Origin of the sequence: Microbulbifer sp. CNSA002, assembly GCF_047324085.1 — a bacterium.
Lineage (GTDB): Bacteria > Pseudomonadota > Gammaproteobacteria > Pseudomonadales > Cellvibrionaceae > Microbulbifer.
The window spans coordinates 2,015,938-2,246,623 of sequence record NZ_CP172449.1; the positions used below are offsets into that span (position 1 = coordinate 2,015,938).

Consider the following 230,686-nt stretch of genomic DNA (forward strand, 5'->3'; position numbering starts at 1 on the left):
ATAGCGTGGCCGCGCATCTGTCCGGCGAAAACCTGTCAGAGGCACAAGAGCTGCTCGAAATCCCCCTTCAAGTGCGTGGCTATGGCCATGTGCGCGAGGAAAAATTCGCGGCGGTCAGCGATCGTTGGGATGAGCTTTCTGCAGTATTTGTGGATGGGGAGCAAGAGCCGACTTCTCTGGCGGCGTCCTAGACGCCGCAGCTCTTTTAATCGGTGTCAGCCCGGACGAAACGGGATAAGGCGGTTTAGCAACCAGCCGCTGACACCGGTAATCGCCACCGGTGCCTGTACCGCAGAGAAGCACAGGCACTCTTGATCTTCTGTGACCGTCGGGCGGTGCACGTCGCCGGGTTCCCGCAACAGAAAGTCCCCAGGACTATAAACACCATCGCTATCAGAGAAACTGCCGTACAAAACCAGGGTGAGTTCGTAGCCCCGGTGATCGTGCTCTGCTACTTTGCCGCCACAACTCAGGCGATGAAAGCTCACTTCATATTGATCCTGCCCGGTTTTTAGTCGACACATTTTTAAGGCGGGCGCGATAGTTTTCCATTTGATCGGGGGATTTTTTTCCAGCAGCTTGTGCACGACTGGCGGCGCATCCGCCAGCATGGGCTCTGTGGATTTGGATCTCTCGGGAGCCACTTGTTGCGCCGGTTTAGCTGCCTGATCAATACGTCCCATCAGGCGTTGGAAAGCCTCATCGTTTACGGCCTGTGGTGCACAGGACTCCAGAATGGAGCCACCCAGGGTGTTCATGGTTTGATATTGAGCGCGACACTCGGCACACATTTGTATATGGGCGGAAACGACCAGGCTGGCGCCTTTGGGCAGGCTGCCGGAAGCGTATTCAAGGAGTAAATTTTTATCGGGGTGGTGGCGAATCATACTAAACCTACTTGGCCAACCTCGCTTGTAACTTCTTTAGGGCCAGTCGCACGCGGGACTTTACCGTGCCCAATGGTAATTCCAGCTCCTTGGATATCTCACTGTGGGATTTTCCCTCCATATACGCCTTTTCCAAGACGTGGCTCTGTTCTGCTGGCAGGCTGTGTAGGCCTTCCGCAACTTCCTTTTCGTTGCGTCTTCTCTGTAGAAATATCAACGGTTGGTGTTCGGGGGTTTCATCCCAAACATCCATGGCTTCAATAATCTCGGCGTTTTGATGACGCCCGTTGCGGCGCAACATGTCGATACGAGTGTTGCGCATAATGGTGAATATCCAGGTGCTGGCAGAAGCCTTACTGGCATCGAAGCTGGGGGCCTTGCGCCAGACTTTAAACAGGGTTTCCTGCACCAGCTCATCGGCGGCTTCAGCGCTAATTGCCTGGGTGGTGCGGCTGTGATGGAAACCCTTAATTAGTGGGGCAAAGTGGTGAAAGAGCTGCTCAAAGGACTGGCGATCACGCTCCGCACCGACTCGCGTCAGCAGGGCACTCCAGTCCTGGTCCTCTCTTTGTGGCAGTTTCACCGGGCGTATTTCACTTTTTGCTTGGGGGCTATGCGCCATGTTAACGGTCTTTCTGTCGTTGTCGATACTCACGCAATCAAGCATGTCTGGAAATTAGAGTTGGGAGCTGTTGTGGTACATCCGTGTACCACATTCTGCAACAGACTCTCAGGGGGAGACTTCCAAGTTGTCTGATAACTACTTACGCAGAGAGGGCATAACTGGATCACTCTGGCCTACCTTTTATTGAGCGGTGATCCACCCGATGGGGTGTGGCGTATTTATCTGCAGCTAGAACAGTAAGGAATCCGATGATGAGCGCGTTGATTGAGGAGCTAGAGGAGTACTACAAAGACTTCTTGATGCAGGAAACTGGCAGCCTTGGATCACTATATAGCGACGATGTCATTTTTTGTGACCCGTTGCATCGGATAGAGGGATTGCCTGCTCTAAAGAGTTACTTTGCGGGAATGAGTAGGGGGCTTACCCAGTGCCGCTTCCAATTTGATGATCTGCCGGTGGTGGGCGAGGGCAGCGCTTGCCTTTCGTGGACCATGCACTACCGACACCAATCACTCAAAGGTGGACGCCCATTACAACTTCGTGGCTGTAGCCTGTTGCGTTACACCGATAAGATTCACTACCACGAGGACTTTTACGATATGGGTGCCATGGTCTACGAGCAGGTGCCGGTATTGGGCTCCTGCATAGGTTTTATTAAGTCGCGAATGGAGCGCAACTAAGTGTCCCAGGGGATTCGCGATAAAACCATCTGGATCACAGGTGCTAGCTCGGGTATTGGGCGCGCGCTTACATTGCGCCTGGTGGAGCAGAATAATTTTGTGATTGCCAGCAGTCGCAGGCTCGATGCGCTGACGGAGTTACAGAACATAGCCCCCAGTCGCCTCAGGGTTTTGGATTGTGATCTTAGTGATGATGCGGTGATGCCGGGTGTTACTCGGCGATTAGCGGACTTCACAGATCACCTGGATATGGTGATTGCTTGCGCTGGTACCTGTGAATATGACGACGACCTTCAATTGGATGTCACCATGTACCGGCGGGTTTTTGATGGCAATTTCTTTGCCTTGGTGAATACCTTGAAGTGCGCGCAGCCACTGTTAGCCGCAAGCCGGTCTCCGGTATTTGCTGCGCTCGGCAGTCTCTCGTCAGTGGTACCTTTTCCCCGCGCCGAAGCCTATGGCAGTTCCAAAGCGGCGGTGGCTTATTTTCTGGAGTCGGTGCGCGCCGATACCAGCCTTACTCCACTTCGAGTGGTCCACATTCGCCCGGGGTTTGTCGACACCCGCCTTACCCAGCGCAATGACTTTGACATGCCTTTTTTAATGACTCCAGAGCAGGCTGCCGAGCGTATTGAACAGGGGCTCTGTGGCGTTGGGCACACAGTCGATTTTCCCAAGCGGCTCAGCTGGCCTCTGCGGTTTCTGGGTTTTTTCAGCTCAATCTGGTTCCGTTTTTGCGTACCCAAAATGACAAGAATCCGCACACTAAGGAAGAATTGATGCGAATTGCTATTGTTGGCAGCGGCATTGCCGGTCTTACTGCCGCTTATCTATTGAATCGAAAGTACGATGTCACCCTGTTTGAAGCACAGGCGCGCCTGGGAGGGCATACCGCTACGGTTGATATTGACGAGGGGGAACGCCGGTTAGCAGTGGATACTGGCTTTATTGTATACAACGACTGGACCTATCCGAATTTTATTCGCTTGCTTAAAGAGCTGGGAGTTCAATCCCAACCCACCTCCATGGGCTTTAGTGTGCGCTGCGATCAGGAGGGGTTTGAATATGCGGGTAACAATCTCAACAGCCTGTTTGCACAGCGCTCGAACATCGTCAGCGCCGGGCACTGGCGTATGCTCTGGGACATAGTGCGCTTTAACCGCAATGCCCTCCGCGACTGGCAGGAGGGGAGGCTGAGCGAGACATTGACTCTGGGTGAGTATCTACCTGCGAACGGTTACTCCGCAGAATTCGCCAATCGCTATTTGGTACCTATGGGCTCTGCTATCTGGTCTGCCAGTGTGGCGCAAATGCTGGAGTTTTCTGTCAGTTTCTTTGTCCGCTTCTTTGTCAATCACGGCTTGCTCAACCTGGTGCGCCGCCCACAGTGGCGAGTAATTAAGGGTGGGTCGCGTGAATATATTGATCCGTTAATACAATCTTTCGCAGATAAAATTCGCTTATCTACGCCCATTGAGGCCGTGCAACGCTGTCGAGAAGGTGTGAATGTTCGCACCGCTGCAGGGGAAAATCTGGAGTTTGATGCCGTTGTTTTCGCTTGCCATTCCGATCAGGCCCTTCAATGTTTGACCGACCCCAGCGGCAGTGAGCAAAAAATCCTGGGGGCTATACCCTATGCAAAAAATGCCGTGGTCCTGCATACAGACAGCACCTTGCTACCCCGTCACCGTCGCAGTTGGTCGAGTTGGAATTACCAATTGCGCAGTGAACAGGATGCACTGCCTGTTTTGACATACAACATGAATATACTTCAGGGCTTGAATACCGAGAAAACCTATTGTGTCACCCTGAATGCCGAAGAGCGTATCGATCCCAAGTCTGTGCTCGGTCGTTTTGAGTACGCCCATCCTCAGTTTTCTGTGGCCGGAACGCGAGCGCAACAGCAGTGGGATAGTATTAATGGTGTTAACCGCACCTGGTTCTGCGGCGCTTACTGGGCAAATGGATTTCATGAAGACGGTGTAACGAGTGCGTTGCGAGTGGCTCGGGGGTTGGGTGTTGACTGGTAAGGAGGCCGGTATCATGGAAAGTGCGATTTATACCGGGTGGTTGGAGCACCGGCGCTTTGCGCCCAGAGCTCATCAGTTTCGCTACCAGGTTTTTATGATGTACGTCGATCTGGCAGAGGTGGAAGCCATTTGCCAGCTTTCACCTCTTTGGTCCTCCCAGCGGCGGGCACCTGCGAGATTTTGTCGTAGTGATTTTTTTGGCGATGAATCCCTCAGTCTTGATGAGGCGGTTCGACAGCGGGTGGAGGAGGAAGTGGGAGAGCAGCCTTCCGGGCCTATTCGCTTGCTGGCCAATTGGCGCTACTTTGGCTACAACATGAATCCGCTCAGTGTTTACTATTGTTTCGATGCTGAGGGACAGAATGTGGATTGGCTGCTCCTGGATGTGCACAATACTCCCTGGAAAGAGCGTCACAGCTATGTTTTGGATTGCCGTAATAATACCAAGTTGCAAAAAGCGACCTTCGCAAAAACATTTCATGTCTCGCCTTTTATGCCCATGGCCCAAGGGTATCGATGGAGGGGGACAAAACCTGGAGAAAAGCTGACAGCCTACCTGCAAAATTTTGATGCGAGTGCCGATGATACAGAAGATGGCACTCGCCCAATGTTTGATGCAACCCTGAGTTTACAGCGCTGCGAAATTAGCGGCCGATCGCTTAATTCAATATTGATCCAGTACCCCTTGATGACCGTAAAAGTTATAGCCGCCATTTATTGGCAGGCACTGAAATTATGGGTCAAGCGTATCCCGGTATTTTCGCATCCTAGCGACGACGCCGAGGTTCAGGCAGGAGATAAACAACTATGAGAGCAGTTCAGGAAGTTGATCAGGCTTCGTCGTCAAAATCAGAAGTATCGGCACAGTCCTGGCTCGTTCGCCTGGCCCGCAAGCTGGTGTTGGAAAAACTCAAGGGTATTGATCGTGGCCACTTGCTAATTGAAGAGGGGGAGCAGTGTTACCACTTTGGCCAGAGGCCAGAAGAAGCAGAGATCTCGGCACATATTTGCGTACATGATCCATCCAGCTATATACAGGTGCTATTAAACGGAACCATTGGTTCTGGAGAAGCCTTTATGCAGGGCGCCTGGACCTCAACCAATACCGTGGACCTGATTCGCCTGATGGTGGACAACATGGAACTGGTGGAAGGTATCGATAGTCGTTGGAGCTATTTACCCCGATTAGGCCTGCGCTGGTTACATCAGTTGAATGCGAATAACCGCAATGGCTCACGCAAGAATATTTCTGCACACTATGACCTGGGCAATGAATTTTTTCGGTTGTTTTTGGACAGGACCATGCTGTATTCATCTGCGGTCTACCCGTCTGAAAATGCAACCCTGTTTGAAGCCTCTAATCACAAACTGGAACTGATCTGCCGAAAGCTAAAGTTAAAACCCTCCGATCACCTCCTTGAGATTGGTACTGGGTGGGGGGGGATGGCCATTCATGCTGCCAAGTACTATGGCTGTAAAGTAACAACTACTACAATTTCCCAAGAGCAATATGACTATGCCCGTCAATGGGTGAAGCATGAGGGGTTAGAGGATCAGATAACTCTTTTATTACAAGACTATCGGGACCTGCGAGGTAAGTACGATAAAATTGTATCGATTGAAATGGTGGAGGCAGTAGGGCACGAATTTCACAAGACCTTCTTCGCTGGTTGTAGCGAATTACTCAAAGAAGATGGCTTGATGGTGATGCAGGCAATCACCATTCGCGACCAGCGCTACCACGAGTATCGTAAAGAGGTCGACTTTATCCAGCGATATATCTTCCCTGGTGGCTGCCTGCCGTCTAATCAGGTTATTGCGAACCATATTAGCAACTCAACAGATATGCAGATTGTGGGACTAGAAGATATCACGGCCCATTACGCCCGCACTTTAAATGACTGGCGCAAAGCATTTTTTGAACGAATATCCAAAGTTCGTGAGTTGGGTTTTGATGAGCGCTTTATCCGTATGTGGGAATTCTACTTATGCTACTGCGAAGGAGGATTTCTGCAGCGAGTGATTGGTACTGCCCAGTTTGTGTTTGCCAAACCGCGATATCTGGGAAACTTCTAGAGTCTCTCCGGTTAATCTTGTGATGTGTTTGATTTTCAGAATGGCTCAGGATCAAGGCGTGATTTCAGGGAATTGTTTAAACCTTTTAAGAGTTTGCAATCCAAGGATATTACGGAATCAACCAGAGGCTCTCCTGCATGTGGCGTTTTGTCGCTAATGCCTTACTTTTCGATATCGCCTGGCCACTGTGCGTCATAGTGGCCAAGGTGTGGTTGGTGGTTCCCTTTACTCTGGTGAACCTCTTTGTACATTTACGCTATATCGCCAATTTGCCCAGGGAACCGCTTTGGTTGGCGGGGGTGTTTATCTTTGGAGTGTCTATAGACTCTATCTTGTTTCATTTGGGGGTGATGCGAAATGACAGCGGCTCCTCCTGGCCTCCCTTATGGCTGATCTGCCTGTGGTTGAACTTTGCCATGACCTTACGATACAGTTTGGTCTTCTTACAGAAAAATCTATGGCTGGCGGTAATCCTGGGTGGTTTTTTTGGACCGTTTAGTTACTTTACCGGTGCATTCCTAAATGGCACTGTGGAATTGCACAGGCCCTTGTGGCAATCCCTGGGAACACTAAGTGTAATTTGGGCCTGCATCCTGCCGTTGTTTGCCTATTTGGCAAGAAAGATTTGTCAAAAAGAGGTGAGCAATGCTTGAATTTATTGCGATGTCGGCTATTGCCGGAAATAACTGTCACTATGAAGGGCCTTTCCTGGTCAAAGGTTTGGCCTATGATCCGGATAATCAACAGTTGCAGTACTGCGAATATTATACTTCGCAAGATAATGGCAAAATAACTGTTTTCTACTATGCACCCCAGGGTGATTTGATAGCAGAGAAAACTCTTCGAGAGCGAAGTGGCCCCGCAGCTGGTCGCAGTGCCTTACCTAGCGTCACTCAAATAGATCGGAGGCACGGCGAAGTCCGTGAAGTCCTTTGGGATGACGGCCAGTGGATGATGCGCTATAGAGCCAACGAGGACGAAGCCTGGAAAGTAAGTTTGCGAGAGGCACGAAGTGTTGATGTAGTTGATGCAGGCTTTGATACTTATGTGCGTGACCACTGGGACTTATTGTCTTCAGGAAAAACTCTTAAATTCAATTTTGCTTCGCCACTGCATGGTCGATCGATAATGCTGCGCGCTAGGGCAGTATCCTGTAATCAAGCGGCAGGTGAAAATACTTGTATACGAGTAGATGTTTCCCAGCCTCTTATCCGCCTTTTCGTAGAGGACTTAAATCTCACTTACGATACAGAGAGTCGGCGATTAAAGAGTTTTAAGGGCATAGTAAATATCCTCGATCCACAAGCGAAATCTCAAGAATTAGAAGTGTTTTACCAATATTCAATTCTGCCTACAGGAACCCAACCTGCAGATCCATAGATAAAAGGCGCCCTCCACTAATAGCTACAACACTATTTACGCCTGTTGGATTTGTTGCCCAGCGGGTCATTCATTTTTAGGCGCCAGACTGGCGTCAAGTTCTACCAGCAGCTAAACCTAAAGAAGAAAAGCGTGACAAGCTCACTATCCTGTGGCGAAAGCGATATGGGGTGTTTGATGAAGACTGCTATTTCTGTAACTGCTGGAATTATGATGTCGCTGCTTTACGGTTGTGCGAATCAGCCAGAGCAGGTTCCCGGTGCCGGTGGAATCGTTATCGATACCTGGGGCGTTAACATGAATCAGTATCAAGCGGACCTTGCAGAGTGTAAGGGAATCGCTTACTCCACGTACAGTGACCAAGGGCGCAGAACAGCTGCCGGTGCTGCGGGTGGTGCTGTAGTAGGTGGTGCGCTCGGTGCAATAGTCGGTGACAGCGGGCGTGCTGCGGTAGCCGGAGCCGGTGCCGGCGCGCTTGTTGGGGGCTTGTCAGGGGCGGGTAGTGCGAGCTCTGAGGCAACCTACATCATCAAGAATTGCCTGGTTGGTCGCGGATATCGAGTGTTGAATTGATCTTCTGCGTAAAACTGCGGTCCAATTTCTCATCAGTCCTCTGCTATTCAGCAACCTCACAGGACTTGGCACTGGCCGGGGGAAGTACCCCCGGCCTTTTTTCTGTTTTACAGCTTTAATTTCAATCTTTTACTTTCTCCCGGTTAACACTTTTAATTTCTGTGCTAGGGAGCCTCTGAATAATTCCGTAATGCCTCTGCGGGTCTTGAAGGCTGCAGATGTTAGGCGCAGCTCGCCGCGAATGGCCGTAGCCCTTTGCAAGAGCTGCAACGCAACAGCTGCGGCCTTCAAGGCCCGCCCTTCGGGGCATGCAGAGCGATTCACACTCCGCGTTGCAACTTCTTGAAAGGTCTAGACATTCCTGCGAAGTCGCGCCTTGATTGTGAACCGCTCTGCATGCCAGAGGCATCACGGAATTATTCAGAGGCTCCCTGGATAGTAGGGCCACTAGTTTCTAGAAAATAAAATTGTAAGGGTGCAATAAAGTCTACAGCTGAATGGCGTCTAAACTTTTAAGGTCATTTGTGATTTCCTTTTCTTCAAGGAGCCCGCCATGTCTACTGCATCAACTATTAATGCCTATGCAGTCTTAGAGGCCGGCGGTCCATTTAAGACCTACCAAATTGCAGCAGGAGATTTGGGCGCAACAGAAGTTGAACTGGAAATCATGTACTGTGGCATCTGTCATAGTGACTTGAGCATGATTGAAAATGAATGGGGTATTGGACAGTACCCTATGGTTGCCGGTCACGAAGTCATCGGCCGTGTAACCGCGATGGGGGAGCAAGTAGCTCATCTTAAAAAGGGTACGGTGGTTGGATTGGGGTGGAATTCAGGCTACTGTGAGACATGCCATACTTGCCGAATTGGTGACCTCAACTTATGTAGAGAGGCAAAGTTCACCATACTCACCAATGGAGGCTTTGCCGATAAAACCAGGGCGGATATGAGTAGCCTGGTTGTTATCCCTGATGGTGTGGATTATGCATCGGCCGGCCCCATTTTATGTGCGGGTATTACCGTATTCAATCCATTGGTCCAATTTGGTATCAAACCCACTGACAAAGTGGCTGTGATTGGTATTGGTGGGTTGGGCCATCTTGCCTTGAAGTTTTTCCATGCCTGGGGATGTGAAGTTACCGCGTTTACTTCCAGCGAGGAAAAACGCAAAGAAGCCTTAGCTCTCGGTGCTCATAAAACACTGAACTCCCGCGACCCCGCAGAGATTCAAGCGGCGGCAATGAGCTTTGATTTTATTCTGTCGACTGTGAATGTCAGTCTTGATTGGGATTTGTATATCCAGGCTTTGAAACCAAAAGGGCGTTTACACTTTGTTGGAGCTGTAACTAACCCAATCCAATTTACTCTATTCCCCTTGTTATTTGGGCAGCGCTCAATTTCAGCATCTCCAGTCGGCAGCCCTGGTACCATCGAAACTATGCTTGAGTTTGTGGCGCATCATAAGATTAAACCTGAGATAGAGATTTTCCCAATGAGCCAGATAGAAGCGGCATTTGAGCATTTGAAATCTGGTAAGGCTAAGTATCGGATTGTTTTGTCGCAGGAAGGGTAGAAACAGAATTGACGTACTGTGGTGCTGTTAAGAGCGAAGTGTGTTTTTTTTATGTCTACAGCTTAAAAAATTGCATCAATTAGTATCTTAGGGTTGGCCACCCTGGGTGACTTAATGGTGTAAAATTTTCTATTTTGAACTCAATCATCTACTATTTCTTATCTTTAGTTGAGCTTTATGAAAATGTGCGTTGGGGCGTGCAAATACTCAGTGAGTGGATGTCGTTGATTATAAAAGGCTGGGTTAATTGTGTTTTTCTATATTTTTAAATTTATTAATTTTAGAGATTCTACGATTGGTGTGTGATTGTAGATAGTTATGGTTGATTTCTGTGTTTTGTTGAGCTGATTTGGTGTGTTAGGTTGATGTTGTTTTTTGTTATTATTGCTCTGTGCTTAGTGATAGCCCGGAGCGGGGTGCCAGGCTATCATTGCTAAGTTGGGCTGCTACTGTAAGGGCTCAAGCTGAAGTGATTCTCGAAAAAATGAATCTAATTTGGTGTAAAAAGAAGTTGTGCTTTTAAGGTAATGAAATCCATGACCTTCATCCTCTAGTAGCATGCTATCGTAATTTATATCGTGAGCATCAAGAATTTTTTTTATTCTGTTAAAGTGTTCCTGGTCAACAACTTTATCCTTTTTACCCTGTGCTATAAATATTGGTATTTTTACCCTGTGAGCTTGGTAAACAGGAGAGTACTCCATAAGTGTATCTATGTCGGTATCAGGGTCACCAATAATTTTTTCGATGAAGTTATTTCGTCTTTCGTCTCCAGTTAAATCGTTATTGCTAAAAAGCAATGGTAAGTCGGTAACTCCAGCGTAGGAAGCAGCGCACTTAAATAGGTCTGGACGATTAATAGCAGAAATTAGAGCTGAATAACCTCCATAGCTAATTCCATAAATACAAATTTTACTTGGTTCCACCAGCTTTTGGTTGATAACCTCTTCGACACTTGAATAAATGTCATTCTCGATTAGGCGTCCCCATTGACGCATCCCTTGATTTTCAAATTTCTTTCCGTATCCGGAAGAGCCTCGATAGTTAGGTTGTAGTACTGCGTAACCTAGTGTGGCCAGGTATTGAGTATGGGCATTAAAATGCCTGGTATCTCTTATTGAGATCGGTCCGCCATGCGGTAATACGATCAATGGTGGTCGAGTTGTGCCATCTGAGGTTGGTAATGTCAAGTATGATTCAATAATCTGCCCGTCAATTGATGTTGATTTTATTATTTGAGTTTCGGAGAGTTTAAATTCTTTGAGCCATGGAGCTATAGATGCAAACTTAATTAGCTCATTAGATTTTCTATTTAGCAGGTGATAAGAGCCTGGGTCGGTAGCACTAGAAGTTTGAACTACCGCGATAGTTTTATCTTGGTTAAAATCAACAATATAAGCTTTCGATTCTTCAACTGAAAGTTCTAGTTCCCCCTTAAGAACGGCTTCTACCTCCATCAAGTACTCATGTTTATGGAAACCACTCTCAATAAAGGAAACACCCAATATACCATCCTTGTTTGGGCTTATGATTGCAGAGTTAATATCTGTATTCGGGTGTCCATATATTTTATCAAGATACCTTTTCTCTGGGATGCTGTATCTATATAAACTAACGAAGTTATCTTTCTCGTTTGAAAGGACATGTAGTATTTTGCCATTCTCAGATATTAGTACGGGAGTGAATGTTATATCCTCCGGCCCTTCCCATATAATTTCCCACTTTCTTCCATTAGGGCGCCGGGCCCAAATTTCATTTTTTGAATCCGCTTTGTTGAGTGAATATCCAATAGATAACCGCCCTTTCGCATTAGTTAGCCAGTATGGTGTATCTGGCCCCCTCCTGTTTAATCTAAACTCTTTTCGTAATTGTCTATGAAAATTTTTTTCTGAGATATCAATTTTGTATATACCAGTTTTTTCGTTTCTCCATTTTGCGATTAGAAATTGATTTTCAGAGTCTGGGAGGGGATCTACCAAAAAGGCGTTTTCAAGGAATCGCTTGTTTTCAACGGATACTACTTGTGAACTTTTGAAGGTTAACTTACTTAAGAATAAATCCCAACCCTTTCCTTTTGTAAATGTGTCGCTAAGGATAGAGTTATCATCTATCCAATTAAAATCAATAACCTCCAGGGAGTCATTAGTAGCATACTGAAGGATTAGCTTTTCTTTGAAGGATTTTGTATTTAGGAGTGAGATTTGTATTGTCTCTCCGGAATTCCTCATGATTGCAACATTCTCTCCGTTGGGGGAGACTTTAATTTTTGTGACTTGGCTTGCCTTAAAGAATTTTTTTGCGATCTCAAGAGTTTTTTCAGGAGAGGCTTTGCTATCTTCTGGCAATCCTGCAAGTACGAGCGATGACATTAGAACGGAAAGTGTAAACAATAACTCTTTCATTTGGTTGAATCCATCTGAATGGTTTCCAGGTAGAACTTAATAAACGGATCTTTTGTGTTTCCTGTGAATGTGAGTGGGTGCTGCTCTAGGAGTTTTTGGCAGCAGTTCTCTAACTCTTCTATCGTTTCGGAGCTCCGGTTAAGGTAATCAAATGTAGCTGTTCCGAATGTCCAATTTATATCTATAGTAAGATGTCCTCCATAGTTAATAGCGCCTTCATGTATGATCAGGTCGAATTGTTTCTCTTTTAGGTTGAAGAGGTAGCTCCTGTTTGCAATAACTTTTGTCCACCTATAGTTTCCGGCGGGTAATTTTATAATCTTGAAGTTATTTCCTGTTGCGGGGCTTTTGAAGATATAGCTTTTCCCGAATGATTTTGGATCTTGTAGTTTTACCGATTTAGGTGGGGTTCCATGTATTGATAATGGTAAAATAGCATAACCCTCCCCAGGGGAGAGAGGGGGGATCATATCTTTGTCTTCTGCTAGACAGTTGTAGCTAATAAGGTGAAATAAAAAATAGCAAACTACTTTTTTCACTGCTGTATTAATCTCCGTTTCTTATGTGTTGATGATGTCCATTGATGGTATTTTCTCGTAAAATTTTCCTTTGAGCCACAGTGTTTTAATTATTTTGTTGCTGTTTGATTGGTCAAAGATGTGGGTAAGTACTGACCACCTATCGCCTAAGGTGCACGTACGTACCATTAAGGTGAAGGGTGTGGTAAATGGAGCTGCTGGTTCTAGTGATTGTCTAGTGCTGTTTTCTCTAATGCGTCTATCAAAAAATTGTACTTCTTAGTCTAAATGGTATTCATGGGGTCAGGTGTTGGGCGTTGGTTATATATATTCTTGTTTTTATTTCTGGCTATCCCTCTATAGGTATTATATTTAAAAAACTTTCGCAGAAGACAATATAAATAAAAGTTTGAGGGGGATATGCAAGGTAGTTTTATGCATTATTGGCCCTCAGCATCCCTTGCCGGAGGCTTGAATTTAATATATGTACATTTACTATCCAGTAGTTGTGGCTGGACTGCTTAATCATTGGCAAAAGATGACAAATGTCATATGGATTTGATGACAGAAATGACTTACCCAGATCTCACTATTGCGTGATATTACCTATAAGTATTATTTCTGCACCGATCTCACGGTGTTTATGGAGGCTTACATTGTTCAAGACAGTTTCTTTAATCGTTGGCGTGATAGTATTCCTTCTGGTGGTAGTCTGTACTATTTGGGTCCTTACAACACCTCCACTTCCCAAGGATATCCAGAAACGACTTAACCTGAGCCTTGAGAAACCACTACCTGAACTGATCTCCGGTCAGAACGGATATGTTCGCTCGGGGAGCCTTAAAATCTGGTATCAGCTTAAAAGCCCAGAGGGGATACCTGTTCGTGGCACAGTGTTACTGATAAACGGTATGGGCTCTTCTTCTTTGTATTGGCCATCTGAAGTCTATGAGCCACTCTTAGCTGCTGGCTATCAAGTACTACTCACCGATCATCGTGGCTGCGGTGCCTCGAGTTGGGTTACCAACTGGACTAAGGAGACTGCTTACGACCTTTCCGACATGATGCGCGATAACCTTGCGGTTATGGACTCCCTGGGGATTAAGCAAGTTCATATTATGGGCGCCTCAATGGGAGGGATGATTGCGCAAGAAATGGCCCTGCAATACCCCCATCGCTTGAAAAGCCTTACTTCAATTATGTCCTCAGGTTTTTTCGAAGACCCCGAGTTACCCCAGGGAAAAACCTTCAGATACAATATGCTTCGGCTATTTCTTCGCTATGGACTCAGTGGCTCCGATGAGGGTATGGCTAAGTTGATGGTAAGTACTTATCACAGTCTTCAGGGGCAGGGAGGCTTTGATGTTGAACATATTGCACACACCACTCTCTACGAACTACGTCATAGGCAAGGATTTGATCATAATCTGCCAGTTCAGCAATTTACAGCAATCTCTCTTTCTGGCTCGCGATTAGAGCGATTGGAGAGCTTAGAAGTCCCCACTATGGTTATTCATGGTGATAGAGATCCCCTGTTAAGTATTGCTCAAGCTAAAAAGTATGCAGCTCGCATTCCTGGTGCTAAAACGTTGTGGGTAGAAGGTATGGGCCATGCCATGGCACCTGTATATGTGAAAGAATGGATGGAGCATGAAGTACAATTTTTGGAAGCTAGTAACTAATGGCGGCATATCACTATTTGCAAAGGTTCTATACTTTCCCCAAGAATCTGAGAGGTGCTCTGAACTTAGTACCATATTTTCAGCTCCTTATATACTTGCCCTTTATTTTCCATACTTTTAGTGAAGTTGCTTTTGGGGTGGTAGTGATTTGCCACTTGTTTCTCTTCCCTTTGTTCTTCCTCGTATTTTGGTGCAAAGGAACCAAAGTTACTGGTATTGTCTTGGCTCTAAACCTTTTAGGTGTTATCACTTCTTTTTATTCACTTGCCGGTATCGGTTTCTTTGCCTTTGCGGCTGCAGCTTGCTCGGCGTACAGGCAACTCTATGCATCCATTATTTTGCTGTTTGTTGTTACTTTTTCTTATTTGAGTACTGCCTACTTAACTGGACAATCACTATATGCTGTTTTGACGGGACTATTTTTTACAGCTATCAACGGCCTGAACTTTCTATTTCAACTGAGAAAGTACTTATCTAATCTGGTTATTAAACAGAGCCAAAAGGAAACTTCCTCTATGGCAAAGACATCCGAGCGTGAACGTATTGCACAAGACTTGCACGATTCCCTCGGTCAGAGTCTCACGAGTATCACTTTAAAGGCAGAGCTTGCCGAACGGCTTCTCGAAGTTGATCCAGCAACGGCACTGCAGCATATTCTTGATATTAAAAAAATCTCTAGAATAGCGATTATCGAGGTTCGAGAAACGGTATCGAATTATAAAATCAGTACATTGGTCAATGAGCTGGCGAGTTCAAAATTTGCGCTGGAGTCAGCGAATATAACCTGTATACATCATATCGAGGCCACAGAAATACCCATTCAGGTTGACAATACGTTGGCAATGACTATTCGCGAAGCCACCACAAATATTCTACGTCACAGCCAAGCGAGCATGTGTAAAGTTTCGCTGTGGCTTGATAAGCAACTACTCTCTCTACATATTTGTGACAATGGAAAGGCTGTGGGAAAGGTATCTATGGGCCATGGCCTCAGTGGTATGAGCGATCGCTGGAACCAGCTTGGGGGCAGTTTGAAAATACAATTCCAAGGTGGTTGTCATATTTACGCCACAATTTCCCTTAAATAAGTAGTTGTATTAAATGATGATTAAAGTGCTTTTAGTTGAAGATCAAGCGATGGTGCGCGGTGCATTGAGAGCACTACTTGACTTGGAGAAAGATATTCGGGTCGTCGCAACTGCGTGTAATGGGCGAGAGGCCCTTGAGATTTGCGATAATTGCAGCCCGGATTTGGTAGTTAGTGATATAGAAATGCCTGGGATGACAGGTCTTGAACTCGCAGAGTAATTACAGCGCCTTATAAATCCTCCCAAGGTTGTGATGCTGACAACTTTCTCAAGGAGTGGCTATATTCGTCGCGCACTCAATGCAGGGGTTAACGGCTACCTTCTTAAAGATGCTCCGCCGAGCCAGCTCGCAAGCTGTATCCGTCAAGTTTCAGCAGGTAAAACCGTGGTAGCTCCTGAATTAATGCAGCAAGCATTCAAATGTGGGGACAATCCGCTCTCCACTAAAGAGCAGAAGATTCTTCAGCTCGCTTATGCCGGGAAAACCACTGAGGATATTGCACGAGAAGTTTCACTCTCCCCGGGTACCATTCGAAATTATATCCACAGTAGCTGCCAGAAATTGAATGCAAGTAATAGAGTTGAAGCGGCACGCCTGGCTCAAAAATATGGTTGGATAGAGCCTGCTGAATAAATAAAAATCGATTGTTTCGCTAGTATAAAATGGGGGTTGGTAAGGGTTTGGGTTGGTTTTTTGTGTTTTGTTTTTTTTCTAGATCGTATATATGTTTAAGATACTAATATAAGCAGAGTTAGCTTTTAAGCTATAAATTGATAAATGGCCGCACATATTCCCTGCGGGTTATACAGCCATTTGTCAAGCGATCTTTTTATCTAGATTTAAAAATCAGGATTCGATGATTCCCAGAATCAGTAACAAATAAGTGGTCTTTATATCCAAAAATTCCTGTTGGCTCCTTTAAAGTCGAAGCAGTAGGTGATTCAGGTTCATCAGGATAGCTAATACCGTTTTGGTTGGCATCATTTGGCTTGAAGCTTACAAAGTCAGCTTGTCCAAGCACTGTGTCTGCTGGGGCGAAATTGCTAGTTGGCCAATTATTCCAGACTAAAACTCTATTGTTCTTCGCGTCGGCAACAAAGAGTTGAATGCCATTTGACCAGATGCCAGTTTCTGGACGATTTAGGGTCTTACTATTTACAGGCCATTCAGTACCGTCCACATCGGTTAGTTCAATATTCCTTTCGCTGAATGAGGGTTGTCCGAGAACAACATCAGCAGGAGCAAAACTGTTGGTAGGAAAATTATTCCAAAGAAGAATTCGGTTATTTCCACTGTCAATAATGGCCAGCTTTTCTCCGTCACTCCAAACATCTGTTGGAGTGTATAGGGTGCTCGCTGATAGTTGATATGACATGCCACTTTGGTCTACATCGTTTGGATCACAGTTTTCTAACCCTGACTGACCAACAAGGAGATCCGGGGAGGCATAACTATTTTCAGGAATTTGGCTCCATATTAACACCCTGGAATTGGCTGCATCAGTAACCATTATTTTGCTATCAGCAACGGTGGCTCCCCAGTTTATCCAAAGTGCCAGGCTTTTACAGGGGGAGATGTCATAATCTCCAATATTTAAAGTCAGTGTAGGCGCTGCTCCTGCTCCGGATACCACACTATCGTAAATAGAAATATGCCTTTCCCGGTATTGAGAAACTAGCAGGTGCTCTCCATCAAAACTAATGTCTGAGGGGCCGAATAATTCCTGTTCCGGGTTTGATAAGGCCAGAGTGTCCAGTCCATCCTTGCCTATTACTGCATTTGCAGGTGAGCCATTTGTAATAGGAATTGAATTGAAAACTAAGACGCGATTGGACGAAGTATCTGATATAAATAGTTTCCCCTCATTATCGATACTGACATCACCGGATGGCTGAAAGGCAAAATTTTTAGCATTTATTCCCAAATCTGTGCTGGAGAAGCTATCTTGCCCTATAACGACCTGTGCGGGATCAAAATTCTGAAAGTAAAAGGGAACAGTAAAGCTATTTTCATAGGTGATCATTGGAATCCCTACAAGATCGTTAATATTAATCTGAATGCTACGATCTTGAGCTGATTTCCAGCCATCTACAGGACTAATCGTTAAGGTATCATTGGGTATATTTGTTTTTGACCAGTTGATTGTATAGCCATCTTCTACGAGAGTACCAGATAGGGCAAGGCTCTCGATATCCATGGTCTCAGAGAAGAGGACATTGATCGTGTCATCTTTCTCCAGGCGAGTGATATCTGGCTCGAAGTTAGTAATGGAAGGGGAGAGCGTATCAATATAGTAGGTGGCGGTTAGCGCTTCGATATCATAGCCGGAATCATCTCTGGCGTTGACTGTTAGGGAGTAGTTCGAAGAGTTGGTCCAGTCTCCCCTGGGATGCAATATAAGCGTATCTTCATCGAGTTGAGAAAGTTCACCGGCCTCTCCCATGCTCCCAGATATGACAATGTTGTCGATTAGAATAGCTTCGCTAAAATCTAAATAGATTTCCTTATCTTTGCCAATAGTACTGCCGCTTAAAGGTGTAAAGTTAACTGTGAAGCGCGAGCTGCCAGCATCGGGGTCGTCCGTTGGAGGTGTAGTGGTATCTCCATCTCCATCTCCATCTCCATCTCCAGATCCACTCCCGGAGCCATTTCCTGACCCATTTCCGGAGCCACTCCCACCTCCACTAACCGGTCCGCTTCCAGAATTACTGTTCGCTGACTTGTCACTTCCAGAACCACCTCCGCATCCAGAGAGGAGAGCGGTAACTGCAAGGCATATAATTAATTTTTGAGAATTCACTTTCATACATACTTCCCCATTAACAGCAAAGGCTAACCTTCTAGCATTTAAATTAATGTTTTCGCTAGAAAAGTGATTCTAAATTTTCTATGTGAATATTGCCTGAATAAGAAGATTTAGATTTTTCTAGAAAATAAACAGACATACTTAAAATATTCTACCGAGAGTTCTGATTTGTATGTAAGAAACAATAGGAATGGGTAGTCATTACCATTTTCCATCTTACCTAGAAATAAGTAGAATCGTGATTTGGCAGAAAGTAAGGTTTATTTGGCTCTAAAAGGGGTTGCTGTAAAATATACATGTAATTCTGTCTTCGATGAGGAGTGCTTTCGACCTTTATTTAGTTGAGCTGTAGAGGGTTTGATAGGCAGCTAGAAGTGCAAGAGATAGCAGGTATTACTATTTGAAAGTGGCAATTTTTGATCCTAGCCATCAACAGCGGATACCATGGATTAGCTCTGCTTTAAGTGAGTGGAAAAAGGTACCTACAAAGGCGTTATTGTAGTAATTACCCTTGGCGCTCATACTGTACCGCAGATCATACGCTGTAATTAAAGATTGATAATTCCTAGAGCAATACTGACTTCTCCTGTCAGTATGTAGGAGAACATTCGTAGGCTTCTTACATCTCCATATAGTCATTTGAAAAGCGTCATAAGTTAGCCACCCGTTTTCGACGTTACCCAATCAATAACTAGCCAACTATATAAGTCGATCACTACCGCTAGATATAACCAATCCTTTCCTGATTCGGTGCATCAGAAAACCAGCATGCCAACAGATTGAAGAGTGGTGCTAGAGGCGCTGGCGGTGAAGCAGGTGCTCTCCCAGTCTGTTAGTTTTCTAAGGTGTAATGAAAGTATCAAGAATTCAGATTTGGATTAGAAATTGTGGTTTTAGGTGAAAGCTGGAAGTAATGATGGTGGTGACGGAGTGGAGTTAGCAGGGCGCTGAAGAAAGGTTGTGCCGACAGTCCATATGCTGTGTACCCAGCGCTTATCGCGCTCGCTGCAAGCATGTCGTACAGCCTCTTCAATGCTCACATTATCTTTATAGTGGCTTTCAAAATTTCGATTGAGATTGATCAGTATTTTGATGGAATTTCCAGCGGCTGGAGAATAGGGGAGTATTCTCAGTAAAGGCGCCGCGCTTTCTGGGATCTAAATGTCGACTACTCCAGTCCACAATCTTCAAATATTGATCCAGTTGAAAGGTAACTCTTTTGGGGTGAGTTTTTATAATGAAAGGCCTCAGGATTATTGAGGCCTTTCAGATAAGCGCTAGCAGATAATTTTCTACTAGCTACTTGTTTTGGTTGGTGACCTTTAACTTAACGCCAAACACCCCATTGGCCGGTTGTACCCGGCTCCTCGCCCCTTGTCCACCATCCGGCAGTCCATGTTTCACCATTGTGGCTAACGATATCACCTGCGGTGTAGATTTCGTTGCTATCCCAAGCTTGAATACTGGGATCTGTGGGATCTGTGGGATCTGTGGGATCTGTGGGATCTGTGGGATCTGTGGGATCTGTGGGATCTGTGGGATCTGTGGGATCTGTGGGATCTGTGGGATCTGTGGGATCTGTGGTAGTTGATGGTTCAACAGTAAATGAGTAGATCTCGTCATCAACAGCAGAGTCACCGCTTACGGTTAACTTGAAACTTAATTCATGCTGTTCATTTGTTAAGCTTGACGTGTCGATAACCAGTGCACCACTGGGCCCGGTTGCGGTTTCAACAGGGCTTCCACTTACCTGTGACCATTCCGTATTATTGATATTTCCGGCGCTTTCTCCCGATGAAAGTACCACTAAATCCCCGTGTTCTACTCTAGCTATATCAAGCGGTTTTAAAACCTTGGGTGTGATAGCAGCTATTAATTCACTTCCATTGCTTGTAATAGTGAATTGACCGGAGGCTCGTGAGTCTTTGGAGTTGAAGTAGTTGCCATGTAAATCACCCTGGAAGTACATGTAGTGATTCATTTCTTCATGCCAGCGACCAATAAAAACATTTCCATTGTGGTTTGATTGGTACCAGCCAGTGACTTGAGAAGCTAAAAGCCTGTCCCAGTCATTATTATTATCTTCGGTAATTGCCAGCGAAAATGATGAGTGTTCCTCACCATTTTTATTGAATACCGTATAATTGACGGTGTCCCCCACATTAACCGAATCTATACTAATGTCTTCTGGAATAAAGGTGTTGCCTTGAATCAGGTGCGGCTGTGTGGTGCCGGGATCAGGTTCGCTAGGCGGTTCAACATCAGTATTTACAATAGTGATATCACTACAGTTGTAGAAGCCTTCACCAACTGGGTCTACTCGCTGCCAACGTACAAATAAAATTGCATTACCCACCCTGTCTTCTGGAATGGTGACATTCATGCGATATTGACCATTGACGACAGGTACGTCCCCTTCCTCCTGGATAAGCTCAAGGTCATCCCATGCCAGTGGTTGTGACAGGTCTGCATCCGCTTTCGTAAGGTAAAACTCCCAAAAAGATGGGTTGTGTGGCGCTGTTGCCTGAAATACGTATTCGAATGTCCCAGCATTAACTTCTACACGGGTCCAGGCATCAGTTGCTGCTCCCATCCCTTTTTTCTGCTGATCATTTGCATAGCAAAGAGTTCCATCGGGAATGGCACTTTTTACAGCGGCAGAATTATTATAGTCAGGGATGTTAATGGAGAATTCGTTGTGTTGTTGAAAAGGATAAGATCCGGAAATGGTTTTTGCCAGCGCGCAGCCTGGATTGGATGGTGTTCCAGACCAGATATTGCCTTGATCATAGCAAATTTTTTGCCTGGCTTTTGGAAATTCAGACCAGCCGTGAGCTTGTACTTGTAAGCTGAAAGGTATCAGCAACATTGTCGCAAGCGCGCTTTTTTTTCTTAAAAGCATAAGGTTACTCCTGGTTTACATTATTCTCGTCGATTTATTTAGAACGATTTAAATATTAAGTTTAATTTCCTGGTGAATACTGTGAAATAAGTTGGTGTTTGAGAATGTCGGCCATTCTTTCTGTGTCACCAAGATCAAAAAATGCAGTTAATAAATATTCACCCCTTAAAAAATTCTAATAAGACAGACCCTCCATGCGTACGGGGGTTCCATGCCAGGCATGAATTAACATGTTTTAATAAAATTTACGTTTCTATTGATCAACAATTGGCTGAGCCGTGGGCCAAAAAACGAGGTCATTTTTGATATTTTGTGACAATGTGATGATTGTCAAAGAAAGTAAAGTGTGAAGGGCGGTATAAAAGCTTGACATTTATTTGTCTGAATTCAGTGCTTCATGGGCTAAGTGAAACGTAAAATACATACCAGCCTCATTAGCTTGCCTAAATTGTATTGGAGCAGGAAGGTTTTCTGGGGGCTGAAAAATCGCATTGTTTGAGGAGGTTTGTCTCATAGCAGCATAGACTATTGCAAAGTAAATTTATTGCACTTTCGATGGTCTAGTCTCTATCTATTCTTTAAGTGAATGTTAATTTATTTGGGGGGAGCTGATAGGGGTTAGACGAGAATAGGGGGAGTGACAATGACAAACCAATAATTGAGAAGCTTCGGCCTTCAAATATAGCGGGCAAAAATTGAACTGTAATTATTTTTTCAATCTATTTGCTTGTTGTATCAGATAAATCGGTCAATAAGTTAATGCTGTAGGCATCAATAGATTCAGGCGCTGGAGCTGATTTATATATTCTTGTACTTATTTTTATAGATATTAGGTCTCAGGTGGAGCTTATCAGCTTTAAGCGATTATCAATTAGCTTGTATACCTTTAAGTTGTTATTGAATACCCCGAGAAACCATGAGCCACAGGCAATCCAATATTCAGCATTATGTTATTTTAGAATAAAAATGTCTTGGACATCCGATGTCTTCCAGAACAGTTTTCCTTTTAGGAGATAGTAGTTTTTGGGTTCTACAATTTCTATATTTTTGCTTCTTGCCCAAGATCTTATCTCTCTCCTAAAATATCTGGATTTTGGCGGAAGTACCACATACGGAAGTCCTCCAAGTATTAAGAATAAAAGTAAAGGTAGACTCCCTCCCAATTCAGGACTGAATGTATGGACTAGACTATCCAGGCCAACTGCTACTATTAGAATTAGAATCAATCTCATTTAACAATCCTAGCGGTTTCAAGCCCTATGGAGAGAGCGGCAGAAAGTGAAATATTCACTGTAGGCATATTTTTGTATCTTTCTTTAATTGCCAGATCTAAATAGCACCTAAATAAAAACTATTCATCTGCATCATCGAATAAATGCTCTCACCATTTTGGTTTGGTTGCTTCAGTCATTTTCTGACTGCCATTAACCTTTAAAGCCGTTTTGATAAAAGAGTTTTTCACTCTTTAAATCGCAGTCCATCGGCTAAAAGTGCAACCATACGTCCTACTTGCCCAGATGAGTCTTCAGATGAGGACATCCCCAATCTCGCAATTCCTCCAAGTAGTTCATCTGCAGTTATATCTGAACGAACATCTCCCGATTCTATTGCTGCACCTAATACCATAGCGAGGGCAGGCCTTAAGTGCTGGTCAAAATAGCTTGGAAGGGTTTCAAAGGCTGGATCGCCTGAGTGCAATACTTCGGATAGTCCTCGCTTAGTGGCAAAAAAGGTCGCAAATATTTGCATACAGCTGGCCAGGGCTTCAAAGGGGGGGAGGTGTTTAGCTTGTTCTATCACTTCCTCAGAGCAGCTATCGATCTCCCTGCGGAAAACTGCCGCGATCAGGTCTGCCCGCTTCGGGTAGTGCCGATAAAGAGTGCCTACACCGACACCGGCCTTACCTGCAATCTCCCGCACTGGGGCATCTACGCCGGAGGTGGCGAATACTTCCTTGGCTGCCTGGAGCAGGGCGCCATGGTTGCGCTTGCCGTCCGCTCGCTTACGTTGGCTCGAATTAGTGTCATCAGGTTTTGGCATATCTACCTCTTGCTAAACGGAACATTGTTCCGTATATTTAATCGGAACGTTGTTCCGATTTTGCCATAGCCATGTGCTGGAGCCAATGGCCCATGAGCCGTATCTATGTGGAGACTGACGATGCACGGTAGACCAATTGCATTGATAACTGGTGCTAATAGGGGAATAGGATTACAAGTTGCGAGGGACCTGAGTGCTAGAGGCGTTTCTGTCTTAGTTGGGGCTCGTGATTTGAAGCTGGGGCAAAAAGCCGCTGATTCCATAGGCGAAAGCGTTTGGCCTATTCAGCTAGATGTTACTGATGAGAGCAGTATCCGAGCTGCAGCCAACACTATTAGAAAAGACTTTGGCCGTCTCGATATATTGATTAATAACGCGGCGATTAGCCATGCAGGGGAGGCTGGAGTAACTCTGGCGGAAATCGGCAAAAAGACTCAGGTTAGCGCTGTAACTTTGGCTGAATTACGTGAGATATTTGAAACTAATGTTTTCGGGGTTGTAGCGGTTACACAGGCAATGCTACCTCTTCTAAAACTCTCTCCTTCTGCCAAAGTGGTTAATGTTTCTAGCGGTGCTGGCTCGTTGATGAGCCATTCAAATCCTAAGAATCCGGCACGAAAAATGTTTGGTGCCTACTCCATGTCAAAAACTGCACTAAATGCTGTGACTATGGCTTTCTCAATTGATCTTGAAAAATCAAACATAAAGGTAAATGCCGTATGCCCTGGGTTTACTTGCACTGGCTTAAATAATACGAGGGTGAGCAAACTGTAGCAGAGGGTGCGAGGGAAATTGTGCGTGTCGCACTTCTGGGTCGAGAAGGAGATTCTGGTACTTTTACTAGCTTCAATGGTTCTATGCCATGGTAATTCGGTACTGATTGCAAATACCAGTGGCCACTTTACTGAGTTCTATTAACCCCATCGATCAAGTGGAAAATTAAAGTTGAAGGAAAACCATTTATGACAATATCAGATCACACATCAGTAAAAAAGCAAGGCCCTTTTGTTATACATCATGCTGTATTACTGTCTGACTCGGTCAGGGGGCAAGAGCTAAAGGTTCGTGTAATCGCACCGGTGAATGGTGAAAACTTACCAATCGTTATCTTCGCCCATGGATACAAATCACCACCTTATGGATACGCTCCAATAACTGAATTTCTCGCCTCTTTGGGTTTTGTAGTTCTGCAACCAGTTTTCCTGGATTCTGAGGTGCCAGATGATGACCCTAGAGTGCCTGAAATCTGGCAGTATCGAGTATCTGACATGAAGAGAATTCTGGATGAGCTGGACAGTATCGAGAAAGCTGTTTCCATGTTGCGCGGCCGTCTAGATAAAGAAAAGGTAGTTGCTATTGGGCATTCCTATGGAGCACAAACTGTAGGTATGTTACTAGGGGCTCGGGTATTAAATGAAGACAATATCCCTGGCCCCGATTTATCAGATAAGCGGGTGAGAGCGGGTGTTTTACTTTGTGCAACTGGAACGGGTGGAGAGAACCTATCCCCTTTTGCGGCCAAGTTCTTCCCATTTATGAATCCAAGTTTTACGGAAATGATTGCTCCATGCTTAGTTGTTGCAGCGGATCAGGATAATTCCCCACTGAGTACCCGTGGGCCAGACTGGTTTACTGATGCTTTTACTTTGGGAACTGGTGCAGAGTACTTGCTGACCCTTGTGGGGGCAAAGCATTTACTGGGTGGAATTAATGGGTATGGCGTTATAAGTGAAGAAGAAAACAACCCTGCCCATGTATCAGTTGTGCAGGCCGTAATTTCTGCGTACTTAAGTAAGCAGTTCTATGAGAAAAACTCCGATTGGGACGTGTTACTAAGCACGCTAAAAAACCAAGATCCATCTATTGGTTTTGTTGAAGAAAAGTCAGCCAACACTTTTATGGCTTGATAGTCTGGAAACCTGTTAATTCTTTTCATTCAATTAATCAGTTTTTCTGGGCAGAAAGCGAAGTCCCCACTTTGCCTTTAATCACTTCTACTTTTAGTGAATGATCTGCTAGTGTGATGAGTATACTTATCCAGACTTTAATTGCATTGTAGTGAATACTATATCGAGTCTCTATATCGATAGAATATCTGATTCACACCCAGGAAAAGATATAACGATTGTAAGGCGTATTATTTAGAAAGCCAGGACTATAAATGGCAGGAATATTGGCTGTGTGTAATTTATACAATTTCATGGAGTTTGATTCCTTATTCTATTCTGTGTCAATATTTCTGATATTTATCGTTGTGGCTTTGTTGGGTGCCCTACATTGCTAATACAGTTTGGAATTTTAAGAAAAGGGTTGTGTTGTGAACAATGCTATTTATTGTAGCTCTATATTACCCAGGATTTAATCCATGAGAGTTGCGATACTGGTTGTGTTATTGCTAGTTAGTGTTGTTTATCTAAGCAGGCCGGAGAAAGCGAGCGAGTTACTTGCTGAGTACTGTGAAGATTCTCATCCAGATAAATCATTAGCCTATTGCAGACAGCAAATAACAACGCCTCAAATTAGATGTGATGTACTGAAGGGCACTTTGGAAAAAGATGGCGCCTGTGTTAGGTGGGGACCGCCAAAAGGGAGTAGGCGCGGGCTTGATAATGATATCAACTTGTAAACTTTCGCTGACTTAGTGAGCCTAAAATTATCCTTAGATCTTCTTGCCACAGTTCTAAATTAGGGGGAATAGCTAAGTGAGCTGATATCCACAGCATCACTGCCTATATCTTCAATCTATAAGTACCTAAGGTCTAGCAGGATTCCTATTTCAACAAAAATCGTAGTATTCAATTCTCTAATTTATGAGACTGTCCCGAGAGTACTTTCACATTTGAAGTCAAAGCTCCTCTCCAAAATCGGTTGTAGTTTCTTATCCGGAATATAACCCCTTAGCCAGCTGAGCGGCTCTCCGCTGGAGGCTATCAGGAAGCTAAATGGAGTGCCGGGAGTTTCGCCCAGTACTTGTTGAAGCTGTGTGCTTGCCTGAAGCATGGGGAATTCCGGGCGTAGCTTTCGATATTCAGCCAGTAGGGCTTTTCGGGAGCCATTGATACCCAGAGCGATGGGCTGAAACTGTTGGGAGCACTCGCTCGTAAGCCGGTTGAGTGCTCGAACCTGGCGAAAGCACCAGGGGCAATCAGGTTCAACCAGTACTATCAAGCTGGGTTTCCCTTTGAATTGCTGCAAGTTGATACGCTCGGGTCCGGCGAGGCTGCGCAGTTCAAAATCGTAAAGGGAAATGGCAGCTTCTGTCGCGCCAGCAGGCGCGAACAGAAGTGTGATTAGTGCGAGCCAGGTTCGCATTACAGGTTCCAGTCGAAGCCCAGGTAATATTCTCGTCCACGCAGGGGGCCGTAGATATAGGCTACGTCGTAGGCACCACTGGCATCCCAGAATAGAGGGCTCTCACCTTCCTCGACTTGGGTGTAATCTGTCAGGTTGTTTCCGCCCAAATACAGGCTCAGGTTTTCAGTGACGTCAAAGGTTAATTTAAGATCTACTGTCCAATAGGCGTCTGCGCTTGTGCTTTTTAACGTGGAGTCGCCCAACTGGTTGAAACCTTCGTAACCAAATTCATCCAAGTCCCGGGAGCCCACCCAGGTAGCGCTGGCGTATAGCATCCAGTAATCCGCTTTGTAATCCAGATTGAATAGTGCACGCTGCTCTACTGGAGCAATGGCAAAAGATTCCCGGAAAACATCGTCGTAATCATAGGTCTCCAGTGTGCCACCGATAGTCAAATTTTCAGTGAGCGCGTAGCCGAGAGTGATATCGGCAGCACCTACGGAGGCGCTTTCCTGCATCTGGGTAAGCAGTGGTACTCCATCCTCGGTTTCGCTTAGTGCTGCGAGGTTATCTACCTCGGTAAATGCCAGTGACAGGGTGCTGTTGAGGCGTTCTCCCTCGAAGCTCAATGCATAAGTTGCGGATAGAGATTTTTCAAGGTTTTCGATCTCGATGGCAAAGCCATCACCGGCATCAAGAATGCCGTGATCTGTTTCGAAAAAGGATAGGGGGGCTCGGTATCCTCGTCCCAGCGCTACCCGGGAGGTCCACTGGTCGTCGTGCAGATAGCGGAGGTCTATCCGAGGGGCGACCACCGTTTCATCGATCTCTGTACCGGGTTTTTGCTCGGCGACAAAGTCGGCTTTGGCATTGTCTACGCGTATGGCCAGTGCCACTTCGAGGTCCGGTGAAACGGTCCAGGTGTCCTGTATGTAGAGGCCGGTAGTTTGGTAGTCGAAACTATCTTCGATGTAATTATCGCTTTCCTCTCCTGCGACAGAGTCGGAGCGCATGGATTCATCGCGAAGATCGACACCAAATGTGAGCATGTGCTGATCGTTAAGGATCAAATTGTTGCGCAGGTCGAAGTAGTTGAGTGTGTCTGTAGCGGTGTAATCGAAGCCTTCGTAGAAGGAGTCCTGCTTGTGCTCAGACCAGGCGACAGTAAACAGCGTGTTATAGGATTCGCTGAATTCGTGGAGCCAGCTTGAGGAAATTTCACTGCGAATAGTGGAGATCCATTCGGTGGTTTCCCAGGGTTTGCCAATGTATTGCTGCCGTACATCGTCGTCGACAAACAAGTGGTCAGATTCCACACCATCGTAGCCTTGCAGGACGGAACCAATGCTGAATCCCTGGGGGCCGCCAAAAATACTGGAGTCGGTATAGGCTGTGCGCAGTACCACGTTGTCCCGCTCACCCAGGTCATGGGAGAGGCGAACTACATAACTGGTGTTCTCTTGCAGCGGAGCTTCGCTAACACCGTTGTCATCATTGTCCATCTGGTGGTGTTTATCGTCCTGAATGACCAGTGATGTGCGGGTGCGTTCATCATCGCTTACATAGCCGCCCATCATGCCTAGAAAATAGCTGTCGTTGTCCTCCATAGAGGCATTGATGTTGAGGCCGGTTTCCTCGACTTCCTTGGAGATGACATTGATGGTTCCTCCGATCGCTTCGGGTGCGAGCAGCGATGCTCCCGCACCTCGGGCCACTTCGATACGAGAGACACCTGTTGTGGCCAATGCATCCACTGCGTAATAGCCAGCCATCATGGTGTGAAGAGGAACGCCGTCGGTGAGGATGGTAGAGTGCTCACCGCGCATACCGTTCAGCATTATTCGTTTCACCCCGCACATGGAGCACTCATTGGAAACCCGAACACCGGGGGACTTTTCAATGGCGTCAGTGAGGTTAACCGCCTGCAGGGATTTGATCAGACTTTCATCAACAACCTCAGTTTTCTGGATTGCATCCAGCAAGGCTCCGCGCTCATAGAGGCGCTGGCGCACACCGACTACTACGGTTTCCTCCATTACCGTGGGCTGATCTGAAGGAGTTTCATTGGCGAGGGAGGCGGGTACTGCGGCTGCGAGTGCGGTAGCTAGCAGGGTTTTGCGAAACATGAGAGGACTTCCAGCAAGTAAACTGCCGAACATGATAATGATTCGCATTTGCGTGGCAAGTGAGCAAAGGTGGTAGTTTTAGTGGCTTTGGATTTAGCGGGCGAGGATGTAAGGGCGCTAATTTAGCGGGGGACACTCAAGGAGCCTATGGATTTCTTTTGGGTTGGCTTAGTGAGTTGCTCTTTGTGAAAGAGTTGGAAAACCTTGGCCGATAGATTGAGGTTGAGGCCCATTGTGGGCCCTCATTTAAAGGGAAGTTGATTCTCAGCGTTTTCTGTTACTGAGTTTCTGCTCCCTTTGAATACGTCTATAAATTTCTTCGCGGTGAACTGCTAGGGATTTGGGGGCATGGATCCCGATCTTCACTTGGTTGCCCTTAACCTCCAGTACTTTGAGTGAGATGTCTGTTCCAATTCTTAGGTTTTCACCAGTCCGACGCTTCAAGATCAACATATTTTTTCCTACTGAATTTCAAGCTATTTTTTTGGCTCCGAAACCGGAAGGCTTAGAAAGTCGTGATTGCAGGAAAGGCAGGGGGGAGCGCGAGAACGGTAAGCATAAAAGAAGAAAAGGCGGGCACTACGCTCCCAGGGCTTGGGAAATCGCTCCAAACTACTGGATCTTCTCGACTTTATTGAAGACGAGCGGGTTTCTAGCGTACTATGCATACAGCCAGTGCGTCCTGAGTATTTTTTTTTATTTATTTTTTATAAATAAAAAAATACGTGCTATCCAGGAGATGGAGGTCGGCCCTCCGTTATCGCTTTGCAGGAAGTGGTAACAAACCGCCTCAAGGTGATCGGAGTAAAGAGCTTTGGTTAGAAGCGATTGAGGAAAAGGCGTACGAGATACGTCAGGTATGTTGTGTAGAGACGAATGCAAATGAACCACTGATGAGGTGTCGAAAGCGTATTACCAAGATGATGTCAAAACCCGTGCACTGGCTAAGTGCGGGGATAAGCTTGGAGGTTACCTGTTTACCGACCGAGTGGCATCCGGCATAGAGGTGGCGTGAACACACAGCAGGCTTTTGGGTGGAACAGGAGAACCTGTCGTCCAGGTGTTAAGGAAGAGCGTCAAGTAGAGGCCCTACAAGACGTTGAGTACCAAGACTGGTCACAGGGGCGGAACAACCCGTAGTAGTGGAGAAGCGGCTGTAATGGACGTGGAGCGAAGGGGTTGTCGTATTCGGCGACTAACCGTGTAATCAACCCAGATGGGGAGGAATTAACGATTAGCGCAAAGCCATTCAATATTCCCAAGCGAGCGGTTTGGGAAGCGTGGAAGCAGATCAAGGCTAATGGCGGCGGAGCGGGGATTGATGAGATAACGATAGAGCAATACGAATCGAGTCTCGTCAAAAACCTTTACAAGCTATGGAATCGGATGTCATCTGGCAGCTATTTTCCATCAGCCGTCAAACGAGTGGATATTCCGAAACTCGATGGCAGCCTGCGACCACTGGGTATCCCCACAATCGAAGATCGCATTGCACAAATGGTGGCTAAGCAACTGCTGGAGCCAGAATTGGAGAAGGTATTTCACCCTGACTCCTACGGCTATCGGCCAGGCAAATCTGCTATAGACGCAGTGCGTCGAGCTCGACAACGATGCTGGGATAGAATCTGGGTAGTTGATTTAGATATCAAAGGTTTCTTTGACAATATTAATCACGAACTTCTGCTGAGGGCATTAGATAAACATAATAATCATCGGTGGGTCAGACTCTATGTACAGCGCTGGTTAACGGCTCCAGTACAACATCGGGACGGACAGCTTGAAGAGCGAACACAAGGTACTCCACAAGGGGGTGTAATCAGCCCGCTACTGGCAAACTTGTTTTTGCACTACACGCTGGACGCCTGGATGGTGAGAACGCACAGAGATATTCCTTTTGAGCGTTACGCGGATGATGCTGTTTACCATTGTCGTAATCCTCGTGAGGCGGATCGCTTACTGGCGGCTCTAAAAGCACGCCTGGCTACCTGCGGGCTTGAGGCTCATCCAGAGAAAACGCGCAAGGTCTATTGCAAGAATAGTAATCGTAAAGACTCCCACCCAGTGATCCACTTTGACTTTCTGGGGTTTCGATTTGGTCCCAGAAAAGCAAGGAATCGCCAAGGACAGATCTTCACCGCATTTAGTCCTTCAATGAGCCCTAAAGCTTTCAAGAGGATCAAGGATAAGGTTAGGCAGTGGCGTGTGATTAACTGGGTGGATCGATCACTATCTGAAATGGCAAAGGTACTTAATCCCGCAATACAGGGTTGGCTGAACTATTATGGTCACTTTGGGCGGAGATATGGTGTTTATCGGTTACAGAAGTATCTTGATCAAACGCTGATGCGTTGGGCTAGGAAGAAGTTTAAGCATCTGAAGCGAAGCTGTTTCAAGAGTTGGGCCTTTATTGGAAAGGTTCGTCAACAAATGCGCGGCTTGTTTGCACACTGGAGAATGGGAAGATTGAAAATGTGCTGAATACGAAGAGCCGTATGAATTGAGAGGTTCACGTACGGTTCTGTGAGAGGTCGAAGGGGAAGTTCCTTTGGTCTACTCGACTCTTGATAGGTGATTTATCAATTTGGTTAGCTGGCCCCTGGTGTTGGCGCACCTTGGGTCAGCGCCTTTTACTTACTTTTACGTCACGCTACTGTTCTCCTCTAAGAAAGAGTCTTGGATTTGCTTGAATCAACAATCCTTAAAAACTGCTTAGTAAGACTCTAATTCCGATAAATATTCATCAATTTTACGCAGCTTTGACACTAAAAAAACTTAATAAAATCCAATAAGATCATTTTAGTGCCTATATTTTTTGTGTTTGTTTGAAAAGTCTACTGTGGGTTGTTGTATTTCTGGGGAGAAGGATAACGCTGCTTGTCATTCTCTATATTGGTTTTTAAAAGTAATACCATCAGTTCAATTGGGCCCCATTTGCTGACCAAAATTTTCATCGGACTTTGCGGTTTTTGGATGTGTCACAGGGGCTTAACGCTGGTATTGGCCGTGCAGATTTACATTTCCAATCTTTCTTTTAATGAAACACTTAAGGGGTACTTAACCTCTGAGGGAAGAAGATTCTCCGCTTGCTCAAATTCTCCCGCTTTGACTAGTTGGTGAAATCTGTGGGCGCTTTCAGTTACATCAGTAATTTTCTGAATCCATTCGTTAACGTAAAGCATTACAGCTTTATTCGACAGCCCAATCTGAATAGCTCTGTGAGGAAGGGGTTCCAGATCTAAATTCCGTTCAGGGTCCCATTGAATACGGACAGGTGTAGTTCTCTTAGCCTCCAACCATGCTTCTTTCGTAGGGTATTGATCGGTTTGGTGGCTAAGCAGGCTATTCTGTAAGGCCCATTCAAATCCTTCTCTAGTGATATCTATCGCCAGAATGCGGTTTTGTCCGCTGTCTTTTTCTCCCCAACCCGAACGGTACATCATCCATAGGAAAGAGGGTTTAATCCAAGTCATACGTTCCATTTTGAATGGTGGGGATACAAAGGTTCCGTTTTGTAGGGCGGAATCTGCAATGGCTGTGTTGTATGCTTGGTAGACGCGAATGGTGTGATTATTAAAGCTAGCGCGGATCTGGCGCGTTGGGATAGTCATTTCTTAACCTCTAAATACATACTGTAATGTTACAAGTGGTTAAGTTATTAGTAAAATTCTATGCAAATTTACCCCTCAAGAGGAGTAGTAGAGTCCGTTGATTTAACGAAGCTCTACTACCAAATTATTAGTTAATTATTCATGCTTCAATAATCAGCACTAATCCAAACATTTTCAAAATTGGTATAACCATAGATGGTAATATACCAAGTGCCCGATTGAGGAGTGTTCAAATCAATGGATTCATAGTTGCCCCAGTTTTCAGAAGCGTAGTCGGCATTTGACTCAGTGGCGGGTTCACCGTGCTTGATGTAGAGATCTGCATCACCAACGGAGTTGAATAGAGCAGCCCCCGTAGCTACAGAAAGCTGGGTCGCTCCTTCAGGAACTTCAATCTTAAACTCTAATTGATCTCCTGCATGGCCATTCAGGTCAGAGATAACCTCGCCAGGGATTAAAAATTCATCAGTAGATGATTCAGTAAAAGAGCCGACCAGGGATACTTGATCGAAGTCTGAGTAGCCGTGGAGCATGACATGCCAGATCCCGGGAGTTGGGTTTGCTATAGCAACGGACTCCTCATTGCCACCTAAATAGGGCCGATAATCATAGACTGATTCAGTAGGTCTGCTAGCAAAACGAATATAGAGATCCGCATCGCCACTACCACCGGATATCTCAAATGAAAGGTCGCTGGCATTTTCCGGTACTGTGATGGTGTAGAACAACGACTCTCCTGCACTGGCATTAAGACCGCTGACAGGTTTCTGATTAATCAGAATATTGTCGGACTGATCAGCCAGGGTTACCGTTGCCGTCAAATCTACCCCCTCGAAGGAGCGTTCGATAGGAGACAGTAATATGTACCAGCGGCCGGTTTCCGGCGAAGTGATCTCAATATCTTCAATATTACCGCTATTTTCAGAACTGAAGTCAAAATCGGCTGTGGTAGGCTGGCGATTATAGGCTACATACATATTCATTTCACCGCCCAGTTCACCGCCTGAATTGTCAGTAATAACTGTCAGGGTTTGAGCATTTTCGGGCACGTCAATATGGAATACTTTTTCGCCTTTACTACTTAAGTTCACTCGCGTTTTTGATGGGAGGAGAGTTAGCTCTGCCTCCTCATCACAAACTAATGAATTACCGCCTTTAGCGGGGCTGAAGCTAATGCTCCCTTCATTAAGATAAGAATCAATTAATTCAAGTGCCTCGCAGGAGTAGACATCGAGGAGGTTGTCCGTAACATCAATAGCGGTTAAGAAATGTCGGTCCATTACCCACTCGAATTGCGCAGTGTCCAAGTAGTTGCCGGCAATATTTAACGTTTCTAGACGTTTAGGTAATTCGGGTAACTCGGTGAGGTTTTCATTAACAGCGGTTAAGTGCTTTAAGTATCGGAATACGTGAATCCCTTGCAGTGACTGGATTTCCCCGTTGCCTGGAGTGCGAATTTCTTCAATGTTTGCTGCTTCCAGGCTGTCGATTTCACCATCATTGTTTGTGTCGAAATAGGAAGTCAAATATGACTTGAATGCAGGGTCAGGAATATTAATATTGACCACGCCATAGTGGGATGCTGCTGCAACCTGGTCACCGCCGCCCAAGTCGATACGCTGGGCCATTATACGGCTGAAGTGCTCATAACCCGATTTAGGGATAATTGTCTCTTGGCCATTAACCGAAAATGCACGTGATGGATAGTGCATTACAGACAGGAAGTCATAGTTACTGTAGTTGTGGGTTTGCCGTATATCAAAATTGTGGACATACTCGGGTTTAATATTATCCTCAATGATTTCGACATATTCATCACGATCAGATCGCTGATGTTCATGCCTCATACCAATAACATGGCCCAATTCATGGACAATAATGTACTTGGTATCCCAGTTGTTCATGCTGAAGAATTGCCCGCCGCCAGTTTTTCCAACCATGGAGCGGTTTTCAGTTCCGTTTCTTACGTGAACGTAGTCTGATTGATCGGTGCGCCTTAAAAATTGTAAGTCCGCAATTTCTTCCCAGACTTTGGTGGCGTCGATAAAACGCTGTTGATTTTCTTCAGTGACACTATCGTAAAAGTCGTAATATATGATTCCATCAGGCCACTTATTCGCTGATATTTCAACAGCGGACATAATGCTAACTTGACCGGAATCCTCTTGAACTGGCTCCAGCATATCTCCGGTCAGCTGGTATAGTTTGCCATCAATAATGACTTGCCTCGATTTGGGTTGCTCTTCCAATTGAGCAAACTCATTGCCGGTGTAACTTGGTATCGTTATATCTACAGCCTGGCTGTATGCCATTGCAGACTGAAAAGTTAAAGTTAAAGTTAAAGTTAAAGTTGCTGAAATTCCCAGTGCGGTACTGGTAAATAGTTTCATTTTCATGTTCCTGCTTTGAAAATGTTTTTAAAGTTTTGCCAAACTTTTATCCATAAATAGTCGAGTAGGAGGCGTGCCTGATTAACTCTGGCAACAAGTTAAATCAGGATGAATATGCCGCCGCGCGGGAGAATACCGATGTTTGGATTTGAGGTCGATAGGTGGTTTTAAGTTGATTCAGAATGCGAGATTTGATTCGTGGCATTTCTCGAAGGACGGGCTTACGAACGAGATAAAATGTAGAGGATGACTATCAATTTTCGAGTGTATATCTTGGTGTTATTAGCAATACTTGTATTCTGAATATTAGGGATAACCCAGGTGCTTTGTTAGCTGGGTAATTAGTGCCAGATTCAAATCCACTTGCTCTAAACTACGAATATCTTCGACACAATTTCATATGAATGAGTGGGGTCGTATCCAGTTTGGGGATATGGGGCCACGTCAACCAGTCGTACAAACCCCTCAAATTGAACAACAAATAGCCTGGAAGGCAGTAGAGTGCCCTGTTAGCCTCTCTTGCAAGCTAGATAGGAAGGAGCGGGCCTATGCAAGAGTCGGATGTTGCCAATCGGCTAATCGATGCGGCGCGAGAGTGCTTTTTGAACGATGAGTACCAACGGGTCACAACTCGCCAGATTGCTGCTAAGGCTGGAGTGGCGGTATCGATGATTCGATATTACTTCGGTAGCAAGGATGGCCTCTATGAAGATATGATCCGCCAAACCCTTCTGCCATTGATCGAGGCCGTAGAGCAACTCAGCCTTGATGGCGATTGGGATTTTGGAGATTTCTTTGCCCTTTACTACTCCACCATGCAAGAGAATCCCAAGTTTCCGGCTCTGATCCTGAAAGTCATGGCACTTAATCAAGGGCCGGGGAAAAATGTGATCCGTCAGCTCCTGGAGCGGGGGCGTCAAAGGGGGACTCGCCGGTTAGCAGAAATTAAAGGTGAAGAAACCGAATCTGAAGACCCCAAGTATGATTTGCTCAGGATTTCATTTGTCAGTTTGGCTATGTTGCCGATGTTGGCCAAACCTGTCTTGGAAGAGCAAATGGGGCACGTTATGGACCCCGATTTCTTAAAACAGCTAGCAGAGTTTAATGGCCGACTTCTGAAGTCAGGTTTGCAAAGCTTATAGCAACAAGGTCTCTGCGAGTTGAGGCCGGTCTCTTATATCTATTTTTAATCGGATGTTATTTCTGAGGAGTTCTTATGCCCCAGTCAATGCAAAGAAATAGGGCCGTAAATTGGGTCTTTCAACGCGCTTCTAATATGATTAATAGTATTTGTAATATTCCTAATGTTCTGATGCCTCCGCCATTTCGAGTAATGCAAATTGGATCGCTATTTTGGCAGTCTAGATGTCTGTATACGGCTGTCCGATTAAATATAGCTGATCATATTAACGGTGAAGTTGTTCCAGTAGAAAAGCTGGCAAATGATTGTAATGCAGATAAAGAGCATCTATATCGATTGATGAGGATGTTGTGTGCAATGGGGATTTTTAAGGAGGTAAAAGCAAGGCACTTTTCGCACAATCGAAACTCTGAAGTGTTGCGCAGTGATGCCAGTAACAGCGTAAGAAGCATGGTGCTCATGCATAACTCCCCAGAATTCAGCAAGCCATGGTTTAATGGGTTTGAAGATCATATTAAAGATGGGAGTGTGCCTTTTGAAGGTGTTTATGATCAGGAAATGTTTGATTATATGAATGATCATCAATCTGTCAGCACGCTGTTTTCGGACGCTATGGATACCGTTGATAATCTTACCGGGCTACAGTATTTACAAGATTTTGATTGGAGCAGGTTTGATAGGATTATTGACTTGGGTGGGGCAAAAGGCAGCAAAAGTGCGAGTGTCCTCTCTTCATATAAACACATGATGGCGATGGTGGTCGACAGGAATAATGTTGAGGGGACGGCAAGAGAGTACTGGAAAAACTCATTGAGTGATTCAGTTGAAGAGCGATTGGACTTCTTTCCAGCAGATATTATTAACGATAGGCTGCCGGTAGCTAATAGTGATAAGGATATCTACTTGTGTACGGCCGTTTTTCACTTGCTGAATGACAGTAAGGCAAAGCGACTCCTTAAGAATATTTACTCTGCCATGCAAGGGCAAAATGCTACGCTCGCCATTGTTGACGCAGTATTACCTGAGAAGGGCGCAGACCTTAATTTGGCTGCCATGGACATGCAGATGTTGATGGGAACTCGTGGGCGGGAGCGAACGTTGAGTGAATGGAACCAACTCTTTAGTGATAGTCCTTTCTACTTGGTGGAGACAGTCTCCGTGCGTACCTTTGCAAAACTGATGGTGTTGAAAAAGAGAAAGGGTTAGGTGCTAAGCAGTAAGTGGGTGTCAACAAGCGCAATGTTAGTAATTATGAAAATGAAAAAACATTGCGCTTATTGTATTGGTGGCACGAATAGTCCGCTTGTCAATTATAGATACGCCAGCAAGCCAATATCCGTAGTAGCTTAAAGTGCAGTATCACCTGTATTGGTTTTATATACGCCTATATTTACCTATAGCCTCTTTCTGCTAGTCGACTAAGGTTTCGGCCTTTGGTGTCTCAGTGGATATTACAGAATTACTTAGGGGGCTCTGAGCCAATATGTTTGAAATTACTGGATCTTAGCTATGTATCTAGTGTCCCGTCTAATAGGCAGCTTGCTAGTTTTATCGGTTATTTATGTGGGGTATGTTTGGGCTGATCTTGAGGATCGAGAGCTAGTTGCTGGGGTTACTTATGATATTCCAGGGCTGGCGTATAGAGAACCCTCTTCTGGCGCTATAGAAGGCTTTGAGCCTGACCTGGTCAGGGCAATTGGGGAGAAGTTATTTGGCGGCCCTGGCTATATAAGGCTAACCCGTGTGCTGGATGAGGATCGTATAAAGGCACTTGAAGACGGAAGAGTGGATATGGTGGTATCCCAGTTTACCATCACTCCAGAGCGCGAAGAAAAAGTGGACTTTTCGATTCCTTATTACGTCACTGGGGAGGGTTTACTGGTCCATAAAGATAGCGATATTGAGAGCTTTATTGATCTGGAAGGTAAGATAATTGCTGTTACTAAAGGCTCACTTTCCCTAAAAAGAATGCGTGCTGTCCTGCCGTCATTGGAGGGGGCAAGATTGGTTGTAGCGCCCACAAGCTCAGCGACCTTAGAGGCTGTTCAAAGCGGAAATGCTGATGCTGCCTCCAATGACATTATTAACCTAGTACTTTTGCGTAAGGCATCAGCCTATCCGACTTTATATCGTCTGGTGAATATTAGTGGAGACTTCCCGCCAAAGCCCTTTGGTATCGGTGTTAAGAAAGGGAATAAGGAACTGCTCGAACGACTAAATGCTGCTCTAGAAAGCCTAAAGGAGAGTGGGGAGATCAATAGAATGCTGGATAAGGCCGTTTCCAGTGTGGGTTCAGAGAATGACCCTGATGATACCTTCAGCGGCTCACAGTAGAATAGTCGCCGAAGTATCCGTACAGATAAAGTCTAATTAGGGGCGATATGACTACTAAATCCCCCAGTGTCTTCTTTTCTTTGCTTTTCAGCTCAGTCCTTTTCTTGGCTATTACTTACAGCAATTATCTACTGGGGAATTCCCCGATGCAGGCTACCCATTCGATCTTGGTGGAAACGGATGCACATGAGGGGCTTGTTTATGTACCCTCCCAGAAACGTCTCTACTTCACCAGTGTTCCAGATTTAGAGATTGAGAATCCACAAATATCGATCCGTTACTACGACTTTATTACTGGCGAAGTTGTAACCTGGAAGCACCGAAGCAATATGGCAAACAGCATGTGGCTTAGCAATGACGGTGAACATTTATTGGTTGCAGAGCAGGGGAAAGGAGCAATCCCGGGCGCTATCAGCCGCATAAGCCTTTCAGACGGTCAACGAGAAGTGCTTGTAGATGGCTATAAAGGCAAGCCATTTAATTCACCCAATAAAGTTGTACAGTCACCCTCTGGCTGGATCTACTTCACCGATCCAGATTATGGCTACAACCAAGGCTTCAAGCCTGAGCCAATGTTAACGCCAGCTGTCTACGCTTTTGATCCTTCAACAAAAAAGTTAATTCGCTTGTCAGCGGAGTACATGATGCCTCATGGGTTGGCAATCTCTCCAATAGGCAACCAAATTTATATTGGTGATACTGCAGCTATCGATGGAAAGAATCCTTACAACCCCAAAAAAACAAAAGACATTTATGTAAGCTCTTTGCTATCCCCGGAAAAATTGGAAGAGAAGCAATGGGTGTTGTCTGTACCAGTAGGGATTCCTGATGGTTTTATTGTTACTGGCCCCAAAAATGATCTGTGGGTGGCGGCAGGTGACGGACTGCGACACTATCGAGAGAACGGCTCCCTGGTTAATCTTTACCTTGTTCCCGGCGGCGTGTATAGCGTAGCAACTGACGGTAAAGCAATTTACTCATCAAGTAATACCGCTATATGGAAGACAATGCCTCGCGGGGAAGAGGGGGGATAGTTCCTCTTACTTTTGGAGTGCTATTACCTGTTCGATCTGTCTAGCTACGGCAAGTAGTGCCAAATCTGCTCCAGGTAACCCATCCATTTCCAAGCCCACCGGTAATCCATTGGTACCTGGCCCGATGGGGACACTGATGCTCGGGGCACCGGTAACTGGTGCGGAGACATTGTTGCATATCAGTGTGTCCAGGGTGGGGAGTGTCTGTCCATTTAGCTCCAGTTGGTATGAGGATGTGTCCAGGGGTTGCGCTTCGATTGGCGCAGTTGGAAATACGATCGCGTCCAGTTGATGCTGCTGGATGATCTTCGAATAGCTGTCGCGCACAGCAAGCAATTTCTTTAAGGCCGCTTGATAGGCTGAGTCTGGCGGTGACTTAGGGCCGAGCACTGATTCCTGATAGACCTCTTTCACATCCTCACTTTTGATCATTGCTACCAAACCCTCTAGTTGAGTTTGTGGTTGATAATTAGCCAGAAAATGCCCCATGGCTGTCCGCATCTGATGAAACCCGACGGGAAATCCAATTTCGAGAGCGGCGCTAACTATTGGCGAAAGGTCTACTTCTACCAGGTCTACTCCAGCATCAATAAGGGTACTGATTAGAGCCCTGAAAGACTGGTTTACTCCAGGTGAGAGGTTGTCAAATAGAGGGTGGGCTAGCCCCAAGCGCAACTGATTGATCGGCTTGCATTGGGGTACGGAGACCCCTGTCATCACTTCAAACAGATAGATGGTATCTTCGACACTAACAGCCATAGGGCCGATTGTGTCAAATGCTGGCACAGAGGGTACGACTCCTTGGCTGCTAAGGGTGCCAGTTGAAGGGCGAAAGCCAACAACACCAGTTAACGCCGCCGGTAATCTGACGGAGCCGGCGGTATCGCTGCCGAGGCCAGCGGGCACAATCCCTGCGGCTACGGCAACAGCGGTGCCCCCCGATGAACCGCCGGGGAAGCAAGCGATGTCCCACGGATTCCTTACGGCACCAAATGCAGCGTTATTGGAGGTTACGCCAAAGGCGAGCTCATGTAGATTGGTCTTCCCAACCACTATGGCCCCACATCCCTCTAGCCGCTCAACCACTGGGGCAGAGGACTTCGGCAGAAAGTTCATGCCAAGGGTCCCAGCAGTGGTATGCAAACCCTTTACATTGATGTTGTCTTTAACAACGATGGGGATACCGGCAAGAGGTCTACGGTGGCTACCGGAGGCCAATTCCCTGTCAATGCATTTGGCTTTTTGAAGGGCGCCATGCCGATCGAGGCAGATAAAAGCATTGAGTTCGGAATGAGCAACTGCATTGTCACAAGCTTCTTCAATCAGTGATACTGCGCTAATCTTTCTTGCGAGCACCATCTCCACAAGCTCATGAAGGGAAGTCGTCATAGTTTGCTTACTAGCTTCTGATTGTACTTGGGATCTTAGATCATAGAGAGGAAGAAAGTAGGACGATAAGAATGATATTGGCTAATTTGATAGCACTAGCCTTGGTCTCACCGAGGTGTATCTGATGGTGAAGAGTGAGCAGCGCGTTTCTGGCCGTTGAAAATATGAGGGTTATGGGTTTTGAAAATTGATGTATTACTGTTTGATCTCGGCGGCGTACTAATAGAGCTAAAAGGCCGTCCATTACCAACCGGTAAAGCGCCTGTGACAGATGTCATTATCTCCGGTCCGGTAAGGCAGTTTGAGAGAGGAGAAATCACCACTGAAGAGTTTGCAAACGCTTTAAAGTCTCAATTGGAAATAGAGGAATCGATAGAGGCTATTATCGATCATTTCACAAACTGGCCCGCAGGATTCTATCCAGGAGCAATTGAATTACTCAGTTCTCTAGAGAAAAACTACAAAGTGGCTGCATTGACAAATACCAATGAACTCCACTGGCCACGCATCACTCATGAATTTAACGCACATAACTATTTGGGCAGAATATTCGCTTCCCACCTAATAGGTATGGCAAAGCCCGATGAAGCATTTTTCAAGCACGCGCTTGAGCAACTGGAAGTTGAAGCCAGTAGTGTTGTCTACATGGATGATATCCCTAGAAACGTAGAGGTGGCGAATAAGGTGGGTATGAATGCGTTTCATACCAAGGGCTTTGATTCGGTGTTGGAAGTGATAGAGCGTATTAATATTCAAAAATAGGGTTTTGGCAGTAAGATTGGTTGGAGGTCTAGCAGACTACTGTGTAGAGGTAGTTTCTTAGCCTTTAAAAACTACTTAAGCCATCCAGATATGCCTGCCTTCAAGTTGCTCCCTCTTTCTAAATATTAATTTTTAGAAGCATGCTCAGAGTTCACGGCTAAGCTCATTCGAATGTTGGTTAGGCTATAATTTACGCCAGTTAGTAAGTGCCAGCTTAGTGAAATATGATCATGATGAGTGTTATTTCTGGGTTCGGCTGAAAGCTTGTGGAAAGCACTTAAAAATTATGGGGTTACGTGAGTAGGGTGAAGTTGAGATAGTAGTCATGGTGATCGTTTTTGTAGTTTGTTTAAACGTACCATTTTAGTGTAACTAGCTGATTTTCAATAGGAAACTGTGGTGATGGCGGCAGATTGATTATGAGATAGTAGTCAATATAATAGTGGTCAGAATGATTACTATATAAATGTTATGCCCTATAAATTATGAATCGAATATTTTACGTAGTACTTATATCAATCTTACTCTCAGGGTGTCCCGCAACCTTTAATAGCATCGTCAAAAACGAGTCTGCCCACGAAATTGTAGTCGTATCACCATTCGAAACGGAATTCAGATGGGTAATTGAGTCGGGCTCTGAAGATAAGGTAAATTGGTATCAAGAGTGCGTTACTATAAAAAGCCAGAGTGGCATTCAATATTTTTCAGGCTGGCCAATTCCTGAGAACGTTGTTAGTAACGATGTCTTTAGCTCTAGCCTTGTGGCTGTTTATAAAAGTAACAAGCTGTTTTTTCAAACCAATGAGGGCCAGCTCATTGAAATTAACCAGGTCGCTGTGTGTGCAAAGGCATAACAAGATGCGCAATGTTCGCCCCGGAAAAACAACCGGGGCTGGAAACCTTCCCCCATTGAGTAGACGCCTACCTTTTGAATAGGGTAGGAAAAAATGCCGAAAATACTGAGTGAAGAGCGAGTTGTTGAATATTCAACAGAATTCAAAGTTAGAGTGGTAGCTCTCACTAATCAACTGAAAGTAGATACGACTACTATCGCCAACATTATTGGTTTGCATCCAGTAATGGTGTATAGATGGCGACAGGAAAGTAGAGAAGGCAAGCTGGTCGAGAAGCCCAGTCGTAGAATAAGTATGACAAAAACAACGAAAAATCGGTCTCAAACCGATGATAAAGAGATAAGACGTCTAAAAAAGCAGGTCGAGAAATTGCAAAAGGAGAATGATTTCCTAAAAAAGTGGGAAATGTACCTGAAAGATCCAAAGCTGAAAGATTCTCGTTCATAGCTCTTAATCGATCAGACTTTGGTGTCAGGTACTTATGTAGATACTTGAATGTTTCACCCCAAGGGTTTTATAAGTGGCTCAATCGAGATGAGAGCACTCGTGACATAGAGAATAGGCGAATTCTAGGGTGTATCGAAGCTATCTATACACAGCATGATGGTAATTATGGAAGTCCAAGAATTAGCGCAGAGCTGAAAGCTAATGGTGAACGAATAAATCACAAACGCGTTGAACGCCTTATGAGAGAGGCTGGAATCGTGGGGAAAGCTGGAAGGATCTATCGTCGACGCCCTTTGCCTGGAAATCCTTATATTAAGGTTGAAAACCTACAAAGAGAGCATGGTATGCCGAGTAAACCAGACTCTCAATGGGCTGGTGATGTAACCTATCTGAAGATCAATGGACAATGGCAATATTTAGCTGTGATTATTGATCTTTACTCCCGGAAAGTGTTGGGTTGGGAGTTGTCGGATACTCGAACTGTTGAGCTAACACTGTCAGCGCTAAATAAAGCTGTTCGTCGCAGAAATATAGAATCAGATCTAATATTTCACAGTGACCGAGGTTCTGAGTACGGTGCTTATGCATACCAAAGTCGACTCAAAGAACTGGGTATTGAGCCGAGCATGAACCGTCCAGGATTTATGAATGATAATGTGTATGTAGAATCATTTTTTCAAACACTGAAAACTGAGAGTTTCAAAGGATTTAATTTTGAATCCGTTGAGGAACTAAGAGCTAACTTAGCTTGGTATCTTGATAGGTACTATAACTTTAAAAGAAGACATGGTTCACTTGGGTTCAAAAGCCCAGATGAATATGAAAGAATGGCCGCATAAGATGAATATAAGGTGGCGTCTACTTTAAGGGGGGAGGCTTCCTGGACTCGCTCTGCTACGCGCCGCTCGCCCATTCGCAAGGCGTTAAGTGAAAATACATCATGTCAGAATTTGAAAAGTGGTATACAGATGATGTCGATAGAGATGACGGGCTTTTTGGCCCAGGAATTTGTTCATGTGGAAATGAAGGATATCATCTTGAATGCCAAGAGAAGCAGAATGAATTCCGCAAGGAGCGAGAATTCATTGTGTCATTAGTCAGTGAATTGAATTATCAACCCGTTGATTATAGGAGTAACTCTTTGCTCGATGAGGCTGAAAAAGCAATTCTAGAAGATTTAGATTTTGATCCCACCGACAATGGGTATTCCAAACAAAACGTTTTGGAAAATGAAAATGCTTTCTATTTTCCAATTGGATGGATCGGCTGCTCGGGACATCTCGTTAAAAAAGATACTATGGAGATTATTAGTTTTGGATCTTACATAGGTCCAGAAGAACATATATGGGCCTACCACCAGGGAATAAGCCTTGCTAATCTTGGTAAAGATCGTAAAAATGATCTTATAATTACCGAAATATTCAATAAAGATGAAACTATCAAAGTTCTAAAAAAGTTCTTTGATAACCGATACTTAAATAAAGAAATTGTACCTAAACTAAGTAATTTACCAATAACTCTAACAGATTTGGACTTATATTTCGGTATACGAGATTTATTAAGTGCCAAATACAAAAATTGGTTTAGCTTTTATATAGAATGAAAAAATCACTTAACAAGTTTGTGAATGTCGCCTTCGGCTGGACCTCCGCAAGCTACGCTTGCTCCGGCCCATTACAAAGGCGTTATAGGGCTTAAAGGTGTCGAAGAACATTGTCATATTAGGCGCTGTTAGCCTGCTTGTGCCGCTTGTGTATCTAGTCTCGTCGTCTTCGCTACTGCAAGGTGAGATTAGTGTGGTCGAAGAATTTCCTGCGCACGAGCAGCAGTGTAATACGAAACACGATTGCAGGCTTGTGTATACGAGCTATGACCCGTATGAGTGTAACTATTCTATCTCAAAGAAAAATTATCCACGCTACCAAGAAATATGGCAGGGCAAGCACTTTTATCCGTGTGCATTAATTGGAAACTGCGGTGCGGAAAATGACGCTATGTTGCCTTTATGTAAGTCAGAAGCAAGTTGTATAAACAACCTGTGTAGCGTGATCCCTATAACAAGTAAAGGCACCGGACGCACAGACGTGCGCTCGGTGCATTAGGCGTTAGAACTACAACACATGGAAGATCCGATAAGATTCGATGTCTATGGGAAAATAGATGTATCCCACAAAAAAGACGCTGTTGCTTACCTTGATGAGTCAGAATTTTATGAAAAACCACTTGAGGTTAGGAAAGCGGTAAACGAAGCAGTTCGCGAGAGTAGCTTTACTATATTGGCGAAATCACTTGGGTACGGTGATGCCGTTTCTTTTATAGAGTCCTGTAAATGGGCTAAAGAACTCACTTTGGCCCAGGAGATGTACTATCTGGATGGTGAAGAGAGTTTTTGTAAACAGCACAATTTACATTTTGGCGGCATATTTGGTTGTCATGTTTGTAGTGGGTTTTATCAAAAATAGAGCAGGCTCTAACAAAGCCAAGCAGCATCGCGCACTCCGTGCGCTGGACAGTTTTTCCGCTGCTTCGCCGCTCCAAAACTGCCGCTGTTGGCGGCGTTAAGAGTCATAATCGAAAGATCGAGTTATGAGTGAGTTTATTAAAATAATGAATGTATTTCACGCTAAGAAATTTGCATGGCTTCCATTTACATTTCTCCGCCCAAGGCAAGGGAGTAGATTTGGTGTTGCGCGCTTTATTGGCACTGTCATTCTGAACACCTCGTTCTTTGCTTCACTTTTGGTATTTTTGTTGTATTCCAAATTTGGTAGTAGTGCTATAGATCACGTGGGGTTTACAATTATGTGGATATACGCTCTATTTGGTAGCTACTACTTATTTGTGTGCTTTTGTTAGAATCAGGAACATGATGCCAATAACTCTTAACAATCACAGGCACGCTGCTTTGGCCCTTCGGGCCTTCGCGGGACAGCCTACGCTGCGCTTCGGCCGCCCGTGCTGTGGGCGTTAAATACCATGAGAAATCCATATGTTAATCCAATACCTATGAATCCGATCACTCCAGAAGAGTGTAAGATTGTTGAGGTTATGCGAGAGCAAACTCTAGATACTGTTATGAGTATCTGGACTAAAGAGAGTTACCCGTTCGATGAAGAGGATGAAAAATTTGAGTGCACAGCAGACTTTGTGGTGCACACGAGTGAACTCATAAATGGCCTGTGCGTCGGTACAAAAATATACATTGTGTGGTATACCTCCAAAAAAGTTAAAATAGAGCTTTATGGCAGCAGCATTTAACCATTACAAGCAGGCTGCTACGGGCCTTTGGCCCTTCGCGGGACGGCCTACGCTATACTCCGGCCGCCCCTGTTGTAGTCGTTAAGCCTCTATGAATATTGAACACTATAAAGAGTTCAGAGAATTCGAAGAAAAGGGATTGAAGAAGCAAGCTTCAAAATCAGTTCGTGCTTTTATTTCTTCATTTCAAAGCAGCAAAGAGATTGAAGAGTGGGTGTGGGAGTATTTGCCAAAGTTAGAGACAAACAGGCACTCAAGAATACGGCACGAAATATTCCATGAGCTGGTGTTTCCAATCCTTAGTGACGGCTATGCAAAAGGAGATTTAGCGAGCACACTCTGGCTAGGTAAGCTCTCACAAAATATATATCAATCAAAAACTGCTCATGAGGCACTTGATTGGGTAACTGAATTAGACCTTTACAATAAGTGCCATGAAATTGACCCAGAAAATGATGAGGCTAGGTTATTGCTGCTTCAATCGATCGTGTCATGGCTTGAATATGCTGAGCACGAATGGCCAAGCGGCATACTTTATGGCAATGACGGTGCCACAATCGAACAGTGTGACGAAATCAGCTCAGAAGTTCAGAGGGTTCTTTCCCTTGATAAAGAGTTTAAATGTAGTGAGTTCCTCAAACAATTTAACAAGAAACTTAGCCAGTACCGGGCAAGGCTTAACAAGTAAAGGCACGGGACGCCAAAACCGCCGCTTCGCTATGGTTTTGCCGCCCGTGCTTTAGGCGTTATGTGACCACATGAATTACTACATACTTTCAAAAGATTTTTACATAGGTCAATCGAGGCTGGAGCATGCTGATTTAGGTGTGGGCATGGTTCATGGACGTTTTATACAAGGTCCTGGCTATCAAAAAGTAAAAAGTGTTTTTAAGTTATTCGCCAGCGAGCAATATGATGAGTATTATCAAAAGAGAGATGATCTGGAGTTGATGCTTCAAGATGAGTCAGGTAATAAAATTCCCACTGATTTTATTCATATTGAAGATTATTCTCCAGAATTTGAAGAGATTAGTGTAGAGGTCAAGTTAGTAAACAGCCAGTCCTGGGCAGATATTGAAAACACATAACTAGGTCCAGCCCAGCTGATAGCTGGGCTGGACGGCCTACGCGCTGCTTCGGCCGCCCCTATTGGCAACGTTAAGAATCATAATCGAAGGATCGATTTATGGGTGAGTTTGTTAAAATAATGAACGTATTTCATGCTCAGAAATTTGCGTGGCTCCCATTTACATTTCTTTGCCCGAGGCAGGGGAGCAGGTTTGGTGTTTCGCGCTTTATTAGCACGGTTATTCTAAATACTTCGTTCTTTGCTGCACTTCTAGTATTTTTGTTGTATTCCAGATATGGCGATAGTGCTATGGATCACATGGGGCCTACAATTATGTGGATATACGCCCTATTTGGTAGCTACTACTTATTTGTTTGCTTTTGTTGGGATAAGGAGCATGGAGCCAATAACTCTTAACAATCACAGACACACTGCTATGGCCCTTCGGGGCTCCGCGGGACAGCCTACGCTGCGCTTCGGCCGCGTGTGCTGTGGGCGTTAAATTTACTTAAGGAAGATCGTTAATGATTTATAGAATGATAATAGCAAGTGTCGCGCTTATGGCTCAGTTTAGCTTTGCCGACGTTAGTATGTGGGCACACAATAACTATGATTCTTATGAATATTCTGCTCTAGTGAAAAACATCGAGTTTGATGAATACGATAATGGTAGATTTCCAGAGGTAGGTTTAAAGCAATACCTCGTAAGAGCTAAAGTCATCGAATCATACAATGGTGAATTACCCAGTGAGATCCAATATGTTTACAATGGTATGCTTGGTAATAAGCCAAAACTAAATAAAAATCCTTTCATATTTTCGTTTTGTAAATCCGGAAATGGCATTTATTTCATGCCTCAGTTATATACCATGTTAGCTAACTCAGAAGAGAATATTGCTGCATTTCGTGGGTTTGAAGATACAGAAAGTAAAGCCCGTAAATGCGACATAAATAGCAGCTCATGGTTGCCTTAAATTTAAGTAGGCCATGCAGCCGACCTTCGGAACCTGTCACTTCTTGTTCAAAAAGTCGCACAAAAAGCGCCAGCTACCTCCGACGGGTGATGGCGGCGTTAAGCTCCATGAGGAATCATGCCTAGATCAATTTGGAAGTTACATTTAGATTCTTCGTCAGAAGATTCAGCTAGAAAAATAGTGAATCGATGTATAAAGGCATTCGGTCGTCCACCAGCTGAATCTACAATAAAAAAGCATTCTAAAGGTGGTTACATGGCTACCTTAGAATTGCTTCACAATGATAAATGTTCTTGGTCAGACGTTGTGGTTGAGGTTATCGAGTTTGGCCAAAGATTAGGTAGTGGTTGGAGCATACTAGGCAACATAAGTAGCGAGTCAAATGCTGTTCTTAGCAAAAGTGTGGGTAATCACATTGGTATTTCAGGATTACAGTGGGTAGAGTGGTTGGTTTTAAATGAGCATCAAGCTTAACAAGTTGCTTAAGTTCACTCCGGGCCTTCGGCCCTCCGCGGGGCAGCCTACACTGCGTTTCGTCTGCCCCTTAGCAAGGCGTTATACCTTATGAAAGATTTAGCTAAGCTAGAAAGCGAAGTACATAACGAAGAAACTTTCACTCTATTCTTGGAAGCCCTTGCTGCTGACAGACTAGCTGAGGAAGAACATGAGAAGGCCAGTCCAAGTAATCCATATGGCCGAGGTCATAATGGATGGGAGCATGAGACTATTGGGCAGTATCTCGATGCGTCCGCTGCATGGGCAAACTCATCAATTAATGGTTTACCACTCCTGCCTAAAGAGGTTAATCCTTGGAAACGTATGGCCCAAATATTACACGCTGGAAAAATATACGAATGAGGTATAACAAGGTGAAGAAATCGGACCTCCGGCCGTTGTGCACGGCGTTAAAGCAATAAATGGACACTGAAGAAGTTTCTTACTTGGTCATATATCTGGCAGTTCTAGCTGTGTATTTCTTTGTGTCTTTCATCACTATAAGGTGGGGTTGGAGAAAGTTAGAGTACTTCAAAAGCGCTGCCAAAACTCCACTAAGAACCTGCCTAATTACCTTTTTCTTTGCACCGACGGTATTTGCGTGTGGAGCGGCAGCTTTTGTACCTTTGCCGATATTTTGATAAGTGAATTCGTCAGCCAGCCTTCTGCATGCTCTAGCCAAGTTAGGTTTGCATTTCCTGTGCTAGCTATTTTTTGGGCGATATGTTTAGTTGTATACCATTCAAAGATAGCTATTTGTAGGCTTAGGTCGTGAGTGCAATAATCAGTCTAACAATTATAGGCAGTTTGAGCCGGCACCTTATGGGGCCTCTGCGGGATAGCCTACGCTCCGATCCGCTTTGGCTGTCCTTGCTGACAATGTTAACTGTTAAGGAGGGCTAATGGACTTCGGCAAGATCGTCAAAGATACTGAAAGAATCGATCTTGATCTGTGGATCGAAGATATTTCTAAACATAAGCTTCTTGAGCAAGCCCCGGATAGAAAAGGAGTCAATCCATTTACTCATGAAGAAGTAATATTTTCTGGTGTAGGAGTGGCATTCTACTGCGAGGGTGGTGAGAAAGTTGGCAATATCTGTTTCCAAGAAGGAGCATTGCTAACTACGGGAGTACCTATGTCCGTCTGTTCTGAGCTAGCCAAAATATTCAATGCGGTTGCATCTGAGGATGATCGCAGTTAACAAGCCGCAGCAATCGCTCCCGTTGGTCGCTGGGATAGACAAAACGCTGCGCTTATTTGTCTGCCCCTGAGAGGGGCGTTAGGCAGGAATTCGAATGATTTACAAGCTATCACCTATATCAAAAAATGATGGTGACTTTGCTGCATCTTGGTTTGATGATGAAGAATATTTATGGAGTGATAATCGTCTAGATATGTCTATGCCACTTCTTTCCAATTGGAAAGTGCCAAAGCTGCGTATTTATTCTAAATCTGGGCCAACAGATGTTTTGTTTAACCCCAATGCTTATGCTGTATCAGGGAGACTGAAAGAAAAACTTAGCAAGTTAGCTGGTATACCCATTGAAATTAGAGGAGAAGCGCCTTATTACTTGCTCCATGTAACCACATTCATTGAGTTTCCTGAAGGTGCAGAATACCGGTTAGCTGCAGGTCCATCAGGTAATGTGAGTGATATTCTTTCGTTTTCGAAATGTTTATCGGCTCCCAGCGGGCTGTTTCGAGTCCTTCACCCTTCTCAGTCCGCTGCAGGTAAAGTCGGGTTTTGCACAAGAAATATATACTTGTCAGACTGTGCAGGACAAGAAGTTGAAAAAGTCTGTAATGGGTATTTGAAATTAGTGGGGATGCAAAATGCCTAACAAAACGAAGTATCTGAAGGATTTTCCGTTGCTTGGCTTATGGGCTGGCCACTACGCTAGCGCAACACCAAACAACTACAAAGCCATAGCTGTTGGCGGAGTTAATTTAGAAATACGATGAAATACACATCCGGTGAATCAGTAGGGTTATACGATATTGTCGAAAACAATGAAGGTGGAACCTGGATTCAAGCTACAGTCGTTTATATTGCTGAAACAAATGAGGCAGCAAAAGAATGCCAATGGCTTCTAGACGAAAAACCTAAGTGGGCAGAAGGTTCAATTGCTATTTGTTGGAATTACCTTCAAGAGCCAGAAACTATCTGCGATAGACTTTTGTTCACTGATGCAGAAAATAACAATGAGCTTAGGTTTATCAGGAGGCAAAGTTAACAAGCACAGGCACATTTTCCCTACGGGCTGGACTCATTTCACTCGCCCGGGCTATGAACGTTATGAATACCAGGAGAGTTGAGTATTGAATCCCAATAGACCAACAATGATTGCTATAGACCATGATGACTATCATGCAGAGCACATAGGAAGAACCAAGGATAGGTTTCAGTTTTTTTTGACTACCCCATTTGAGCCCGCGCGTGGGGGGGCTGAAGGTTGTGAATATATTGCACTTTTTAAGTTTGATTTAGATGGAAATTTAGTAGACTACACTATTGATACTTTAGGGCCAAGAGGCTCGTACGATGTTGAGGATAAAAGATCGAAATACCTTTCTCGTTTAGAATCGTTAGGCGAGGTCGAGTTTCAGAGAATTGAGGTTAAGCCTTTTTCGGTAATCCACAATAGTGTAGATATTGGTCTAATTGTTCGAGAACCGGAAGACGAGGATGATATATGGGCTGTTGAGTTGATCCCCGGCAATTTTATGGCATTCTTTGAGCCTTGGGATAGTGGCGACTATGATACGTAGCGCATTTATAACAAAGGCAGTCAGCAACGTGCCTTCGGCACTCGACAGCTTTTCCGCTGTGCTCCAAAGCTGCGGCTGCTACCGGCGTTTTGAGCGATGAGTATGGATCCGTTAGAACAAGGGCTAAATCTAAAAGATGATATTAGCGAAGAAGATGGAAACATCCTTGCACTAGAGATTATTAGGTCTGAACATTCAAATCATAGTGGTTCGGTCTCGAATATAGTGTTTGCTCTATATAATATCGGACAGTACAGACTGACGGGCGCTGGGTACTCAGAGGAAGCTAGTGACGAAATTACTGATTGGATAGAAAAGCACTTTGATCGAAATGATGCATCTTCTGATAAATTGGCAGAGCTCCTATTTGAGTTGACATCTAAGAAGTCAGACGAATTAGTCTAAAAGCTTTTTTCAAAAATAAAAAGCGAGAACTTGCGGGCAACCTTACTTGAAGGTTTATCGTACAAAGGCTCATAGCAACGTGCTTTGGGGTAAACCTACGCCACGCTTCAGCTTGCCCCAAAGCACGGCGTTAAGTGCCAAAGAGAGCGATCGCCAAGATGACTATACCCAAAAGAGTGCTGATAGGAATGTTTCTGCTTTTGCCCTTCGTGCCGGCATTGGTAACATTGCCCATGCATTATATTTTCGGTGTAAAGTCAGGTGTTACTAGCCTTATAGTTTGTGTGCTGGGGGTTGTGTTAGGCTCCTATTGCTATCAGCTTTACCGTCGTAACTGGGAGTTTACAGTGGTCTATTTTTGCGTAGCAGGGTTTGTAGCCTGGTATTCAATTATTTGGGGGGCTTGCTATATCTTTGATGATTGTATTTAAGTTAACATTTAGCAAGTACAAGCAGGCTGCTACGTGCCTTTGGTCCTTCGCGGGACGGCCTACACTACGCTCCAGCCGCCTCTGTTGTAGCCGTTAGCCATACAAGGAAGCTATGAAATATTTTCACATATTAATTGGAATATTCGCGCTACTATCCCAAAGTGCTTTTGGCTGTTCGCCAATACAAAATCAGCTTTTCAAGCCGAATGAAGATGAGTATAAGTGGCATACCGACCAAGCTACTGGGTATGTAGTGAGGCCTCCAAAGCTTGAGGTTACAAGCATAAAAGTAGCCCGAGGCTTGGGAAGCGACGGTGTAAGCTGTATTGATGCCGGCTCGGTCACCATCACCGTAGTTATACCAGAGACATCACCTTTCAAATTTTCAGAGCTAGGCATTTACTTTAAAGTTGTGCAGGTAATCGATGGGGAAAATGTATTAATTGGTCATCAGTATCCTTTTAAGCCTCTGGAAGAGACTGGGAAGGAAGGCGTCTTTAAAATGTCATGGGTTGATGGCGCTCCTAAAAACCAGAAGATTATTAACATGCGAGTAGAGGTATTTTCCCTAACCCATCACTTAGAAATAGGTCCTTCTACTGAGTTTTTAATTGAGTCCAAACCAAATGGCTAACAAATCCAGCCGGAAGGACCAAAAAATCGCCGCTTCGCTTTGGTTTTTCGGCCTCTGCTGGCGGTGATAGATTCACTTGGAGAGATTATGCGCATAGTCATAGCAACAATATTCAGTCTCTTTTTTATTGCCAGCACGGCACGCGCTGACTCACTAAAGCGCGCAGACAAAGAAGACATTGAAATGCTACTGAGTGCAGCATCTGGTAATAATTCTGCCTATTGGGCTTCCTATATTGGCAACTCTAGAGGCCGTGTTTACATACAATATGAGTCAGCAGTTCATTCTAGTAGCTTATTTACCGATAAAATGAGTCATGTTATATATTGGATTCCCGAATCGGAGTTATCAGCAAAGGAGCTAGCTAAGTTTGTTGAATATAAAAATAGATATGAGCCAGCAAAGTAAATCTAACCTGCAGCAGCACGTTGAGCACAGCTTCGTTGTGCCAAACTGCTTCGCAATTTTTTAGCCCGTGTGCTGGGCGTTACATGCCATAAATTATGAGTGTCTATGAAGAAGAATTAGAAGGCAGAGAGTTCGACTGGTTCGCTATAGATAGTGAAGGATGTATCGGTTTATTCTCTACCGCTGGCGAAGGAACAATTCCAAGCCCAGTAATGAATGCTTACTCTGAGCATGATAATATTTCAGAACAGCTCGAATCGCCCAATTGGGGGAGCCCTGAAGTTTGGTCAGATTATGTTGCACTGGGGTTATATGTCTACGATTGGAGCATACCAGTTGGGCCGTATAAACAAGTACGTGTACCGTCTAAAGCCATGAACGACCAACTCAAAAAAAAGTTATTAAGCATGGGTAGTCTTTATACTTTTCCTATTAAGTTTTCTGAGCTAAAGGAGATATCCTGCGAGCTGCTCAGTATGTAACAACTGGGTGATGTTCGTTCCAGCGACTGCGTGGCTTCCTCTGGGCGGGTCACGCTACGCGCGGCCCGCCGCACACCAAGGACGTTATACGTGAGTAATACACAAACATATGAAAAATATAATTAATACAATTAATAATGCCTTTGACATTGAGTTACCATCTTTCTATACCGATGCTCTTATAAATTATCCATTTCTACCATCTGATGATCCGGATCGTATTGAGGGGCAGCTTGTAAAAGACCTAGACTGGCTTGTAAAAACTAATCGGAAGCTTCGTGAAGATGGTTTCTGTTATCAAGATTATTGGCCAAATTATTTTTTCGCAATAGGCTTCGACGGCTTCGGAAATTATTATTTTATCAATTTGCGTCAACAAGATACTTCTATATATATTGCAGACCATGAAGAAGATTTTAATCACAAAGAAATTTCAAATATGGAGCTAGCTTCAAACATTGAAGAATATATCAATGACTGTCTTGAAGAGTAGAAAATTTTGCCCGAAAGCATATAACAAAGCCATTAAATACGTTCCGGCCAAAAACGACCTCTACCGGAATGCCTGCACGTTGCTTCGGCATCCTTTTATGGTGGCATTATGCATCATTATGAACTACCGAAAACGTGAAATGGAAAAGCTGAATTTAAACACTCGATGGCTGGATTCTGAGCATTCGTAGAATACTTACGACTTTGCTACTAAATACAGCGCTACTGATTACTGTGGTCTAAATGGTGGGGCAGTGTCATCAATTTCTAGGCTTGAGATTGAAAGTGAGTCTGTTGCAAAAAACTGGTTAAAGGAAAAGTTGAGCGATGAAGGAGCTGTGCAAGTAGTATTTAGCGAGAGTGAAGACCTTGTTTTGTAAAGCCGGATCTTTTTAGAGTTGCGGCAGGATATATTTTTGCCTGCTAGAGATGACACTATGGTGTTACATAATAATTCAAATACGGTTGTGTTTTACTGCCACGAGAATGAGCTTGAAGTGGGGCAGAGAAAAGTATAACAATAAGGTCAACGTCGCCTACGGCGAAGCCTCCCAACTTAAGGTAGGGTCTACTTTAGGGGGGAGAAACCTTCCCCCATTGAGTAGACGCCTACCTTTTGAATAGGGTAGGAAAAAATGCCGAAAATACTGAGTGAAGAGCGAGTTGTTGAATATTCAACAGAATTCAAAGTTAGAGTGGTAGCTCTCACTAATCAACTGAAAGTAGATACGACTACTATCGCCAACATTATTGGTTTGCATCCAGTAATGGTGTATAGATGGCGACAGGAAAGTAGAGAAGGCAAGCTGGTCGAGAAGCCCAGTCGTAGAATAAGTATGACAAAAACAACGAAAAATCGGTCTCAAACCGATGATAAAGAGATAAGACGTCTAAAAAAGCAGGTCGAGAAATTGCAAAAGGAGAATGATTTCCTAAAAAAGTGGGAAATGTACCTGAAAGATCCAAAGCTGAAAGATTCTCGTTCATAGCTCTTAATCGATCAGACTTTGGTGTCAGGTACTTATGTAGATACTTGAATGTTTCACCCCAAGGGTTTTATAAGTGGCTCAATCGAGATGAGAGCACTCGTGACATAGAGAATAGGCGAATTCTAGGGTGTATCGAAGCTATCTATACACAGCATGATGGTAATTATGGAAGTCCAAGAATTAGCGCAGAGCTGAAAGCTAATGGTGAACGAATAAATCACAAACGCGTTGAACGCCTTATGAGAGAGGCTGGAATCGTGGGGAAAGCTGGAAGGATCTATCGTCGACGCCCTTTGCCTGGAAATCCTTATATTAAGGTTGAAAACCTACAAAGAGAGCATGGTATGCCGAGTAAACCAGACTCTCAATGGGCTGGTGATGTAACCTATCTGAAGATCAATGGACAATGGCAATATTTAGCTGTGATTATTGATCTTTACTCCCGGAAAGTGTTGGGTTGGGAGTTGTCGGATACTCGAACTGTTGAGCTAACACTGTCAGCGCTAAATAAAGCTGTTCGTCGCAGAAATATAGAATCAGATCTAATATTTCACAGTGACCGAGGTTCTGAGTACGGTGCTTATGCATACCAAAGTCGACTCAAAGAACTGGGTATTGAGCCGAGCATGAACCGTCCAGGATTTATGAATGATAATGTGTATGTAGAATCATTTTTTCAAACACTGAAAACTGAGAGTTTCAAAGGATTTAATTTTGAATCCGTTGAGGAACTAAGAGCTAACTTAGCTTGGTATCTTGATAGGTACTATAACTTTAAAAGAAGACATGGTTCACTTGGGTTCAAAAGCCCAGATGAATATGAAAGAATGGCCGCATAAGATGAATATAAGGTGGCGTCTACTTTAAGGGGGGAGGCTTCGGAGGCTTCCCGCGCTGCGTGCTTCAGCCTGTACTTGCAGCGTTAGGTTTCCATCTTTACGGAAAGCAAAAAATGAGCACGTTGAAAACTATCATCATAATATTTCTGTTTGTTTCTATCTAGAGATGTGTTTCAATTGAAGAAATTGATTTCAAAGAGAATAATTTAGTCAAGCCATATCGATGTTTAGCAACAAAAACTAGAACTATCATTTATAGAACATGGAATACATGTCCAATGCTATCCAAGCATCCTGTAGTGCTTTTGGGCTCAGGTAGCTGGAAAATCGTATCAAATCCACAAGCTTCATTTATTAAGTTTATGGACAGCAAAAGCAAATATTTGGATAAAAATAAGCGTAGGTGTGAGATTCCATCGGTCTCGGGGAGAGTCAAATCGCTGCTTTTTTTGTCTGACCTATGCGGGGGGTATGTGTAATTGATATGGAATTCGAAAATCTACCTTTACATGATGCTATTCTTGAAGAGATTGGTTATTCTTGGGGTCTAAAAAGAGCTGTACTTAGCGGAAAGCTAGTATCAAATGTCGGCTCAAAATTTCAGTTGGTATTTTCTAATGTCTTACAGATGCATGTCTCAAACGAAGAAAGCTGGGGGCCATCTAATTCCATTAGCGATCTCGACTCAGACGGAACTAGTTATGCCATTAATATGCAGTCTGGTGATCAGGTTACGTTACATGCCTCAGGTTTCACATATGCCGCGAGCACAACATAACAATCCCAAGCAGGGTGCTCCGGGTCTGCGGCCCTCCGCGGGATGACTTCCACTTCGCTTCAGTCGCCCCTGTTGACGCGTTATGTTTAGTTTTCAGAGTAAGCAAAGGATGAAAGAAAAAAAGCTTTACGAATTTGGCCCTAACTGGGAAGCTACACGCATTGCTATCGAGCGTAAAGGCCACGAAAGGATACTTTCGTTCTCAGTGGAATTCGAAAAAGAAGGTGAGGTTGTCGAGCTAGAGTTTTTGGGGCCAAAGGATATTGATAGCTTGCCAGAACTAATAGATGTTGAGCATGTTATTGTGTTGCAGGAAATTAATAGCCAAAGAGAGCTTGGTACTATTAAATTAGAGTTCCTAGGCGAGTGCTGGCAGGAGATTTGGTGTGATTCAGTTTCGAAAGTTGGCCAAACATAACAAAGCCAGGGACGGCCGCCAGCAAAGCTGGCTGGGCCTACAATCCGCTGCTTTGCAGCTCAATTTCGGCCTCTGTTGGCTGCGTTAACTGTCTTTATGAAATTAGATCGCACAAAAGAATTAATACACTGCTCAATCAATGAGGCAGAGCCTTATGAAGCTTTAGCTCATGTATTGGAATCTGCGATAGAACTGGTATTGATTCCAGATAATGACTTTTGTTGGTCTTCATGGGATGACTCTGAAGAAGCAACTAAAGAAATTCAGAAACTACTTAATATGGTAAAATTGTATGCTTTGCCAGAGAGAATTGAAATCGCTGTTCTCTTTGCAATAACTGGACCATTACAAGAAGTTAGCTTAAGTAGCGGCTGGGCCGAGCCATTTTTTAAAGTAGCTGAGAAATATGATCAAGTAGAGAAGTTATTATGGCCAAACAGTTAACAAGGGTAGGTAGCGTCGTCAGCGCAAAAAGCGAGTTGGCTGGACTAGCTACACTATGTTTAGCTCGCCGTTGCTACCGGTATTATGTTTACAAGAAGATATGCACATCGAACTCTTAAATGAATATGGAAATGAGCTTGCTAAGAGAATGGTAGGTGATGAAATCAAGGAGTACGACTTTAAAGGTATCCTAGATTATGTTTTGTATCAGCGGGATAATGCTAAGTCATACAAAAAAGGGTTCATCACCAGCGAAGAGTTAGCTACCTTAATTTTACAGCATCTATACACCGCACTAGCAATAATATACAAGCTAAGCCTTGAAGAGTTGGATGTGAAAACTGCTGATATTCATAAAAAAATTCATGAGTCTATTAAATAGAAATAGGAATAAACATAGCAAACTAATCATGAAGCTGCTTCGCAGCTGGGACCTCCATTCCAGCACTTCATTTTTATATTACGACCCTATATTTGGGTGTTAGAAGATTAAAGTAAATATGAAGGGAATTGTTAATATTTTCGTGTCGGCTGTTTTGGCTGGTTGTGTAAAAATTGGATACAATGAGCCCATAAGTGGGCCGTTAGCTCAAATTAACGTTTCAATAAATGAATCGGATTTTCAATATAGTCATAATGTTCCGGTATATAGACATACAGATAATTGTGATACACCTGTGAATAGCTTGATTGGCCTTATTAATTCAATGACTGTTGGTATACCCGAAGTCGACACCGTGTCATTTAATGTCCAAGCAAGTAAAAAATTTTCTTTTTCTGTACAAGGTCTTGTACGTCAAGCTCCTGGTTTTGGTCCGAATCCAATCAGTTACAAAACTTTATATTGTCGAAATATCATTGATATTGAGCCGCTGGAAGGGCGCACCTATTCCATAGAGTTATCCCATAAAGGTGGTAATTGTGATGTCCGGGTTATGAGAGACAGTTCTCCAGTCCCTTTATCGGGGAGTGAAGTCAGTATTCGACAAGGTTGTGAACTTCCATTTTTAACAATGGTTGTCCCCTAACAAATAAAGTTACAGGGCGCAACAAAGCTACGCCCATGCTTTAGGCAATATGTGAAAGGAAACATCGTGAACTTAAAAATAACCCGAGTTAATAGCTCATGGGTAGATCAAGCTAGATCTCATAGACTTTACATAAACTCTAAGAAAGTTGCTGATTTGAGAATCGGCGAGGAATATGAGTGTTCTTTACCAGTCGGAAGCCATACCATCCAAGCAAAATTGGATTGGTGTAGCTCCGGTAAACAGGAGTTTACAATTAAAAGCTCTGAACATGAGAAGCATATAATATTTGGTACAGTGCCATCTAATCCAATATCTATGCTTTACCATATGTTTGTTGGTATAAATAAATATATTGCTTTCAAACAGGTAAATAAAAATGAGATGGAACCACTCACATAACAAGCTGCGGTAAAATGAAGCCAAGAGTTCCGTTCAACCAAAAACCACTGTACCCTTGTCGCTTTTGCGTAGGACGTTCGGTGTCATATGAATCTCGTCCATCTTAAGATAATACTTTGTTTAATTCTATCTATGGCACTAGTAGGTTGTGTACCAACTCTGCAACTTCAGAATGAAGCTTCTGAGCGTTATTTTAAGTCGCTTGACTTCGAGGACCCTATGTTAGAAGCAAATATAGCAAGTGGCGTGCTAATTTTGGTACGAGCAGTCTATGTCCAAAGAGATAACCGAGAGCAGCTATCAATCTATCTAGGTTGCGATTTCTTAGAACCCCAACGAGCCAAGCTTGTAGCAGCAGAACTTGTGGACTCGAGCGGCATAAATCTGGAAGCTGGCGAAATAGATCTGGACTGTCCAGATTCAAAGTTAAAAGTAAACTCTCTAAAAGGGGGTGGTTATATTCATTTCTACGGAGAAACTATTCCTAAATTAACGCTTGATAAAAATCTTTTACTACTTGTATCAATCAAAGCTAAAGATACAATCTGTGAGCTTAATCTACCTTTAACAACCTCTAAGGTGTGGGTATGGCCAACTTAGGCAACTTCGTGGTAGGAGCACCTAAAAAGCACCTGCAAGCCGCCCATAAAAAGCATGGTTTGGACTCGCAACAAGTTGCTCGTCGTTGTGGTGAGCGTTAGTTTTCAGGGGGTATTGTGCGATTAGCAATCTTATTAATAAGCCTCATTATTTCTGGTTCTGCTTTATCAGATACGGAAGGCAGTAAGTATTTTGTCTTTATCGGGCAGAGGATAAGCCTTGAACCTGTGCCACCAAAGGAAGGCGAAGTACTATTCGATAGTCAGTTTCTCGCGACCTACAGAATAGTTGATCCATATCGGGGTGCATATCAGGGTAGTGAAATTGAATTTACGGTTTTCGATCATTACGGAAGGCCGCCTTTCTCTAACTATGAGCATGTTCTTCTGTATGTCGTGAAGCATGATGGTCGCTACTATCACTCCAAGTATCAATTCACCCCAGTTTACAAAACTAAATCTGGGAAATGGGCTGGCGCATATGCTGTTTATGACTATACCCACTCATATAATGAGAACACGAAGATAAAGCCAGTGAGGATCGAGTTCTCTGAACCGGTGGTAATTGATATAACGGGCTATGAGAAAGAAGATATCATCAAATGGTTCCCTGAGCCTTACTACAAAATAGAGGGAGGTTCCGCTGTAGCAGTTTACGGCAACTATATCGATGAACTATTTCTTTTAAAACAAAATGGTGTTTTAAAAGCTCGCGGGGACTTTCAGTGAAAAAGCTAAAAGGCAAAGGCAGTATTGCCCAGCGGGCTGGACGCGCTAACGCGCGCCGCTGCTTTGGGTGTTATACGGAAAATGGAAAATGAGCAATGAAACTTAGTTATGCATTTTTTTTACTCGTAGTTTGTGCAGCGGGATGTGTTTCTCAAAATAAAAATGGAGAGATAATTGGAAAATTGGATTTTGAAACGTCCACAGAAGTTAGCTCAAACCATATCGCAGTGCTATCTATTTTTAAGCGCAATCTGATAAAGTCTACATATGAGGAAGTTTCTGAGAAAAAATTAAATCCAGACGGCTCATTTCATTTTTCCGAGCTTGAAAGAGGTCTGTATTCAGTAGAAGTCAGGAAAAGTGGTGGTTTAGTACCTCTTGTGGGTAGAATTGTTGAAGTTGCGAATGAGCCTGTTGTTATACGGTTGCTAGTCCGAGCCTCTCTGCATGAGTAGTCGCATAACAAAGGCTGTATGCTACGGCCCTTTGAGCTTCCGTGGGACGTTTTACCGTGTGCACCTTTTGCGCGGGTCACTATGCTCCCATTTTCGCGCAAAACGTGCATAAGGTTAGCCGTGGCCGAGCGCGGTATAATGTGTCGGAGGTAGAATGACGAGAATCATTTTTAGCTTTGCTGAAGAGTTAAATCGACAGGGAAGCTTGCCGCCCAAAGCATTTCGAAGGGATGTACCGATATATGCGCTGGTTAGTACGATGAACAATATAGTTGGTTGCCATTTTTCTGGGAATGATGGGCCTGTACCAATTCTTAAAGAGCGAGCGCAACAGTTCATGGAAGAAAATCAAGTAACAGAGGAATCCGAAATCTATTACAAAATTGCGCAAAACCTAACTGTATAGTTGCATACATAACAAATTTAGGGCCCGACGTCTAAGGCGCAGAGACTAAAAGTGTTATGTTTCGCATCATGGTTGAAGAAAAATTAAAGATCGCATTGCTTGAAGCCCCTAGTTTTTTTCTGACTCGGGGCATCTTCGAATGGAAGCTTGAAATCCTAGGGCAGTAAATAAAATAGAGAGAAATGACTTTAGCTTTATAAAAGATCTGTAGATTAAATATGCACAAACTTGTAATATTAACGATTTGCTGGTTACAGAATATGTAGCTGAAGATAAAGTAAATAAGCTAAACACCCAGTTAGCAGAGGCTGCAAATAAAATGTTTGCTTTACTAGAAAGAGTAAAATGTGAAAAAACATAACAAGCAGCAGTATGGTTGACCGTAAACTACATAGGCTGAACGGCCTACGCTTCGCTTCGATCGCCCGTGTGCAGAGTATTAACCTCCTTCATAAATTATGAAACTTTATACGGTTATGATGGATTTTGAAGATCGCGCTAGGGTCATTGAGCACGTGGAGAGCTCGAATGAGATAGACGCGCTTCATAAAGTGTTATTCCAAGCTGAAGCATTAGAGCACCATGATAAGAAAGCGATAGAAGATACAATCAAGACATATCTGCGGGTTACCCATATAGCTATGGGTTACAAAGGAGTTTGGATCTGGCATCATTGTAATTTTGAAAACGAAAAAGTCTAAGATATATACGGTGGGTCTATCGTACAAACTGATAAATATTGGGCTGCCCGCGAGGGTAGCAGTTAACAGGCAAAGGAGCGGGTGCTTCGCACCGCTGCATTGGACGTTATGCGTCCAAAAATTCAGAGTGAAATGGAGTTTCAATGATGAAGTCTAAAAATGTTTCAATTCTAACAGCTTTGGCTTTCGCTACGATTGGTGTTGTGGCAGGTGTTCAAGCTTCACAAGATAGTTCTGATAATATTGCTGATCTTAAGGCGCAATTAAATAGTAATGAAAAACAAATTAGTGAGCTGAAAGAGAAAATTGAAAATCTCGAAGCTAGATTGGGCAATGTGGAAGTTGGTTTGGGTAAAACTCAATCAGAACTCGAGTGGAAAGTGCAGCCTTTGGCTTCAGCGATCCAATAGCCTACCGGGGCGCGTCATGGATATCCAGGCAATAAAGCCGGCGGTCAATTCTGCGTACCTTTTGCGAGGTCGCCACGCACCAAATATTGCACAAAAGGTGCGCAGAATTGGTCGCATCTGATTACAGCCTAATACAGCAAAAGGATTTGGAGATTGTATGTCTAAAAGAACCACAAACAATGTAGTGGCGAGCGTTTGGTTTGTTCTTGCGTTTATAGTCTTTATGTTTGTTCCATTTTCAATTTATCAAAAAGGAACCGTCCTAATTTCTCCAGCACTTATTGGGATAGGTGTATTACTGGTTTTCATGGGAAGGCAAAGAACACAAAAGTGGCAACTACAGGGCGAAAAGTTTAACACCATTATTAGGTATATAGGTTTTACTACGAGTTTCTTAGCTTGTTTAAGCATCATACTCGGAGGTATTCACTAGCTTGCCGTATGCTTAACACGTCTACCACTGCGTATCACACTGGCACAATAACGCAGCGGCGCTTCGCGATTGTGCCGCTACCTAACCGCCTGTTAGTTTAGCATTATTGTGGCGGCCAATTTTCAGGTGAGTAGTAGTTTTTACAAGCATCAATCTCTTCCAGAATGCACTTTTTCACAAGGTTCTCCTTTGAATTGGCACCCCAGTTTGGTACAAGCTCTTTTGTACTAAGTCAACAAGTTCTGCAAACTAACTGCCACACTGTGGAGCACCAATCGGAAAGTTAAGGAAACCTTCCCCCATTGGGTAGACGCCTACCTTTTGAATGGGGTAGGAAAAAATGCCGAAAATACTGAGTGAAGAGCGAGTTGTTGAATATTCAACAGAATTCAAAGTTAGAGTGGTAGCTCTCACTAATCAACTGAAGGTAGATACGACTACTATCGCCAACATTATTGGTTTGCATCCAGTAATGGTATATAGATGGCGACAGGAAAGTAGAGAAGGCAAGCTGGTCGAGAAGCCCAGTCGTAGAATAAGTATGACAAAAACAACGAAAAATCGGTCTCAAGCCGATGATAAAGAGATAAGACGTCTAAAAAAGCAGGTCGAGAAATTGCAAAAGGAGAATGATTTCCTAAAAAGTGGGAAATGTGCCTGAAAGATCCAAAGCCGAAAGATTCTCGTTCATAGCTCTTAATCGATCAGACTTTGGTGCCAGGTACTTATGCAGATACTTGAATGTTTCACCCCAAGGGTTTTATAAGTGGCTCAATCGCGATGAAAGCACTCGTGACATAGAGAATAGGCGAATTCTAGGGTGTATCGAAGCTACCTATACGCAGCATGATGGTAATTATGGAAGTCCAAGGATTAGCGTAGAGCTGAAAGCTAACGGTGAACGAATAAATCACAAACGCGTTGAACGCCTTATGAGAGAGGCTGGAATCGTGGGGAAAGCTGGAAGGATCTATCGTCGACGCCCTTTGCCTAGAAATCCTTGTATTAAGGTTGAAAACCTACAAAGAGAGCATGGTATGCCGAGTAAACCAGACTCTCAATGGGCTGGTGATATAACCTATCTGAAGATCAATGGACAATGGCAATATTTAGCTGTGATTATTGATCTTTACTCCCGGAAAGTGTTGGGTTGGGAGTTGTCGGATACTCGAACTGTTGAGCTGACACTGTCAGCGCTAAATAAAGCTGTTCGTCGCAGAAATATAGAATCAGATCTAATATTTCACAGTGACGGAGGTTCTGAGTACAGTGCTTATGCATACCAAAGTCGACTCAAAGAACTGGGTATGGAGCCGAGTATGAATCGTCCAGGGTTTATGAATGACAATGTGTATGTAGAATCATTTTTTCAAACACTAAAAACTGAGAGTTTTAAAGGATTTAATTTTGAGTCCGTTGAGGAGCTTAGAACCAACTTAGCTTGGTATCTTGATGGGTACTATAACTTTAAAAGAAGACATGGTTCACTTGGGTTCAAAAGCCCAGATGAATATGAAAGAATGGCCGCATAAGATGAATATAAGGTGGCGTCTACTTTAAGGGGGGAGGCTTCTATTGGTTTAGGAGCCTTGCTCACACTCGATCCATTAGAAAGTAAAGAGAATGTTATTGAGTCACTTTCAGTATTGAGAAGAGTTCATGGTGTTTCAAAGCATTATCTTCCCATTGTTGTGGGTGGGGGCGGTGACTATCTTTGCTTCGATTACTCAGAGAGTGAAAACAACCCAAAGGTTGTATTCTGGTTTCATGAGCTTGAAACTGATGCAGCAATATTCCCGGTGGCCAATTCGTTCACAGAGCTCCTATTTATGTTGAAACCACATGATGACTAAAGGCATAACAATGGAAGAAAAATCGCCCAGCGCACTGGACACACTAATGCGCGCCTTTGCTTGCGGTGTTAGTGTTTAATGGTCATGAAAAGAATAGTTGAGGAAAATACAGAAGACTTTCTTGATAGCATTTTCCGGTTAGAGGGGGGTAATGTTGAGAGGGTCGATATTCGTTTAGATGAAGACTACATCTTCATAGAAGCGTATCCTGAGGGAGTTTCCGTAAGATGTTCAATGAGGTTGGTTGGTGTTCAGGAGTATAGAATTATCAATCCTACTGGTATAGAGTTTCTTGGGATATCTGGTTATCCGAATAGTCTTGAAGTGGTCTGGCAAGACTCAAGTGTTTTGGTAGCTATTGGTGCAAATGAGTCTAGTCAAGATTTCGACTCCTTGAAAAATTGCAACTTTTACATCCATGCCAATGAGTTATATGCAGATGTTCAACCTCAACACTAGCAAACGCAAGCACGCGCCCCGTTTTCCGCTACGCTCCAAACTGCCTGGTGTTACGGGCGTTAGAGTTAATAATTGGGTGAGATAATGAGAGATCCTCAACGGATACATGAAGTATTAGAACTCTTAGATGAAATCTGGATGAGAGATCCAGATATGAGATTTAATCAATTAATTTATAATCTACAGCGAGACTTTTCCCGCATAAATGGTGGCGTTGGTGAAATAAGAGAGATAGAAAAAGATGGTTTCGCTAGGGTGGGCTTTGACCTATTCAATCTAGAAGACGATCAATTCATTAGCTATTTAAAGAATGTCGCAGTAGATGGTTTTTAAGGGATTCAAGCCTAACCAGTTCAGCTATGTACGCCGTGTGGACTGGACACGTCGCTTTGCTCCTCGCCCATACTGCAGACGTTGTAATTCTCAAATCTTATGAATGATCATCAAACATACGCATATTTTTATGCTAGAGATTTTAAGTGTTCTCTCGAGTCAATTTCCAAAATATTGGATATCGAACCAACGCATTTTTGGTGCGAGGGAGAGCTGTGGGGTCCAAATAATGTACGAAAACGCAAAGATAACTTTTGGTCCTATCGTACTTTAGAATCTTCCGATGATTACTATACAAATGTACATTTCAAAGAGTTGTTGGAGCTACTAGAGTCACGAAAAGAAAGGCTTATACAGTTGCCAGGTGAGGCTCGTATTGGTATCACATATGTGTCTACGTATTACTATCCAAACATGGCAGTGATACTTGAAAAAGAACTTTTGCAAAGAGTCGTTACTTTGGGTTTGGCATTGAATTTCGATATTTACTCTTTAGTCAGTTCCGATGAATAGAAGTTAAAACAAGTGACTATGGTTGCTCTTTGATCTTGCCCCGTTTTAACGGACACCAAAGTTAAACAGGCGAGGTGTCTTATGCCGAATAATAACAAACCTAGAAAGACTTGGCAGTATTCAAACGAAGTAAAAGTGAAAGCGGTAATGCTTAGTTTGATAGAGGGTATTCAAGTTAAGGAAGTGGCCAAAACTTCCAATATTCACCATTTCATATTGTCACGGTGGAGAAAAGAGTTTCAGGAGCGGAAGATTGTGGCGGATAAACGAAGAAAGCTTACTGATGTAGTCTCTAAAACAGAAAAGGAAATTTCTAGGGTAAAGAGTTTAGAGGCGGAAATTCGTAAATTAAAGCAGGAACTTGATTTGTAGAAAAAGTGGCAACGGTTTCTTTCGGTGGCACATCAGCAAGATATCGAATCATCCAAAGGTTCGGATCAGAACTAGGTATTGGACCGAGCATGAATCGACCAGGATTTATGAATAATAATGTGCATGTAGAATCATTTTTCCAGAAACTGAAAACTTAGAATATCAAAGGATTTTACTTTGAGTTGGTTAAGGAGCTTAGGGATAACTTATCTTAGTGCCTTGATAGGTACTATAACTTGAAGAGAAGGCGCAGTTAACTTGGATTCAGGAGTCCAGATAAATATATGAAAGAATGGCCGCATAAGGTGATTATAAGGTAACGTCAAACTTTATGAAGGACTTCTTATGGACTACATGCTTTTGTTGTTTCGCTGGAGGTTATTGAGCAACATATAGCCTCCTTATTTGTGCTCTGACAACTTAGCAACTTGTTTTCACTGATTTCACATTAATTTCACCTTTACTTCTTTAAAGTTCTGCTCAACCAGTTATTTCAGGAAGCTATCCATGTCGAGCAGCATTAACTTAAAGCAAATTGATCATCATTTTACCGTCGGGAAACAGCGGATTAGCCTGTTTAGGAATTTGAATGTTGAGCTGTTCAGCGGCCATTCTTACGCAGTTGTTGGACCCTCTGGAGTAGGTAAATCAAGTTTATTGCTGTTAATGGCAGGTCTTGAAAGTCCGGTTTCTGGCGAGGTGCAATTTCAGAATAATGGAGAGCAGAAACTATTAAAGAACCTGCGTCAAAGTTCAGGTTTTATTTTTCAGCAGTTTCACTTGTTGCCCGAACTTGATGCTTTAAACAACGTCGCCCTGCCTTTAAAACTAAAAGGTGACAAACATGCATTATCCACAGCTGAATTATGGCTCGACAAGGTGGGGTTATCTGATCGAATGTACCATAAACCACAGCAACTCAGTGGCGGTGAGCAACAACGGGTGGCCATTGCCCGTGCTTTTGTCATGAAGCCAGAATTTATTTTTGCCGATGAACCTACGGGCAACCTAGATGAGAAAACTGCGCAACATATCGCGCAATTGATGTTTGATTGTTGTTGGCAAAGCGGGGTGGGGCTGGTGCTGGTCACGCACTCGATGGAATTAGCAGAGCAGGCCGATACTTTACTACAATTGAGCCAAGGCAAATTAGCGGTCAAGCCGCGCAACAAAGCTGCGGCTATGGCGGGCCTATTATGTTAATTTTATTTGTGTGGCAATTGTTCCGCCAGCAATATCACCAAGCGGATGTACGCTTAATTCGCTGGATTCAAGCAACTTTGATGTTTTTCATTTTAACGCTCAGCTTAACCAGTAGTTCCATTCAAACTTATTTAGCCAATAATTTGCAGCAAATGCTCGGTAGCGATTTGGTGATTTCTCAGAATCAAGCGCTAACCGATGCACAACTAAGCAAGTTGCACCAGTATGCGCAGCAGTTGAGCGTTAGCCAGCTGGTGAATGTAACTTTGACTAATGATCACTATTGGCAAACGGTTCAATTAAAAGCAGTGGATGATCTTTATCCAGTACAAGGCACAGTGCAAGTGGCATTTGAGACGGATGGACAGGGGCAATCCCTTAGCCATGGGCCTAAATCTGGTGAAATCTGGGTCGATAGCCGATTGTTTTCTTCGCTACAGCTCACCCTTGGTCAATCCTTAGACATCGGACATGGACAATTGAAGCTCACAGGTTTGGTACGACATGAACCCGACCGCCTGCTCGAAGGCCATTCCGTAGCGATGCGTGCATTGGTGCACCTGGATGATCTTTCAATGATACAAGCTGACAATGCCCGCTTTCGCTATTTGCTTACGGGGGATGAAAGCGAGCTGAACACCCTCAAGCAGTGGGCCACTACTGAGCTAGTGACCGCACAGCTTTACGACAAACACAGTGGCCATCCGCTGTCTTTATTTTGGCAACGTGTTGAGAATTTTGTGGGTTTAGCATCGGTACTGTTGTTTTTGATGGCAGCCATTGCTATCGACCAAGCTGGTCGACGTCAGTTGATATCCCAACAGCGCTTTGCGGCGGTATGTCTGGCCATGGGAAGCAATAAACTCCAGGTGTTCGCTTTATCATTTGGTCAATGGCTACTAACAGTCATAGCAGGTCTACTTCCGGCAACCATCTTGGCATGGGGGGCGGGATACCTAATTTTGGAGCAAATGCAGATACAGTTTACGGACCTAACAGTCACCTGGATATGGGCGGATTTATTCAGCAGTTACGCGCTGTTGTTGGCTCTATTGGCGATTTTCCAAATCCCCAATTGGCTAGTGATGGTCAAAGTAACCCCGGCGCAATTGATTCGCCAAATGGCGAGTCTGAATCACTTATTGCCTCGTTATGGATTTGCGTTATTCGGTGTGGCGGTGGTGGTCTTTGTTTACTCCGACAACGGTCTGCTCACGGCCATGACTCTATCCGCTATGGCGGCCACCTTGATATTGATGATGGTATTGACTTGGTTGGTATTGAGGTTGGGCTATACCGTGACGAGCCGTGCAACGGGCATGATGGCTTTTGGTTTTTATATGGTGAAACAGCGCTTGCTCAGCAAATCCATTCAAATTCTGGGTGTTGGAATGTGTGCCACTTTGTTGCTATTCACCTTAAGTTTGATGAAAGACATTGGCCAAACCATGGAAAGCTATACCCGTGAGCACGATGGTAACCTGATGATCACCCAAGCCAATGAACAACAGGTGCAAGACATTCGCCAATGGAGTGCGCAAACTGGCAGTGACATTCGCCAATTAAAGCCATTTTGGTACGGGCAATTAAGCCATGTCAATGGCCAGACCTTGGTGGAATTCGCCACCGGCCCCAGCGAAAGTTTGGCTAGCTTACAAAAGCCTATACGCTTGCATTTCAGTATTAAGCAAGCAAACAACAACCAAACCGTGATTGGCCAACGCTGGAAAGAAGGGGACGCTGACTGGCAACAAGTATCGGTGGAGCAAGAAGTTATGACCGATATGGGGTTGAAGCTCGGCGACCAATTGCGGTTTGAAGTTGCGGGGCAATCTTTGAACTTTGAAATTAAAGCCAGTCATAAATATGTACCAGGCAAAGGTTCCATCACCTTTTGGTTTAATGTGCCACAAAGCACCATGAACAAGCTTCAAATGCCGCCTCTTTATATGGGGAGTCTAGAGCTTGCGGGCACTGCTTGGGGACAATTGGCAGAGCTTTGGCAGCGTCATCCATCATTGCGGTTAATCTCGGTGCGCGAATTGACGCAACGCTTTGATGATACTTTATCGATAGTCATTATGCTGGTATCTGGATTTAGTTTGATGATTATTTTGCTGGCAGTGCTGGTGATCAGTGCATCGGTCAAAGGCTATGAAGCTGATGAGCGTAAAAAGAACGCTTTACTGATCAGCTTTGGTCAATCACGCCTTACGTGCTGTAGGCTAAGCCTGTTTGAGTGGTTGTTGACTTCTTTAATTGCTAGCGTGGGGGCCATTTTAGGTACTTACCTTACGGCCCAGTTGATCTATCAGTCTCAATTTGGCATCAATTACAAGCCTGATTGGTTATGGATCATCGCTACTTTACTCGTCAGTGCATTGGTGGTGTGCAGCGCTGGTATGATAGCCAATCGCAGCAGTTTAAAGTTTTCCGTTGGGACCTTGTTAAGGAGTATAGGGTGAATAAAATTTTAATTTTGTTGTTGGAAGTTCCAAAGAATTAGGCCAATAACGTCATCGAATATTTTGAGCCCAAAGACCTGTTGGAAAATTACGCTAACCGTCTGAGAAGGAGACACGATCCTCAGTCATCCGGGTGGGCAGTTTGGTCTAATAAACAATAGTGGCGGAGATATAGAGTGGCTTATTATCCAGGCCAGTAGGAAGTAGCAATTCATAACAAGTGATTGCGATTGCTCATCAAACCTTTAAGCCATACCCTAATCCCAGCTGGTGTTATTTTTACCAAGGTATATAGGATTGTAGGCTGCTTTTGCATGCAAGTAATTTGGGCGATCTTTTTAGGCTTGTCAGCGTCGACTAGTCACTTATACATCGGCATAAAATTGAGATGAAATTGTAAGCAGACATAGTGGAAAGAAGTAGCAACGAGCGTACACGATGTCTTCCACTTCGAATTTATCGTTTGCGCTGGAAGCTGCCGCTATCACAGTTCATCAAGGCGATATCTACAAGTTCAGCAATTTCTTTCCGATTCAATTTTTCTGCCCCAGGAAGTTCACATATTAACGTATAAGTCAATGCAATTCCGGTTCCTTTGGTTCTCAACAATAGATCTTGTTTTTGCTGCCGATCAGGTACATTGTTAACCAGTTTATCCAGTTGCTTATCGATTCCTTGTAGCTCATTTTTGAATGGTACTTGGAATGGTCTGGATAGGTTTGTGCAGTGATTTCGGAATCCTCTGAAGCTGATTATTTTGCAGTGTACTCATTTCTAAACAATGACTTCTTACGGCCAGTAAGCTACAGGTCTCCCTAATTTTCCTGGCTTTATAACAGGTAATCTAGGCTTCATATTCTCATCAAAATGTGCGGTGTCAATAGCGTCTAGTTTGTTAGTCTTGGCGAGTCGTCCAACGAACTAGGTAAAGCTTCATATTTGCTAAGGGGTGCAAGCGACAACAGGCAACCCCGCAATGTCAGAGACACATATGAATTCTATTCCAAGTCTTCCAGTAGACTCTGTTAGTATTCTTCAAGCCTTAATAGGTTGTAGTTGCTTAATGCCACTTTTATCATTGATAGCACTAAAGTACTGGCCAGTAGGTCTCACATAAATATCGAGTTCTCTACCGCTTGTATTAATGTCGACATTGATCTCTTGAGGTTCTATAAGATAAGCTATCTCCGACTTGCTATTCGGGTTCGATGCTCACATGACTATTCGAGTTATGCTTAGTGGGTGCTTATCACATTCATACTTATTGTCGCTATTTTATGAACTGGCTAGGCAGCGAACTGTGATAAACAAGGCTTTCGGTGGTCGCTGAAGGTTTGACTCAATTTATCCGTCATTGAAAAGGACTTTCAACAGCATAATCAGGGAAGAACAACCATACAAGATAAATCTCATAGGGAAGTGTAAACCTGTCACTTTGCTTGCAAAAATACACGAGTAAACCGCTAGCTTAGCACTACTCGTATTTAGGGCATAAGCCTATTAACAGTCGTTTCGAAGTAAATGTTGGAATGAAGGATATGAAAAATATAAAGCCATACTTTTTCTCGCTCATACTTACTTCATCTTTTGCGGCCAATGCCATAGTCATTCGTCATGATATTGAAGATAATAAATATCAAATTCCAGTATCTACCTTTCCAGCGCTTGCTGACTTTCCAAGTGAAGGGCACGGTGTATTAATTTACCCTCAATGGGTTGTTACAGCTGCACATGTAGCATGTATGCAGCATTGTATTGAGGAGATAATGATTAACGGCCTATCACGTACGGTGGAGACAGTAATTATACATCCAGGATACAAGGAGCCACCTTCAACTCTTGTTGAAGGTGCATTAGCCTCGGGTGATGGATCAAATTTGAGGGAGTTTTTGGCATTGTCCGATGATATTGCGCTTATTAAGCTTAAAGAACCAATTGCCGATGTTGAACCTATCTCTCTTTTTCTTGGTAGTGATGAGAAAGGCAAGACTGTCCAAATAATCGGTAAAGGGGCGACGGGCAATGGCTATGATGGAGTGGAGCCTCAAACTCCCCATCGAACCACTTTGCGCCGAGCTTATAATGTCATTTCTAATGTAGATGCACGTTGGATTTCCTACAAATTCGATTCGCCAAAATCTGCTATTCCACTCGAGGGTGTGTCGGGTAGTGGCGATAGTGGAAGCCCCGTCCTCATTAAGGAAAATGAGAAATGGTATCTTGCTGGCCTTGCTTCGTGGATGTCTAGTGAAAAAGATCTTCGTACATATCATGGCCCATTTTATGGTGATCGTGGAAATAGCGTTCGGATTTCTCATTACATAGCATGGATCGAAAGCACTATATCTGCTGAGTAACAAAACAGAGTTCCGCGCTGACGAGAGGTTAGCGAAGCGTTGCTAGGCATGAGAAATAAGGTTTACCTACGTTTAGTAGGCACCCTGTATGGTTAAGATTAGGCCTAACAAGGGGCGTATCATGGGTAAGAAAGAACTCAGGCGTATACGAAGGGGGTTTGCAGAGAGGCAGTTTAGAGGGCGGCCAAGTCAGGGGCAATTATTGACCTGTAGCACGAAAGCTCTGTGTAAGTTAACAGCAGATTTGCGGATTTAAACTGTTGCCTGATAAGCAGTAAGAGTTAGGCGAGTCGTGCTCACGGATCTATGTCGCTAAGCTTATACAATAGGAGCATAGACTAATAGTTCACTCTGACAGGCTTGTGTAATATTGTTCGGATAAATACTAGGATCTTTTTTCTGAAAGCAAGTGTAAGCCGAGTATGAGATGCCAGGCTAAAAGTCGAGATGGTCTATGCCCGAGCATTCGAAAGCGAAGAGCAAATAAAATCTGCGGTGTTTGAGCACATTGAGCTTTTCTACGATAGGGTTCGTAGGCACTCTGCATTAGGACTATATGAGTTCAGTAGAGTATGGAGAAAATACGTATAATTAGAGCGTCTACTTTTTGTGGAAAAGACCAACGCCAATGGAAGGTATGTGTTAAATGAAAGAGCGAAGATATTCAGAATTAGACTGGTTAAGAGTTTTTCTAATCTTGGCCGTATTCTTACATCATGTGTTCATGCCGTTTAATGGGGATGGTTGGCATGTGATGAATGGAAAATCAAGTAAGTTACTTGACGATATCATGGTGTATTTTGAGCAGCTAAGATTGCATACTCTCTTTTTTATCGCTGGAGTAGGTAGCCTGCTTTTGCTAAAAAAGATTAATACGAGAACATTTATCGTCAACAAGTTCCATCGGCTTTTTGTCCCACTAATTATTGGTATGGTACTCATAGTGCCACCTCAAAATTACTTCGAAAACATAAATGACTACACAAGTATAATTGATGCGTATCAGCATTTATCTCTGACATTTGAATCTAATCATCTTTGGTTTATCGAGTTCCTTATTGTGTTTATGCTGCTTGCCTTGCCTTTTAAGTCAGGGCTCGACAGCCAAGTGGGTAAAGCCTTTATTATCAGACTTGAGCGGTTAGCGTTATTTAAGCATGGATTGTTTTCACTTGTCCTTGTAGTTCTATTGTTGAGGTGCGGCCTTAAACTTCTAATGCCTGCTCAAGATAACAGTATTGATAACTTATCTGTATCGTTGTTTTTCTTGCTGTTCTTCATGGCTGGTATGTGTCTCATGAGTAGTCCTAAAATATGGCAGTCTGTGGCTAATAACCGGTCAATCAATTTAAAATGGTTCATATTTAGTACTGTTCTATTTTATGGTTACTACTTCAAACCTGATATTAGCGAATATGTACCACTAGAGGTACGTTGGCAGCTTTGGTGGTTAGTTTGTACACTTGTTTCTTGGTCTGGGCTGTTGGTATTAGTAGGGTATGCAAGTGCGTTCTTCAAGCAAACACCAAAATGGCTACATACCGCAAATGAATTGATTTATCCATTCTATATATTACACCAAACAGTTATCGTTGCGCTTGCCTTTTATATAGTACAATGGGATGCAAGTATCGCGGTAAAGTCAATGAGTTTATTACTTGGTGCGTCCCTTGTATGTATTTTGCTATGTTATTTTGTCGTAAAGCCTATAGGTATTTTTCGTTATCTGTTTGGGTTAAAGTCAAAGCGTGTAGTTTATAAGAGTTCAAGTCAACAGGGCGCTGCAAGCGATGCCTCAGTTTGAGGCGGTCATTTTTTAGATGGTTTGTAGTTGCAAGCACCACTGAACACACATCTCAGCGAGTTTTTCTGGAAGCTAGCGCAGCAGTTTCGTTCAAGCGCCTGTAAATCTATCTGGCAGCGGTTAGCCAAAGGAGGTTGGCAGAGTATGTAGGTTGTTCAAAGGTCGTCAGCTGTAACTAGGTCAGGCAAGATCTCCCGGCCAGAAACTGGGTTGGACAGCCTACGCTCCGCTTCGGTTGCCCTTTATCGCAACATTATATGCATAGGTGGCAGAATTGAAAAAAGCGTTCTTAATCCCATTCATATTGAGAATTTCTTATTACATTTCCTGATGTATATTCAGAGCTGCTAATTTGCACTGGGATAATGGCTACAATATCCCTGGCTTTCTGATACTAATACTTTCATACCCTTGGACCTTATTTATCATTTATCAGTCACCAATATTATTTATGGATAATTTGGTTGACTTTTACTCAAGAGCATTAATTTTAGGTATCATTGCTAACTTAGGTTTTAGTTCAATTTTTTACCAGTAGTTTACCTAGGTAGATTATGTGTTCGTAAAGCATATAATATGCTGGCGCATTTGAAAGCGAAGAGTAAGTAAAACCTGAAGTGTTTGAATGTATTTAAATTTATACAATAAGATTGATGGGCAATTCTGCATTGGGCTATGTGAGTCCATCAGGGCATGAGCGTAAATATACATAGTTAGAATGTCTACTTTTTGTGGGTATGACTAATGTCTTTCTAGTTAGGAGTAGATTTTGGAAATTAGGAAGCTTAATACATTGCGGGGATTAGCAGCTCTAATTGTTTTTGTTACCCATTTTAGCGACATTACGAATTGGCTTGATGGCGTGTTGGGTGGCGGTTCTGGAGCATACGGTGTAATGCTGTTTTTCCTGCTCAGTGGCTTTTTGATGTCATATCTCTATTTGGAGAAAGACTTTACAAAAGTCAACGTCACATATTATTTTTTAGCGAGAACGGGAAGAGTTTTACCGTTATACTTGGTTGTGGTAGTTGGATCTTATTTGCTTTCAATTTCAGGCAACAATACTCTTTACAGTATACCTGATCTTAATGCGCTCTTAGGTCATTTGCTGTTCTTGTATGGAGAAAATATTCTATGGTCAATTCCACCAGAAATACAGTTTTATTTCATTTTTATAATTTTCTGGGCATGTGCTAAGAATCGATCTGGTTATATTTATCTATCTATTTTCACTTTAATGATTTCACTGTTTTTCTCCAATTTCCCGAGAGTATACGGTGAAATTTATGGTATTCCATACAACGAGTTTAATGTGCTTAGGAGTTTGCCGTTTTTATTTGTCGGTGTTATATTCGGGATGAACTATAAATCTCTCAAAGTTCCGCGGTATCTTAGAAAGCACTGGTTTATATTAGCGCTTTGTTTAATTCCTCTGATGTATCCTGATTTAACAATGATTACCTCTGATGCAAAACAGAAAATGTGGCTAAGTTACGAAGTGTTACTAGTAATGAGTTGTGTTTTCGTTTGTGTGGTGTTTTTGGTTCCGAATGATAATGTTCTATTAGCTAATAGTTTTGGCGATTTTATCGGGAAAATTTCATATTCTTTGTACTTGCTGCATATGCCAATTATTGTGCAGGTAAATAAATTAGATTTATCTGTTGAGTTAAAGTTGACACTGTCTTTCTCTTTAAGTGTACTGGCCGCATATATTTCTTTTCATTTTTTTGAGAAGCCTACTGCTAAGAAAATACGAAGCATGTCATTTAACAAGTCAAACCAAAGAGAGAAACAAGGCTGCGCCTCTGCTAAAGGAGTTTGAAGCCTCTCCTTATCGAGTAGATGCTTGCCTTTTGAATAGGGTAGAAGAGTGCGCCTAAAATAGTAAGTGAAAAACGTGTTATTGGATACACAGCAGAACTCAAAGTTGGAGTTGTAGCTCTAACAGAAGACCTTCAAGTCGATATGGTTACTATTGCCAAATTAATGAGAGCGTATCCTGTGGTGATATTTGCGAGGCGACAAATAACTTAAGTTATCGATACTGCCCAAATCCTAAGCATGGATAGGCAAATAAGGTTTGGCTATCAGTTGGTAAATATTTAATCAGATAACTTACTGAATGTTAGTTAACAGTTCTTGCAAAAGCTCTCAGTGCAGTTAGATGGATTTATTTATAGCTTGTCTTGAAAATATAATCATAGAAATATAGATGGAAACTGACAAGGGCGCTCAGTGCTTTATCTCTGCCGCCCTTGCCACTAGCGATAACTCATACAATTAAGTTGTACTCTAATTCTTAACTGCATACCACAATGAACTCGATGTATTATTGGAGTTGTTAATTATGTTAGTCCTCAGGGGGTGGCGGTGGTGGTGGAGGGGGCGGCGGTGGTTCGCTAGGGCTGTGCGGTGCGAGGGCAATTAGTAGAGTAACAACGCAGATTGCCTTCATTGTGAGGCCGCCAAGCAAACAAAAAATTAAGGCAAGAGAGTCGTCGTGAAGGTAGGTTAAGACGGGAAACAGCTGTGGTCTTTCCGGTGGTCGACCTTCCTGAATAGCCTCAACTAGGCGCTTTCCTTCTTCACTAATTTCTATTCTGCTTACAAGTGCTTGTCGAAGAGTTAAGAGCCATTTCTCCGTTGTGCCATACTTTTTCAATCCCTCTTTAAGAGCTGTCGCCAATGTTTCATCGACCTCTGTATTGGCGCGTATCTTTATTAAAAGAGAATCCGCATCAAGCCTTAGAATTTCTGAAAGACTCTCCTTGAGTTGATCAAGAGACTCAAGTGCAGTCTGAGACGCTTCAATCATGCACTCAAGTGATTGAAGCATATACAACGACCAGACGTCTAATGTCCCGGAGGAAGTTAGTAACTCATCGTAGTATTTTGAATCTACCGCGAGACTATCTTCAATCCGTGTTGCTGCAAGGATTTTAGCGCGAAATGATCGATAAGACTTAAAATCCCTGACTGTTGTATCTGTTTCAGCAATTGCTGTTGCTGCCGTAAGTTCCATTATATCTTCCATTGTCCATTTCCATTGTCCAATACGATTTAATAATGCGGTGGGGACAGTAATTATTTTATGTGGGCCAATCAAGCTGTTGTAAGGTTTTGTAATTTCCGTCATTGGCGGATAGAGTAACTATTATGTGTTTGTTATTTGGTCTTTTGTGACAATAAACAGTGAAGGGTTTAAATTATAAGTATTGTTTATTTCTGTTGTGAGTAAATTGAGAGCTCTTAAGTTGAATTTGATATATTGTTAGCTTAGGTAGTGATTCTGCAGTTGTAGATTTTGTTAATTGTTTAAGGTGGGTTTACCTTTGAGATCTGAGTAAGGTGCTTCAGAAGGTAACCTTATTGTCCCAAGCTTGCCTTAATCGCTTTAGAGGCTGTTTTTAAAAAAATTGTAAATTTATCCGCCTAAGATTTTCCCTGTAAACTTTTGGTGCTGTGTTTTAATTGTACTTTTGTAAGCCTTTATATCCAGCGTGTCATGATTTTTATGGAGTAGCTTGGTTGAGTAATTGTTGAAACCTGTTGGAACTTAGAAGTCGGCGAGTCTGTGGTTAGTTTGATGGGTAAGTTAACATGCTTTTTTGAGGGGGTGTATATTATCAATCGGTGGTAAGGCTTTCTGGGGTGGGAAGTATTCTGTTTTATAAAAATACAGAGCCCAAAAGGCCCTGTATTGTTTCGGCTAGTATGAGTCAGATTGCTTGAGTTCCCGGATTATTATTAATCCACCAAGAATTTTCCATGGATCGCTTGTATTTTTTTGAGTTTGGTCAAGCAAAACAGATGCCTGCGGTTAAGATGCATATTAATAGTTATCGTTAGTTAGAACTTTACGGGCTGATCGCTTCAATTTTTAAGGAGTTACAAGGCTAAAATTACGATCAAATTTATCAAATAACCGCCCAAATTTTATTAGGGCCAAAGGATTTCCGCTCACCTTGAGTCGGCCATCTTTGATTAGAGTAGGGGCGCCTACTAACCCGCTAAACATCATACGTAAGTCGGTACTGTTCAGAGAGAGGCTGGCAGAGGGCTCGCTACTGTGTCGGCCGGGGTAGCCGTGCAGTACCCCATTTTGTACTATGACTAAGTACTTTTCTCCAGTGTCAGTCATATCGATATTTAAGCGGATATCTGCATCTGCCGCTTTCTCACCGTTAAGGCGCACCGCCATCGCGTCGAAAAGTAGCTGGAGAGGGACTCGCGCTACTATTTCTTCATCGGGCAGTATTTCTTCACGGTATTCGATACCATGACGTAATTCCTTGGCTCCGGAGAGATAAAAATTACGCCAGATACCAGATTCTGCCTGGTAGCCGAGTTGTTCCAAGCTATCAGCCAATAGATAACGGGCTTGCTCGTTCTCAGGTTCAGCGAAAACCAAGTGCTTTAGCACCATGGCTACCCAGCGATAATTGCCCTGGGCAAAATCCTGTCGGGCTCGAGCCATAATGGCTTCTCCCCCCCCCATGTAGTCGATGTAGTGCTCTGCAGCTTCTTCCTGAGGAATAGGGTGGAGGTTTGCTGGGTTGCCATCGAAATAACCCAGATAGCGATTGTAAACTGCCTTGGCTCCAACATTGACAGTGCCGTAGTACCCTCGATTGGCCCAAGCCTGAGAGAGGTTCTCGGGCAGCTCAAGGCGCTCTGCGACTTCGACCATATCGTAACCGTGGTTAGCTAGGCGCAGAGTTTGGTCGTGGATATATTTATAAAGATCCCTCTGCTTAGCCAGGTAATCCATTGCTTCATCTTTGCCCCAGGTGGGCCAGTGGTGGCTGCTAAAAACCACCTCGGTCTCATCGCCAAATTTCTCCATGGCGTACTCAATATAGCGACTCCAGGCCTTGGCATCGCGGGTTTTCGCACCACGCAAAGTGTAAATATTATGCAGTGTATGGTTGGCGATCTCACTCATGCAGAGTGCGTTAAATTGAGGGAAGAAAAACACAATCTCTGCGGGTGCTTCGGCCCCGGGCGTGTTAATGAAGACGATGTCCACTCCATCAACTGTCATCTCTGCACCGGTTTCAGTAATCTCTATTGTTGGTGTAGCTATTCCGTGCTCACCATCTGATACCCGGTTGCCTAAGCCGGAAGAGACAAAACCCTCCGGGCTGGAGGGCAGCAAATTTCCAAATTGGTATAACGCACGACGTTGCATCACGTTTCCGGTGCGCACATTCTCGCTAATCGCCTCCTCAGCAAAACCCTCTGGAGCAATAATGTCGATAGAACCGCTCGCGAGCTGTTCTTTAGTCAGAACTCCAGTTATACCGGCGAAATGGTCTGCGTGGCTATGGGTAAAAATAACAGCACTTACCGGTTGCTCTACAAGTGCCTTGTTGGCCAGCGCAAGAGCTGCAGCTGCAGTCTCTGCGGAAGTGAGAGGGTCGATAACAATCCAGCCGCTTTCTCCTTGCACCAGAGTCATATTGGCCAGATCCAGCGAGCGCACCTGATAGATACCATCTACCACTTTGAACAGGCCGTTATTCAGGACGTTGAGCTGGGCCTGACGCCAAAGGCTGGGGTTGACGGTATCAGGAGGGGTACCTTGTAAAAATTGCATCTGGGATAGCCCATAGACTTCCCGACCTTCGGTATTTTTCACTTGGGCGCCGGGAATAGATTCAATAAAGCCTCGTTTAGCCAGTAAAAAATCAGTTTCATCACCGAAGGGGAGTTGTTTTGCCAGGGATCTATTGTGGGAAATAGTTGCCTTGGAGGCGGGTTTGATCTCGGTATTTAAATTTTCTGTGTGAGTTTTCGGTTCACTACCACAGGCAATCAAAAAGAAGGACAGCAACCACATCAGTATCAGCGAGCGCATTGAGACTCCCCAAAATCGGTGTACATGAAACTTCATTTTTATACTGGGACAGGGTTTTTATTGCCCAGAGTGGCCTTAGCTTCTCCCACCTGCGGTGGCGCGTCAAGACAAGAGCTATCCCTTTGGCGGCGTAAAAGTCTTTCTACGTGGGAAACAGTTTCATGTAATCTACGGGTTAACCAGTTTTGTCATTGGGCTTTGTATTTTCTACCAATACAGTCACGATTGCTGGCATTGTGTAATGTGTGAAGAGCTTGTGGTTCCTGAATCGAAGAGGCTGGATTGTTGCAGCTTATGGTTTAGTCTGATCTTTTTTATATGTTCTTAGGGACTTTGAATTTAACAGGTTAGAAAATTTTATATGGTGGTATATGGTCGTAAATTTAAATTTATTTTTAGATTTTATCTGTTTGCGCTAGTACCAGCGCGGCCATTTAGAGTAGGGTATCTTATTTATCAAATTTCATTTTAGAAATAAGATACCCTGTTGCTCGAGTTTGAACAGATTATGGATTAAGGGTTCTTTATCTTCTATTAATCTTAACTCGAGAGATAATTAAATGGCAGGTGATATATTTGTGCTCTTTCTGGAAAGCGTTGCGCTTAAGAATGCACAAAATGCCAGAGCTAGGATATGAGGTACGTAAAGTGTGTATTCGCTGGCGTGGAAAAAATACAGAGTGGCTTCGCAGGCGATAATGGCAATTGCTGCAGTTGCCCATGGATGCAGTTTTATCAGCCTAGATGCTAAGAAAATGAGTGTGAAAACAATTAGTCCATATCCTATTAAATGGACAACAAAAATTTCCCAAAGGACAGCTCCTCCATCTGAAAGGAGTGCTCTGAAAGCTTCGGGTATAGCGATGGCTGCAGAATATCCTGTAATTAATGGGCCTAAGTATCCGGCGACTAAGCCTATTGTTATTCCAGCTATTATGTTTTTCATTGAATCCATTCCATTTTTTAGGGTTGACCAACTATACCTTATGTGGAACTGTAAAAGAAAATACTTGGTTGTTGCCGCAAAAGACTGCGCTTGAAATTGAACTAATTGCCATGATTCATCCGATTAATTTACAGGGGCTGAAAAATTTACGGGAAAGGGAAGTTTGGAGTTGGTACTTTGTGGGTGGTTAGCGAAATGATTCTCCACAAAAAAGCGGGCTAAAAGCCCGCTCTCTCATTGTTTTATCGAAGCTTATTGCCCCAATGTAAACAGTGCAGTGTTACCGCCAGTGGCAACAGTGTTAATAGTTTTGGTTTTTTCGCTGGCGAAACGGAATAGGTAGTGCGGGCCACCGGCTTTGGGGCCGGTGCCGGATAGGCCGTGGCCGCCGAAGGGGTTAACTCCTACTACTGCACCAACCATATCGCGGTTTACATAGCAGTTGCCGACGTTGATACGCTTAAATACCGCGTGGGCACGGCCTTCGATGCGGGAGTGCAGTCCGAAGGTAAGGCCGTAGCCGGTGGCATTAATGCGGCGGATTACGTCTTCCAGCTCGTCTGCCTTGAAGCGAACTACATGTAGGAAAGGTCCGAAAGTCTCGCGCTTGAGCACGGAGAAATCTTCAATCTCTACTACCTGCGGGCCGAAGAAGGTGCCTTTGCTGGGCTTCTTCGCTTCCTCAAAGGCAAATAGCGGCTTGGCTTCTTTCGCCATGCGCTCGCGGTGGGATTCCAGCATGCCGAGGGCTTTTTCGTCGATAACCGGACCGATATCGGTATCCAGTTTACCGGGATCGCCGAGGGTCAGTTCTTCACATGCGCCTTTCAGCATATTCAGCAGGTTATCAGCGATGACATCCTGTACACATAGGATACGCAGAGCGGAACAGCGCTGACCGGCACTGAGGAAGGCAGATTGAATTACATCGTCTACTACTTGTTCGGGCAGGGCAGTGGAGTCTACGACCATAACATTCTGGCCGCCGGTTTCGGCGATCAGCGGTACAATCGGGCCTTCTTTCGCTGCCAGCTGCTGGTTGATCAGGCGTGCGGTTTCGGTGGAGCCGGTGAAGGCTACACCGCCCAGGCGGGGATCTTCGATCAGCAGTTTGCCCACTGCGGCACCGGTACCTGTGATCAAGTGCAGTACTTTTGGCGGCACGCCCGCATCGAGCATCAAGCGCACGGCGTGTGCAGCGATGATGGGGGTTTGCTCTGCGGGCTTGGCCAGTACGGCATTACCGGCGGCGAGTGCAGCAACTACCTGACCAGTAAAGATTGCCAGGGGGAAGTTCCAAGGGCTGATGCACACGAAGGTGCCACGGCCACTCAAATACAGCTGATTTTGTTCACCGGTAGGGCCTGGTAGTTCGGTGGGTTCACTGAAATGCTGGCGTGCGCCGTTGGCGTAGTAGCGGCAGAAGTCGATAGCTTCGCGCACTTCACTAATGCCATCATTTAGGGTGCGGCCCGCTTCAATGCAAATAATTGCAGCCAGTTCATTGGCTTTATCTTCGTAGATATCAGCAATTCTGTCGAGAATATCCGCGCGGTGTTTTCCGCCCTGGCGATCCCAGTCGATCTGCGCCTCAGTGGCGGAGGCATAGGCCTGCTCAATAAGGTGCTTATCAGTATTTGCGGTGTGTCCAATTTTTTCGCCGGTTGCCGGGTTGTAAACCGGTTCTTCCGCTTCGCCCATGGTGCCGTTGACGATAGGGCCACCGAGGAAGTGCTTTTCGCGTTGCTGTTCAAGCTCTTTCAGCAGGGGATCAACGGAGAGTGGATCAGTCAGTTCGATGCCGTGTGAGTTTTTCCGTGGCAGGGCTTCTGCGCCCATATAAATATTCTCCGGAACAGGAATTTGCGGGTGACGGTAGGGGTTGCAGGCTTCGCTTTGTTCCAGGGTATCCTGGACCAGGGCTTCAACCGGCGTTGCCTCGTCCATAAAGCGGTTAACAAAGGAGCTATTAGCTCCGTTTTCCAGCAGGCGACGAACCAGGTAGGGCAGTAAGTCACGATGTGCCCCCACGGGTGCGTAGACGCGCACGGGCACACGCTTGCCGTGTACCGCTTCAATTTGTGCGTACAGCAAGTGGCCCATGCCGTGCAGGCGCTGGAATTCAAAGTCGGTGCGGCCATTGGCTAACTCAAGAATCAGCCCGACGGTGTAGGCGTTATGGGTGGCAAATTGCGGATAGATTGCATCGCCAGCTTCCAACAGTTTTTTCGCACAGACCTGATATGACAGGTCGGTGTGGCATTTGCGCGTGTACACCGGGTAGTCCGGCAGGCCCATCTGCTGGGAGTGTTTGATTTCACTATCCCAGTAAGCGCCTTTAACCAGGCGCACCATCAGTTTGCGGCCGGTATCGCGGCCCAGGGCAATCAGCCAGTCGGCGACATGGGGGGCGCGCTTTTGGTAGGCCTGGAGTACAAAGCCCAATCCTTGCCAGTCTTTAATTTCGGGGTCGCGGGCGAGCGCCTCGAAGATATCCAGAGAGATATCCAGGCGGTCTGCCTCTTCTGCATCGATATTCAGGCCCATATCGTATTGGGCTGCGGCGACACAAAGACGCTTCACCTGGGGCAGCAATTCGTCCATTACGCGATCCCGCTGCAGCACACTGTAGCGGGGGTGCAGGGCGGAAAGCTTGATGGAAATACCGTTGGCCTCAACCACATCCCGCTGGGTGTTGTCTTTGCCGATCTCTTCGATAGCCATCATATAGGCATCGAAGTAGCGGTGGGCGTCGGCCATGGTGCGGGCGCCTTCGCCCAGCATGTCGAAGGAAAAGCGGGTGCCCGGGAGGTTTTCTTTGGGGCCGCGCTTCAAAGCTTCCTTGATGGTGCGGCCGAGCACGTACTGGCCACCCATAATTTTCATGGCCTGCATCATGGAGGTGCGCACCATGGGTTCGCCGATACGGCTCACCAGGCGTTTCATCCAGTGGGAGGGACGCTCGGTGATATCTGGGTCCAGCTCCACCACGCTACCGGTGAGCATCAGGCCCCAGGTTGAGGCGTTCACAAACAGGGAGTCGGACTGGCCACGATGGCTGGACCAGTTGCCGGAATGCACTTTCTCGGCGATTAGTTTGTCGGCAGTATCGGCGTCTGGTACCCGGAGCAGGGACTCTGCCAGACACATCAATGCAACCCCTTCCTTATTGGAAAGGCCGAATTGCTGAAGGAAAGCGTCCAGCGTTCCGCGCTTGCTGCGCTGCTGTCGCGAATGATGAACCAGTGCGCGCGAGGTGTTCAGAATTTTCTTGCGCATCTCGTCGCTGGGGCGTGGCGCAGCCAGCAGCTCGCTCACGCAGAGGTTTTCGTCGGCGTGCAAATACTCGCGTGCCCGGTCTCGGGCATTCTGGAGGTCTCCGGCGAAGTTTGTCGACATATCGTCTCCCAAGCTCTATATCTAGGGTCAGAATAAAAAACCGGATTATGTGCGAAAATCGTTAGAATTAATCGCCATAATGTTGCGAGTTGTGGTTAAATATCACGCCTAATTGCGTGATTACCAGTAGGGTATTTTGTAATGTCTCGACAGTTGGAAGATCTTGATCGTATTGATCGCCAAATACTGCGAATTCTGCAACGTCACGGCCGCTTGCCGAACGTGGAATTGGCGCGCCGGGTTAACCTTAGTCCCACCCCATGCCTGGAGCGAGTCAAGCGGCTCGAAAGGGAAGGATTTATTCGCGACTATGTAGCGCTACTCGACCCGCTCAAAGTTCATGCGGGCTTGGTGGTCTATATCCAGGTGACCCTGAACAATACAGCGACTGAGGCATTGGAAGCCTTTAATGAGCATGTGGCTGGACTGGAGGAGGTCCAGGAGTGCCATATGGTTGCCGGTGGTTTTGACTACCTGGTGAAAATTCGTATTAAGGATATGCTGGGTTATCGCCGCTTCCTCGGTGAAAAGCTGGCATCCGTACCGGGAGTACGGGAAACCCACACCTATGTGGTGATGGAGGAAGTGAAGACTGATACCGCTGTAGCGGTACCGGACCCAGAACCCAGTGTGAAAGGTTCGCGGCGCTAATTGAGCGCAGTCAAATATCCTGTGCGGAGTGAGAGAACTGTAGCGATTTTGCTGGTTGGCTTTTTTATGAACCTGGGTAGGAATCTGAATTCTCTCCTCAGGCCTCAATCATAGGGATTGATTGCTGATTTCATGGATGAACAGATGGAATTGGCAACCATTGTCGGCGCGGTTTTTATTATGCTCGGCATAGCGATGCGGTACCAAGGTGGGTGCCGTGTGATTTGTCCGTAATAACTATAAGTAGGTACTGTATGGATTTTTCACTGAGCGAAGAACAGCAGATGATTCAGGATGCGGCAAAGCAATTTGCTGACAGTGAACTGAAACCCATTGCTGCCGAACTCGACAAGACCGGTAATCGAGAGCTCTTGTTGGAAAAGCTCAAGCAATTGGCAGAGCTGGGCTTTATGGGAATCAATATTGATCCCAATTACGGCGGTACTGGTGCTGGTACTGTCGCATTCTCCCTGGCGATCGCCGAGCTGGCGCGGGGCTGTGCCTCTGTTGCAACGACCACCTCCGTAACCAACATGGTGGCAGAGGTTATTCAGGCGGTAGGTTCGGAAGAGCAGCGCCAAAAATACCTCCCCAAAATCTGTAGTGGAGAATACCCTGCGGGTTCTTTCTGTCTCACCGAGCCCGGTTCCGGTTCGGATGCGGCCTCTATGCGCACCCGCGCGGAAAAGCAGGGTGATGAATACGTTCTCAATGGCAGTAAGCTCTTTATTAGTAGCGCCGAATTTGCCGGTATTTTTGTTGTTTGGGCGGTGACAGATTCTTCCGCGCCTAAAGGCAAAGGTATTTCCTGCTTCCTGGTTGAAGCTGGCACACCTGGCCTGGTGATTGGCAAGGCCGAAGAAAAAATGGGACAGAAAGCCTCTGTTACCAATGAGGTTTCTTTCGACAATTGCCGTATTCCTGCCTCCCATCTTTTAGGTGAAGAAAATCGCGGCTTTCGCATTGCTGCAGGTGAGCTCGCTGGAGGCCGAATCGGTATTGGCTCCCTGGCGCTGGGTATCGGCTTTGAAGCTTTGGATTGTGCCCGGGCCTATCTGCATGAGCGGGAGCAGTTTGGTAAAAAACTGGCGGAGTTCCAGGGGCTGCAATGGCAGCTTGCCGATAAATATACTGAGATGGAAGGTGCGCGACTCCTATTGCTGCAAGCCGCTTGGCAGAAAGATGCCGGAATGCCGTTTGGCCCTGCCGCTTCAATGGGCAAACTGTTCGCTAGTGAGAAGGCTAACGAGGCATGTTATCTAGCTCTGCAAATGCACGGTGGTGTGGGCTATACCCGTGAATATCCACTCGAACGTATGAGTCGGGATGTGAGAATCACTACAATCTACGAAGGTACCAGTGAGATCCAGCGCCTGATTATTGCAAGGCATTTACTGGATGTCAGATAATATTTAATGACACATAAGCCGGCGCTCTTCGCCGGCTTTTTTGTTTCTTTCCCCCTAAATTTGTCAGTTATTCTCCTGATGCCGGCATAAATACCCGTCCGCTTAATAGTTTCCTACCTATCCTCTACAAGGGACTCTGCCGCATCACTTTGCGAATCATGGAAAGGAAACAACTGATGAACGTTAACAAGCTGCCGCTGTTTTCGCTATTTCTAGTATTCCTTGCCTGTTCGCTAACGACCGTAAGTGTCATGGCGCAAGAACCCAATCCCGCCAGTGTCGTCACAATGAAATCAAACCAGGCTGTACTGAAAGAGCTCCCCTTTGCAAATCGGAAGGACTTTGAGGACGTAAAGCGAGGGTTTATCGCTCCTCTACCAAATAATGGTGTTATTAAAAACAGCAAAGGCGATACGGTATGGAACTTGGAGCAATTTCAATTTGCTCGCGATAAAGAGGCTCCTGACAGTGCCAACCCCAGTCTGTGGCGGCAACTGCAATTAATTTCGGAGGGCGGTCTCTTTGAGGTGATACCGCGAATCTACCAGGTTCGCAGTGCGGACCTCTCGAATATAACTTTCATTGAGGGCGATACCGGGGTCATTGTTATGGACCCGCTGATTTCTGCCGAGACGGCTGAAGCAGCGTTAAACCTCTATCGGCAGCATCGCGGAAACAAGCCAGTCGTTGCTGTGATCTACACCCACAGTCACGTTGACCACTATGGGGGTGTTCGCGGTGTTATCGATGAAGAAGATGTAAAATCAGGCAAGGTTAAGGTAATAGCCCCGCAAGATTTCCTGATTGAAGCTGTTAGTGAAAATGTCTTTGCAGGAAATCATATGGCGCGTCGTGCCAGTTTTATGTACGGGAACCTGATCCCTAAAGATCCCAAAGGTACCTTAGGGGCTGGCCTCGGTCTTGAAACCTCCACTGGCACCATCACACTGATAGAACCGACAGACTCCATTGTTGAGACCGGGCAAACTTTGGAACTGGATGGACTTATCTTTGAATTTCTCTTGGCGCCGGGCTCTGAAGCGCCGGCAGAAATGCACTTCTATATTCCTCAACTCAAAGCCGTAACCGCTGCTGAGAATGCAACCCACACCTTACATAACCTTTACACCTTGCGGGGAGCAAAGGTCCGAAATGCTCGTGACTGGTCTCGCTACCTCAATGAAACCGTGCAGCGCTGGGGTGGAAAAGCCGAAGTTCTGTTTGCACCCCATCACTGGCCAACCTGGGGACCAGAGAATGTGGTGAATCATCTGAAAAAGCAGCGAGACCTATACAAGTACCTCAACGATCAAACCCTACGATTAGCCAATCACGGGTACAACATGGTTCAAACGGCTGAGCTGATGGAGTTGCCTCCAGAGCTCTCACAATATTGGGCCAATCGCGGCTATTACGGCAGTGTAAATCACGATACCCGTGCGGTATGGAATTATTATTTAGGGTTTTTTGATGGCAATCCCGCTCGCCTGTATCCAATGCCACCGACGGCCGCGGGAATAAAGTACGTCGAGTATATGGGCGGGGCCGCCAATATTATCAAGCAAGCAAAGAAAGACTATGAGGCTGGAGAGTACCGCTGGGTTGCGGAGGTGTTAGATAGATTGGTTTCCGCAGAGCCTAATAATCGTGCAGCAAGAGACCTATTGGCAGATGCATTAGAGCAATTGGGCTATCAGCAGGAAAATGGTACCTGGCGCAACTTTTTTTTAAGCGGTGCCAGGGAATTGCGGGATGGCATCCAGCGATACCCGGTTCCTCTGACTGCGAGCCCGGACACTATTCGCAGCATGCCGGCTGGTTTGATTTTTGATTACCTGGGAATTCGGCTCAACGGCCCCAAGGCAACTGGCAAGAATCTCTCCATCAATATCAGCATGCCGGACGTAAACGAAAGGTATGCGCTTGTGCTTGAGAATGCGGTACTGAACTACGGGCCTCCTGTTAAGAATCCCGGCAGTAGCGTGCAGATAAACCGCTCAGATCTCAATGACATCATCTTGGGGAGTGCATCTATCCAGGAGAAGATGGAGGATGGGAAAATCAAAATTGAGGGCGATGCGGGAGAGTTGAAGACATTACTTTCTTTAATGGACCGGTTTGATTTCTGGTGGAACCTGGTTACGCCTGAACCGATGGATAAGATGTCGACATCAGACTTCTAGAGTCAGGGCTATTTAGCTTAAATGCGAAGGTGAAGTGACTCCCAGTATTGGTGGTATATTTAACTGTATTTTTATGTCTGTTTAGTTGCTTCTAGTGCATATTTCAACTTCTTTGATTTATAGCTCTGCGAGTGAGTGCTCAACATCTGGTTTCTAATGAAACTTGATGTGTTTTTAGCTATTAACTCCTAAGTCCATATATATCTAATAGAAAAAATATACAGTGCTGTTTCTCTCATTTTTAAGCTTCCTCATTGTGTTCATATTTTTTTAAGTTACGCACAGAATTAAATTTCGTTTCCGCTAAAATTCCGCCCACTTTTGCATTTCATGACTGTCTGGAACTTATATTTTGGACAGTACCTAACACCAAAATAAAAAACACGGCACTTAAGGCGATTATGGAAAAGTTATTCGGGCAGAAATTATTGGTACTTGCACTAACTGCGGCACTTGCAGCTTGTGGTGGAGGGGGAGGTTCGTCAGATTCTGACACCGATACACCACCTGTGAGCGACGGTGGGGACGATAGTAGCGGGGGTAATCAAGGTGGAGGAAGTGGTTCAGGTGGAAGTGGGGATGACTCCTCATTGCCTGATAATGACCCATCGACTGTAACCGTTGGAGATGTGTCAACAGCTGAACTCGGGTTTGCAACAATTACCGCTACAGATATCACTTTGCCTAACGCAATGGTAAATGCTCAGGAAGTTTACCAGCTGGCCCACTATATTGGCCGTACGGACAGTGAGCAGGATGAGGAAAATATTGATATTCCTATCCGTAGCTATACGGCCTCCTGTGCTACGGATACTGACCAGCCAAAAATGTATGTATCCACAACTTTGTCAGAGGGGAATAGTGCCTCTGATACAACCTATGGGTCCGTTTACGAGCTTCAATATAACCCTGATAGCATGAGCTTCGAGCAGACGGGTAACGCCACCATTCTGAATCAATGCTATGAGTCACATGGTATTACGGCCAGTTCGGATTGCTCCAGGGTAGCTGTTTTATGCAATACCGAATATAAGGCCAGTGAGCGATATGATATCGAGAAAGATCTGGTAGAAGAGTACGGTACAACCTGGATGAAGATTGAAGATAATCTTGACAGTGTTGCAGGTACCGATAATGAGGAGAAGTATAATGACCAGATCTGGCTAATGGAGTGGGATAACAAGCCTATAACAGAAACTCCAGATGCCTATGTTGTCAATAAAATGCATGGTGGCACTCATTTGGGGGCTCAGGAGCTATTGTACGTAGAGGATGATAGCCAAGGGCGCACAAGTTATGCATTTTCCGTGACTGCTCGTGTTCTTGTTAGCGGTTCGCATTATTCGGCAGGGCTGACGGTAATCAATCGGGATGACTGGTCAATGTCCTTCTCTGGAGATGATCACCGGGGTTGGTACTGGGCGTGTGGCCATGGCCACGTTCTGAATATTCGAGCCTTTTATAATCCGGGGAATGAGATGTACGGTGCTCTGTGTACCAGTGATGGAAATAAATATTATCCGTCACCGGGCCTGAATGCGATCGCCATTAAAATGGAGGACAGTGGATCCTCTGTTTATGAAGGCACCTATAATCATTTAGTGCCCTCGACAAGTGCAATGATATCCAACGGTGGTGGCCATACGGTTGTCCCGGTTGATGCCGATACAAATCTCTCAGTTATTGTCTCTCCAAAGTACATTGAAGATTCGAACATGGATATGTTCTTACAGGATGAGCTGGGCATTGATACAAGTGGTGATGGCACCTTCGATGAGGAATGTGCTGATAACGGCATTCGCAATTGCTTCTTCTCATATATCGACAGTGGTGAATATCCCGTAATTTCCAGGCAGGGTCTCTATTCTGGAGATGCCTTGGATACTACTTCCCTGACACGTGTAGGTATTGCAAAAGTTGATGGGGAAGGCAGTATTGAAGGTAATGGCATTGAATGGCTGGCAACGGATTCCGATTGTCAAATTAGTGATCCCCAGTTGGTTGATCTGAAAAATGGCCGCTACTTATTTGGTTACGCACAGTTCCAGTGTATCTCCGATAACCTCCCGTACAATCGCAGTTACAATAAGAGTGGTGATGCCATGCGTATGCTGGTGCCAAAAGCCTACTATGTAATGGAGATTGATGCTGACTTAAATGTACTTGAGGGGCCGGTAAAGCTGACTGACTACGGTTGGGGTGGTTTGGATGAGCCTATGTACTTGGGTAATGGTAAAGTTGCCTGGAGCTATATTAAGAATCCTACCCTGGATAATTATATAGGCGGCCAACAAAATATTTGGCAGGCAATAGTTTATCATTCTGACAGCGTAAATTAATTGCGCTGATTTGGGGTAAGCTTAGGCTTGCCCCAAATTAAATTATATCTGTGCACCAGTATTAATTTACCCCCCCCCCCCCTCTCTTTAAGTTGTTTTTGTAACTCAGATATACGTGCCATTACATTAGGGTGCATCATTTTTTATTGTGCTCCTGTGTAATCCATTTCCTAATTTTCCCTCAGTATAATCGCGCGGCTTTCCCGTTCCGAAAATCACTTTTCGTTAACAGTGGTGACAGAAGTTCCGACTCCCTGAGTTGCGAAGACTGAAGTTGGAAAGGGCAGATTACTTTTAGTGGACTTTATTTTGCTTTGAGCTGGCAGCGAAGGAATGTTGCATGGCTGGTTCGTAATCAATAAAGAGTGAGCTATGCAGCTATTTGTTGAGAATACATATGGAATTGTTTACCTGGCTCGAAGAGGGATCGGTTTTAGCTCCGGATCTTCACTGCCAACTAGTGCTGAGCAAACCCTGGAAATGTTCAGTATTTCCGCTCTTCAAGAAATTTACGATTACTTCCTTGGTATGGGAGGGAGTTGTTCAGATCCTCTTCAACCAGGCAAGCAGCCTGATAGATGGGGTGATTTATCAGCCTCATTCCATTTAGATGCTCCTTCAAGCTACTCCTGGGTTGAGAGAGCTATTTATAAGGAGTTAGTTCAAAACCGCTTGGTAATCGAAGAGGCTCCATTTGCTGATGCGGTGCTAGCCGACAAGCAGTCCCAATTGATTCCTAAAATCGATACAGGCCTTCAGTATATTGTTGACCTAGGGCGAGTTAATTCAAGGTTATCGAACAATGAATCTACTGATCAGAGTGACTTTACCGGAGGGCTAGCAATATGGCGTAAAGATTTATCTGAAGTAGAGACTTTAGTGAGTTCTATTCGCCCTTTGATGGCGCAGGGGCGCACCGCTAAGAACTATCTGCTGTATGAAAAGAGCATTGAAAAGCAAGATGAAAAATCTATACCGACTTCTAGCAGATCCCTAGTAGATGCGCTTGGTTTCGATGCCAATAAAGTTACCCAGCAGCACTTAGAGTTAGCCTTTGAAGTAGCTGAAACTTTATACCAGGATACGAGAATACGTGAAACAAGTTTACGTTTCTTCCGCGATTACTTAAAAGCTCTATACCCATCGGAGGTTGCCCTACCAGAAAGTGGCCTTTTTGAGATTATCTTAACATTCGCCATGGTGGCATCCGTGAGCGATTCCAACGCTATCGAGATTTCCAAAGATAATGCGGGCTTACTGAGGTCTCTTCAGGGCGTTAGTAACCTAATGCTGGAATTTGCCAAAATTAAAAAGCGTCGCAATGTATTTTTTCATAAGCGCGCAGGAAATGCTGTGGGTAATAAGGCGAGCTTCTCTGATCTGAGTTCTTCTGAAGTTGTAGTACCACCTCCTTCCGGCGGGCAAACATCAAGTACAGGAGCGTCGCAAAGCGGTAAAGGAACCGCCAATGATAATTCTGAAGCGGGTTCTGAAAGCAGCCAGGGTTCGCAGAGCTCTCAGAATACAATCTCTGACCAGCCTGATAAAGCTGGGACCATAACCGGCACAACCCACACTGGGAAGAAAGTTCTTAATAATAGTTGTGCTATTGAAGGTGGTGATCCCATTAATTTAAAAACCGGGGAAGAGCGTTTGACCTTAGTCGATGCGCTATTAGACGGACCGCTCCCCCTTGTTTTTGAGCGTACTTATCGTAGTAGTAATCCCACAGATTTCGGTTTGGGTCATGGTTGGACTCACACCCTGGGAGAGAGGCTAATACCGGCACCTGATAAAAGTGTTCAGTTTATGGACGCAGAGGGTCGGGTAATTAATTTTCCCTTTCCGGGGGATAGCGATCGCAGCCACAATGTTGTTGAGCAGTTAACACTTACTCGTGTCGACGACGATCATTGGATTATTACCCCTTACGGGACCCCCAATGGGGTGCAAAAACACTTTAAGGCAACCGGTGTAACAGGAGGACTTAAGCTTGCAGAAATACGTGATGGCTATGGCAATTTCTACCTGTTTCACTATATCGATAAGCGTTTAATATGCATTGAGAGCAGCCTTGGTGAAGCCTTGCATATCAGCCCTCCGCAGGGGCAGCCGAACAGTCTGCGTATCGGTGAGGTTAAGAAGGAAACTCGCGATGGCCACATTAAAGTACTTGCAAGCTACGAGTACAGCGATGTTGGAGATTTGGTTAAAGCCACCGACGCCGATGGTTACAGTGAGCAGTACCAGTACCATCACCATGTAATTAAGCAACGTATCCTAAAAACTGGCTACCGTTTCCATTTTGAGTGGGATGTCGAAGGCCCTTCTGCCCGCTGTGTGAGACAGTGGGGTGACCCAATCGATGGTCAGGCGACTTACAATTACCAGTTTGACTGGGACGATGATGGTAAGGGCGTTACTGTTACTGATACCCGTGGTGGCAAAGAGCGCTACCGCTTTAACGACCGGGCCCTGCCGATCTATCATCGCGATCCCGAAGGTGCAGAGACTCTCTACAGCTACAACAACCTGGGGCAGGTTACTCGGGTACAACTGCCCAGCGACGATGGCAGCCTTCGCGAGGAAATTTACCAGTACGATGACCGGGGCCGCCTGATACAAAAGAGCGATGCCGCCGGCAATAACCATCGTATCGAATACAATGCTGAAGGCCTGCCCGCAAAAGTTACCGACCCCGCTGGTAATAACTGGCAAAGGGAGTACAACGAAAATGGCCAGATCGTGGCCAGTAAAGATCCCCTCGGTAACAAGACCCAATACGGCTATAACCCTGCTGGTTTGATCGGCAGTGTTACCGATCCTCTCGGCAATACCATGTGTTATCTGTGGAACCCCGAAGGCAAGCTCGCCGCAGTAAAAGACCCTATGGGCCGTGCCCAGCACTACCGGTACGACAGTGCTCGCCGACTGGAAGAAGTGCAACACGCCCCCGGCCAGCTGACCCGCTATGAATACGACGCTCAGGATCGTATCCATGCGGTGACCACTCCAGACGGTGCCCGCACACAGTACAGCTACACCCCCCATGGATTACTTACCGAAGTTACTGACTCTGAAGGCCGCAGCACTTGCTATGCCTACGATGGCCTCAGCCAGGTAAAGACCCGCACCAACCCGGATGGCAGCTGCCTGGAATATCACTATGACGGCGAGCGTAACCTAATCGGGCTCACCAATGAAAACGGCGAGCGCTACCAGCTAAAATACGATTTCAACGAACGCCTGATTGAAGAAGTAGGCTTCGACGGCCGCGTTACCCGCTATGCCTACAACCGTGCCGGCCACTTGGTAAGCTCCAGGGCCGTGACCGATACGGACAGCGGTAAAGGTATCGATACTATCTTCGAGCGCGATCCCTTTGGCCGCTTGTTGGAAGAGGTCACCCCGGACGGCAATACCAATTTCCGCTACAACCGCAGTGGGCAATTGATAGAGGCGGAAAATGCCCACCGCAAATTGCGTTGGGAATACGATGCCAATGGCCGAGTTACCGGCGACTGGCAGGGCAACGAAAAGCTTAGCCATCGATACGATGCAGCAGGTAATCGTATTGCCACGACCTTGCCCGATGGAGAAGTACTTAAGTTTACTTTTAACCCTGCCGGACAATTCCAAAGCCTGCACCGTCGCCCTTTAGGTAGTGATACTGATGAGTTAATCACCCGTGTCAGCCATGATGAACAGGGTAGGGAAAGCCTGCGTCAACACGGCAATGGGCTGGAAAGCCAGAGAGACTACGATCCCCAAGGCCGCCTGCAAAAACTCAGACTGGGCAAAACAAGTAATGTAAATCAGAAATCAGTATCCGATCCCACTTCAAGCACAAACCCAGTCCTTGAGCGTAGCTACCAGTACAACAAAGCCGGCCAGATAGCCAAAATTGAAGACAGCCTGCGCGGTAATCGTAGCTACCACTACGATGCCCTGGACCGCCTTACCCAGGTAGAGGGGCCCAACCCAGAATATTTTGTACACGACCCTGCGCACAATATCCTTGCCGCTGCCAACTCAAAAGACGAAGCCAAACAGCAAGCCAGCGCTACCCAGGTAAAAGGCAATCGTCTCGCTTTTCGCGGTGATACTCACTATCGCTATGATATTCATGGTAATCGGATTGCGGAGCTGCGTGGTAAAGGACAAAAACTGCAGACGCGCTATCACTACAACAATCGCCAGCAGCTGGTGCGTGTAGAGAAGCTAAAGGTGGAAGAGGGTGTAGAGCAACTTCAACAAGATATTCACTACCAGTACGACCCGCTGGGTCGCCGTATTAGTAAAGCTGCAAACAGCAAGCAAACTAATTTTCTATGGGATGGTGATGTTCTTCTGCGGGAAAATAGAGCTAACACCCAAATCAAGCAGGGTATATATACCCGCATCTACTACTTTGAACCGGACACTTTTACACCTGTAGCTATAAAAGAAAGTAGGCTAGAAAAGGAACAGATCTATCACTATCATCTGGATCATCTAGGCACCCCGGACACCCTCACTAACTTGGAAGGTGAAGTAGTATGGAGTGTCGCATACAAGAGCTATGGAAAAATTTCCTTAGGTTATGAGAATCAGGTAGAGCAACCTATTCGTTTTCAGGGGCAGTACTTCGATGAGGAGACTGGGCTACACTATAATCGATTTAGATATTACGACCCAGGTGTAGGGATATTTACTCAGCAGGACCCTATTGGATTGTTAGGGGGATCGAATAATTATCGATATGTTCCTAATCCGGTTGGCTGGATAGATCCGTTAGGGTTAGCTGCGAGCCCTGGAGATTGTCCAAAGAAGAAAATTGTTACTGTTTATCGGTCTCAACCTAAACATGAAAGTAACATTATAACTGGCGGTGCTTTTTCTCGACATAGGGCGAAAGGAGGCGCCCTATTGGATGCATATAATATACGTATAAAGCTTTTAGAGAAACTTAAGAGTCTAGAGGGTGAAAAGTTGATTAGAGCAATGCAGAATGCCCAAGCTAGTGGAGAGCGTAGCCCATTTATATCTACCTCAAGTGATAGAGAATTTGTAATTAATCGAGCCAAGGAAATGATAAAAAATCCGGCATTACCTAATGAGTATGAATTGATAATAATTGAGGGCCCTGAAGACGAATTGTTTGATTTTGAGAAAGAGTTTGAAAATTTAGGTGGGCGAATAAGTAAGTCACGTCAGGAAAAAGATCCACAACAAAAGGAAATGGGGATTAGCGACTTGTTTATCCCTAGGGGAAAGGGTAAGAAAAGCAAGTCGGGTTTTAGAGTTGTGAAAGTGGAGGATATAGATATATGAACAATTCAGAGAAAGTATTCCTGTTTTCTAGTGGTGGGGTGTGCTTGGGTGAGTTACGTCCTGAGTCGATGGATTTTCCTTGGGTTTATGGATTGTTCTTGCCGGCAAACAGTTTTCCTGAGTTTTCTAAACTTTTTGAAAGAGAGTGTCAATTGAGTGAAAGAATTTCTAACTTGGAGGAGGCACTAGAGATTTCTAGTAGTGTCGAGCAAATAGAGATCGAAATCGATATGTTGGAGAGGGAAAGGGATGAAGTTGAAGAAAAAATTGATCAGTTAAATTTATATATTGCAGATAAGCAAGGGAGAGAGAAGTCTAAAGTTACTACGTTGCATATTAATGGGGCAGCTTTTGAGTATAAGTAGGGGAGATTTAATATGTTACTTGAAATGGCGATTGGAGATGCGTATGGGGCAGGCTTTGAATATGTTTCAAGGGGTTTTGCATTAAGCAGAAATAATATTTCTGAATATACTCAGCATCCAAGGCATGTAGGGGTTAAGGCTGGATGTTATACAGATGATACACAGATGTCTATTTCTGTGGCTGAGTTGATGTTGTCCAGTTTGGGAGAGTGGAATGAATATTTAGTGGTTGAAAAATTTTTAGAAGCTTTCAAGAGAGATCCTAGAGAGGGATATGCAAAAGGTTTTTATAAGTTTTTGTCTATGGTGAATAGTGTTGATGGTTTTTTAAGTGGTATTAGGCCAAATAGTGAGAAAAGTGGGGCAGCAATGCGCGCTGGTGTAATTGGGTTGTATCCTAATGTTGATGAGGTGATAGAGAAAAGTAGGTTGCAGGCAAGGATTACGCACAATACAAAATTAGGGGTGCAGGCATCCGTGGTCTCTTCACTTATGGCGCACTTTTTTAAGTATAATTTGGGTAAGAAAAAATGCCTCCTAGAGTATATTGAAGATATATATTTTTGCGATTGGCTTAGGTCTGCAGGCAAGCGTGTTGGATCTCTAGGTATCGAATCTATTTCCGCTTCCATATTTGCATTAGAAAAGAATGACAGTTTGTCATCTTTATTACGGTTTTGTATTGATTTGGGTGGCGATACTGATACGGTGGCAGCTATTTCTATGGGGGCTGCTAGCCTTTGCCATGAAATGGATAAAGATATCCCTATTTGTCTCTATAAAAATTTAGAAAATAACGCATTTGGGAAGGATTACTTAATTGATCTAGATGAAAGATTAAATAAAAAATTCCCTAGTCAGTTTCGATGATTTTTAAAGTCAATTTGTTGGGGTGTGGCTATTTCTGTGGTTTGAGTTTGTTCAGGAGATTATATTTATTGGCTATTTGGGAGTGAGGATTTTAAAGAGCTATACTGCCTGACGGAGGAGGGTAAATATTTGTTATATATTAAATTTTTTTTGAATATGTTTTTTTTGATGTGTGATATTTTCTGAGGTCCTCTTTTAGGGCACCTATAGGTTGGGGAGATATCCTTGGGGTCAACCATGGTAGTTACCTCTCTTTGCTTGGAAGTTAAAAGAAAATTAAGTATAGATGATACTGTTGAGATGGAAATGACGTGCGAATATAGATGGTATTGGTGTTTGCGCGGCAGAAAAGTGTTGGATCAATAGAGAGTGCCAGAAAAATAGCGCCAGCCGCATACCCTATGTATCTGACGGTAACTTGGCGATGAGTAAGCTTGTTATATCGATTTTAAAGTCCTGATTAAGCTTTTATAGTTACGATAGATTTATTTCTTGGTTGGATCCTAAGCTGTTAAAAGGCGAGAGAAGTATTTTCAGAGATATACCTTATTTTTTGCGGCTTTGTGTCAGCCACTCTAGCTCACCAAGCTCAAATATTAGCCCAGATGAAAGGGCGGATTTTTCGGCTTGTTCTACGGTCCCACCTGTTAGTCGCAATTTCTTTGGGTTGATGGTTTTAGGTAGCTACGTGAAAACGTTGTTAGATCTAGGTGTGGCCTAGCTCTTCTTGTGATTTATTTAATGATGTCTGGATGGAGTTGGGGATGATATGTGCTGTACGAAAGGAGAGAATTTTTTATTTGGTTAATAAACTTGGGGCTTGATTTCACTTTTTCAGAATCGGTTAGCGCATGTATGCTTTCGTTGTTGACTCTCAGGAGTATAGATTTATTTATGGTTTCTTTGGTTCATCGTTGACTTTGGGTGTTGTAGCTTTGCTGAAAAAATATCTATTGCAATAGAAAGTATACAAAAATAGCTAATATCTAATTTGAATATCATCATTAACATAGTTTTGGTACATCTAGCCATCAACGTCTGAATTTGTCGACTTTATGTCATTTGTGACCTGATCAACTAATTTACACTTTTTGCTGTATCCCCTAGAAATACCTTATTTATATGTTTGAGCTTTGCGTGAGGTATCCGATAAGCGCTTAAGCATGTTTCTGTACTCACCAAAATAAAAAGGAAATAGCCATGCGTTCTTTAATCTGGGTTGGCCTATGTTCGCTACTGTTTAGCAATATGGTCTGGGCCCACTCTACTTCTAAAGATGCCTTCCATATAGGGATATTATTGTACGACGGTGCACAAACTATTGATTATGCCGGGCCCTATGAAGTTTTTGGGCAAGCCAATTATCGTTTGACAACGGTTTCGGAAGATGGTGGAACCATTACTTCAGCCATGGGCCTTAAAGTGGCTCCAGATACCAGCTTTGATCAGGATAATCAATTTGATGCAGTAATTATCCCGGGGGGCAGCATTAATGAAGCAATGGAGAGCCCGGAAGTATTACAGTGGATTAAAGAGCAGTCCAAACAGGCTCAGTATGTTCTATCGGTATGTAACGGTGCTTTTATTTTGGCGAGTACTGGACTCCTGGATGGTAAGAAAGCAACCACCATTCGCGGAGCATTTGATTCTTTCGAGAAGAACTTCTCAGATGTTGAATTGGTAAAGAATAAAAAGTTTGTTGATAACGGCAAGTTTATTACTACAGCTGGCCTTTCATCTGGTATAGACGGCGCTTTATATCTGGTAAGCAAGGTTGATACGATTGAAAAAGCCAAAAGTGTCGCAGCGAAGATTGAGTACCTGTGGGTGCCAGAGGGGGGCTATATCCGGGGGATGATGGCGGATAAAGTCATGCCAAATCTTGGTGACTTGCCTGAGTCAATTCAGTTTGTTTCTAAGGAGTATAGCTATGGTAGCCTGGAAGAATGGTACACCGCGTTTCAGATTTCTGGTGATGTGGAAGCTGTAAAAGCCTGGATAAGTGAGCAAATGAAAGAAAATCCCGAGTGGAGGAAGGGGCCGGGTAAGTCTATTGGCAATAAATGGGTGTATCAGTTTTCTGATGATCGTACTGTATTACAAGTTGACTTCGTTGCTCCCTCTGATATCAATCCTTGGGTGCTTAAGTTCAGCATAATAGATCAAGCATCATAATTTGGTAGTTTTCGTTAAAGGTGTGCGGTTTTTTTACCCAATTCCTGCTTTAAGGTTTGTTTTTTGCAGTTGTAGCGTAGGCTATATCTGGTTGTAGTGCGGCTAGGCGAAACTTTTAAAGGTGGAGACGATAAAACCTAGAATATAGGAAAAGTATTTGCTTTCTGGTCTTCAGATTGAACATACCGTTTGCACCGCCAGATTGTCATTTTTGAATTACATTGGGAAGGTTCTTCATTCCGGCGATAGCATATTTGATAGGGCTTGGAAATTGACCAGCCTCTTTTAATGTTATTAAAAATTTGGAAGTTTGTGAACGACGGGTTTTTTCCGCCGGTAACTTGAATTTGACAAATTCTGTCCCAGTTTTCTAGTTGTATACTTACAGAAGACGCCATTGAAGCTATTGATAGCGAGGACAAAATTAAAAAAATACTCACAGCTCTCACAATAAGCCATCCTGTCTGGTGACCTAATATTCGGATTTGCTACCCCATGATTATATGGTTACGTGAAGCCCGTAACGAATTCCGAGAAGGCATCGGTGGCGGATTAATTAGAAGTGTTTGTTGCTTTATTGTGAGGCGCGACTGTTAGGTCAAATAATGTTGATCGCGGTTGTTCACTTTGGGGTTTTAGTCTGAGCTTGGAGTTAGGGATTTTGTGCAGTATCTATATCCGTCTACCTGATGAAAGGTAAAATAGAAGCGAGCCGAGGCTCGCATTCTTAATGCTGCCTGAAATTTAAATACTGCTTACTTCGATAGAGGATGTGTTGTTTTTATCTTGTGCCTTTTGAGTTTTCTCGGTGTCAAATTGGTAGGGCAAAAAAGTTAAAAATTCATCCTCAATCGCTGAATCAAGGAGTATCTTACAGTCCTCCTCATAGTTATTTAACAGGCGCCATGGATAGCGCTTACCTTGTCTGGGAAGTTCTCCATTTGCCCGTTTTACATAGCCAGAGTCCAGGCTGCTCATCACCGAACCTTGCTCAGCACTGCCTTCGCTATCTATCGCTGTACACACCTGAAAGTTATGTGCGTCCATGTATTTTAATAGGCGGCAAATATAGCGAGCAGTAATGTCGGCTTTAAGAGTCCAGGGGGCGTTGGTATAGCCGAATACCCATGAGATGTTAGGAACCCCCTCCATTAGTACTGCTTTGTAAGTCAGCTTTTGATTGACTGCTACCGGTGCACCATCAATACAGAGCTTGATACCTCCTAGAACTTGTAACTTTAATCCGGTCGCACTGATAACAATGTCTGCGTCTAATTGTTGCCCTGACTTAAGCAGGATACCTTTATCTGAGAAGGTTTCTATTTCACCGGTGGCAACAGAAGCTTTTCCTGAGCAGATTGAGGAGAACAGATCTCCATCGGGTACAACGCAGAGACGTTGATCCCAGGGGTTGTAACTGGGATCGAAGTGACTGAGATCGTAATTAGCTGGAAGGCTTTTTCTTACATCTTTTAATAGTAACTTTCTAATAAAGTTAGGCCAGCGCTTAGCAGCTTTAAAAATCCAGCGCTGCAATTTGATATTGCGCCAGCGTCCTAGCCTATGGACCCAGGGTGCTGGCAGAAATTTTGATAGTACACGAGAGATTTTATCGATAGATGGAACTGAAATGATATAGCTTGGGGAGCGTTGCAACATGGTGACATGTTGGGCGGTGGTTGCGAGCGAGGGGACCAGGGTAACAGCGGTGGCGCCGCTGCCGATCACGATAATACGCTTGCTGCGGTAGTCCAGATTTTCTGGCCACTGTTGGGGATGAATAAGTTTTCCTTGATAGTTTTCTATACCTGGATATTGCGGCAAGTAGCCCTCTTTATGGTCGTAATACCCAGTACAGGCAATCAGAAAACTACAGGTATATCTCACTGGGCTGCCAGATTCGGTATTGTGACCTTCCAGAGTCCAAGCTCGGTCTGTACTGGACCAGTTTGCCGTAGTTAAATTTATTCCAAAGTGAATTCTCTTTTTAACGTCATATTGCTCTGCGGTGGTTTCAATATATTTTTGGATAGATGGGCCATCCGCGAGTATTTTCTCGCCGGACCAGGGTTGGAAGTCATAGCCGAAGCTGTACATATCGGAATCAGATCGAATGCCCGGGTATTTAAAGAGGTCCCAGGTACCGCCGACTTGTGCCCGCCGCTCGATAATGGCGAAGCTGCGCCTGGGACATTCGCGACTCAAATGACAAGCCATTCCTACGCCTGAGAGTCCCGCGCCGATAATTAATACATCGAAATGAGTCGATTTCACAATCCCTATCCCTGCAAATTTCTATGCCTTATAGACTGGGTAGATGTGCCCATGATTTATTGTTAGATTGCGACAAATAATTGTCTTTCCGCGCCACAAAGATGGGGAGCAAGTTATGGGTAGCCTTGTACGAGTCAGTATTCTTTCCGGTTTCAGTGAATTCGTGGAGCAGCTTGGGGGCAGGGGGGAAGCCTTCTTGGCCGAGTTCGGTATGCCTTGTGATATCAGCCCGGCGGATTCCCGCCTGGTATCATTTGTTGAGGTCGCGCGCCTGTTGGAAACTGCAGCACGCCGGTTAGATCGCCCCGATTTGGGGTTGTGCCTCGCATCGCGACAAGGGGTGGACCGCTTGGGTGGGATAGGTGTAGTTGCATGCAACGCGGCCACTCCCCGGCAAGCCTTGCTATCCGTTAGGCGCTTTCTTTCTCTTCATAGTTCATCCCTCAGTATGCAAATGGAGCCATTAAGTGAGGGAGATGTACTACGTATTGTTTTTGATTGGCAGGACCCAGCTCTCAGTAGCTATCGCCAGATCCGGGAGCAGGTGCTGGGAAATACGCTGACGATGATACGGATGTTGGTAGAGACTGAGTGTTGCCCGCAAAACGTACTGCTGCCTCATGGCCCTCAAATGGCAGAGGGTGACTACTGCAATTTCTTTGGGTGTGAGGTTCTGTTTAGCTCGGGCTATTGTGCGATGGACTTCCCAGCTGCATTTCTGGATACACCACTGAAGTCTGCCGATCCAGTGGTTGAGCGATTGGCCATTCACCATTTGGAGCAGCAGAGTGCGACGCTGCCCGTTCCTCTAACTGTAGAAATTCGACAGTTACTCAGTGAAATACTGCCCAGCGGCAGATCTCAGCTTGGTAATGTGGCAGGGGCGCTCAAGCTCCACCCCAGAACTTTACAGCGCCGCCTGGCTGCGGAAGGGCTTAGGTTCGAAGAGCTATTGGATAACGTGCGGCGGGATCTGGCGACTCGATACTTATCCGATCCGAATCTGGCCTTGGGGCAGATTACGGGTTTGTTGGGGTACTCCGAGCAGAGTACATTTCAGCGAGCTTGTCGACGTTGGTTTGCGGAGACTCCCCGGAATCACCGCTTACGCCTTGCTGGCAGCGCAATTGTGGGGCGGCCAGAATCTCCGTAAAAGCCTGTAGGGGGCGGTTCTTTCAATATTCAGTAGGCTCCACTTCCCCAGGGCGCCAGGTTTTCTCCAGCCATGGCCCCAAGGGCCCATACAGTCTCAAGATTACGAAGAAACCTTTGTTGGGTAGGGTCTCCAGCCAGTTTTTCTCAAACCCTTTTGGCGCCTTGGGTCCAAAATAAACGTCATAAGAACCATCGGAATTTTGTCTTATCCCTTTCGACTGGCTGCTTACTGCGGGAAAGGGCTGGCTGGTTTTTAACATCGAGCGCGTTTGGCTGTCGTAGATATTCACTGCCCAAAAGGCATTGACCGGTACATCGGGGGGCAAGTGCAATTTGTATTTTCTAGAGCCGTCAAAGGGTTCTTTATTTTCATCGACAAAGGCAATGGCGTAATCAGAACCTTTGCCAGGTTCAATTGCAGTCATTGCTGGGCTGACACCGGTATAGGGGTAGAAGTAGCTGACTCGAGCGTCACTATTAATGGTTTTGCCATCGGGGCCATTGAAGAAGATGTTCTTGCCGGGAAACGCCATTACCCAGGCGCTATCTGTGCCTGGGTAGATTTTGATATCGGAGAGGGATTTGTCTGTCCGTGGGTACCAAACAATTGAGCGGGCTATACCATTACCAATTGCAACTGCGTCCGTAAGAATTTTGGTCATTCTTTTATCTGGACTGAAGGCTTTTCCTTTTTCAATGCCTATTGAGGCAAAGAGGCCGCGAGTTTCTGGGTTAAGCATCCCAACCCACTCGTATTGAACGACTTCATTAAGGTGCTTATAGAATTGATAGTCATTGGGGTGGATGGTGTTGAAAGCCTTTCCAGACGCACTGATAAAGACCATCCTTGGCGGGTTACCTTTTTGAGCCAGGGGGTAGATTCTCAAGTTGTCTTTGATGTTTTGCACGGCCTCCGGCAAAGGCTGGTTACTTGGCGAGCGCATAAACACCCACAGTCGGAAGGAGCGAGGGTAGATGGGAATGTAGCCGAAGGGAATATTGCCTTTATAATCTGGTGGCAGTAACAGAAACTTTCCCCCGCGCCCCTTATCCGGGCCAGAGGAGCCGATATCTTCAACAAAGCGGAACCAGGCATCATTAAACGCGCCCATAACGTCGGGCGGCGAGTGAAACACAGTTGGTCCGTCTCGTTTTAGATCTAAAAAAGCCAGCGTATAGATAGTCGAAGTATTGCCTGTGAGAAAAAGAGACTCAGAGTTCATTAATCGATCGAAAATTAAGACTTCATTGGCAGACTTAGCGCCAAGCTCTTTTCCCCCTTTCATCAGAGCATGTACTGATGCTCCCTGAATTCCCTTGAGGAAACTATCCACAGCACGCATATGATCCAAATAGTCGTAGAGCTTTTCTGCGGTCTGGGGGTAGGGAGCGCCATCGCGGAATTCGAGAGTGCCAATACTACTGTCCACCTTATCTGGCGTACTGATTGATTTCAGAGTCTCTGGATGTAAATCGGCGCAAAGCGGCAGAGAGCTGGTTAACAGAAGAAAAATTCCGACAGACCCAAATGCGTACTGAAGTAATCGAATCAAAATAGCTACCTCTATATGCAAGGCGTGCGTGATACGTAAGTGTGTGGTATTGCTTCCTCTATTGGGGTTATTTCGTGCCAATTTTTTGTGTTAACTGCCGGATTATAAAGATGGCTATCTCCAGGCGTAACTTGGGTATCTTTAGCGATAAGTTTGGCTTAATTTTGATCTGGTGAGGCCGGTGATTTAAAAGGTCAATCTTATTGTAATTATTGGTCTGTCACATTTGGGCTGGCGCCCGTGTTTTGTCTGGCAGACCTGGATTTAAAGGTTTACTTGAAGTCAGTAATTTCACGCCGCTACTGATTTGGCCCCTGTAATCGAAATTATTGCATTAACTTGCATTCAAATATTTATCTGGCTTTCAGCGCCGGTAGCCGATCACTTGTAAAAGGAACCTCTCAAGGTTTCATGGTTCTCAAAAACCACCTTCAGAAAATAAGTTTGATTAATTTTTAATATTTGCCCGTCCTATTTTGTGACCATTCGGTTCAAATCTTTGGGGCTTTATAGGGTTTTACTACCAAAAAAATTATTTTCTTTTTTTTGGTAATTTAGTGGAATTAAATCCTGAATAAATTGGTTTTTCATTGCCTATTTTTTTACTTGGTAGTGGTGCGAGATCGGAAAAAGGGTTTATTAACTTCTTGATTTATTTGTCTTTTGGAATGTTTGTAATGTTTAGTCAGATCGAATAATTTCTAACAGGATGAAACTTTTCATGGATTGATAAAGAGGTTGTCATAAGCTTTACAGAAAATGCTTGTCATTATTGGGTCATCCGATTTATAAAATGATCGTCCCATGTAGCCGGTTTGAATAGTTTTTTTTAGGCTTATTCGGACTAGATCAAAAATCTTAGAATAATAAATGGACTAAAAATGTTTTCTCTTGCCAGCCTGTTCGAGAAAGTTGTGGGAAAATGTTGGCAAGGTCGTCTGGAAAATCTGGATGGCGAGGTTTTGACCGCGGCTCACTGTGAGGATGCGTGGCTCTCACTTACAAATCAAGAAGTTTGTTTCAGTGCTGGCGACCGCATTTTAGTGTGTACTCAGTCTGAAATAGAGGCGGTCGCCATTATGTTGGCGGCGTGGAAGATGGGGTTGGTGGTTGTACCTGCAAAGGGGGATCTGAGCCATTCTTCAATTAAAATGATCGCTTCAGACTGTAATGCCAAGGCGATATGGCGTGCTGGAAAAATTGAGGACTTGCCCGATTATCAGCAGGAATGCTCAGAGTTTGAAGTGTCTTCTATTCCAGTGGTCACAGGCGTAGATCTGGCTCTGGTGATCTATACCTCAGGAAGTACTGGTAAGCCAAAAGGCATTATGCTTACCCATCAAAATATTCTGACCTCCTTGGCCTCAATATCCCAATATTTGGGCCTGACAGCACAGGACAGAATTTTGTGCTTATCCCCTTTATCATTTGACTACGGTCTTTATCAGGTACTATTTGCGCTATATAGCAACTGTACAACTATCCTCTACGACAAACCATTTAACCCCATACAAGCCCTTAAAACGATTTCAGAGCGGGATATATCTGTTCTTCCGATAGTGCCAGCAATGGGGGCTGCCCTGGTCAAGCTGGTGGGTTTGGTTAAACCTGATCTCAGCAATCTGCGCAGTATCACCAATACTGGGGGCCATTTATCTGAGTACATGATTCGCGCCTGGAAAGAGTACTGCCCAAGTCTAAATGTTTTCTCTATGTATGGTTTGACTGAGTGCAAGCGAGCCTTGTACTTGGAGCCAGAGCTTTGGGAAGAAAAGATGGGTTCAGTTGGCAAGCCGATCCCTGGCCTGGATGCACGTATATTTATACCTCACTCAGAGGTCAGTAAATTTAGAGAAGCAAAAGCTGATGAGGTAGGTGAGCTTTATGTTCGTGGGACGGCAGTGATGCAAGGCTACTATAACCCGGCGGCTCAAGGTGGTGCAGAAATCTTTTCGGGCAGATATAGGGACGACAATTGGTTGGCGACGGGAGACCTTTTTACCCGTGATCAGGATGGCTTTTTCTATTTTAAAGGGCGTTCAAAAGACTTAATAAAACAAGGTGGATTTTGCCTGTTTCCAAAGGACTTGGAAAATCATATTGATATGTGCCCATTGGTGCACATCAATGCAGTCATTGGCACTAAAGATAAGCTCGAGAATGAAGTGGCTACTTGTATTGTGGAGCTTCATGAGAATACCGCTGACAATCAGAAGCAGTTTCGCACTTGGCTGAAAGCGAACATAGATACTGACTACATGCCTAGAGATATCAGGTTTGTTGATGGAATTCAATTAACCGCTAATAGCAAGGTCGATAGGAAGCGCTTAGAACAGGATTTACAAGTCCATGCCTAATGATCTGAGTATATTTAGGCGAGATCCCGCCTAAAACATAAAACGCTAACTTAATAAAAATATAAACGATACGTTTAACCCTTGGGGGAGTTATGGGTGCACTGTCAGATGCGCTGGTTCAACAGTTGGGCCAAAACAAGAAACAGCTATCTACACCTTGTTATATCTATTCCGTTAAAACTGCTCACGATAACTACAAGCAGCTGAAGGAAGCGCTGGGCACGGGATTGATATACTCTCTAAAAGCCAATAGTTGTCTTGATTTAATACTTCGTTGTGGGCACATCTTTGAAGACGGTATTGAGATTGCATCTATAGGCGAACTAAATCTACTTCCCAAAGGGAATAGTCCCCGATTTGTCAATAACCCATCGGCAGATAAGGCCTTTATACGCGCTGCCATTGCGAGTAAGTGCCATTTAATTATCGACAACCTGAATCAATTAGCTTTGGTTGAGGAGTTGAAGGCAAGGCGGCCAGTAAACCCTGTCGTTTTAAGGCTTAACCCCTCAATCTTGAGTCACTTTGATAGGAGTCAAAAGGGATTAAGAAAAGATCATTTTGGTTTCGACTGGAATGGCTGCCTTGAGGCTTTGGATTTTTGCAAGAAACATGAGATTCCAGTTTTAGGTTTTCATTTGTTCAGGGGCTCATACTCCTTTAATAAAGGTGCTTTCGATACTGCCAAAGTGGCTTTACAAGTTGTTTATAAGTTTGAGGAAATACTGGGATACCCTCTGTCATTAGCCAATCTAGGTGGTGGGTTTGACCCCAATTGGCGGGAGCAGGAGTTTGATTTTGAGCAATATAGAAATTTGATTGCTGAATTTCCTGATCATATCAAGGTGGTTCACGAGAGTGGTCGAGCAATTATGGGCTCAGCCGGTTATTTCGTCACAGAAGTTCGCTATAAAAAGTCCATTAACGGTGACAAGTACGCCGTATGTGATGGGGGAATGGCCCAAAATTTTCTGTTGGCGAAAACGGAAAGTACCTTTAAACGATTCCAGCAACCTCATGTTTTGCGTAATGGGACTCCTCTAAAAGGGAATGATGAGGGGCAGAAAGTCCTTTTAGTGGGCACATCTTGTAATAAGGAAGATGTGATTGGGGAAGTCAACAATATTGACCTTCGAGAAGGGGACTTAGTCATATTTGATGGATGTGGTGCCTATAACGCAAGTTATACCGTAGCACCTTTCCTCAAGTTGCCGGCTCCGAACTCTTATCTGGTGGAGTAGATCATGGAAATGCAATCGGTTGTAGGTGGTTTTGTTCTCAATCAATTATCCAGTATTTCACCAGTGCCCAGCACATTGAAATCGCTATTAGAAAATTCTTGTGCTCGGCTATTCGATGCATCAATGATTATCGAAGATCCTTTGACAGAGCTTGCACCACTTAGGGACGCTTCGGTTCAGCAGCCATTAGAGCAGTTTGAACAGACCTTTGTTATTGATCAAATTATTGACACTGTCCGGGATGAAGGACTGGATAATCACTTTCACAACATGATCGGGCTATTTGGCTCGATTATGTTGAGCCTGACTGCTACAGATGATCAGCTTGCCCAGGTCAATAATTGGGTGGAGCAGGGGATTTTCGGCCACTTCCTTATGACAGACCCCGGCGGCCCGAGTCTTATGGGGTGGAAGACAGAGCTGGTTGAAACTGATAGCGACATGCTACTGAATGTCGACAAGATCCACGGCATTGAAGCACATAAGCTTGGCTTTGCCATGGTAGTTACGAAGCAACCGGGAAGGCCTTTTCCCCTGACAGTGATGTTGCCGCCAGAACTCTGTAACCAACTACGGCAGAGTACTGTAGGAGAGCCGTTTTTAAATGGCACCTTACAGCTGGGAAACTGTAAGGGTAAAGTATCAATTACCAAAGACATGTTGTTGAGCAAAGGTGGGTTGGGTAGCGTCAATCGATTTTTAACACTGGTTCGCCCGCGCTTTGTTAAATCACTAATGCACTTTGTGCTTTGGCTACATGACTGTAAAGAAGCTCATTTAACCAGCGAAGATCAGGCTCATATAGAGTATCTAATTCATTTGTGTAATGAGCAGGTAGCCGCAACCACTTTCTCTATGCACAGTGTAAATCGTGTTCTGGCAACGAAATTTACCAGCAATGAGCTTTTGTTGAACCTGGTCTTGTCAGGAAAGATCAAATCTGTGAATCGACAGCGCGATCTGTTGGCTTTCACAAAAATGGAAGGCAGTTCATATCGGTGCTTCTTTGAGATATATAGCAAATTTAAGGGGCTGCGGGTATGAGCCTGTATTTACGATCTGCAGCTTTTATCCCTATAGAAGGTGTCACTGTCTCATCCAGTAGTGATGTGTCAACTGCCTTTGGTGATATTGCCAGGATTATCCGAAGACAGACAGATAGTGTATTAGATGCTGCTCCAGAGATAAAAGATTCGCAAATAGATCGCCATTTTTTATGCTCTACCATGATTGAACTTCCTTTGAGTTCATCGGCGATTAGTGAGCAGGGCTTCAATTACGGTGATAATGCAAGAGCGCCAGTTACCAGTTTTGTTAATACCTATGAATGTGCATCTTGGGGTTATAGCCTTCGGCATTACCTGACACAAAATCCGGAATCACGCTACTTACTGGTTAGTATTCTTGACGCCAATATTTTAGATCTAACGTTTTGGCGAGAAAATGAAAATTGGGGAGATAGTGGTTTTGGCCTCTGTACACTGTTGTTTGAAGTGCGGGATCTTGACAGTATAAACCTTAATGCATCCTGCACGATTACTTATAATACAACTCCAGAATTTGCCACTGTCATCCGAAAGATGGCTGTTGGACGAGATGACCTGACTTTATCTTTACCGTTCTTTCCAGAGAATATTCGCCAAATTTTCTCCAAATTGTTGTCGGCCAATCAAAAGTTACCAGACTTGCACGATCGATGGGGGCATTGTTTTGGTAGTGATCCCTGGCTGAATATTATTTGCCAAGGCGCTAAAAAGGGCTTCGACAAGCAAGAAAATTTTCTGGTCTGTTCGATTGCATTGAATGGCTATTATTGCACTGTAGAAGTTACCGTTGATGAACAAAGTCACTTCTATCTAATGGAGGCTGCGTGATGAAGACTGTTGAGCTATCAACGTGTCTCGAACGTAACCCCTATCCGGACACATTGAAATCCTGCTTAGCACAAATGCTGCCGTTGAGTACTGAGCAGGACTATCTTGCATTATCCAGCCTGCCAGTTAATTCCAGTCCGGTGCTGCTGAATCATTCAGAGCACTATCAATTACTGCTGGATATTCTGCGATACTTTGAAGATTCTGAACTGGATATAGACTTAATCTTGATAAAAATGCAGATGCCCGCTGGTGGGCGTATGCCAAGTGCTCTATTACAAGACACCGTTTTAATGCTTCATGACCTGGCTGGTGAAGAAGCGATATTGGTTAGAGAAGGAAAGCGATATATAGCTATTGAAGATAGCTTGGTTCGCCACCCATTTGAAGCGGGAACAAACCAGCTGAAAATCAGGTTGGCAATGGATGTTGATTGCCATGATCTCTTAATTGAGGGGCTTTCTAAATTACTTATCGAGTGCGGTTTCGGTGATATAACAATAAACACCATGGACGGGACAGCATAAAAATGTTTATTAAAAACCTATGGGTAGACAGTGGCGGGCAGGTTGATCGATTACTTGATGCCTTGAGAGGACACCTGGATCAATATGATTTGTTACCAGAACTTATCTATGTGGTTTCTGCGGGAGAAGCTAATGTTCTACAGGATAGTCGGATTGTAGAGTTTATAGCAGACCTTGAAGATGGTGGGCATAATATTCGATTTGTGGGTAGCGCCTGCACCAGCTTCCATGCTGCAGTATTGAGTTTTTCAAAGTGTAGTGAAGCCGAAGCTTTGATCTTAAATCTCGAACTGGGCAAAGAGCGGCAACAAGAGTGCCTGGATTCATTGGGAATTGGAGTTGGGCCTGATCAAGATGGCTTAGATGTTCTTGTAGGTGTGGCGGCTACCTGGATCTGTCGGGAGTATTGTGAAACACATCTCTGTCAAATATCCAGCTGCGATATTCTTTCACAAGCGCCATCTTTATCTGGCGCACCAGATTTAGTAAAGAGTATTAAGCAGGTAATCTCAACCAACTCTAGTGATGATACTCGAGTAGTTTCCTTTGATATCCGCTCGAAATGGGCCAAGGGGCTCCTGAAAGGATTTTCGCACAGCGATAAGGCCTCATGGTTACCCAGTATCGAAGAGAACGGCTGGCACTATTTGAGTATTAAACCTCTGTCTGAATTGATCAACTACTACATTGAGGAAACGGTGACTGATCTATGGCTGTTAACTCTAGGGGGTGGCGGCAGGGTAGGTTGCCTGAAAATAGACATTCCTTCGCCCAATTTTCAGGGCTTTCTTTCAAGATTGGTAAATGTTGAGAAATTGGTGTTGGAAGACGCCTATATAGATTTTAGTTCCGCCCAGCATCTGGCTGACACTCTAGGCCAGGATTACCTTTCGCATATTCGTGAGGCATTAAGGTATCCCAAGAGGATTTACCGTGGAAGACATAACCAGATATTTGACTGGGTATTAGGTGCAGGTAGTTGGCGTACGCTGTTGGAATATCAAGGAGCAAGACATGGATAATAATATTTATAAAACTGATATAAGAGAATTTAAATTCCTTATTGAAGAACAGTTCCATGAAGCTAAAACTCTGTTCAGTGACCAGATGTTTAAAGGGTGCTCACCAGAGATTCTCCATGAAATTTTAGTTCGGGCTAAAAAATTCTCTTATGAGGTTCTCGGGCCGGGATATCAGGATTCAGATCGAGAGGGATGCCAGTTAGAGAATGGGAGAGTGAAGCTCCCGAGCGCATTCCCTGAGATGTGGCAGAGGTTTAAGGAAGACTGGGGGAATATTTCCTCACTTGAGGGCGAACAAAATACAACTATTCCGCCCTTTGTAATGCAAATGCTCCTGGAAATGTTTATGGGGGCAAATCCAAGTTTTATGACTTATGGTGGTTTTTGCCTGCCGTCCTCCACCTTGGTGGAAAAATATGGAACCGATCTGCAAAAAGACCTGTTTAGGGACAAATTAGCCACCTCAGAGTGGACATCTTGTCTCTGCCTCACTGAACCCCAGGCGGGAAGTGATGTATCCCTTGTAGAGACTCGCGCTGCGAAACAGGAAGATGGCACTTATTTGTTAACGGGCGAAAAATATCTGATCAGTGCCGGTATGCACGACCTGACAGAAAACACCGTTTATTTCGTTATGGGGCGTGGCGAAAAAAGCGGCTCGGGCACCTACGGTTTGTCTTGCTTTATTGTGCCTAAGTACTGGGTTGAAGAGGATGGGAGTCTCGGCGAGTTTAATAATATAGAATGCATTTCTCTAGCTGAGAAAATGGGCTTTAAAGGGTGTGCAAACACTCACCTTCGGTTTGGTGACAATGGCCCCTGTAGAGCTTACCTACTGGGGAATCGTGAGAATGTAGGCTTGTTGCAGTTTCTTACCTTGATGAATCAGGCACGAATCAGCACAGGTGTTTACGCCTTGGGTATGGCTTCCTCAGCCTACTACAATGCACTTTCCTATTCGACAAAGCGCTTACAGGGCAAGAGATTTCACGAGAGCTTTAGCTCTACCGCAAGCCGGGTCAATATCGTTGAGCATACCGATGTCCAGCGTATGTTGTTGGAAATGAAATCCAAGGTAGAGGGCTGTAGAGCACTGATTGCTAAACTGACATTGTCAGAAAGCTTAGTCAAAATCTACCAGGGGCAGGAAGACAAAAAGGATCGCATTGCTCACTATCAGGGTTTAATGAACCTGCTAACTCCAGTTGTTAAAGCCTATATCAGTGACCAGGCTTGGCGTATCTGTGAATTGGCAATTCAAACCTGTGGTGGTCAGGGGTATCTCAAGGATCTGGGTATAGAGCAATATGCCCGGGATATTAAAGTGCTGGCAATCTGGGAGGGAACGAATTATATCCAGAGCCAGGACTTGATCCGGGATAAGTTAGGATTGGGTAATTCCAGTAAGCTATTCCAATTCTATCAGGCAGAAATTGATAATTTCCTCAATCGGGCCACGGACTACCCTCAGTTTAAGATTGAATTTGAGCGCTTAAAGACCTCGTTTGGACATTTCGAGGCAGCACTGAAAGCTGTGCAGGTATGGGTGAAGACAAAAGAAATGTTCAAAATCCCTGCCTATAGCACACGTATTCTACATATGCTTGGTGATATAACCTTGGCTTGGCTTTTATTGGAGGCTGCATGCGCGTCATCAGATAAGTTGAGTCAGGACCTGAACGACACTGACGAGGAGTTCTATCGCTCGAAAATTGTCAGTGCTAAATTCTTTATTCGCAATGAGTTACCCCGTACCAAGCTGGTGCTGGATATCCTTCAGGATCAGGACTCTTTTTGTGAAATGGACGCTTCCTCCTGGAATTCATTATTGTCAAATGTGGAGGCTGTCTCATGAACAAGCTTGATCAGCTGGAATCCAAATACGATGTAGTGATTATCGGTGGTGGATGGGCTGGCTTAACCCTGGCCCGTCAACTTAAGCTCAATGATGGTGCTTTAACCATATTGGTTGTTGAGGCAAATACTGAGTTTAAGGCCAAAGTTGGTGAAGCGACAGTGGAGATGACCGGCCACTACTTTATGAAGCAGTTGGGTTTGGTGAATTATCTCTATAGGAATCACTTGCCTAAAAATGGTTTGCGTTTTTTCTACGATAACCCTGAGCATACACTGTCATTAACAGAGATGAGTGAGCACGGAACCACCAGTATTCCGCCTCATCCAGCTTTTCAAATTGACCGGGCCAGATTGGAAACCGACCTTGTCGATATGAATAGGGCGAATGGCATAGAGGTTATTCAGGGCGTAAAAGCAAAAAATCTCAACATACAGCCAGGTGATGAACTCCATTCTATAGAGCTTATGGAAGATGGCGCTAGCGGAGTGGTTAACGCCCGCTGGTTAGTAGATTGCAGTGGTCGAACTCGGGTTGCTAAGAAGCATAAGAAGCTTACCCGTGTTGAGAATGTCCCTAAACACTTCTCTGCCTGGGGTCGGTTTAAGAACATACAGGATATCGACTCCATGGGAGATATGAATTGGAGAAAGAAGGCCTTTGGACGCTTTCTTTCAACGAATCATTTTTCTGGAGATGGTTACTGGGTTTGGTTTATACCCTTAAGTGGTGGCTATACCAGTGTAGGTATCGTTGGCGAGAATAGTAAATTCGACAAGCCGCCCACAAAGAAGCAAGATTTCCTAGATTTTCTGTTGGCTTATAGAGCTATTTCGGAGCTTCTGGAAGGTGCCGAGCTTATTGATTTCGAGGCCTGGGGACAGCTTGCCTATCGAGCGGATGAGTTTATCTTTGAGGACCGCTGGGCTACCTCCGGATTTTCCTCGATGTTCCTTGATCCTCTGTTTAGTGGTGGGGGCGATATGATAGCCCTGTTTAATGACCATATTTGTAAGTACATTGTTACCGATATCTCAGATAGTAATCGTGAAGAAGCTCAGCAGCGGCTTGCAAAAGAATTGCCGATCGCAAATCAAGTGGTCACAGAATTTTACCAGGGCCTCTATGCCCATGTAGCAAATGTATACCCGGTTATTGACTCTGCTGAACTGTGTTCTCCTCTGCTTGCCTACAATACCGCTGCTTATTTCCTGGAGAGTGCCTGGGATTATATGTCAGGTAATTATCTGGATCAGGAGTACTGGCTACGCAAAAGTTACCTGCGCCGTGGATACATGGCCCTTGAGTTAATCCTGCAACGCCTTTTAGTTGAAACGGCAAAAGAGCTTAAAGTTCAGAATCGATATTTTCGCAGAAATAGTGAAGGTTTCTTTGAGTCCGGCGCCGATCACTATAAGTACTTTGTATATTTAATGGGAACCCAGGGCCGGGACGGTTGGCGAATCGATCTGAGGGTCAAACTTTGGGTTGAAGTTTTCCTGAGTGTTGTCCAGGCGCGACTCGACCTCCCTAAACTGGCAAACCGGATGGTTGTTCAGCAGGCTATCACCCTGCCTGATCTTTTACAAAAGCCGAATATGAATGGGGCTGACCTCAACTGGCTGCTTGAGAAGTTATCTATCAAGCTTACAGATCTAGTCAATGAGGATATAGCAGATCCAGTGAGCGTTATTGTATCGGAAGAGTCCTTCCACACAGATACGATTGAAGTTATGGATCTTGCGGGTAGCTACTCCAATAAAGAACTTGCTGAGGTTAACAAGAAAGCAAAATCTATCTGGGTGCAGACTCAGGAGTATATTGCGATTCCCAGTATGGTTCCTGTATTTCTTGCTTTTGCACGCAGTCAGCCGGATAGCATAATGGATTCGGTTATTGACCAGCGTGAAGCTATGCGCACAGCTGAATTAGACTCTGCTCATGCGGATTCGGAGGTTGTGTGATTCAAGAGTTCTTTCAGGCGCGGGATGGAAAAAAACTCTCCTTTCGCTGGTTGCCGTGCGATGAATCTGACTTGGTGCTTGTCTGCATGCACGGGAGCACGTTCAGTAGCCAGTGGTATTTAATGTTTGGACGGATGGTACACCGAAACGGTATTAGTGTGTGTCTGCCAGACTGGCGAGGCCATGGTAAAAGTGAAGGTGTTCCGGGGGATCTCGATTATTCCGATCAACTGCAAGACGATCTTGCCGATCTATTAAAACACCTCAAAAAAAGAGGGGCTAAGGCCTTTGTTCTTGGAGGGCACAGCGCGGGATCATTGGTTGCACTTAAATATCTGCACCTATATGGCAGTAAAGATATTGCAGGTTTTTTTGCGATAGCACCGCCTCTGACTCAGTCAGAGGAAACAAGAAAATACGATATTCCAGCATCTGGCTTTGAGTATTACATTCGTTACGGAAGGAAGCGTCACTATACGCGGCCTAGGGCATCGGCTGGTGATCAGAATCTGCCAAAAATAAAAATGCTGAAATATTGGCTGGCACTTTTATTCCCCCCATTGAGGAAGTTATCAGTGCTGAGCTTTCCCCCGGTGGGATCAGCAGCGGGGAATCAGGGGCGAGTTCTGGACTGCACGTTTAACTTACTCAGTGCCTATAACGTAAAGAGATACGCGGATCTCTTTGCGAGTTTAAATGTACCCTGCCACTTTTTTGTCGGTGAGAAGGACGAAGTACTTGATACCCATGTGCTCCACACTGTATTGAGCTGGTATCTCTCTCCCAATATTAAGTCTGGACTCACCGAGTTGCCCAGAGCTACTCATATGTCAGCTATTTCTGCTTCGGCAAAACCTATTTCCAGCTGGTTGACAACTTTGATGCGGCAACCTGAGGGGGCTGTTGCATGAGACCTAGCAAAGGCAAAACTCCCCTGATGAGAGAAAAAATGTTGCCCGTCGGTGCAGAGGTTTCACTGAGTTCATTTTTAAGTGATGCCGATTGGGGAGCAGGGCATGGCGAAGATTGGACATCTTTAGGAACTATAAAGAGAAGTGATAAAAACACTTTTCACTTGCAAGTTGGCAAGACGTTTCGATTTCCCCTTTATTATTACCTGAAGGACGACCGCCTATTTGTTGGTCAGGATTTATCACTATTTCCTGCTGTTGGTGCCGATACGGTAGATTGCCACTACTTAATTGAAATTGAGTATTTTGGTTTCTCCATAGAAAGAAAGAGCCTTTTGCAGAATGTTAAAATGCTCTTTCCAGAAGATGATGTTGTTATATCAGCCAGAGAACTGATTTGGCTCTCAGCTGAACATCATCAATCTGGGTCATTTGATGCAGCCCTGGTGACTCCTGAAGAAGCTACCGATAAACTCTTCAACAGTTTACCTGAGGTAACCTCTAAGCTTTTCTCGCCTGTTGATACCACTTTTTATGCTCATATTGCCAATTGTTTGGCTGAGTCAAACGACTCCAAATTAAAAGTGGGGAGGCAAAGCCTGCCTTTAACGGTGGGCTATCAGGAAAAACGGGCAAAGATCTTTAATACGGCTCATAAAAATAGAGTCGTAGAAGGGATCGATCTACAAAGTTACACCGATATGGTACAGGAAGAGTTGGATCGAGCCTGGCAGGACTCAGAATCAAGTATCGATAGGGAACATTATATCTTCCAGACATTCTATCTGCCTTTTGCCCAGTTTTTACTCAATATACTGGCAATGAATACCAGCAAGATGGTGGAGATTGTTGGTGGTTCGGGAGATGAGGGTGTAATACCCCCGGCACTTTCAATAAGTGATAAACCTATCTGTAATGTTTACGAATCTTTTCAGCGGGTGTTTTTTTATGGACACCATTGGCTTGCAAAAGTCTGGTTCTATATACCGCCCATGATCAGTTCTGCTGCCATAAAACAGCAGCAAAAATACTCAGCACGAGAGCAGCATGTTTGTGTTTTTACTTTAACGTTGGACTACTTGCTGCGATTTAATAACTTAAAAATAGGAAATGTTACCGGAGAGTAAATATGTCTACAGCAGTTGTAGAAAGCAATGTACAAGAGCTATGTGAGCAAATAGCTCTTATGCTGAATGTTGATGCTGTCGATGCAGATACACCCATTGCAGAACTCGGGGTAGATTCCCTGAATATTGTCGAGGTGATTCTAATTTGCGAGCAGTTGTACCCGGGGGTGATGAGCCCTGAAAATCTTGTTTTCGACGAACATACCACCCTAAGGGAAATGGATGGTCAACTACTTGAAAACTCGGAAGAAGTCTAGCGTACTTCGGGAGCAGTCAATGTTTAAAAAAGTACTTACCATTCTTATCAGTAGTTTTTTTATTGGAAATGTTGTTGCCTGGTTTTCAGGTGCTGCTCCCATCGAGTTTGGCAAGATTGCCTATTCAGAAGGCGAGATGGAGCAGGTGGAGTTTCTCCAGCAGGAGATTGGTGAAAATAGTACAGACCCCGACTTGATGTTGGAGCTTGGGCAGTTATTTAGTCATCATAACGAGCTTGAAAAGGCTGCACACTTGCTGGAAGCCGCGTATCAACAGCGTCCAGACGACATGCTGATACGTGCAGCGTATTACTCCAATGAGGGCAAGCGCGCAGGTGCGATGTTTGACCCTGCGATGGGGCTTTACAAGCTCTACCGTCTGCGGCATGCGATGGACGAGGTGGATCAGGCAGGTCTCAGTGCCGATTCAGATTTTAATGTACGCCTGATACGGCTGATTACTTTTTCTTATGTAGGAGAAGTAAGCGGCCACTTTGAGCGGGTGTTCGAAGATGAAGCCTGGTTTAAGAATCTGATGGATTCAGATCCCGATCTATTGCCGACTGCTATGCAGCAGGTGGTGTATTTGTCTTTGGCTAATGCCTACTGGGTGAAAGCTGGAGAGGGCACTGAAGATTTGGCAGTGGCCATGGATTACTACCAAAAAGCAATAGCAATGGCTCCTTGTCCTGCAACGATGCAAACCTCTTGTGAGCAACTGGGGCAAATGGCAGTCACCCTGGGTAAAAGTTAATGTTGGTTGAGCTTAAGCGTGTTTCAAAGCGCTATCGATTGGGTGATCTCTGGGTCGATGCCTTGCGGGATATAGATCTTGCTATCGATCGGGGTGAGTTTCTGGCTGTGAAAGGGCCCAGCGGTAGTGGTAAGAGCACATTATTGAACCTTCTATCCGCATTGGATCAGTGTGATTCCGGATCAGTTCATATTGATGGCGTTAATCTTGGGAGTTTGGGAGAGCATCAGCGCTCCCTGTTTCGAGGTCGTCATATTGGGATTGTTTTCCAGTCTTTTAACCTGATTCCCGTGCTTACAGCACTTGAGAATGTGATGTACCCGCTGACACTGCGGGGGGCTAACAATGCCAGGCAACTAGCGTTAGACGCTCTGGAAGCAGTAGGGCTTGCCAAGTTGGTTAATCAGCGTCCTACCCAGCTTTCGGGGGGGCAGATGCAGCGAGTGGCGATTGCCAGGGCAATTGTCAGTAAGCCGGATCTGGTGCTTGCGGACGAACCTACAGCCAATCTGGATTCGCGCACGTCGGAGAGCATTATGAGCCTTGTGAAGCAGCTCAACCAGGAGCAGGGTGTCACTTTTATCGTAGCCACCCATGATGATTATGTAACCAGCTTGGCATCTCGTGTTATCACGGTACGAGATGGTCATTTGGTAGAGGATACAGCTTCGCCTCAAGGTATTGTTCAGGAGGCTTTTGCATGACAGCAATCATAAAAATGTTGCTGGCTAGGGACCCGCTAACTAGAGCGGCTTTGGCTATTTCAGTTGCATTCTTAATTTCTGCACCGGCTTTGGCTGAAGATTTCGTCTTTCCAACTCCGATTCCATTCACCAATAGTGAAAGGGGAGCGCTGTTTGCTGCTGTTAATGGCGAAACGACCAGTGAGCAGAGAAAGCAGGCCTACCTGGCTCAGCTTGCGCGCCTTACGTCGATGGAAGATGCAGAGTTGCAGGATGTTGAGGAGTTAGAGGCTTTGATGCAGTCACTGGTGGAGAGTCTCCCGGATGACCCCGAACTCAATGCTGCATTGGGATCGACAACTTCCTTTAAATCCAGCTTCTACCTTGATCGATTGGCAAAACTATCGCTGTTCTCCAGACGAGGCAATCGCATGATGGACCGGGCTGTTAAACAATCTCCATTCAATCTGGGCGCCCGCCTTCAGCGGGGAATCAGCTGTGCCAATATGCCGGCCTTTCTAAAAAGAGCGCGCTACGCTGTTGAAGACCTGGAGCTGGTTAGGGAACAGGTGGGCAATCGGTTCGGTAAAGAATTTCTCGGCTTTGTAGAGTTCTACCTTGCCCAGGCTTACGAGCGCAATAAACAGCCCGATGATGCCCGGGTTCTTTGGGGAAAGGTGGCCGAGTCGGATACCGACTGGTCCGCTAAAGCCAAGCTGGCGCTTCGGAGTATTTAGTCATGGGCTTGGGGTGGAAAGTTGCACTGCTGAATATTATGCGTAACGGGCGCCGCAGCCTGATTACCTTGGCTGCGATCGTTTTCGGTTGTACCAGCCTGATTATTTTTGGCGGTTTTGTACAGTCGATGTATGAGGGGATGCGGGAGAGTATGATCCGCTCGCAGCTTGGTCATATACAAATCTATGCCAAAGGTTACAACCAGTTTGGCAAAGCGGAACCGGAAAAATACCTGATTGCTGATGGGGATCTCAAAAAGATTTCCGAGCTGGTAGAAAACGAAACCGATACACTGGTGGTAGCACCACGCCTTAATTTCAATGGCCTGCTTAGTGATGGCAAGCAATCGATAGCCATCACTGGAATTGGTATTGATGCGGAGAAAGAAGTGATGCTTTCCTCTGCAATTCAGATTGTTCAAGGGGACGATCTATTTCCAGAGGATATTTCTGCTGCCCACCTTGGAGAAGGCTTGTTCAATGCTCTGGATGTTCAGATTGGGGACTACTTGACCCTGTTGGCAAGCACCCAGGATGGAGCAATCAATGCTGTCGATGTACAGGTGATGGGGGTAATCACAACCGGTGTTAAGGAACTGGATGATCGCTTGCTCAGGGTGAATTTGCCTCTGGCCCAGGAACTGCTCTATACGTCAGATATTACACGGCTAGTGGTTTTACTGGAGGAGACCGAACTTACATCTACCTCAATTGCGACTCTGGCCAGTGTCTTTGAGCAGAACAATTTGAACCTAGAAATAAAAAGCTGGGAAGAACTGGCGGGTTACTATCATCAGGTTGTTGGCCTGTTTAACGGAGTTTTTGGTTTTATTACCGTCATTGTGTTGGTAATCGTCGCGTTGAGTATTTCCAATACCATGTTGATGGCAGTAATGGAGCGTACCCGTGAGCTGGGTACTATCCGAGCCATGGGCGGCACTCCTCGCCAGGTTGTAAACCTGATTTTACTGGAGTCGGTATTTCTCGGTTTAATCGGAAGTTTGCTGGGGCTACTGATTGGTGCACTGGCAGCCAAGGGCATTACCTATGCAGAATGGATGATGCCTCGGCCACCGGGCAGTACCCAGGACTATCCTATCCGTGTGTTTGTCGTGCCGGATATCTTATTGAAAACATTCCTGTTGGGTTTTTGTATTTCACTTGTTTCCAGCCTTTATCCAGCGATAAAAGCATCCCGGCTGCCGGTAGTAAAAGCACTTAGGTTTACTTGATTTGGGTCTTCTATGTGTAAGTTGAATTTTTTTTATGGGTGGGTGTCGGCGATAGCCTGCATGCTGTTTAGCTACTCAAGTTATGCATCGGTTTCGGCTGAGTCACTGGTTAATAAGTTGGATGACTTTCGGGGATTCAGGGATCAGGGCTTTAGCTTTGATATCACCAATATCAGCTATAAAAAGGACAAGGAGCCCCGCACCAATAAGCTCAGTGTCAAAGTATTTAATGAGCAATCGCTGATCCAGTTTTTGGCACCCGCCCGGGAAAAGGGCAGGGCAATGCTAAAAGAGAGCGCCAATATGTGGCTCTATATTCCCGGCACGCGCAGGGTTATCCGGATTGCACCCTCACAGCGATTAATTGGTGAGACCAGTAACGGTGATGTAGTGGGGGCAAATTTCTCCCGGGATTACACCGCAGAGCTGCAAGGGCAGGAAACTGTTGATGGGGAAGATTACTGGGTGCTGTATTTATCGGCAAAATCCTCTGGTGTTGCCTATGATAAAGTAAAAATATGGATGGCACAGGCTGAGGGAAACCTGCCTTTAAAGGGGGAGTTTTATACCCGCTCCGGGCGCCTCCTTAAAACAGCGCACTATAAAGAGTTCAAGCAGTTTGAAGGCGAGCTGAAACTGCATAAATTACTGTTGGTGGATGCGCTCATTGACGAGAGTTATACCTGGATGAAGTTCGATGACTATCGTCTTGAGAGCCTGGACCCGGCAATTTTCCAAAAAGGCTCCCTTGGCAGGCTGAATTGAGGTGAGTCGGTAATGGTTATCAGAATCAGGAAAATTCTCCCATTTATACTCCTTCCTCTCGCTTTTGCTGAAAAAGTTGCCAGTGCCGAAGACTATCAAGATCCTTTCGAGACCAACTCGGAACTTTTCGATGAAGTGAGCACTGAGGGAGGGGTTTCTCGAGTTGTTTGGGATATTGATGCTTCGCTACTCGGGTATCACCAGCAGAATGAAGTTCGGGATGATCCCTATTTCGATCCGGGTCTGTTTGTCTTTGATGAACAAGAGTCTTTGCTTGCTCTGGATCTCAGTGGCCAGTTTTCCCTGGGAGCACACTTCTCAGTTTACTCGCGGTTTGCGGCGATAGAGCACTATCGGTCTAATGAGGCTGGAACATCTGAAAAAGAGACAGAATCCCATCTGCTAGAGGGGTATTTCTCTTCTTACACTGACAACCGAAGGTTTGGTATTAACGTCGGTCGGATAAAACCTCAGTGGAGCAACGGTTACAACTGGTCTCCGGCAAATCTTTTAAAAGCCACTTTTGATCGCCCCAATCTGGATGCCGATGAACTTACCCAGCAACTGGGCTGGGATATGGCCCATTTCGATTTCCGCTATGGTCGCTGGAACACTGGCATTTATATGGCTCAGGTTGAGGACGATCTGGATGGTCACTTTGGCACTAGCGTAAATGACCATGAGTTTCAGTACGCACTCGTGGTGAATCGTGAAGGTGACTTGGATACCCGCTTGGTATTGCATCAGATGGAGGGGGAGACAACCAATGTCGCTCTCGGGTTGAGTACTTTGGCTGGAGACAGTGCCACACTCAGGTTGGAGGGGGCTTGGGAACATCAGCGGGAGTTACCGCAGCCGGGCGAACTCTCCTATTTTCCAGCAGAGGACGATGGTTATTTGAAGCTGGTGCTTGGTACTCAGCTCAGCTTCAACCAGGGATGGGATGTTACTGCGGAGTATCTGTATAACCAGCATGGATTCGATGATGACGAGTGGGGTTTGGTTCAAACGCAGGTAGATAGTGCAAAGAACGGATTGAACAGCGCGCGGGTTTATGAGGCGATTTCATTTCTGTCCGAAAGTTTTAACCTTTTATCTAGCGGACAACTACGGCAAGAGTATTTGTTCTTGATGTGGGGTAACACCCGGCTGGATAAGAAGTTTCAATATCGTCAGAGTGTGCAATACAACCTGGATGACAAGAGCCAGTACCACAACCTGGAATTGATTCAGAACTGGACTGAGCATTTTAGTACTCGACTGCAAGCCCAGTTTTTCAGGGGCTGTGAGTCCTGTGAATTTGGTCTGCTGCCTACTGAAAGGCTTCTTAGGTTAAGTCTCTATTATGATTTTTAGCGTTTGCTGGCTAAAAGTGCTTCATATTTTTGTGCGATTTCCCGCTTGCCGGATTCCCTGCTAATAGAAATTAATGCCCGCAAAATATCCAGGTCCTGCGGAAACTGGTGATAGCCGTCTTCTAGAATATCCAGGGCGAGTTCGCTGTTGCCTTCCGAGTGAACGGCTATGGCATATACGTAGAGATAGCGACTCTGGGTTTGCTCATGCTCAGCCGCCGCCTTTAGAAAACCCATTGCCTCCTGGTGGCGGTTCTGACGAACCAGGGAAAGGCCTAAGGCATGTTGGATTACGGCGATATCCTCACTCTTCGATAGTGCTCCTCTGAGTAATAATTCCGCGTCGGTTTCACGTCCACTTGCCCGGTAAAGGTCGGCCAAGTTGATATAGGCGGGTGTGTAGTAGGAGGCCTTGGTTATTGCCCGGCGATAGAAGGCTTCCGCTTGTTGCGTGTTTCCTCTCCGGAAATGGAAGTTGCCCAGGTTTACCAGAGATTCCGGCCGGTCGCTGTTGAATAATTCTGAGGTGGTATAGGTTTTAAGGGCCTTTGAGTATTGCTGCTGTACTTGCGCGGGCATAGTCCCGATCTGAGCATCGGTCACGCCATTGGCAGCCAGCGACCTGGTCACGGCCATTTCACTGAAAAGCAGCGGTACACCGATCATCAGTCGCAATTGCTCCGGTAGTTCATCCAGAGACTGCGCAAGGGCCAGGTTTAATAAGGGTTCTTCGCTCTGGGCAATTTGTTGAAGTAACTGAGCGGAATTTATCGTCAGGTAGCGCGGTAACAAACGGATTGCGCTGGCCCGAACAATCTCCGGTTGACTGTCGTCCTGAATAAGGTTCATTAACATCTTATCGGCCTCGCTATCCCCGCGCATAGCTGCGTGCAATGTCTGCCCGTAGTGAGGGGGAGGTGAGCCGTATTTGTCTTCCAATATCTTCGCCGCCCACTGGCTCGATTTATCTTGATGGCAGCTGTTGCAAGTATTGGGGGTGCCCAGCGCCTCGGAAAGGTCAGGCCGGGGAATGCGGAAACTGTGATCCCGGCGTCCATCCACCTGCATAAAATTTTTCTTCGGCATATGGCAGTTTGTGCAGCGGGCACCGGGGCTTTGAGTTGGGTGCAGATGGTGATCAGTACGGGCAAATCGCTCCGGCATATGGCACTGGGCACAAACTGCATCACCAGCTGCTCTCAGTTGTAGGCTGTGGGGGTTATGACAGTGGCCACAGGTAACACCTGCTGCGTACATTTTGCTTTGCAGAAACGATCCGTACACAAATACCTCGCCACCGGCCTGGCCATCTGCGTGGTAGAGAGGCTCTTGCAGAAGTGTGAGGTTGAAATGATCCAGTAATTCGCTGTTAGCCTGCGCTCCCGGTAAATGGGTACTCCGCCGAGAATGGCACTGGGCGCAAGTTGTTATTTCACGCTGGATGGCTGCCGATGGCGCAAGCTTGGCAATCCCCGTTTGCAGATCCATTCCCCGGAGCTGTTGGGTTGGGTCAATAAGATGGGGATCAAGCCCTTTATTCTGCAATGTCTCATTCTGTGTTTTTGCCCACTGAAGGTGTCTCGATCCCGGGCCATGACAGGATTCGCAACCGACACTGATCTCTGACCAGGATGTCTGGTAGCTATCGGTTTGTAGGTTATAGGCCTTTTGCAGATTGGTGGAATGGCAGTCGGAACACATAAAGTTCCAATTCTGGTTTATGCCGGTCCAGTGCAGGGGATGTTGATGGTCTATCGCTTGATCGGGATAGAGATGAAACCAGCGCTGGCCACCTGCAGATTTGTCCTGGCTGTCCCAAGCAATACTCAGTGCCTGAAGACGTCCGCCTCCCAAATCAATCAAGTACTGCTGTAAAGGGTGGACACCAAATGTATAGGCAAGGGGATAGTCCTGGATGGCTCCACTGGGTCCATCTGTGCGTACGTAATAGCGCCCTTCCTTTTGATAGAAGTGAGATTTCTGCCCCAGATGCTCGAATGCCACCCCGGAGAAATCACCTAGAACGCTGTCACTATTGGCGACTTGCATTGCCAGCTGGTGGTGGGAATCTTGCCAGGCACTGGCCTCATCTTTGTGGCATACGGCGCATTGCGCGGAGCCCACGAAAGTGGCTTCTGAGCTGATTGCTTCGTCCTGGCGCTTGAGAGGTTGGGTATCAACCGGCTCTTCGTTACCACAGGCCACCAGTACGAGACAGATAAGGCTGATTTGGAGGAGGCTAGTGCCAGCTATATTTATCACGGTTTTTTTATTGTGATGAGTTCTTATCTTAGGGAGTTATTCAGAGGCTCCCTAGGCCAAAAGATTAGTTCATGTGCCGTAAATGTCATTTTGTGAGAGGGCCAGAATGCTGGATTGGATATTTAGGGTTGCCCTGAGCCGAGGGTGTCTGCTGCTGGTTTTGGCAATCAGCTTACCGGCACTCAGTTCTCCCTTGCCATCCTGGCAAGATGGCGTTAAAGCCCAAATTATGGCCTTTGTTGACAAGGTTACCCGTAAGGACAGCGCCGACTTTATAACTGTCGGTGAACGTATAGCGGTATTTGATAATGATGGCACCCTCTGGTCCGAGAAGCCCGTGTACTTCCAGCTTCTCTATGCCGCTGATGAGGTTAAAAGACTAGCGCCCCAACACCCAGAGTGGAAAACCCAAGAGCCCTTCGCTTCGATTCTAAAGGGCAATTTATCAAACCTGTTGGGGCAAGGCAGGGAAGGTTTGGAAGTAATGCTTACTGCGACTCATGCGGGATTGAGTACGGATGCCTTCCAGCGCTCTGTTGCCCAATGGCTCAAGAGTGCTAAGAACCCGGAAACTGGCAAACACTACAGTGCGATGGTGTTCCAGCCCATGCTGGAGTTGCTGGAATACTTAAGAGCAAATGGTTTTAAAACCTACATTGTTTCGGGGGGCGGCACTGATTTTATCCGAGTGTTTTCCCAGGAGTTATATGGAATCCCCCCAGAGCAGGTTATCGGCAGTCGCCTAAAGTCCCGCTATGAAAATGGGGGTGGGCATCCCTATATTGTGAAATTAGATAAATTGGCCTTCCTCACCGATAAACAGGGGAAGCCTATCGCAATCAATGACGTGATTGGCCGGAGGCCAGTTTTTGCCGCAGGCAATTCCGATGGTGATTTACAAATGCTGGAATGGACCACTGCCTCTAAGGGGCCGAGTTTTGCCATGCTGATTCATCATACCGATGCCAAAAGAGAATGGGCATACGATAAGAACTCCTCAGTGGGGCGCCTGGACAAAGCGCTACAAGCCGCTAAGGCAAATGGCTGGTTGGTGGTAGATATGGCGAAGGACTGGCGGACGGTGTTTCCGCCAGAAGCGCAGGATCAATCAAGCCAGGGGCCGGTGATTCCTCAAGTTCCCGCCTACCAGGACTAGTCTTAAAGCGGTGTATTGAGCCTGCCAATATTGAGGTGTGTAATGCTCCTGATCTCCCGATCCCGTCTCCGACAGTTCCTTTTGGTTGTACTGGCTGCTGTATCCCTTTCCCCTGGTAGCCTATTCGCGCAGACCAAACCCAATATTTTGGTGATCTGGGGAGATGATATTGGCATCTGGAATATCAGCTTCAACAGTCGCGGCATGATGGGCTATACCACGCCCAACATTGATCGGCTGGCGGTAGAAGGGCTCTCTTTTACCGATTACTACGGCCAGCAATCATGCACAGCAGGCCGCGCGGCTTTTTTAGCGGGTAATGTTCCAGTACGCACTGGCATGACTAAGGTGGGGCTTCCAGGTGCCAAAGAGGGGTGGCAGAAGAGTGATGCCACTATCGCCACGGTAATGAAAAGCCTGGGTTATGCCACCGGCCAGTTTGGTAAAAACCACCAAGGGGATAGGGACGAACACCTGCCCATCAACCATGGCTTTGATGAATTCTTTGGCAACCTCTATCACCTGAATGCGGAGGAAGAGCCGGAGAACAGGGACTATCCCAAAGACCCTGAATTCCGCAAGAAGTTTGGCCCCAGAGGAGTGATTAAAGCCAAGGCCGGCGGACCAATCGAAGATACCGGCCCCCTAACCAAGAAACGGATGGAAACGATCGATGATGAAACCCTAGCGGCAGCTATCGACTTTATCGAACGTGCACACGCGGCTAAGACCCCATTCTTTGTCTGGTGGAATGCCACCCGGATGCACTTTCGCACCCATGTGAGAGAGGAGCACACAAACCTTGCGGGCCCCAACAGCAATGAGTATATGGATGGCATGGTTGAGCATGACATCCTGGTAGGAAAGCTGCTAAGTGTGCTTGACCGCCTGGATATCACCGACAATACCATCGTGTTTTATTCCACAGACAACGGCCCCCACTTCAATACCTGGCCAGATGCTGCAACTACGCCATTTCGCAGTGAGAAAAATTCCAATTGGGAAGGAGCTTATAGGGTGCCAGCTTTCGTGCGCTGGCCGGGCAAATTTCCAGCGGGTACTACCTTGACAGGTATTGTCTCCCATGAAGACTGGCTGCCGACTCTCGCTGCGGCCGGGGGAAACCCGAATATTAAGGAACAGCTCAAGGAAGGGGTCGAGCTGAATGGGCGCGAGTACAGAAATTATGTTGATGGCTACAACATGATGGATTACTTCACCGGTAAAGCAAAACTATCTCCAAGAAAAGAATTTATCTACGTAAATGATGACGGCCAAATTGTAGCTATGCGCTACGAACCCTGGAAAGCTATTTTCCTGGAAAATCGCGGGCGGGGTTTTGAAGTCTGGCGAGAGCCCTTTACTGAATTACGAGTGCCACTATTGTTCAATTTGAGGCAAGATCCTTTTGAAAAAGCCCAACACAACTCGAATACCTATAACGACTGGTTTATAGACAGGGCTTTTGTCTTGGTTCCCATGCAGCAACTCGCATCAAAATTTTTGCAAACTATGAAAGAATATCCACCCAGCCAGGTACCCGGATCTTTTAATTTGGATAAGGTACAGGAGCAGCTGGAAGCTGGGGCGAGTGGTAGTAATTAATAATTCTCAAATTGGCTTCCTTTTAATATTCAAAATTAATCTAATTTATTTCGTTTGAAACGACTGGCATGGTTCGCAAAAAAATACGGCTCATCTAAGGTTGCTATGTGGGTTTATTTACAAGAAATTTGGCAACTTATTAGGGAAATAGTATGAAACTCAGCGTCAATATGGTTTTACCTGTATGCGCCGCAATTTTAGCCTCAAATGTTCTTGCAGTTGAATGTGGCGATACTATTGATACTGCCACTGTTCTTACAGAGGATCTTGTCTGTGTAATTGGAGAAGATGATGAATATGCTCTTAGAGTTGTTGGTCCAACCGGCGTATTAAACCTGGGTGGTTATAGTGTTACCTGTGTTATTGATGTGTTTGATGCGACTGGTATTGTAGTAGAGGGATTTTCAGCCCTTGTGAGTAACGGTACGATAAGTGGGTGTGACGACGGGATATTTTTAGGTGGAACAGGAATTCACAACATCACAGGGGTAGATATCGTAGATTTTGAAGGAGATGGAATTACTATAGAAAGCGATAACAACTCCATACTCGGTAATCAAATTGTAGGCCGCGGATTAAGTATTGGGGGGCAGGGAATTGATTTGGAGGGAAGTAATTGTATTGTATCCCAGAATAATATTGCTGATGTAGGTGATCGTGGAATCGAGAGCTTAGGTAATTTTAATACACTGAACAATAATACAATTGATAACACCGACAGAGATGCCATTTGGGTTCGAGGTGACAATAGTTATGTGTTCGGAAATGTATTAACCAATAGTCAAGAGAATGGTGTGGCTTTATCTGGTGATAGTAATCAAGTTATTAGCAATGTTATTAGTGGCAGCGAGGAAAGTGGAATTAATATAGACGGTGGATCTAATAATTTTGTGATAGGCAACTCAGCCCTGAATAACCTTGGAAATAGTGGGGATTTTCCAGGAGGTATAGTGATTTCATCTGAAGAAAGTGAAAATAACTCGATATTTTCAAATACAGCTATTGGTAATAATGAGTTTGACCTCCGAGATGTTTTTGATTCTGGGAATTGTGACTCGAGTAACTCCTGGTCAGGTAATATATTTGTAACCGCTGATCCAGCATGCTTGGATTAAGGTACAAGCAGTGTTTCTCTTAATGTCAGAACAATTTTTAGTTGGTGCTCGATTAACTGTTTATGTTATGTAGATTTTTTAGGGGGGATAATCTATGGATAAAATTCATATAGCACTGTCGACTAATCAGATAGAAGAGTCAGTTGCCGATTACAGTAAAAGGTTAAATACTGCTCCCTGCGTGCATGTGCCCAATGAATATGCTTTATGGCGAACTGCCACTGTTAACTTATCGATTCGCCATGATCCAAATTGCGAAAGCGGAACGCTTAGGCATCTAGGGTGGGAATCAGATGGTGCCGATACATTTACCGCAGAAACTGACATTAATGGCATTACCTGGGAACACTTTAATGCTGAGCTTCAGGCGGATGAAATCAACAAGGCTTGGCCCAAAGCCAGCTACCACCCAAAGACATAGCTGCCGGGGGACCGAAATCAGTCAAGAGGGCTGGTAACACCGCGCTCATGTACGCCTATAACATGGGTGTAAATCATGGTTGTACTGATATCGTTGTGGCCGAGTAGCTCCTGAATATTGCGTATATCAGTACCAGCCCGCAGAAGGTTGGTGGCAAACGAATGGCGAAATGTATGGCAGCTCCCTTCTTACGAATATCGAGGGCCGAAACGGCCTTGGCAACGGCCCGCCTAACTTGCTGCTCACCAATATGATGCCGTCGCATCATATCGCTGCGAGGGTCTTGCGATAGAAATCGAGCGGGGAATACATACTACCAAGCAGCACTCGTCGCTGCTTGTGGGTACTTTTTCGCCAGAGCGAAAGGCAAATAGACATACCCATAGCCTTCAGCCAAATCCTGCTCGTGTAGAGAAAGCGCATGTGCTATCTGCACCCTGAGGGGCTTAACCAGAGACCGAGGCAGTAGTGTTCTTCGCCACTTCTCACCCTTGGACTCCCGTACTATCAAGCATTGATCACTAAAATCAATGTCCTGTACCCTAAGCCGCACAGCTTCCATAACTCTAAGGCCCGAACCATACATTAAAGAAGCAGCAAGCTTATTTGGACCGCTAAGGTGCTCTAATATGGAGGTTGCTTCTTCATGGCTAAAAGTAACAGGCAATCGCTTAGGCCGATGGCTTTTTTCGAACTGTAGTTGCCCTAATTCAATATCCAGAAACTGCTTATAGAGAAAGATAATTGCATTCAAAGCGGTTTTTTGAGTGTTGGCTGACACATTGCGATTAGCCGCAAGGTGACTTAACCACTTATCTATGTCAGCTTTTCCGAGTTCCTGCGGATGTTTTATCCCATGAAATCGTATAAAGTCCTTCACCCAAAAGCAGTATGTCTTTTCTGTTTTGTATGCCAAATAGCGAGACCGTATAAAAGCCCTAAAACGGTCCATAAAGCGGGATGGTCGCTGGGGTAGCGGAATAGGGATGTCATCCATTTTTACAGTCCGAATACTGTATGGATTAACAGTTTAATGAACATTTGACTGGGAGTCATCAGGATTTTCGATCAGTTTGACCGTTATTTCTGGCTTAGGGCCAGAATGGTTGAAAATCTGTTGTATTTCAATGGATTAGGGAACTCGTATAAAATGGGTATAGTAGTCAAAGTGATCGTTTTTCCATTTGGCACAATGGTTCTGAAGGATGGGTAACATATTGATTTTGCTTGGATTTTGTGTGTTTTTTTCGTTAGATTGATTCCAGGATAGTAATCAGGATAATAGTGATCAGAATGATTACTATATAAATGTTAAGCATTACGAGGGATCGAGTGGGAATCCACGAAATAATTACAATGACTTTGCTTTCTACCTGGCCGTCTCTTCTGGTTGCGATAGTCGCCGGATACAGCATCTTAAAGCAAAGCTCGTCCTCCTCCGGGTTGTTTATCATTGGCCTCACCATAATGCTACTGCCTAGCATGTTAGCAATTCCTACAACGGAGTGGCTGTGGGCTACTTACCCTGATTTATTATCTAGCTCACCCACTTACACTGCTATTTCCGTAATGTCTTTTGATTTAGTATATTCCGTAGGGCTGGCTTTGTGTGCCTATGCATTTTATAAGAGAGGCCATCATGCTTAACAAAGCAAGGCAACACCGCCCACTACGTGGGCTGGACCTACATTCCGCGGCTTCGCCGCTACATTTCGGCCGTTGCTTGCGGCGTTAGGTTCCCAAAATGGACGATTTGGAAATAGACAAAGTTATTCTTTCTCAAGCCACCAAAAATTGGAGAAAGATGGCAATGATAATTGGTCTGACACAAAATAAGACAGGGTTAGATGACAACAATTGTGATGCAGAAAGGATCGCAAAAAGAATTTATTACCTTGTTCAGTCTGGTCAGCTTGAATCACAAGGCGAAATTACAAACTGGAGATTTAGCGAGGTTAAGCTTGCATCACCATAGTCACAGAAACCTAACAAGTTGCTCAAGTTCACTCCGACCGCAAAAGGCGCGGCCTCCGCAGGACAGCCTCCACTGCACTTCGGCTGCCCCTTAGCAAGGCGTTAACTGAATATGTGGAAAGAAAGTGTTCCTAAAAGCCTGTTTCAAGCGCTCAATGATCCAAAAATGGTTGGATATTACAAACTCTCACCACAAGAAGAGTGGTTTCAGCCATACGAGATTGAAGAAGTTGATACAGCTGAAGTCTTAGGTGCATTCGATGGGCGCTCTACTACAAGTGAAGGAATCTTGAGCGGCGCTATTCGCATCTGTAATACAGGCTGCGAGGGGTATCATATTTACGTATTTAGCGGACCTGAAGCTGGAAGTATATGGTCAGATCAGCGCTATCCATTTGGCCGTCTCTCAAAAATTTGCTCGTCCTTAGATGTTTACTTGGCCAATTTGAGCGAGTTTGGAGCAGGGCACATTGCGCAATACGAGGACCTCAGTTAACAAGGCCGGGCAATTTGCTCCGGGCCTTCGGCCCTCCGCGGGACAGCTTACCTTGCGCACCTTTTCCGCGGGTCGCTACGCTCCCATTTTCGCGCAAAACGCGCACAAGTTAAGCTGCCCCTGCCGGCGGCGTTAAATGGCAAAGAAGAAATGGCCGTGGATTCTCTCGAAAAGTATAAGAATGATATCGACCTTTTATATCAACAGTATCTGGACGGAAGGTACGATATAGTAACGATTGCATTTACATTAGTCTGTGGACTGGTTGAACATAAGGACCTTTCCTTGATTGATTCCTCTCCAGATGAGGTTGTAAATACAATGTATTCGCATGCAAGTGGCTTCAAGAAGGAAGGCAGCTATATAGTTGTCTCTAATGTAGGAGTTACTGACCATTCTGATTTATTTAATGAGTTGATAGTCTTTCTTGAACAGAATGATATTGCAATTTAACAAGGTGAGGTTGCATCGGTGTAGCAAGCTACACCTGGACCTCCGCTGCTTCGCAGCTCCGGCCGCAACTCACGGGCGTTAGTGTGCAGCACAGAATGTTAATTATGGTTTTAAAATGAATAGATTAATAATAGCTTTTTGTATAGTCATGTTTACGGGTTGTGAAATCCAAAAAGAAGCAAACCAAAAATTTGGAGATCAACACTTTAAAACAGCGATTTCTTTAATCGAGCTTCATAATATACGTACTGGTTCGTATCCAGAAACATTAAACGATATCCAGTTCATTGGAGACTGGGATCAAATTGCTTTGCAGTCGGTAAAGTATGGCAGAGTTAAAGGCGGTTATACTTTATCCGTTACTAATGGGTGGGTCGGAAAGCCTGAACTTCAGTACCCTCCAGAGTTTTGGGTGGGGCTTGGAATTAAGCACACTAACAAGTCAATTCAGCCGACCGCTAAAGCGTCGGCTGATTGAGGCGTTATGAGCTTTAAACTATGAAGTACATTCTTATAATTCTAGCTTTAATGTCATCCTTGGCTGCTGCAAGTGGAGGGCCTAAAGAGGTTTCTTTGACACCAGAGCTAGCCGCGAAACTAGGTTTTCATATAAGCGTGAAGCCAGAAGGCCCAGCAATAATATTTGAGCTTAAAGGCCAAAAAGAAAGTCCTTCTGGTTGTCCAGCATCTAGAAGTGGCACCTTTCTACTTGGTAAAAATAGTGAGGAGTTGCTGGTTCATATAACAGAGCTACCTACATCAAAATCAGAGCCAGAAGCAATTGGTTACTTTACAGATAGCAAGCACACAATGGGTGTTTTTATCGACTATCTCTGTAAAGGCGAAAAGGTTTTAAAGAGTGTGCGTTACACCGTGCAATCAACCAGCGACTGGCTCATAACAAGTAAAGGCACTGGACGCAGCAAAACTGCGCCCGTGCTTTAGGCGTTAGGTGTAAGAGCGAGTCACGATGATTCAAGTTAATGATTCATATGGAAAGTTGAGTCGGCCTGATATTAAGGCGCTAGAGAGTGACCTTTCTATAGACTTTCCTCTCGAATATGTTGAGTTTTTACAACAATACAATGGTGGGCGTCCAGTTCCAGATGGAGTCAAGGTCAACGGAGAGCACTTTGACTTTATAGGTCACCTTTACGCGATCCGAAAAGAACTCGTACATGATGACTTGGCAAGAAATATTGAAGAATATAAAGATATGATCCTTGGCCATTACTTACCTTTTGGGGAGAGTCCTGGCGGTGACGTATATTGCTTGTCACTTAAGCCAGAGGAATTTGGAGCTGTCTACCATTGGGACCATGAAGAGGCTAACTATGAGGGTGAGCCCTGGGAATATAATATGACTAGGTTGGCCAAATCTTTTAATCAATTTTTAGCGGAGCTATACGAGTGCTAAAAACACGTAACAAAGCCAAGCACGAATGCCAGCAAAGCTGGCTGGACCTACATTCCGCAGCTTCGCTGCTCCATTTTGGCCCGTGTTGGCGGCGTTATGGCCCTTAAAGGATTATCGTGGATCTATCAAAATCTCTCGAAGAACTACACAAAGAAAAATGGGGCAGGCCTGACTTTGGCTCAAGTCTAGCCGCTGAATGTCGCCGTTTATGGTCAGTTCCTTTAGCGGAACTTTCGGTCGAAAATCTACGCATACTAATTGGTCAAAAAATTGGTTTAAGGTTTCTGGTTCCCGTTGCTCTTGATATTCTTGCAGTAAACCCATTGGCCGAAGGTGACATGTACAAAGGAGATTTACTGGCAAATATTGCTGTTGTGCCTGATAACTTTTGGCAGCAGTATCCAGAGTTCAACAACCAACTCGTAGAAATCAAAAGCGAATTAGAAATAATAATGGGTACAATCACAGAAGAGCTTATTCCACCTTTGAGCTCTCGGGTTTACCAATAAATGAGCCATAACAAGGCGCGCAATGCTCGGCCAACAAGTTGGCCTGGACTGTCACTGCTACGCAGCGCGAGCCCATTCGCTTGGTGTTAAGGGAAGTAAACATGAACAAAGGCTTGTGCCATATATGTGGTCGTCGGATTCAGAACACTGGGTTTGATAAATGTATGTATTGTGGTGTTGAGCTTTTAGAGAATCAGAAATTTACTGAGTCGGAGAAATCTTTAATCGAAGATAAGCGAAAATCTGTAGAGAAAGAATTGCGCAAAAAGAAAGCGGCGCAAACAGGAGTACCATCGTCAACTGATGGTTTCGGTGGTGGCATAGATTTTGGTTTCGGTGACTCAGGCTGCGATTAGTGGAGGCCTTAACAAACACAGGCAGTTTGCTACGGCCCTTCGGGCCTCCGCGGGACGGCTTAATTTGTGCACCTTTTGCGCAGGTCGCTCCGCTCCCATTTTTGCGCAAAACGCGCACAAATTAAGCCGCCCCTGCTGTGGGCGTTAAGTGCATGAGAGAATGAAGACATCAGTAGCAATTGCTTTACTTACATTAATTTTGAATGGTTGCGCTACACCACAAACCTATACCGGAACGGTAACTGATTGCCAAGATAATCCGATTGCTAGAGCAGAAGCATGGGAAAACGAATGGGTTCCTTTTCACTTGCCTGGCAAACTTGGAGAAACCAAAACGGATGAAAATGGAACTTTCACATTAAACACAGAAAAAGGGGCGAGCTTCTTCGTTTATTCTGGTAGTAAACTAGTATTTACAAGCCACCCTGGGAAATCGGAGACCAAGTGTGCTAAAAGTAGCACTTAACAAATCGTGGCAGCAAGGGCGCTTCGCGCAGGGACGGCTTACACTTCGTTCCTGCCGCCCCTGCACTCTGCGTTAACTGTTGTAAGAGAAAAAAGTGATATCTGATAAATTCGATAGAAATGAAAATCCAGACTGGGAGCCTGATGCCCTTGTGCAGGTATGTTTTTCCGGTAAAGATATCATCGTAAAGAATGGATACAGACCTCATTACAAGGTTAAAACAGACTACCTCACGACTACAATTCATTGGTTTGTTGATGAAGGGATTGCGGAACCTAATAGGCGCACTCAAGCGTTTGTTAAATTCATCACGCCAGAGGCATACCCAAAATGCCTAGAGACTGGCGCCAATCTAGAGATTCGAGAAGGTTCAAGAGTAGTTGGCCATGCTGAAATACAGGAAATATATAATGAGCAATTACGCAAAGGCAGCTAACAATCACAGGCACGTTGCTACGGTCCTTCGGTCCTTCGGTCCTTCGCGAGACGGCCTACGCTACGCTCCGGCCGCCCGTGCTGTGGTCGTTAACTTTACGAGAAAGCTATGAGCTACGACTTAAATTTCTGGAGTGAATCAGCAGGCTTTAAAGCAGAGCCTCTGGAGGTTTATCGCAGTCTCTCAGATGGCGTACCTGTTAACGGCCTTAGTCAGATTGATATTGATAGCGTTTATAAAAGGATCATTCAAGAGTTTCCTGGTACTGAAGAAAGAAATGGATTTCTTGATTGGGAAGGTGAAAGCAACTCTTTTCAAGTATCTTCAAGTGCACAGCATGTAAGAATTGATTGTTATGGTGAGCCTGGAGAATGGATGAACGTATTCATAGATATTGGCAAAGAGTTTGGGTGCCCATTATATGATCCACAAACCAATGAGCGGTTTACGGGATAAAAAGTTAACAAGCGCGTCAATTAGGACGCTCGCAAGCTCGCGCCTATTACGCGGGCGTTATGGCCCTTAAAGGATTATCGTGGATCTATCAAAATCTCTCGAAGAGCTACACAAAGAAAAATGGGGCAGGCCTGACTTTGGCTCAAGTCTAGCCGCTGAATGTCACCGTTTATGGTCAGTTCCTTTAGCGGAACTTTCGGTCGAAAACCTACGCATACTAATTGGTCAAAAAATTGGTTTAAGGTTTCTGGTTCCCGTTGCTCTTGATATTCTTGCTGTAAACCCATTGGCCGAAGGTGACATGTACAAAGGAGATTTACTGGCAAATATTGCTGCAGTTCCTGATAACTTTTGGCAGCAGTATCCAGAGTTCAACAACCAACTCGTAGAAATCAAAAGCGAATTAGAAATAATAATGGGTACAATCACAGAAGAGCTTATTCCACCTTTGAACTCTCGGGTTTACCAATAAATGAGCCATAACAAGGCGCGCAATGCTCGGCCAACCAGTTGGCCTGAAACCTTCCCCCATTGAGTAGACGCCTACCTTTTGAATAGGGTAGGAAAAAATGCCGAAAATACTGAGTGAAGAGCGAGTTGTTGAATATTCAACAGAATTCAAAGTTAGAGTGGTAGCTCTCACTAATCAACTGAAAGTAGATACGACTACTATCGCCAACATTATTGGTTTGCATCCAGTAATGGTGTATAGATGGCGACAGGAAAGTAGAGAAGGCAAGCTGGTCGAGAAGCCCAGTCGTAGAATAAGTATGACAAAAACAACGAAAAATCGGTCTCAAACCGATGATAAAGAGATAAGACGTCTAAAAAAGCAGGTCGAGAAATTGCAAAAGGAGAATGATTTCCTAAAAAAGTGGGAAATGTACCTGAAAGATCCAAAGCTGAAAGATTCTCGTTCATAGCTCTTAATCGATCAGACTTTGGTGTCAGGTACTTATGTAGATACTTGAATGTTTCACCCCAAGGGTTTTATAAGTGGCTCAATCGAGATGAGAGCACTCGTGACATAGAGAATAGGCGAATTCTAGGGTGTATCGAAGCTATCTATACACAGCATGATGGTAATTATGGAAGTCCAAGAATTAGCGCAGAGCTGAAAGCTAATGGTGAACGAATAAATCACAAACGCGTTGAACGCCTTATGAGAGAGGCTGGAATCGTGGGGAAAGCTGGAAGGATCTATCGTCGACGCCCTTTGCCTGGAAATCCTTATATTAAGGTTGAAAACCTACAAAGAGAGCATGGTATGCCGAGTAAACCAGACTCTCAATGGGCTGGTGATGTAACCTATCTGAAGATCAATGGACAATGGCAATATTTAGCTGTGATTATTGATCTTTACTCCCGGAAAGTGTTGGGTTGGGAGTTGTCGGATACTCGAACTGTTGAGCTAACACTGTCAGCGCTAAATAAAGCTGTTCGTCGCAGAAATATAGAATCAGATCTAATATTTCACAGTGACCGAGGTTCTGAGTACGGTGCTTATGCATACCAAAGTCGACTCAAAGAACTGGGTATTGAGCCGAGCATGAACCGTCCAGGATTTATGAATGATAATGTGTATGTAGAATCATTTTTTCAAACACTGAAAACTGAGAGTTTCAAAGGATTTAATTTTGAATCCGTTGAGGAACTAAGAGCTAACTTAGCTTGGTATCTTGATAGGTACTATAACTTTAAAAGAAGACATGGTTCACTTGGGTTCAAAAGCCCAGATGAATATGAAAGAATGGCCGCATAAGATGAATATAAGGTGGCGTCTACTTTAAGGGGGGAGGCTTCCCTGGACTGTCACTGCTACGCAGCGCCAGCCCATTCGCTTGGCGTTATGTGCAAGGATAGTCATGAGCAATCCTCCTAAAGAAATTGATGGAGCAAGAGTGATTGAGTGGGCTTGGTCAGATTCTAAGCCATTTGGATTTGTGCTCTTTGAAAATGGAGAGGTTGCTGCGGAAATATTTGGTTTGGCAATTTGCAAATATTCCAATAGCGAAAAATTCTACCGGTTTAGCTGTGACTCTGATTGGGAAATTGAGCAAGATGCTGAATACTCATCTATTCAAGAGGCTAAAGCTAATTTACCCTCTCAATATCAAAATGTAGCCGCAATTTGGCAAAAATATGGCTAGGCACATAACAAGGCAATTAACTACGCTCCAGCCACTGCGTGGCTTCCGGCGGACCTCCGCTTCGCTCCGGCCGGTTATTGCGGGCGTTATGTGTAGATCGATATCATGAATATAAAAACACCTCATATACCTCTGAACATCGAGCTAGAAGAAGCATTGGGAATTCTTAGATCCACAGGCTTAGATGTTCTGGAAAAAAAAGAAGATGAAGACAACTTCTATAGGGTAAGCTCACCCTCCTATGAATGTGGATTCTACGAGAAAGAGAATCGTGTCATTGCCAGCTGGTATAATGACCCTTCGGGTAGAGAATCAGAAGACGGAATCACACAGAAGCTCAATGCTTATCTTCAAAGATATGGCGAGCTATCGAGTTGGGAATCAGGTATTAACAACGGTTGGATTCAATTTTTCCAGAATGAAGATAGCTCTACTTCATTAGCATACGGATTGCACAAAGATGTTCTCCGATTTAATTACATTAGAAACACATAACCAGCTAGGGCACTATGCCCGCTTCGCGGGCCAGACGCACTTCGTGCGCTGGTGCCTGAGGCGTTATGTGTCGGAGATAATATGACGAGCAGAATTATTAGTTTTGCTAAAGAGTTAAACCGGCAGGATAATTTGCCGCCGAAAGCACTTCGAAGAGATACACCAATATATTCACTAGTTAGTACGATGAACAATATAGTTGGTTGCCATTTTTCGGGGAATTATGGGCCTATACCTATACTTAAAGAGCGAGCGCTACAGTTCATGGAAGAAAATCAAGCAACAGCAGAATTCGAAATCTATTACAAAATTGCACAAGATCTACTATCGGAGATATACACATAACAAATTTAGGCACCAGACGCCTAAGGCGCAGGTGCTAAAAGCGTTAACTTTCACTATGAATAAAGTCACTGCCACAATTTTACTGATATTCCTGAGTTTTAGTTCTCATGCCGATAGCCCTTTGCCAGTTCCCAAAGCAAAGAGGGTATGTAACATCTTCGTTACTTATTGTGCTTATTTGGAGCCTGCGAAAGACACTGTGGTGTACAGCGTGGAGGGTAATTTCGAAACTAAGGAAATATACAAAATAAGTGGCTGGCACAGGTCCTTCCATATTTCTCCAAGTGGTGAGTACGTAGTGGTGGGTTACCCTGGGCTAAATCTTGTTCCAAAATCAGTAACACCTAACCAAGTAATGTTATCCATCTACTTAAATGGTAAGTTGCAACATGCCATTACTCTTAAGCAACTCTTCCACAATTTAGAATCGCTGGAGCCAACAGTTTCACATTATCAATGGGGTTCCATTACAAATGTTTCCAATTACGATGTGCGCCTCGAAACAGTTGAGGGGATTGTCTCGGTAGCTCTAGAGAGTGGAAAGGTCTATCGTGCACCAAAAAGTTAACAAGAGCAGGCACGATCACAAATGCAAGCATTTGCTGGACCTCCGCCGCGTTGCGGCTCCGGCCCGTGCTGCAGGAGTTACATGCCAAAGGAATGTCATATAGATGTTTAACAAAACCTTATATTATCCTTGGATAGATATTCATGACGATTCATGGGTTAAGACCGCTATTTTGTATTGGGACGAAATTAATACAATTGTTCCTTTCAGAATGCAGTCTCCATATCAAAACGAAGTGGCCACTCTTCTTGAGCAAGAGAGAATATTAAGGCCTTTTGAGGTCACTCCTTCTTCACGAGAGGTAATTGAAGCTTCAGATATAGCGATGCAATATTTATCTACACCAGAAGGCATGCGAGTTCTGACCTCCGGTGATGAGTATTCAAGAATCCATCCTAGTAAACTATCGCATCAACTTCAAAGAAGCTTAAGGTTAGGATATAGCCGGGTACACTCAAGTAAAATGAGCCATCTTTTGATGGATACCATTGGTTCTGCAAGAATTGATGATGATGGCTTTGTGAGCATGGATAGTAGATTTTCTGCATATTATATGTCTGCACTAGCAAATAGAATTGCGAAACGGAATAATCTTTCTACTGTTGCCGACTCCCAGATATATAATCAATTCAACACAAAACTATCTGTTGATGGTTATTCGCCGAATAGAAATAAGACATTTATTAAATGTCCAAAATGCAAAGAAGTCTTTGATAGATTCACTCAAGAATCTATCAAAAATACTGGCGAGTGCCCTGCATGTGGCGCAGACATATTCTATTTCTTGCCTGAAAGAGAAAGAGGATTTCAGCAGCCGTATAGAGCTGAGCCAAGGCATTTTGTTGATGGAATGCTGGCTGAGCTTGCAATAGAAAGTATATACATCCCTGGCTCGGTTCGTATTGACAAGCTTCTTAACTTTAGGGCAAATCATTCAGATGAGCTAGCTGCTTTCCGAGGGGCACTACAAGGCATAACCCAATCTGTTCTAGATTGCGATGATGTGGAAGATATTCAAGCACTTCGCCAACAAGTAAAAGTTGCTTATACCGATAAAGTAAAGCCACAGATTAAGGGCTTAAAATCACAACTAAAGGGAGCGAAAGTTAACTACGTTTTAAGTGATTTCACCATAAGCGGAATGGCATCGATTCTCGGAACTACGTTAGCTAGCGGTTTAAGCACTACCGCTATATTGGCAGGCACAGGCGTTTCAATTGGAATTCGAAGTCTAATGTATATGCAAGAAAGAAGAGATATTAGAACTAATCCATATTCTTATGTTCTGTCGATGGAGAACAAGCTTGGTTTATAAAGCATGTAACAAGTCAATTAACTTCACTCCTTTCAGTCGCCGGACGCAGCTAAGCTGCGCCGGTTATTGAGGCGTTATATTTCTTCGCCATGAACGACAAAGACCGAACTGAAATCATAAAGAAATTCGAAAAAGGAGTTCTCCTGAGAAACTTTTCTGGCGAACTGACATATGAAATTGAAGATCGCTGGTATGAGCAATACAATCCAGCTAAGAAACGGATCGCTAAAGAGTTCGGGTTAGTTCCTATTTCAGTAACTGTGTTTGGACCTGACGAATCATTTCAGACTTTCTATAAGCGAGGAATGAAACTTAGTATTGAGTGGGATACATGGTCTGGTTTAATATTCGTTGCGAAGAATTGCCGCGCTGAAAAATTGGTTCTTGAGATCGCCGGCTACTGTGAAGAGAACGAAATATAACAAGGCAATTAACTTCGCTCCAGCCACTTTGTGGCTTCCGCCGGACCTCCGCTTCGCTCCGGCCAGTTATTGTGAGCGTAATGCATCACACATGGAGAATTAAGTGAGAGATTTTAATTCTGGCGACATCAATGGTGATGTCGTTATTAACGATAACTCTAATGAGCACAAGCTGCTGATTCATTGCTCAAATGAGGAGTTAATCCACGAAGAACGCCATCGCCAAGAGGTTCTAGAAAAGGAGCGCTCTAGAAAAAATGGTGCATTCCTTAAATTTATTCTGTTTTCTGCCACCCTTTGTGTAGCGGCATACGTTTGGTATCAATTCAATGGCGGGCACAGTATTGCCTCAACTCTCCTAGGTGCGGTTGGTGCAATAACTGGATTTTCTACTTTTGCTCAATCTGACCAAACAACAGAGTTCGAGCAAAGGCAGTTAGCAGCACTTAAAGAAATTCACATGATTCTAAGAGAACGTGGAGTTCGGTAAATGCATAACAAACACATCAAAAAACGCTCCACCTCATTGCGCTGGATCTCCCTTTCGGTCGGCCTTTGATGTGGGCGTTAGCCATATATGAGAATTTTCTGTGATTTATAGTTCAGTAGAAGACCATTGGCTCAGGATCGAGCTAATGCTTGAGGTAGCCTCAAAATACAATGAGATTACCCAAGGTGATGATGTTCAGATTATCAAGAAGGATGGAAAGCTGAATATTGATATTTCGCTTATGGATGATGTCCAAAAGGAGTCAAGTCTAGTTGGTATGCTCATGGCGTGGTCGGTTGTTGCTCTTGAGTCACTTATAAATCACGCTATCGCTGAAAACCTCAATAATAAAATGGTAGCAATTCTAGCAATTGAGCACCCAGGCCAGATTACTGGAAAGATTAAAAAAGGAATCAGCGCCAAATCTGAATTAGCGAAAAAACTGGTTGTTCTTGATGATGACCGAACGGATATATCAGCGTTATTAAAAACCGCGGATAGCCTAGCTGACCTCCGGAATTATATAGTACATGACAAGCCATTTGATCTTGTCACAGATGACGAAGGTGAGGTTGATATTGAGCATTACAAAGTAAGAGGCATTGAAATGGAAAAGAGAATTAGATTTAAGAACCTAATGCCTTTCTTTAAAGACTGTGATCAGATCAAGGAGTTTGTTGAGAAAAACTCTAATCTTGATCACCTTAATACGAGTGAAAAAAGTTTTTGTGGCCTGGTAAATGGCTAATAAATCCAGCCAGAGGGACCAAAAAACCGCCGCTTCACTCTGGTTTTTCGTCCCCTGCTGGCGGCGTTATGCATCAAAGGAAGCATCATGGATAGATTGATAGTCCCTGTATATCTCAATCAAAAACTAGTTTTTGATTTGTTGGCAATGCTACAGGGAGGAATTAGTACGGTGACCACTGTTACTGAATCCTCGTCTAATAGGAATATTGACGGTGAAAAGGTATCTGCTGGTTTTGGTTTGAGTGAAGCGTTCTCCACACTTCTGAAAATAGATCTTTCTGGCTCAAAAGAAAAAACTATAGGTTCAGAAGGATCAAATACATCATCACAGGAGAGGGTTCACACTCCAGCATCTCTCTTTTTTCAATTAAGGAATCTTCTTTTAGAAAAGGGATATCTCAAAGAAACTGAGGAAGAACTTCCTAAAGCTGGTGAATTTGTGGAATTTGAAGGATTTCTCAAAAGAAATCCAATTGTAGAGACCATAGATAGCTTTGCTGAAATGATGGATATTGCGGAGGCGTTTGAGGATAAACCCCAACCAAAAAAAGGGAATCGTAACTCAAGTGAGCAATCAGAGTACAAGAAAATCAGGCAGCAAATGGTTCGCTTCTCTGGTGCCCTCAAGGCGGGAAGTACTATTGATCTTAGTTCAACAAGCTTGAAGGGTGCATACACCGCAGTAGTAACAGTAGAAACAGGATTCTTAAATGATCCGTTAATGTCAGACTTAGTAGATGGTCAGTTTAAAATAATTGGGAAGGTCGTAAAAAGCGTGGATGATTCATCTGACTCTATCAATCTGCTTAGAAAAACGGCACTAAGCAAGATGCCTTCTGAAGTAATGCTTCAAGCTATGACACACCTGAGTTCTCTGGGGAGTAAGCAAGGCTTTGACATCCCTGAATTAAAAATGGAGATTGATGGGCCTGCTATTCAGGTTCTACCAATTGCCATTTATGCATAAACAAGACTAGGACACCCACAGATTGAAAAATGACGCAGGAAATAGTACAAGCCTTCTACCTTGACGGCCATTTCTCCTAGCAAGGTGAAATACTGAAAAATTATGCTTTAGGTTTAAAAATTGCGTGATTTTGGCCAAGCCGGAAGGAATAGTATCGAAAGGCGGGGTGGGAATTAGGAAGGGCTTGCCGAAAGAAAACGTTGACAGTCGCCTATACCATGTACCCAGCGTTTATTGAGCTGAATACAGGCTTGCCGTACGGCCTCTGCTGATCCCACCAGGCCTTTAAAGCGGCTTTCAAAGTTCCGATTGAGATAGAGCCAGTGTTTTGCTGAATCGGGGCTAGCGGGTTGAGCCTAATTATGACTTAGCGGCCACGCAGACAGCAGTTAGCTAAACAGATCTCTCCAGATAAGAACGTGAACTTTCAATACACGACTAAACAACACTAGGACACCCACAGATTGAAATATGACATCGGAAATAGTATAGGCCTTCCACCTTGACAGCCATTTCTCCTGATCAGGTATAGGGCAAGGTGAAATACTGAAAAATTATGTTTTAGGTTTGAAAGTTGCGTGATTTTGGCCAAACCAGAAGGAATAGTATCGAAAGGTTGGGAGGGAATTAGTGGGGCATTGCAGATAGGAAACGCTGGCAGTCGCCTATGCCATGTACCCAGTGTTTATTGAGCCGAATACAGGCCTGCCGTACGGCCTCTGCTGATCCCACCAGGCCTTTAAAGCGGCTTTCAAAGTTCCGATTAAGATAGAGCCAGTGTTTTGCTGAGATTTCCAACCGCTCAAGGATAGGGGGAGCGTTTTGAGAAATGGCACCGCGCTTTTTGGGGTCTAAATGCCGGCCACTCCAGTCTACTAACGCCAAATAGTGATCCAATTGGAAGGGCAACCCTTTCGGCATATTAAGGCGCTTGCCGCCCACAAATGGTAGTAGCTCTTTGGGCTGCTCACCTGAGATCACAGCACGAACACGCTGCTGAATGGACGTGTGATCGGAGTCCTCCGGGGTTTTTGCAATATCGGCACGGATAGGATTGAGATCGACATAGGCCATGCAGGCAACCAAGGCTCTTTCATCCAATAGCGCCTAAGACTTGCAACGGCCCTCCCAGAAACGGCCAGTACAGCGGCCTTCTGCATTGGCTTGGCGAGCAATAGATTCGTTTAGGCAGCGCATAAACCAACTGATATCCATTAATCGCTCTCGCCACAGATCGATCAGCTCTTTAAGCTTGTTCTTTTCACTGCATTCCAGAGAGGCACCCTGAAGAAAGCGCTGAGCCAAATTAGAAGCTTTAAATAGCTCCTGCCAGCGGAAAATGACCTCAGTATCAGACCAAGTTCTGGCCGTTTTAGCATCAATATAGAGCACCACATGGTAGTGATTACTCATTACCGCGTAGGCAGCGATATCCAACGAAAAGATAGCAGCTAGCTTTTGCATCCCAGTCTCAATCCACTGGCGCCGGTGCTCATAATCCCTCCCCAATAGAGCATCTCTTCCACAAAGAAACGCCCTGCGTACACAGCGGGAGACGCAGTGATAGTACGGAGTCGCATCAAGTGAGATCTGTGAGCGGCGAGGCTGGGTCATCGGGTATGGATTTAACTGTTTTAATATCCAGTTTTTTTATTGTGATTTCCGTATTGTGTCAATAGCTGTGACGCCTTAAGCTCTACCTTTTATGGGTGTCCAGAAACGGCCGCTTTCACGCTTGTAAAGAGCTACATCCATTCGCAGCGAACTGCTCCTAACATCTTTAGCCTTCAAGATCCGCAGAGATATTACAGAGTGATTCAGAGTCACGCTGGCTACCTTAACCACTCCCCAACCAATACCAGCCTGTAAAAGTTGGCGAGTGATAGCTTAGGGATTTACGATCATATTGACCGTGATATTGGAGAACAAGAAGATAAACCCAAAAACAATAATGAAATAAAGGGGTTACGGACTAGCGTTAAAATTGAGATAGTAGTCAAAGTGATCGTTTTTCCAGTTTGTACGGACGTATCAGGATGCTTTAAGTCTATGGTTTTAAATAAAAATTTAGGCTTTGGCGTAGAAATTGATTCTGAGATAACAATCAGGATAGTAGTGGTCAGAATGATTACTATATAGCTGTTAGGCATTGGGGGGAAGTTTGGCGGAAATTCTCATAGTTTATTTAGTTGGCCTGCTTATATATCCTGTAGCTATTGGTGCGTACGCAATACAGTCTGGGTTGTATGTTTTGTACTGTATTTGGTTGATTTTAGGGTATGTATTTTGGTGGGAGTTAGGTAGACGAAACCATAACCGACTTCGAGTGTTTCTAGTTGCAGTTTGGTTTTTGCCGAGCACTTTAATTTGTGGTGCCGCTGCCGTTATTCCCTGGCCTATCGCAATGCTTTGGTATCTAGGTGGGGCGTCTGGTTGTATAACTGTCTCTAGTCTGGCAGTAACGCTCGCTTTAAACGTGATGTTTGCAGTGGGCGGATTAAAGTTATGGCAACTGTTTCGGATGAAGCGAGCGAATGCCTAACAAGCGCAAGCAGTTTGCTACGGCCCTTCGGGCCTCCGCGGGACGCCCAACGCCATGCACATTTTGTGCGGGTCGCTGCGCTTCCGGTTTCGCACAAAACGTGCATGGCGTTGGTCGCCCCTGTTGCGGGCGTTATACGTAAGAATGATTGAACGACTAGATAATCCTTCAACTTTCATTGGATGGGCTGCAATTCTCGTTGGCGGATTGTTTCTATCATTGAGTATTTTTTTACTAGCAGACTTTCCGCTATCTGAAGATATAGAATCAACTCATGGAATAGTTGAGAGCGCGCGTCTGAGGCCTGGAGGTAAGGGTAGCGATACTGTGTTGGTATCTATAGACGGTAAGCAGTTCCGCTATGCAGGGTTTTGGAGTGAAGATGTGTCTAAATCCATAGTTAAGGGTTCGGAGGTAGCAATTAGCTACTATCAAGCATTCGACAGTAGCAACCAATTGGTTTCCTTGAACATCGGTAACGTTAACGTATTGAGTAAGTTTCAATCTTTATCTGGTAGGGTTGTATTTCCAAGTGCAGTTGGTTTGCTTAGTCTATTTTTACTCTTTGTAGGCTTTCGTGATCTCTGCCGTCTTCGACACGCATAACAAGTTTGTCCATTTGACGTTTTGGTCTACGCTCCGCTTTGGCGTGGCTTCGCCACTGTACGCCAAAACTCCACTACAACCAAAACGCAAATGACAAAGGCGTTATGCGCTAGGGCATCGAGAATGATTGAGATCACTTTCCAAACCTTTCAAGATCCGACATGCAAGATGGTTCAAATCCCATTTGATAGGTTCTATGACGAGCTAGAGCATGGCGAGACTTACGAGAAAGATGGTGTTGAACGATATCTGGATCACAGGGAACATATCAATGTCGATAATGACAGCGTTTCCTATTTAAGTGTCAAAACTCCAAACTATTCAAACAAAATTGAGTACGGTAAAAGGGGCAGCATCACGCAGCATGCTATTTATCCTGATTCATCAGAGATGCTTGTTGTTCAGAGCCTTATAGAGCCGAATGTGATTCACTCTGTGAAGGTAACTAAGCGCAATGGTGAATGGTCTTCATCATGTATAGAGTTGATATATGACGATGAGCCTAAAATTGTTGACATTAAATAAAGCTCATAACCAGGCGCTGCACCCGACTCCGGCGCTGTCGCGTCTCCACGGGTGAGCTTGGCGTTAGAGCTAAGACTTACCCACGTTTAGTAGACACCCTGTATAGTCAGGTTTAAGCTTAACACGGAGGTGTATCATGGGTAAGAAAAGAACTCAGGTGTATACGGAGGAGTTCCGCAGAGAAGCAGTTAAGAGAGCGGAAAAGCCTGGAGCAACAACGGCTTCTGTGGCGCGAGAGCTAGGCGTCAGCGCACAGCAGATCTACAACTGGCGTCGTCAATTTAATCGACTGTCTGATAAGCAGTTCAATAGTTTAGACGGTGTTGACTATTCCAAACAAGAAAGCGCTGAAGTTCGCAAGCTCAAGAAGGAGCTGCATGAAGCTCGTCAGGAGGTTGAGTTTCTAAAAAAGGCAGCTGCGTACTTTGCGAACCACCAAGAGTAAAGTACGCACTGATACAAGAGCATGTAGGGTCATTCCCGGTTAGCTTGATGTGTCGGTGTTTAGAAGTCTCAAGATCGGGTTATTATCGATGGCGGGGGCGGTTGCCATCTGCTCGCACGATTAGAAAGATACGAACAATCGAGAAAATCCGAGAGACGTTTGTTGAATTTAAAGGTCGTTATGGCGCGCCTAGAATTGCTTGCGAGCTTCAAGAGTTAGGTGAGCCATGCTCGTGGAACTACGTCGCTAAGCTTATGCAACAGGAGCATATTAAAGCGAGAAACGGCAAAGGCTTTCGATATAGTCAGCCCGTAGAGGGGAGCATTAACGTTTCCGCCAACTTACTTAAACGTTGCTTTGATATGGATCGACCCAATTGCCGCTGGACTAGTGATATTACGTATATCTGGGTTCTGGAGAGGTGGCTATACCTCGCGGTAGTTATGGATCTGTACTCTCGACGTATTGTAGGTTGGGCATTTGACTCTCAGATGACCGATGAATTGACACGTTGAGCATTGAAAATGGCCCTAGAGCGACAACCAATAAAGCCTGGACCGCTAGTTCGCTCTGACAGGGGTGTGCAATATCGATCGCAGAAATACCAGGATCTCTTGTCCGAAAGCAAGTGCAAGCCGAGTATGAGTCGCCAGGCTAACTGTTGGGATAATGCGGCAATGGAATCATTCTTTAGCAGGCTAAAAGTCGAGCTGGTCTATGCCGTAACATTCGAAAGCGAAGAGCAAGCAAAATCTGAGGTGTTTGAATACATTGAGATTTTCTACAATAGGGTTCGTTGGCACTCTGCATTGGGCTATGTAAGTCCAGCAGAGTATGAACGAAAATACGCATAGTTAGAGTGTCTACTTTTTGTGGGCAAGACCAGTGTTTAAAGGAGGTGAATATGCAATCTGTAACTAGAGGAATATTTTTCATATTGGCATTCATTCTCTTCATCTCTGGAGTAATAGACGTTGCAGAACAATTCAAAACAGGAGAAGAAGTCAGGTGGCGAGTACCTATAATTTTCTTGGGGTTTGGTGTCGGTATACCACTCGTTCTATTATCGTTTCCTGAAATGTTTAGTACCAAAAGTGATGCTTATGCGGACAGAGAGCCCGGTGAGTATTCATCAGGCGATTGTGGCGGTGATGGAGGTAGTAACTAAACAATGTGCCAAATACTTAACAAGCGTAGGCACACCGACAAAGTTGGTACTGCGCTTCAATTTTGCTCGTGCTACGAGCGTTATTAATCTTGGAGAGTTTTGTGCTCGGAAAGCTGAATGCAATAGCCACATATATAGCTTGGTTGTTTCTTGGAGGTATGATTTTATCCTTTGTTCTTGGTTACTTCGACGTTACTTATGAGATGCCCATCTACTATTTGATCTTTGGCGGTTTTTTCTTGTTTGCAATTATTCATTTTGTATTGGCGCTTTGGGTGCGTTGCCCGAATTGCAACAAGTGTTTAACCATTCAGGGTACGCAAGGAGTTCATCCTGCCTCTATACACAAAAGCTGGTCGTCTGTTGTGTTCCACTGGTTTTCAGGTAGGGTAGGTTGCATACATTGTGGTGCTACAATTTCTATAAATGACTTATAACAAGTGACTATGGTTGTTCGTCAAGTTATTAAGCCATATTTTCATCCCAGTAGGTGTTATTTTTCACCATCGTATTCAGAATCGTAATCTGCTTTCTCATGCAGGCAATCAGAGCGACCTTTTTAGGTTTGCCAGCGTCGACTAATCGCTTATACATCGGCTTTAATTTGGGATGATGTTGTATGGCCGACATAATGGAAACAAACAGAACCGTACGTACACGATGCCTTCCACCCCGAACATATCTCTTTCCCTGGAAGCTGCCGCTATCACGGTTCATCGGGGCGATACCGACAAGTGCAGCGATTTCTTTACGGTTCAATTTTCCTAGCTCGGGAAGTTCACTCATCAACGTATAAGCCAATACATTTCCGACCCCTTTAGCACTCAACAATAGGTCGCGCCTTTGCCGCCACTCAGACACACTGTTAACCAGTTTATCCAGTTGCTTGTCGATACCTTGTAGCTCTTTTTTGATGGTGTTTAGAATGGTCTGTATAGGTTTGTGTACTGATTTCGGCATTCTCTGAAGCCGATTCTTTTGCATTGTGCTCATCTCTAAACACTGACTTCTTACCGCCAGTAAGTCACTGATCTCCCTAAGCTTTTCTGGCTTTAGTACCGACAGCCTTGGCTTCATGGCCTCACCAAAATGTGCAATATCCATTGCATCTAGCTTGTCGGTTTTGGCGAGGCGCCCTGCGGATTTAGCGAAGCTTCTTATCTGAGAAGGATTGCAAACAACAATAGGTAATCCTGCTTTGTCGGCGGCGCAAACAAACTCTAACTCGAGTCTTCCCGTAGACTCTATTAATACTCTTTGAGGTTTAAGGGGTTGAAGTTGTTTAATGGCATCCTTAATGCCACTTTTATCATTGGCAACACTAAAAAACTGGCCAGTAGGTCTCACATAAATATCGAGTTGTTTACTGCTGGTATCGATACCGACATTGATCTCTTGAGGTTCCATAAGATAAGCTATCTCCGCCTTGCTATTCGGGCTCGAGGCCCACATGACTATCCGAGTTATGCCTAGTGAGTGTCTGTCACGTTCCTACTTGTTAACGGTCTTTATAAACCGGCGCAGCAACGAACTGTGACAAACAAGGCCTTCGGTGGCCGCCGAAGGTGGGTCTCAATTTACCCGTTAGCGAAAAGGATTTTCAACATCAGAATCGATCAAGAACTACCATACAAGCCGCAGCAATCGCTTCCTTCGACCGCTGGGGCAGCCAAAACGTTACGCTTATTTGTCTGCCCCTGTGCGGGGCGTTAGGCTCTAAAACATGAGAGAGATGATGAAATATTTCGCAGCTCTTTTGATCTCTATTATCTCTTCCGTATCGCAAGCATCTCAAGATAGTGCTGAATCATTGGCTCTTCGCAAGTCATATCCAATTCAACTTTATATGGGTGCCTGTGTTGTTACTCATGCTCAGCCTGCCAAAGTAGAAAGCCAAGCCAAAGAAATGGGGTTCACCGAAGCTAAAAGGGGGCTCGCTAACCAATATCTACAAGGCCACAAAGGAAAAGCTTGGGTTTCTAAAAATGAGCATGGCAATTTCGCTATTGCTGCTCAAGATAGAGGGTTGTGTTCAGTCTTTATTCATCAAGGTAGCCCAGAGAAACTTATGGCCAGCCTGGAGGCATGGTTACCTCCTGAAGGGTCAGGCTTCAGCTATAAAAAAGAAATCGTTTCTAAATCTGGCCCACTGGAAACCACTTCATACAAGATATTTCGTGGAGCCAAATTAATAGAGCAATGGGTTATAACTCTTTCTACCCAACCCAACTCTAAACTTGTAGCAATAATGTCTTATGATAGATCGCAAGCCTAACAAGTTGGTCAATGAACGCCTACGGCTGGACCTCTGGAAACTTTCCCCCATTGAGTAGGCGCCTACCTTTTGAATAGGATAAGAAAAAATATCGAAAATATTGAGTGAAATATGTGTTGTTGAATACTCAACTGAAAGTAGATGCGACTACTTTCGCCAACATCATTGGCCTGCATCTATTAATAGTGTGTAGATGGCGACAGGAAAGCAGAGAAGGTAAGCTGGTTGAGAAACCCAGTCGTAGAATAAGTATGGCGAAGACAACGAGACCTCAGCATTAGGCTGATAATAAAGAAATAAAACGCCTAAGAAAGCTGGCTGAAAAATTAAAAAAGGAGAATAATTTTCAAAAAAACTCGGAAGCGTACCTGAAAGAGCAAAAATCTGGAATATTGGTTTGGAAACTACAGTATAAACGGTATAGCTATAATTTCTGGGATCATTTGATTTCTATAGTTTTATTTCCAGCAGGTGGGGGCCTATTTCCGCGCTTTTGCGCTATAGAGAATGTTAACCACAGGATACCATTTTTAGTGTTGCAAATTTTATGAAGAATTTTTCGTGAAAATTTATGAGCTCAGCATTATTCGATTGTGAGTGCAATAGCTATTTATAGTCGCAAATAGTTATGCCACTTGTCCAAGCCTTGGCAGATTATGGAAATCAACAGCTAATCAATATTTACTGTTGAGGCATAATGTAGACAAGCTCGGCCGCTACCTGAGTATTACTGGGATGAGATACCTTTATTCTCACGGATCTTTACAGCCGACATTTGATTTTTGTCTTCAGTTTTGAAAGTTATACGTGAACTAATACCAAGTTGATCCTGAAGTAAAAAGAAATTGCTTAAGGCTATCGGTAGGGGCGCCTTAAAGAAGGATAACAAGCTACATTTGATGCGAATAGATAGATGGTTGCATCAATTATAGGTAGTTGTAAACAGTAAACGCAATCATATTATAAGCCCACAAGAAAACTGCCGTAGAGCTCCTCACACTGACGCTGCGTATTTTTTGCTCAATCTGATCAATATAAGATCAAATTGAGAGTATATCCTTCTGCTAAAGCCCACTTATTATAGGGTGTTGATAGAAAGAGGGATAAGAGAACATTCTTGAATGTGGTACAATGCAGTAATCTAGTTACTACCATATTCAAAATAAGATATCGATAGTAGCTGCTATCTAACCGATCTAGAGCGGTTCACAGAATTGCTGTGCTGACAATAGTCGCAAAAGATAAATAAGGATACAGATGAGCTTCCAATCTAAACAAGATAAATGGCCAATACCGAAATTTGATGAGAATGACCAACCACATTTTCTGTTTATTATAACTCCACCTTATTCTGGTTCAACTGCACTAGCGAATTTAATAAATACAAGCCATAAAACAATGATCTTGCAACCCCGGGGGGAAGGGCAATGGCTGATCCCCGGTATGTGCGAGAAAGATAGGTGGAACGCAGATAAGGATATAAATTACTTATCTGTAAAGGCGACTTGGTTAAATAAGTATCAAGCTATTAAGAAGCTTACCCAAAATATTGAGGTGGTCATAGAAAAGTCTCCTCCAAATATGATGAGAATGAAACAAATAGCTTCTCAATTTAAGAGCTATTCGTTTATAGCGAATAACCGGGATCCTTATGCTAACTGTGCAAGTATTCTTTATCGTCATCATGATACGGACAATCTTGGTCAGGATGAGCGCAAAGTTATTCTAGATAAATTAACATCGGCATGGGTCATGAGAAGTGTAAAAATAAAAGAATTAATTTCATCTCTTAATGCTCCTCTTGTAACGTATGAAGAGTTTTGCCGAGAACCACTTTTAATCATTGATAAGCTAGCAGTACCTGATGGCGTAACAGATTCGATCGATCCCAATGCCAACTTAAAAGTTAAGGACTATAAGCCACAGCCAATATCAAACCAGAATGAACGGCAAATATCTTTATTAACGGGTAGCGAAATTGACTATATCAGTCAAAGGCTAAAGCCAGAGGGCGGGCTGTTAAATTATTTTGGTTATGAGTTGCGAAGCTAGAATAAGCTATTTTGGGTCAATATAACCCCATAGTATTCTGTGGGGTCATATTATTTATTTCTTTTCTTGTATCACAAACATCTAAAGTTAATTCTTTGCCAAATCATGGGGCGTAAAGGGCAAGACTTCCCCACGTTTAGTAGACACCCTGTATATTAGGTTTAGGCCTAACACGGAGGTGTATCATAGGTAAGAAAAGAGCTCAGGCGTATACGGAGGAGTTCCGCAGAGAAGCAGTTAAGAGAGCAAAAAGCCTGGAGCAACAACGGCTTTTGCGGCGCGAGAGCTAGGCGTCAGCGCACAGCAGATCTACAACTGGCGTCGCCAATTTAATCGACTATCTGATAAGCAGTTCAATAGTTTAGACGGTGTTGACTATTCCAAACAAGAAAGCGCTGAAGTTCCCAGGCTCAAGAAGGAGCTGCATGAAGCTCGTCAGGAGGTTGAGCTTCTAAAAAAGGCAGCTGCGTACTTTGCGAACCACCAAGAGTAAAGTACGCACTGATACAAGAGCATGTAGGGTCATTCCCGGTTAGCTTGATGTGTTGGTGTTTAGAAGTCTCAAGATCGGGTTATTATCGATGGCGGAGGCGGTTGCCGTCTGCTCGAACGATTAGAAAGATACGAACAATCAAGAAAATCAGAGAGACGTTTACTGAGCTTAAAGGCCGTTATGGCGCACCTAGAATCGCTTGCGAGCTTCAGAGTTAGGTGAGCCATGCTCACGGAACTACGTCGCTAAGCTTATGCATCAGGAGTATATTAAGGCAAGAAACGGCAAAGGCTTTCAATATAGCCAGTCCGTAGAGGGGAGCATTAATGTCGCCGCCAACATACTTAAGTGTTGCTTTGATGTGGATCGACGTATTGTAGGTTGGGCATTGACTCGCAGATGACTGATGAATTGACATGTCGAACATTGAATATGGCTCTAGAGCGACGACAAATAGAGCCTGGACTAATAGTTCACTATGACAGGGGGGCAATATTGACCGTAGAAATACTAGGATCTTTTGTCCGAAAGCCAGTGCAAGCTGAATATGAGTCTTCAGGCTAACTGTTGGGATAAAGATTATTGGTAAAATCTTTCGGCCTTTGCCGGGCCTATCAAGCTCGGCTTATCGGATCGGTTGAATATGTATCTAAGAATAATGTCTTAGGATATGGGATGATTATGAAATACAGGCAAGGAAAAAAGGATGATAGCCACCGTATTGCAGAGCTTGACTATATGGCCTCCGGGGGAGTGGTGGAATACCTATTTCATGATCTAGTGCCTGGCATGTCAGCTATGCAATTATTATCTGATGGATTAAAGCAAGATAAATATCCATATACGTTCCGTAGCTGCATTGTTGCAGAATCTGATCATGAAATTGTCGGCATGGCACTTTCATATCCCGCGCAGTTCCACTGTATAACTGATGAGCTAATAAATTTTCTGCCGGCGGATCGCTTAGAGAGGTTCCGTGAATTCTATTCCAGCAGGGTTGAGGGGAGTTATTTTCTGGATGCTATGGGCGTTGATGAAAAATACAGGGGCACGGGCATTGGCAAAGCTTTACTGAAGCGAACGAAGAGCAAAGCTATTTGTGAAGGCTACAGTGAACTAAGTCTTATCGTATTTTCTGATAATCCAGCGGCTATCAATCTTTATAAACACAGTGGTTTTACTAGTATTAAGAGTATTAAATTGGAGCCACATAAGCTAATTCCACATGATGGAGGTTGTATATTGATGGTGTGTGAATTATAAAAATTTGATTGCGATACCTATAAAGAGTGTTCCATGCCTCTGGGCGCACTGTGTTCGGCATAGTGTGCTTCGCCGTTTACGGTGATATTAGCGAGTAAAAAATGTGAAGATAATTATCGCTATAGTTAAATCTGCACATGATTTTAGTATTTACTAAGAGAATTATTCATGAAAAAGAGCCTTGATCAGCTAATAGATAATAGAGAAGACTGGCGAACAATAGCATTTGCTTTTTACTCCCTGGTTCACAATGACCCAAGTGATTGGGATAAGCTTTCAGACAAATTGAAAAATAGTGAAATAGGCAATATTTGTCAGAAATATATAGATACTAAAGATGTTCAGTACCTAATGGAGGCGGGTAAGATGCTTGCAGGTAAAAATTGGTACACAGCTCTTGGAAGAGCATTTTAAATGTTTGTTATTTTAAGTTGGTATAAAAGTTGTGGTGTGTCGAAAAGATGTTAAGTATTGCAAGTTAGAGTGAAATTATTTTTCCTAGATTTAACGCTGCCCGCACTCGAAAGATAATATTTCTTGATTAAGCTGAATCCAATCCACTGTTGGTTGGCTTATTTCTGGAAATTGCTATAAGCGATTCTTCCAGAGCCTTTCAGATGTGTATGTAATATTTTCACCTTTATGGCTTCGTTTAGCAGTACATTGTGCTGCCAGGGATGGCACTAAAGTATGAGGCTGTCGTTCATAAAGCTCTTCTCGCTAATTATTTTTACTCCCTTTGAGGGGATAGTTTGTTGTTCAGATCGACTCAGTGTATTTGTTCAAGAAATGTCAGGTAAGTGCCTGTAATTTTCTAGCGAATACAATTCTAGTAGAATAAAATCAAATAGCTGGTACTGTTATATATGGCAATGATGGCAGCTCCACGCTATCTGTATTTGGGTTAAGTGGGCTTTAATTATTTGGGTGCTCATAAAATAAGACAATTAAATCCGATATCAGTAGAAAGTGTAATTTAGGTAATTGAATGGAAATGTGTTGGATTTATAGTATTAAGTACTGCCTGACCAGCACTTTTATCACTATCTGTGTTGGGGTAGCTCGTGTTTATAGAAAATATATGCTGGGATGACGCCCCTTTTAATCCAAAAAATATTCGCTAAGGTGTAACTTTTTTGACTTTGCAGTTTGTTAAAAGAAAAAATGGATTGTTGTCTTTTTAAAAGGGCTCGCCAATAATTTGAATCTCAAAAAATTACTGTTTCTGTGAGCTGGTATCTTTACAAGTAATTACTTTGCAAGTAATTTCATTAGCTTGCCTTAATTGTTGGTTTTGAATTTTAGATTCTGATAATACAAGTGCTGTCGGCACTAAAAGAATGTCAGGAATTATGGTCATTTACAATTGAAATGGGGGAAGCGAGCAGTCTGTTTTAAAGTGTTTTTAGGTGTTTATCATTAGAAAGTGGTCGGTAGTTAGGATGCTACACTGGTCACATGGATATAGCAAAAAGGAAAATCCAATGCTAAAAGATGTAACTTATAAAAAAGCTTTAAAAAGTATTATAGGATTAGTGTTTGTGTCAGCAAGTTGGCAAGCGCAGGCCATCAGTTGTCCTCAGTTAGAGGACGTTTCATTGCCTCCAAAATGTAGCTCTGAAGAGCTAGGAACTTGTAATGTTGCGGTACAAAATATAATCCCAGCTGCAGCCTGTGCAATCTTCGAAGTGTCTCCGGCCGCAAATGATGCGACGTTGGTACTCCGTTTTACAACGCTTATCACTAACTCCTGGTTTGATGCAACAGCACCTTATCATCCGACAGCAAAGGGCGTTTACTCAGATATTAGTCGAATGACAGAGCCGACAGATAATACTGAGTTAAATATTGCATTGACCTATGCTTCCCACAAAGTACTAAGTGGTTTATTTCCCCATTTGGTATCTGAATGGGATGATATGCTAATTGAGCTAGGGTTAGATCCTGAAAATATTTCAGAAGATACGTCCACACCAATTGGTATAGGAAATTATGCTGGTAGAAAAGTTCTGGAAGGACGTGTCAATGATGGGATGAATCAGTTAGGTAATGAAGGTAACCAGCTTTATCATCGCTTGCCTTATGCCGATTATACGGACTTTAAACCCGCTAATTCTGCCTACAAGCTGCGTTTTCCATCAAAATGGCAGCCGGCAGTTTTAATGGAGCGACCAGGCGTATTTCGGGTTCAGCAGTTCGTAACTCCTCAAATTGCATTGACTACGCCCTACAGCTACGAATCTCCTGATGAGTTCACTTCACCGATACCAATTAAATCCAAAATTTGGAACTATCCCAGTTACGTAGCGCAAGTAAATGATGTATTGGCTACATCAGCGAATTTAACTGATGAGCAGAAGATGAAAGCTGAACTATTTGATATGAAGATATTCAGCTTAGGCTTCGCTGCCGTTTTTGCATCTGAATCTCAAGGTTTATCCCTGATGGATTTCATACACTATGACTTCCTAACTAATATGGCAGCTTTTGATACTGCAATTGCTATTTGGAAGGAAAAGCGTCGCCATAACTCAGTAAGACCTTTTTCTGCTGTTCGGTATATCTATAAGGATGAACCTGTAACGGCTTGGGGGGGCGCTGGAAAGGGAACTGTGGATGATTTACCCGCCAGTCAGTGGACTAGCTATCTGCCTGTAGCTGATCATCCCGAGTATCCCTCCGCATCAGCTAGCTTTTGTGCTGCGCATGCCGAGACAAGCCGCTTGTTTTTACCTCAAGGCGATACTTTGGGATATTCTGTAACTGCGCTGTCTGGCAGCTCCCAGATTGAGCCTGGTGTAACACCACAAACTGACTTGAATCTATATTTCCCTACCTGGACTTCATTTGAAGAGGACTGTGGTAACAGTCGTGTATGGGGAGGTGTACACTTTGAGCCTTCAGTACCTGCAGGGCAGGCGATAGGTCATCAAGTGGCACATCGTGCTTTTCAGTTTTACCTCTCAAAATTAGAAGGTAACTAAGAGAGATGACGTGGGGCAGAAGCATCACTAATTGATAAGCTCTGATCCAATTAGTATCTTCTGCCTCATTTATAAGTTAGATGTTTCTATTCTGGGACCTCTGTTCATCAATGTTTAAAATGTGAGCTAAGTTGTCATTAGATAATCTTTTATCTCGATACTTGGGAAATCTAGAGTGGCTTCCGGTCACAAGAAATGTGAACCTAAGAACCCAATAATAAGTTCACTCAAGTGACTGAAAAAGCCATATAGATAATGCAGCCTATTGTACCATAAGTTAAGAAGTGGAATACTTGACAATCATTTTTGACAGAGGAGCCTGAATCTCAGTAGGGAACAATATCCCGTTGATGTGTTTCTGCAGTTTTTAGATGTTTTACAGGACTTAACTTTAATTAAAATATAATTCAGTCCTGTTTCTCTTATGCTAATTACTTTACTTATAATAATTGGATTGTTATTGCCTGCAGTATGGCAGGTATTGTTAGGATAATTGTGATGAAGCGAATCCCTGAACCCTTCCGTATAAAAATGGTTGAGCCGATCAAGATGACAACCTATAAAGATAGGGAGGTTGCACTCAATAAGGCTGGATTAAATCCGTTTTTACTGCGCAGTGATGATGTCTATATTGACCTATTGACAGATTCAGGCACTGGTGCAATGAGTGATAATCAATGGGCGGGTTTGATGCTTGGTGATGAGTCCTATGCCGGTAGCCGAAACTACTACAATTTGTGCAATGCAGTAGAGCATTTTTTTGGGTATAAATTGGTTGTTCCTACACATCAGGGGCGAGGGGCAGAACAAATTTTGTTTCCTGCTCTGATTGAGCGTATGCGTCAAGTGCGTGGAGGGACGGAGCCTGTATTTATTTCAAATTATCATTTTGATACTACTGCAGGGCATATAGAGTTAAATGGAGGAAAAGCAATTAATGTGGTGGATAAACGTGCTTTTGATACCACGACAGCATACGACTGGAAAGGTAACTTTGATTTACAACGCCTGGTTTCCACTATTGAGGAGCACGGAAGCCACAATATCTGTGCGATTATAACTACTGTGACCTGTAACAGTTCTGGTGGTCAGCCTGTGTCCATGAAAAATATGCAGGCAGTTTATGAAATTGCTACTAAGTATGATATCCCAGTGGTAATTGATTCAGCTCGATATTGCGAGAATGCTTACTTTATAAAGCAGAGGGAAGAGGGGTATCAAGAAAAATCGATTTTAGAAATTATTCGCGAGATGTATCAATATGGGGACATGTTAACAATGTCCGCAAAAAAAGACCCTATGGTAAATATTGGTGGCCTTTGTTGTATTCGAAACAATGAGGAACTGTTTCAAGCCGTACAAACCCGCTGTGTCCCTATGGAGGGTTTTGTGACCTATGGAGGGATGGCTGGTCGCGATATGGAAGCGCTGGCCCGGGGGCTCTATGAGGCTGCCGATGAGAGCTATTTGAACTACCGAATTGGCCAAGTGGCCTATCTGGGAGAGCGATTGAGATCTGCTGGAGTACCCATTCAATATCCCACAGGTGGGCATGCGGTTTTTGTAGATGCATCGAAGATTCTTCCCCATATTCCATCAGAGCAGTTTCCGGCACAGGTGTTAACCAATGCGCTGTATCTAGAAGCGGGAATCAGGGCTGTGGAAATTGGCTCTTTACTTCTTGGGCGGGACCCGAATACCGGTGAACAAAAGAAAGCAGATCTAGAATTAATGCGGCTTACTATTCCACGTAGAGTCTATACAAATGATCATATGGATTATGTAGCAGATGCGATTATCGAACTTAGCTCGCGGGCCAATGAATTGCGGGGGTTAGCTTTCGAGTATGAGCCACAAGTTCTACGGCATTTTACTGCAAGATTTACAGAGATTTGAGCTATAAATAACTATTTTTTCTATTGTAGTGAGACCATTCTTTAGTAGATTTTATAGCCAAAATAAGGTGGATACATTGGATGTTTGTATCCACCTGATTTTTTCTAGAAATTATCTTGTTGTCTTACCTGGTTCCAACTGGCCCCTAAGTCTGTCGATTCATAGAAATCACCATTGGCACCATCGCAGGAAACTAATAAACGATCGGCAACCAGAGGAACTATAGAGGTACAATAGTCTGTAGGTGGTTTATTGTCTGTAGATATCCAGCTTTTTCCGCCATCCGTTGTTGTTAAGATTCTGGTTTCTGTTTCACGATTCCTACCGGAAAAGTTACTTTGTGAAAAACCAACAATCGCAACGGCTTCATTGTCAGTTGAGAACCAGGGAACGGATCGAAATGTGAAATTTCTATTTATACAGCGATTTCTGGAAGATTTACTCTCTTTACATTCTTTAATATATGTAGTTATTTTATCCTGGTTGCCATTTTTATCAATTTTGTAATAGGTTGGCTTTCCTGTCCAGGACCAGAAGCCAGCTTCCTCGACACCTAACTGAACTGCGCCTGCGTCAACAATTGCATTTAGGTCAAAATCATCTACTGTTTTTTCGATCATCCAACTTTCAGGATCATAGATGAAGATTTCGCTGTTGATTGGCGAAAATATAATACTTCCATACGTTGATTGCTCACGGACAGTTATGTAATTCTGGCCGTTGAATTCAAAAATAGTTGTATTGTATATATGTTGGTCACTTTTGGTGTGGGCTTTCATTTCCCCTATTTTTACTTCTGCAATATGCTCCCATCCTTGACCTGATCTTGAGGAGTATTGATTCAAAAGTTTCCACTTTACTTGTGAATTTGATACTACTCCCCTAAAAATATTCACTTCAAAGTCGCGAGTAACTAGAAGTTCTATCTCTCCTGTATCTAGAAGTCTCAGGTTTTCAATGTGAGTATCATGCTCCAATGATATGTCTAGCCAATCCCCTTTAGCAGAGCGCCAGAATAGAGCGCCTTCACTCCCCCCGACAACTAGATCACCATGATTGTTTTGGGCGATAGCCGTTAGTTCATGATTGGTGTCAACAGCATCAAGCTCCCATCCCCCGTCGGGAGTACGTTTCATAAATACGCCGACCTTTCCAAGAAAGTAGATGGAATTATCAGGAGAAATATACTCTTCGCTGTATGTCAGAGGATTCTGTGCAATGGATATATAAGCTGACTCACGCTCTTCATCATTTTCATCGATATGCCACCCGTTGATTGATTGAGGATCGTATTTTATGAATGGAAAGTGCTTTGCAATTACCTCCCCTTCTTTTGATTCAGGCGCGCGAATCAAAAGGTCAAGGTATCTGTCACCTTGTGGCTTTGGATAATAGATCAAAGTACCAAGATCAGTGACCTCACCCTGCGTAACTGAAAAGGTCCCCAGCTTCTCATCTGCACTTACGAAACGGCTGTACCATCCATTACCGTTTGAATAGAACGCCCGAATACTACTAATAGAGTAATTCCCTGGTTTGACAGAAGAGGCAAATACCGTTGTACCATTTAGCTTTGGTCGATCCGCAAGGAGACGTTCCGGTTTTATGGATTTAGACTCGTTCAAGTTTTCCGGGTTAATTGTGAGTTGATTAAACGGCAGGGCAACTCCAGAGGCGTTAATGATTCGAGCGACAACAATTCCATCTTGTTCGCTAATAGGGACGTCTTCTTTCAATGTTGGTAGCATATTAACTTGCCCCGCACAACCTTGTAGAAATAATAAACAGACTGCTAAAAGAAGTGGGCAAGACTTAACGTACCTGAGAGGGTTCATCCCTGACATATTATTCTCCATAATTTGGACCAAAGCTTGCCAATTGTATTGCATTTGGCTCTGAGATAGTATTCAAAACGTTGTCACTCATTTATAAATAAACATATGGAAGTGTTATTTTGACACTAAATTTTAGAAGCGTGATGCCGGTAGGCTATCAGGTAAGTGGAGTAGATACTCTTCTTAAAGGCATAATATTTGCGGCAATCCTTGTGTCTGAATCAGTAATTGCTCGGACGCTATCATTGGTACCCTATGATAGTCCACCTGAGTTAGAGGGCGGGCGTGGGTATGTTTTGGTTAAGCTAGATGTAGGAGGTACTGCGCCCTCAATTGAGTTTGCTAAGATGTACGCTAATGGAAATAAATACCTGCTGAGTGGGCAAAAATATAAACTGCGAAAGAAAGGTCGTTATAAAGTCAGCCTCAAGGATAAGTCCGAAGGTTTTTACCTGATGACAGTCCCAGCTGGCCTGTACCAAATTACCCAAATAAATGCACCTTACTTCAATCTCCCCTACAAACTAGATACTGCTAAGCAGCGTACTTGGCGTTTTCATGTGGAAGCTAAAAAAACAAATTATATTGGTAGCTTGTTTATAGGTAAGCAAAGAAAGTCAGATACAGTAGAAGTCTATTTCAAAAATCGAATAGCAACAGATTTAGATGGAATTCAAGAAGCTATAAATTCATTAACTGAGTTGTATCCTCTAGTATCTGGTGCGGGAGTGCAAGATGAATTCTTGCAAAGTTGGTTAAGTCCTTTGGAGATAAACCAATGATTGTTTTTTTTCGAGGGACTTTATTGGTTTTGTTGTGCATTCTGGTGAAAATTGGTCCAGTAGTAGCAATGCCAGCAGAAAGCTACTTTAAATCGATTGATACTATAACAGCACAAGTCAGTCCAGATGGAAGATTGGTAGCGTCCATTAAGCAGAGTGATGCTAGTCAAAAGTTAGATATTTGGAGTCGTGAAGATGGGTCTAGTCATACCCTGATTGATCTCGAAACATTGACATCCAGGGATGCATCAATTCAATTTATCCGTTGGGTTGGCCCAAAGTATCTTGTTGCCCAGTTTAAGGAAGTCAAGAAGGGTGTTAAAAATTTATTAGATACCAAGCCTGCTTATCGACTATTAGTGCTTGATGTCTCAGGCTCCGAAGGCCAGCCTCCAGAAATATTTGAGGTAAAAACACCAGGATGGTTGGTCCATGCGTTGCCAAACAGGCCGGGCCATTTTCTGTATGCAAAAAGTGGGATTTACTCCAAGGTATACAGTATTGACGTATCTAAGCTGAACCGATTTAAGCAGAAAGCAAGTAAACTTTTACGAAAAGATGGAGGCCAGTTTACAGTTCAGAATGAAGTGGCTTCAGTTGAAGGGTATGCGATACGCTGGTTTTTTGATCCATCAGGGCAGGCAAAGTCAGTTTTGTTTTTCAATGACAGCAAGCTTCATTTGAGTAAAATTGTTGATGGACACTCTACCGCCCCAATAAAGAGTTGGTCTGAAGAAGAGTTGGAAGAGGAGCCCGCCCCCGGAGCAGAGCATGGAATCCTTATACCGGTATCTATAAGTTCGGAGTCTGGAACTTACTTTTGTTTAGATACTAATTCGGAGAAAGATCGGGTAGTTTACCGCTGCAATTTCACTAGTGGAGAACAGAGCATAGTTTATCGATCTGATAGCTACGATATTATCGATCTGATAATAGAGCAATCGACAGGGGAGTTGATTGGTGTAAAAGTCGTTCATAATGGACGGTTAGAATATCAATATATTGATGAGGATAGACAAGAAAAAAATGGCATGGAGAGTCTACTGAAAACAACAGTAGGAAGAAGCCTCGATAGTACTATAGAGCTTTACTATAGTGAGAGCCACGGCCAGCCAGGACGTTATTTCCTTAACAGGAAAAATCAGAAAATTGACCAGCTAGTGGCCTCAAAATTTCCACATTTAAATGATCAACTTGAGAGTCGCCAATACCACGACCAGGTTAAAGTGGAGGGATTGGATATTCCCTATATATTGACCATGCCAAAAGGTAACGGGCCATTCCCTCTTATAGTTATGCCACATGGTGGTCCTCTTGGCGTTTTTGACCATCAGTATTTTGACTACTATACACAGTTCTTTGTGGCGAATAATTATGCCGTTTTAAGGGTAAATTATCGAGGATCGAGTGGTTATTCAACTGAGCTGGAAGAAGCGGGTGTTCAGCAGTGGGGTAACTTAATGCTTGAAGATATATTTCAAGCAACAAAGGTGGTAAGTGACCGAAGCGATATTTTGTCTTCGGAAATTTGTTCTGTTGGAATGAGTTATGGTGGATATGCTGCACTAATGATGGCTATCAAACACCAGCAATTGTTCCGCTGTGCAGTCAGTGTGGCCGGTGTCACAGATGTTAACCTCTACCTGAACTCACCCTATGCAACTGAGGCTCAAAGTAAGTGGCTGCTGGAGAATGTTGGAGATACTGTTAAAGACTATGGCAAACTGAAGGACATTTCACCAGTATATCTGGCACAAAACCTTCAAAGGCCTGTATTTATTATTCATGGTGAGAAGGATGAAACTGTTGATGTTGAACATATGTATCGCATGAATATGATGTTAAGTAAGTTTGATAAGGACTATGAGTGGAAACTATATCCAGAAATGGCTCATGGTCCTACTGATAGTGAGCACCATAGAGCTATTTTTGGGTCGATCATCAGTTTCCTTGAAAAGAACATGTAGGTTTCTGGGATTATGGAGGCTCGGAGTAATTTCATAGCTGTATTTGTGGGATTACTTAGAGCCATCTATTACCCAATTAGAGAGCTAGCTGAGACTCTAATACTCTCCTTTAAGATGGATAGAAAACTGCGAGATACTGGGATAAGTGTATCTGTTCCGGAAAGCCGGACAAAATGGCGTCGTGACTGTAACTTTAATTCAAGGATTCTATGGCTGTTAATGATGTAGCTTCGATGTAATCGGTAAAAAGTTTCCTTAGGTAGCTGCTCACTGAAACTGTCAAGTGTCATATCTGAAATAATGGTATTTGTATTGTGAGATTTAACTCCTGTCTCGGTAAGGTGGATGCGACGATAACGACCGATACTATCGATATAGTTAATTTGTTCATATTCAAATATCTTCATTTGATTGTAATCACTCAAAACCAATCGGTTTCCGCTTGTCGAAGACGTCTGTTGCCCTAAGGCATACATCTCTTGCCGTAATATCTTGCGAATGCTTTTCTTTATTAATTCTGGATGAGCAGGCTTTGTCAAATAGTCAATTGCATTTGTGTCGAACGCACGCAGGGCATAGTGCTGATAGGCTGTTAGGAAGACAAGTTGATAGTTTATATGTTGAGTTGCATTGGCCACATCAAAGCCATTCACTTCTGGCATTTCAATGTCAAGGAAAACGATATCAGGGCTTTTGGTTGTGATCTGCTTTATTGCTGACTTCCCATCAGTTACTTGCGCCACAACTTTCAATTCATCGAAGGTGTTGATTACTTCTATTAGATTGGATCTTGCTGCAGGTTCATCATCGACAATAATTACCTTTTTAGTATTCATTTTCGCCATTTTCAACCTACGGGGTTATGGATGAATTTACTTGTGGGAATCGAATTTTCAAACTTGCTCCTTCACCGCTTGAATTTAGCTTAAGGGCGTGGTTGTCACTGAAGTTGACTCTTAATGTTTGAGTTAGAATACGTAATCCTTCACCATAAGTGATGTTTTTGTCATCAAAGCATGCCCCTGTATCCTGAACTTCCACTTCTATGTAGCTATTATTTAGTTCCACATTTACACTCACATGACCACTTTTAGCGTAGGGTGCAATACCGTACTTTATAGCATTTTCCACAGCTGGCATTAATAGTAATGAAGGTATATTCATTCCATTCAAATTTTGTGGGCAGTCAATATCAAAGGTGAATCGATCCTCAAAGCGCTTTTGCTGCAGCAAGAGGTATAACTCGATTAATCTTAGTTCTTCCTCAATAGTTATCCATTGGGTTTTGGTTAAGTTGATTGTGTCGCGCAATAAATCGGAAAGGCTGTAAATGAGCTCTTTAGCTTTTGATGGGTGCTGAATGACTTCTGATGCAATCAAATTTAGAGTGTTAAATAGAAAGTGAGGATTTGATTGCATTTTAAGTATTTGTAGCTCTGCCTGTTGCGCATGAAGCTGCGAGCGATAGTAGAAGCTTTGCTGTTGAAATATATATATGGCAAAAATATAAACTGTGGATTCAAGTAGCATTATCGCCAATGGTAATATTTTAATATCAGGTACTTTGAAAGTTAATGGGGGTTCTACGATCGGTGCAATGCTTATAAATAGAAAAATGACTACAATTGGTCTAAGTAAGTAAATGTGTTCTTCTTTTAATAATCGTAGAGGGCTGTTGGGAAGGTTTTCAATAAAAATGAAAAGAAGGTGACATAAAATAAATGTTCCCCATATTTTAGCTGTAGCCAACAGGAAGAGGTGGGGGGTTAGTGACTCAAGTGAATAAAGTGTAGCAGAGACGATAAAGATATTCACCCATGGCCATATTAGAAGAAATATCCATGCTTGGATCTTATTTATTTTGCGAAATTCAAACAAGGTTCCTTGCCTATATTGCATTCAATATCGATTTTATATATCAAAATATCAACAGTGAATGATATAGGTAATCTCATATGAAAGAAACTTGCCATTTGCTCCATTGAGCTTGAAATATGCACCGTTCATACAAAACATTCTCGATTGCAAGCAAATTTTTAAGTATCTAAGCATAAGTTTATGTATCTCTGGTTTTTAAATTGGCGGAAGTTAGTTATGTGCTTTTTTTATAGAGTTTTCCCTGTTTAATTAATGATAAAACTTCCAACAGTTCTGGTCGTGCGGAGTTTTTCACCATCCGCACAATTCTGTCATAGGTGGATGCTCTGATGGTGATATGAATATCCTCTCCAGTTAAAGGAATTTTTATTTAATGTAAAAGGAAGGTTTATATTATGAATTATTCTTTTGTCTCTATATCTATAACTCACCAATATATCTCTCTATTCCGGTGCCTGCTCGGTATCTGCTTTTTGGGTTCCCTATTGGTTGCTTGTGACTCGGATGACTCTGAAGATGTCTCTGGGACAGAGATTCCCTTAGTTACAGGCCCAAATAGCGATGCTTGTAAATTGTCTGAAAGTGAAATACATGCAACCGCTACGGGTTTGGAATACATTGTTACTCCCGATGCCTGTTTTGACTCCCTTTCAGGATATGAGTTTGAGCCAAGTTACGTAGAAATTGACGGCTTAAATATGCATTACGTGGATGTTGGGCCTAATAATGGCGAAGTTATACTGTTACTACATGGTCAACCCAGCTGGTCCTATTTATACCGAAAAATGATCCCGATCCTTGCTGATGCCGGTTACCGAGTGATTGCACCAGATAATATTGGAATGGGAAGGTCAGACAAGCCGATCGACGTCACAGTTCATCAATATGAACAACATGTTGCTTGGACTAAGGCGTTTATTGATAAGTTAAATTTAACTGATATTAATCTGTTTGTACAAGATTGGGGAAGTGTTATTGGTCTTCGTATTGCAGGTGATATGCCACAAGTTATCGAAAGGCTAGTTGTCGCGAATGGTGACCTTCCGGTGATTCCATTGGGGGGAAATCCTTATATATACCCGACTTTTGAGATTGATGAATCACTGGGTGATGCAGAAACATTCTTTACTTCAAAATCGACTGACAGGGTGGAGGGATTCCAACAATGGATTAACTATGCTTCTAGTGTACCGGAATTAATTGCTGGAGATGTGGTACAAACATTGACTATTAACCTGCTAAGTGATGAGGAAGTACTTGCGTATAACGCCCCCTACCCAAATATTGAGTATAAAGCGGCAATACGAGCATTTCCTGCGATGATGGTAGGCATTGAAATGCAGAATTTTTCTGCCTGGAAAACACTTGGAGCTTTTCACAACCCATTTATGTTTAATGCCGGTGAGTATGATATCAACTTGGGGAGTATTGAAACGCAACAGAAGTGGGTGGAGCATGTACCAGGTTCGGATGATGGTGATCATAGGCGCTTTGCTGCAGGCCACTTTATTCAAGACGATGTAGGCGAGGAATTGGCCATACACTTTTTAGATTTCTTGCGAAATACTACGGTTGAGGAACCATTGCAAGCTGGCGGTCCACTCTTTAATTTTCGCTATTGTGAGATATTACTGTCTTATCTAGACGGAGCTGAGGAGTCAACAGAGATTTGGGGTACCCCGGGTGTTAATTTTTGTCCCCAAAGTCAGTGGGATGCTATCAACTTCAACGATATAGAAATTGAGTATGGTGCGCTTTTTGCAATCCCTAATGGGCCGCGTTTTTTTGTGGTGGATGAAATTTTAGGTGGCGATATTGTCTCACCCAGTCCGGATGATGAATACCGTTTTTTTGGTGACTTAGAAATGCGCTTATTGACTACCATGAATTATAGTTCTGATCTCGGAGAGAGTGTTTCCTATATTCCTGGACAAGTACTAAGGAATAATACTTGGTTGTTTTATGAAGGCCGTCGTGTTTACGAGCTAACTGATATCAATGGGCAGGTGTATATTATGCAATCATTTAGTCATATTGAGGTCTCTGATCTTCAGTTTGACGATTTAAAAGACCTGGGTAGTCGCCTCAATCTGCCAGAAGGCTGGACATTTAGAAGTCGCATTCTAAGTGAGCCATTAGAAGTCTCCGCCATCGATGGTATTGCTGAGGTGGTACAAGACGACTTAGGTAATAGCTACCAGTTAGTGCCGTAATATAAATGAAGTAACATTCATCGGTGTTATAAGGAATTACTGTTCTTTAAGAAGCCCATTTTTATTAAAGTGGGCTTCTTATGCATCGCCATACCCTTCAAGTGCATAGGTTAATGGAGGCTTAGGTGGTCTCTATGTCAAGTTGCTAGCGCTTGTTACTTGTGACTCTGTCAATTAAACGAGTTCCGCGCTCTATCTCTGGGATTTATCTATAAATATCCTCGCTTCGCCGATATTCCGCATTTGAGGTGTTGAAACTCATTTTGTTACAGTGCCTACTATAAAACAGGAAGTTGAAGTTTTCTTTATAGAAACCTTTTTAATGAGTTTTATGTTGCGGTCTTATAAGAATGATTAATGTAAAAAGAGCGGGTTTAGGTGTATTGGTAGTTTCATCGGTCCTAATGGGGTGCTCAGTTACTGATAACCAAACTGATGTGGCCGGTAGGGAAGCTATTGACAACTCGGCGCTACTCCATGATCTAGCGGATCAATATGCTGAAGCTTATTTAGAAAACTTCCAGCCGTACGCTTACTTCTCAGATATGGAGCTGGACAGGCACAACCTTTTTTTAAGTAACTCCCCCAGTAACGCTGCTTCTCTAGCGGCATCTGAGGACAGAATACTCAATAAATTGGCAGAGATAGATCTTGATGGTCTAAAAAGTGATCAAGAGAAGGTATTCTACTTCAAACTGAAAGAGCGACTAGAGTCCAATGTTGGCCTAAGGGTGTGTAAGACTGAACTCTGGTCTGTTGATCATATGTTTGGCCCTCATATCATTCTTGGCTTTTTGACTGAGGTACAGCCGGTTGAAACAGCCCAAGAAAAGGCAGATGCGATTGAACGTTGGCTTGACGCGGCTCGTTACTATGAGCAAGAAATAGCCAATCTCCGCCGGGGGTTAGAGCAAGGTTACTCCGCACCTCAGAGTGTGGTTAAGCGAGTCATTCAGCAAGTTGGTGGCTTGACCCAAGTACCTATCGATGAGCACCCGTTCTTGGGGTTAGCGAAGAAAGCTGGGGACCCTGAGTTTGAAGCTGCATTTAAACAGGTGCTTTCAGATCACGTTATCCCCTCAATGGAGAATTACAAGAATTTTCTAGAGTCTGCCTATTTACCTGAAGCCAGAGCCGAGCTTGGTATCCATGCGATTCCTAATGGCCGTGAATGTTATATGGCTCAGTATCGTTCTTATACGACTTTGCAGAGAACACCAGAAGAAGTTTTTGAGTTGGGTTTAAGTGCTGTCAACTCAAACAAGAGCGAAGTGGTTCGCTTAGGCAAGGAGTTCTATCAAGTAGATTCCTATTCTGAGGCAGTGGCAAGGGCCAGTGAGGATAAAACTCAGAAATTTAATAGCGCTGATGAAATGCATCAGTTTTATGAGCGCCTGGTAGATAAGTCTAGAGATTTAACCGTTGACTTCTTCCATGAAATGCCTTTGATCGAAATGGAAGTAAAAGCTATCCCTGAGCATGAACAGGGATCAGGTCGCAGCGCACACTATATTCCGGGCACCAAGGAGCGCAAGGCGAGATTTGGATATGATCCGACAACTTACAAGGATGAGTCTTACGCTTCTGCAGAGAAGGTTACTATCCACGAAGGGTACCCGGGCCATCATATGCAAATTGCTCTCGTACAAGAGCAAGAAAAGTTTCACAAAATAGAAGATGCTTTGTCTAACTCTGCTTTTGCTGAAGGTTGGGGTAGGTACTCTGAACATCTAGCGGAGGAAGCGGGAATGTATCAGTATGGGTCAACCAAGATCCTAAGGAGAGCATGGCCTGCGCGAGGTATGGTAGCGGACACCGCAATGCATGTACTCGGTTGGAGTGATGAAAAGGTTGCGGAGTTTTTGCAGGATTCTGGCGCTTCATTTGCAAAAGGCCCGAGGACTCTGATGGACCGAATGGCGGTTATGCCTGCGCAGCTTACCTCTTATGATTCTGGTGCCCTCGAGATTTTCGCCTTGCGAGAACTGATGCAAAATGAACTTGGTGAAGACTTCGATATTAAGGACTTCCATGAAATCATTCTGAGAAATGGCAATGTTCCTATGGCCGTACTAAGTGAGCAGGTAAGGGATTTCATTCAGGACAAGAAGTAAGGGTAGCTGCATTTAAGTCTGATCTCGGGCTCGTGTTATTGCGAGCCTGAGCTACACAGTTGGGTACCAATTAATTTTTGAGTAAGTGTCAGCGCTATATAAGTTGGTTTCCCGAATTGGGCTATGTTTAACTTTTTTACTATAGTGGTTTTTTCCTTCCCAGTTACGATTTTAATCAGTCACCTAAAGTTATCTGATCTGATTAAGTACCAATTTGAGAGGTACCATGAAAAATGGCTTAGGGATGGAAGTCCGATGGCTTTGTTTTTCAAACCGAGGGGTTCTTCCTTTTATGCCTTTCATACTGTATGTAACAGGTTGGCTCGAGGGGAGAGGCCGGATTGGATCTTTGGTGATCCTTATGCAGAAATACTATTTGGGAAAGTGAATTTTTGGGATGAATTTTCTAAATATCACACAATTCTCTTCACTATCTCTATATTTTTATTCCTCTAGTAGTTGTTAAGATGGTTATAAAGTGGGTAGTTAATTGTTCTCTTAAGAAGTTGCTGCTGCTTGAGTCAAAGTAACTACCCCAAATAAAGCTTCGTAATTATTAATATGAATGTTTTCAGGGGGTCTTACACTTACTAAATCCCCATTTGCCTGGACGCTAGATCCCGCATTATTTCTTCAGATCCGCCACCAATCGCATTCACCCGCACTTCACGATATATACGCTCAACACGGCTGCCGCGCATATAGCCTGCGCCGCCCAACACCTGCATAGCCTCCCGAGCGCAGAACTCAAGGGTTTCTGTGGCTTGGACTTTGAGTAGTGCGATATCCGCTACTTTGAGCTGATGTTGTTGCTCTGCCCAGGCACAGAGGTCCAGATAGGCTTGGGTGGCATTGATGCGTTGAAGCATCTGGGCAAATTTGTGTCGAATCACCTGGTGATTGGCGAGACGCTTTCCGAAAGTTTGGCGCTCCTGGGCCCACTCAATGGCATCCTGCAAGCAGACCCGGCTGAATTCTACACAGGAAGCGGCAATGCCCAGGCGCTCGCGATTGAAGTTGTGCACTATGGGCAAGAAACCTTGGTTCTCACCGCCAATTAGATTACTCGCGGGCACGCGCACCTGATCAAAAAAGATACTGGCCGTATCAGAACACCACCAGCCCTGCTTTTTATCGAGAAGCTGCCTGCTAACGCCTTCGGCATCCGCAGGGATTAAGAGCAGGGAGATACCGCCGAAGCCTTCCTCGCCAGTGCGCACCGCAGTAGTAAACCAGTTAGCGCGCATACCGCCGGTGATATAGGTCTTTTCGCCGGTAACGATATAGTCATCCCCATCACGCTCTGCGCGGCACTGGAGATTGGCTACATCGGAGCCTGCGCCTGGTTCGGTAACAGCCAGGGAAATATGCTTTTCGCCACGTAATACCGAGGGAATAACCTGATCTTTTAGGGCCTCGCTGCCATAGTGCAGTAATGGGGGCAGGGCAATGCCGTGGACCATCAGGCTGGCGTAGAGGCCACCAGCGCCGGGGCGGGCTAACTCCTCTGCGGCAACAATCATATGGAAGACATCGGTTTCGATGCCGCCGTAGTTTTCCGGGTAACTCATCTGTAGAAGGCCAACTTCTGCGGCTTTTTTCCAAAGCTCGGCGGGTAGTTGGCCATCTTCGTCCCATTGAGTGATGTAGGGAGTAATCTCGCGGTCGACAAAGCGGCGCAACTGGGTGCGCCATTCCTGATGGCCTTCGTCACAGAAGGGGCTTGCCATACGGGAGGCATCAATATCGTACATGCTGATCTCCTTTAGGAAGTAGCGTCGCTGGGGATTTTGGCGGTTTCCGTGGGAGCGGCTTCGATCTGAACTAACAGCTGGCCACCGCGTACCTGGTCTCCTTCACAGGCGCCCAGTTTAATTACGGTACCGTCACGGTCTGCGCGCAGGGCGTGCTCCATTTTCATGGCTTCCATTAAGGCGATAGTGTCTCCCCGCTGAACGCTTTGATTGGGCTCAACCAATACCTGCACCAGGCAACCGTCCATAGGAGCCGTGATGCGGCCACTGCCTTCGTTAAGGCTCAATTTGGCCGGGGCGTGGGTGATATCGACAAAATGAAATTGCCTGCCGTCTAACAGGACATACAGATTACTTTGGTTGGCTAGGAACAGTCTCTTTTGGCTAACGCCATCCAGCAGGAGTTCAGCACTATAAACTCCACTTTCTTTTTTTGATTTCTCAAAATGGACCCACTGAATCAGGAACTGTTGGTCGCCTACTGAGATTTGATAAGAATTATCTACTAACGCCAGCAGCTCACAGTTTAGGGTTTGTCCTGAAATTTCCAGTCGGTAGTTGATCGGCACGCTGTTGTCGCCACTGCGCCAGTCACTGCGGCCGCTACGCTGATCCTGAGGGTTGGCTTGGTGCAAGTGATTAAGTAATGTGGCTTGGGCTGCAATTACTGCTGGAACTGGTTCTGCGGATGTCAGCGTGCTTTTTTGGTCGAGAAAACTGGTATCGGCATCGCCAGAGATAAACTGTGATTCGGCCAGGATCTTCTGCAGGAAATGGATATTGTTTTTGGGGCCGATAAATTCCAGCCGGGTCAGGGCTTGGGTTAGCTTGCGCCGAGCTTCTTCTCGATCCTGCCCCCAGGCAATTAATTTGCCGAGCATGGGGTCGTAAAATGGCGTAATTTCACAACCATTTTTCAATGCGTGGTCGATACGGATTCCTTGTCCCTTTGGCGCTACCCAGTGGAGTACTTTTCCGGCCTGGGGCAGGAATTGTTGTTCCGGGTCTTCGGCATACAGGCGGACTTCAATGGCGTGCCCCTGCTGGGTGACTCTCTGCTGGGAAACGCACAGGGCTTCGCCGCGTGCTACTGCCAGTTGCCAAGCTACCAGGTCAAAACCGGTTACCATTTCTGTTACCGGGTGCTCCACTTGCAACCGGGTGTTCATTTCCAGGAAATAGAACTCGCCGTTGGGGCAGAGTAGAAACTCAACGGTGCCCGCGCCTAGATAACCGCAGGCTCGCGCGGCGTCGACTGCGGCTTGCCCCATTCTTTCCCGCAGCTGGGTGTCGACCGCAGGGGAAGGGCACTCTTCGACCACTTTTTGATGGCGTCGTTGTACGGAGCAATCTCGCTCCCCCAGGTGAATACAGTTGCCGTGACGATCCGCAAACACCTGGATTTCGATATGGCGAGCGTTGACCAGTGCCTTTTCCAGAATTAACTCGTCGCTGCCAAATGCACTCATGGATTCACTGCGGGCGGCGCGTAACTGGGAGGCCAGCTCGTTGTCTCCGTGAGCCAGGCGCATGCCGCGCCCACCACCGCCTGCGGCGGCTTTGATCATTAATGGGAAGCCAATGCGCCGCGCCTCGGCGATCAGGGTGTCGTCGTCCTGGGCACCCTGGAAGCCGGGAATACAGGGTACGCCGGCTGCGGCAACAAACTCCTTGGCTTTGCGTTTGTTGCCCATCAGTTCTATGACTTCGGCACTCGGGCCAACAAAACTCAGTCCACTCTCTTCGCAAGCGCTGGCAAATTCCGCATTCTCAGCGAGAAAGCCGTAGCCGGGGTGGATGGCGGTGGCTCCGGATTTTTTAGCCGCGTCGAGAATTTTTTGGATATCCAGATAGGACTCCGCCGAAGTCTGCCCGCCAATGGCTACGGCGATATCGGCAGCTTGTGGGTGAAGTGCATCGCAGTCCGCATCGCTGTAGACGGCGACTGTGCGATAGCCTTCCGCCTGAGCAGTACGCATAATTCGCAGTGCGATCTCGCCGCGATTGGCGATTAACAGGGTCTCTGTTGTCGACATCAGTGCTGCCACTCCGGTGATCGTTTTTCCAGAAATGCACGGGCGCCTTCGCGCCCTTCATGGCCTTGAATTGCGCGGGAAAACTGTTGCGCAGCGCCGTCGAGCAGTTGGCTGAGGGCAGTCTCATCACTCACCCGCGCCGCATCCAGCAAGATTTGCTTGGTCGTTGCCAGAGCGCCGGGAGCGCAGGCATTGATCGCGCCCAGGTGTTCCTGCAGCGCGCCTTCAAGGGCTTCGGAATTATCGAGTAACTGATGGATTAACCCAATTTCCAAGGCCTGCTGTGCATTGACTTTTGCTCCGCTGAGGGCCAGGCGCCGGGCCTGGGAGAGGCCGACCCGAGCCACGACAAAGGGTGCAATTTGTGCAGGCGGTAAACCCAGGCGGGTTTCCGGAAGGGCGAAGCGGCAACTGCGATCGGCAATGGCAATATCGGCACTGCAAGCGAGCCCGAAACCACCGCCCATTACGGCACCTTCCAATACGGCAATGACTATTAAAGGGGTGCGATTAAAGCGTTCCATCAGTTCACCGAAACGACGGTTTAGGTGAAAAAACACATCACTATTTCCATCGCTCGCGCCCTGCTGAGCATTGAGCATATCGGCAATATCGCCACCGGCGCAGAAGTTGTGTTCTGCACCCCGCAGTACCAACGCTCGCACCTGCGGATCTTCTTCCGCTTCTGCGAGTTTTTGCAGAAGCTCATCTACCATTTGCAAACTGATGGCGTTGCGCTGCTGCGGGCGATTTAGCGTGAGATAGCGGGCGATGCCGATGGTTTCATCAATAATTGTCTCCATGGCCTGACCTCACGCGGTGGGTTTGCGTTTGCTGGGCAGTATGCCCATCAGCTTACAGATAATGCCGAGCATTACTTCATCTGCACCGCCGCCGATAGCGGTGAGACGGCTATCCCGGTAAGCGCGGTTGATTACAGTCTCCTCGATATAGCCCATGCCACCCCAGAACTGCAGGCACTGATCGGGAATAGAGCGGGACAGGCGACCAGCCTTGAGCTTGGCCATTGAAGCAAGGGTAGTGACATCTTCACCTGCCACATAAGCTTCCACCGCGCGCCAGGTTAGAGAGCGCAGGCATTCCACTTCGGTCTGCATTTCTGCGAGGGCAAAGTGGATAGTTTGATTGTCGATCAATGGTGCTTTAAAGGCATGGCGTTCGCGCACATAGTCGATGGTGCTGGTTACACAGTGCTCCAGGCCTTTTAAGTTCAGCGCGGCGCCGGCGAGGCGTTCTTCCTGGAACTGAAGCATCTGCAATAGGAATCCGGCACCTTCATCGCCGATACGGAAATGTTTGGGCACCCGTACATTGTCAAAAAAGATGGGAGCGGTTTCCGATGAGCGCATGCCTAATTTGTCGAGTTTTTCGCCGATGCGTACACCAGGCGTTTTCGCCGGAATAATGACCAGGGATTTGTTGCTATGGGCTTTGCCCTCACTGGTATTGACCAGGGTGCAGAAAAAATCGGCGCAGGGGGCGTTGGTGATCCACATCTTGCTGCCGTTAATCACATAGTCGTCGCCATCGCTCTTGGCGGTGGTCTTAATCGAAGCAACATCGGAACCGGCGCCGGGTTCGGAAACGGCAATTGCACCGATCATCTCGCCACTCACAGCGGGAATCAGGAACTGTTCTTTCAAATCCTGGCTGCCAAAATTAGCCAGGGCCGGGGTGCACATGGAGGTTTGTACTGAAATTGACAGGGGTACACCACCACAGTGAGCGCTGCCCAGCTCTTCCAGGAAAACGGTTTCGTAACTGAAGTCGAGACCCAGGCCACCGAAGTCCGTGGACTTACTGATTCCCAGCAGGCCCAGGTTGGCCAGTTGTTGGAAAATTTCGTGGATAGGAAAGCGGCCGGCCTTTTCCCATTCCGCCACATTGGGATTGATTTCCTGCTGTACAAAGTTTTGTACAGTGCGCTGCAGTTCCCGGTGTTGATCGCTAAATATCATTATTGTTTTCCCTGCCTTGAAGTGTGAACCCGGTGATTGTGTTAATGGGCAACCGCACTTCCTTGTTGCCCCGGTTTTTCGTTAGAACCTAGCTACGCCAAAGGTATTTTTATTGAGTTTTCTCTGCTCGGCCTCATTGCAAATTTCTAGCAACATGCCTAAAAGTTTGCGTGTATCGCGGGGATCGATAATGCCGTCATCCCAGAGGCGTGCACTGCAGGCGAGAGCATCGGAATTGCCATGCATAAATGCGCTGGTGTCATTTTCCAATTTGTCCAATACAGTCTCATCCACATTGCCACTGCGTTGCATTTTTTGCTCGGTGACGATGCGCATTACCTTGCCGGCCTGGGCTGCGCCCATAACTGCGGTGCGGGAATTGGGCCAGGCAAAAATAAAGCGGGGATCGAATCCGCGACCGCACATGGCGTAGTTGCCGGCCCCGTAGGAACCGCCCACGACAATACTGAGTTTTGGTACGCTGGCATTGGCCACGGCCTGAATCATTTTGGCCCCGTGCTTGATGATGCCGTTGCGCTCTACCTCGGTACCCACCATAAAGCCGGTGGTGTTATGTAAAAACAGCAGTGGCGTGCCACTCTGTTCGCACAACTGAATAAACTGCGCGGCCTTGTTGGCCCCCTTGGGGGTGATCGGGCCGTTATTCCCAATAATTCCTACAGGAAAGCCTTCAATACGAATATGGCCACATACGGTTTGTCGATCGAATTCCGGCTTGAAATCCAGCATGGCAGAGCCGTCGGCTAGACGAGCGAGAATTTCGCGCACGTCGTAGGGCTTTTTACTATCTGCTGGAATCAGGCCGAGCAGGTCGTCGATAGGATGCAATGGGTCTCGGTAGTCTTTTTGTACTGAGCTTTTAATGGGTGAGGGTAGGGTGGCAATAATTTCCCTTGCTATGCGGATACCATCGGCGTCGTTCTCAGCTAAGTAATCGCCACTGCCGGATTCGGTACAGTGCATTTCCGCTCCACCGAGGCTTTCCGCATCGGCAATTTCACCGGTGGCTGCTTTCAGTAGCGGCGGCCCAGCCAGATACATACCGGTTTGCCCGCGTACCATGACCACATAATCTGACAGGCCTGGCTGGTAAGCACCGCCAGCAGTAGCGCCGCCATGTACCACGGTTACTTGCGGAATACCGGCAGCGGACATTCGAGCCTGGTTAGCAAATCCGCGTCCACCGGGAGCGAAAGTGTCGCTGGCATACATCAGGTTGGCACCACCACTTTGTGCCAGGGCGACAATCGGCAAATGATTCTCCAGAGCGATCCTCTGCATCCGCAGGGCTTTATCCATCCCAGCTGGTGAGATGGTGCCACCTTTTACGGCATAGTTATCCACCCGAACCATGCAGCGTTGTCCGCTGACCTGGCCAATGCCACAAATGGCTCCGCCACCCGCACCGGTACCATCCTGGTCGTCAAAAAGTTTATAGCCGGCAAGGGAGCACAACTCTACAAAAGGCGCGCCGGGGTCGAGCAATAAATTAAGGCGCTCCCTTGGCAGCAGCCAGCCCCTGTCACGATAGCGCGCAGCCTTACTTTTCTCTGCCTGTACCGGACGTTGCTCAGCTTCACGAAAATGGTTGATCTGTTCCAGCATGGCAGCTTGGTTGTCATTGAACTCTGCCGAGCGGTTGTCGAGCTGGGAATCAATCGGCTGCATTAGAGCTTGCCCTCCGCTTCCAATTCTTCCACTACCTGCGGCCGGCGTTTGCGATGGAATCCGTTGAAGCGTTTAGAGTTACGAGCCGCCTGTGGCTGCCAAAGGGGAGAGTGATGTTTGAGACTCGAGCCACCATCGATACGCAGCGTTTGTCCGGTGATATAGCTGGCGGCATCGGAAAACAGGAAGCACACGGCCCCACTAATTTCCGCTTCCTCTCCCAATCGATAGAGGGGAATACTGTCTCGGAAGCCCGGTAATAGCTCGCGCAGGAATTTGGGGTCGTAAGTATCAAAACCGCTGGAGAGAATATAACCTGGCGCCACGGCGTTGACTCGAACCCCAAAAGGCGCCCACTCTAAGGCGGAGGTTTCGGTAATATTTTCCATGCCTGCTCGAGCGGCACCGGAATGGCCCATCATTGGCATACCGCCGGCGTTATCTGCGGTGATATTTACGATACTGCCGCCGTGCTGTTTCATAGATTGAACAAAAACTTCTCGGGACATTAAAAAGCCACCGAGCAGGTTACTGCGTACAACAGCATCAAAACCTTTTGTGTTGATCTGCTCAAGGGGGGAGGGGAACTGGCCACCGGCATTGTTCACTAATCCGTGAATTTGGCCCCGGGCCTGGACTATTTGCCCCACTGTCTCCTGCACTCCTTCTTCATCGCGGATGTCCAGGCTGAATAAGCTGCACTCGCCAGCATCGTTGTTGATCTCGCCGGCAACCCTTTCCAGCTTGTCCAGTTTGCGCCCGATCAATACTACATGGGCGCCGAGGCTGGCCAGTTCGTGGGCGATGCAGCGTCCAATACCGCTGCCGCCGCCGGTGACGATATAGGTTTGCTCGCTAAAGCTGCCGGAGCGCAGCTGGCTTTGATAGCGCATGAAAGTTTCCTTTTTTACGGCCTTACGGCTTATTCAGTTTTTATTGTTCTTGTCGGCGCTTGCGCCTGCGTGTGGGAAAACGCAGAATGGCTTAACGCTACCAAGCAAGCGCTTGGTATTCAATACTTGGCGCCTATTTGATTAAAAATTCTCAGGGCCGTTAAGATGTTTGACTCAAATTGACCAATATGGGGAGTGGTTCGTGATTGAAAGTGGGCAGGATTTTGTGAGAGTTCCCGAAGAGTTATCGCCGCAGCAGCTGGTAGGTGCTTTGGTGGCAGAGGGAGTGCTAACAGATCCTGAATCTGCCCGTGGACGTTTGCTGAATGCTGCAGCGCGGTTGTTTGAGCAAAAAGGGTTCGCCCGGACAACAGTGCGGGATCTCGCTGCGGAAGTGGGTATTTTGTCTGGCAGTATTTTTCATCATTTCTCCAGTAAGGAGCAGATTCTCTGTGAAGTAATGCGGGAGGTGACGATATTTGCCGGTGCGCGAATGCGAACCGCAGCGGAACAGAGTCGAACACCGCAAGAGAGGCTTCAGGCCTGTATTCAGTGTGAATTAGAGGCTATTCATGGATTGGCAGTACCGGGTTTTTCTATCCTGGTGGTGGAGTGGAGAAGCCTATCCGAAGAGAGTCAGCAGGAGGTTTTACGCTTAAGGGAGGAGTATGAGCAGATATGGCTGGACGCTATTGAGGCCGCCGAGTGTCCCGGTGGTGATCCCGCTCTGGTAAGGCGTTTGCTGGTTGGTGCCTTGAGTCACACATACAGTTGGTATAAGCCGAGAGATAAGGGGTTGTCTATTCCAGATCTGGCGGCGCGTGTTCTAGCGATATTCACTCCCTGAATTCTTCCTAAATTGGCAAAGCGTGCCATAAAAACTGTGAACTTTGCCTTCTTTCCTGCCATTTTTGTTTTTGAACTGGCTTGGTGAGAACTGGTGCGCAACTGATTTTCTCTGAATCTTTTACTCTCCGCGCAAGATGTAATAAATGTGACAATTTGCGTCACTTGGTGACAGGAGAGGGAGATGGCGGGCCAGGATTTGTACCAGGTGGTTTCCACGGGAAGGACACTTCACGCCAAAGAACCGGGTCCGGTTATCCGGGATGTGGCGAAGTTGTTCTCTATCTCGGAGCCCCAGGCGCGCAGGCTGCTACTAAAAGGCTGGGTAATTAAAGATCGGTTGGTTTCTGACCAGGCGCTGGAGTTTCGCACCAGTCTGCAGAAAATTGGCCTGCGAGTGGAGGTTTGTCCGGCGGGACGGTTTGATAACCGCGAGTTGATTGCAAAGATAAAAGTCGCCCAGCGACGCAAGGCCCAGGTCAATGCTGCATCGGTGGATGCGCCGGATAAGGCGCGCGCTGGTACTGATCCTTTTGTTCCTGTTAGCCAGAAAACTCTCGAAGCAGACGAGCCCCAGAAAGTCGTTTCATCCACTCCTGCCGCAGGCAATCCAGCAATAAAGCCGGAAGGCTCCCAGGATTCGGTTGAGTGGTATTTATCTGATGCAGGCCGATTACAGGCTGACAGTGTCACCAGTCAGGGCAAGGCAGTTTGGGGAGTGGTCAAAGCAGTAATCGTGCCTTCAATATTCTGGTTGGTACTGTTCGCTTGTGTTTTCTTCAGTGGATATGCCCTATGGCAAATCCCTATGGCTGTTTGGCAGGGAGAACTTACTTGGGTGGGGGTGTCGCTGAGTATTTTAACCGTACTTCTCGCCCTGCTTGTTGGTCTGCTGTTTGTCTGGCCATTTTTCTGCTTATCCTCCCGTTTGCGAGATTCATCGGAGCCCCGTCAGCTGTTGCCCTCTGAAGGTAAGGAGGCCTTGAAGTTAATTAATTCATTGGTCGATAAGTTAGGGCTGCCAAAGATCAGCCAGGTCTTTGTAAGTGCAGACTCCCATATTCTGTCCCAACCGGGATTTCTCCAGGTTTTTAGGCAGAATTTACCACTTACGGTAGGGCTTGCCAGCGTCGCCTCATTGGACGGAAAGGAGGTCCTGGCACTCGTGGGTAGGGGGCTCGCCTTCTATCGCGGCCGTTTGCTCGGCGCACTTGGTTGGTTAACTTACGGCACTGTGCAGCGATTGGAACTGATGCAGTGGGCTTTTGAAAATGAGCGCAGTGTTGTTAGCCCGGAGAATGCCCCCGGACCACTGGCCGCGCCATTTCACCGTATGCTAGTGACTGGTGGATATATTTTGCTCCCTATCTTGCAGCGCCTGGAGGCACTGCATTGCCGCTTAACCGCAGGCAGCGCCGTAATGCTACAGGAGAGGGCTGACGGTGTTGCGGCGCAGATAATAGGTAGTGATGCTCTGGCAGACTTCGCCAGGAAGTGGCACCGGTTAGTGCACGCAGATCTTTTAGTGGCAGAAATTAATCGCGAAGCCCAGGCGCTGGGACGCAGTTGTGCAAATATTCCCGATGCCGTCCGCTGGATGCAGGAGAACCTGGATGTTGATACCTGCGATGTGGTTGAGGCTGCTATGACACAGGCCAGGGACCCCTGGGATATTCAGCAGGCGATCGACAGTGAATGTGTAACGGTGTTGATTGAGCGGGAATTTGTGGGGCAGGTTAGATCTGCGATACCCCTGCAATCCATGTTTGTGGACTTTGCCGGGCTGGCAACCGCTGTGACGTCTGAAGTTGCTGGCAAAGACTGTGAGATGGTCGAAAACCGACTTTTACTGAGTTCAAGTAAGGAGTCAGAGGAGTCTGCTGAGGTACTGGACGAGTATTTCAATCGCCTGGCGCCCTTGACCCTGATGCCTCTGCGCAGGCCATCCTCTGCGGAAATGCAGGCGCTGGATCTGCAGGGCACTATCGATTGGCTGCGCAGTAAACTGGTGGAGTTGCGTGATTTGCGTGGACGCCGGGAGGACTTGCAGATCAGGGTTTTTACAATGCAGCTGGGAGCGGCGCTGATACGCGGCAAAATCCCTTTTACCGCTGAAGACTTTTGCTTGAAGGGGGCCAGCCTTGCAGGAGCTCAAGAGCAGATCGCTGTTAAGCGCGCTGAACTGGAGGAGTCACACAAGCAATTACAGCAGATTTATGGTGTTTTCTATCAGCGCCTGTGTCTATCCCTGGTAACTATGCCCACGGATCAGCGCCAGACAGCCAGGAACCAGCTGCGCCATTTGGCCGCCTACGATAGCTTGGCACCACATCTGGATCGGCTCGCCGGTTATAGCCACTCGCTGGCAATATTTGCCCAGCACCTATCACCAGAGTTGAATGAAAGGGAACTGCTGCAAAAATATACGGCGCTGTCTTTGCGGGAGATAGATGCCATAGTAGCGGCAGTGGAGAGTTCGGCTCTATTAAGAGAGCAAGGGGTGGCGGTGGCAATAAATTTGAAAGCTCAGGGGGAGCCTTTCAGGCAGCTGCCACAAGGGAGACAGGAAGTGCTGGATTCTCTGCAGGTTATGGAATCGCGTTGCAAACACATTCGCGCTGCGATTCTGGAGCACTATCATATCCAGCTAGCCGCCTTGCTGAGTCAGTGTTTGGAGCGGGAAAAGCAGTTGCAGTTAAAGCCACTGCGACTGCTTAAAGCCGGCTAACCGCCGGCCAGTTTTACCGTGTGGTTGCGAGATTCCAGGAATATTTTGATCTCAGTACGCTTGTCACCCTGAATCTCAATCACCCCATCTTTGAGGGCGCCACCGCAGCCACAGCGCTTCTTGAGCTCTGCCAGGAGCAGCTTGAGTTCGCTGTCAGTGCCTGGCAGCCCGCGCACGCAAGTCACCCCTTTTCCTTTTCGGCCCTTGGTTTCCCTTTGGATTCGAACTATGCCATCTCCATCACGGCGCTTCTCTGTCCTGGATTCCTCTTTAATTCGACCGAGGTCAGTTGAATAGACGAGACGATTCTCCTTAGCCATGATTGGGAATACTCCGTTGGTATTTGCTGAAAATGCCGGGAATTGTGCCCGAGGTGCGCAGGATGTCAAAGCCGCTGTAAACGATGTTGAAAATGGGGCGACCCCTGAAGCCTGAGAGGTTAGAATTTTGCCGCAATATGAAACAGCAGCGTAGTTGAGGTGATAGATGGCGTTGACGGGACGTCGCAAACTGCTCAATGAGGTAATTTTCGGAACCGAGACCCGGGCAGGGCGGAATTTTGATGTTTTTTTGATCTGGGCGATCCTGATCAGCGTGGGTTTGGTGCTCCTGACCTCCATAGGTACGGTGCGCGACCGCTATGAGCACTTACTCATCGGCCTGGAATGGGTATTTACTGGCCTCTTCACCATTGAATATATCGCCCGGATATATTGCACGGTGAATCGCCGCAAATATATTTTCAGTTTCTATGGGATTGTGGATCTGCTCGCAATTCTCCCCAGTTACTTGGCGCTTCTCTATACTGGCGCCACCTATCTTTTGGTGATTCGCCTGTTGAGGGTGCTGCGGATCTTCCGAATCCTGAAGCTGGTTCGCTACTTACGTGATGCCAACGTCTTGTTGCGAGCCCTCGGGCTGGCCCGGCGCAAAATCCTGGTGTTTTACTCCAGTGTTTTGGTTATGTGCATTATTTTTGGTTCCCTGATGTTTGTGGTGGAGGGGCCAGGCCACGGATTTACCAGTATTCCCACGAGTGTTTATTGGGCTATTGTGACCATCACAACCGTTGGTTATGGCGATATCTCTCCGCAAACGCCTTTGGGGCAGGGCATTGCTGCAATGACCATGCTGATTGGTTACTCAATTATTGCAGTGCCTACCGGCATTCTAACGGCGGAATTGGCTGGAGAAATGCATCGGGAGCGAGTGCAACAGCGCTGTGATAACTGCAGCCGTAGTGCCCATGACCCAGATGCGGAATACTGCAAATTCTGCGGCCATCGCCTGGAGGATATGGAAGAGAGCGAAGCGCTGTAAGTTATTCGCCCTTTGTCACCGCCGGCCAAAACAGGGCCGGCAGCCATTTATCAGCTTATGGTTTTACCACTCATCCGGGACGCGGACTGCTATGACTTCTGCCTTGGCGCAGAGGCGTCCATTGCTGGTGAGATTGCAGTGCAGAACAGTTTTCTTGGAGGAGCGCTGAACAATAGTGGCTTCGAGAATGACCGGTTTATCGATGGCAGCCGGTGCCAGATAGCTAATATCCAGTTTGCCGGTGGCATACCAGATCTTGTCACCAGTGCCGACAGCTCGTCCGGCTTGCAGGTAACCATCGGCGATGGCTGTGCATACGGTATGGCAGTCGATAACCGTAGCGATAATTCCACCGTTTAAATATTGAGCAGGTCCAGCATTGTGATGGGAGCTGGGAAGGAACTCGCAGCGGGTTTGATCCTTCTCGGTCCAGTAGCTTTTAATACGCAGGCCCTGGTCATTGTCTGGACCACAGCCGAAGCAATGATTGCCCTGGATCTGATCTTGAATTGCGCTTTCCTGAGTCATATTTATCCCTCGCTATGAGCGCGCAATACTACCGATTTGCGCCGCAGAGTGGAAGAAACTACCCTTGCGGGCTTGCAACAGAGTTATCCGAATTATCTGGACGTAAATACATGGACATATACGGCTTTTGTGCCCCTGGTTTAGAGGCTCTTTACGATGCTTTTGCCAGAAATTTTCGCGAGTGCGGTGATACAGGAGCGGCCTTTGCCGTGCGCCAGCATGGAGAATTAATCTGTTCCTTATGGGCGGGAAGTGCGGATCGGGGTGCAGAGAGGCCATTTACTGAAGACACATTGGCCAATGTCTTCTCATCTTCCAAAGGCGTTCTTGCAGTTTTGGCGATGCAGCAAGTTGCCGCAGGCAAACTGGATTTGGATCGCCCGGTAGCGGATTACTGGCCTGAATTTGCCCCAGGCAAAGAAACTGTCACCGCACGCCAATTGCTGTGCCACCGCAGCGGACTTGTCGCTTTCCGTGAGCGGGTAAAAGACAGTTTGATTTACGATTGGCAGGCGGCTTGCGACCAGGTGGCTGGCAGCGAGCCTTGGTGGAAGCCCGGAAGTGCACAGGGTTACGCCCCATTTTTATACGGCTGGAGCTTGGGTGGATTAATTGAAAGGGTTGCCGAAAAACCCTTGTTGGAACTTTATCGGGAATTGCTAGCCAAACCCCTCAATCTTGATGGGGGCTTTGGGGCAAATGGACATCGTTCGCAGAGAATTGCCGATGTCAGCCCGCTGAAACAACCCTTACCAGAGCTTCGGGAAAATGCCATTGGCCGCGCCATAAAAGAAGACCGCAAAGGGCCTGTTGCGATGGCATTTAGCAACCCGGTGAGCTTGATGATGGGTACCAATAGCTCCGAGTGGCGCGGTGCTTTAATTCCTGCAGCCAATGGCCACTTCAGTGCGAGAGACCTGGCAGCGGTTTACGGTGAACTCACCTGTGACGAGCCGACTATTTTGCCCAAGCGGTTGATAGATGAAGCGGCAAAGGAGCAGAGTCATGGCCACGATAAAGTATTGCAGGCTGAGGTGAGTTTTGGTTGTGGCTTTATTCGCAGCAGTTCCGCGGCGGACTTGCGCTTTGGGGGTAGCCAGGGCTTTGGCCATCCGGGAGCGGGTGGTAGTGTCGGCTTTGCTGATCCGGAAAGAGGGCTGGGCTTCGGATACGTGACAACTCGTTTGGGGCAGAGCTTATTTATGGATCGTCGAGCGGTCGGTCTGGTAGATGTTCTTTACGGGTTGTTGTGATGACTGAAGAAATAAAGGCTCTGGTAGAGCGGGTCGATGAACTGGAGAGCCGTTTGGCTTTCCAGGAAGACACTATAAGCCAATTAAATGATGTGATTACTCGTCAGGATACGGATATTCGCACTCTACTCGCACATATGCGCGAGTTGGGCGAAAAGTATCGGACGATTGCTTTTGAGATGCAGGGGGCCGGCAAGCCGCTGGATGAAAAACCTCCGCATTACTAATTCAGTGGTTACAAAAGGGTTTTTATAGAAGTCCACAGGGGCTGGCACGAAATTTTTTTTGTTACTAAGTGACAGACATAGAGGTATTCGCTGCCTCTTGGGGGTGACTTTAAAAACAAAAGCGTCTAAAAAAATTGCCTCAGTGGAGCGTGAGGCTATTGACAAACTTTTCCACATACGCAGTTGGTAAAATTTGCCCTCAAACAAGAAGATATCCACCGCTATTTGACGTCAAGGCAGATTTCTAACTTGTTGTTTTTAAAAGGAAAACTGAAGAGTTTAAAAAATGTGCAAAACGCTGTAGGCGAGAGTTTACGCCGGCTGGCGCCATGGATAGCTTATTAGTGCACAGTTTTATCCACAGATTTTGTGGAAGACCGGAAAGCTGATCACTTCTTGCTCGCTACTTTGTCCGTCATTGGTACGTAGTTATGAATAGTTAGTACGTAATGGGGACTAGTCAGTAGAACTGACAATAAATTCGCTTTAGTCTATGGAAAATTTCATTGGGTTGGTTCAGCCGCCAGTCAGATAGTGTGTTGAACAATACAGAGATTGCACAAGACATGTGTAGCTCAATACCCGTTACTTAAAAATGCGTTAGGAGAGCCAATAATGAAATATTGGGTAGCAGCCCTGGCACTGGGTTCGATGGTTGGTTGTTCCACATTGGACCCTTACACAGGTGAAAGTAAGACCAGTAATGCCGCCAAGGGGGCTGGAATTGGAGCTGTAACTGGAGCGATCGTTGGTGTCGCTACTGCCAGTAAGAAAGACCGTGGTAAGGGAGCCTTGACTGGTGCCCTGGGTGGCGCGGCGATCGGTGGTGGCATTGGTTACTATATGGATCGTCAGGAAATGTTGTTGCGTCAGCGCCTGGAAGGTACCGGCGTACGTGTTGAGCGTGAAGGTGATAATATTCGCCTGATCATGCCTGGTAACATTACCTTCGGTACTAACCGCGCAGATATTCGTACAGACTTCTATGACACTCTGGAATCGGTCACTGTTGTATTGCAGGAGTTTGATAAAACTGCAATTCGAGTCAGCGGCCATACCGATAGCACTGGTTCAGATGTGTACAACCAGAGCTTGAGCGAACAGCGTGCTAATTCCGTTGCTGGCTTCTTCAGCGGTCAGGGCGTTTCTGCAGGTCGGGTACAGGCGGTAGGTTACGGTGAGCGTTATCCTATTGCCAGTAATGACTCTGAAGCTGGGCGTCAGGCCAATCGCCGAGTTGAGTTGGAACTACTGCCTTTATAACGATCAGGTCAGATAATTTCTACCTTTAGTCGTTCTTTTGTTGATAGTGCCCAGATTGTTCGGTTTGGGCACTACACCCCTTCATAAATTCCCTTTATTATTCTGCTCAATTTCTTAACTATTCCCTTAATCCGCAATTTGTTTGTCCCTGCAAAGAGTTTCCGGCTTTGATCCCTGGTTACTCAGAGGATGACGTATTGAGAGAAAGCTTTCTCACTTATCCTCTTGCCATCTTCAGAATCTTTTCCGAGCTGTTTTTGTAGTTGCCGCTCAAACCATTCTATTTAGATCAAGGCTCATCTTTGGATTTCCGTGTTGTCTTGTTTTCAGACTTATATAAATCTAGCGACCCTAAGATTTAGCATTAGTTTGATTTAAGTAAATTTTTAGAGATTGTTTTGTGAGCCAAACGAGATTGCTTATCAGTTCTTTGATGTCTCAGTTTGTTCGACTGCTAAAAATTAGACGTGCCAACATTTTTATAGAGATCATTTGCCAATCATATTTTCTACCTATGAATAATTGATTTTGTGGCCATGTATGCAGAGATAGATTTGCTTGCTTTTTGATTTTTAGAGCATTGGCCGTCAAGTAAGCAGGAAAGTCCGAAAATTAAGTTGTCTAGGGTTGGGTTGGCGCTAATAATAATTTCTTAGTTTTATTATTTTCTGGATTTGTACTTTATGTGATTTATATTTTTGACCAGCTTTTTATGTTGGTACACCTGTGCAAGTTGAAGTGGTGTGAGTCGTAAGTTTTTATTGTTTTTTCTGTCGCGGATGTTTTTAGGTGTTTAGTTGGTGGAATCAGTTTTGATTAGTACCCCCAGGCAAAGGATCGCATAAATACTTCTAATTCGAAGGGTGTAGCGCCAGATTTTAGGGTTGTGTTAATAGTGGAGGTTGTTCCTTCCCTCATTCGCCACTTCGATTGGTAATTTAGTTGTTGGATGGATGGATGGATGTTTGTGTCTGTCTCGTCGGAGAATTAATTCGACACATTGAGATGGGTAAAGAATTTCATAAGTATTGTTTTTCATGGTTTCACTGCTGTAAATGGCTGATCTATACGCTGCAGAAATATAATAATGGTGATTGTGAACCTGGCTGGTTTTAAGAGACGATAAAGTAAAATTTTGCAGGAAGCTTGTCCTTTTGGTTGGAAATGATGAGTCTTAAGATGTGGGCCTGTGATGATCGTCAAGCTTCATTACTTAAATGTTTTGTGAGATTCATATTGGGGCTGAGGGCTTCAAGCTCTTTTCATGAAGGTCTATGTCATTTTCAGTTCTTCACTAAAAGATTTTATCCATAAGATGGAAAGGCTATCTCGATAACTTTTGGTTGGTAATTAATAAGGGGTAGCGGTGATCTTGGCAGAAGGTGTTGGCTAAAAGTAGGTTCTGAGAAGAGTACACAATGAGTTCTTAACTTTTAAAGCCTTGACTCTCCTCTTAAGGGAAGAGTTTAGAATTTTAGTGGCTCAGGTAAAGAAAGGGGTCTCACTTAACATGCGGTAGATGTAGTAGCTGCGCCTAATTGCTGAATCGATCGTAAAGCTATTGATTGAGTGGTTGGATGTTAGGGTTGGTAAATAGTTCTTAGCTTTAGTGTTTTATTGCAATTTTATTACATTTAAATTTTTCTAGTAGGTTTTTGTTCTTTTTTTGTTTGTGATTTGGAGTTTTTTTAATTTTGGGTGATTGTTTTACACCCAGGCCCGGTCTGTGGGGCGGGGTGGAAAAATTGAGGCAGTGTTGTGGGTCCTTAATTGGCATTTTATTTAGATGTGTCAAAAAAACAGTCTTCAATCATTTGCTGGTGTGCATGCAAAAGACGCCAAAATTTTTAGGGTGGAAAATACTATTTATCGTTGTGTAAGTGAAATAATTATTGGTTCATCTGTACCAATTGAGGTTGTTAGTTTTATTGGTACAGCTTGTTAGTACAAGTGGGATGAAATTTGATCAGTTAAAAGGCCCCAAATTTTGGGTGACTGGTTATTCTTTAAGGTAATATCAATATTGCTTTACAGAATATGCAAGGTTAGTACATCCTAACGCAAAGTCACTTAATTCCATCGAGTTATTTTGCCTTTTTACGCCAAGTTAGATTTGCGAGAAAACATAAAGAACCCTTCTGGGTTGATAAGTTAGTTGTAGGTGTTTGCCGTGAAAAGTAGTCTTCTATCGCCATACCAGGGCCTTAAAGAAAGTAAAAAGAGAACGATATCGATCATTATTTGTTCTGGTGCCCAGTGCCTGGATATCACAGGTCCAGCTGAGGTGTTTACGTTTGCTAATAAACAAATGGCCGATTTTGGGTATGGCGAAGATCAGCTGTATAAAATTGAATTTTTGGCTGCAAGCAAGGAGCCGAGGCAAGTAACTACTGGCCTGAAAGTACATCCAGATAAATGTTTCTACGAGGCTGATTCCATCCATACTCTTTTAGTTGGTGGTGGTACTGCGAAAAGTTGCCTTGACTTAACGGATGACAGTCAGTTTCTTGAGTGGTTGAAAGTTAAGGCAAAGGAAGTTGAGAGGATAGGGGTTAGCGGAAGTGGTACATTGGTACTTGCCAAGGCTGGAGTTTTATCAGGGCATCGGGCTACAACCCATGAAAAATACATCGGTGATCTAAAAAAATATAAAGATATTGAAGTAGATGACAAAGCGATTTTTGTGAGAGATAAGAAAATCTACAGTTCTGTAGGGCGAAGTGCAGGGATAGACTTGGCCTTAGCTATGGTTGAGGAGGACTTCGGTCGAAAACTGGCCCTTTTAGTTGCTCGGGAAATGATTTTGTACCTGAAGCGTGATGGTGATCAGAGTCAGTACAGTAGTTATTTACAGGCACAATTAAAAAATAATAGGTTCTCCCCGTTGTTGGAATGGATAAACCTAAACTTAGAGCAGTCTCTCAGCGTTGATTTTTTGGCCAAAAAACAAGCAATGAGCCCCCGAAATTTTTCTCGCTGCTTCACAAGCGAAATAGGTGTAACTCCGGCTCGGTATTTGGAGCAGGTTAGAGTTGAGAAGGCCTGTCAGTTAATATTGGAGGCAGGGATTAGTCAGGATGTAGTGGCAACCCAGTGTGGCTTTTCGTCGCAGGAACAAATGAGAAGGGCGTTTCTTCGGCAGAAAGGTATTCTTCCCAGTAAATACCGCAAACAGTTCGCTTGAGAATACTGGATTTCGTTGATTTTTGGCTTATCTTCGACATGGGAGGCGGCTTTTCAGGGTTTAAGCATGAATGCTCATGTATGCCTGAACCTCTGAGTTGATCAACATCTTCACTTTTAGTTAATATTTATATTTTGCAAGAATATAAATATGAAATACTTACTTTTGGCCAGTTTGTTATTTGCAGCTTCTGCAAGTGCTGAGATAGACCTTGATTACCTCAAGGTACCCGAGGGCTTTAAGCTCAGCTACTTTGCAGAAGATGTTGAGACGGCTCGTCAATTGGCGCGTTCTGAGTCGGGTACAGTATTTTCTGGTTCTTTCAGCGCGAAAAAAGTTTATGCTTTCAAGGACACAGATAATGATGGTGTAGCTGATCAGCGTTGGCTATTGATGGATGATTTAAAAGCGCCGACAGGTATTGCCTATAAAAATGGCGATTTATATGTGGCTGATGTCAATAAGATTATTCGCTTCCCCCAGATTGATAAAAATCTTGACAAACCGAAGTCTGAGGTTGTTTACGATCAGTTTCCAGCGGACAGGCATCATGGTTGGAAATTTTTGCGTTTTGATAGTGAAGGGCAGCTAATAGTGCCTGTCGGCGCACCTTGTAATATCTGTGATGCCAACGAAAATTACTCAAAAATATTTTCGCTGGACTTGCAATCTAAGAAAACAAAAGTGATTGCAAATGGGGTGAGAAACTCCGTTGGCTTTGATTTTCATCCGCAAACTAATGAATTGTGGTTTTCAGACAATGGTCGGGACATGATGGGTGATGATATCCCACCCTGTGAAATCAATAAGGTAAGCTTTGCAGGAGAGCATTTTGGCTATCCTTATTTCCACGGTGACGATATTGCGGATCCGGAATTTGGTCAGGGTAAGAAGGTCGCTGATTATTCCAAGCCGGTATTAAATTTAGATGCCCATGTGGCGCCTCTTGGAATTCACTTTTATCGCGGTGGGCAGTTTCCCAAGGAATACCAACAGAACTTGTTGGTTGCTGAGCACGGGTCCTGGAATCGAAGCAAAAAATCAGGTTACCGAGTAATGATGGCGACAGTTAAAGATGGTGAGGTCACGGATTACAAGCCGCTGGTCACTGGTTTTATGCGGGATGAAACCACCTATGGGCGCCCTGTTGCATTTTTAGAAATGCCTGATGGCAGCGTATTAATTTCTGATGATTTTGCCCATAAAATCTATCGCTTAACCTATACCGGTATTTAAATGGCCGATTGTATAGCTATCAGGGCTGCTCATTGAGCAGCCCGCTTGGTTATCCACTGTATTGGTTTTCACGCTAGAGGAATTTCTGCCAAATTTCCTCACCTCTTAGCTATCCTTCAGACTCTGTAAAAAAGAGTAAGCCGATCCTAATTACTTGTGCTATGTCTACTGCGATAAGAGCATAAGTAAGGAGAGGGTTGTGACGCAAAAAATATCCTGTGAGACATTTTCCAAAATCGTGAGTGTTATTTTATATCTCCTAGTGAGTAGCACGGCGCATGCGACTGAGGACATAGCTTCGGCATCTACTGCTCATTTGGAATTACGTTTTGCCCAAGCTGAGGTTGTGGCGCAAGTAGAAATTATTGATGTTCACAGGGATGTGGATAGCGCACTGTCTGAGGAGGGAATTACAGCCATATCAGGCTATATCTACTCTGCCGTTCCCAGCCAGGTTTGGAAGGGGCCAATGGGTGGAGAGATCACCTTCCGCCTGGGATTTGAATCCTGCGATTTAAAGCTGGAGCAAGGTGAAAACTATCTGATTTTTGCGAATTTGGATAGCTACGGAAGGTTACACCTGAGGAGTTGTGAGGCGGTTATTGCTGAGTCAGACGCCACCGCGATACTTGCCCAACTTAATAAGTTTATTAAACAGGGCTAAGAAGTTGCTTTCTTGCAGACCTGTTAGAACTATCAGTTGTAACTGGTTCTTTCTTTACAGCAATCCAACCTGCTACGAAGTGGCTCTCCCCCTTGAAGAACCCCAAAGGCGGGTTATTCTTATCAGTATTGGCGCGACCTTCTTTTACAGGCGCTGCATCTCATTAAGTTGCACACCGTTGTAAACAGGCTGGAGTGTCAGGGTTTGGGATTGTTATCGAGAAAGTACACCGACCAGCACTGTGTAACCGGCTCGATTTTAATGATTAATGTCTTCTTTTGAGTTTGCCTGGGGTCGAGAGGTCCAGATATGAAGAAGTTACTGATTCCCCTGATCATTTTATTACTGATCATCGGTTATTTTATGTCGCGCAGCGGCGAGCATAAGGCTAAAGAAGCCTATAACTCGATGGAGCAGGAGCAGAAGAGTGAACAGATGAGGGGATCCTCTACCCCCTCTAGTGGAGGAAGTAGCGGTGGCTCAATGGCCCCAGCAGATACCTCGGATTCCCCTGATGGTATGGGCAATCCCGATTCCCAAATGCCCCAGAACTCTGACTCAACCGATCCCGCTCCTCCGGGGTCTTCAGATAACGGGAGCTCACCTGACGCTACTATGTCTGGGTCAGACAATATGGGTGCAGATGGCAACATGAGCCCGGATGCTAATGATTCTAGCGCCATGCCAGACGCGAGCAATAACTCGGGCGGCGACCTAAATCAGCAAGCGGATAAGGTCGTAGATGATGCTACGAAGGAAGCCAATGATGCTGTAGAGGGAGCGACTAACGATATGGATGCCTCTGCCGATGGCACTGAAACAGATACAGAGGCAGATACCGGTCAGGATGAGGGGATGGAAAGTAATGATAACTGACCAATAGTAATGACTCAGCTACATCGAGCTAAGCGAAAAGCAGGGCCGCACAGAAGTGTGGCCCTGCCGCATTCTCAAAATATGATTGAGCATATCTGGCATCAGGGTGATCGAATACTCGAGGTTAGACCAGTTGGGAAGTTAACCGTTGAGGACTTCCAGTTGCTAGCCGCGCAAGTTGATCCGATCATCAGCAAGCGGGGACGTATAGAGGGGTTGCTAGTCAATGCGGGAGATTTCGCTGGCTGGGAGAGCTTTGTCGCAATGATCTCTCATTTCCGCTTTATTCGAGAGCATCAACGGCATATCCGCCGGATAGCCGTGGTTACCGATAATCCTATCCTCCGCTTTATGCCCAACCTTGCCTGTCACTTCATCAGTGCTGAGGTACGTCCCTTTCCCGAAGAGGAGTCCGCTCAAGCTCTGGAATGGTTACAAAAACCGGGTTAGCATCGCCTCCCTTTTTCAATGTTACCTGGAGGGCAGGTGAGTCCATCGTTGGCTATTGTCGCTGCGGCGCCAGAATATGTTTCCGCAGCGGAAGAACTATCCGCTCAGTTAGATTACCCCCTCCTTGGAGCTATTTCTCCTGCTGATGTGGTCGACTTTCCCCAAGTGTTGTGTCTCGGAGAGCAACTGCAGTTATGTGCGACCGGGCGTAAGGCAGCCGGGCCAGTATGGGTGGACTTTGTTTCTGGAACACTTGCTCATCGCCGCAAGTATGGCGGCGGTAAAGCTCAACCAGTAGCAAAAGCTGTTGGTCTGCGTTCTGGCTTCCATCCCAAAGTCCTCGATGCCACCGCTGGTTTGGGTAGAGATGCTTTTGTTCTGGCGGCGCTGGGATGTGAGGTGCAGATGCTGGAGCGCAACCCGGTTGTTTTCCAATTGCTGAAAGATGGAATACGCCGGCTGCGACAGGCGTCTGTCGGGGATATTGAGTTGGCTGCAATTTCTGAGCGAATGAGCTTGGTGGATTGCTGTACGGCGGCGTCAGAGTGGCTCGCGCTGCAATCGGAGGAATCCATCCCTGTTATTTATCTGGATCCGATGTTCCCTGCGCGGGGGAAAGCTGCCAAGGTCAAAAAGGAAATGGCGGCCTTCCATCATTTGGTTGGGATTGATGAGGATGCGGATAGCTTATTGAGCCCTGCCTTGGTGGCCTGCTACTACCGTACAGTAGTTAAGCGCCCTAAGCTTGCCCCCTATTTGGCTGATATGAAGCCGAACCTTTCCTTGGAGGGGAAATCCGGCCGCTTCGATATCTACACCAAACATGGGGTTCCAGGCTAACTGCCACATACCGGTGCCCTAGCCGATTTCTCCTTGGGTGAAAGATAATGTGGGCACCGACTTGCTATGAATTCTATGTTTCCATAAGTCCGTTGCTAAAAGGGCGGCTTATGCCTTGGTAGCGGCACCTCTGTTATCCCATCTATCCCGCAGACTCCCACGATAGGCTTTGCTTCTTTGTACTGCCGCAAAAATATTGCACTCCAGGGAGGTCCCATCAGTGAGACCAAAAGGGAGCAGTGCATCGAGCACCCCGGATATTGCCAACAGAAAGATGTTTTCTGTGGCTGCTCTCGGGCTCCTAACTGCCGCAACGGTCGTTACCAGCTTGCGCACCCTGCCGATGATGGCGCAAGAAGAACTGACGATGTTTTTCTATATCGGCTTTGCGGCATTGTTGTTCTTGATTCCTGCAGGGCTCGTGTCGGCAGAACTTGGCAGCGCCTTTTCAGAGCGCACTGGGGGTGTCTATACCTGGGTTGGTGAGGCCTTCACCCCGAAGGTGGGTTTTGTCGCTATATGGTTGCAATGGATCGAGTGCATTGTTTGGTATCCCACAGAGTTGGGTTTTGCCGCAGCGGCGGTGGCTTATGCGGTGGGCGATAATACCATCGCCCAGAATACCTACTATATCGGTGGGTTTTGCATTCTTGCCTATTTGCTAGCGACACTGATTGCCCTTACCGGAACCCGTTTTCTGGTAAAAGTGGCACAGTTTGGATTTCTGGTGGGTATCGTATTTCCCTGTTTGATTTTGATTGTCCTGGCTGTTTGGTGGGTGGTGAGTGGTAATCCTATTGGCTGGGAGACCTTGACCGACCCGGAAGTAGCAGTGCGTCGGGATGGTTATGATCACCCGCGCTGGTTTCCCCATATTAACGGTTTGGGGGCAATTGCTTTTCTCGGGGGTATTTTACTTGCCTTTGCTGGAGTGGAAGCACAGGCCACGCATGTGTCGGAACTACGTGATACCCGTCGAGGATATCCAGCTGTAATTGCCATCGCCGCCGTTATTTCCATCCTGGTGTTCACTCTCGGCGCACTCTCTATTGCTGCAATTTTGCCCTATAAAGAGATATCTGTAGAAACTGGCTTATTTACAGCTTACGAAAGAGCTTTTGGGCAGCTACTTGGGATTCAATGGCCCGTGCAAGCACTTTCCTGGCTAATTGGCTATGGTGCACTAAGTGGTGCCTTGGCATGGTTGGCTGGCCCCAGTCGAGGGCTACTGGCTACGGCCCAGGATGGGATGTTGCCGCCCTGGTTTCAGCGAGAAAACCGGGTGGGTGTACAAAAAAATATTCTCCTCGCACAGTTTGTAGTGGTAGCAGCAATCTCGTCCATTTACATTTTAATGGATAATGTATCTACAGCTTTTGTTTTAATTTCAGTGATGGCTATTAGCTTATACATCATTATGTACATAATGATGTTTGCTGCGGTTATTCGATTGCGGATCACGCAACCAGACTTACCCAGAAGTTTTCGTATCCCGGGAGGGCTGCCAGGGGTTTGTATTGTTGCCGGAATAGGCTTAATTTCCGTTGTTTTTGCCTTGGTAGTTTCATTTTTCCCGCCAGAACAGCTCACGATAAAAAATCCTGTAACTTATGTTGCTCTCAACCTGGGTGGAATTGCTATAGCGATCACCGTTCCCTTGTTAATTTTCTATTTTCACAATCCCTCCTGGCGGGGGGAGGGTGGCCATCAACAGCAGTCATTTTCTGATATTGATGAGTGAGCCGGAGGTAGGTAGTGAAAGAGCAATCTCCATTTGATAGGTTCTTTGACGAATACAATGAAGATATTCCAGAAAAGCACTTTCCCCGGTGTAGTATTTCAGCAGAGGCTGCCGAGGCTATTGTAACCAGTGAAACCTGGGCTGACGCAAAGCCTGCGATGAACTTATCTTCGTTTGTCACAACTTTTACTGAGTCAGAAGCATTTGAGGTCGCTAAGAAACATTATCTGAAGAACTATATTGATCATGACATGTATCCACAGCTGTTTGCGATGGAAGCGCGAATGGTTCGCTGGTTACACAACCTCTGGAATGGACCTAAGGGAGTAGAGCCATACGGCGCAGCGACCATAGGCTCGTCAGAGGCCTGCATGTTGGCTGGTTTGGCGCACAAGTGGAATTGGCGTAAGAAGAGGCAGCAAGCTGGCAAAGACGGCTCAAAACCTAACCTGGTTACCGGAGCCAATGTGCAGATCGTTTGGGACAAATTTATGCGCTACTTTGATGTGGAGCCGCGCATAGCACCGTTAAAGCCTGGTCATTACCGCTTTACCAGTGAACATCTGGATGAATTGGTCGATGAGAATACCATCGCTGTTGTCGCTATCGCCGGGCAAACCTTTACCGGTGAGGATGATGCATTTAGGGCAATTCAAAACTGGTTGGATAAGTATGAAGAGAGAACAGGAAACGATATCCCTATGCATATTGATGGGGCGTCGGGAGGATTTGTTAATCCATTTCTCTACCCGAATTATAAATGGGATTTTCGTTTGCCAAGAGTGAAATCTATCAATGCCTCCGGGCACAAGTTTGGCTTGGTGCCGCCGGGATTGGGGTGGATAATTTTTCGTGAAAAAGCAGTTTTTGATGAAGACTTGATGTTCTATGTGAATTACCTGGGTGGGGAGATGCCTACAGCCACATTGAACTTCAGCCGAAATGCATCGCCGGTTGCCTACCAGTATTACAATTTTATACGTCTAGGCTATGAGGGGTACAGGCAGATTATGCAGCACACCTTGGAAAATGCGCAGACTCTTCGTCAACTTCTGGTGGCCAGTGGGTACTTTGAAATAATGAATAAAACCCAGAGAATCCCAGTTGTTGCCATGACCCTGAATAAAAAATATAAAAATTTTAATGAATATGATGTATCCAATAAAGTACGTGAGCGGGGATGGGTTCTTTCTGCCTATTCGATGCCGCCAAACGCTCAGTCTGTAAACTCTCTGAGAATTGTTGTTCGCCCTCATCTCAATCAGAATGCAATCAGTGGCCTTGCAAAGGATATTATCCATGCTTGCGATTGGTTGAGTAAGCATTGTGGTAATGCAACTCCGCCCAAGTTACATGACCCGCAAAAAGTGGCCCCCAGTAAGTGTTAGTTCTTACGGGACTTTAACGATCCTTGCATTCAATGACTGGTTAGATAAGTGGGCTATTTTGGAATCTCAGAGGCATCTTTGACAACTTTAACATGTTGCATCATACCCCCATCCTCATGATAAAGTAAGTGGCAATGCAGAGGATACTTTCCGGTAAAATCTTTGAAACGAGTACGGAATTTGACATGTCCATGGGGCGGTACTTGAAAGGTGTCGCACCAAAACGGTAGTTTGAGTGTGTGGTGCATGGGGTCTTCTCCAACCACCTCGATAACATAATACGGATTTACATGAATATGGATTGGGTGGGGGAATTCACTTTCATTAACCAAGGTCCACTCCTCTACTGCATCAAGCTCTACGTAATGATTAACCACTTCACACCCTTCGAATGGTGAATGGTCAATACTGACATTCAGCCCGCGATAATATTTTTGGGGGTCATCAAGCGTGTTGGCCTGGAAAGTGAGTCGACGTGTATTGGTGATCTCATCATCTGTAATAGGTTTCAGTAAGTCCACTTTAAAACTGCTGGGGAAGGGTGGGGGTGCACATCGGGCGGGTGGTTTGCTGGGGGCATAGATTGCCGTTCCGATTTCCTCCCCCTGGGCAATGGCAATAACAAAAAGTGGACTGTTGTTATGGTACTTATAATGCGGCATTTGTTGGAACTCAATCGCATTATTGTAAATGTAAAAATGAGCTCCCGGAGTGGCGGCTTCACTGATTTTTAAGAAAAGGGAGGCTCGATTAGCGGGGCCCAGGCTTACTCCGTCTTGTAGGCGGTAGTCATCAGTAGGGTTTCCATCAAACCCGTAGATATACATTTGCGCGAACCAAGGGCAATCGATATCTATCGATGTCCTGGTGGTAGCATTGAGAAGTCTCAGATTGAGAAGCTCACCCACCGTTGCATGAATGATAGGGCAGTATTGCCCGTTAACGGTAATACAGTATTCACTATCTGGGAACTTAGCGACCTGGTGTTGATCCTCTACTTTTCCGTGCTCATCTACGGCAATATTCTGGAAGACAAGAATATGTTCCTTAACTCCCATTGCCTCAAGTTCATCGTCAAATTCATCTCTTACGATTAGGGCACCTGCCATCCCGCTGCCGACTTGTATAGCGACAGAGCCGTGCTTATGGGGGTGGTACCAGTAGAGTCCTGGGGGTTGGTCCTTGGGAATGTCGTATTCGTAGGTATAACTTTCCCCTGGTTTGATCTTCATGCAGACATTGTCGGCCGGAGATTCTGGGGAGACGTGGAGCCCGTGAGTATGTAAGTTGTAGGTATTGAACTCATGGGGGAAGTTTATTGTAGCGGGTGTATTAAGGGGGTCTTCCTCTGGCAGCAGGTTGTTTGTCTGGATAGTAAGGTGGCTATCAGCGCGAATTTCAATGGTAGGGCCTGTAAGTGTGAAACCTGCTTCTTGAGTGATTGATGATGAAAATACACGGGTCCAGGTTGGTGTGTCATGGGTTTTGTAAAAACTGAAAATGTTATTCTTTTCGTACTGTACATCAAGTTTAAGTTCTAATTTTCTATTTTCTTTATCCATTGAGTAAGCAGGCGGATTTTTTATTGGTTCTAGAAAGGAAATATGCTCTCTATTGCTCACTGTTAACTCCGAGGATTTTGTGGGAAGCGAGATTGGTAAGAGGTACTTTATGAACGAATATCAGTTTAGATTCTAAGGCGAGATTATTTGTGGAATTGCTCGCCATATGATCGTTAATTGAGAGGCAAGTTAGGGTAGCAATAATCCTTCTGCAAAATTCATAATAATTCTCGCGACTTTGTTGGGGTGTGCCTGAGCAATAAAGTGCCCACCAGGAATATCAATGACATTGAGGTTGATGTATATCGCAGATATATCGATGACAGCTTTTTTACTTACAAGTCGATCTCTATCCGGGCGGATGTAGACGGCAGGGATTTCCAATCTTTGGGATGGTTGGGAAATCGAGGCGGTATTGTGAAGCCTTTGCTTTAGTTTGCCTCTGTTGGTGTTTAGTAGGGCGTTATAGGTGCTGTCAATGAGTATGTCACTGCCTTTGCCATTGAAACCAAAAAAATTTAGTGTGATTTTGGTTAAAGATGGGCAGTCTATAAGCGAGATTGGAGCTAGTTGTGCTGCCTTGGATAGAAGCGAAGGAGAGCTTATAAAGCTAGCTATAAAGGTAATGCTTAAAATTTTCTCGGGAGCTAAGAGGGATAACTCATATGCAATTCGTCCTGAATAGGATTCAGCAATAATGTAAGTCTTCTCATTGAGATAGCTCTTGGCGATTGATTGAGCTTGAGCCAGGTAACTATCCCCTGGGAGCTTGGAAAGGCAGATAGTTTCGGTTGTCCATTGTTTTGGTAGTGCCTTAATCAAACCTGAAAACAGTGTTCCTGTTCCATCAAGTCCTGGTAGAAGTAAAACTTTCAATTCCGAATATCCTGCTGGAATTTCCTATTAACTGAATATTAACATGCTTATGTTGAGTATTTCTCTATATATGACATTCAGCCAGGGTAATTCTTCTTGATGTTTGTACGGGACAAGCAATCTGGTAGTGCCGAAAGGTGAAGTTTTCTATCGTATGAGGCGGTTTGAGTTGCTGTGAAGGCTGTTGGGTGTGCATGTTTTAGATAAAAATAGTTTCTTTGATTTAAGCTTCTAAATATATTTAATTATTCTAATGGATATTTATTTATACTAATACGTTATTTCTAGTTATGTCGATAACGAAAACAGAATTGCTAGGCCAATAAGTTGTCTAGGTGGGTAAGTATTAGAGTTCGTTAGTGTAACTTAATGACAGGCCTAAACGTAGCTAGAAAGTTAATTGAAAGTCATTTGGTCAAAGGGAATATGGCTCCCCAAAGTGTTATCGAGCTTAAAATTGACCAAGTCCTCAGTGAGGATGCTACCGGCACGTTAGTGATGTTGGAGCTTGAAGCTTTGGGGGCGAGGCAGGTGAAAGCAGAAATATGCGCTCAGTATGTGGATCACAATGTATTGAGGGCAGACCATAAGAATGGTGATGACCACGTGTTCCTGCAAAGTTCCTGTCGAAACTACGGGATATGGTACTCGCGACCAGGAAATGGTATTAGTCATCCTGTCCATATGGCTTGTTTTGGTATCCCCGGTAAAACCCTTTTAGGTGGGGATAGCCACTCATGTGCTGCTGGCTCGTTAGGTATGTTAGGAATAGGAGCCGGAGGAATTGAGGTTGCGCTTGCAATGATGGGATTTCCGCTTTCTCTGGTAATGCCAACTATTTTGGGGGTGCGTTTCGAGGGGGAGCTACAGCCATGGGTAAGCGCTAAAGATGTTATTTTGGAGCTTGTACGTAGATATACATTGAGAGGTTGCTGGAACAAGATTGTTGAATATCACGGCCCTGGATTGGCAAACCTTACAGCAATGGATCGTCACGTAATCGCCAATATGGGGCAGGAAATGGGGGCCGTAACAAGTGTCTTTCCTGCTGATGATCAAGTGAGGCTTTTCTTGCGGCAGCAGTCGCGCGAGAACGACTTTGTCGAGTTGCTTGCCGATAAGGATGCAACCTATGATGAGGTTGCAACTTTAGATCTATCGAAAATTGAACCAATGATCGCTTGCCCCTCGCGGCCGGATAAGGTTGTTAAAGTTCGTGAAGTTGAGGGTAGGCCAGTTTCTCAGAGCTATATCGGCTCTTCGGCTAACCCTGGGTTGCGTGATTTTTCTATTCCCGCCCGGATGGTAAATGGTCTCTTTGTACCGCACGAGATTTCTTTAGATATTAATCCCGCGTCGCGCCAACTACTTCATGAGCTGACTCATAATGGTGACCTTGAAAAACTGCTTGGTGCAGGGGCTTACTTGCATGAAACCGGCTGTGGTGGCTGTATCGGTATGGGGCAAGCCCCAGCTAGCGGGCACAATAGTCTTAGAACTGTGCCGAGAAATTTCCCTGGGCGTTCGGGAACCAAAGAAGATAGCGTCTATTTATGCAGCCCAGAGACTGCGACGGCCAGCGCCCTGAAAGGAAAAATAACTGACCCCAGAAATTTAGACATGGATTATCCGGTATTTGAAGAGCCTGAACATCTAATGGATATGCGATCACTATTGGAGCCACCGCAGGAAATACCAGTGAAAGTTGAGGTGAGAAAGGGCCCCAACATCAAGCCTTTGCCAGTTCTGGAAAAAATGTTAAGTGTGATCGAAGGCCCAGCTCTTTTAAAGCTGGAGGATAATGTCTCAACCGATGATATTATTCCCGGAGGTGCGGATGCTTTGCCTTATTGGTCAAATGTCCCAGAGTTAAGCCGCTTTGCTTTTTCAAATGTAGATGAATCTTTTTATCAGCGGGCTTTGAGCGCCAAGGAGGATATATTTCTTATTGCCGGCAACAGTTTAGGTCATGGGTCGAGCCGGGAGCATGCCTCAATTACACTGCGATACTTGGGAGTGCGCTGCGTCATAGCCAAAAGTGTAGCTGGACTCTATCGCAAGAATCTTATTGACCACGGAATTCTCATTTTAACATTTTGTAATCCAAGCGATTTTGACGCCTTTAGTAAAGATGATCAACTTCAATTTTATGATCTTTCAAGCTGTACAGGGGGTAACAAGATACTAGAGCTGAGAAATGTGACTAAAGGTATTAAGATTTGGTTGGAAAATGACCTTTCTCAAGAAGAAATTGAAATAATTAAATTTGGAGGCCGCATCAACTATATTAAGGGGTTGTTGAGAAGGTCTCTGGAAGATATGGGCTCATTTTAACAGCGTGCAGGGTGGTGTGGGGTTGGCTCTCCACGCAAAATACTTGCTTGTATTTTTTAGAACGGTATTTTTAATTGTGAGTTGGCAGTTGATGTATAGATTAAAATTTAGGTTGGCTTTTGATGAAGTTCTACTCGCTTGGTGAGGCTAGAGAGAATATTATTTTCTGCTAGTAGTTTTTGCTACTGCAATTGACTAGTTTGAATGTGCAGGATCTCTTGCCGTTAAAAGTTTGTCTCAGGTTATATATCAATAGATCTTTGTGTTAAAGTCCCTGTCGTCATGATGGTCAATTTAAGGGGTTGAGATCGCTCACCTACCATTGCTGCTGATGTCAAGCGCAGAGATAATTTCATCGTATCTTGCTTTAGAATGGTATCCATAATCTAAGTTGAAATCTTTTGATAGAGAATCATTAAAGGTCTTGGCCAGTTCGAAAATCTCCATCCTCTTTATATAAGTTTCACTGTAAAGTTTATTGATGAGAGTTTTGTGGGCTCCGTAGATGTTATTCTCTTGGGGGACTAAAGTATATATAGGTTTAGATAGGGCAAGGGCCTCAGAAATCATTGATGAACTGTCTTCGGTTATAAAGACAGCTTCACTTGCACCGAGTATTTCTTCGAGGCTGGCATTGGGGGCCTCATAATCTAGCAAGTTGAAGCATGTATCAAATGGCATGTTGCTTTCAATTAGCTCAGCCACATATTTAGGGGTTCTTCTTGAGGTGCTAATTAGCCATGAAATATTTTGATAGATCGCTATTTTTTTTAGCTCTTCTATCAAATCTATATAATCCTTCCGTGTGTATTTATAGCCGCTTCCATTGCCTCCGATAAGTAAAGTATAAAAGGGTTTGTGGTGTTTCTTCTTTAAGTTGTCGCCCAATGCTTCGCATAAATTTACATCTATGCGGCTAAATGGAAGGTATTGCCTAGATTTCTTAATGTCCTCTTTGGTAGATAGGGTTAGAGAGAAGTCGGTTTTCCTGAAGCTGTAAATATTTCCTATGGCAATATTCATGCATTGTGTTTTTTGGGTTAGTGCAACGTTCGCAGCAACGCTATTCCCACCAAAGGAAATAATTAGATCTGGTTTTCTTTTGAAGGAGGGATTTCTGTGAAAGAGCATGATAAATTTGTGTGCGTTTCTGGCGAGATGTCGAGTCAATAGTCTTATTGGTTTATTTAGGGCCTTTAAAACTGGTTTACTGGTGGTGATTTCATAAGAATATTTGCCCTTGGAGTGGCGGGAGAGTAGCTGGTATAGCCCCAGAGAAGGACTGAGATGGCCCGGTTTTCCATCGTAAATAATTAAAATGTGCATAACCTTGCTTAATGGTTTGAGAAATGTTTCTAGGGGGCTCTAAGTGAATAGGAGTACCCTAAATTGATTATTCTCAATTTTCTGTAGATGGAGTTTCTATACGTAGTGGCTGAGATGGAGAGTCTCAATTTGCAGATTTAAACTTACAATCTACCTTTGGTTTGTTATCGACTTCTGATGCTGCAGATAGTGGTCTAGCCCTTGCAGCATGATGTAGGTGTGAGAAGGTGTGATTTTGAAATTATTTCTGATCATATTTTTACTTCTTCGGTATAAATAGGGCTCAGATACTATGGTACTGCTGGAATTTTCTTAACAACAGTTAGGATTTTGCCGATATTCCAACGAAAAATGACACATTCAGAAAAAGTAAGTGGTCTTATTCAAGCATTAAATTTTTTACTGTTGGGGGAAATGTGTAATAAAAATATCTCTTTTTAATCAGGCAAGCTCTCCCTGAACCTGGTAGAGGTAGGTATAGGTGTTATCAATTATTTATGTAGAAGTTCAAGATATAAATGAACTTATTGGGCCTGGTATTACCTAAATTGGATTTGTGTTAATGTTGGACTCTATTTATTGGGCTAAGAAATAGGTTAAAGTCCATATTTTAAGGCTAGGTTGTTTGGTTAGGTGAGTACCCCAAGTATGTCTATGTTTCAAAAACTCAAAGCGTCAATAGGTATTGGTGCAGCTAAAGTTGATACAGTTCTACAAAACTCTGAGCAAGTTCAGGGTGGAATCATTGAAGGGGCTATCCATATCATTGGTGGTGATATCGACCAGCAGGTGGATGCTATAAGTTTAAAGCTCTGCACCGAGATCAAGGTGGAGACCGATGAAGGGGTAAGCCATGAGCGTTTTGTACTGAATGAATTACAGGTACAGGACCCTTTCACTATTGGCGCTGGAGAGAGCCGGGAAGTTCCTTTTCAGTTGGCGTTGCATGAAGAGACGCCAGTTACTGTTTTAAACACCCGTAGAAATAAAAGCTATGTGTGGCTGGAAACTTCCCTGGATATTGATTTTGCGCTGGATCCGAAAGACAGGGATCCCTTGCGGATAAGACCTTTACCCGTTGTAGAGAAGGTACTTTCCATGATCGAGGAAAGTGGCTTTAAAATGGTAAAAGCGGATGTTGAAAAGGGGCATTTGCGTGGAAGCAATTTTGTCTCCCTGTCTGGATGCTACCAGGAGATAGAGTTTAAGAGTAGTGGCTTGTTGAATTCAAAAGAGATTGAACTCTCCTTTATCGTTGATGGTGAACAGGTGCACTGTTTGGCTGAAATTGATCGCAGATTTGGTCTGCGGGGCGATGAATATCATTCGTTTTCATTAGCACATGATGCGAGTGATAATGAGGTTGTCGCAGCGGTTCAGTCTATTTTGTCTCTATAGTTGAGCTGATCCATAGAGTCTGGCGGCACTGAGCTGCCGGGCCCTTAGGGGCAAAAGTGTTCCAGTAAAAAAGTATATTCTTAGTATCAACTGCCGCCAGGTTCGTTAGTGATTCAGGAGGGTTTCTTAATGAGATTGGGGGGGCATAACAGGCAAAGTCAATATCATAAGCTTCTGGCCATTTATGGAGAGCAATTTCGGAGTAAAAATGCATAAAAGTTGCTGTTATTGCTAAATTTTCAGCTTAGCTTTGTCCTGCGGAATTGTTGCGCTTCTGGCCCCGAATCAAAGGGTTAGGTTTCCATAAACCACTTCGGGGGAATCCATGAGCCTTCAAAATATGTATTTCCCCATTTGGCGATTGCCTGAAGAATCGGTAAGACATCCTTGCCTTTCTGTGTTAGCAGGTACTTATATCGCTTAGGCTTTGATTGATATTGTACCCTCACCAACATTCCCTCTGCTTCTAGCATTTTTAATCTTTCTGCGAGTCTGTTGGTTGGTATTTTCTCTGGTGAGTCAGCTAGCTCGCTATAGGTCTCTTTACCACACAGTAAGTCTCTTAGAATAACTAATGTCCACTTATCGCCGAATACGTCCAGTCCGTTCACGATAGGGCATCCCGAACGTAAAAATTGATTATCAGGACTCATGCTCACACTCTTACTGCCAGAAAATGAAATACTAGCCTAGTTACTTGCGAAGTTGAAGTTATTGATTTAGGCTAAGGTTACTTCAACTTCGTAAGTAACCGGGAAAATTTATGTCCAAAATATCTGGAGAATGCCTGTGCGGTTATATTAGTTATTCTTGCTCTGAAGAGCCGGTAATGGCGGGTCATTGCCAATGTACAGATTGTCAGAAAATTAGCGGGGCTGGACACATCGCTAACATTGCTATTCCTCGCGGAAGCTTAGCCATTAGCGGCGATCTTGCATTTCATGAGAAGCAGACAGATAGCGGCAATACAGTAAGGAGAGGTTTTTGCCCTCGCTGCGGTTCGCATATTTATGCGGAAAATAGCGGTATGCCGCAGTTTGAATTTATCCGCGCTGGAAGTCTTCATGACCTGGAGCAATTCAACCCGACAATGGTGGTATATGCTGGTAGTGGTGCATCTTGGGACTATATGGACCCGAAATTACAAAAATTTGAAAAAATGCCAGAAATGTGACCTTAACAATCAAAAGTAGGGGATGCAGCGCACAGCTGTTTTTGGGTTGAGGAAACTTCTGAAAATCACATTTCTCTCAATTTATCTCCCTGCAATCCCCATGACTCGCTACTTACGGGCACAAAAAGGTAACTCATAAGGGTGCCCTTAAGAGCAGTGGTTTGGTGGCTTCTAAAGAGATTGACCCCTCCTTTACCCTTGATGGTTAGCAGGTGCATTGTTTGGCAGAATTATTCGTAGATTTGATTTGCGCGGCGATTAATATTATTCGTTTTCGCTAGCGCATGATGCGAGTGATAATGAGACTGCCCCATCGGTTCAGTCCATTTTGTCGCGATAGTTGGCCTGCCTCTAAGAACCCAGCGGCATCTAGGCTGCAAGGCTCTTGGGTTTTGGCTTTTAGAGAGTGTCCATTAGGCCTTGAGGGATTCCTCCCAGTTATTAGCCCATTCCCTCAGCGGATCAAGGGTTTCCATTAACGAAACTCCCAGATCTGTCAGTTGATATCCATTCGTACACTTATTAATCAATTTAGCTTCGCTCAACTGTTTGATTCTTGTATTTAGTACCGAAGGGGACATGGCATCACACTGGGCTTGGAGTTCCCTGAAGCTCCGGGGTGTGCTCCTCAGTTCCCACAGTATTCTCATACTCCATTTTCGCCCGAGCAGATCGAATACAGCCATGATGGCTATGCCGCTAGTCGAGCCTCGGACAGTTTTTTTCGGTAGAGGAGTTGCCATGGTTCTTGCGCTTCTAAATTAGTAGCGTTACAGTTGCTACGAAATCAGTAGCAATTTTATGGTATTTTTAGAGAAGAGGGAATGGGTGTGTTTTTAGTGGATATGCATTTTAAGGATTTGGAAAAGCTAACCCCAGAGCTGACTGCGAAGCATAGGCTTTATCTGGAGGGGGAGTACAAGTTTGGAAGTTTACTCTTTGGAGGAAGGAAAAATCCCAGGACTGGTGGGATTATTGTTTCTCGTCACAACACTGAAGAAGCATTGCAGAGAGTGCTTGATAAGGACCCTTTTATAGAAAGTGGAGTGGCAGTTTATTCGCTAATCGAATTTGAGCCTGTTATGGCCTCTGAACAGTTTTTACACCTTCTAAAAATGAGCTCGCATTAACAGTCTTAAGAGTGAGCCCAAAGAGGGAGTGCCATCTCATTAATCCCCAAATGTTTTGAGGGGAGTTTGGTATGTGGCTTTGAGGGGGATACCATAGCCTGGAAGGCAGATGAAGCTCTTCAGGCCACATGCAACTTGATTAATCTGAAGTATCGTCTATTTAGCACTATTGCCTAAAGAAAGATACGTGATGGCACCATTAAATTAAATGATACCCGATCATCAATCTCCGATGGTTTCCATTTAAACTACTACTTGGGGATTATCCTCTACCGCCAAGGTGGAAAGATTAGCTATCTATTAGTTTGGTGGAGGTTATTTCTGCAAGCTTAAAGTGGTGTAAAGAGTTGATATATAGCCCCTAAGGAGGGGGGGAGATGTTATGTTTTTAGTGAACTTGAATTTCCCGGATCTTAAAAAACTGACCCCAGAGTTAATGGCGGAGCATGTGAGCTACCTGGAGGGACACTATAAATCGGGAGACCTGCTTTTTGGGGGGGCGAAAGAGCCTAGAACTGGCGCGATAATTATTTCACGTCATCCCTCTGAGGAAGTGCTGCGAAAGGTTTTGGAAGAAGACCCTTTCACAAAACATGGAGCGTCGACTTTTACGATCACTGAGTTTGTACCCGTTATGGCTTCAGAGGAATTTTCCAGCCTCTTGAAAGAACCCTAGATCGGGTTCCTTCGAGGCTTGTGTTACTTCTTACTCAGACAATCTTCGGTCGTGTTATTCGCTAAGGTCTGCGGTGATCACCGAATCAGAGAAGCTCTGATAAGCGGCTTCAAAAGTCTGCGACATGGCATCCGGGAAGAGGTGAAAATCCCCATTTTTTAGCGCGCCAACAATTTCCTCAGCCACTGCACAGGGGGATTCTCCGTCCTCCAGCCCAGCCTGTTTGGCCATATCTGTTTTGATGGGGCCGGGGTGAACACTCAATACTTGTACGCCTCGCTCCTGAAGCGTTTCTCGAAGTGCCTGGGTAATTGCGTAGCTGGCGGCTTTGGATGCGGAGTAGGTGCTAACGTGTGGGAAGGTACGCAAGGATACTACCGAATTCATTTGTACCAGGGCGCCTTTGCTCTTTTCCAAATGGGGGGTGAATGCTTTGGCTACACGGACAAGCCCAAAGGTATTCACTTCCAGTTCCTGCTTAAGAGAGTCCTCTACATGGTCGCTAAGCGGGTCTGCGGGCGCAAGTACCCCGGCATTGTTCACCAGAATATCCAATTCCTGAATCGCCTTTGCCGCCGCCCCTACACTTTGGGCTTTTGCCACATCGAGTTCCAATGTGATTACTTTGTCGCCATATTTTTCTGTCAGCTCTGTCGTTGTCTCTGGGTTGCGAACGGCCAGATAGACTTTTTTTGCGCCACCGTCAAGAAAGCGCTCGACAATTGCCTTGCCAATTCCGCGGTTTGCTCCAGTTACAAGGGCAGTTTTTCCTTCGATTGAAATGCTCAATTCTGTTCTCCTGTGAAGGGTTGATTAATATTGTACCGATCGGTAAGGTTTGAGCTAAGTCTTACCGATCGGTACAATATTGTCAAAACAATTTTTGGGAGATTGCCAATGGCGGGACGCAAGCCGGAGTTTGATAAGGCGCATGCGTTGGAATCAGCAACGAAAGTCTTTTGGAAAAAGGGCTATGTGGGCGCCTCAATGGCGGACCTGACCAAGGCTATGGGGATTAACAAGCCAAGTCTGTATTCTTCCTTTGGCAATAAAGAGAAACTGTTTGTTCTTTCATTGGGGCAATACCTGGATAGATATGCCAAAGATCGTATGCAGTTCCTGACGGAAGAGGGAGTGCCGTTACGGCAGCGATTGCATAGTTATTTGTTGGCTACCGTTAAAGGGCAAGCGGGGGAGGGAACCCCGAGGGGTTGTTATCTGGCGTTTGGATTATCAGAAACTGCCGGTGACGCTTTGCCCTCTGATGCCATTGACGCTTTAAAAGCTGCTGACGCAGAAGCGGTAAAGCAACTGGTTGACTTGTTTCGTTTTGATAAAGAGTCCCAGGCTATAGGGCTTGATCGGCGTGCCGAGGAGTGCGCTATGTACCTGATTACCCTGCTGCATGGCACAGCATCGGTATTGCGATCCGGGCGAGAACTCAAGGAGGTGGAACCCTCTTTGGAGTTTGCACTTAATGGATTGGGGCTGGAGGCGTGATGGAAGTGGAAATTTAGACCTCTGAGTATTCAGAGGTCTAAATTGAGCTTTAGAAGCGGCGACGGAACATGGGCAGCGGTTGGTCGACCCCTGTTTGGTAGCTATCGCCAAAATCGCTCATCGAGTCTTTAAGGCTTGCCAGAGGCTGCTCGCCTTCAAATGCGTAGGCATTGAAGCCGCAGCGCTGTAAATAGGTCAGCTGGTCTCGCATAAACCCGCCTACTGCGCGTAACTCTCCGGTAAAGCTGTAGCGCTCGCGCAGCATACGGCCGGCGGTAAAGCCCCGACCGTCGGCAAATGCTGGGAAGTGCACGGCAATTACCGGCAATTTGGCGGCTTTTTCCGCAATCTGCTCGGCACCTTCTTCACTGTCCAGCCAAACACCGACTTCGTCACTGCGGGATGACAGCGCATCGCGATGTGCCAGCCACTGTCGCAGTGGCAGGATAATTTTGCCGGAGGGCAGGGTGCTTGGGTCCAACTCCTCTCCAGCTTCCAGTTGGGGTACCAGCTGCCATTCGTTGGTCTTTACTTCACCATCGATGATCAGTTCTGCAGGGTTGCCCGGCTGTGGGCCCAGTTTAGCTGGCTTTGGCATAAACTCTCTCCTTGAAGGGCTGAAGGCCGATGCGGTTGTAGGTGTCGATAAAGGGCTCTTCCGTTTGGCGCTGCTCGACATAGAGGTCGAGGATTTTGCTGATCACGTCTGGCACTTCAGCGCGGGAGAAACTGGGGCCCAATACTTTGGCCAGGCTGGCCTCGTTGGATGCACTGCCGCCCAGCTGAATCTGGTAGAACTCTTCCCCTTTTTTGTCGACGCCGAGGATGCCGATATGTCCCACGTGGTGGTGGCCACAGGCATTCATGCAGCCAGAGATATTGAGGTTGAGATCACCCAGGTCGTACAGGTAGTCCATATCGTCAAAGCGACGCTGGATGGCTTCGGCCACCGGGATGGACTTGGCGTTGGCAAGTGAGCAGTAGTCACCGCCGGGGCAGCAAATCATATCGGTCAGGGTGCCGATATTCGGTGTGGCGAAGCCGTGCTTGCGGGCCTGTTGCCAGAGTTCAAACAGTTTGTCCTGTTCGACGTCTGCGAGTACCACATTCTGGTCGTGAGTTACCCGAGCTTCACCAAAGCTAAAAGTATCGGCTAGATCGGCAAGAGCCTCCAGTTGGGCATCGGTTACATCACCTGGGGGTACACCAGTGGGTTTGGTGGACAACTTAATCGCGCGATAACCGGGTACCCGGTGAGGGTAGGTGTTGCGTTCAAGCCAGCGGGCAAAGGCTTTGTCGCTGTCAGCTTGTTGTTGCAGTGCAGCTTCAGCAGCTGATCCGTCAAACTTGCGATATTCTGGGGCTGTGAAGAAGGATTTAGCCCAATCCAATGCTTCCTGGGTTAACTTTTCAGCGCCGTCTTTAATATGTTGCCACTCTTCTTCCACGCGGCGGCCGAACTCTTCCGGGCCGAGGGCCTTGACCAGAATTTTAATGCGCGCTTTGTACTTGTTGTCGCGACGACCTAGCTGGTTGTAAACGCGGACAATCGCTTCAAGGTAAGAGAGCAGGTCTTCTTCCGGCAGGAAGTCGCGGATGGTCTCGGCAATAACCGGTGTGCGGCCCTGACCGCCACCTACCAATACCTGGAAGCCAATCTCTTCACCGCGCTTGACGATCTGTACACCGATATCGTGTACACGGATGGCGGCGCGGTCCTGTTCTGAACCACTGACCGCGATCTTGAACTTGCGCGGCAAGAAAGCGAATTCCGGATGGAATGTAGACCACTGGCGAATCAACTCGCAGTAGGGGCGCGGGTCGGCAATCTCGTCGAGCGCAATGCCGGCGTAGGGGTCCGAGGTGGTATTTCGGATACAGTTGCCGCTGGTTTGTACCGCGTGCATTTCCACTTCCGCTAGCTCATCGAGAATAGCGGGTACATCTTCCAGCTGCGGCCAGTTGTACTGGAGGTTCTGGCGCGTAGTGAAGTGGGCGTAGCCTTTATCGTAGTCGCGGCTTACGCGGGCGAGACGGCGTAACTGGGCACTGTTGAGCAGGCCGTAGGGAACGGCAATACGCAACATGGGGGCCAGTCGCTGAATATAGAGGCCATTTTGCAGGCGCAGCGGCAGGAATTGCTCCTCGCTCAACTCGCCGGCAAGGTAACGTTCCGTTTGGCCGCGGAACTGGGCTACGCGATCGTTGATGATGGCGCGGTCCCGGTCGTCGTATCGATACATAACAGCTTGATTCCATTGCCTTTGTGCGCTGATGGTGGAGAAAGGGGCGGGCCCCGGACGATTCTCCGCTGGCGCATAACATACCAGCGCTCTTATGCAATAAATAACAATATTTTCCGCTATATCTGTAACCAACAGTTATAAGAGAGATTTATCAGCATAATGCTTGTCTGTTGTTGCAGATTCGAGGAGCGTTGCAGTAATGGCTATCTATGCCGTCCTGTCTGTTTTTTAGCCGCAACTTACCTGTTGAGTGTAGCGACTCCACTTCGGGGCCCTGGCAAATCGACGCTAATTCGGTTAGCTGTGAATTGATACCGCCTCTCAGTTTACTTGCGGTGATATAAAGTGCGAATCGCCAGTCACATATGAGGCTGGTCAGTAGGTAAGTCAGTGAGTGAATTCCTAAAAAAATATAAGAGGTAAGCGGGATGGCTAAAGATATCCTTGCGGCGATGATTGAGTTTGATGACTCATCAAAGTTTACTGGTGTGAGTAACAGTAATTTCGATGTGTTTGAGGGGGCGTTGGCTCGCGCTAAGGCCATGATGCAAGAGTACTCCGACGATAAATATATCAAGATGTTGGTTGCTCCGGAGTATTACTTTTCAGGGTATGCCTCTAAAGCAAAAACTAATCACATCGACTCTTTAAGCAAGGGCTCCAAGGGTGATATTTATTCCGGCCTGCGCAGAGCTTCCCGTCAGTACCCGAACATTCTGATTGTTGCAGGGACTATTGCTTACACAAAAGGTGGTGGATGTTTTTCTTCAGCATCTTACTTGAGCATTGCTCCTATCCTGGCCGGTGGCAATTTCCTGCTGAAGAAATATAAAGTTGGCAATGATAAGTATCAGACAGATGATGCTTTTTCGACCAAGGCAAGTGACAGTACTTTTTCGTACAAGGGCTTAACTTTTGGCATTGATATTTGTTTGGATCATAACAATAGGATTCTAAAAAACTCGCTGGGTGGTAAAACTGTCGATGTACATATTCTGATTTCCGATGGCTCAAGCCCGAGTCCAGGTTCTCTGGCGACGAACAAGAGTGGTGGTGGAGCCGTGGTGTTTTGCAATATGACGAGTGTTAACAAGGGCAAAGGTGTTAATGGAATTATGTCAGTTTCCCCAAATAAATGGGGCAATCTGAATGTCGATGTTAACAGCCGTACACAGGTTGCTAAGACTGGCCAGGCTCTCACCGGAGGGTTTCATATCGCTCTCTATTCCGGGCAGGCGTAGAGTGGCAGCTGGGTAGGTAAGGTTGTTTGCCGGCCCCGCCTTGCAACTGATGACTTGATTTGCTCTACTTGGGTTGCCGCATCCAGCGGCCCAACTACTTTAAATAACAATAAAGAACGATCGGAGAGATTCGATGAATGATGAAGTAGCTGTAGTTTCTGAAGACGATAATGTAGTGGATGCAATTGCTGCTGTAGCACTGGTCGCAATTTTCGTAGCCACCTGTGTTTTTTGGGTGGCCACGCGCTAGCCCGCCGCTGGCCCGGAGTTGTGTAGTCCCGGGCATTAGCGATAGACATTTCGCTCAGCTTATTTGTATAGCTGCTAGCTGATGGAAAGCACTCTGCGCTTTTAGCCCATATTGCCGAGTACTATTTTCACAATTAGAGCCAATCCGATTACAAATACGGCGGTAAAAACAACGCCGGCAATAACGTACGTCATAATACTGCCACTTTGAAAATCCCTTTCGCGGTTTTTATCACTCTGCACGCCAATCGCGGCGGCCAGGGTACTGACTACCACCTGGCCGAAATTGGGCTTTTTCGCTTTCTTATTATTATCTTCCACAGGCTCACTCCTCGAGGTTGGGACGTAGCCAGCGCTCCAATTCCGGTTCGCTGACCCCTTTTCGTTTAGCCAGGCTTTGCAACTGATCCCTGCCGATCTTGCCCACATTGAAGTACTTTGCCTGGGGGTGGGCGAAGTACCAACCGCTCACCGCAGCTGCGGGCATCATGGCAAAGTGCTCGGTAAGGCTGACGCCTGCATTTTGCTCCGCTTGTAGCAATTTGAACAGGGTAGCTTTTTCCGAATGATCGGGACAGGCTGGATAGCCCGGGGCTGGGCGGATGCCCTGGTAGGCTTCCTTGATCAGCTCCTCATTGCTGAGGGTTTCGTCTTTGGCATAGCCCCAATATTCTTTTCGCACCAAACGGTGCAGTGTCTCAGCAAAGGACTCTGCCATACGGTCTGCCAGGGCCTTTACCATAATGGCGTTGTAATCGTCGTGCTTGGCTTCGTAGGTGTCTGCTAACTCGTCTGCGCCGATGCCAGTGGTAACCGCGAAGCCGCCCACATAGTCTATTTGGCCGGACTCCAGCGGCGCGACGAAATCTGCCAGGGAGCGGCACAGGCCATCGCCACCGCGTTTCTGTACCTGCTGGCGCATATGGTGAAGGCGAGCCAGCTCCTCACTGCGGCTTTCATCCTTGTAGACGATGATATCGTCGCCGACGCTATTGGCTGGCCATAGGCCGAATACGGCCCGTGCGCGCAATAGCTTTTTATCGATAATCTCTTTCAACATGCGCTGGGCGTTGTCGTAGAGATCGGTAGCGGCTTCTCCCACAATTTCGTCTTCAAGGATTGCCGGGAATTTACCCGCCAAATCCCAGGAAATAAAGAAAGGTGTCCAGTCCATAGTGTCGAGCAGTTTCTCCAGAGGGAAATCGTCGATCACGGTAAGGCCCAGCTTGTTGGGTCGTGCTGGCTGGTAGTTTTTCCAATCAAATTCCGGGGCAGTATCCCGCGCTTCCTCGTAGGTTAAGCGGGTGTCATTGCGCTTGCGGTTGGCGGTGCGGGTGCGTACCTTGTCATACTCTGCCTGGATTTTTTCCACAAAGGCTGGGCGCAGCTCATTGGAAATCAGGCTGCTGGCCACGCCTACGGCGCGGGATGCATCGGCTACATACACCACCTGGTTGCGATGGAATTGGGGATCAATTTTTACGGCGGTATGGGCTTTGGAGGTAGTGGCTCCGCCGATCAATAATGGGATATCAAACCCCTGGCGCTCCATCTCGGCGGCTACATGAACCATTTCATCCAGGGATGGGGTGATCAGGCCGGACAGGCCGATAATGTCACACTCCTTTTCCTTTGCAGTTTGCAAAATGGTTTCCGCTGGCACCATCACGCCGAGGTCGATTACTTCATAGTTGTTGCAGGCCAGCACCACGCCCACAATATTTTTGCCAATATCGTGCACATCCCCTTTAACAGTGGCCATCAGGATACGGCCGTTGGAGCGGCTGTCTTCGGTTTTTTCCGCTTCAATATAGGGTTGTAGGTAGGCTACCGCCTGTTTCATAACCCGGGCGGATTTCACTACCTGGGGCAAGAACATTTTCCCTTCGCCAAACAGGTCTCCGACGATATTCATACCGTCCATCAGTGGACCCTCGATCACATCCAGTGGGCGTGAGGAACTTGCGCGGGCCTCTTCGGTATCTTCCTCGATATAGTTGTTAATGCCTTTCACAAGGGAGTGTGCCAAGCGCTCCTTCACGGGCAATTGGCGCCAGCTAAGGTCCTCTTTGCGTGTGGCACCGCCGCCATCCCCTTGGTATTTGGGGGCAATTTCCAGCAGGGCTTCAGTGGCATCCGGGCTGCGGTTGAGGATCACATCCTCAACTTTTTCCCGCAGCTCCTCTGGGAGTTCGTCGTAGACCGCCAGCTGCCCGGCGTTCACGATACCCATATTCAGGCCGGCTTTAATAGCGTGAAACAGGAATACTGAATGAATGGCTTCACGTACCGGATTGTTGCCCCGGAAAGAGAAGGAAACATTGGAGACGCCGCCACTGATCTGGGCACCGGGCAGGTTTGCGCGAATCCAGCGGCACGCCTCAATAAAGTCCACCGCGTAATTATTGTGTTCCTCAATACCGGTGGCGACAGCAAAAATATTTGGGTCGAAAATAATATCGGTGGGATCGAAGCCGACTTCATCGACCAGCACATCGTAGCTGCGCTTGCAGATCTCAATTTTGCGCTCGAAAGTATCCGCCTGGCCATCTTCATCAAAAGCCATCACCACCACAGCTGCACCGTAGCGCAGGCACAGTCGAGCCTTTTCGATAAACTCCTCTTTGCCTTCCTTGAGGCTGATGGAGTTCACAATGGGCTTGCCCTGGATGCATTGCAGGCCGGCCTCGATCACCTCCCACTTGGAGGAGTCCACCATAAATGGCACCTTGGCGATATCCGGTTCGGTAGCGGCAAGGTTGAGGAAGCGGCGCATAGCGGCGAGGGCATCCAGCATCGCCTCATCCATATTGAAGTCGATTACCTGTGCACCATCCTCTACCTGGGCGGCAGCCACTTGCAGGGCGGTGTCGTAGTCCTCTTCAAGGATCAGGCGCTTAAATCGGGCGGAGCCAGTGACGTTGCAACGCTCGCCCACATTGACGAATAAGGCGTTTTCATCGGCGACAAATGGCTCCAGTCCGGACAGGCGCAGAGCAGGTTTTATTTCCGGCTGCTGTCGTGGGGGTATATCGGCCACTGCGTCGGCAATTGCACGAATATGATCGGGGGTGGTGCCACAACAGCCGCCGAGGATATTAATAAATCCGCTGCGGGCAAATTCCGCTACGATTGCGGCGGTCTGCTCAGGGGTTTCGTCGTATTCGCCAAACTCATTGGGCAATCCCGCGTTGGGGTGGGCGGAGACATTAGAGGTACAGGCGCCCGATAAGGCTTCCACATAAGGGCGCAATTCGGTGGCGCCCAGGGCACAGTTGAGCCCCACAGAAATTGGCTTTGCGTGGGCAACGGAATTGTAAAAAGCTTCAGTCGTTTGGCCGGAAAGGGTGCGGCCAGAGGCATCGGTAATGGTGCCGGAAATCATAATTGGCAATTCGAAACCCAGCTCCTCAAAGAGCTGCTGCATGGCATAGATAGCGGCCTTGGCATTGAGGGTGTCAAAAATGGTTTCGATTAAGATCAGGTCGCTGCCGCCTTCGACCAAAGCACGGCCCGCTTCTACATAGTTTTCTACCAGTTCATCGAAAGTGACATTGCGTGCCCCTGGATCATTGACGTCTGGTGAAATACTGGCGGTGCGGGAAGTGGGGCCGATGACCCCGGCTACCCAGCGCGGGCGCTCTGGGGTAGAGAGTGCATCTGCTGCACGGCGCGCGATCTCTGCGGAGGCCCGGTTGATCTCTACCACCAGGTGTTCCATATCGTAATCAGATTGGGACAGCTGGGTCGCGTTAAAAGTATTGGTTTCGATAATGTCCGCGCCCGCCTCAAGGTACTCCCTGTGAATCTTTTCGATCAGCTCCGGGCGGGTCAGGCTGAGCAGGTCGTTATTGCCTTTCAAATCGCGTGGGAAGTCGGCGAAGCGCTCACCCCGGTAATCGGCCTCTTCCAGCTTCTCCCTCTGGATCATCGTCCCCATAGCGCCATCCAGGATCAGGATGCGCTGCGCAAGCGCGGCATTAATTTGCTCGAGACGTTGGTCGCGGGACTGCTGGGACATTTACCAATCCTTATGTTGTCGATCTTTTGCCGATGGTGGGAATGGCGCCAATCTTAGCACAGTCACGCCCACTCACTGGCTGCGACTTACGCCTTTTTGGATGATCCACCACAATAACAGAGCAGTTTTGATTAAAGTTGAGCAATTTATAGATACTTCACAGCGCCTAATCACTATAAATCCCTAGACGACCGGTCTAGTTTTGCGTAGAGTGCTAGGCATGAAAAGCAGCTATGAAGATACTCGCCAACATTTGTTGGATACCGGTTATACCGTGATGGCCGTAAAAGGTTTCTCCGGTGTGGGTTTGAGTGAAATTCTCAAAACCGCCGGTGTGCCAAAGGGATCCTTTTATCACTACTTTAAGTCCAAGGAGCAATTTGGCGAGGCTCTGCTGGAAGATTATTTTCGCAGCTACCTGGAACAGATGGACGTTGGCTTTTCCTCCCGGGATCAATCTGCCGCCGATAATTTATTGGCCTATTTTGATGCTTGGCAGAAGAGTAGTGGGGAGCGTTACGATGCACACCGCTGCCTGGTGGTTAAGCTTAGCGCTGAGGTGGCAGACCTGTCTGAATCGATGCGGATTATCCTCAGAGATGGGACTGAGCATATTATTCAGAAGCTCCAGAATTGTATCGAGTTGGCAGGGGAAGACGGTTCTCTGCCTAGCACCCTCAATGCCCGTGCCACCGCAGCTTCCCTGTACCAGCTGTGGCTGGGAGCCAGCCTGTTGGCCAAGCTGAACCGCAGCGATACGCCAGTGGCAGAGGCGATGCTGGCGACCCAGGAAATACTGGGAAAACACTGAGTTTTTAACTGAGCCCGCGAGGGAAAACCGTTGCGGGTATTTTTATGGCGCCTTTCTAGACGACCGGTCTAATTTGGCGACTTTGACTTCCATTTTACGAAGTTATGGAGAATAGAGAATGCAATCGAGCGATATAAACCGCCGCCTGGTATTGGCATCCCGCCCCGAAGGTGCCCCGACGACAGATAACTTCCGCCTGGAGCATGCCCCTGTGGTCAAGCCGGAGGTCGGCGAGGTGCTGTTGCGCACAGTATTCCTATCGCTCGATCCCTATATGAGGGGGCGAATGAGTGATGCGAAGTCCTATGCAGAGCCTGTTTCTCTGGGAGAGACCATGGTTGGAGGGACGGTGAGCCGTGTGGTTGAGTCCCGATTGGATGGCTTCGAGGAGGGGGATTGGATACTCGGCTATAGCGGCTGGCAGGATTACGCCATTTCTGATGGTACCGGGTTGATTAACTTGGGTAAAAATCCGGATTATCCCTCCTTCTCCCTGGGAGTGCTGGGTATGCCGGGAATCACCGCCTACTTTGGCTTGCTGGAAATTGGGGAGCCAAAAGAAGGGGAGACTCTGGTGGTTGCAGCTGCTACCGGTCCTGTGGGTGCAACGGTAGGACAAATCGGCAAGTTGCAAGGGTGCCGGGTAATCGGTGTTGCTGGAGGTGAGGAAAAGTGCCGCTATGCGGTAGAGGAGTTAGGCTTCGACCTGTGCCTGGATCACCGCGCTGAAGATTTTACCGAGCAATTGGCTGCGGCTTGCCCTGAGGGTATCGATATCTATTTTGAAAGCGTTGGTGGCAAGGTCTTTGATGCGGTGCAACCGCTATTAAATGATTTTGCGCGGATTCCTGTATGTGGGCTTATCTCTCAGTACAACGCAACCTCATTGCCGCAAGGCCCGGATCGCACCAGTTTGTTAATGCGGGATGTACTGACCAAACGCTTGAAAATCCAAGGCTTTATTATTTTCGATTACTACGAATGTTTTCATGAAGCGGTACGTACATTAAGCCAGTGGGTTGCGGAAGGCAGTATTAAATATCTTGAGGATATGGTCGAAGGGTTGGAAGAAACACCCAATGCATTTATCGGGCTTCTGGAAGGAAAGAACTTCGGCAAGTTAGTTGTGCGCATAGGAAATGATGATTGAAGCAAAGCTGACAAAGTTTATAAGGACAGAAATATGAAAATACTGATGGTTCTGACTTCCCACGATGAACTGGGGAATACCGGTAAGAAAACGGGGTTTTGGCTGGAGGAGTTTGCCGCACCTTACTACACCTTCAAGGACGCCGGTGCTGAAGTGACCCTGGCCTCTCCAAAAGGCGGGCAGCCGCCTCTCGATCCTAAGAGTGATGAGCCAGATTTTCAGACGGAGGCGACTCATCGCTTTCAGGCTGACGCCGATGCTCAGCAGGTTCTGGCCAATACCCACAAATTGGCTGATATGAATGAGTCTGATTTTGATGCAGTCTTTTATCCCGGTGGCCATGGTCCCTTGTGGGATCTTGCGGAAGACCCGGTCTCAATTGCACTGATTGAGAACTTTTTTGCCGCAGACAAGCCGATCGGTGCTGTGTGCCATGCTCCGGGCATTTTCCGTCATACACGCCGTCAGGATGGCGCTTACCTGGTGTCGGGAAAAGGTGTGACCGGGTTTGCCAACTCGGAAGAGGCTGCGGTTGAACTGGTGGATGTCGTGCCTTTCCTGGTTGAGGATATGCTCAAGGGAAATGGTGGAAACTACTCCAAAAGTGGTGATTGGGCACCCTACGTAGTGGTAGACGGCAAACTGGTAACTGGTCAAAATCCGGCCTCTTCAGAGGAAACCGCCCAGACTCTTATGGGATTTATCCCCACCTAGGAGAGTGGTGAGGCCGGTCGGTCGAAAGGGTTCCAACTGACCGGTTTCCCTTGAGTCTTTCTGAGAGTAGAATACCCGACAAAGAAGCTTGGTTATTTGAGAGCCTATATGTCTGATTTGAATGTCACTATTACTGAACCCGCTCAGGAATACCTGAAAGAGCTGTTGGCCAAACAGGACTGTGAGGGAATTGCCATTCGCATGTTTGTTTCCAGTCCCGGCACGCCTAACGCCGAGACCTGTATCGCCTACTGCCGCCCGGGAGAGGAGGAAGAAGGTGATGTGATGTTGGAAATGAACGGTCTCAAAGCTTACTTCGAAGGGCGCAGCGTTCCCTATCTGGATGATGCTCGGGTTGATTACTCTTCGGACAAGATGGGCGGGCAGTTGACGATTCGCGCGCCCAACTCCCGTATGCCGAAAATTACTGACGACAGCCCTATCCAGGATCGTATTAACTATGTTTTGTACAACGAGGTTAATCCGGGCCTGGCAGCTCACGGTGGCCAGGTAAGCCTGGTAGAAGTGACCGAGGATATGTTTGCTGTGTTGAAGTTTGGTGGCGGCTGTCAGGGTTGTGGCATGGTTGATATGACCTTAAAGGAAGGCGTGGAAAAGACTCTCAAAGAGAAAATCCCCGAATTAGCAGGCGTGAAAGATATTACTGACCACACCGACAAGTCCCAGGCTTACTACTGAGTTCCTGAGACCATTCTGAGTCGGCCAAGTGGCTCAAAAGAAAAAGGCGAACCTTGTGTTCGCCTTTTTTATTGCAGTGAACCTCTCAGGTTAGATCCCGCGTAAGCCTCCCTACGAACTACTCCCACACTGTATATATTTGAAATATTCCTCGGTGCTTTTGAGGCGCTGGGGCAATGTAAAGTGCCGGTGCAGCGATCCAGTGATTGGTCATGCTAGTGATTGCTTGTGCGCCAACTCCAGGGAAGAACAATCTATGTTTGACCAAGTGGTGTTTGCCGGTGGCGGCGTGCGCTGTACCTGGCAGATCGGCTTTTGGGAGTCGGTTGCAAAGGAAATTGATCTGGCACCCAGGGTGGTCAGTGCAGTATCCGCTGGCGCCCTGGTCGCCAGCCTGGTTCTGATGGACAGGTCACTCGATGGAGTGGATTACTTCGTTTCGGCATTTAAATCCAATGGGAAAAATATCCATTGGGGTAATATGTTCCGCAAAGATCCTGTATTCCCGCACTATACAATTTATCGTCGAGCATTAAGCGATTTATTTTCTGGGGGCTTTGATCAACTTAGGGAAGCGTCAGACCTACGTATTGGAGTCAGTACTTCGCCGAAATGGCTGCCTGGTCCGATCGCGTTAATGATTGGAGCAGCGATTGATTACTCTGATACTTATATTTTCCCGAACCTTCACCCCACTACTGCACTTAAATTGGGCTTCCGCCAATCTTTTTATAAAGTTCGTCACTGTTCAGATCCGTCCCAGTTAGAGAAGCTGGTTATTACTTCATCCTGCACGCCACCTCTGACGCCGCGTCTGAAGCAGGGCGGTGCAGAGGTATTGGATGGAGGGGTTGTAGATAGTGTGCCTATTGGTGGGCTGGATACCGCTGAAGGACGGGTGCTTATTTTGCTAACCCGACGTTTCCCACAGCTGCCGGACCGTTTTACGGTACAAAAATTTAACCAGGAATGGACATATGTTCAGCCCTCTGGACATGTTCCACTTAATGTTTGGGATTTTGCCAGTCCGGAAGAGGTGAAAGATACTTTCCGTATGGGGATTGCAGATGGCCGTGCATTTTTAGCGGCACTGAGTGGCGAAGGGCGGTTACTTGAGAGTCCTCCCTGATGTGACTGGGGATATCTTGAATTACTGATTGGAAGGTTACGATCTTAAAGTTACTCATAGGCTTGCACTGAGTGTTGAGATAAAGACACCTTTAGTCTCAATGCCTAGTTGGTTTGAAAAGTGAAGCCTTTTTTATATCTATTTGTATCAAGGTGGTTGGCAGGTTTGCTGATTGTGATGCGTAATAGTTGGGAGAGAGCCATTAACTGTTATCCCGCTTTAACGCTTGGTGGCGATAGAGACAAAAACTCCTGCCTAAAATTAAAATCAAAAATACCCGTATTTATTTCGATAGCCTTTTTTAGAGGGTGTCGTCATGTTTGATCAAATGGTTTTTGGTGGCGGTGGAAGCCGTTGCACTTGGCAGCTTGGTTTTTTGTTATCCCTAAGTCGCGAATTACCGATCCGGCCAAAAGTTGTTTGTGCTGCATCCGGAGGCAGCATGGTAGCGGCACTCATGCTTACGGATCGCTGCCGTGAGGGTGTTAATTACTTTCACTCTGTTTGCAAAAAAAATGAAAGGAATTTCTACTGGAATAATTCATTCCGCAAAGAACCAATTTTTCCGCACTTTGAGATCTATCGCAAAGGGGTACATGAATTTTTTCACGATAGTCTTGAGCCTCTGCGTCAATCTGCCGACCTCAGAATTGCAGTGACTTACCCCCCGGAATGGTTGCCTGTGCCTCTCGCTCTAACACTGGGGCTGGCAATTTTCTACTCTAACAAACACATCTTTCACGACTTGCACCCAAATACAGCGTTACATCTGGGGTTTCGCCAGATGTTTCACCCCGTGAGTAAATGCAAAGATGGGACAGATCTTGAGCAGCTTATTTTGAGTTCCTGCTGCGCCCCCCCCATATCCCCAAGGTTGTCGCTTGATGGTGCAGAGGTGCTGGATGGAGCTCTGGTAGGTAATGCTCCGGTCGCCGGCTTGGATGCTAGCAAAGGGCGGGTTCTGATTTTGGATACAGGGAGCTTTCCACACCTACCGAACAGTTTCAGTGTGCAAAGGGGGGATCAGGTGTGGACTTATGTTCAGCCTTCCAGTCCGTTGCCCATCGGGATGTGGAATTTTGCTGACCCCAGTGCGATGAGGCACACCTTGAAAATTGGGGTTGCAGACGGTTATGCCTTTCTCGATGCGCTTGTGTCCGGTAAGGAACGCCTGGTGGAAATTTGAGTATTCAGTGAGTTCAGGATCAAGACGATCAGTTGCACAATACTTGTGATTCGATTAGCTTATGCAATTAGTTGCATATTGTTGTCGTCATCAATATGTCATCATGAAGGCTGAAACTAATTGGTCATAAGTGTCGGCGGTAATGCAAAGAGCGGCCTGAAACTGCACTTGAGAGGATGTAAAACACAGAATGGACTCAGGAAGTTCCGGCCGGAAGGCTGCTGCAGGGAAGCGAGATCATGTTTGACCAAGTTGTTTTTGCCGGTGGTGGTGGGCGGTGTACCTGGCAGATTGGCTTTTGGGAGTCGATAGCCAACGAAATTAGTCTTTCTCCGAAGGTGGTTACTGCGGTTTCGGCAGGGGGCCTAATGTCGAGCCTGGTGCTGATGGGTAAGACGGAGGAGGCTCGAGAGCATTTCTGGACCGCATTCGAGACTAATGAAAAAAATGCTTATTGGGGAAACCTTTTTGGTAAAGAACCTGTGTTCCCCCAATATGGAATCTACCGCAATGCGATGTTAGAGCTGTTTCGCGATGGACTGGAGACCCTTCAGCAGGGCGCAGAGTTGCGAATTGCGGTTGTTCACCCACCAAAAGGTCTATCTGGCGGTTTGGCTTTTGGAGTGGGGGCCATGGCCTACTATGCCGATAAGCATTTTTTACGCAGTCTTCACCCCAAGATCGCCCAGCGCTTAGGTTTTAAGCAGCAATTTTATCGAGCCCGGGATTGTTCCAGTATTGAGGAGTTGGTGGATTTGATTTTGTGCTCCTCCTGTACGCCGCCATTCACTCCAAGACTTAAGTTGCGGGGACGAACAGCACTCGATGGTGGGGTGGTAGATAATATCCCGGTGGCAGGATTGGATGATGGAAAGGGAAGGGTGCTGGTGTTGTTGACCCGTCGTTACGACCAGTTCCCAGATATATTTACACAGCGTAAAGGCGATCAGGATTGGACTTATGTCCAGCCCTCGAAACCGCCATTCATCAGTGTTTGGGACTACACAAATCCTGAGTTGGCCCAAAAAACTTACGAGTTGGGGTGTGCTGATGGGAGAGAATTTTTACAAAAACAAGTGAGTGAAGAGGAAGTCTCCAATGAACAATTCCAATAATAAAATAGCGGAATCTATTGCCCTATGGCACGAGATGGTTGCTGCGCGAGATCTGAGTCGCTTGCCAGCGATCGTTGCAGAAGATGCTGTTTTCCGTTCACCGGCATTTTTTAAGCCCTACCACAGCTCCGCTGCTGTGTGCCTGATTCTCAATACGGTGATGCAGGTTTTTGAGAGCTTTGAATACGACCGTGAATTTACTACCGAATCGGGACACGATCTGGCTCTTGAATTCGCAGCCTCCATCGGTGATAAGAGCCTGAAGGGATTGGATATTATCCGCTTTAATGATGAAGGCAAGATTATTGAGTTTGAGGTGATGATACGCCCGCTCAACGCCCTGCAAAAATTGGCAGAGGAAATGTCCGGGCGACTTTCCCAGTATGTGACTCAATATAAGGAAACTCAGCAGGCCTGATACCCGCTGAGTGAAAGCGTTGGGGCCTAATGATTACTCATCGTCGGAATCGAAGTATTCAAATGCATCGATTCCATCCATATAGGCCCCATCGAATCCTGCATCAACGATCATATAAATATAAGAATCATCGTTGCCGAAGATAATTTTCTGCCAGCCCTGCTGCCAGTACTTTACGTAGTAATTGCCTGGTTCGCCGGGTACTTCCCCCAATAGCCATTCGGGAGGGGTGTTGTACCAATAGGATTTCCAGTAATAACGATCGTCTTGTGCCTCGCCGATATTGACATAGGCCAGCACCAGGCGGCGTCCACCGTTTTCTTTTTCCTTGAGCTGCTCAATTTGTTCTTCCGTGTAAGGTTCACCGTCAAAGAAAAAGTCGATAATCAATATGTCGTAATCGGTTTCACTCAGGGCATCGATGAAATCTTGAGGCGTAGAGTAGTTGCTGGTATTGGTAATATTGATATAGTTTTTGGCTTCCTCAAGGTCATCAATGTCCAGAGAGTTAACATTGAAGGGCTCATCGGGATACAGAGGTATATCGTTCAGGAGTTCGTTATCTGCGGCAAAAGAAATATACCCAGCCTCTTCGTTATTCTCATATGACTCATCAATATCCCGTTCAATATTGGTGAAGTCCGTGATTAGGATTGTATCCCCTTCATCTTTCGCCAAATCCAGGTAAGTTTGCAGGCGCTCGGTTTCTGACTCGCTGGTGGGCTCGTTGATATCGCCATTTGCACCAAAGAAGAGAGCCTCCTGCGCAATGCCGTCTGTGGCATCCAGGTAGGCTTCATCGATGGGACCAGTGGTAGTAGTTGTCGTAGTAATCAACTCAACCCCATTCTGGGGTACGATGAGAAAGTGACGGTTAATGTCCTTGGCGTAGGCGCTGATATCCTCAACCAGGTAACGCATTTCCTTATCGTACTTGATAGTTGACTGATTCAAATCATCGGGAAGGTCATCGAGGCTACAGCCAAATATCAGTAATGGGCTGAGAGCGGCTATGAGTATTCGGCGCAAAATACATCTCCATTGCTACGAGTTAGAGTTTGTTCTGGTTTTGGGGCGTCGCTGCGGGCCAAAATAATTCAGACTATCTCTATTGGCGCGAGTTCCTATCCCTTGCGGCAGCTTATGCTATCCGGTTGTTGCTGAATGTTAACTTAACCGCCGCCCAGAAAGTAATTTTGCTGCCTCAGGGGCAGTGAATCTAAAAAAAGAACTACCGTCCCATATTCATTCTCTTCTTCGTTTTAGTAGTAGCCTCAGCCGTCAGGGGATCATCGGGCCAGTAGTGTTTCTGGTATTTGATACGCAACTCCTTCTTTACCTCTTGGTAAGTATTGGCCCAGAAATTCACCAGGTCACGGGTAATTTGAACGGGGCGCCGTGCCGGAGAGAGTAAATGAATCATCAATGGATAGCGGTTTTTTAGAATTGTTGGAGTTTGTGCCAATCCAAATAGCTCCTGCAGGCGCACAGCCAAAACAGGTGGGGTTTCTCCGTAGTCGATTCTTATTCGGGAGCCACTGGGAACCAGGTAGTGACTGGGGGCCAAGTCATCGAGTTTTTGTTGCAGGTCCCACTCAAGCTGTCCGCGCAAGATGCTTTGCAAGTCAAGCTGCCCTAGCTGCTCAAGTTTGCTGAACCCCTGCAAATGAGGTAGCAGCCAATCCTCCATGGTCTCCAATAGAGCCTCATCACTCCAGTTTGGTACTCGAGTGTCGCCGAGAAAATCCCCGCACTCTTCACTTTGGCGTAAAAATTCCACTCGAAAACGTAACTGGTTAGCTTCTGTGTTCCAGGGGAGGGAGGAGAGACCTTTCTTTCGTACGGCTTCTAATAATGCGCGACTGAGGGTCTCCGGGGGAATATCTGCTGCAGGCCGCTGGTGTAAAACCAGCGCCCCCAATTGCGTTTGCTGTAGGGCGACAGCGCGGCCGGTAGTCTCGTCCCAGCGAACTGAAATCTCTTCTTTGATCTGGGCGGCGAAATGCGACTTCAAAGCGGGCAGAGAAATCTCTGCTGCCAGCTGGATACTTGCATCTCGGCCCTGGCCATCCAGTTCGGCAATGACCAGGTATTCGCTTAAAGCTAGGGCGTCATCATGGGAGAAATGTGCGCCTCGGCCACTGGAGAGTAGAAACCGGCGGCCGGTATCACTGCGCGATTTCGCAATACGGTCTGGGTAGGCGAGTCCAAGCAGGGCACCAGTTTCATCGGAGTGATCGATACTCTGTGGTGCAGGACTTGAACTTGACTCAAATTTCTTTAATTGAGAGAGCCAGGTTTTAGACTGCTGGCGTATTCTGTGAGCAGTACCGCGATCTACCCGCCGATCGTTGCCTTGGGACTGCAGAGCCTGAATCCGTTTGCTAATGTCCCGATCCCATCGTGCTTCGCCACGGAAAATATCCCGTTCAGATAGTAGCGCTGCCAGCAAGCAGGCCTGTTCCTGCAATCCCCAGCTGACACTGGCAACTAACATATGTGCGAGGCGAGGGTGGGCGCCAAAGGCCAGCATGGTATTCCCGTGAGGGGTAATACGCAGTTTGTCATCCAGTGCCCCCAGTTGCTGCAAGAGCTGATGGGCCTGGGCCATAGGTCCTGGGGGTGGTGTGTCGAGCCAGTTGAGCTCGCTGACATCGGTAACCCCCCATTTAGCTAATTCAAGTGCCAGGGGAGCCAGATCACTGCGAGTGATTTCCGCTGTATTTTTGGCGCTCAATGAACGCTGTCGGCCCTCACTCCAGAGTCGCAGACAGTAGCCGGCGCTGAGACGCCCGGCGCGCCCTGTGCGCTGGGTAGCTGAGGCCTGGGAAATCGAGCTTGTCACCAAACGATTCATGCCACAGTTGGGATTAAAGCGCGATTCACGCATTAATCCTGAGTCGATAACTATTCGGATGCCCTCAATCGTCAGGCTGGTCTCGGCCACATTTGTAGCCAGTACGATTTTTCTCGTGCCTGGTGCCGTTGGTGCTATCGCCTGATCCTGCTGCTCACGGCTCAGGTCCCCAAAAAGCGGTGCAATAATAATGCGGCCCTTTTCGGCTTCCTCAGATAGTCGCTCCTCCAATAAGTTCTCAACCTGTTTGATTTCGGCGACACCAGGAAGGAAGGCGAGAACACTACCTTCTTGTTTGCCTAAGGATGCGACAACTTTACTTGCCATCAAAGCCGGGATTTGTCGTTTGTCCTCGGGCTCTTCTCGTTGGTTCAAGTACTCAATATTGACGGGATAGCTGCGTCCTTCACTGGATATGATGGGTGCGTTATTTAGTAGTGAGGAGATGCCGCTGGTATCCAGGGTGGCAGACATCACCAGAATCTTGAGATCCTCGCGAAGATACTCCTGGGACTGAAGACATAAGGCGAGGGAGAGGTCGGCTTGCAGACTGCGCTCATGAAATTCATCGAATATGACCAGAGCGCTGGATGCCAATTCAGGGTCAGCCTGTAAGAGGCGTGTGAGAATTCCCTCGGTTACAACCAGGATGCGAGTCTTCTTGCTTGACCTCCGCTCGCCCCGGACCTGAAATCCAACGGTATCACCAACTTTCTCACCCAGCTGGTTAGCCATGCGCGCCGCTGCTGTTCTAGCGGCCAAACGTCGCGGCTCCAGCATAATAATATTCTTTCCGCTCAACCAAGGCTCATCTATTAATGCCAGTGGTACGGCGGTCGTTTTACCCGCTCCGGGGGGTGCCTGGAGCACGACATTACTATGCCCTCTCAAGGCCTGGAGCAGTTCGGGGAGGATACTGTGAATAGGTAACTCAGACATGGGCGCGATTATAGTGATTTCGCAACATCGGTGATACCAGCACTGTCCGGTAAGCTGGCTACCTGCTGGCTGAACTATATTCTCCCGTAACTAGATGGTTGCTGCCCAGGAGAGAGGAGAGTGCGATGAGTGTGAATGTCCGGCGAGTTGTAACAGGGCACGACCCAGAGGGAAAGCCAGTAGTGCTCATAGATGATCAGGGTTTGCATACCAGTAGTTGGCGGCCTCATATGGTTCAGCAGCAGTTATGGACTACCCAGGACTTGCCCGTAGAGCTTTGTGATGATGGTAGAGACAACGGCGGGAGAAAATTTGATGGAACTACGATTCCGGGAGGCTCGGTTTTTAAGGTCGTAGAATTTGGGCCAGGAGTTACGCCACGATCTCACCAAACTGACAGCATTGATTATGCGGTGGTGATGTCTGGGAATATTGAGATGGAAATGGGAGATGAGGTTGTTGTGAAGCTGTCTGCGGGAGATGCACTTGTCCAGCGGGGGACAGTTCATAATTGGGTCAACCGAGGTGAAGAACCTTGCGTGATAGCTTTTGTGCTAATTAGCTCTACGGGCAATACGGCATTTGGTTAGCTGTCTTTAATAATGGTCAATTCGCAAGTACTTTCGACTTCAACCCTATCCAAAACTCAGGACTAATGAAGGTTATTAACTTCTTTTTTACGTGCAGTTTTCCGGGTAGAGGCTGGGGGGGCGTTAAAGTGAAAACCAGTTGCGCAGCTAATATTCCAGCCCGGCATTCGATAGATTGTGTAGTGGCAGCGGAGCATGATTGATGCGTATCGGTATAGTCTACGACCTTCGTGATGATTATCTCGGGATGGGGTTTAGTGAAGAGGACGTCGCTGAACTTGATCACCTGGAGACGATAGATGCGATTCACGATGCGCTTACCTGCGCAGGCCACCATATCGAACGGGTCGGCAATATTCACAGGTTGGCGCAGCAACTGGTTGGGGGTAACACCTGGGATCTAGTGTTCAATGTTGCTGAGGGGATGTATGGAACGGGGCGCGAAGCACAGGTTCCCGCTTTGTTGGACGCCTGGAAGATACCGTACACATTTTCTGATCCATTTGCCAACACAGTGACCCTTAATAAGGAAATGACCAAACGCATATTGCGGGATATGGGTATACCAACGGCACAGTTTGCAGTTGTTCGAAGCGTTACAGATGTCAATCGAGTGGAGCTTGAATACCCTTTGATGACAAAGCCGCTCAGGGAGGGAACCAGTAAGGGGATATCGCCTGAATCTAAAGTTATCGACAAGGCAGCTTTGAAAAACCGCTGTGAATACCTTTTGAATCGGTTTAATCAGCCAGTACTGGTTGAAACATTCCTACCTGGCCGAGAGTTTACTGTGGGCTTTTTGGGGACGGGTGCAACTGCCGAGTGCATTGGGGTGATGGAAAAGTTATTGGGCGATGAACCTGTGTATTACAAGTATGATGGAGCTTTCCCCGGCCGGCTGGTGGACGATGGTCAGGCGCTAAAGGTCCGAGCAATTGCCCAGAAGACTTGGGAAGTACTTGAGTGTCGTGATGGTGGTCGAGTTGATATTCGCTTTGATGCACAGGGGGCCCCCATGGTTATGGAGGTCAATGTCTTACCGGGTTTGCGGCCTGAAGTTTCTGAACTGCCCGTGATGTGTGAATTGGCGGGTATTCAGTATGGGGCCATGATCAACCGCATTGTGGAATCAGCTATTAGCAGTCATTTATAGTTACCCTGGATCCTGCAAAATTCTACGATATATTGCGGTGCATACTACCGTTGACAAGCGCTTGGTATTTTGGATATCTCAGAAACATCCAAAAGGCATCAGCGCAATAAATTTGTCACTTATGATGAGCTTCTCTGGTAGTTAGCACTTTGTTACTCCAGATAAATACCCGTTTGCCCTCTGAAATTTCGAATGTGCCATTCGCCTTCGATATCGCTTTGTTTTACATATTCGTGGGGCATGACCGGGTTTTTGCCCAGCTCGGTAGTAAGTACATATTGAGGGACCGCAAAACCCGTGATGTGCCCCTGCAATGACTCATAAATCGCCTGTCCTTCTTTCAAGCTTGTCATAAAGTGAGAGACACCGACCACATTATCGCAGTGATAGAGGTAGTAGGGCCTGACTCGTATTTTTACCAGAGCGAGC

The 230,686-nt window shown here is 45.5% G+C and carries 220 protein-coding genes and 1 pseudogene (2 of these 221 running past the window's edge); 169 read left to right on the plus strand and 52 right to left on the minus strand.

Annotated elements, in window-relative coordinates:
• Positions 1-191 carry the 3' end of an indolepyruvate ferredoxin oxidoreductase family protein gene (locus ACG1BZ_RS09025; RefSeq protein WP_413665316.1) on the plus strand. The gene continues 3,322 nt to the left of window position 1, outside the view, so the window shows 191 of its 3,513 coding nt (coding positions 3,323-3,513); its start codon lies beyond the left edge, outside the window; the stop codon is at positions 189-191.
• Between the two features lie 24 nt (positions 192-215).
• On the opposite strand, the gene ACG1BZ_RS09030 is transcribed toward ACG1BZ_RS09025, so the two are convergent.
• On the minus strand, positions 216-887 hold the full coding sequence (locus tag ACG1BZ_RS09030) for a ChrR family anti-sigma-E factor (RefSeq protein ID WP_413665317.1): 672 nt from the start codon (positions 885-887) through the stop codon (positions 216-218).
• Positions 888-894: 7 nt separating this feature from the next.
• Positions 895-1,509 carry a sigma-70 family RNA polymerase sigma factor gene (locus ACG1BZ_RS09035; protein ID WP_413665318.1) on the minus strand — a complete coding sequence of 205 codons (615 nt, stop codon included), beginning with the start codon at positions 1,507-1,509 and terminating at the stop codon, positions 895-897.
• Between the two features lie 254 nt (positions 1,510-1,763).
• On the opposite strand from ACG1BZ_RS09035, the gene ACG1BZ_RS09040 reads away from it, so the two are divergent.
• The 9 genes from ACG1BZ_RS09040 (at position 1,764) to ahr (ending at position 9,824) form a co-directional block, all read left to right on the plus strand.
• Complete coding sequence (locus ACG1BZ_RS09040; RefSeq protein ID WP_413665319.1) at positions 1,764-2,192, plus strand: nuclear transport factor 2 family protein; 429 nt, start codon at positions 1,764-1,766, stop codon at positions 2,190-2,192.
• Positions 2,193-2,972: an SDR family NAD(P)-dependent oxidoreductase gene (locus ACG1BZ_RS09045; RefSeq protein WP_413665320.1), complete on the plus strand. Its 780-nt coding sequence runs from the start codon at positions 2,193-2,195 to the stop codon at positions 2,970-2,972.
• Positions 2,972-4,222: an NAD(P)/FAD-dependent oxidoreductase gene (locus ACG1BZ_RS09050; RefSeq protein ID WP_413665321.1), complete on the plus strand. Its 1,251-nt coding sequence runs from the start codon at positions 2,972-2,974 to the stop codon at positions 4,220-4,222. The genes ACG1BZ_RS09045 and ACG1BZ_RS09050 overlap by 1 nt, the downstream gene beginning before the upstream one ends.
• A gap of 13 nt (positions 4,223-4,235) precedes the next feature.
• A complete protein-coding gene (locus tag ACG1BZ_RS09055; RefSeq protein ID WP_413665322.1) occupies positions 4,236-5,033 on the plus strand; it encodes a DUF1365 domain-containing protein in 798 nt (265 codons plus the stop codon).
• Positions 5,030-6,298: a class I SAM-dependent methyltransferase gene (locus ACG1BZ_RS09060; RefSeq protein ID WP_413665323.1), complete on the plus strand. Its 1,269-nt coding sequence runs from the start codon at positions 5,030-5,032 to the stop codon at positions 6,296-6,298. Before ACG1BZ_RS09055 ends, ACG1BZ_RS09060 begins: the two co-directional genes overlap by 4 nt.
• Before the next feature lie 137 nt (positions 6,299-6,435).
• Entirely contained in the window at positions 6,436-6,951 is a 516-nt protein-coding gene (locus tag ACG1BZ_RS09065; protein ID WP_413665324.1) for a DUF2878 domain-containing protein, read from the plus strand.
• Complete coding sequence (locus ACG1BZ_RS09070; protein WP_413665325.1) at positions 6,944-7,678, plus strand: hypothetical protein; 735 nt, start codon at positions 6,944-6,946, stop codon at positions 7,676-7,678. The genes ACG1BZ_RS09065 and ACG1BZ_RS09070 overlap by 8 nt, the downstream gene beginning before the upstream one ends.
• A 177-nt stretch (positions 7,679-7,855) precedes the next feature.
• Entirely contained in the window at positions 7,856-8,251 is a 396-nt protein-coding gene (locus ACG1BZ_RS09075) for a glycine zipper family protein (RefSeq protein WP_413665326.1), read from the plus strand.
• Positions 8,252-8,804: 553 nt separating this feature from the next.
• On the plus strand, positions 8,805-9,824 hold the full coding sequence (ahr, locus tag ACG1BZ_RS09080) for an NADPH-dependent aldehyde reductase Ahr (RefSeq protein WP_413665327.1): 1,020 nt from the start codon (positions 8,805-8,807) through the stop codon (positions 9,822-9,824).
• Between the two features lie 446 nt (positions 9,825-10,270).
• On the opposite strand, the gene ACG1BZ_RS09085 is transcribed toward ahr, so the two are convergent.
• Together ACG1BZ_RS09085 and ACG1BZ_RS09090 are read right to left on the minus strand one after the other, a co-directional pair.
• Positions 10,271-12,226: an alpha/beta hydrolase family protein gene (locus tag ACG1BZ_RS09085; protein WP_413665328.1), complete on the minus strand. Its 1,956-nt coding sequence runs from the start codon at positions 12,224-12,226 to the stop codon at positions 10,271-10,273.
• A complete protein-coding gene (locus tag ACG1BZ_RS09090; protein ID WP_413665329.1) occupies positions 12,223-12,765 on the minus strand; it encodes a hypothetical protein in 543 nt (180 codons plus the stop codon). The genes ACG1BZ_RS09085 and ACG1BZ_RS09090 overlap by 4 nt, the downstream gene beginning before the upstream one ends.
• A 635-nt stretch (positions 12,766-13,400) precedes the next feature.
• On the opposite strand from ACG1BZ_RS09090, the gene ACG1BZ_RS09095 reads away from it, so the two are divergent.
• Genes ACG1BZ_RS09095 through ACG1BZ_RS09110 form a run of 4 tightly spaced genes read left to right on the plus strand, consistent with a single transcriptional unit; the run spans position 13,401 to position 16,148 of the window.
• Complete coding sequence (locus ACG1BZ_RS09095) at positions 13,401-14,426, plus strand: alpha/beta fold hydrolase (protein WP_413665330.1); 1,026 nt, start codon at positions 13,401-13,403, stop codon at positions 14,424-14,426.
• Positions 14,426-15,514 (plus strand): sensor histidine kinase, encoded by a 1,089-nt coding sequence (locus tag ACG1BZ_RS09100; RefSeq protein ID WP_413665331.1) that lies wholly within the window; start codon positions 14,426-14,428, stop codon positions 15,512-15,514. Before ACG1BZ_RS09095 ends, ACG1BZ_RS09100 begins: the two co-directional genes overlap by 1 nt.
• A 13-nt stretch (positions 15,515-15,527) precedes the next feature.
• A complete protein-coding gene (locus ACG1BZ_RS09105) occupies positions 15,528-15,734 on the plus strand; it encodes a response regulator transcription factor (RefSeq protein ID WP_413665332.1) in 207 nt (68 codons plus the stop codon).
• 33 nt (positions 15,735-15,767) lie between these two features.
• Complete coding sequence (locus ACG1BZ_RS09110) at positions 15,768-16,148, plus strand: LuxR C-terminal-related transcriptional regulator (RefSeq protein WP_413665333.1); 381 nt, start codon at positions 15,768-15,770, stop codon at positions 16,146-16,148.
• Positions 16,149-16,344: 196 nt separating this feature from the next.
• Here the strand turns inward: ACG1BZ_RS09110 and ACG1BZ_RS09115 are convergent, their stop codons facing one another.
• From ACG1BZ_RS09115 to ACG1BZ_RS09135, 5 genes and pseudogenes are all read right to left on the minus strand, one after another.
• Entirely contained in the window at positions 16,345-17,958 is a 1,614-nt protein-coding gene (locus tag ACG1BZ_RS09115) for a hypothetical protein (RefSeq protein WP_413665334.1), read from the minus strand.
• A gap of 86 nt (positions 17,959-18,044) precedes the next feature.
• The gene (locus tag ACG1BZ_RS09120; protein ID WP_413665335.1) at positions 18,045-18,242 is read right to left on the minus strand and encodes a hypothetical protein; all 198 of its coding nucleotides are present in this window, start codon (positions 18,240-18,242) and stop codon (positions 18,045-18,047) included.
• 514 nt (positions 18,243-18,756) lie between these two features.
• Positions 18,757-19,055, minus strand: a pseudogene (locus ACG1BZ_RS09125) (DDE-type integrase/transposase/recombinase); the annotation flags it as partial.
• Positions 19,056-19,648: 593 nt separating this feature from the next.
• Positions 19,649-21,223, minus strand: coding sequence for a lytic polysaccharide monooxygenase (locus ACG1BZ_RS09130; protein WP_413665336.1), 1,575 nt, complete (start codon positions 21,221-21,223; stop codon positions 19,649-19,651).
• 1,458 nt (positions 21,224-22,681) lie between these two features.
• Entirely contained in the window at positions 22,682-23,263 is a 582-nt protein-coding gene (locus ACG1BZ_RS09135; RefSeq protein WP_413665337.1) for a TetR/AcrR family transcriptional regulator, read from the minus strand.
• Between the two features lie 120 nt (positions 23,264-23,383).
• On the opposite strand from ACG1BZ_RS09135, the gene ACG1BZ_RS09140 reads away from it, so the two are divergent.
• Together ACG1BZ_RS09140 and ACG1BZ_RS09145 are read left to right on the plus strand one after the other, a co-directional pair.
• Entirely contained in the window at positions 23,384-24,037 is a 654-nt protein-coding gene (locus ACG1BZ_RS09140; protein WP_413665338.1) for an SDR family NAD(P)-dependent oxidoreductase, read from the plus strand.
• A gap of 188 nt (positions 24,038-24,225) precedes the next feature.
• Entirely contained in the window at positions 24,226-25,170 is a 945-nt protein-coding gene (locus tag ACG1BZ_RS09145) for an alpha/beta hydrolase family protein (protein ID WP_413665339.1), read from the plus strand.
• Positions 25,171-26,071: 901 nt separating this feature from the next.
• On the opposite strand, the gene ACG1BZ_RS09150 is transcribed toward ACG1BZ_RS09145, so the two are convergent.
• The 3 genes from ACG1BZ_RS09150 to csrA form a co-directional block, all read right to left on the minus strand.
• Positions 26,072-26,575, minus strand: coding sequence for a TlpA family protein disulfide reductase (locus ACG1BZ_RS09150; RefSeq protein WP_413665340.1), 504 nt, complete (start codon positions 26,573-26,575; stop codon positions 26,072-26,074).
• Entirely contained in the window at positions 26,575-28,683 is a 2,109-nt protein-coding gene (locus ACG1BZ_RS09155; protein WP_413665341.1) for a TonB-dependent receptor plug domain-containing protein, read from the minus strand. The genes ACG1BZ_RS09150 and ACG1BZ_RS09155 overlap by 1 nt, the downstream gene beginning before the upstream one ends.
• Before the next feature lie 264 nt (positions 28,684-28,947).
• Positions 28,948-29,136 carry a carbon storage regulator CsrA gene (gene csrA / locus ACG1BZ_RS09160; RefSeq protein ID WP_108732829.1) on the minus strand — a complete coding sequence of 63 codons (189 nt, stop codon included), beginning with the start codon at positions 29,134-29,136 and terminating at the stop codon, positions 28,948-28,950.
• 726 nt (positions 29,137-29,862) lie between these two features.
• On the opposite strand from csrA, the gene ltrA reads away from it, so the two are divergent.
• Positions 29,863-31,161, plus strand: coding sequence for a group II intron reverse transcriptase/maturase (gene ltrA / locus ACG1BZ_RS09165; RefSeq protein WP_413662121.1), 1,299 nt, complete (start codon positions 29,863-29,865; stop codon positions 31,159-31,161).
• Between the two features lie 533 nt (positions 31,162-31,694).
• Here ltrA and ACG1BZ_RS09170 read toward each other — a convergent pair.
• Positions 31,695-32,291, minus strand: coding sequence for a DUF4291 domain-containing protein (locus ACG1BZ_RS09170; RefSeq protein ID WP_413665342.1), 597 nt, complete (start codon positions 32,289-32,291; stop codon positions 31,695-31,697).
• Between the two features lie 146 nt (positions 32,292-32,437).
• Positions 32,438-34,681, minus strand: coding sequence for a pre-peptidase C-terminal domain-containing protein (locus tag ACG1BZ_RS09175; RefSeq protein WP_413665343.1), 2,244 nt, complete (start codon positions 34,679-34,681; stop codon positions 32,438-32,440).
• A 548-nt stretch (positions 34,682-35,229) separates the two neighbouring features.
• Between ACG1BZ_RS09175 and ACG1BZ_RS09180 the strand changes: the two genes are divergently transcribed.
• The 4 genes from ACG1BZ_RS09180 (at position 35,230) to ACG1BZ_RS09195 (ending at position 39,190) form a co-directional block, all read left to right on the plus strand.
• Positions 35,230-35,823, plus strand: coding sequence for a TetR/AcrR family transcriptional regulator (locus ACG1BZ_RS09180; protein WP_413665344.1), 594 nt, complete (start codon positions 35,230-35,232; stop codon positions 35,821-35,823).
• A gap of 74 nt (positions 35,824-35,897) precedes the next feature.
• A complete protein-coding gene (locus ACG1BZ_RS09185) occupies positions 35,898-37,028 on the plus strand; it encodes a methyltransferase (RefSeq protein ID WP_413665345.1) in 1,131 nt (376 codons plus the stop codon).
• A 303-nt stretch (positions 37,029-37,331) separates the two neighbouring features.
• Positions 37,332-38,156, plus strand: coding sequence for a transporter substrate-binding domain-containing protein (locus ACG1BZ_RS09190; RefSeq protein WP_282933242.1), 825 nt, complete (start codon positions 37,332-37,334; stop codon positions 38,154-38,156).
• Between the two features lie 146 nt (positions 38,157-38,302).
• Positions 38,303-39,190 (plus strand): SMP-30/gluconolactonase/LRE family protein, encoded by an 888-nt coding sequence (locus tag ACG1BZ_RS09195; protein ID WP_413665346.1) that lies wholly within the window; start codon positions 38,303-38,305, stop codon positions 39,188-39,190.
• Between the two features lie 6 nt (positions 39,191-39,196).
• Here ACG1BZ_RS09195 and ACG1BZ_RS09200 read toward each other — a convergent pair whose 3' ends face one another.
• A complete protein-coding gene (locus ACG1BZ_RS09200) occupies positions 39,197-40,579 on the minus strand; it encodes an amidase family protein (RefSeq protein WP_413665347.1) in 1,383 nt (460 codons plus the stop codon).
• Between the two features lie 180 nt (positions 40,580-40,759).
• On the opposite strand from ACG1BZ_RS09200, the gene ACG1BZ_RS09205 reads away from it, so the two are divergent.
• From ACG1BZ_RS09205 to ACG1BZ_RS09415, 43 genes are all read left to right on the plus strand, one after another.
• On the plus strand, positions 40,760-41,341 hold the full coding sequence (locus ACG1BZ_RS09205; protein ID WP_413665348.1) for an HAD family hydrolase: 582 nt from the start codon (positions 40,760-40,762) through the stop codon (positions 41,339-41,341).
• Positions 41,342-42,288: 947 nt separating this feature from the next.
• Positions 42,289-42,642, plus strand: coding sequence for a transposase (locus ACG1BZ_RS09210; RefSeq protein WP_413662312.1), 354 nt, complete (start codon positions 42,289-42,291; stop codon positions 42,640-42,642).
• Positions 42,594-43,481: an IS3 family transposase gene (locus ACG1BZ_RS09215; protein WP_413662311.1), complete on the plus strand. Its 888-nt coding sequence runs from the start codon at positions 42,594-42,596 to the stop codon at positions 43,479-43,481. Before ACG1BZ_RS09210 ends, ACG1BZ_RS09215 begins: the two co-directional genes overlap by 49 nt.
• Before the next feature lie 101 nt (positions 43,482-43,582).
• A complete protein-coding gene (locus tag ACG1BZ_RS09220; RefSeq protein ID WP_413665349.1) occupies positions 43,583-44,245 on the plus strand; it encodes a hypothetical protein in 663 nt (220 codons plus the stop codon).
• A 517-nt stretch (positions 44,246-44,762) separates the two neighbouring features.
• On the plus strand, positions 44,763-45,104 hold the full coding sequence (locus ACG1BZ_RS09225; protein ID WP_413665350.1) for a hypothetical protein: 342 nt from the start codon (positions 44,763-44,765) through the stop codon (positions 45,102-45,104).
• A 514-nt stretch (positions 45,105-45,618) separates the two neighbouring features.
• On the plus strand, positions 45,619-45,900 hold the full coding sequence (locus ACG1BZ_RS09230; protein ID WP_413665351.1) for a hypothetical protein: 282 nt from the start codon (positions 45,619-45,621) through the stop codon (positions 45,898-45,900).
• A 91-nt stretch (positions 45,901-45,991) separates the two neighbouring features.
• Positions 45,992-46,588 carry a hypothetical protein gene (locus ACG1BZ_RS09235; RefSeq protein ID WP_413665352.1) on the plus strand — a complete coding sequence of 199 codons (597 nt, stop codon included), beginning with the start codon at positions 45,992-45,994 and terminating at the stop codon, positions 46,586-46,588.
• A 70-nt stretch (positions 46,589-46,658) separates the two neighbouring features.
• Complete coding sequence (locus tag ACG1BZ_RS09240) at positions 46,659-46,988, plus strand: hypothetical protein (RefSeq protein WP_413665353.1); 330 nt, start codon at positions 46,659-46,661, stop codon at positions 46,986-46,988.
• A 505-nt stretch (positions 46,989-47,493) separates the two neighbouring features.
• The gene (locus tag ACG1BZ_RS09245; protein WP_413665354.1) at positions 47,494-47,943 is read left to right on the plus strand and encodes a hypothetical protein; all 450 of its coding nucleotides are present in this window, start codon (positions 47,494-47,496) and stop codon (positions 47,941-47,943) included.
• Positions 47,944-48,060: 117 nt separating this feature from the next.
• Positions 48,061-48,417 (plus strand): hypothetical protein, encoded by a 357-nt coding sequence (locus tag ACG1BZ_RS09250; RefSeq protein WP_413665355.1) that lies wholly within the window; start codon positions 48,061-48,063, stop codon positions 48,415-48,417.
• Positions 48,418-48,507: 90 nt separating this feature from the next.
• Positions 48,508-48,801 (plus strand): hypothetical protein, encoded by a 294-nt coding sequence (locus tag ACG1BZ_RS09255; RefSeq protein ID WP_413665356.1) that lies wholly within the window; start codon positions 48,508-48,510, stop codon positions 48,799-48,801.
• Between the two features lie 539 nt (positions 48,802-49,340).
• Positions 49,341-49,640, plus strand: coding sequence for a hypothetical protein (locus tag ACG1BZ_RS09260; RefSeq protein ID WP_413665357.1), 300 nt, complete (start codon positions 49,341-49,343; stop codon positions 49,638-49,640).
• Positions 49,641-49,734: 94 nt separating this feature from the next.
• On the plus strand, positions 49,735-50,280 hold the full coding sequence (locus ACG1BZ_RS09265) for a hypothetical protein (RefSeq protein ID WP_413665358.1): 546 nt from the start codon (positions 49,735-49,737) through the stop codon (positions 50,278-50,280).
• 117 nt (positions 50,281-50,397) lie between these two features.
• Complete coding sequence (locus ACG1BZ_RS09270) at positions 50,398-50,673, plus strand: hypothetical protein (RefSeq protein WP_413665359.1); 276 nt, start codon at positions 50,398-50,400, stop codon at positions 50,671-50,673.
• 85 nt (positions 50,674-50,758) lie between these two features.
• A complete protein-coding gene (locus tag ACG1BZ_RS09275) occupies positions 50,759-51,208 on the plus strand; it encodes a hypothetical protein (protein WP_413665360.1) in 450 nt (149 codons plus the stop codon).
• A gap of 102 nt (positions 51,209-51,310) precedes the next feature.
• Complete coding sequence (locus ACG1BZ_RS09280; RefSeq protein WP_413665361.1) at positions 51,311-51,613, plus strand: hypothetical protein; 303 nt, start codon at positions 51,311-51,313, stop codon at positions 51,611-51,613.
• 543 nt (positions 51,614-52,156) lie between these two features.
• Positions 52,157-52,678 carry a hypothetical protein gene (locus tag ACG1BZ_RS09285; RefSeq protein WP_413665362.1) on the plus strand — a complete coding sequence of 174 codons (522 nt, stop codon included), beginning with the start codon at positions 52,157-52,159 and terminating at the stop codon, positions 52,676-52,678.
• A gap of 87 nt (positions 52,679-52,765) precedes the next feature.
• Positions 52,766-53,086, plus strand: coding sequence for a hypothetical protein (locus tag ACG1BZ_RS09290; RefSeq protein WP_413665363.1), 321 nt, complete (start codon positions 52,766-52,768; stop codon positions 53,084-53,086).
• A gap of 95 nt (positions 53,087-53,181) precedes the next feature.
• Entirely contained in the window at positions 53,182-53,568 is a 387-nt protein-coding gene (locus ACG1BZ_RS09295; protein WP_413665364.1) for a hypothetical protein, read from the plus strand.
• A 109-nt stretch (positions 53,569-53,677) separates the two neighbouring features.
• A complete protein-coding gene (locus ACG1BZ_RS09300; RefSeq protein WP_413665365.1) occupies positions 53,678-54,061 on the plus strand; it encodes an SMI1/KNR4 family protein in 384 nt (127 codons plus the stop codon).
• A gap of 634 nt (positions 54,062-54,695) precedes the next feature.
• Positions 54,696-55,049, plus strand: a complete 354-nt coding sequence (locus tag ACG1BZ_RS09305; RefSeq protein WP_413662312.1) for a transposase — start codon at positions 54,696-54,698, stop codon at positions 55,047-55,049.
• Positions 55,001-55,888, plus strand: a complete 888-nt coding sequence (locus tag ACG1BZ_RS09310; protein WP_413662311.1) for an IS3 family transposase — start codon at positions 55,001-55,003, stop codon at positions 55,886-55,888. The genes ACG1BZ_RS09305 and ACG1BZ_RS09310 overlap by 49 nt, the downstream gene beginning before the upstream one ends.
• Positions 55,889-56,372: 484 nt before the next feature.
• Positions 56,373-56,666, plus strand: coding sequence for a hypothetical protein (locus ACG1BZ_RS09315; protein WP_413665366.1), 294 nt, complete (start codon positions 56,373-56,375; stop codon positions 56,664-56,666).
• A 109-nt stretch (positions 56,667-56,775) separates the two neighbouring features.
• Positions 56,776-57,084, plus strand: a complete 309-nt coding sequence (locus tag ACG1BZ_RS09320) for a hypothetical protein (RefSeq protein ID WP_413665367.1) — start codon at positions 56,776-56,778, stop codon at positions 57,082-57,084.
• A 96-nt stretch (positions 57,085-57,180) separates the two neighbouring features.
• On the plus strand, positions 57,181-57,528 hold the full coding sequence (locus tag ACG1BZ_RS09325; protein WP_413665368.1) for a hypothetical protein: 348 nt from the start codon (positions 57,181-57,183) through the stop codon (positions 57,526-57,528).
• Between the two features lie 100 nt (positions 57,529-57,628).
• On the plus strand, positions 57,629-57,910 hold the full coding sequence (locus ACG1BZ_RS09330; RefSeq protein WP_413665369.1) for a hypothetical protein: 282 nt from the start codon (positions 57,629-57,631) through the stop codon (positions 57,908-57,910).
• Positions 57,911-58,028: 118 nt separating this feature from the next.
• Complete coding sequence (locus ACG1BZ_RS09335; protein WP_413665370.1) at positions 58,029-58,556, plus strand: hypothetical protein; 528 nt, start codon at positions 58,029-58,031, stop codon at positions 58,554-58,556.
• Positions 58,557-58,622: 66 nt separating this feature from the next.
• Positions 58,623-58,958, plus strand: a complete 336-nt coding sequence (locus tag ACG1BZ_RS09340) for a hypothetical protein (RefSeq protein WP_413665371.1) — start codon at positions 58,623-58,625, stop codon at positions 58,956-58,958.
• A 219-nt stretch (positions 58,959-59,177) separates the two neighbouring features.
• The gene (locus ACG1BZ_RS09345; RefSeq protein WP_413665372.1) at positions 59,178-59,558 is read left to right on the plus strand and encodes a hypothetical protein; all 381 of its coding nucleotides are present in this window, start codon (positions 59,178-59,180) and stop codon (positions 59,556-59,558) included.
• Positions 59,559-59,674: 116 nt separating this feature from the next.
• Complete coding sequence (locus ACG1BZ_RS09350; RefSeq protein WP_413665373.1) at positions 59,675-60,286, plus strand: hypothetical protein; 612 nt, start codon at positions 59,675-59,677, stop codon at positions 60,284-60,286.
• Positions 60,287-60,381: 95 nt separating this feature from the next.
• The gene (locus tag ACG1BZ_RS09355) at positions 60,382-60,741 is read left to right on the plus strand and encodes a hypothetical protein (protein ID WP_413665374.1); all 360 of its coding nucleotides are present in this window, start codon (positions 60,382-60,384) and stop codon (positions 60,739-60,741) included.
• Between the two features lie 154 nt (positions 60,742-60,895).
• Positions 60,896-61,147, plus strand: coding sequence for a hypothetical protein (locus tag ACG1BZ_RS09360; RefSeq protein WP_413665375.1), 252 nt, complete (start codon positions 60,896-60,898; stop codon positions 61,145-61,147).
• Positions 61,148-61,991: 844 nt separating this feature from the next.
• On the plus strand, positions 61,992-62,258 hold the full coding sequence (locus ACG1BZ_RS09365) for a hypothetical protein (RefSeq protein ID WP_413665376.1): 267 nt from the start codon (positions 61,992-61,994) through the stop codon (positions 62,256-62,258).
• 157 nt (positions 62,259-62,415) lie between these two features.
• Positions 62,416-62,691, plus strand: a complete 276-nt coding sequence (locus ACG1BZ_RS09370; RefSeq protein WP_413665377.1) for a hypothetical protein — start codon at positions 62,416-62,418, stop codon at positions 62,689-62,691.
• A 340-nt stretch (positions 62,692-63,031) separates the two neighbouring features.
• The gene (locus ACG1BZ_RS09375; RefSeq protein WP_413665378.1) at positions 63,032-63,352 is read left to right on the plus strand and encodes a transposase; all 321 of its coding nucleotides are present in this window, start codon (positions 63,032-63,034) and stop codon (positions 63,350-63,352) included.
• The gene (locus ACG1BZ_RS09380) at positions 63,345-64,223 is read left to right on the plus strand and encodes an IS3 family transposase (protein WP_413665379.1); all 879 of its coding nucleotides are present in this window, start codon (positions 63,345-63,347) and stop codon (positions 64,221-64,223) included. Before ACG1BZ_RS09375 ends, ACG1BZ_RS09380 begins: the two co-directional genes overlap by 8 nt.
• A 12-nt stretch (positions 64,224-64,235) precedes the next feature.
• Entirely contained in the window at positions 64,236-64,544 is a 309-nt protein-coding gene (locus tag ACG1BZ_RS09385) for an SMI1/KNR4 family protein (protein WP_413665380.1), read from the plus strand.
• A gap of 84 nt (positions 64,545-64,628) precedes the next feature.
• Positions 64,629-65,003 (plus strand): hypothetical protein, encoded by a 375-nt coding sequence (locus ACG1BZ_RS09390; RefSeq protein ID WP_413665381.1) that lies wholly within the window; start codon positions 64,629-64,631, stop codon positions 65,001-65,003.
• Positions 65,004-65,087: 84 nt separating this feature from the next.
• Positions 65,088-65,336 carry a hypothetical protein gene (locus ACG1BZ_RS09395; RefSeq protein WP_413665382.1) on the plus strand — a complete coding sequence of 83 codons (249 nt, stop codon included), beginning with the start codon at positions 65,088-65,090 and terminating at the stop codon, positions 65,334-65,336.
• Positions 65,337-65,435: 99 nt separating this feature from the next.
• Positions 65,436-65,849 carry a DUF4279 domain-containing protein gene (locus ACG1BZ_RS09400; RefSeq protein WP_413665383.1) on the plus strand — a complete coding sequence of 138 codons (414 nt, stop codon included), beginning with the start codon at positions 65,436-65,438 and terminating at the stop codon, positions 65,847-65,849.
• Between the two features lie 81 nt (positions 65,850-65,930).
• A complete protein-coding gene (locus tag ACG1BZ_RS09405) occupies positions 65,931-66,221 on the plus strand; it encodes a transposase (protein ID WP_413665384.1) in 291 nt (96 codons plus the stop codon).
• Between the two features lie 507 nt (positions 66,222-66,728).
• Positions 66,729-67,424, plus strand: coding sequence for an ABC transporter ATP-binding protein (locus tag ACG1BZ_RS09410; protein ID WP_413665385.1), 696 nt, complete (start codon positions 66,729-66,731; stop codon positions 67,422-67,424).
• Positions 67,418-69,889, plus strand: coding sequence for an ABC transporter permease (locus tag ACG1BZ_RS09415; RefSeq protein WP_413665386.1), 2,472 nt, complete (start codon positions 67,418-67,420; stop codon positions 69,887-69,889). The genes ACG1BZ_RS09410 and ACG1BZ_RS09415 overlap by 7 nt, the downstream gene beginning before the upstream one ends.
• A gap of 456 nt (positions 69,890-70,345) precedes the next feature.
• Here the strand turns inward: ACG1BZ_RS09415 and ACG1BZ_RS09420 are convergent, their stop codons facing one another.
• A complete protein-coding gene (locus ACG1BZ_RS09420; RefSeq protein ID WP_413665387.1) occupies positions 70,346-70,495 on the minus strand; it encodes a hypothetical protein in 150 nt (49 codons plus the stop codon).
• A gap of 932 nt (positions 70,496-71,427) precedes the next feature.
• Between ACG1BZ_RS09420 and ACG1BZ_RS09425 the strand changes: the two genes are divergently transcribed.
• From ACG1BZ_RS09425 to ACG1BZ_RS09440, 4 genes are all read left to right on the plus strand, one after another.
• Positions 71,428-72,246: a trypsin-like serine protease gene (locus tag ACG1BZ_RS09425; protein ID WP_413665388.1), complete on the plus strand. Its 819-nt coding sequence runs from the start codon at positions 71,428-71,430 to the stop codon at positions 72,244-72,246.
• A gap of 447 nt (positions 72,247-72,693) precedes the next feature.
• On the plus strand, positions 72,694-72,837 hold the full coding sequence (locus ACG1BZ_RS09430; RefSeq protein WP_413665389.1) for a hypothetical protein: 144 nt from the start codon (positions 72,694-72,696) through the stop codon (positions 72,835-72,837).
• 55 nt (positions 72,838-72,892) lie between these two features.
• Positions 72,893-74,050 (plus strand): acyltransferase family protein, encoded by a 1,158-nt coding sequence (locus ACG1BZ_RS09435; RefSeq protein WP_413665390.1) that lies wholly within the window; start codon positions 72,893-72,895, stop codon positions 74,048-74,050.
• Positions 74,051-74,819: 769 nt separating this feature from the next.
• Positions 74,820-75,875, plus strand: a complete 1,056-nt coding sequence (locus tag ACG1BZ_RS09440) for an acyltransferase family protein (protein ID WP_413665391.1) — start codon at positions 74,820-74,822, stop codon at positions 75,873-75,875.
• Positions 75,876-76,403: 528 nt separating this feature from the next.
• Here the strand turns inward: ACG1BZ_RS09440 and ACG1BZ_RS09445 are convergent.
• The 4 genes from ACG1BZ_RS09445 to putA form a co-directional block, all read right to left on the minus strand.
• Positions 76,404-77,087, minus strand: coding sequence for a hypothetical protein (locus ACG1BZ_RS09445; protein ID WP_413665392.1), 684 nt, complete (start codon positions 77,085-77,087; stop codon positions 76,404-76,406).
• 846 nt (positions 77,088-77,933) lie between these two features.
• Entirely contained in the window at positions 77,934-79,913 is a 1,980-nt protein-coding gene (locus tag ACG1BZ_RS09450) for an alkyl/aryl-sulfatase (protein ID WP_413665393.1), read from the minus strand.
• A 556-nt stretch (positions 79,914-80,469) separates the two neighbouring features.
• On the minus strand, positions 80,470-80,859 hold the full coding sequence (locus tag ACG1BZ_RS09455; protein ID WP_413665394.1) for a hypothetical protein: 390 nt from the start codon (positions 80,857-80,859) through the stop codon (positions 80,470-80,472).
• 252 nt (positions 80,860-81,111) lie between these two features.
• The gene (putA, locus tag ACG1BZ_RS09460) at positions 81,112-84,258 is read right to left on the minus strand and encodes a bifunctional proline dehydrogenase/L-glutamate gamma-semialdehyde dehydrogenase PutA (RefSeq protein ID WP_413665395.1); all 3,147 of its coding nucleotides are present in this window, start codon (positions 84,256-84,258) and stop codon (positions 81,112-81,114) included.
• Between the two features lie 141 nt (positions 84,259-84,399).
• Between putA and ACG1BZ_RS09465 the strand changes: the two genes are divergently transcribed.
• The 8 genes from ACG1BZ_RS09465 to ACG1BZ_RS09500 all read left to right on the plus strand — a co-directional run bounded on the left by ACG1BZ_RS09465 (position 84,400) and on the right by ACG1BZ_RS09500 (position 99,563).
• Positions 84,400-84,909 (plus strand): Lrp/AsnC ligand binding domain-containing protein, encoded by a 510-nt coding sequence (locus ACG1BZ_RS09465; protein WP_108732847.1) that lies wholly within the window; start codon positions 84,400-84,402, stop codon positions 84,907-84,909.
• A 254-nt stretch (positions 84,910-85,163) separates the two neighbouring features.
• On the plus strand, positions 85,164-86,318 hold the full coding sequence (locus tag ACG1BZ_RS09470) for an acyl-CoA dehydrogenase family protein (RefSeq protein ID WP_413665396.1): 1,155 nt from the start codon (positions 85,164-85,166) through the stop codon (positions 86,316-86,318).
• A 176-nt stretch (positions 86,319-86,494) separates the two neighbouring features.
• Positions 86,495-88,501 carry an alkyl/aryl-sulfatase gene (locus ACG1BZ_RS09475; RefSeq protein WP_413665397.1) on the plus strand — a complete coding sequence of 669 codons (2,007 nt, stop codon included), beginning with the start codon at positions 86,495-86,497 and terminating at the stop codon, positions 88,499-88,501.
• Positions 88,502-88,902: 401 nt separating this feature from the next.
• A complete protein-coding gene (locus tag ACG1BZ_RS09480; RefSeq protein WP_413665398.1) occupies positions 88,903-90,840 on the plus strand; it encodes a hypothetical protein in 1,938 nt (645 codons plus the stop codon).
• A gap of 372 nt (positions 90,841-91,212) precedes the next feature.
• A complete protein-coding gene (locus ACG1BZ_RS09485; RefSeq protein WP_413665399.1) occupies positions 91,213-96,153 on the plus strand; it encodes an RHS repeat-associated core domain-containing protein in 4,941 nt (1,646 codons plus the stop codon).
• Positions 96,150-96,518: a hypothetical protein gene (locus ACG1BZ_RS09490; protein WP_413665400.1), complete on the plus strand. Its 369-nt coding sequence runs from the start codon at positions 96,150-96,152 to the stop codon at positions 96,516-96,518. The genes ACG1BZ_RS09485 and ACG1BZ_RS09490 overlap by 4 nt, the downstream gene beginning before the upstream one ends.
• A 12-nt stretch (positions 96,519-96,530) precedes the next feature.
• Positions 96,531-97,388, plus strand: a complete 858-nt coding sequence (locus ACG1BZ_RS09495) for an ADP-ribosylglycohydrolase family protein (RefSeq protein WP_413665401.1) — start codon at positions 96,531-96,533, stop codon at positions 97,386-97,388.
• Positions 97,389-98,588: 1,200 nt separating this feature from the next.
• Complete coding sequence (locus ACG1BZ_RS09500) at positions 98,589-99,563, plus strand: DJ-1/PfpI family protein (protein ID WP_413665402.1); 975 nt, start codon at positions 98,589-98,591, stop codon at positions 99,561-99,563.
• A gap of 744 nt (positions 99,564-100,307) precedes the next feature.
• Here ACG1BZ_RS09500 and ACG1BZ_RS09505 read toward each other — a convergent pair.
• Positions 100,308-101,837 (minus strand): flavin-containing monooxygenase, encoded by a 1,530-nt coding sequence (locus tag ACG1BZ_RS09505; RefSeq protein ID WP_413665403.1) that lies wholly within the window; start codon positions 101,835-101,837, stop codon positions 100,308-100,310.
• Positions 101,838-101,952: 115 nt separating this feature from the next.
• Here ACG1BZ_RS09505 and ACG1BZ_RS09510 point away from each other — a divergent pair, with 115 nt between their 5' ends.
• On the plus strand, positions 101,953-102,990 hold the full coding sequence (locus ACG1BZ_RS09510; protein WP_413665404.1) for an AraC family transcriptional regulator ligand-binding domain-containing protein: 1,038 nt from the start codon (positions 101,953-101,955) through the stop codon (positions 102,988-102,990).
• Positions 102,991-103,012: 22 nt separating this feature from the next.
• On the opposite strand, the gene ACG1BZ_RS09515 is transcribed toward ACG1BZ_RS09510, so the two are convergent.
• The gene (locus ACG1BZ_RS09515; protein ID WP_413665405.1) at positions 103,013-104,545 is read right to left on the minus strand and encodes a DUF1254 domain-containing protein; all 1,533 of its coding nucleotides are present in this window, start codon (positions 104,543-104,545) and stop codon (positions 103,013-103,015) included.
• 881 nt (positions 104,546-105,426) lie between these two features.
• Between ACG1BZ_RS09515 and ACG1BZ_RS09520 the strand changes: the two genes are divergently transcribed.
• From ACG1BZ_RS09520 to ACG1BZ_RS09600, 17 genes are all read left to right on the plus strand, one after another.
• Positions 105,427-106,902 (plus strand): class I adenylate-forming enzyme family protein, encoded by a 1,476-nt coding sequence (locus ACG1BZ_RS09520; protein ID WP_413665406.1) that lies wholly within the window; start codon positions 105,427-105,429, stop codon positions 106,900-106,902.
• 92 nt (positions 106,903-106,994) lie between these two features.
• A complete protein-coding gene (locus ACG1BZ_RS09525) occupies positions 106,995-108,143 on the plus strand; it encodes a PLP-dependent decarboxylase (protein WP_413665407.1) in 1,149 nt (382 codons plus the stop codon).
• A gap of 3 nt (positions 108,144-108,146) precedes the next feature.
• Entirely contained in the window at positions 108,147-109,187 is a 1,041-nt protein-coding gene (locus tag ACG1BZ_RS09530; protein WP_413665408.1) for a hypothetical protein, read from the plus strand.
• Positions 109,184-110,017 (plus strand): hypothetical protein, encoded by an 834-nt coding sequence (locus tag ACG1BZ_RS09535; protein ID WP_413665409.1) that lies wholly within the window; start codon positions 109,184-109,186, stop codon positions 110,015-110,017. Before ACG1BZ_RS09530 ends, ACG1BZ_RS09535 begins: the two co-directional genes overlap by 4 nt.
• Positions 110,014-110,544, plus strand: coding sequence for a hypothetical protein (locus ACG1BZ_RS09540; protein ID WP_413665410.1), 531 nt, complete (start codon positions 110,014-110,016; stop codon positions 110,542-110,544). The genes ACG1BZ_RS09535 and ACG1BZ_RS09540 overlap by 4 nt, the downstream gene beginning before the upstream one ends.
• A gap of 2 nt (positions 110,545-110,546) precedes the next feature.
• Positions 110,547-111,566 carry a hypothetical protein gene (locus tag ACG1BZ_RS09545; RefSeq protein ID WP_413665411.1) on the plus strand — a complete coding sequence of 340 codons (1,020 nt, stop codon included), beginning with the start codon at positions 110,547-110,549 and terminating at the stop codon, positions 111,564-111,566.
• Positions 111,559-113,421 (plus strand): acyl-CoA dehydrogenase, encoded by a 1,863-nt coding sequence (locus ACG1BZ_RS09550; protein ID WP_413665412.1) that lies wholly within the window; start codon positions 111,559-111,561, stop codon positions 113,419-113,421. The genes ACG1BZ_RS09545 and ACG1BZ_RS09550 overlap by 8 nt, the downstream gene beginning before the upstream one ends.
• Positions 113,418-115,385, plus strand: coding sequence for an NAD(P)/FAD-dependent oxidoreductase (locus tag ACG1BZ_RS09555; protein ID WP_413665413.1), 1,968 nt, complete (start codon positions 113,418-113,420; stop codon positions 115,383-115,385). The genes ACG1BZ_RS09550 and ACG1BZ_RS09555 overlap by 4 nt, the downstream gene beginning before the upstream one ends.
• Complete coding sequence (locus tag ACG1BZ_RS09560) at positions 115,382-116,296, plus strand: alpha/beta hydrolase (protein WP_413665414.1); 915 nt, start codon at positions 115,382-115,384, stop codon at positions 116,294-116,296. Before ACG1BZ_RS09555 ends, ACG1BZ_RS09560 begins: the two co-directional genes overlap by 4 nt.
• Complete coding sequence (locus tag ACG1BZ_RS09565; RefSeq protein WP_413665415.1) at positions 116,293-117,423, plus strand: hypothetical protein; 1,131 nt, start codon at positions 116,293-116,295, stop codon at positions 117,421-117,423. The genes ACG1BZ_RS09560 and ACG1BZ_RS09565 overlap by 4 nt, the downstream gene beginning before the upstream one ends.
• A gap of 2 nt (positions 117,424-117,425) precedes the next feature.
• On the plus strand, positions 117,426-117,680 hold the full coding sequence (locus tag ACG1BZ_RS09570) for an acyl carrier protein (protein ID WP_413665416.1): 255 nt from the start codon (positions 117,426-117,428) through the stop codon (positions 117,678-117,680).
• A 19-nt stretch (positions 117,681-117,699) separates the two neighbouring features.
• Positions 117,700-118,434 carry a tetratricopeptide repeat protein gene (locus ACG1BZ_RS09575; protein ID WP_413665417.1) on the plus strand — a complete coding sequence of 245 codons (735 nt, stop codon included), beginning with the start codon at positions 117,700-117,702 and terminating at the stop codon, positions 118,432-118,434.
• Positions 118,434-119,138: an ABC transporter ATP-binding protein gene (locus tag ACG1BZ_RS09580; RefSeq protein ID WP_413665418.1), complete on the plus strand. Its 705-nt coding sequence runs from the start codon at positions 118,434-118,436 to the stop codon at positions 119,136-119,138. Before ACG1BZ_RS09575 ends, ACG1BZ_RS09580 begins: the two co-directional genes overlap by 1 nt.
• Positions 119,135-119,854: a hypothetical protein gene (locus ACG1BZ_RS09585; RefSeq protein WP_413665419.1), complete on the plus strand. Its 720-nt coding sequence runs from the start codon at positions 119,135-119,137 to the stop codon at positions 119,852-119,854. Before ACG1BZ_RS09580 ends, ACG1BZ_RS09585 begins: the two co-directional genes overlap by 4 nt.
• 2 nt (positions 119,855-119,856) lie before the next feature.
• Entirely contained in the window at positions 119,857-121,086 is a 1,230-nt protein-coding gene (locus ACG1BZ_RS09590; RefSeq protein WP_413665420.1) for an ABC transporter permease, read from the plus strand.
• A gap of 60 nt (positions 121,087-121,146) precedes the next feature.
• Positions 121,147-121,851 (plus strand): outer membrane lipoprotein-sorting protein, encoded by a 705-nt coding sequence (locus tag ACG1BZ_RS09595; protein ID WP_413665421.1) that lies wholly within the window; start codon positions 121,147-121,149, stop codon positions 121,849-121,851.
• A gap of 12 nt (positions 121,852-121,863) precedes the next feature.
• Positions 121,864-123,207, plus strand: coding sequence for a hypothetical protein (locus ACG1BZ_RS09600; RefSeq protein ID WP_413665422.1), 1,344 nt, complete (start codon positions 121,864-121,866; stop codon positions 123,205-123,207).
• Here the strand turns inward: ACG1BZ_RS09600 and ACG1BZ_RS09605 are convergent.
• Positions 123,204-125,468, minus strand: coding sequence for a tetratricopeptide repeat protein (locus ACG1BZ_RS09605; protein WP_413665423.1), 2,265 nt, complete (start codon positions 125,466-125,468; stop codon positions 123,204-123,206). The two genes, ACG1BZ_RS09600 and ACG1BZ_RS09605, sit on opposite strands and share 4 nt — an antisense overlap.
• Positions 125,469-125,574: 106 nt before the next feature.
• On the opposite strand from ACG1BZ_RS09605, the gene ACG1BZ_RS09610 reads away from it, so the two are divergent.
• The 4 genes from ACG1BZ_RS09610 to ACG1BZ_RS09625 all read left to right on the plus strand — a co-directional run bounded on the left by ACG1BZ_RS09610 (position 125,575) and on the right by ACG1BZ_RS09625 (position 129,765).
• Positions 125,575-126,624, plus strand: a complete 1,050-nt coding sequence (locus ACG1BZ_RS09610; RefSeq protein ID WP_413665424.1) for an HAD family hydrolase — start codon at positions 125,575-125,577, stop codon at positions 126,622-126,624.
• A 42-nt stretch (positions 126,625-126,666) separates the two neighbouring features.
• A complete protein-coding gene (locus tag ACG1BZ_RS09615; RefSeq protein ID WP_413665425.1) occupies positions 126,667-128,229 on the plus strand; it encodes an arylsulfatase in 1,563 nt (520 codons plus the stop codon).
• 152 nt (positions 128,230-128,381) lie between these two features.
• Entirely contained in the window at positions 128,382-129,344 is a 963-nt protein-coding gene (locus ACG1BZ_RS09620; protein WP_413665426.1) for a right-handed parallel beta-helix repeat-containing protein, read from the plus strand.
• A gap of 94 nt (positions 129,345-129,438) precedes the next feature.
• The gene (locus ACG1BZ_RS09625; RefSeq protein WP_413665427.1) at positions 129,439-129,765 is read left to right on the plus strand and encodes a hypothetical protein; all 327 of its coding nucleotides are present in this window, start codon (positions 129,439-129,441) and stop codon (positions 129,763-129,765) included.
• A gap of 17 nt (positions 129,766-129,782) precedes the next feature.
• Here the strand turns inward: ACG1BZ_RS09625 and ACG1BZ_RS09630 are convergent, their stop codons facing one another.
• Together ACG1BZ_RS09630 and ACG1BZ_RS09635 are read right to left on the minus strand one after the other, a co-directional pair.
• Positions 129,783-129,908 carry a tyrosine-type recombinase/integrase gene (locus ACG1BZ_RS09630; RefSeq protein ID WP_413665857.1) on the minus strand — a complete coding sequence of 42 codons (126 nt, stop codon included), beginning with the start codon at positions 129,906-129,908 and terminating at the stop codon, positions 129,783-129,785.
• Between the two features lie 170 nt (positions 129,909-130,078).
• Complete coding sequence (locus ACG1BZ_RS09635) at positions 130,079-130,762, minus strand: phage integrase N-terminal SAM-like domain-containing protein (RefSeq protein WP_413665428.1); 684 nt, start codon at positions 130,760-130,762, stop codon at positions 130,079-130,081.
• A 747-nt stretch (positions 130,763-131,509) separates the two neighbouring features.
• On the opposite strand from ACG1BZ_RS09635, the gene ACG1BZ_RS09640 reads away from it, so the two are divergent.
• The 23 genes from ACG1BZ_RS09640 (at position 131,510) to ACG1BZ_RS09750 (ending at position 143,830) form a co-directional block, all read left to right on the plus strand.
• Positions 131,510-131,740 carry a DUF3658 domain-containing protein gene (locus ACG1BZ_RS09640; RefSeq protein WP_413665429.1) on the plus strand — a complete coding sequence of 77 codons (231 nt, stop codon included), beginning with the start codon at positions 131,510-131,512 and terminating at the stop codon, positions 131,738-131,740.
• A 111-nt stretch (positions 131,741-131,851) separates the two neighbouring features.
• Positions 131,852-132,235 carry a hypothetical protein gene (locus ACG1BZ_RS09645; protein ID WP_413665430.1) on the plus strand — a complete coding sequence of 128 codons (384 nt, stop codon included), beginning with the start codon at positions 131,852-131,854 and terminating at the stop codon, positions 132,233-132,235.
• 156 nt (positions 132,236-132,391) lie between these two features.
• A complete protein-coding gene (locus ACG1BZ_RS09650; protein WP_413665431.1) occupies positions 132,392-132,688 on the plus strand; it encodes a hypothetical protein in 297 nt (98 codons plus the stop codon).
• A gap of 115 nt (positions 132,689-132,803) precedes the next feature.
• The gene (locus tag ACG1BZ_RS09655; protein WP_413665432.1) at positions 132,804-133,166 is read left to right on the plus strand and encodes a hypothetical protein; all 363 of its coding nucleotides are present in this window, start codon (positions 132,804-132,806) and stop codon (positions 133,164-133,166) included.
• A 20-nt stretch (positions 133,167-133,186) separates the two neighbouring features.
• Positions 133,187-133,633, plus strand: coding sequence for a hypothetical protein (locus ACG1BZ_RS09660; protein ID WP_413665433.1), 447 nt, complete (start codon positions 133,187-133,189; stop codon positions 133,631-133,633).
• Positions 133,634-133,658: 25 nt separating this feature from the next.
• Positions 133,659-134,105 (plus strand): SMI1/KNR4 family protein, encoded by a 447-nt coding sequence (locus ACG1BZ_RS09665; protein WP_413665434.1) that lies wholly within the window; start codon positions 133,659-133,661, stop codon positions 134,103-134,105.
• A gap of 116 nt (positions 134,106-134,221) precedes the next feature.
• Entirely contained in the window at positions 134,222-134,614 is a 393-nt protein-coding gene (locus ACG1BZ_RS09670) for a contact-dependent growth inhibition system immunity protein (protein ID WP_413665435.1), read from the plus strand.
• 101 nt (positions 134,615-134,715) lie between these two features.
• Positions 134,716-134,970 (plus strand): hypothetical protein, encoded by a 255-nt coding sequence (locus ACG1BZ_RS09675; RefSeq protein WP_413665436.1) that lies wholly within the window; start codon positions 134,716-134,718, stop codon positions 134,968-134,970.
• Between the two features lie 160 nt (positions 134,971-135,130).
• Positions 135,131-135,436, plus strand: coding sequence for a hypothetical protein (locus ACG1BZ_RS09680; protein WP_413665437.1), 306 nt, complete (start codon positions 135,131-135,133; stop codon positions 135,434-135,436).
• Positions 135,437-135,530: 94 nt separating this feature from the next.
• The gene (locus ACG1BZ_RS09685; protein ID WP_413665438.1) at positions 135,531-135,872 is read left to right on the plus strand and encodes a hypothetical protein; all 342 of its coding nucleotides are present in this window, start codon (positions 135,531-135,533) and stop codon (positions 135,870-135,872) included.
• 108 nt (positions 135,873-135,980) lie between these two features.
• Positions 135,981-136,328 carry a hypothetical protein gene (locus tag ACG1BZ_RS09690; RefSeq protein ID WP_413665439.1) on the plus strand — a complete coding sequence of 116 codons (348 nt, stop codon included), beginning with the start codon at positions 135,981-135,983 and terminating at the stop codon, positions 136,326-136,328.
• Positions 136,329-136,407: 79 nt separating this feature from the next.
• A complete protein-coding gene (locus ACG1BZ_RS09695; RefSeq protein WP_413665440.1) occupies positions 136,408-136,800 on the plus strand; it encodes a contact-dependent growth inhibition system immunity protein in 393 nt (130 codons plus the stop codon).
• A 97-nt stretch (positions 136,801-136,897) separates the two neighbouring features.
• Positions 136,898-137,251 (plus strand): transposase, encoded by a 354-nt coding sequence (locus ACG1BZ_RS09700; protein WP_413662312.1) that lies wholly within the window; start codon positions 136,898-136,900, stop codon positions 137,249-137,251.
• Positions 137,203-138,090 carry an IS3 family transposase gene (locus ACG1BZ_RS09705; protein ID WP_413662311.1) on the plus strand — a complete coding sequence of 296 codons (888 nt, stop codon included), beginning with the start codon at positions 137,203-137,205 and terminating at the stop codon, positions 138,088-138,090. Before ACG1BZ_RS09700 ends, ACG1BZ_RS09705 begins: the two co-directional genes overlap by 49 nt.
• 103 nt (positions 138,091-138,193) lie before the next feature.
• Positions 138,194-138,478 carry a hypothetical protein gene (locus tag ACG1BZ_RS09710; protein ID WP_413665441.1) on the plus strand — a complete coding sequence of 95 codons (285 nt, stop codon included), beginning with the start codon at positions 138,194-138,196 and terminating at the stop codon, positions 138,476-138,478.
• A 105-nt stretch (positions 138,479-138,583) separates the two neighbouring features.
• On the plus strand, positions 138,584-138,973 hold the full coding sequence (locus tag ACG1BZ_RS09715) for a hypothetical protein (protein WP_413665442.1): 390 nt from the start codon (positions 138,584-138,586) through the stop codon (positions 138,971-138,973).
• Between the two features lie 81 nt (positions 138,974-139,054).
• On the plus strand, positions 139,055-139,318 hold the full coding sequence (locus ACG1BZ_RS09720; protein WP_413665443.1) for a hypothetical protein: 264 nt from the start codon (positions 139,055-139,057) through the stop codon (positions 139,316-139,318).
• Between the two features lie 55 nt (positions 139,319-139,373).
• Positions 139,374-139,886, plus strand: a complete 513-nt coding sequence (locus tag ACG1BZ_RS09725) for a hypothetical protein (RefSeq protein WP_413665444.1) — start codon at positions 139,374-139,376, stop codon at positions 139,884-139,886.
• Between the two features lie 103 nt (positions 139,887-139,989).
• Positions 139,990-141,201 carry a hypothetical protein gene (locus ACG1BZ_RS09730; RefSeq protein WP_413665445.1) on the plus strand — a complete coding sequence of 404 codons (1,212 nt, stop codon included), beginning with the start codon at positions 139,990-139,992 and terminating at the stop codon, positions 141,199-141,201.
• An 89-nt stretch (positions 141,202-141,290) separates the two neighbouring features.
• Positions 141,291-141,623, plus strand: coding sequence for a hypothetical protein (locus tag ACG1BZ_RS09735; RefSeq protein ID WP_413665446.1), 333 nt, complete (start codon positions 141,291-141,293; stop codon positions 141,621-141,623).
• A gap of 103 nt (positions 141,624-141,726) precedes the next feature.
• Positions 141,727-142,113: a hypothetical protein gene (locus ACG1BZ_RS09740; protein ID WP_413665447.1), complete on the plus strand. Its 387-nt coding sequence runs from the start codon at positions 141,727-141,729 to the stop codon at positions 142,111-142,113.
• Between the two features lie 145 nt (positions 142,114-142,258).
• Positions 142,259-142,861, plus strand: a complete 603-nt coding sequence (locus ACG1BZ_RS09745; protein WP_413665448.1) for a hypothetical protein — start codon at positions 142,259-142,261, stop codon at positions 142,859-142,861.
• Positions 142,862-142,948: 87 nt separating this feature from the next.
• Positions 142,949-143,830: a hypothetical protein gene (locus ACG1BZ_RS09750; RefSeq protein ID WP_413665449.1), complete on the plus strand. Its 882-nt coding sequence runs from the start codon at positions 142,949-142,951 to the stop codon at positions 143,828-143,830.
• A gap of 627 nt (positions 143,831-144,457) precedes the next feature.
• Here ACG1BZ_RS09750 and ACG1BZ_RS09755 read toward each other — a convergent pair.
• Positions 144,458-144,931, minus strand: a complete 474-nt coding sequence (locus ACG1BZ_RS09755; protein WP_413665450.1) for a hypothetical protein — start codon at positions 144,929-144,931, stop codon at positions 144,458-144,460.
• A 6-nt stretch (positions 144,932-144,937) separates the two neighbouring features.
• Complete coding sequence (locus ACG1BZ_RS09760) at positions 144,938-145,444, minus strand: hypothetical protein (RefSeq protein ID WP_413665451.1); 507 nt, start codon at positions 145,442-145,444, stop codon at positions 144,938-144,940.
• Positions 145,445-146,516: 1,072 nt separating this feature from the next.
• Here ACG1BZ_RS09760 and ACG1BZ_RS09765 point away from each other — a divergent pair.
• The 6 genes from ACG1BZ_RS09765 to ACG1BZ_RS09790 all read left to right on the plus strand — a co-directional run bounded on the left by ACG1BZ_RS09765 (position 146,517) and on the right by ACG1BZ_RS09790 (position 149,116).
• Positions 146,517-146,978 carry a hypothetical protein gene (locus ACG1BZ_RS09765; protein WP_413665452.1) on the plus strand — a complete coding sequence of 154 codons (462 nt, stop codon included), beginning with the start codon at positions 146,517-146,519 and terminating at the stop codon, positions 146,976-146,978.
• A 123-nt stretch (positions 146,979-147,101) separates the two neighbouring features.
• Positions 147,102-147,503 carry a hypothetical protein gene (locus tag ACG1BZ_RS09770; RefSeq protein ID WP_413665453.1) on the plus strand — a complete coding sequence of 134 codons (402 nt, stop codon included), beginning with the start codon at positions 147,102-147,104 and terminating at the stop codon, positions 147,501-147,503.
• A gap of 136 nt (positions 147,504-147,639) precedes the next feature.
• On the plus strand, positions 147,640-147,948 hold the full coding sequence (locus tag ACG1BZ_RS09775; protein WP_413665454.1) for a transposase: 309 nt from the start codon (positions 147,640-147,642) through the stop codon (positions 147,946-147,948).
• A gap of 11 nt (positions 147,949-147,959) precedes the next feature.
• Positions 147,960-148,463: a DDE-type integrase/transposase/recombinase gene (locus ACG1BZ_RS09780; protein WP_413665858.1), complete on the plus strand. Its 504-nt coding sequence runs from the start codon at positions 147,960-147,962 to the stop codon at positions 148,461-148,463.
• A gap of 99 nt (positions 148,464-148,562) precedes the next feature.
• On the plus strand, positions 148,563-148,802 hold the full coding sequence (locus ACG1BZ_RS09785) for a transposase (protein ID WP_413665455.1): 240 nt from the start codon (positions 148,563-148,565) through the stop codon (positions 148,800-148,802).
• Between the two features lie 50 nt (positions 148,803-148,852).
• Positions 148,853-149,116, plus strand: coding sequence for a hypothetical protein (locus tag ACG1BZ_RS09790; protein WP_413665456.1), 264 nt, complete (start codon positions 148,853-148,855; stop codon positions 149,114-149,116).
• Positions 149,117-149,581: 465 nt separating this feature from the next.
• Here the strand turns inward: ACG1BZ_RS09790 and ACG1BZ_RS09795 are convergent, their stop codons facing one another.
• A complete protein-coding gene (locus tag ACG1BZ_RS09795; RefSeq protein ID WP_413665457.1) occupies positions 149,582-150,523 on the minus strand; it encodes an IS110 family transposase in 942 nt (313 codons plus the stop codon).
• A 328-nt stretch (positions 150,524-150,851) separates the two neighbouring features.
• Between ACG1BZ_RS09795 and ACG1BZ_RS09800 the strand changes: the two genes are divergently transcribed.
• From ACG1BZ_RS09800 to ACG1BZ_RS09830, 7 genes are all read left to right on the plus strand, one after another.
• The gene (locus ACG1BZ_RS09800; protein ID WP_413665458.1) at positions 150,852-151,391 is read left to right on the plus strand and encodes an NMCC_0638 family (lipo)protein; all 540 of its coding nucleotides are present in this window, start codon (positions 150,852-150,854) and stop codon (positions 151,389-151,391) included.
• A 1,257-nt stretch (positions 151,392-152,648) separates the two neighbouring features.
• Positions 152,649-153,443 carry a sulfotransferase family protein gene (locus ACG1BZ_RS09805; protein WP_413665459.1) on the plus strand — a complete coding sequence of 265 codons (795 nt, stop codon included), beginning with the start codon at positions 152,649-152,651 and terminating at the stop codon, positions 153,441-153,443.
• Between the two features lie 307 nt (positions 153,444-153,750).
• Positions 153,751-153,936, plus strand: coding sequence for a transposase (locus ACG1BZ_RS09810; protein WP_413665859.1), 186 nt, complete (start codon positions 153,751-153,753; stop codon positions 153,934-153,936).
• A gap of 675 nt (positions 153,937-154,611) precedes the next feature.
• Positions 154,612-155,199, plus strand: a complete 588-nt coding sequence (locus tag ACG1BZ_RS09815; RefSeq protein WP_413665460.1) for an N-acetyltransferase family protein — start codon at positions 154,612-154,614, stop codon at positions 155,197-155,199.
• A gap of 168 nt (positions 155,200-155,367) precedes the next feature.
• Positions 155,368-155,613: a hypothetical protein gene (locus tag ACG1BZ_RS09820; protein WP_413665461.1), complete on the plus strand. Its 246-nt coding sequence runs from the start codon at positions 155,368-155,370 to the stop codon at positions 155,611-155,613.
• Positions 155,614-156,683: 1,070 nt separating this feature from the next.
• Positions 156,684-158,183, plus strand: coding sequence for a vanadium-dependent haloperoxidase (locus tag ACG1BZ_RS09825; protein ID WP_413665462.1), 1,500 nt, complete (start codon positions 156,684-156,686; stop codon positions 158,181-158,183).
• 498 nt (positions 158,184-158,681) lie between these two features.
• On the plus strand, positions 158,682-160,079 hold the full coding sequence (locus ACG1BZ_RS09830; protein WP_413665463.1) for a tryptophanase: 1,398 nt from the start codon (positions 158,682-158,684) through the stop codon (positions 160,077-160,079).
• A gap of 104 nt (positions 160,080-160,183) precedes the next feature.
• Here ACG1BZ_RS09830 and ACG1BZ_RS09835 read toward each other — a convergent pair whose 3' ends face one another.
• Complete coding sequence (locus tag ACG1BZ_RS09835; RefSeq protein WP_413665464.1) at positions 160,184-161,923, minus strand: WD40/YVTN/BNR-like repeat-containing protein; 1,740 nt, start codon at positions 161,921-161,923, stop codon at positions 160,184-160,186.
• Between the two features lie 110 nt (positions 161,924-162,033).
• On the opposite strand from ACG1BZ_RS09835, the gene ACG1BZ_RS09840 reads away from it, so the two are divergent.
• Positions 162,034-162,696: a hypothetical protein gene (locus ACG1BZ_RS09840; protein WP_413665465.1), complete on the plus strand. Its 663-nt coding sequence runs from the start codon at positions 162,034-162,036 to the stop codon at positions 162,694-162,696.
• Complete coding sequence (locus tag ACG1BZ_RS09845) at positions 162,693-164,663, plus strand: alpha/beta hydrolase family protein (RefSeq protein WP_413665466.1); 1,971 nt, start codon at positions 162,693-162,695, stop codon at positions 164,661-164,663. Before ACG1BZ_RS09840 ends, ACG1BZ_RS09845 begins: the two co-directional genes overlap by 4 nt.
• 68 nt (positions 164,664-164,731) lie before the next feature.
• Here the strand turns inward: ACG1BZ_RS09845 and ACG1BZ_RS09850 are convergent, their stop codons facing one another.
• Together ACG1BZ_RS09850 and ACG1BZ_RS09855 are read right to left on the minus strand one after the other, a co-directional pair.
• Positions 164,732-165,508: a LytR/AlgR family response regulator transcription factor gene (locus ACG1BZ_RS09850; protein WP_413665467.1), complete on the minus strand. Its 777-nt coding sequence runs from the start codon at positions 165,506-165,508 to the stop codon at positions 164,732-164,734.
• 7 nt (positions 165,509-165,515) lie between these two features.
• Positions 165,516-166,541, minus strand: coding sequence for a sensor histidine kinase (locus ACG1BZ_RS09855; protein ID WP_413665468.1), 1,026 nt, complete (start codon positions 166,539-166,541; stop codon positions 165,516-165,518).
• Between the two features lie 395 nt (positions 166,542-166,936).
• Between ACG1BZ_RS09855 and ACG1BZ_RS09860 the strand changes: the two genes are divergently transcribed.
• Entirely contained in the window at positions 166,937-168,754 is a 1,818-nt protein-coding gene (locus ACG1BZ_RS09860) for a haloalkane dehalogenase (RefSeq protein ID WP_413665469.1), read from the plus strand.
• Positions 168,755-169,104: 350 nt separating this feature from the next.
• Positions 169,105-170,868: a DUF885 domain-containing protein gene (locus tag ACG1BZ_RS09865; protein ID WP_413665470.1), complete on the plus strand. Its 1,764-nt coding sequence runs from the start codon at positions 169,105-169,107 to the stop codon at positions 170,866-170,868.
• A 590-nt stretch (positions 170,869-171,458) separates the two neighbouring features.
• On the opposite strand, the gene ACG1BZ_RS09870 is transcribed toward ACG1BZ_RS09865, so the two are convergent.
• The 6 genes from ACG1BZ_RS09870 to ACG1BZ_RS09895 all read right to left on the minus strand — a co-directional run bounded on the left by ACG1BZ_RS09870 (position 171,459) and on the right by ACG1BZ_RS09895 (position 179,219).
• Positions 171,459-172,622 (minus strand): acyl-CoA dehydrogenase family protein, encoded by a 1,164-nt coding sequence (locus tag ACG1BZ_RS09870; RefSeq protein ID WP_413665471.1) that lies wholly within the window; start codon positions 172,620-172,622, stop codon positions 171,459-171,461.
• A gap of 11 nt (positions 172,623-172,633) precedes the next feature.
• A complete protein-coding gene (locus ACG1BZ_RS09875) occupies positions 172,634-174,658 on the minus strand; it encodes an acetyl/propionyl/methylcrotonyl-CoA carboxylase subunit alpha (protein ID WP_413665472.1) in 2,025 nt (674 codons plus the stop codon).
• Entirely contained in the window at positions 174,658-175,461 is an 804-nt protein-coding gene (locus ACG1BZ_RS09880; RefSeq protein ID WP_413665473.1) for an enoyl-CoA hydratase/isomerase family protein, read from the minus strand. The genes ACG1BZ_RS09875 and ACG1BZ_RS09880 overlap by 1 nt, the downstream gene beginning before the upstream one ends.
• 9 nt (positions 175,462-175,470) lie before the next feature.
• Entirely contained in the window at positions 175,471-176,637 is a 1,167-nt protein-coding gene (locus tag ACG1BZ_RS09885; protein ID WP_413665474.1) for an acyl-CoA dehydrogenase family protein, read from the minus strand.
• An 81-nt stretch (positions 176,638-176,718) separates the two neighbouring features.
• Entirely contained in the window at positions 176,719-178,326 is a 1,608-nt protein-coding gene (locus ACG1BZ_RS09890) for an acyl-CoA carboxylase subunit beta (protein WP_413665475.1), read from the minus strand.
• On the minus strand, positions 178,326-179,219 hold the full coding sequence (locus tag ACG1BZ_RS09895; RefSeq protein ID WP_413665476.1) for an SDR family oxidoreductase: 894 nt from the start codon (positions 179,217-179,219) through the stop codon (positions 178,326-178,328). Before ACG1BZ_RS09895 ends, ACG1BZ_RS09890 begins: the two co-directional genes overlap by 1 nt.
• A gap of 202 nt (positions 179,220-179,421) precedes the next feature.
• Here ACG1BZ_RS09895 and ACG1BZ_RS09900 point away from each other — a divergent pair, with 202 nt between their 5' ends.
• Both ACG1BZ_RS09900 and ACG1BZ_RS09905 read left to right on the plus strand, forming a co-directional pair.
• Positions 179,422-180,066: a TetR/AcrR family transcriptional regulator gene (locus tag ACG1BZ_RS09900; protein WP_413665477.1), complete on the plus strand. Its 645-nt coding sequence runs from the start codon at positions 179,422-179,424 to the stop codon at positions 180,064-180,066.
• Between the two features lie 183 nt (positions 180,067-180,249).
• A complete protein-coding gene (locus ACG1BZ_RS09905) occupies positions 180,250-182,793 on the plus strand; it encodes a hypothetical protein (RefSeq protein ID WP_413665478.1) in 2,544 nt (847 codons plus the stop codon).
• Here the strand turns inward: ACG1BZ_RS09905 and yciH are convergent.
• Complete coding sequence (gene yciH, locus ACG1BZ_RS09910; RefSeq protein WP_413665479.1) at positions 182,790-183,113, minus strand: stress response translation initiation inhibitor YciH; 324 nt, start codon at positions 183,111-183,113, stop codon at positions 182,790-182,792. The genes ACG1BZ_RS09905 and yciH overlap by 4 nt on opposite strands.
• A gap of 166 nt (positions 183,114-183,279) precedes the next feature.
• Between yciH and ACG1BZ_RS09915 the strand changes: the two genes are divergently transcribed.
• Positions 183,280-184,113, plus strand: a complete 834-nt coding sequence (locus ACG1BZ_RS09915) for an ion transporter (RefSeq protein WP_413665480.1) — start codon at positions 183,280-183,282, stop codon at positions 184,111-184,113.
• A 63-nt stretch (positions 184,114-184,176) separates the two neighbouring features.
• Here the strand turns inward: ACG1BZ_RS09915 and ACG1BZ_RS09920 are convergent, their stop codons facing one another.
• On the minus strand, positions 184,177-184,641 hold the full coding sequence (locus ACG1BZ_RS09920) for a PaaI family thioesterase (RefSeq protein WP_282933171.1): 465 nt from the start codon (positions 184,639-184,641) through the stop codon (positions 184,177-184,179).
• A gap of 110 nt (positions 184,642-184,751) precedes the next feature.
• Between ACG1BZ_RS09920 and ACG1BZ_RS09925 the strand changes: the two genes are divergently transcribed.
• The 11 genes from ACG1BZ_RS09925 (at position 184,752) to ACG1BZ_RS09975 (ending at position 197,763) form a co-directional block, all read left to right on the plus strand.
• On the plus strand, positions 184,752-185,894 hold the full coding sequence (locus tag ACG1BZ_RS09925) for a serine hydrolase domain-containing protein (RefSeq protein WP_413665481.1): 1,143 nt from the start codon (positions 184,752-184,754) through the stop codon (positions 185,892-185,894).
• Positions 185,894-186,121, plus strand: coding sequence for a SlyX family protein (locus tag ACG1BZ_RS09930; protein ID WP_282933169.1), 228 nt, complete (start codon positions 185,894-185,896; stop codon positions 186,119-186,121). Before ACG1BZ_RS09925 ends, ACG1BZ_RS09930 begins: the two co-directional genes overlap by 1 nt.
• Positions 186,122-186,736: 615 nt before the next feature.
• A complete protein-coding gene (locus tag ACG1BZ_RS09935; RefSeq protein ID WP_413665482.1) occupies positions 186,737-187,384 on the plus strand; it encodes an OmpA family protein in 648 nt (215 codons plus the stop codon).
• A 2,170-nt stretch (positions 187,385-189,554) separates the two neighbouring features.
• Complete coding sequence (locus ACG1BZ_RS09940) at positions 189,555-190,568, plus strand: GlxA family transcriptional regulator (protein WP_413665483.1); 1,014 nt, start codon at positions 189,555-189,557, stop codon at positions 190,566-190,568.
• Positions 190,569-190,718: 150 nt separating this feature from the next.
• Positions 190,719-191,804 carry a PQQ-dependent sugar dehydrogenase gene (locus ACG1BZ_RS09945; RefSeq protein WP_413665484.1) on the plus strand — a complete coding sequence of 362 codons (1,086 nt, stop codon included), beginning with the start codon at positions 190,719-190,721 and terminating at the stop codon, positions 191,802-191,804.
• A gap of 199 nt (positions 191,805-192,003) precedes the next feature.
• Entirely contained in the window at positions 192,004-192,468 is a 465-nt protein-coding gene (locus ACG1BZ_RS09950) for a hypothetical protein (RefSeq protein ID WP_413665485.1), read from the plus strand.
• A 309-nt stretch (positions 192,469-192,777) separates the two neighbouring features.
• On the plus strand, positions 192,778-193,344 hold the full coding sequence (locus tag ACG1BZ_RS09955; RefSeq protein ID WP_413665486.1) for a hypothetical protein: 567 nt from the start codon (positions 192,778-192,780) through the stop codon (positions 193,342-193,344).
• Positions 193,345-193,425: 81 nt separating this feature from the next.
• The gene (locus ACG1BZ_RS09960) at positions 193,426-193,794 is read left to right on the plus strand and encodes an STAS/SEC14 domain-containing protein (RefSeq protein WP_413665487.1); all 369 of its coding nucleotides are present in this window, start codon (positions 193,426-193,428) and stop codon (positions 193,792-193,794) included.
• A gap of 36 nt (positions 193,795-193,830) precedes the next feature.
• Entirely contained in the window at positions 193,831-194,634 is an 804-nt protein-coding gene (locus tag ACG1BZ_RS09965; RefSeq protein WP_413665488.1) for a class I SAM-dependent methyltransferase, read from the plus strand.
• A gap of 220 nt (positions 194,635-194,854) precedes the next feature.
• Entirely contained in the window at positions 194,855-196,375 is a 1,521-nt protein-coding gene (locus ACG1BZ_RS09970) for an amino acid permease (protein WP_413665489.1), read from the plus strand.
• A 14-nt stretch (positions 196,376-196,389) separates the two neighbouring features.
• The gene (locus tag ACG1BZ_RS09975) at positions 196,390-197,763 is read left to right on the plus strand and encodes a glutamate decarboxylase (RefSeq protein ID WP_413665490.1); all 1,374 of its coding nucleotides are present in this window, start codon (positions 196,390-196,392) and stop codon (positions 197,761-197,763) included.
• Positions 197,764-197,816: 53 nt separating this feature from the next.
• Here the strand turns inward: ACG1BZ_RS09975 and ACG1BZ_RS09980 are convergent, their stop codons facing one another.
• Complete coding sequence (locus ACG1BZ_RS09980) at positions 197,817-199,385, minus strand: multicopper oxidase family protein (protein ID WP_413665491.1); 1,569 nt, start codon at positions 199,383-199,385, stop codon at positions 197,817-197,819.
• Positions 199,386-199,514: 129 nt separating this feature from the next.
• Positions 199,515-200,201: an alpha/beta fold hydrolase gene (locus tag ACG1BZ_RS09985; protein WP_413665492.1), complete on the minus strand. Its 687-nt coding sequence runs from the start codon at positions 200,199-200,201 to the stop codon at positions 199,515-199,517.
• A 369-nt stretch (positions 200,202-200,570) separates the two neighbouring features.
• Between ACG1BZ_RS09985 and ACG1BZ_RS09990 the strand changes: the two genes are divergently transcribed.
• A complete protein-coding gene (locus tag ACG1BZ_RS09990; RefSeq protein ID WP_413665493.1) occupies positions 200,571-202,535 on the plus strand; it encodes an aconitate hydratase in 1,965 nt (654 codons plus the stop codon).
• Between the two features lie 312 nt (positions 202,536-202,847).
• On the opposite strand, the gene ACG1BZ_RS09995 is transcribed toward ACG1BZ_RS09990, so the two are convergent.
• Positions 202,848-203,861: an ELM1/GtrOC1 family putative glycosyltransferase gene (locus tag ACG1BZ_RS09995; RefSeq protein ID WP_413665494.1), complete on the minus strand. Its 1,014-nt coding sequence runs from the start codon at positions 203,859-203,861 to the stop codon at positions 202,848-202,850.
• A gap of 648 nt (positions 203,862-204,509) precedes the next feature.
• Here ACG1BZ_RS09995 and ACG1BZ_RS10000 point away from each other — a divergent pair.
• A complete protein-coding gene (locus tag ACG1BZ_RS10000; protein ID WP_413665495.1) occupies positions 204,510-205,259 on the plus strand; it encodes a sporulation protein in 750 nt (249 codons plus the stop codon).
• 293 nt (positions 205,260-205,552) lie between these two features.
• On the opposite strand, the gene ACG1BZ_RS10005 is transcribed toward ACG1BZ_RS10000, so the two are convergent.
• Positions 205,553-205,912: a winged helix-turn-helix transcriptional regulator gene (locus ACG1BZ_RS10005; protein WP_413665496.1), complete on the minus strand. Its 360-nt coding sequence runs from the start codon at positions 205,910-205,912 to the stop codon at positions 205,553-205,555.
• 110 nt (positions 205,913-206,022) lie between these two features.
• Here ACG1BZ_RS10005 and ACG1BZ_RS10010 point away from each other — a divergent pair, with 110 nt between their 5' ends.
• Entirely contained in the window at positions 206,023-206,433 is a 411-nt protein-coding gene (locus ACG1BZ_RS10010; RefSeq protein WP_413665497.1) for a GFA family protein, read from the plus strand.
• A gap of 413 nt (positions 206,434-206,846) precedes the next feature.
• Here ACG1BZ_RS10010 and ACG1BZ_RS10015 read toward each other — a convergent pair whose 3' ends face one another.
• Positions 206,847-207,176, minus strand: coding sequence for a winged helix-turn-helix transcriptional regulator (locus ACG1BZ_RS10015; RefSeq protein ID WP_413665498.1), 330 nt, complete (start codon positions 207,174-207,176; stop codon positions 206,847-206,849).
• A gap of 81 nt (positions 207,177-207,257) precedes the next feature.
• Between ACG1BZ_RS10015 and ACG1BZ_RS10020 the strand changes: the two genes are divergently transcribed.
• Together ACG1BZ_RS10020 and ACG1BZ_RS10025 are read left to right on the plus strand one after the other, a co-directional pair.
• On the plus strand, positions 207,258-207,563 hold the full coding sequence (locus ACG1BZ_RS10020) for a YciI family protein (protein ID WP_413665499.1): 306 nt from the start codon (positions 207,258-207,260) through the stop codon (positions 207,561-207,563).
• Positions 207,564-207,945: 382 nt separating this feature from the next.
• Positions 207,946-208,239 carry a YciI family protein gene (locus tag ACG1BZ_RS10025; RefSeq protein ID WP_413665500.1) on the plus strand — a complete coding sequence of 98 codons (294 nt, stop codon included), beginning with the start codon at positions 207,946-207,948 and terminating at the stop codon, positions 208,237-208,239.
• A gap of 54 nt (positions 208,240-208,293) precedes the next feature.
• On the opposite strand, the gene ACG1BZ_RS10030 is transcribed toward ACG1BZ_RS10025, so the two are convergent.
• Positions 208,294-209,028, minus strand: coding sequence for an SDR family oxidoreductase (locus tag ACG1BZ_RS10030; protein ID WP_413665501.1), 735 nt, complete (start codon positions 209,026-209,028; stop codon positions 208,294-208,296).
• A 108-nt stretch (positions 209,029-209,136) separates the two neighbouring features.
• On the opposite strand from ACG1BZ_RS10030, the gene ACG1BZ_RS10035 reads away from it, so the two are divergent.
• Entirely contained in the window at positions 209,137-209,739 is a 603-nt protein-coding gene (locus tag ACG1BZ_RS10035; RefSeq protein WP_413665502.1) for a TetR/AcrR family transcriptional regulator, read from the plus strand.
• A gap of 49 nt (positions 209,740-209,788) precedes the next feature.
• On the opposite strand, the gene ACG1BZ_RS10040 is transcribed toward ACG1BZ_RS10035, so the two are convergent.
• A complete protein-coding gene (locus tag ACG1BZ_RS10040) occupies positions 209,789-210,337 on the minus strand; it encodes a DUF934 domain-containing protein (protein WP_413665503.1) in 549 nt (182 codons plus the stop codon).
• Positions 210,321-211,982 (minus strand): nitrite/sulfite reductase, encoded by a 1,662-nt coding sequence (locus ACG1BZ_RS10045; RefSeq protein WP_413665504.1) that lies wholly within the window; start codon positions 211,980-211,982, stop codon positions 210,321-210,323. Before ACG1BZ_RS10045 ends, ACG1BZ_RS10040 begins: the two co-directional genes overlap by 17 nt.
• A gap of 431 nt (positions 211,983-212,413) precedes the next feature.
• Between ACG1BZ_RS10045 and ACG1BZ_RS10050 the strand changes: the two genes are divergently transcribed.
• Entirely contained in the window at positions 212,414-213,226 is an 813-nt protein-coding gene (locus ACG1BZ_RS10050) for a hypothetical protein (RefSeq protein ID WP_413665505.1), read from the plus strand.
• A 351-nt stretch (positions 213,227-213,577) separates the two neighbouring features.
• Here the strand turns inward: ACG1BZ_RS10050 and ACG1BZ_RS10055 are convergent, their stop codons facing one another.
• Entirely contained in the window at positions 213,578-213,796 is a 219-nt protein-coding gene (locus ACG1BZ_RS10055; RefSeq protein WP_413665506.1) for a DUF2970 domain-containing protein, read from the minus strand.
• Positions 213,797-213,800: 4 nt separating this feature from the next.
• Entirely contained in the window at positions 213,801-217,496 is a 3,696-nt protein-coding gene (metH, locus tag ACG1BZ_RS10060) for a methionine synthase (protein WP_413665507.1), read from the minus strand.
• A 220-nt stretch (positions 217,497-217,716) separates the two neighbouring features.
• Between metH and ACG1BZ_RS10065 the strand changes: the two genes are divergently transcribed.
• The 8 genes from ACG1BZ_RS10065 to ACG1BZ_RS10100 all read left to right on the plus strand — a co-directional run bounded on the left by ACG1BZ_RS10065 (position 217,717) and on the right by ACG1BZ_RS10100 (position 224,718).
• Complete coding sequence (locus ACG1BZ_RS10065; protein WP_413665508.1) at positions 217,717-218,307, plus strand: TetR/AcrR family transcriptional regulator; 591 nt, start codon at positions 217,717-217,719, stop codon at positions 218,305-218,307.
• 118 nt (positions 218,308-218,425) lie between these two features.
• Positions 218,426-219,457 carry an NADP-dependent oxidoreductase gene (locus tag ACG1BZ_RS10070; protein WP_413665509.1) on the plus strand — a complete coding sequence of 344 codons (1,032 nt, stop codon included), beginning with the start codon at positions 218,426-218,428 and terminating at the stop codon, positions 219,455-219,457.
• Between the two features lie 33 nt (positions 219,458-219,490).
• Positions 219,491-220,171 carry a type 1 glutamine amidotransferase domain-containing protein gene (locus ACG1BZ_RS10075; protein WP_282933144.1) on the plus strand — a complete coding sequence of 227 codons (681 nt, stop codon included), beginning with the start codon at positions 219,491-219,493 and terminating at the stop codon, positions 220,169-220,171.
• Positions 220,172-220,279: 108 nt separating this feature from the next.
• A complete protein-coding gene (gene nfuA, locus ACG1BZ_RS10080) occupies positions 220,280-220,870 on the plus strand; it encodes a Fe-S biogenesis protein NfuA (protein ID WP_282933143.1) in 591 nt (196 codons plus the stop codon).
• Positions 220,871-221,126: 256 nt separating this feature from the next.
• Positions 221,127-221,999 carry a patatin-like phospholipase family protein gene (locus ACG1BZ_RS10085; RefSeq protein WP_413665510.1) on the plus strand — a complete coding sequence of 291 codons (873 nt, stop codon included), beginning with the start codon at positions 221,127-221,129 and terminating at the stop codon, positions 221,997-221,999.
• 316 nt (positions 222,000-222,315) lie between these two features.
• A complete protein-coding gene (locus ACG1BZ_RS10090) occupies positions 222,316-223,185 on the plus strand; it encodes a patatin-like phospholipase family protein (protein WP_413665511.1) in 870 nt (289 codons plus the stop codon).
• 239 nt (positions 223,186-223,424) lie between these two features.
• Entirely contained in the window at positions 223,425-224,300 is an 876-nt protein-coding gene (locus ACG1BZ_RS10095) for a patatin-like phospholipase family protein (RefSeq protein WP_413665512.1), read from the plus strand.
• Complete coding sequence (locus ACG1BZ_RS10100; protein WP_413665513.1) at positions 224,284-224,718, plus strand: nuclear transport factor 2 family protein; 435 nt, start codon at positions 224,284-224,286, stop codon at positions 224,716-224,718. The genes ACG1BZ_RS10095 and ACG1BZ_RS10100 overlap by 17 nt, the downstream gene beginning before the upstream one ends.
• Before the next feature lie 33 nt (positions 224,719-224,751).
• On the opposite strand, the gene ACG1BZ_RS10105 is transcribed toward ACG1BZ_RS10100, so the two are convergent.
• Both ACG1BZ_RS10105 and hrpB read right to left on the minus strand, forming a co-directional pair.
• Positions 224,752-225,747, minus strand: a complete 996-nt coding sequence (locus ACG1BZ_RS10105) for an endo alpha-1,4 polygalactosaminidase (protein ID WP_413665514.1) — start codon at positions 225,745-225,747, stop codon at positions 224,752-224,754.
• Positions 225,748-225,949: 202 nt separating this feature from the next.
• Entirely contained in the window at positions 225,950-228,514 is a 2,565-nt protein-coding gene (gene hrpB, locus ACG1BZ_RS10110; protein ID WP_413665515.1) for an ATP-dependent helicase HrpB, read from the minus strand.
• A 125-nt stretch (positions 228,515-228,639) separates the two neighbouring features.
• Here hrpB and ACG1BZ_RS10115 point away from each other — a divergent pair, with 125 nt between their 5' ends.
• Both ACG1BZ_RS10115 and ACG1BZ_RS10120 read left to right on the plus strand, forming a co-directional pair.
• Complete coding sequence (locus ACG1BZ_RS10115; RefSeq protein ID WP_413665516.1) at positions 228,640-229,104, plus strand: cupin domain-containing protein; 465 nt, start codon at positions 228,640-228,642, stop codon at positions 229,102-229,104.
• A gap of 202 nt (positions 229,105-229,306) precedes the next feature.
• Positions 229,307-230,257, plus strand: coding sequence for a D-alanine--D-alanine ligase (locus ACG1BZ_RS10120; RefSeq protein WP_413665517.1), 951 nt, complete (start codon positions 229,307-229,309; stop codon positions 230,255-230,257).
• A 152-nt stretch (positions 230,258-230,409) separates the two neighbouring features.
• Here ACG1BZ_RS10120 and ACG1BZ_RS10125 read toward each other — a convergent pair whose 3' ends face one another.
• Positions 230,410-230,686 carry the 3' end of a KamA family radical SAM protein gene (locus tag ACG1BZ_RS10125; RefSeq protein ID WP_413665518.1) on the minus strand. The gene runs 842 nt beyond the window's last position, so only the last 277 of its 1,119 coding nucleotides appear in the window; its start codon lies beyond the right edge, outside the window; the stop codon is at positions 230,410-230,412.

Coding starts and splice junctions, on each gene's coding strand:
- ACG1BZ_RS09030 (WP_413665317.1), bottom strand. CDS start 887: ATGATTCGCCACCACCCCGATAAAAATTTACTCCTTGAATACGCTTCC.
- ACG1BZ_RS09035 (WP_413665318.1), bottom strand. CDS start 1,509: ATGGCGCATAGCCCCCAAGCAAAAAGTGAAATACGCCCGGTGAAACTG.
- ACG1BZ_RS09040 (WP_413665319.1), top strand. CDS start 1,764: ATGAGCGCGTTGATTGAGGAGCTAGAGGAGTACTACAAAGACTTCTTG.
- ACG1BZ_RS09050 (WP_413665321.1), top strand. CDS start 2,972: ATGCGAATTGCTATTGTTGGCAGCGGCATTGCCGGTCTTACTGCCGCT.
- ACG1BZ_RS09055 (WP_413665322.1), top strand. CDS start 4,236: ATGGAAAGTGCGATTTATACCGGGTGGTTGGAGCACCGGCGCTTTGCG.
- ACG1BZ_RS09060 (WP_413665323.1), top strand. CDS start 5,030: ATGAGAGCAGTTCAGGAAGTTGATCAGGCTTCGTCGTCAAAATCAGAA.
- ACG1BZ_RS09065 (WP_413665324.1), top strand. CDS start 6,436: ATGTGGCGTTTTGTCGCTAATGCCTTACTTTTCGATATCGCCTGGCCA.
- ACG1BZ_RS09070 (WP_413665325.1), top strand. CDS start 6,944: ATGCTTGAATTTATTGCGATGTCGGCTATTGCCGGAAATAACTGTCAC.
- ACG1BZ_RS09075 (WP_413665326.1), top strand. CDS start 7,856: ATGAAGACTGCTATTTCTGTAACTGCTGGAATTATGATGTCGCTGCTT.
- ahr (WP_413665327.1), top strand. CDS start 8,805: ATGTCTACTGCATCAACTATTAATGCCTATGCAGTCTTAGAGGCCGGC.
- ACG1BZ_RS09085 (WP_413665328.1), bottom strand. CDS start 12,226: ATGAAAGAGTTATTGTTTACACTTTCCGTTCTAATGTCATCGCTCGTA.
- ACG1BZ_RS09100 (WP_413665331.1), top strand. CDS start 14,426: ATGGCGGCATATCACTATTTGCAAAGGTTCTATACTTTCCCCAAGAAT.
- ACG1BZ_RS09105 (WP_413665332.1), top strand. CDS start 15,528: ATGATGATTAAAGTGCTTTTAGTTGAAGATCAAGCGATGGTGCGCGGT.
- ACG1BZ_RS09110 (WP_413665333.1), top strand. CDS start 15,768: ATGCTGACAACTTTCTCAAGGAGTGGCTATATTCGTCGCGCACTCAAT.
- ACG1BZ_RS09115 (WP_413665334.1), bottom strand. CDS start 17,958: ATGGGAGAGGCCGGTGAACTTTCTCAACTCGATGAAGATACGCTTATA.
- ACG1BZ_RS09130 (WP_413665336.1), bottom strand. CDS start 21,223: ATGCTTTTAAGAAAAAAAAGCGCGCTTGCGACAATGTTGCTGATACCT.
- ACG1BZ_RS09135 (WP_413665337.1), bottom strand. CDS start 23,263: ATGCCAAAACCTGATGACACTAATTCGAGCCAACGTAAGCGAGCGGAC.
- ACG1BZ_RS09140 (WP_413665338.1), top strand. CDS start 23,384: ATGCACGGTAGACCAATTGCATTGATAACTGGTGCTAATAGGGGAATA.
- ACG1BZ_RS09145 (WP_413665339.1), top strand. CDS start 24,226: ATGACAATATCAGATCACACATCAGTAAAAAAGCAAGGCCCTTTTGTT.
- ACG1BZ_RS09150 (WP_413665340.1), bottom strand. CDS start 26,575: ATGCGAACCTGGCTCGCACTAATCACACTTCTGTTCGCGCCTGCTGGC.
- ACG1BZ_RS09155 (WP_413665341.1), bottom strand. CDS start 28,683: ATGTTTCGCAAAACCCTGCTAGCTACCGCACTCGCAGCCGCAGTACCC.
- csrA (WP_108732829.1), bottom strand. CDS start 29,136: ATGTTGATCTTGAAGCGTCGGACTGGTGAAAACCTAAGAATTGGAACA.
- ACG1BZ_RS09170 (WP_413665342.1), bottom strand. CDS start 32,291: ATGACTATCCCAACGCGCCAGATCCGCGCTAGCTTTAATAATCACACC.
- ACG1BZ_RS09175 (WP_413665343.1), bottom strand. CDS start 34,681: ATGAAACTATTTACCAGTACCGCACTGGGAATTTCAGCAACTTTAACT.
- ACG1BZ_RS09180 (WP_413665344.1), top strand. CDS start 35,230: ATGCAAGAGTCGGATGTTGCCAATCGGCTAATCGATGCGGCGCGAGAG.
- ACG1BZ_RS09185 (WP_413665345.1), top strand. CDS start 35,898: ATGCCCCAGTCAATGCAAAGAAATAGGGCCGTAAATTGGGTCTTTCAA.
- ACG1BZ_RS09190 (WP_282933242.1), top strand. CDS start 37,332: ATGTATCTAGTGTCCCGTCTAATAGGCAGCTTGCTAGTTTTATCGGTT.
- ACG1BZ_RS09195 (WP_413665346.1), top strand. CDS start 38,303: ATGCAGGCTACCCATTCGATCTTGGTGGAAACGGATGCACATGAGGGG.
- ACG1BZ_RS09200 (WP_413665347.1), bottom strand. CDS start 40,579: ATGACGACTTCCCTTCATGAGCTTGTGGAGATGGTGCTCGCAAGAAAG.
- ACG1BZ_RS09210 (WP_413662312.1), top strand. CDS start 42,289: ATGCCGAAAATACTGAGTGAAGAGCGAGTTGTTGAATATTCAACAGAA.
- ACG1BZ_RS09220 (WP_413665349.1), top strand. CDS start 43,583: ATGTCAGAATTTGAAAAGTGGTATACAGATGATGTCGATAGAGATGAC.
- ACG1BZ_RS09225 (WP_413665350.1), top strand. CDS start 44,763: ATGGAAGATCCGATAAGATTCGATGTCTATGGGAAAATAGATGTATCC.
- ACG1BZ_RS09230 (WP_413665351.1), top strand. CDS start 45,619: ATGAGAAATCCATATGTTAATCCAATACCTATGAATCCGATCACTCCA.
- ACG1BZ_RS09235 (WP_413665352.1), top strand. CDS start 45,992: ATGAATATTGAACACTATAAAGAGTTCAGAGAATTCGAAGAAAAGGGA.
- ACG1BZ_RS09240 (WP_413665353.1), top strand. CDS start 46,659: ATGAATTACTACATACTTTCAAAAGATTTTTACATAGGTCAATCGAGG.
- ACG1BZ_RS09245 (WP_413665354.1), top strand. CDS start 47,494: ATGATTTATAGAATGATAATAGCAAGTGTCGCGCTTATGGCTCAGTTT.
- ACG1BZ_RS09250 (WP_413665355.1), top strand. CDS start 48,061: ATGCCTAGATCAATTTGGAAGTTACATTTAGATTCTTCGTCAGAAGAT.
- ACG1BZ_RS09255 (WP_413665356.1), top strand. CDS start 48,508: ATGAAAGATTTAGCTAAGCTAGAAAGCGAAGTACATAACGAAGAAACT.
- ACG1BZ_RS09260 (WP_413665357.1), top strand. CDS start 49,341: ATGGACTTCGGCAAGATCGTCAAAGATACTGAAAGAATCGATCTTGAT.
- ACG1BZ_RS09265 (WP_413665358.1), top strand. CDS start 49,735: ATGATTTACAAGCTATCACCTATATCAAAAAATGATGGTGACTTTGCT.
- ACG1BZ_RS09270 (WP_413665359.1), top strand. CDS start 50,398: ATGAAATACACATCCGGTGAATCAGTAGGGTTATACGATATTGTCGAA.
- ACG1BZ_RS09280 (WP_413665361.1), top strand. CDS start 51,311: ATGGATCCGTTAGAACAAGGGCTAAATCTAAAAGATGATATTAGCGAA.
- ACG1BZ_RS09285 (WP_413665362.1), top strand. CDS start 52,157: ATGAAATATTTTCACATATTAATTGGAATATTCGCGCTACTATCCCAA.
- ACG1BZ_RS09290 (WP_413665363.1), top strand. CDS start 52,766: ATGCGCATAGTCATAGCAACAATATTCAGTCTCTTTTTTATTGCCAGC.
- ACG1BZ_RS09295 (WP_413665364.1), top strand. CDS start 53,182: ATGAGTGTCTATGAAGAAGAATTAGAAGGCAGAGAGTTCGACTGGTTC.
- ACG1BZ_RS09300 (WP_413665365.1), top strand. CDS start 53,678: ATGAAAAATATAATTAATACAATTAATAATGCCTTTGACATTGAGTTA.
- ACG1BZ_RS09305 (WP_413662312.1), top strand. CDS start 54,696: ATGCCGAAAATACTGAGTGAAGAGCGAGTTGTTGAATATTCAACAGAA.
- ACG1BZ_RS09315 (WP_413665366.1), top strand. CDS start 56,373: ATGGAATTCGAAAATCTACCTTTACATGATGCTATTCTTGAAGAGATT.
- ACG1BZ_RS09320 (WP_413665367.1), top strand. CDS start 56,776: ATGAAAGAAAAAAAGCTTTACGAATTTGGCCCTAACTGGGAAGCTACA.
- ACG1BZ_RS09325 (WP_413665368.1), top strand. CDS start 57,181: ATGAAATTAGATCGCACAAAAGAATTAATACACTGCTCAATCAATGAG.
- ACG1BZ_RS09330 (WP_413665369.1), top strand. CDS start 57,629: ATGCACATCGAACTCTTAAATGAATATGGAAATGAGCTTGCTAAGAGA.
- ACG1BZ_RS09335 (WP_413665370.1), top strand. CDS start 58,029: ATGAAGGGAATTGTTAATATTTTCGTGTCGGCTGTTTTGGCTGGTTGT.
- ACG1BZ_RS09345 (WP_413665372.1), top strand. CDS start 59,178: ATGTTAGAAGCAAATATAGCAAGTGGCGTGCTAATTTTGGTACGAGCA.
- ACG1BZ_RS09355 (WP_413665374.1), top strand. CDS start 60,382: ATGAAACTTAGTTATGCATTTTTTTTACTCGTAGTTTGTGCAGCGGGA.
- ACG1BZ_RS09360 (WP_413665375.1), top strand. CDS start 60,896: ATGACGAGAATCATTTTTAGCTTTGCTGAAGAGTTAAATCGACAGGGA.
- ACG1BZ_RS09365 (WP_413665376.1), top strand. CDS start 61,992: ATGATGAAGTCTAAAAATGTTTCAATTCTAACAGCTTTGGCTTTCGCT.
- ACG1BZ_RS09370 (WP_413665377.1), top strand. CDS start 62,416: ATGTCTAAAAGAACCACAAACAATGTAGTGGCGAGCGTTTGGTTTGTT.
- ACG1BZ_RS09375 (WP_413665378.1), top strand. CDS start 63,032: ATGCCGAAAATACTGAGTGAAGAGCGAGTTGTTGAATATTCAACAGAA.
- ACG1BZ_RS09390 (WP_413665381.1), top strand. CDS start 64,629: ATGAAAAGAATAGTTGAGGAAAATACAGAAGACTTTCTTGATAGCATT.
- ACG1BZ_RS09395 (WP_413665382.1), top strand. CDS start 65,088: ATGAGAGATCCTCAACGGATACATGAAGTATTAGAACTCTTAGATGAA.
- ACG1BZ_RS09400 (WP_413665383.1), top strand. CDS start 65,436: ATGAATGATCATCAAACATACGCATATTTTTATGCTAGAGATTTTAAG.
- ACG1BZ_RS09405 (WP_413665384.1), top strand. CDS start 65,931: ATGCCGAATAATAACAAACCTAGAAAGACTTGGCAGTATTCAAACGAA.
- ACG1BZ_RS09410 (WP_413665385.1), top strand. CDS start 66,729: ATGTCGAGCAGCATTAACTTAAAGCAAATTGATCATCATTTTACCGTC.
- ACG1BZ_RS09415 (WP_413665386.1), top strand. CDS start 67,418: ATGTTAATTTTATTTGTGTGGCAATTGTTCCGCCAGCAATATCACCAA.
- ACG1BZ_RS09425 (WP_413665388.1), top strand. CDS start 71,428: ATGAAAAATATAAAGCCATACTTTTTCTCGCTCATACTTACTTCATCT.
- ACG1BZ_RS09430 (WP_413665389.1), top strand. CDS start 72,694: ATGGTCTATGCCCGAGCATTCGAAAGCGAAGAGCAAATAAAATCTGCG.
- ACG1BZ_RS09435 (WP_413665390.1), top strand. CDS start 72,893: ATGAAAGAGCGAAGATATTCAGAATTAGACTGGTTAAGAGTTTTTCTA.
- ACG1BZ_RS09445 (WP_413665392.1), bottom strand. CDS start 77,087: ATGGAAGATATAATGGAACTTACGGCAGCAACAGCAATTGCTGAAACA.
- ACG1BZ_RS09450 (WP_413665393.1), bottom strand. CDS start 79,913: ATGCGCTCGCTGATACTGATGTGGTTGCTGTCCTTCTTTTTGATTGCC.
- ACG1BZ_RS09455 (WP_413665394.1), bottom strand. CDS start 80,859: ATGAAAAACATAATAGCTGGAATAACAATAGGCTTAGTCGCCGGATAC.
- putA (WP_413665395.1), bottom strand. CDS start 84,258: ATGTCGACAAACTTCGCCGGAGACCTCCAGAATGCCCGAGACCGGGCA.
- ACG1BZ_RS09465 (WP_108732847.1), top strand. CDS start 84,400: ATGTCTCGACAGTTGGAAGATCTTGATCGTATTGATCGCCAAATACTG.
- ACG1BZ_RS09470 (WP_413665396.1), top strand. CDS start 85,164: ATGGATTTTTCACTGAGCGAAGAACAGCAGATGATTCAGGATGCGGCA.
- ACG1BZ_RS09475 (WP_413665397.1), top strand. CDS start 86,495: ATGAACGTTAACAAGCTGCCGCTGTTTTCGCTATTTCTAGTATTCCTT.
- ACG1BZ_RS09480 (WP_413665398.1), top strand. CDS start 88,903: ATGGAAAAGTTATTCGGGCAGAAATTATTGGTACTTGCACTAACTGCG.
- ACG1BZ_RS09485 (WP_413665399.1), top strand. CDS start 91,213: ATGCAGCTATTTGTTGAGAATACATATGGAATTGTTTACCTGGCTCGA.
- ACG1BZ_RS09490 (WP_413665400.1), top strand. CDS start 96,150: ATGAACAATTCAGAGAAAGTATTCCTGTTTTCTAGTGGTGGGGTGTGC.
- ACG1BZ_RS09495 (WP_413665401.1), top strand. CDS start 96,531: ATGTTACTTGAAATGGCGATTGGAGATGCGTATGGGGCAGGCTTTGAA.
- ACG1BZ_RS09500 (WP_413665402.1), top strand. CDS start 98,589: ATGCGTTCTTTAATCTGGGTTGGCCTATGTTCGCTACTGTTTAGCAAT.
- ACG1BZ_RS09510 (WP_413665404.1), top strand. CDS start 101,953: ATGGGTAGCCTTGTACGAGTCAGTATTCTTTCCGGTTTCAGTGAATTC.
- ACG1BZ_RS09520 (WP_413665406.1), top strand. CDS start 105,427: ATGTTTTCTCTTGCCAGCCTGTTCGAGAAAGTTGTGGGAAAATGTTGG.
- ACG1BZ_RS09525 (WP_413665407.1), top strand. CDS start 106,995: ATGGGTGCACTGTCAGATGCGCTGGTTCAACAGTTGGGCCAAAACAAG.
- ACG1BZ_RS09530 (WP_413665408.1), top strand. CDS start 108,147: ATGGAAATGCAATCGGTTGTAGGTGGTTTTGTTCTCAATCAATTATCC.
- ACG1BZ_RS09535 (WP_413665409.1), top strand. CDS start 109,184: ATGAGCCTGTATTTACGATCTGCAGCTTTTATCCCTATAGAAGGTGTC.
- ACG1BZ_RS09545 (WP_413665411.1), top strand. CDS start 110,547: ATGTTTATTAAAAACCTATGGGTAGACAGTGGCGGGCAGGTTGATCGA.
- ACG1BZ_RS09550 (WP_413665412.1), top strand. CDS start 111,559: ATGGATAATAATATTTATAAAACTGATATAAGAGAATTTAAATTCCTT.
- ACG1BZ_RS09555 (WP_413665413.1), top strand. CDS start 113,418: ATGAACAAGCTTGATCAGCTGGAATCCAAATACGATGTAGTGATTATC.
- ACG1BZ_RS09565 (WP_413665415.1), top strand. CDS start 116,293: ATGAGACCTAGCAAAGGCAAAACTCCCCTGATGAGAGAAAAAATGTTG.
- ACG1BZ_RS09570 (WP_413665416.1), top strand. CDS start 117,426: ATGTCTACAGCAGTTGTAGAAAGCAATGTACAAGAGCTATGTGAGCAA.
- ACG1BZ_RS09575 (WP_413665417.1), top strand. CDS start 117,700: ATGTTTAAAAAAGTACTTACCATTCTTATCAGTAGTTTTTTTATTGGA.
- ACG1BZ_RS09580 (WP_413665418.1), top strand. CDS start 118,434: ATGTTGGTTGAGCTTAAGCGTGTTTCAAAGCGCTATCGATTGGGTGAT.
- ACG1BZ_RS09585 (WP_413665419.1), top strand. CDS start 119,135: ATGACAGCAATCATAAAAATGTTGCTGGCTAGGGACCCGCTAACTAGA.
- ACG1BZ_RS09590 (WP_413665420.1), top strand. CDS start 119,857: ATGGGCTTGGGGTGGAAAGTTGCACTGCTGAATATTATGCGTAACGGG.
- ACG1BZ_RS09595 (WP_413665421.1), top strand. CDS start 121,147: ATGCTGTTTAGCTACTCAAGTTATGCATCGGTTTCGGCTGAGTCACTG.
- ACG1BZ_RS09600 (WP_413665422.1), top strand. CDS start 121,864: ATGGTTATCAGAATCAGGAAAATTCTCCCATTTATACTCCTTCCTCTC.
- ACG1BZ_RS09610 (WP_413665424.1), top strand. CDS start 125,575: ATGCTGGATTGGATATTTAGGGTTGCCCTGAGCCGAGGGTGTCTGCTG.
- ACG1BZ_RS09615 (WP_413665425.1), top strand. CDS start 126,667: ATGCTCCTGATCTCCCGATCCCGTCTCCGACAGTTCCTTTTGGTTGTA.
- ACG1BZ_RS09620 (WP_413665426.1), top strand. CDS start 128,382: ATGAAACTCAGCGTCAATATGGTTTTACCTGTATGCGCCGCAATTTTA.
- ACG1BZ_RS09625 (WP_413665427.1), top strand. CDS start 129,439: ATGGATAAAATTCATATAGCACTGTCGACTAATCAGATAGAAGAGTCA.
- ACG1BZ_RS09635 (WP_413665428.1), bottom strand. CDS start 130,762: ATGGATGACATCCCTATTCCGCTACCCCAGCGACCATCCCGCTTTATG.
- ACG1BZ_RS09640 (WP_413665429.1), top strand. CDS start 131,510: ATGGACGATTTGGAAATAGACAAAGTTATTCTTTCTCAAGCCACCAAA.
- ACG1BZ_RS09645 (WP_413665430.1), top strand. CDS start 131,852: ATGTGGAAAGAAAGTGTTCCTAAAAGCCTGTTTCAAGCGCTCAATGAT.
- ACG1BZ_RS09655 (WP_413665432.1), top strand. CDS start 132,804: ATGAATAGATTAATAATAGCTTTTTGTATAGTCATGTTTACGGGTTGT.
- ACG1BZ_RS09660 (WP_413665433.1), top strand. CDS start 133,187: ATGAAGTACATTCTTATAATTCTAGCTTTAATGTCATCCTTGGCTGCT.
- ACG1BZ_RS09665 (WP_413665434.1), top strand. CDS start 133,659: ATGATTCAAGTTAATGATTCATATGGAAAGTTGAGTCGGCCTGATATT.
- ACG1BZ_RS09675 (WP_413665436.1), top strand. CDS start 134,716: ATGAACAAAGGCTTGTGCCATATATGTGGTCGTCGGATTCAGAACACT.
- ACG1BZ_RS09680 (WP_413665437.1), top strand. CDS start 135,131: ATGAAGACATCAGTAGCAATTGCTTTACTTACATTAATTTTGAATGGT.
- ACG1BZ_RS09690 (WP_413665439.1), top strand. CDS start 135,981: ATGAGCTACGACTTAAATTTCTGGAGTGAATCAGCAGGCTTTAAAGCA.
- ACG1BZ_RS09700 (WP_413662312.1), top strand. CDS start 136,898: ATGCCGAAAATACTGAGTGAAGAGCGAGTTGTTGAATATTCAACAGAA.
- ACG1BZ_RS09710 (WP_413665441.1), top strand. CDS start 138,194: ATGAGCAATCCTCCTAAAGAAATTGATGGAGCAAGAGTGATTGAGTGG.
- ACG1BZ_RS09715 (WP_413665442.1), top strand. CDS start 138,584: ATGAATATAAAAACACCTCATATACCTCTGAACATCGAGCTAGAAGAA.
- ACG1BZ_RS09720 (WP_413665443.1), top strand. CDS start 139,055: ATGACGAGCAGAATTATTAGTTTTGCTAAAGAGTTAAACCGGCAGGAT.
- ACG1BZ_RS09725 (WP_413665444.1), top strand. CDS start 139,374: ATGAATAAAGTCACTGCCACAATTTTACTGATATTCCTGAGTTTTAGT.
- ACG1BZ_RS09730 (WP_413665445.1), top strand. CDS start 139,990: ATGTTTAACAAAACCTTATATTATCCTTGGATAGATATTCATGACGAT.
- ACG1BZ_RS09735 (WP_413665446.1), top strand. CDS start 141,291: ATGAACGACAAAGACCGAACTGAAATCATAAAGAAATTCGAAAAAGGA.
- ACG1BZ_RS09745 (WP_413665448.1), top strand. CDS start 142,259: ATGCTTGAGGTAGCCTCAAAATACAATGAGATTACCCAAGGTGATGAT.
- ACG1BZ_RS09750 (WP_413665449.1), top strand. CDS start 142,949: ATGGATAGATTGATAGTCCCTGTATATCTCAATCAAAAACTAGTTTTT.
- ACG1BZ_RS09760 (WP_413665451.1), bottom strand. CDS start 145,444: ATGACCCAGCCTCGCCGCTCACAGATCTCACTTGATGCGACTCCGTAC.
- ACG1BZ_RS09765 (WP_413665452.1), top strand. CDS start 146,517: ATGATTGAACGACTAGATAATCCTTCAACTTTCATTGGATGGGCTGCA.
- ACG1BZ_RS09770 (WP_413665453.1), top strand. CDS start 147,102: ATGATTGAGATCACTTTCCAAACCTTTCAAGATCCGACATGCAAGATG.
- ACG1BZ_RS09775 (WP_413665454.1), top strand. CDS start 147,640: ATGGGTAAGAAAAGAACTCAGGTGTATACGGAGGAGTTCCGCAGAGAA.
- ACG1BZ_RS09790 (WP_413665456.1), top strand. CDS start 148,853: ATGCAATCTGTAACTAGAGGAATATTTTTCATATTGGCATTCATTCTC.
- ACG1BZ_RS09795 (WP_413665457.1), bottom strand. CDS start 150,523: ATGGAACCTCAAGAGATCAATGTCGGTATCGATACCAGCAGTAAACAA.
- ACG1BZ_RS09800 (WP_413665458.1), top strand. CDS start 150,852: ATGAAATATTTCGCAGCTCTTTTGATCTCTATTATCTCTTCCGTATCG.
- ACG1BZ_RS09805 (WP_413665459.1), top strand. CDS start 152,649: ATGAGCTTCCAATCTAAACAAGATAAATGGCCAATACCGAAATTTGAT.
- ACG1BZ_RS09815 (WP_413665460.1), top strand. CDS start 154,612: ATGATTATGAAATACAGGCAAGGAAAAAAGGATGATAGCCACCGTATT.
- ACG1BZ_RS09820 (WP_413665461.1), top strand. CDS start 155,368: ATGAAAAAGAGCCTTGATCAGCTAATAGATAATAGAGAAGACTGGCGA.
- ACG1BZ_RS09825 (WP_413665462.1), top strand. CDS start 156,684: ATGCTAAAAGATGTAACTTATAAAAAAGCTTTAAAAAGTATTATAGGA.
- ACG1BZ_RS09830 (WP_413665463.1), top strand. CDS start 158,682: ATGAAGCGAATCCCTGAACCCTTCCGTATAAAAATGGTTGAGCCGATC.
- ACG1BZ_RS09835 (WP_413665464.1), bottom strand. CDS start 161,923: ATGTCAGGGATGAACCCTCTCAGGTACGTTAAGTCTTGCCCACTTCTT.
- ACG1BZ_RS09845 (WP_413665466.1), top strand. CDS start 162,693: ATGATTGTTTTTTTTCGAGGGACTTTATTGGTTTTGTTGTGCATTCTG.
- ACG1BZ_RS09850 (WP_413665467.1), bottom strand. CDS start 165,508: ATGGCGAAAATGAATACTAAAAAGGTAATTATTGTCGATGATGAACCT.
- ACG1BZ_RS09860 (WP_413665469.1), top strand. CDS start 166,937: ATGAATTATTCTTTTGTCTCTATATCTATAACTCACCAATATATCTCT.
- ACG1BZ_RS09865 (WP_413665470.1), top strand. CDS start 169,105: ATGATTAATGTAAAAAGAGCGGGTTTAGGTGTATTGGTAGTTTCATCG.
- ACG1BZ_RS09870 (WP_413665471.1), bottom strand. CDS start 172,622: ATGTACGATATTGATGCCTCCCGTATGGCAAGCCCCTTCTGTGACGAA.
- ACG1BZ_RS09875 (WP_413665472.1), bottom strand. CDS start 174,658: ATGTCGACAACAGAGACCCTGTTAATCGCCAATCGCGGCGAGATCGCA.
- ACG1BZ_RS09880 (WP_413665473.1), bottom strand. CDS start 175,461: ATGGAGACAATTATTGATGAAACCATCGGCATCGCCCGCTATCTCACG.
- ACG1BZ_RS09885 (WP_413665474.1), bottom strand. CDS start 176,637: ATGATATTTAGCGATCAACACCGGGAACTGCAGCGCACTGTACAAAAC.
- ACG1BZ_RS09890 (WP_413665475.1), bottom strand. CDS start 178,326: ATGCAGCCGATTGATTCCCAGCTCGACAACCGCTCGGCAGAGTTCAAT.
- ACG1BZ_RS09895 (WP_413665476.1), bottom strand. CDS start 179,219: ATGCGCTATCAAAGCCAGCTGCGCTCCGGCAGCTTTAGCGAGCAAACC.
- ACG1BZ_RS09905 (WP_413665478.1), top strand. CDS start 180,250: ATGGCGGGCCAGGATTTGTACCAGGTGGTTTCCACGGGAAGGACACTT.
- yciH (WP_413665479.1), bottom strand. CDS start 183,113: ATGGCTAAGGAGAATCGTCTCGTCTATTCAACTGACCTCGGTCGAATT.
- ACG1BZ_RS09915 (WP_413665480.1), top strand. CDS start 183,280: ATGGCGTTGACGGGACGTCGCAAACTGCTCAATGAGGTAATTTTCGGA.
- ACG1BZ_RS09920 (WP_282933171.1), bottom strand. CDS start 184,641: ATGACTCAGGAAAGCGCAATTCAAGATCAGATCCAGGGCAATCATTGC.
- ACG1BZ_RS09925 (WP_413665481.1), top strand. CDS start 184,752: ATGGACATATACGGCTTTTGTGCCCCTGGTTTAGAGGCTCTTTACGAT.
- ACG1BZ_RS09930 (WP_282933169.1), top strand. CDS start 185,894: ATGACTGAAGAAATAAAGGCTCTGGTAGAGCGGGTCGATGAACTGGAG.
- ACG1BZ_RS09935 (WP_413665482.1), top strand. CDS start 186,737: ATGAAATATTGGGTAGCAGCCCTGGCACTGGGTTCGATGGTTGGTTGT.
- ACG1BZ_RS09945 (WP_413665484.1), top strand. CDS start 190,719: ATGAAATACTTACTTTTGGCCAGTTTGTTATTTGCAGCTTCTGCAAGT.
- ACG1BZ_RS09955 (WP_413665486.1), top strand. CDS start 192,778: ATGAAGAAGTTACTGATTCCCCTGATCATTTTATTACTGATCATCGGT.
- ACG1BZ_RS09960 (WP_413665487.1), top strand. CDS start 193,426: ATGATTGAGCATATCTGGCATCAGGGTGATCGAATACTCGAGGTTAGA.
- ACG1BZ_RS09990 (WP_413665493.1), top strand. CDS start 200,571: ATGACAGGCCTAAACGTAGCTAGAAAGTTAATTGAAAGTCATTTGGTC.
- ACG1BZ_RS09995 (WP_413665494.1), bottom strand. CDS start 203,861: ATGCACATTTTAATTATTTACGATGGAAAACCGGGCCATCTCAGTCCT.
- ACG1BZ_RS10000 (WP_413665495.1), top strand. CDS start 204,510: ATGTCTATGTTTCAAAAACTCAAAGCGTCAATAGGTATTGGTGCAGCT.
- ACG1BZ_RS10005 (WP_413665496.1), bottom strand. CDS start 205,912: ATGAGTCCTGATAATCAATTTTTACGTTCGGGATGCCCTATCGTGAAC.
- ACG1BZ_RS10010 (WP_413665497.1), top strand. CDS start 206,023: ATGTCCAAAATATCTGGAGAATGCCTGTGCGGTTATATTAGTTATTCT.
- ACG1BZ_RS10015 (WP_413665498.1), bottom strand. CDS start 207,176: ATGGCAACTCCTCTACCGAAAAAAACTGTCCGAGGCTCGACTAGCGGC.
- ACG1BZ_RS10020 (WP_413665499.1), top strand. CDS start 207,258: ATGGGTGTGTTTTTAGTGGATATGCATTTTAAGGATTTGGAAAAGCTA.
- ACG1BZ_RS10025 (WP_413665500.1), top strand. CDS start 207,946: ATGTTTTTAGTGAACTTGAATTTCCCGGATCTTAAAAAACTGACCCCA.
- ACG1BZ_RS10035 (WP_413665502.1), top strand. CDS start 209,137: ATGGCGGGACGCAAGCCGGAGTTTGATAAGGCGCATGCGTTGGAATCA.
- ACG1BZ_RS10040 (WP_413665503.1), bottom strand. CDS start 210,337: ATGCCAAAGCCAGCTAAACTGGGCCCACAGCCGGGCAACCCTGCAGAA.
- ACG1BZ_RS10045 (WP_413665504.1), bottom strand. CDS start 211,982: ATGTATCGATACGACGACCGGGACCGCGCCATCATCAACGATCGCGTA.
- ACG1BZ_RS10050 (WP_413665505.1), top strand. CDS start 212,414: ATGGCTAAAGATATCCTTGCGGCGATGATTGAGTTTGATGACTCATCA.
- metH (WP_413665507.1), bottom strand. CDS start 217,496: ATGTCCCAGCAGTCCCGCGACCAACGTCTCGAGCAAATTAATGCCGCG.
- ACG1BZ_RS10065 (WP_413665508.1), top strand. CDS start 217,717: ATGAAAAGCAGCTATGAAGATACTCGCCAACATTTGTTGGATACCGGT.
- ACG1BZ_RS10070 (WP_413665509.1), top strand. CDS start 218,426: ATGCAATCGAGCGATATAAACCGCCGCCTGGTATTGGCATCCCGCCCC.
- ACG1BZ_RS10075 (WP_282933144.1), top strand. CDS start 219,491: ATGAAAATACTGATGGTTCTGACTTCCCACGATGAACTGGGGAATACC.
- nfuA (WP_282933143.1), top strand. CDS start 220,280: ATGTCTGATTTGAATGTCACTATTACTGAACCCGCTCAGGAATACCTG.
- ACG1BZ_RS10085 (WP_413665510.1), top strand. CDS start 221,127: ATGTTTGACCAAGTGGTGTTTGCCGGTGGCGGCGTGCGCTGTACCTGG.
- ACG1BZ_RS10090 (WP_413665511.1), top strand. CDS start 222,316: ATGTTTGATCAAATGGTTTTTGGTGGCGGTGGAAGCCGTTGCACTTGG.
- ACG1BZ_RS10095 (WP_413665512.1), top strand. CDS start 223,425: ATGTTTGACCAAGTTGTTTTTGCCGGTGGTGGTGGGCGGTGTACCTGG.
- ACG1BZ_RS10100 (WP_413665513.1), top strand. CDS start 224,284: ATGAACAATTCCAATAATAAAATAGCGGAATCTATTGCCCTATGGCAC.
- hrpB (WP_413665515.1), bottom strand. CDS start 228,514: ATGTCTGAGTTACCTATTCACAGTATCCTCCCCGAACTGCTCCAGGCC.
- ACG1BZ_RS10115 (WP_413665516.1), top strand. CDS start 228,640: ATGAGTGTGAATGTCCGGCGAGTTGTAACAGGGCACGACCCAGAGGGA.
- ACG1BZ_RS10120 (WP_413665517.1), top strand. CDS start 229,307: ATGCGTATCGGTATAGTCTACGACCTTCGTGATGATTATCTCGGGATG.